The following is a 230,686-nucleotide window of genomic DNA, read 5'->3' on the forward strand; positions in this document are numbered from 1 at the left end:
GGTCACGTGGTTGCCCATGGAATTGCTGCCCTTGAGGCTGACGACGACGCGCTTTGCGGCTTCGTCGCGCTCGCTCACTTCACCGCTGAAGGTCATGCTGTCGCCCGGAAAATTGGGCGCACCGAGTTTGATCTTCAGGTCCGAGAAGCGCGCCTGCGGCCCGCTCCACTGCTCGATGAAGCCTTGCACCAGCGCGCTGGTGGTGAGGATGTTCATGAACACATTCGGGGCGCCCTGAGCACGCGCCGCCTCGACGTCGTGGTGCACCGGTACGTAGTCGCGGGTGGCGATGGCGCCGCCGGCAACCAGGGTTACGGTGATCGGTATCTGTTTTTCCGGCAGTTTTTCGCCGAGGGTGACGTCAGCGAATGCCTTGGTTTTCTTCGAGGTCATATTTCCATCCCAGCGTGTCGTTATTGGCAAGCCACTGTCCGAGTCGGTCGAGGGTGGCGGCAGGTCCGCCCAGGCTCTGGCCCAGGTCACGGCTCCAGTACAGGTAGCGATGGATCGGGTAGGTCAGATCGACGCCGATGCCACCGTGGACGTGCTGCGTCTTGTGGCCGATCTGGTGGCCGGCTTCGCACGCCAGGTAGCGCGTGGAGAGCGCCTCCGAATCGCTGCCCAGGTTCTGCTCCAGGCGATAACAGAGCTGATAGAGCGATGAGCGCAGCGCTTCGAGGACGATGTAGGAGTCGGCCATGCTCATCTGCACCGCCTGGAAAGAGCCGATGGCGCGATCGAACTGGCGCCGCTCGCTGACATAGGCCACGGTGCGACGAATTTGCTCTTCGCTGACGCCCAGCTGCAGGGCCGCCGTGGCGGCGATGGCGCGCTGCTCCAGCCAGCCCAGCGCAGCAGCCGGCAGCACCTGTTCAGGCGTCAGCCGCACGTCGCGGCAATGCAGGTCGGCGACGGCAAGGCCATGGTTGGCCACGCCTTCGACACGCTCGATGCCTTCGCCACACGGGTCCAGCAGCACCAGCCGGGGCCCCTCGATGCATTCGGCCACCACTAACAAACGGTCGGCCTGGGAAGCCAGGGGCACCGCGCCCACCGCCCCGGACAAGGTCAGTTGACCAGCCACCTCTGTTATCTGCAGGCCGATGCCCCGCCCCGCGGCCAGCCCGGCAAGAGACAGCGAAAACAGCACACTGCCCTCCGCGGCTTGGGCCACCAGACCGGCGTGCGCCTGATCGCCCCATTGCGCCAAGGCTGCGGCCGACAGCTGATGCTGCCAAAGCGGTACCTGAGCCAGGCTCGCGCCCTGGGCCTGCAGCACGCAGAGCAAGTCGGTCATGTTGAGCCCGCTGCCGCCGTTCGCTTCCGGTATCCCCAGCGCATGCAACCCGGTTTCGATGCAGGTTTGCCACAGCTCACCCATGTACGGCTCGCCCGACAGCTCCCAGGCGCGCAGGCGATCATCGGTGCAGTAATCACGAAACAGCCCGTCCGCCATTTCGGCGATGGCGCGCTGCTCGTCACTGAACGAGAAATCCATGAGGCCTCCTTAACCGGCTACGGGCCGGAACTGGGGCAGCGTCAGCCGCTCGTCGAAGGTGTTGAATTCGACCTGCAGGCGCTGGCCGACCTTCAGTTCCCCCGGCTCCACGCCGACCAGCCCGGCGACCAGGCGCACGCCTTCGTCGAGCTCGACCAGGCCGATGGGGTTGGGGTGGTCGAACGGGGCGACTTCCGGGTAGTGCATGACCACGAACGAATACAGCTCGCCCTGCCCGCTGGCCTGCACGTGGTCCAGCTCGAAGCTGTGGCAGGTGCTGCACACCGGAGCCGGCGGATGCTGCAGGGTCTGGCAGGCGGTACAGCGCTGGATCAGCAACTTGCCCTCGCGGCAGCCATCCCAGAAGAAGCGGCTGTCGTCGCTGATGCCCGGTAGCGGGCGCATCGCCTTGGGCGCTTCGGTTTCCGCCGCGGCCGGCTCGGCGGCCTTCGGGCGCTCGGCGGGCTTGAACTTGAATACGCGAAACAGCAGCTCGCCGACGCGCTCGTCGTCGCCCTCTTCCTGCTCGACGAAGTAGGTCATGATCGCCGTGACGAAGAAGCCAGTCCCCAGGGCGGTGGTCTTTTCCTCGCTGATGTGGTCGATGCGGCTGTTGTAGTACAGGCGCTCGCCCACGTGCAGGTAACGGTCGAAGCTCAGCTCCGAGTTCACCGCGACCACGCCCGGGTAGCCGTAGGCCTCGATGTCCTTGAGGATCTCGAAGACGTTGGCGGCGGTGGAGCCCGGGGCGAAGTTGTCCAGATCCAGGCCAGCCATCCCCCAGACCTGCAGCATGGCCGGTGGCGCCACCACATCCGGGTAGCCGGCGTCGCGCGCGGCGGCCGGGTCGGTATACAGCGGATTGTCGATGCCCATGACCTCGCACCAGTGGCGGATCATCGGCGCGTTGACCGCATCCCAGGCGTTCACCCGGCCGTACTCGCGCCCGACTGTGGCCTGCAGTTTTTCTATCAGCTCTTGATCAGCCAAGTTAGCCTCCTGATGGATCTGTCTGGACGCCGCCGCCGGCGGCATCACCGGGGTTGCATCAATGCTGGTCGGCGTTGGCGGCATCGAGAAACGCGGGTTTCTCGCCACCGCCGTGCAGCAGCAGGTTGGTTCCACTGAAATAGGTCGCCATGGGCGAGGCCGCGAAAAGGCAGGCATTGGCGATGTCGTCCGGCTCGCCCATGCGGCCGGCCGGGATAGTGCGGCCCACCGCCTGGATGCCGGCCTCGTCGCCGTAGTGCAGGTGCGATTGTTCGGTGCGAATGAGGCCGGGACTGATCGCCGCGACGCGCACCTTCGGTGCCCACTCCACCGCCAGCGAACTGACCAGCGCCAGCACCCCGGCCTTGGCCGCACCGTAAGCCGCAGTACCCGGCGACGGGCGTAGCGCGGCAACGCTACCGATGAACAGGATCACCCCGCCGCCATCGCGCTGCATGAGCCGGTTGGCCTGCTGGGCGACGTTCAACGGCGCGATCAGATTCAGCCGGATGATCCCCTCGTGGAACCGCGGCGAGGCGGTAGCGGCCTCGGCGGCCGGGCTGCCACCGGCGTTATTGATCAGTACGTCGAGGCGCCCGTAGCGCTCGTCGATGGCGGCGAACAGCGCCACCAACGAGTCGAGGTCGCGCACGTCGACGGCGATGAACTCGGCCACCCGGCCGCCACCTTCAGGCAGACGCTCCGGCGCCTGGCGGCCGCAGACCACCACATTCGCCCCGGCCGCCAGAAAGCGGCTGGCGATCACCGCGCCGATGCCTTTGGTGCCGCCGGTCACCAGTACGGTCTTGTCGAAAAAATTCAGGTCTGCTGGGGCATCCATCGCTCAGTCCTCGTGCAAGCAGCAATGGCCCCACTGTATTGACCTGGCCGAGGCGGCTCGTCGTCTGAACGGACGATGAGTCGACCAAGCCCGCACCGAACAATCGCGGCAACTATTCGCCTGAGGAGCTGGGCCGTCATGAGCCAAGCAGAAGAACGCAGCGTCCTGATCGATCGTCCCGCCGAAGGCGTTGCCCGCCTGCGCCTGAACCGCCCGGCGGTGAACAACGCCCTGAGCCTGGAACTGCAGGCGCTGCTGGCCCGGTACTTCAGCGAACTGGCTGACGACGCCTCGGTGCGCTGCATCCTGCTGACCGGCGGCGAGCAGGTGTTCGCCGCCGGTGGCGATATCTCCAGCATGGCTGGCGTCGGTCCGATCGAGATCCTGCAGCGCCATACCGAACGGGTTTGGGCGCCCATCCAGCACTGTCCCAAGCCGGTGATCGCCGCGGTGTGCGGCTATGCCTACGGCGGCGGCTGCGAACTGGCAATGCACGCCGACATCATCATCGCCGGCCAGAGCGCTCGCTTCAGCCAGCCGGAAATCCGCATCGGCATCATGCCCGGCATCGGCGGCACGCAACGCCTGGTGCGTGCGGTGGGCAAGGCCAAGGCGATGCAGATGGCCCTCACCGGACGCCCGATAAGCGCCGAGGAAGCCTGTATCGCCGGGCTGGTCAGCGAGGTGGTCGCCGACGAGCAGGTGCAGGAGCACGCCCTGGAGCAGGCCCGGCTGATCGCCGCCATGCCGCCGCTGGCCGCCGAACAGATCAAGGAGGTCATCCTCGCCGGCATGGACGCCTCGCTCGACGCCGGCCTGGCGCTGGAGCGCAAAGCCAACGCACTGCTGTTCGCCTCTCGCGATCAGAAGGAAGGCATGCAAGCGTTTCTCGACAAGCGCCGCCCGGCCTTCGAAGGCAGATAGTCCGTTTCGGGGATTCCGCCTCCCGGGGCGCGCCGTAGGCTGCCGCCAACGAAGCCCCTTAGGAGCCTGACGATGGATTTCGCGCTGAGCGATGAACAACTGATGATTCAGGAAAGCGCCGCTGGCTTTCTCGCCAAGGCCTCGGACTCGGCCGCCGTGCGTGCGGCCATGGAACGTGACGGCTACAGCGGCGAGCTGTGGCGCCAGATCGCCGGGGAGCTGTGCTGGCCGGCGTTGATCGTACCGGAACAACACGGCGGTCTCGGACTTGGCTTCGTCGAGCAGGCCATCCTGCTGGAGCAGATGGGCCGCCGCCTGCTCGGCTCGCCTTTCTTCGCCAGCGCCTGTCTCGCCATCCCCGCCCTGCTGCTGAGCCACAATGCCGAATTACAGGCGCGCCTATTGCACGAGCTCGCCAGTGGCAGCCTGACCGCTACCCTCGCCTGCTCGGCCGGTTCACGGGCGGGCCATCTGCTCGACCAGAACGTGCAGGCGGTGGCCGAAGGTGACGGCTGGCGTCTGGATGGAGTCTGCGACGCGGTAGTCGACGGCGCCGAGGCCGATCTGCTGATTGTCGCTGCGCGCCTGCCGGCAAGTGAAAACGCGGCCATTGGCCTGTTCGCCGTGCCGGCTAACGGGCGCGGTGTCAGCCGCGAGGCACTGCCGACGCTCGACCAGACCCGGCGCCTGGGCCGGGTCGTGTTCGGAGCCGTCCAGGTGTCGGCCGATGATTGCCTGCATACCGATAGCGATGGCGCTCAGCTGCTCGAGCAAACGCTGCAGCTGGGCGCCATCGCGCTCGCCTGCGAGCAGACCGGCAGCGCCCAGCAGTGCCTGGACCTGACGCTCGTCTACCTGAACGAGCGCCAGCAGTTCGGCCGCCCCATCGCCAGCTTCCAGGCGATCAAACATCGCTGCGCCGACCTCATGCTGGAGATCGAGAGTGCGCGCTCGGCCTGCTATTACGCGGCATGCGTGGCCCGCGAGGCGCTCGACCCGGCCGGTGACCCCGTGATCGCCGGCGAGCTGGGCGAAGCCAGCGCGATCGCCAAGATTCACGCCAGCGAAGCCTTCATGCACTGCGCCGCCGAGTCGATCCAGCTGCATGGCGGCGTCGGCTTCACCTGGGAATATGACCCGCACCTGTACTTCAAACGCGCCCGCGCCGGCGAACAGTTGCTTGGCACGCCGGCCCAGCACCGCGAGCGCCTGGCCCACCTGATTCTGGAGCAATACGCATGAAGATCGGATTCAGTGCCGAAGACGAGGCCTTTCGCCAGGAGGTCGCCGACTGGCTGACCGAACACCTGTGCGGACCTTACGAACCGCTGCGTTTCCGTGGTGGCCCAGGGGATGAGCACATGTTCCCCGAGGAGCGTAAAGCCTGGGAGCGCGAACTCGCCCGTGGCGGCTGGATCGGCCTCGGCTGGCCGAGCGCCTACGGCGGGCGCGGCCTGTCGATAAGCCAGCAGGTGATCTTCTACGAGGAGTACGCACGTGTCGGCGGCCCGGGGCGCATGGGCCACATCGGCGAAGGCCTGATCGGTCCGACCCTGGTGGCCTTTGGCAGCGATGAACAGCGTGCACGCTTCCTGCCTGGCATCCTGGGGGGCCGTGAGTTCTGGTGCCAGGGTTATTCCGAACCCGGCGCCGGCTCGGACCTGGCGGCAGTAAAGACGCGCGCACGCTTCGACGAGACGAGCGGCAAGTGGCTGATCAACGGCCAGAAGGTCTGGACCTCTCTCGCCCACGAGTCGGACTGGTGCTTCGTGCTGGCACGCACCGATCCGGACAGTCGCGGCCACCATGGGCTCTCGTTCCTCCTGGTGCCGATGGACCAGCCCGGCATCAAGGTACAACCGATCCAGCAGATCACCGGTACCAGCGAATTCAACGAGGTGTTCTTCGACGATGCCCAGACCGAGGCGAGCTGCATGATCGGCGCCCCGGGCGACGGCTGGAAGATCGCCATGGCCCTGCTGGGCTTCGAGCGCGGCGTGTCGACCCTCGGTCAGCAGATGCAGTTCCAGAATGAGCTGGACGAAGTGATCCGCCTGGCCAAACGCAACGGTGCCTCCGAGGACCCGCTGATCCGCCAGCGCCTCGCCCAGGCCTGGGCAGGCCTGCGGGTGCTGCGCTACAACTCGCTGCGTATGCTGTCCGGACCGCAGGACGGCAGCCTGCGCCGGGAGGCGACGATCTACAAGCTGGCCTGGTCTACCTGGCACGCCGAACTGGGCAAGCTGGCGATGGACGTACTCGGGCCGCAGGCGGAAATTCTCGACGGCGGGCCGTACGAGCTGTCGCGCCTGCAGTCGCTGTTCCTGTTCACCCGCGCCGACACCATCTACGGCGGCAGTAACGAGATCCAGCGCAACATCATTGCCGAGCGGGCGCTGGGCATGCCGCGCGAGCCGCGGGTGCAGTAGGTATGCTCACGCTGGATATAGAAAGGCCCGGCCATTTGGCCGGGCCTTTCTCATTGAACAACTGCAGGTTAGTCGTAGGGTGGATGGCCGAAGCCATCCACCGACAACCGCACTCCACGTTCGGCGTGCCGTCCAACTATCGGGTTGGCGGATGGCAGGATTCGCCCTGCTTCTCTCGCGCCAGAACAACAGGCTTCACGGATTTCATGAAGCCGCCGCCTGCGCATTGAGCACTGCATCTCCAGGCGCACCAAGAACGCAGCTGGTGCCACCTGGGGTGTACATCATAGCCACGCACCGGTTGCAGGCCGTGCAGATGCCGCGCTTCGAAGCGCCGGAGGCGAACTTGGCCACCAGGTCCGGCTCGGCGATCAGCGCTCGCCCCAGGGCCAGTGCATCGAAGCCCTCGGCCAATACCTGACGGGTTCCCTGCAGGCTGGTCACCCCGCCCAGGTAGGCCAGCGGCAACGTGACGGCCTGACGAATCCGCCGCGAATGATCCAGTAAATACAGCTCGCGAAAGTCCACCACCGGCTCACGCAGCTGCTGGATCGCCATGGCGGCGGCGACCAGCGGGTTGCTCGGGCGCACCCGGTTCTCCTTGGGAAACGAGGAGCCGAACATGGTGGTGATCGATTCGGCGTTCATGCCGGCACTGAGCACCAGCATGTGCGCACCTTCGCGCTCCAGCAGGCGGGCGATGGCGACGCCGTCCTCCGGGCGGTTACCGCCCCTGACGCCGTCGGTGATGCTGTATTTGCACAGCACGGCCAAGTCGTTACCCACCGCATTCAGCACCGCACGCAGGACCTGACGCGGAAAGCGCATCCGGTTTTCCAGACTGCCGCCGTATTCGTCGCGGCGCTTGTTGTACAGCGGCGAAATGAACTGGCTGAGCAGGTAACCGTGGCCCATGTGGATTTCCACCGCATCGAAGCCCGCCTCGCGGGCCAGCCGCGCACCCTGGACGAAGTCGCCGATGACGCGGTTCATGTCGGTTTCGCGCATCGCCTGTTTGCGGAACATCCCGCTGAGCATGCCGATCTTGTTGAAGCCGCCACTGGCCGACAGCGGTCGCGGCGTAGCGCGTTCGCGCAGAAAGGTGAAGCAGCCGCCGTGGGTGATCTGCGCGGACGCCGCACCGCCGTGGCGATGCACTGCGTCGGTCAACACACGCAGGTGCGGCAGGCTGTCGGGCTGCAGCACGATCTGCCCCGGCAGGGTTCGGCCATCGAGGCTAACCGAGCAATAGGCCAGGGTCGTCATGGCCACGCCGCCGGCGGCCATCGACTCGTGGAAGCGCACCAGCTGCTTGCTCGGTACGCCGTCAATCGACATACCCTCGTTGGTGGCGGCCTTGATGAAGCGGTTCCTGAGCGTCAGCGGGCCGATGCGCAGCGGTGTAAAGGGAGACAGGGATTGTCCATTCATGGCGGGACCTGTGAGATCGCTGGACGAGAAAAAGCCGGCGCCCCTTGCGGGTGCGCCGGCAGTTGCACTACAGCCCGGAGCGGCGCGCCGCTTCGGGGCCGAAGTTGCGCTCGGTCAGCTTGCCGCGGTTGAGCACATAGGCCTGCGGCTGCTCGTTGACCAGGTTGAAGCCCAGGTAGGTGCCCGACAGCAGGTCGTGGTAGAAGCCCGCGCCGGCCTGCCAGGTCTGGGCCTCGTAGGCGTAGAAGTAGTTCACCATCGAGGTGCGCCACAGGCCGCCACGGGTGTCGTAGTTGTCACCCATGAGCATCAGCCAGCTGTCCTCGTCGACGTACATCACGCGCTTGCCGTACAGGTGCCGGTAGTTCTCCTTGAGCGTGCCCTCGAGCACCCATACGCGGTGCAGCTCGTAGCGCATGTGCTCGGGGTTGGCATGGCCGGGTGTCAGGAGTTCGGCGTAGCTGATTTCCGGCGAATGCACGCGGTAGGCGTTGTAGGGCACGTAGATCTCTTTCTTGCCGACGATGCGCCAGTCGTAGCGCTGCGGCGAGCCGTTGAAGATGCGCACCTCGTCGACGGTGATCGACCCACCCGTGCCGGGAAACTGCATATCGAAGCCGTACTCGGGCGCCTGGCGGACCCGCCGCGTGCCCGGGTCGTAGCGCCAGCTCTGGCGCGGCTGGGTCTGGTGATTCCAGAACTCCATGCCGGTGTTGATCTCGCCGCGGTCACGCTCAGGCAGCAGCGTCTCGTTGAGGTAGAACGACGACTGCCCCGTCTGCGGAGCGACATGGCCAGGCTTAAGGTGCGGCGCCAGGTTGCGGGACTTCACCCGCCCCCAGTTGATCTTGCCGTCGACCAGCACATAGGCGTTATCAGACGTGAGCTCTTCGGTCCAGGGCCGGTAGGTGTAGAAGCTCGACGTCCAGAGCAGTTCCAGACCGGTCTTCGGGAAGGGAAACGCAATGCCGCCGGTGGTGGCCTCGATACCCTCCCCGTCGCTCACCAACTTGGCGCTGCGCGCGTTCTCCAGGGTCGCCTGGCAGACGCTGTCGGGCATGCGGAAATCACGCCGCGACGGGTAGACCGGCATGCGGAAGCTGTCCGGGTATTTGGCGAACAGCGCCTTCTGCCCGTCGGACAGCCGCGCTTCGTGCTCGGCCATGTTCTGCGCGGTGATCACGAACAGCGGCTTGTCGTCCGGGTAAGGGTCGATCGGATGCTCGCCCGTGGCAGTAAAGGTGACGTGCGGCGGCACGCCCAGCCATTTTCCGGACCATTCCGGAATGCTGCCGTCGGCATTGCCGGCCTTCTCGGCGCCGACACAGGTCAGGTCCTGGCCCAGACGGGCGATTTCCGCTTCGCTGGCGGCGGCCAGAGCGACGCCGGCCAGCCCGAACTGCAAGGCCAGGCCGAGCAGCAGGTTTCGTTTTACAAGGTGCATAAGTAGTCCCTTATCCGATCAGAACGTGTACTTGACGTTGAAGGAGAGGTAGTCGCGGTCGGCCAGCAGCCGGCCGTGCTCGATGCTCGGCGAGGAGAGGTAGTTGACCAGGGTCGCACCGACCTGGAAGTTGCCGAGATACTTGAAGTCGGCACCGAGGGTCAGGCGCTTCTCGTCGCGCCCCAGGCCCTGGGTGCCGCTGCCGTCGAGGGTCTGCATCCAGACCACGCGGGTGTTCAGATCCCAGCCGCTGAACAGCCCCGGGTAATCGAAGTAGGCGCCCAGGCCGAGCAAGGTGCTGGAGCGGGTCTGGCCGTCGTACTCAAAGTCGTCGTAGGCGCCATCGATGCCGGCCCCACCGCCGCTGACCTGCAGCGTGTCGACGCGCTGGATGCGCTCGTTGAGCAGCTCGCCCATCAGCGTGGTCTGGTGGGCGAAGCGGTTCGGCCCGAGCATGTACATGAAGTTCAGGTTGGTCATCAGCAGATCGCCGGTGGTGGGCGCCCCGTTGCTCAGGTACACCGGGGCATCCTGGCGCAGGCTCATGTCGCCGCCGATCTGCACGTCGCGGTACTTGGTGGTGAAGCTCAGGCCGGTCAGCTTGATGTCTTCGAAGTAGCCGAACTTGTAGCTCGGCACGCCGGGACCGTAGCCCAGCCCGTCGAGCCCGGGCGCCGAGGAATAGCGCGTGGTGCCGGTGAAATCGAAGAACATCGCGGCGACGCGGTCGTGGTAGCGGTAGTGATACAGGCCGAACTCGGTGCTGAAGGTCGGCGAATAGCGCAGCCCCACGCCCCACTGCCCCGAATCGCGCGGCTTGTCATCACCGGCGTAGGTCAGCGCGGTGAACGTGGCGTCCGGCAGGCTACTGATCACTCCAGGTGCGAGCCGATAGAACTCAGCGCCCGGGCCGAAGTAGTCCGAGCCAAAGTAGTCGCCCACCGGGTTGAGTAGGGTCGGCTCCCACTCGTACTGGTAGAAGCCGGTCAGGGTCAGCTGTTCGTTCAGCGACCAGGCTGCCGAAACCTGGCCAACAGGTAGGTAGGCGTCCTTGGCTTCGGTGCCCGGCACGTTGAACTTGGTAGCGTCGACCGGCGCCTGACCTTGGCTGATATTCGGCCAGAACAGGCTTTCGCCCCAGGCCAGCAGGTGCCGACCGGCCTTGACCGAGAGGTACTGCTGCTCGCCCAGCGGAAAGTCGCCGAAAACGTAGGCATCCAGCAGCCGCGCCTTGCTGCCGCTGTCCTTGCGCGTACGCGAAGTGAATTCGCGATAGTCGCCGGTCTTGTTCACCGTCAGCGGCGAGTCGTTGTCGTTGCTGTTCTTGTAGACGTCGTCGTAGAAGTGGCTGCCGCGCAGTACGGCGCCATAGTTGTCCTTGCGCGCGATGATTTCGCCGAACAGGCTCAGCCGATTGTTGATCAGGTTGCCCTTGTCGAAGTTGCGCGTGCCGTCGTCGTTGTTGAGGTCCGCCAGGTATTCGCTGGAGGGGCTGGCGGTCCGCACCGACAGCGTGTAGTTGGCGGTGATCTGCGATTGCAGCACCAGCCCGTTGTCGAACTCGACGGTGGGCAACGCCAGCGCCGATGAACTCACCGCCAAGCCGGAAAGGGCCAGCACCAGCCGCCCTTGCCGGCTCGGCACGCCGGCGTACCCGATTACCTTATTCTTGTTGTTCAAGGTCTGCTCCTTAAGCCATCCAACCGATGCCCTTCGAGAGGTGCAGACGCAGTATCAGAACTGCCAGGCCGCGCCACATGGTCCATACGGACGAAGGCGCAGCGGTTTGTCAGGCCAGTTCGGCAGCCAGTTTCAGCTTGTCGATCTTGTTCGAGGCATTGGTCGGCAGCTGCTCGTAGAACACCACGCGGCGCGGCACCTTGTAGTTGGCCATGCGCTCGCGGGACCAGGCGATCAGTTCGGCTTCATCCAGCGTCGCGCCGGCCTTGCGCACCACGCAGGCACAACCCACCTCGCCCATGCGCGCATCGGGAATACCCAACACCGCTACCAGCGCGATATCCGGGTGTTCGCCCAGCGCGGCTTCGATCTCGGCCGGGTAGCAGTTGAAGCCGCCGACGATGAACATGTCCTTCAGGCGCCCGGTGATGCGCAGGTTGCCGCTCGCGTCGAGACTGCCGACGTCGCCGGTGTGCAACCAGCCCTCGGCGTCGATCGCCTCCGTCGTGGCTGCCGGGTCATCGAAATAGCCCTGCATTACATGGAAGCCCCGCAGGCAGATCTCGCCGTTCTCGTCCGCCGGCAGCGGCCGGTTATGTGCATCGACGATGCGCACTTCGGTGCCGGGAATCGGCTGGCCACTGGTGCCGGCGATGATTTCCGCGGGCTCGCGCGGGTCGCAGATGGTCGCCAGGCCACCGCATTCGGTCAGCCCGTAGGCGGTGGTCACCACGCTGCAGCCAAGCTCGTTGCGGATGCGCTCGATCAGCTGCGGCGGAATGGTCGAGGCGCCGGTCACCGCGATGCGCAGGCTGCCCAGATCGGCACTTTGCAGGCGCGGATGGGCGAGCATCGACAGGTACAGCGCCGGCGGCCCGGGCAGTACGGTGATGCGCTCGCGGGCGACACGCTCGAAGATCGCCTCGGCGTCGAACACCGGGTGCGGCAGGATGGTCGCGCCGGCAAGCAAACAGGTCAGCCAGCCGGCCTTATAGCCGAACGAATGAAAGAACGGGTTGACGATCAGGTAGCGATCGCCCGGCCGTAGCCCGATGATCCGCACGTACTCACTGAAGGCGAGCAGGCTCTGCCCGTGCGCATTCATTACGCCCTTGGGTTTGCCGGTGGTGCCGGAGGTGTAGAGCAGATCGCTGAGGTCATCCGGACGTACCGCCAGCGCACGGGCGCGGGCCGCTTCGAGCGGAACGTCCTCGCCGCGTGCGCGGAGTTCGGCAAGGGTCAGATCGGTCGCCGCGGCCGCGGTGCTGTCGAGTGTGACCACCTGTTCCAGGCTGGCGGGGCGATACGGCGCCAGCATCGCCGGGTAATCCGCGCCGAGAAACTGCCCTTCGACGAACAGCAGGCGCGTACCGCTGCGCGCGAGGATATCGGCGGCCTCGGCGCCCTTCATACGGGTATTGAGCGGCACCAGCACGGCACCGGCGCATTGCAGGCCCAGGGCGAGCACCACCCAGTCGATGGAGTTCGGCGCCCAGATGGCCACGCGGTCGCCGGCTTCGACCCCCACGGCCATCAGGCCACGGGTGACGGCGAGAACCTGCTCGGGCAGCTCGCGGTAATCGATGCGCCGCTCGCCATCCTCCAGCGCGACGCGGCCGGCATGCACCTGGGCCGCGGCGAACATCAGCTGTGGCAGGGTCTGTGCGACGTCAGCGGCGCCGTCTCGGGTTTCGTTCGAGGGGGAAATCAGCACGGTCATGTCGGTCTCTGCTCGGTCAGTCGGGAAAGCGCAGGTGAACGTTGGAGGTCAGTGCGATGGCCTGGCAGGCCAGCGTCCAGCCCTCTTTGAGCTCGTCTGCATCCAGCGCCTCGTTGGCCAGGAGTTCCACCTCGCCCTCCACCAGCGTGCACATGCACGACGCGCAGGCGCCGACCAGACAGGAATGCGGCGGCTGCAGGCCCTCGCGGCGCATGGCCGCCAGCAACAGCTCGCCCGGCTGGCAATCGAGGCTATGTCGCTCGCCGTCCAGCTCCACGGTCAGCCGAGCGGCCAGGGCGCCGGCATGCTCGACGACCGACTCAGTTGACTGCTCGCCTTCGCCGGGCAGCGACACGAAGCGTTCGACATGCACCGCCTGGCTTGGCAAGCCGGCGGCCTTGAGCGCGGCCACCGCACCGTCCATGAACGGCCCCGGGCCGCAGATGAACGCCTCGGCCTGGGCGAAGCCTTCGGCAAAGGCCGCCAACTGCTCGGGCAAAGGCCGGCCCTGGACGCTGTCGAGCCAGTGAATGACCTGTAGCCGCGTCGGGTGATGCAGTGCCAGCTGACGCAGCAGATCGCGGAAGATCACCGAGTTTTCGTCGCGATTGGCATAGACCAGACGGATGCGCCCCCTGCCCTCCTTCAGCGCTGCGCGCAGGATCGACAGCACCGGCGTGATGCCGCTGCCGCCAGCGAACAGCAACAGGTCGGTGTCCAGCGTCTTCGGCACGAACACGCCGGCCGGCGGCAACACCTGCACGCTGTCGCCGACGCTGAGCCGGTCACACAGCCAGTTGGAGCCGCGACCGTCGGTCACGCGCTTGACCGTCACGCGCAGCGGCTCGTCATGCAGCGGGCAGCTGGACAGCGAATAGCAGCGCGGCAGCCAGTCGTCACCGTGGGGAATGCGCAGGGTGAGGAACTGACCGGGGCGATAACTGAAGCGCCCCGCCAGCGCCGCGGGTACGTCAAAGACGAACGAGCAGCTGTCGGCGGTTTCGTGAACCACCTCGGCCACGGTGAGAGTGAGGTATTCGGGCGCGTTCATGCTCAGATACTCATGACGAACTGGCCGCTGTCGATGCGCAGTTCTATGCCGTTGATGGCCCGAGCTTCGTCGGACGCGAGAAAAACGATGGCGTTGGCCACATCCTCCGGCCGGCACGCACGGTTCATCGGGTCCGCGTCGATGGTCAGCCGTTCCGGGTCGACGTCCGCCGGATAGACCGCGCGGGTCATGGGCGTCAGCACGCCATCGGGGTGCACCGAGTTGCAGCGGATGCGATGTGCCCGGCCGAAGGCCGCGACACTGCGCGTCAGCGCGGCGATCGCTCCCTTGCTGGCGCTGTAGGCCAGGTAGTCTGGCTTGCCGGCCATGGAGGTGACTGAGGCGAGGTTGACGATCGAGCCACCGCCGCCACGCTTCATCAGCGCGACCGCGGTCTGGCAGCCGAGAAACACGCTGTCGGCATTGACCCGCATCAGACGCTGCCAGTCCTCGAGCGTGGTGTCCTCCACCGAGCCGGCCTTGAGGATGCCGGCATTGTTGACCAGCACGTCGAGCCGGCCATGCTGCGCTTCGATGTACGCACCAAGCGCCTGCCAGCTCTGCGGGTCACTGACATCTTGCTCGATGAAGCTCACCGCCTCGCCCAGTTCCTGCGCCAGGCGCTGGCCGGCTTCGGCGTTGAGATCGGTCAGCAATACCCCGGCGCCTTCGGAGACAAACCGGCGCACCGTGCTCGCCCCCATGCCGCTGGCCCCACCGGTCACCACGGCAATCTTGCCGTGCAGACGTGCATTCATCGGTCGCTCCTCAGCGGCTGTTGGCCAGGTGGTGCGCGGCGATGTAACCAAAGGTCATCGCCGGACCGAGAGTGGCACCTGCACCCGGATAGCGGATGCCCATGACCGACGCCGAGGTGTTGCCGATGGCGTACAGCCCGGGGATCGGCGCACCGTCCGCTTCGCGCAGCACCTGCGCCTGGGCGTTGGTCAGCAGCCCGCCCTTGGTGCCGATGTCGCCAGCGTTCATGCGCATGGCGTAGAACGGGCCCTTGGCCAGCGGCGCCAGGCAGGGATTGGGCTTGACGTTGGAATCGCCGTAGTAGCGGTCGAAGACGTTGCCGCCGCGGTCGAAGTCTTCATCCACGCCGGAGCTGGCGAAGCGGTTGACCCGCGCCACGGTCTCACGCAGCCCCGCGGCGTCGACGCCAATCTGCCCGGCCAGTTCATCGAGGCTGTCGGCCTTCCAGTAGACGCTGCCGAGCCACTCCTTGCGCAGGCGGCTGTCGGGCATGATCTGCGCCGGCATCAAGGGGCCCATCGCGTAGCCGAAGCGGAATTTCGCATCGAAGATCACCCAGGCCGGCACGCTCTGCCCGCCGCTAACTTCGTTGTCGCGGTACATGGCGTCGACGAATTCCAGGTAAGGCGCCGCTTCGTTGACGAAGCGCCGGCCATGGCCGTTGACCACGATGGCGCCTGGGAAGGCGCGCTCGGCGAACACGCCGCGCGACTGGGCTTCGCCCGGCACCTGCAGGGTTGGCGCCCACCAGGCCCAGTCCAGCAGATCGGTCGCCGCGCCGAGCTTCTGCCCGGCCTCCAGTGCCGCGCCGGTGTTATTGCCTTTGGGCGTGGCACTCCACTCGTGGTTGTTCGGCTGCGGCAGGTAGCGCTCGCGCAGGGCCTGATTCTGCTCGAAGCCGCCGGCACCAAGTATCACCCCGCGCAATGCGCGAATACGCAGCAGCTGGCCATCGCGTTCGGCGACCACGCCAACCACCTTGCCGTCTTCCTCGATCAGCTCGCGAAAGTCGGTCTTCAGCCACAGCGGGATATCGCGGTCGAGCATCGACGCGCGCAGGCTCGCCACCAGCGCGTTGCCCAGCGCAGTGCGGCGGTCGCGGCGCGTCTTGCGGCGCCAGGCGAAGTCGAACTTGTAGCGCAGGATCAGCCACATGATCAGCAAGCGCCAACCTGGCGTTTTGGCCATGGCCTTGTGTGCGTGGCGTGCGGTCCAGGCGATACGGCCCATCAACAGGGTGGTCGGCGAGGCCTCACGGAGGTTTTCCAGCTCGTCGCCGAGAACGCTGGTATCGAACAGCTCAGGATCCAGGGTACGGCCACCCGGCAGAGCGCCGGGCAGGTTCGGGTAGTAGTCGGGATACTTGTCCGCCACGGTGTAATGCACACGGGTGTGCTGTTCCAGGTAGCGAATCATTTCCGGCGCCTGGCTCAGGTAGGCATGCAGACGTGACTCATCGACACGATCACCGACCGACGCCTTCAAGTAGGTCATCGCCTGTTCATAGCTGTCCTCGCCGCCGATGGCCTTGAAATAGTGATTGTTCGGTATCCAGATGCCGCCGCCAGAAAGCGCCGAGGTGCCGCCATACTGGGCGGCCTTCTCGATCATCAGCACCGAAAGGCCCTGATCTGCCGCGGTCACGGCGGCCGTCATCGCCCCCGCGCCCGAACCGACCACCAAGACGTCGCAGGTGGCCGCGTATTCATTGTTGTTATGCATGTCCGACTCACTTGCCAGGTTCAAACGAACCGCCACCTGCGACGGTGGCGGGCTGCGCGTCACACGTACGGGTCAGGGTTGGGCAGGCCGAGCTGGACCGCGCCGTAGGTGCGGGCGAACGCCGCGACGTTGTTCGAGATGTGCCCTCGCGCCTGGTGCATGTCACGGAAGATGCGCGCCACCGGGTTGCTCTCGTACAGGCCCGAGGCGGCCATGCAGCGCAGGATGCCGCTGACCTTTTCGGCACAGGTGTTGGTGACGTAGGCCGACTGGTAGCGATACAGCAGCCGGGTCTCGACGTCCGGGTAGGCGTTGCCGGCGGCGATCTGTTGCAGCTGCTCGTAGTTGCGTTCGAGCACCAGGCGCAGCATGTCCAGGGTCAGCGCGGCGTCGGCCACGGTTTCCTGCGCCAGCGGGTCTTCGGCGGTCTTCGCGCCGTGCTTGCCGATATGCCGCGCGGCGTTCTCGCGGAACTCGGTGATCGCGCCCTGCAGCGCGCCCAGGCAGGAGGTGGACACCGCGCGGGTGAAGACCTGCGCGAACGGAATGCCGTACAGCGGGTTGCTGTTCACCTGGCGGCCCGGCGTGGCTTCGAGGCTGGAGTTGTTGGTGCGCTGCACACGATGGGCCGGGACGAAGGCATCCTCGACCACGATGTCGTGGCTGCCGGTGCCGCGCAGGCCCAGCACATCCCAGTTACGCTCGATGCGATAGTCGCTGCGTGGCACCAGGAAGGTCCCGTGCTCGGCGCCCTCGCCGTTTTCATCGGCCGGAATGATTCCGCCGAGCAGACACCAGCGGCAATGTTCGCTGCCGCTGGAAAAGCCCCAGCGCCCGCTGATGCGATAGCCGCCCTCGACCTCGGTCACCTTGGCGACGGGCATGTAGGTGGATGACATCAGCGTCGACTGGTCGTCGCCCCAGACGTCTTCCTGCGCCTGCAGCGGATAGCGCGCCAGCTGCCAGGGGTGCACGCCGATCACGCCATAGATCCAGGCCGTGGACATGCAGCCTTCGGCCAGGGCCATCTGGACTTCGGCAAAGGTGCGCAAGTCTGCCTCGTAGCCACCGAAGCGCTTGGGCTGCAGCACGCGGAACAGCCCGGCTTCCTGCATGTCGGCGATGGTTTCGTCGGGAATCTTCTGCTGACTTTCTGCCTGTGCGGCTCGCGCCTTGAGCGCGGGGATCATCTGCCGCGCGCGCTCGATCAGATCGATTTCTTCTTGTGTTTTCTGGCGAGTGGCTGCCATCTCGGAATCCTCACGTGGGCACCGCAACAGGACGACGCGGTTGGCCTGATTATCGAGAGGACGGAGCGCCGGACTCATCGTCAAAGTGGACTAGGGTTGCGTCCGGCCGGCGCGGCAAGAGACGGGCTGAAAGACAGGCGTCCGGCAGCCCGCACCGCTTCAGGTGAATGCGGCGCGGGCCTACCGGGCGGGTTCGGCAGTGAGGGATCGACGCAGACGCTAGACCGCCAGACCGGGGCGGCGATCGGCCCAGGGGCGGGTCTGCTCCAGTTGGCTGGCCAGGCGCAGCAGCAGCGCCTCGTTGCCCAGACGCGCGGTGAACATCATGCCCACCGGCAGACCGTTGCCACTCATGCCCAACGGTAGCGAGATCGCCGGCTGCCCGCTGACGTTGGCCAGCACCGTGAAGGACGCGCTGCCCATGGCCTTGTGCGCATAGTCGTCCCACGGCTGCGAGAGACGCAGTTCACCAAGTTTCGGCGGCAGGTTGGCGGTCACCGGCGAGAGGATCAGATCGAAGCGCTCGAACACCTGCTCCATGCTCTCGCTGATCTGTTCGAACGCGTGCCGCGCGCGGTACAGCTGCACCGCCGTGGCGCGCTCGCCATTGCCCAGTACGGTACGCGTTACCTCTTCCAGATCATCATCGCGCAGGGCGCGGCCGAGGGCCTGCTCGCGGTCGCGGATGAGCGCCGCAGTGGCCGCCGCGCCGGCCGTACCGTGGGCACTAAACAGCTCGCGCGGGTCAACCGGCAGACTCAACTCTTCAATCTCGTGGCCGAGGCTGAGCAGCAGCTTGATGCTGTCGTCGAGCACCTGCGCAACGGCCGGATCAAGCTCGGCACCAGTCAGCGAGCGCTTGACCAACGCGACGCGCAGACGTCCTGGCTCCCGCTTGAGCTCTTCGACGAAGGGCCGCTCAAGTGGCTGGGTCCAGTACGGGCTGCCCGGCTCATGGCCTTGGCCGACATCGAGAAACAGCGCCGTGTCACGTACGGAACGCGACACCACGTTTGCCACACTGGCACCGAACCAGCCTTCGAACCGCCCCGGACCTGTCGGCGTGCGGTAGCGGCTGGGCTTGAGCCCCACCAGCCCGCAGTAGGAGGCCGGTATACGAATCGAACCGCCACCGTCGGTCGCATGCGCCACTGGAACGATGCCTGCGGCCACCGCCGCAGCGGCGCCGCCGGAGGAGCCACCAGCGCTGTGTTCGAGGTTCCAGGGATTGCGCGTCTGGCCCCAGAGCGCCGATTCGGTGGTCGTGGTCAGGCCGAATTCCGGGGTAGCGGTCTTGCCGAACGGCAGCGCACCCTCGGCCTGGTAACGGGCGATCAGCGTACTGGTGAGGGTCGCTGGCGGATTGTCACGAAACAGCCGGCTGCCGTGGCTGGTCGACGTGCCCTGCATATAGGTGCTGAGGTCCTTGACCAGCAGGGGGACGCCGGCGAGCGCGCCCTTGCTTGCCGAGCGTCCGTCGAGCAATGCGCGGGCGTAATCCTCATGAAGCATGTTCACCGCATTGACCAGCGGATTGACCGCCCGGTAGCGCGCCAGCGCGGCCGCCAGCAATTGCGCGCCGGACAGCTCGCCCGCGCGCACCGCCTCGGCCATTGCCCAGGCATCGAGGGCGTCATACTCGCTGGTGGTCAATGCCGCGCCGTTGTCGGCCGCGAAGGCGAAACGCCCGGCCATGGTCACGCCGAGCGCCAGGGCGCCAGCCTTGAGAACCTGACGGCGCGGCCAGCCGGACGGAAGCTGAGCCGGTAGCGCCATGTTTGAAGGAGTCGTGTCATTCATCGATGTGCTCTCTGCTGGTGAAGGGCGGTCAGCTCGCCTCCCGCCCGGGCTCTTCGGTATGAAAACGTGCCGACAGCTGGTTCAGCTGCACGGCCAGGCGCTCCAGATCGGCGGCCGCCCTGGCACTGCGCTCGGCGTTGGCCGACAGCTCGCCGGTGGCGGAGGAAACGCCCTCGATGCGCTGGGCGATCTCCCGCGTTGCCGCGGCCTGGCCCTGCAGCACGGAACCGATACCGTCGACGGCGCCAATGACCTCTTCCGTACCCGAACGGATCATTCCGACCAGCGAGCCTGCGCGCTCCGCCAGGCCGGCTCCGGCCTGCACCCGCACGATGGTCGCCTCCATGCCCGACACCACTTCGCGGGTGCCTTCCTGGATGCGGTTGACGGTACTACCGATTTCGCTGATGGAGCTGGTCGTGCGACGGGCGAGCATGCGCACCTCGTCGGCCACCACGGCGAAGCCACGGCCCTGCTCTCCGGCCCTGGCGGCTTCGATGGCGGCGTTGAGCGCCAGCAGGTTGGTCTGTTCGGCGACGTTCTGGATGATGCCGAGCACGCCACCAATCTCGCCGGAGCGATGATCCAGCGCGCGGACATGCTCGGCCGTGCGGGTCACCGCTTCGGCGATGTCCTGCATCTCCTGCGCCATGTCGCGGATGAAGCCCTCGCTTTCGCCGGAGCGGCTGGCCGAGGCCTGGGTAACCCGGCGCGAGGCTCCGGCATGTTCCTGCACCTCGTCGATCGACACCGACAGCTCTTCCACCGCGCTGGAGATGCTGGCGACCGCGTCGGCCTGCTGCTGGGTCGCCAGAGATGCCTGCCCAGCCTCCTCGGCCATGCGTCGCGCCTCGACGCTCAGCTCGCGTACCTGGCGGTGCATCGCGTCGATCAGGCTGCGCAACTGATCGCGCATCAGCTCGATGTCGCGCAGCATCCGCGCGACCTCGTCGCGGCCCTGCACCTCGCCGCGCGGTGACAGGTCGCCGCGGGCGATCGCCGCCAGCTGCTCGCCGGCCACGGCGAATGCCCTGCGCAGCCGCAGCAGCGTGCTGACTGCCGTTGCGCCGCCGGCCAGGGCACCGAGCACCGCCAGCATCAGGTAGGCGATCACGCTGGCCTGGTAGCGCTGCTGGGCCTGCGCGTAGGCCTGCCCGGTGCCGGCCTCCTGAATCGCCCGCAGGTCTGCCAGCGCGTGGCTCGCCGCCTCGCCCTCCGGTTCGCCGACGCGCAGGAACGAGAGCATGCCTCCGGTGCGGTAGTCCCCGATGCGCAGCGTCTCGACCATCATTTCCTGCTCGGCCAGCCAGGCCTGGTAACGATCATCGAACCCCTGCGCGGCCTGCTGCTCTTCGGCGTCGAGCGACTTCTGCCGGTAGCCGCCCCAGACCTCGGCGATCCGCCGGCTGTTGGCCTCGACCGTATCGAGCACGGCCCCGACCGGGCGGTCGTGGGCTACCACCAGCGGGCCCTGCGGATCGAACTGGAAAGCCAGCAACATCAACCGCCGGTTTTCATCGAGCAGGCGCTCGATCTCACCGAAGGACAATAGCGCCGCGAGATGCTCGTCGTGCACGGTGCGCAGGCTGTCGCGTGCCTGCTGCAAACCGTACCAGCCGAGCCCGACCGCGGAGAAGAACAGGACGCTGGCCAGCAGCGCCCAGCACCAGAGGCGCTGGGCAATGGTGATCGATCCGAGCATGGGACTCCCTGTCACAGCTGTGAGCCGTACTTGTTTAGCCGCATGAAACACCCGCTCAATCAGCGGTGACCTGAGCCTGCATCGCCATCAGGAACTGCTCGCCATAGGGCGGCAGCATTCCCCACTCGCCCCGCGGGTCATACGCCGGGGCCTTGAACACCGTGCGCGCGTGGCTGAACTGACAGAAGCCTTCGCGGCCGTGGTAATGGCCCATGCCGGAGGCGCCGACGCCACCGAAGGGCGCGTCGTGCATGGCCGGGTGTAGCATGGCGTCGTTGATCGTTACCCCGCCGGACAGCGTGTGGCTGAGCACGTAATCCTGCTCCGCCGGGTTCTGCCCGAAGTAATACAGCGCCAGCGGGCGCGGCCGGGCGTTGATCTCGGCCACCACCGACGGCAGGTCGCTGTAGGTCAGCAGCACCATGATCGGGCCGAACAGTTCTTCCTCCATCACCCGGCTGTGCAGTGGCGGGTTGACCACCAGGCTCAGCGGGCGCTTGCGGCAGCTGGCGACCGGCGCCTCGTCAGGGCAGTGCAGCACCTCGGCGCCCTGTTCGACGGCGTCGGCCAGGTAGCGGTCGATACGCTGCAGGTGCCGCTCGTTGACCACCGCCACCAGGTCGGGGTTGTCGTTGGCACTCGGATACAGCGCGGTCACCGCGGAGCGGAAGGCCTCGATGAACGCCTGCTTGTGCTCGACCGCGACATAGACCAGATCCGGGGAAACGCAGATCTGCCCGCCATTGGTCAGCTTGGCGATTGCCAGACGCCGCGCCGCATCAGCGATGTCCGCACTGCGCCCGACGATCACCGGCGATTTGCCGCCCAGCTCGAGCGTCACCGGCACCAGATTTTCCGCGGCGCGGCGCATCACGTCGCGGCCGATGGCGGTGCCGCCGGTGAATACCAGGTGATCGAACGGCTGGCTGGCAAAGCCCTGCCCGACCTCGAGGCCGCCGGTGACGACTGCCAACTCCAGCGGATCGAAGCGCTCGCCGATCGCCGCGGCCAGCACAGACGCGGTGTTGGCGGTCACCTCCGAGGGTTTGAGGATGGCCCGGTTGCCCGCCGCCAGCACGCCTGCGAGCGGGCTCAGCAGGGTGAACAAAGGTGCATTCCAGGTGCCGATGATGCCGACGCTACCCTTGGGCTGGTACTGCACCCAGGCCTCGGCGCCGAGCTGATCGTAAGGCGCGAACGCCGGCCGAGGGTCGCGCTGCATCCAACCTTCAAAATGCTCGCGGGCATGCTTGAGCGAAGCGAGTGCACCGAGGATGTCGGTCATCAGCCCGTAGCCGGGGTGACGGCCGCCAAAATCGGCGTCCATTGCCTCGACCAGCGGTCGCTGCTCGGCCACCAGCAAGTCGATGACCGCCTGCAGCCGGCGCTTGCGCGTCGCCGCATCGACCGCGCCCTCGCGGTCGAAGGCCTGCCTCTGGGCGGCCAGCAGCTCGCCGACCTCGTCGATGGATCGCAGGTTCGCATTCATACGGCCTCCGGGCATTCCCGTTGTTCTTGTTCGCGCCACCTTAGTGGTCGCCGAACGGCCCGGCCTCGTCCGTCCGGACGACGCGAGCCGCAGCGCTTCCCTTAGTCCGTAAAGACGATGTTGGCGCAGGCCGCGCTGCGAATACTGCGATCACGACTGACCCGATTTGTGAGGCAGACCATGACTGCTCCAGCCAGCTTCAACCCCCAGGCGTTCCGCGCAGCGCTCAGCACCTTCACCACGGGGGTGACGATCATTACCACGCGCGGTGCCGATGGCGAGCCGGTGGGCGTGACGGCCAACAGCTTCAACTCGGTTTCGCTGAACCCGCCACTGGTGCTCTGGAGCCTGGCCAAGTCGGCGCTGAGCCTGCCGGCCTTCTCCAGCAACAAGCACTGGAACGTGCATGTCCTTTCCGCCGACCAGCAGCTGCTCTCGGGCCGTTTCGCCTCGCGCGGCGAAGACAAGTTCGCCGGTGTCACGCTCGACCAGGGCATCAACGACACGCCGCTGTTCAAGGACTGCACGGCGCGCTTCCAGTGCCGCACCGCCTTTACCTACGAAGGCGGCGACCACCTGATCTTTGTCGGCGAGGTGCTCGCCTTCGACAAGACCGACCTGCCGCCGCTGGCCTTCCAGAGCGGGCAGTACGCGCTGGCCACCTGCAAGGCGCGCGAGACGCTGCGCCTGGGTTCCGAGCCACCACCGGAATGCAGCTACACCGAGGACCTGCTCGGCTATCTGGTCGGGCGCGCGCACTACCAGCTGCTCGACGCGCTGCGCCGGCTGCTGCACAGCCAGAAGATCGATGAGCATGCCTTCTTCGTGCTCTCGGTGCTGTGCATCCAGGACAACCTGACGCTCGAAGAGATCAACGAATTCGTCAGCTACACCGGCCGCGAGGTCACGCTGTCGATGATGCTGTTCCTCGAAAAGCAGGGCTATGTGGTGGCCGAGAAGCAGTTCGGCGTGCTGCGCTTTCTGCTTACCGCCGCCGGGCGCGAGATATCGCTGGAGCAGATCGCCCTGGCCAAGGCCGTCGAGCAGGAGGTCACCGAGAAGCTCGGCCCGACCGATTCGCAGGTGTTGAAGGTGCTGCTCAAGCGCCTGATCCACGATACCGACCCCGGCCTGCCCGACCTTTGGGCTCCCGCACAATCTCCGGTCAGTGCCCAGGCCTGAGCCTGACCGCGTACAACGAGACAAGGAACCGCCATGAGTCTGCTCGACCGCTTCACCCTGCATGACAGCGTCGCCATCGTCACCGGCGCCGGCCGCGGCATCGGCCGCGCCATTGCCCTGGCCTACGCCGAGGCCGGCGCGCGCGTGGTGTGCGCTGCACGCACCGTCGCCGACGTCGAGTCGGTGGCCGCCGAAATCCGTGCCGCCGGTGGCGAGGCCATCGCCGTGCGCTGCGACGTCAACGACGACGCCATGCGCCAGGCCACGGTTGCTGCCGCGCTGGAGGCCTTTGGCCGCATTACCCATCTGGTCAACAACGCCGGTGGCGCCGGGCCGAACGACCCGCTGAAGATGAGCACCGAGGAGTTCGAGCAGGTGCTGCGTTTCAACGTCAGCTCCGCCTATGCGCTGACCCAGCTGTGCGTGCCACACATGCGCCAGGCCGGCGGCGGCAACATCCTCAACATCACCTCGGGCGCGGCGCGCTACGCACAGCCGCAGTTCAGTGCCTATGGCGCCGCCAAGGCCGCGCTGTCGCAACTGACCCGGCTGCTGGCGCATGACTTCGCGCCGGCGGTGCGGGTCAACGCCATCGCGCCCGGCCCGATCCTCACCGACGCGCTGAACCGGGTGATGCCCGAGCAGATGCGCACGGCCATGGAGCGGAACACGCCGATGAAGTGCCTCGGCGAAGTCGAAGACATCTCGGCTGCCGCGCTCTATCTCGCCACCCCGGCGTCGCGCTGGGTGACCGGCAAGATCATCGAAGTCGACGGCGGCGCCGAATCCAGCGTCTGGCCCGGTTGAGGAGCGCTCTCCATGCTTGATCCGCAACTGATCGAAGCTCTCGGTGACGAGCTCTTCGCCGCCCTGCGCGAACGGCGCACCCTGGCACCGCTGACCAGCCGCCACCCGGCCATCGACCTGGACGATGCGTACCGCATCTCGCTGCGCTTCCTGGCACGGCGCGAGGCCATCGGCGAGCAGGTGATCGGCAAGAAGATCGGCGTCACCAGCAAGGCCGTGCAGGACATGCTGAACGTGCACCAGCCGGATTTCGGCTTTCTCACCCAGGCGATGCAGGTCGATGACGGCAGTGCCGTGAGCCTGGCCGGGCACCGCCTGATCCAGCCGCGCGCCGAAGGCGAGATCGCCTTCATCCTCGCCGAGGATCTCAACGGGCCGGGCGTCACCGCCTCGGACGTGGCAGCTGCCACCGCCTCGGTGGCCTGCTGCTTCGAGATCGTCGACTCGCGTATCGACGACTGGCAGATCCGTATCCAGGACACCGTGGCGGACAACGCCTCCTGCGGCGTGTTCGCTCTCGGCGAAACGCGAATAGACCCGCAGCAACTGGACCTCGCCGCCTGCGAGCTGCAGATGTTCAAGAACGGCCAGCCGGCCGGGCGCGGCCTGGGCGCCGCAGTCCAGGGGCACCCGTGCGAGGCCGTGGCCTGGCTGGCCAACACCCTGGGTCGGCTCGGCATTCCGTTTCGCAAGGGCGAAGTGATTCTTTCCGGCGCCCTCGCCCCGCTGGTGCCGGTGGGCGCCGGCGACCGCATCCACATGACCATCAGCGGCATCGGCGCGGCGAGCCTGCGCTTCGTCGACTGAAGCCGATTCGTCAAGGAGACGAACCATGAGCAAGAAGATCCGCTGCGCCCTGATCGGGCCCGGCAACATCGGCACCGACCTGTTGTACAAGCTCAAGCGCAGCGAAGTGCTGGAGCCGGTCTGGATGGTGGGCATCGACCCGACTTCCGAGGGCCTCAAGCGCGCCGAGGAAATGGGCCTGAAGGTCACCGCCAAGGGCGTCGACGGCCTGCTGCCGCACGTCGCGGCCGATGACATCCGCATCGCCTTCGACGCCACCAGCGCCTATGTGCACGCCGAAAACAGCCGCAAGCTGACCGAGCTGGGCGTGCTGATGATCGACCTGACCCCCGCCGCCATCGGCCCCTACTGCGTGCCGCCGGTGAACCTGAAGGACAATCTCAAGGCCGGGGCGACGAACGTCAACATGGTCACCTGCGGCGGCCAGGCGACGATTCCGCTGGTTGCCGCGGTGTCGCGCGTGCAGCCGGTCGAATATGCCGAGATCATCGCCACCGCCGCATCCAAGTCGGTCGGACCGGGCACGCGCAAGAACATCGACGAATTCACCCGCACCACTGCCGGCGCGGTGGAACAGGTCGGGGGCGCGAGAAAGGGCAAGGCGATCATCGTCATCAACCCCGCCGAGCCGCCGCTGATCATGCGCGACACCGTGCATTGCCTGGTGGAAGGTACGCCGGACGAGGCGGCGATCACCGAGTCGATCCACGCGATGATCGCTGAGGTACAGAAGTACGTGCCGGGCTACACGCTGGTCAACGGGCCGGTGTTCGACGGCAATCGCGTCTCCGTCTTCATGGAGGTCGAGGGCCTGGGCGACTACCTGCCCAAGTACGCCGGCAACCTCGACATCATGACCGCAGCCTCGGCCCGCACCGCCGAGATGTTCGCCGAAGAACTGCTCAAGCAGACCGAGCTTTAAGGAGCGCGCCATGGACCTTCGCGGCAAGAAAATCACCGTACACGACATGTGCCTGCGCGACGGCATGCACCCCAAGCGTCACCAGATCAGCCTGGAGCAGATGAAGAGCATCGCCCAGGGCCTGGATGCGGCCGGCGTGCCGCTGATCGAAGTCACTCATGGCGACGGCTTGGGTGGTACCTCAGTCAACTATGGCTTCCCTGCACACAGCGACGAGGAGTATCTCTCGGCCGTCATCCCGCTGATGAAGCAGGCCAAGGTCTCGGCGCTGCTGCTGCCGGGCATCGGCACCGTCGACCATCTGAAGATGGCCCATGAGCTGGGCGTCGCTACCATCCGCGTGGCGACCCACTGCACCGAGGCCGACGTTTCCGAGCAACACATCAGCCATGCGCGCGGCCTCGGCATGGATACCGTGGGCTTTCTGATGATGGCGCACATGAACAGCCCCGAGGGCCTCGCCGCCCAGGGCAAGCTGATGGAAAGCTACGGCGCCAACTGCGTGTACATCACTGACTCGGCCGGCTACCTGCTGCCGGACGACGTTCGCGCCCGGGTCGCCGCGCTGCGCGAGGCGCTCGCGCCGGAGACCGAGATCGGCTTCCATGGCCATCACAACCTCTCGATGGGCGTGGCCAATTCCATCGCCGCGATCGGCGCCGGCGCGACGCGCATCGACGCGGCCTGCGCAGGCCTCGGTGCTGGCGCCGGCAACACGCCGATGGAGGTGCTGGTGGCGGTCTGCGACCGCATGGGCATCGAGACGGGCGTCAGCGTGTTCGGCATCCAGGACGTCGCCGAAGACCTGGTGGTACCGATCATGGACTTCCCCATCCGCAGCGACCGCGACGCCCTGACCATGGGCTATGCCGGCGTCTATGGCTCCTTCCTCTTGTTCGCCAAACGCGCCGAGAAGAAGTACGGCGTCTCGGCACGCGAGATTCTCGTCGAGATGGGCCGCCGCGGCATGGTCGGTGGTCAGGAGGACATGATCGAGGACACCGCGCTGACGCTGCTCAAGCAACGCCAGGCGCGCGCCTGATCGATCCGGCTTGGGTCGGAGGCTGGCATGACGACGGTTAATGCAGCGCCGCGCCTCGGCTGGCGCACCCATGGCGTGCTGGCGCTGCTGGTGGTGGCCTATGCCAGCAGCTTCATCGGCCGGCAGATCATGTCGGTGATGATCGAGCCGATCAAACTGGAGTTCGGCGTCAGCGACACCGCCATGGGGCTGGTCTCCGGCCTGTCGTTCGCCGCCGTCTATGCCCTGCTCGGCCTGCCGGCCGGGCGCCTGGCCGATCGCCATTCGCGCATGCGCGTGCTGGCCATTACCGCGGCGCTCTGGGCATTGGCCACCCTGCTCTGCGGCATGGCCACCGGCTTTGTCGTGCTGGCGCTGGCGCGGATGCTGGTGGCGGCCACCGAGGCCACGGTCACCCCCACCTCGCTGTCGCTGATTGCCGACCTCTATCCGGTGCAGAACCGCTCGCTGGCGATCAGCTGCTTCACTGGCGCGCCCACCCTGTCGGCCATCGTCGGCCTCAGCGTCGGCGCGTGGCTGGTCGACGTGCATGGCTGGCGCACCGGCTTCGTGCTGATCGCCATTCCGTTGCTGTTCCTCTCGCTGATTTTCGGCTTCCTGGTGCGCGAACCCCAACGCGGCCGCTGGGACGGCGTCACCGCGCATCCGGCCCCAGGCGAGAGCCTGTTGCAGTCGGCGCTGACCCTGCTGCGCAACCGGCCTTATCTCCTGCTGATGAGCGCCAGCGCACTTACCACCTTCAGCGCCTACGCCTTCGCCATGTGGAACACCAGCTTTCTGGTGCGCAGCCACGCGCTGTCGCTGCAGCATGCGGGCATTCTCGCCGGCGTGGTCAGTGGCGCCGCCATGGCCGTCGGCGGCGTGTTCAGCGGCTGGCTGACCGATCGGCTCAGCGCCAGGAATCGAGCATGGCTGCTGCGCATTCCGCTGCTGGGGCATCTGCTCGGGTTGGCCGGGCTGGCGCTGTATCTGCTCTGGCCGCAGGCGACCTGGCTGACCGTCGCCGGATTGCCGGTGCCTTCGGCCATGCTGTGGGCAGCGTTCAGCGGCTTCTTCAGCATCTGGTGGGTGGCGGCGTCGTTCAACCTGCTGACCCAGCTGGTCAGCCCCTGGCAGCGCGCGACGGCGATCGCCCTGCAGACGGTGTTCTCCACGCTGCTCGGCATCGGCCTCGGCCCGCTCGCGGTCGGCCTGCTGAGCGACGTTCTGGGCAGCACGTTCGGCGACGACTCGCTGCGCTACGCCATTTTGATCGTCAATGTCTTCCTGCTGGTGCCGATGGGGCTGCTGGTCATGCTCTATCGCAGCCGTGCCTATCACGCAGCGGCAGCCCCCGTTCCAGCAGCAGTGGCGCCGCTCGGGTTGACGGAGGTCGGCGCCTGAAGCCAAAACGCCTGGCAAGCCAGGCGTTCTCGTGTCGTTACCGCAGTGCGGCCTCAGAAGACCTTGGTCCGCATCAGGGCGTCCATGCCGCCGTCGACGAACAACACGCTGCCGTGAATGAAGCTCGCCTGCGGCCCGAGCAGAAAGGCGATCGCCTCCGCCACCTCGCGCGGTTCGCTGCCGCGTCCCAGCGGCGCGACGAAGCGGCGCGTCGATTCGCCGTAACGCGGGTCGGCCTTCGAAGCCTGCAGCAATGGCGTCTCCACCGCGCCGGGCGCCACCACGTTCAGGCGCACGCCGCGCCCCGCCCAGTCGACCACGTTGCGCCGCGCCAGGCAGGTCACGGCATATTTCGAGCCGGCGTAGGCCAGGTGCGTCTGCCCGCCCTGCTCGGCCAGCTCGATCGCGCGGGCTTCGTCGCCGGCCAGCATCGCCTCGACCATCGGTAGCTCAGCAGCCCCAGGCTGGGTGGCAGCAACTGAACCGACGACCACCGCTGCCGGCTGCCGGCCGCGAGACAAGGCGTCGGCCAGACCATCCAGCAAAGCGCTGACGCCGAAGTAATTGACCGCCACGACCAGGCCGCTACTGGGCGCGGTGACACCGACGCCGGCGCAGCAGACCAGCCCATCGAGCACGTTCGAACAGCGCTCCAGCACCGCTGCGACCGCGGCGGCACGTCCTTCGTCGGTGGACAGATCGGCCTCCACGTCGGCGTGGCTGCGATCGATGCCGATCACGGTATGGCCAGCGGCGGTCAGGAGTTCCTTGAGCGCGGCGCCGATGCCTGACGCGCTTCCTGTAATTGCGATAACGGACATGAACCTCTCCTTTGTCGACGTGGTTGGCGGCGGACAGGCCCGCCGGTAGCGTCGGGTGCCTCGCTCAGGCTCATTTCCACACAGCACGACGGCCAGCCTCATCGTCTGGAAAGACTAAAGCGCGGCGCGAGGCTAAGCCGTGTGGACGATGTCGGCGGTCTTCGCCTGCCCAAGAATGCAGGCAAAGCGATGCTGCGCAGTTGCAGCAACGCAGCCACTTCCAGGACAGGCGATGCCATGTTAGAGCGCGAGATTTTCGTCGTCGGAGCCGTTCGAACAGCCATAGGCAGCTTTGGCGGCGCACTGAAGGATGTACCGCTTGGTTCGCTGGCCACGAGCGTGGTCCGTGCGGCACTGGAGCGGTCCGGCGTCGAGCCGGACCAGGTCGGCCATCTAGTGATGGGCAACGTGGTCGCGACCGAGCCCAGGGACGCCTACCTGGGCCGTCTCGCCGCCATCGATGCCGGTATCCCCTGCACCACGCCCGCGTTCAACGTCAACCGTCTGTGCGGTTCGGGCCTGCAGGCGATCATTTCCGCGGCCCAGGCGATCCGGCTGGGCGACACCTCGATCGCCATCGGTGCCGGCGCCGAAAGCATGAGCCGCGGGCCATTCATGCTGCCCGGGCTGCGCTGGGGCACGCGGCTGGGCGACGCCAGCGCCATCGACTTCATGAACGGCGTGCTGCACGACCCCTTCCAGCAGGTGCACATGGGTATCACCGCGGAGAACGTCGCCCGGCGCTATGACATCAGCCGCGCCCAGCAGGATGCCCTCGCGCTCGAAAGCCAGCGCCGCGCCGCGCGCGCCATTGCTGAAGGCCGCTTCGCCACGCAGATCGTGCCGATCGAGGTGTCTACGCGCAAAGGCCCCCGCCTGTTCGATACCGACGAGCATGTGCGCGGCGAGGTGACCGCCGAGCAGCTCGCTGCCATGCGTCCGGTATTCGACAAGGCGGCCGGCACGGTCACCGTCGGCAATGCGTCGGGGCTCAACGATGGCGCTGCCGCCGTCGTGCTGGCCGAAGGCGACAGGGCTCGCGAACTGGGCCTGCGGCCGCTCGTCCGGCTGGTCGGTTATGCGCATGCGGGCGTCGAGCCGGCCTACATGGGTATCGGGCCGGTACCGGCGATACGTCAGGTACTGCAGCGCACCGGACTCGCGCTGGAGCAAATGGATGTCATCGAAGCCAACGAGGCATTCGCCGCCCAGGCCTGTGCTGTAGCACAGGAGCTGGGCCTGGATCCGGAACGGGTCAACCCCAACGGTTCCGGCATTTCCCTGGGCCATCCCATTGGAGCGACCGGCGCGATCATCACCACCAAAGCCATTTACGAATTGCAGCGAACGGCTGGCCATTACGCGCTGGTTGCGATGTGCATTGGCGGCGGGCAAGGCGTCGCCGCCATCTTCGAGCGCACCGAACCGTAGCGAAGCAGCAGGCGCACCGCGGACGCTCTACGAGTCGTCCTTCCCAATTATCAGCGAGGCTAATGATGACCAACCCATCTTCAAAGCCGGTATTGGTTGAACACAACAATGCGGTCAGCTGCATTCGCTTCAATAGGCCGCATATGTTGAATTCGATTGATTCAGCAATGGCAAGTGCTTTTCTCGAAGCTTGCGAGGAAATCGTGCAGCGAAAGCAAACACGAGTGCTGATGCTCAAGGGGGAAGGACGATGTTTCATGGCCGGGCTAGATCAGCAACAGTTCATCGACTCGCCCGATTCAGTTGAAGAAAGCGTACTTGAGCCGATGAACAAAGCAATGAGGCTCTTGGGGGAGCTGGAAGTTCCAGTTTTAGCCAGTGTGCATGGACCTGTTGCCGGAGCCGGGCTGAGTATCGCGCTGGCCTGCGACCTAGTCATTGCTGCACATAACAGCCGTTTCAATTTCGCATGCCTGCCTACCGGCAGCACGAGCTGTCAACTGGGTTCCTCTTGGCATCTTCCCCGCTTGGTCGGGCTACATATGGCGATGGAAATTGCGCTATTGAGCGGCTCTTTCAACGCACAGCAAGCGTTGAATATCGGTCTCGTGAATAGAGTCGTTCCCTTTCATCAACTCGATTGTGAAAGCCAATGCGTGGCTAATCGGCTTTGCCAATCCACCACACCCAGCTTAGGTCGATTGAAAAAATTGATACGACAGTCATTTGGACAATCGCTTGAACAACAGTTGACGGACGAACAGCAAGCCCTCGCCAGCTCCATAAGAACACCGGAGCTTCGGGAGCAGGTAATTAAATATAAGGAAAAAAATCCAAATCTTTTAAAGCAATAAAAAGCGCCCAACTTCTTCAGCGAGAATTTAAATATGAAAACCTTGGTAGCTGTAAAAAAAGTGGTCGACTACAACGTCAAGGTTCGCGTCAAGGCGGACAACTCCGGCGTCGACCTCGCCAACGTCAAGATGTCGATGAACCCCTTCTGCGAAATTGCCGTGGAAGAAGCCGTACGCCTGAAAGAAAAGGGCGTGGCGAGCGAGATCGTTGTCGTCTCCATCGGTTCGGCCGCTGCTCAGGAGCAGCTGCGCACCGCACTGGCACTGGGCGCCGACCGCGCCGTGCTGGTTGAATCCGCTGATGAACTGAGCTCCCTGGCGGTTGCCAAGCTGCTCAAGGCGGTGGTCGACAAAGAGCAGCCGCAGCTGGTGATCCTCGGCAAGCAGGCGATCGACAGCGACAACAACCAGACCGGCCAGATGCTGGCCGCGCTGACCGGCTATGCCCAGGGCACCTTCGCCTCCAAGGTGGAAGTGGCTGGCGACAAGGTCAACGTCACCCGCGAAATCGATGGCGGTCTGCAGACCGTCGCGCTGAGCCTGCCGGCGATCGTCACCACCGACCTGCGTCTGAACGAGCCGCGCTACGCGTCGCTGCCGAACATCATGAAGGCCAAGAAGAAGCCGCTGGAAACCCTGACCCCGGACGCGCTGGGCGTCGCCACCGGTTCCACCGTGAAGACCCTGAAGGTCGAAGCGCCGGCTGCCCGCAGCGCCGGTATCAAGGTCAAGTCCGTGGCAGAACTGGTCGAGAAACTGAAGAACGAGGCGAAGGTAATCTAAATGACTATCCTGGTTATCGCTGAACACAACAACGCCGTCCTCGCGGCCGCAACCCTGAACACCGTGGCGGCTGCCGCGAAAATGGGTGGCGACATCCATGTGCTGGTCGCCGGTTCCGGCTGTGGTGCCATTGGCGAGGCAGCTGCCAAGATCGCCGGCGTTTCCAAGGTGCTGGTCGCCGACGATGCCGCCTACGCCCATCAGCTGCCGGAGAACGTCGCGCCGCTGATCGCCGATCTCGCCAAGAGTTACAGCCACGTACTGGCTCCGGCCACCACCAACGGCAAGAACTTCCTGCCGCGCGTCGCTGCGCTACTGGACGTCGACCAGATCTCCGAGATCACGTCGGTCGAAAGCGCTGACACCTTCAAGCGCCCGATCTACGCCGGCAACGCCATCGCCACCGTGCAGTCCACCGCACCGATCAAGGTCATCACCGTGCGTACCACCGGTTTCGATGCGGTCAGCGGCGAAGGTGGCTCGGCTGCCATCGAGCAGATCGCCGGCAGCGGTGACGCAGGCAAGTCCGCCTTCGTCGGCGAAGAGCTGGCCAAGTCCGACCGTCCCGAGCTGACCGCCGCCAAGATCGTCGTCTCCGGCGGTCGTGGCATGCAGAACGGCGATAACTTCAAGCACCTGTATTCGCTGGCCGACAAGCTCGGCGCGGCGGTCGGTGCCTCGCGTGCCGCGGTCGATGCCGGCTTCGTGCCGAACGACATGCAGGTCGGCCAGACCGGCAAGATCGTCGCGCCGCAGCTGTACATTGCCGTCGGTATCTCCGGCGCGATCCAGCACCTGGCCGGCATGAAGGACTCCAAGGTGATCGTCGCGATCAACAAGGACGAGGAAGCACCGATCTTCCAGGTTGCCGACTACGGCCTGGTGGGCGATCTGTTCGAGATCGTGCCGGAGCTGGAAAAGCTGGTCTGAGCCCCTCGCCTACGGGCAACCCGTTTCTTATCCCGAAGTCCAGCCTGTCCTCTCCGCCCGTATGCCGGGCGAAGAGGCTCGGGCTGCTGCGCCACTGTTTTTGTCTCAGGAATGACCATGCACATCGGTGTACCCCTCGAAACCCATGTCGGGGAAACGCGCGTCGCCGCGACCCCGGAAACCGTCAAGAAACTGATCGGCCAAGGGCACCGGGTAACGCTGCAAAGCGGCGCCGGGTTGCTTTCCAGCGTGCCGGACAGCGCCTATGAGGCCGCTGGCGCAACCATCGGCGATGCGGCCGCGGCCTTTGCCGCCGAGCTGGTGCTGAAAGTCAATGCGCCGGACGAGGCGGAACTGGCGCAGATGCAGTCCGGCAGCGTGCTGCTGGGCATGCTCAACCCGTTCGACAATGACTGCATCGCGCGCATGGCCGCGCGCGGCATCACCGCCTTCGCGCTGGAAGCCGCGCCGCGCACCTCGCGCGCACAGAGCCTGGACGTGCTCTCGTCGCAGGCCAACATCGCCGGCTACAAGGCGGTGCTGCTCGGCGCCCATCACTACCCGCGCTTCATGCCGATGCTGATGACCGCTGCCGGTACGGTGAAGGCCGCGCGCGTGCTGATCCTCGGGGCCGGTGTCGCCGGGCTGCAGGCCATCGCCACGGCCAAGCGCCTGGGCGCGGTGGTCGAGGCTTCGGACGTGCGCCCGGCGGTGAAGGAGCAGATCGAATCGCTCGGCGCCAAGTTCGTCGACGTGCCGCTGGAGACCGACGAGGAGCGCGAATGCGCCGAAGGCGTCGGCGGCTATGCGCGGCCGATGCCGGCCTCGTGGATGGCGCGTCAGGCGCAGGCGGTGCACGAGCGTGCGCTGCAGTCGGACATCGTCATCACCACCGCGCTGATCCCGGGCCGCAAGGCGCCGACGCTGCTGCAGGAAGCCACCGTCGAGCAGATGAAGCCCGGCTCGGTGATCGTCGACCTGGCAGCCGGCCACGGCGGTAACTGCCCACTGACCGAGATCGACCAGGTGGTGGTGCGCCACGGCGTGACCATCGTCGGTCACGCCAACCTGGCGACGCTGGTGCCGGCCGACGCCTCGGCGCTGTACGCCCGCAACCTGCTGGATTTTCTCAAGCTGGTCATCGACAAGGACGGCCAGTTCCAGCTCAACCTCGAAGACGACATCGTCGCCGCGTGCCTGATGTGCCGCGACGGCCAGGTCGTGCGGACCAACGGTTAAGGGAGACGCGAACATGGATCTGATTTCGGACGGCATCTACAACCTGATCATCTTCGTGCTGGCGATCTACGTCGGCTACCACGTGGTCTGGAACGTCACCCCGGCCCTGCACACGCCGCTGATGGCGGTCACCAACGCGATCTCGGCAATCGTCATCGTCGGCGCCATGCTGGCCGCCGCGCTCACCGTCACCCCGCTGGGCAAGGCCATGGGCACCCTGGCCGTGGCGCTGGCCGCGGTCAACGTGTTCGGGGGCTTCCTGGTCACCCGTCGCATGCTGGAAATGTTCAAGAAGAAGGACCGCAGCGCGGCCAAGGCGGAGGGCAAGTAAGCCATGAGCATGAACCTGATCACCCTGCTCTATCTGGTCGCCTCGGTGTGCTTCATCCAGGCGCTGAAGGGCCTCTCCCACCCCACCACCTCACGTCGCGGCAACCTGTTCGGCATGATCGGCATGGGCATCGCGGTGCTCACCACCGTCGGCCTGATCTTCAAGCTCGGCAGCGAGCTGGCCACCACCGGCATCGGCTACGTGATCGTCGGCCTGCTGATCGGCGGCAGCGTCGGCACCGTCATGGCCAAGCGCGTCGAGATGACCAAGATGCCCGAGCTGGTCGCCTTCATGCACAGCATGATCGGTCTGGCCGCGGTATTCATCGCCATTGCCGCGGTGGTCGAACCGCAGTCGCTGGGCATCGTCGAGCAGATCGGCTACGCCATCCCCGTCGGTAACCGCCTGGAGCTGTTCCTCGGCGCGGCCATCGGTGCCATCACCTTCTCCGGTTCGGTGATCGCCTTCGGCAAGCTGTCGGGCAAGTACAAGTTCCGCCTGTTCCAGGGCGCTCCGGTGGTGTTCAAGGGCCAACACATGGTCAACCTGGCCGTGGGCCTGGCGATCGTCGGTCTGGGTCTGGTCTACACATTCACCGGCAACCTGACCGCCTTCGCCATCCTGGTGGCGCTGGCCTTCGTCATCGGTGTGCTGATCATCATCCCCATCGGCGGCGCGGACATGCCGGTGGTGGTGTCGATGCTCAACAGCTACTCGGGCTGGGCGGCCGCCGGTATCGGCTTCTCGCTGAACAACTCGATGCTGATCATCGCCGGCTCGCTGGTGGGCTCGAGCGGCGCGATCCTCTCGTACATCATGTGCAAGGCGATGAACCGCTCGTTCTTCAACGTGATCCTCGGCGGCTTTGGCGCCGACGCCGATGCCGGTGGCCCGGCGGGCGCCCAGCAGGAGCGCAACGTGAAGTCCGGTTCGGCCGATGATGCCGCCTTCCTGCTGACCAACGCCGACACCGTGATCATCGTGCCCGGCTACGGCCTGGCGGTGGCCCGCGCGCAGCACGCGCTGATGGAACTGGCCGAGAAGCTGACGCACATGGGCGTGACCGTGAAGTACGCGATCCACCCGGTCGCCGGCCGCATGCCGGGGCACATGAACGTGCTGCTGGCCGAAGCCGAGGTGCCTTACGAGCAGGTCTTCGAGATGGAGGACATCAACTCCGAGTTCGGCCAGGCCGACGTGGTGCTGGTGCTCGGCGCCAACGACGTGGTCAACCCGGCGGCCAAGACCGATCCGAAGTCGCCGATCGCCGGCATGCCGATCCTCGAGGCGTACAAGGCCAAGACCGTCATCGTCAACAAGCGCTCAATGGCCAGCGGCTACGCCGGCCTGGACAACGAGCTGTTCTACATGGACAAGACCATGATGGTCTTCGGCGACGCCAAGAAGGTCGTCGAGGACATGGTCAAGGCCGTGGAATGATCGCCAACCGGAAGCCGGCCAGGCAGGTCGGCAAGCATCAATCCAGTCGCAGCACCACGAACGCTGAGGGGAACGCAACATGAGTCGCGAATACATGGAATTCGACGTTGTCATCGTCGGCGCCGGCCCTGCAGGCCTTTCCGCTGCCTGCCGCCTGAAGCAGAAAGCCGCCGACGCTGGTCAGGAAATCAGTGTATGCGTCGTCGAAAAGGGTTCCGAAGTAGGCGCCCACATCCTCTCCGGCGCAGTCTTCGAGCCGCGTGCGCTGGATGAACTGTTCCCCGATTGGAAAGAACTTGGCGCCCCGCTGAACACTCCGGTCAAACGCGACGACATCTACCTGCTCAAGAACGCCGAAGCCGCCAGCAAGCTGCCCAACGCACTGGTTCCCAAGACCATGCACAACGAGGGCAACTACATCATTTCGCTCGGTAACCTGTGCCGCTGGCTGGCCCAGCAGGCCGAGAACCTGGGTGTCGAGATCTATCCAGGCTTCGCCGCTCAGGAAGCGCTGATCGACGAGAACGGCATCGTGCGCGGTATCGTCACCGGTGATCTGGGCGTCGACCGCGAAGGCAATCCGAAGGACGGCATGTACACGCCCGGGATGGAACTGCGCGCCAAGTACACGCTATTCGCCGAGGGCTGCCGCGGCCATATCGGCAAGCAACTGATCAACCGCTTCCAGCTCAACGCCAACGTCGATCCGCAGCATTACGGCATCGGCATCAAGGAGCTGTGGGACATCGACCCGGCCAAGCACGAGCAGGGTCTGGTCGTACACACCGCCGGCTGGCCACTGGACGATGAGAACTCCGGCGGCTCCTTCCTCTATCACCTGGAAAACAACCAGGTGGTCGTCGGCCTGATCGTCGATCTGTCCTACAGCAACCCGCACCTGTCGCCGTTCGACGAGTTCCAGCGCTACAAGCATCATCCGGTGATCAAGCAGTACCTGGACGGCGGCAAGCGCGTGTCCTACGGCGCCCGCGCCATCGCCAAGGGCGGCCTGAACTGCCTGCCGAAGATGGTATTCAACGGCGGTGCGCTGATCGGCTGCGACGCCGGCACCCTGAACTTCGCCAAGATCAAGGGCAGCCACACGGCGATGAAGTCCGGCATGCTCGCCGCCGAAGCGGCTGCCGACGCGCTGCTGGCCGGCCGCGAGGGCGGCGATGAGCTGACGGCGTATCAGGAAGGCTTCAAGAACAGCTGGCTGTACGACGAGCTGTACAAGAGCCGCAATTTCGGCGCCGCCATCCACAAGTGGGGGGCAATCAAGGGTGGCGCATTCAACTTCATCGATCAGAACATCTTCGGTGGCAAGATCCCCTTCACCCTGCACGACACCAAGCCGGACTATGCCTGCCTCAAGACGGCTGCAGAGTCGAAGAAAATCGACTACCCCAAGCCGGACGGCAAGCTGAGCTTCGACAAACTTTCCTCGGTATTCCTCTCCAACACCAACCACGAGGAAGACCAGCCGATCCACCTGCGGCTGACCGATCCGAACGTTCCGATCGAGAAGAACCTGCCGCTGTACGACGAGCCGGCACAGCGCTACTGCCCGGCCGGCGTGTACGAAGTCGTGAGCAACGACGATGGCAGCAAGCGCTTCCAGATCAACGCGCAGAACTGCGTGCACTGCAAGACCTGCGACATCAAGGACCCAGCGCAGAACATCACCTGGGTAGCGCCAGAAGGCACCGGTGGTCCGACTTATCCGAATATGTAGGAATTAACACGTATCGCAGCCGGCACGCCTTGACATGACTGACCGATGAGGATTCGTCCAATCCGCCAGGCAGGCCTTCTTCTTTCTCCTACGGAGCCGCCCCCGCCGGGACCTACACGCATTGGACGCTATCGCGCAGCACCGGACGCAGTAGAAAGGCGACGGCACCGGTCGCCACCGTCGCCATCGCCACCACTGCGCTAGCCATCTCCCAGCCAAAGGCTGTCGTTACGCTGCCCACTGCAACCGACCCGAGCATCTGTCCGAGATTGCTTCCTTGCATCATCAGGCCGACGGTGATCGGTACAAGCGCGGCTTGGCGCGCGACTAGCGGTGCGGAGGCGAGCAAGGTAGCCGGGATCAGCCCCCCGATCGCCGAAAAAAACAGGCACAGGAGGAAAGTTGCAAAAGCCGTTAGGCCGCCCAGGAAGATACCCATTCCGGATAGCCCCATGATGGTGCTTGCAATGACTACTAGCTGGACGCGTCCAGCGCCACGTGCGATCAAATAACCTGCTGCGAGATTCCCGCTGGCGTTCATGGCACTTGCCAGTGCGCTTAGCACGCCAGCGCTGCGGTATGAGACGTCCATCCGCTCCATCAGCAGAACCGGCAGAAAGCTGAACAGGGCAAAGAACACCAGGCTGTACAGTGCAAACCCCAAGGCGAGCAACATCGCGCCTCTGGAACAAAGCAACTGTCGAATATCAGCCTGCATGGTTTTTAAGGTGAAGGTTTTGGGCGAGGCGCTTGGGGGCACGCGGCAAGTCACTACCCAAATCGAAGCCACGGCCAGCGCCGCGCTTGTCCACCAAAAAGATTGCCAGGTTTGGAACAGCGGCCCTACCAGCATTGCCAGCGCCATCCCACACGGCATGAAACAGCTCCAGAGCCCAAAAGCCACATCCCGCTCAGCGCCGGTCGTGACGCGTTCCAGTATCGCCGGACCAGCGACGATTACCAGCATGAAGCCGAGCCCCTCCAGGAAACGGGTGACCAGCAGGCCCGGATATGACGGCATGGCGGCCCCGCCTGCTCCGGCGAGCGCCATCACCCCGAGCCCCAGCAACAGCGTGTTTCTGCCGCCAAAAGCTGCCGCCACAGCGCCTGCGGGCGCTCCACACAGGAGCCCTAGCCCTGCAAACAGACCGGTAAGCCAGCCGGCTTCATCCAGGCTCAGGTGCAAGTCTGCCTGTAGCATGGGTGTGGCGATTGCCGCCTTGCCCAGATGCAGCGCCGCCACGACCCCGCAAGCCAGGATGATCCACACGACGAGCGTGGTACGCCCGTTGGTGTTCGCCGCGTTCATCTTTGCGCCCCGATGTTCGCGGCTGCGATGGCCGCGGCCACTTGCGCCACGTGCCGCCCCTGGAAGCGTGCGCCTTCGAGCTCATTGTCGCTTGGCTGGCGATCGTTCCCGTTGTCCTCCGCCAGTGTCGAGGCGCCATAGGGCGTGCCCCCGGTAATGGCATCCATCCGCAACTGGCCCTTGAAGCTGTACGGTAGCCCGACCACGACCATGCCCAGGTGCAGCAGCACGGTGTGCGTCGAAAGGAGGGTGCTTTCCTGGCCACCATGCTGACTTCCGGTAGAAGTGAATACGCTGCCCACCTTCCCGACCAGCCTATCCTCGAACCAGAGCCCGCCGCACTGGTCGAGGAAGTTTTTCATTTGCGATGCCATGTTGCCGAAGCGCGTCGGCGTGCCGATCACGATCGCATCGTAGTTCGGCAGCTCGGAGACCTGTGCCACGGCGGCGGACTGGTTCAGCTTGTATCCGGCCTTGCGAGCGACATCTTCGGGCACCAGCTCCGGCACCCGCCTGATGTCGACCGAGGCGCCAGCCTGGCGAGCGCCCTCGGCAACAGCAGATGCAACGGTCTCGATATGGCCATAGGAGGAGTAATAGAGCACCAGTACTTTCGTCATGATCCTGTCCTCTAAAGACGTTGACGAAAGCAAGCCTAACTATTCCGAAGGAGCTACAAGAGTGATAAAAAACTAACCAACTCGATCTACGGAAAAGATCATGTTGGATGGACTGACGCTGGATCAGATCCGCACGTTTGTCACCGTTGCAGACACCGGCAGCTTCCGCGCAAGCGCCGCACGCCTGCTGCGCGTGCAGTCGGCGATCAGCCACTCGATCGCAAACCTGGAAGCGCAGTTGGGCCTTCAGTTGTTTGACCGCTCCGGTTATCGCCCGGTCCTGACGCCAGCGGGAGAAGCCTTGCTGGCCAATGCACGCGACATTCTGCTCAGAGCAGATGCCATGCGCGCGCGCGCCAAGGCGCTGGGCGAAGGTGTTGAACTGGAGCTTTCACTGGTGGCGGACACGCTGTTTCCGATCACCGTGGTGGCGCAGGCGATCACCGCGACATGTACGCAATATCCTTCGACGACCTTTCGCCTTGAATCACTGCCTTTGGGAGGGCCTATCGAGGCTCTGGACAACAAGCGCTGCACGCTCGCGATCCTGGTGGGTGAGGACTTTAGAAATCCTAGGGTTGCGCTCGAAGCCATTGGCTCGGTTCGGCAGATCGCCGTTGTGCAGGCTGATCACCCACTCGCCAAACGGGGCGAAAGCACGTCGCTCGGTTTGCCCGATCTCGCCTGCCATCAGCAGATCGTGCTGATCGATCCGACCCCGTTGTCGGAAGGCCGCTCATTCGGTGTCCTGTCGCCCTATACCTGCCGCGTCAACACCCAAGACGCGAAGCTGGCCCTCATCCGAGCGGGCCTAGGCTGGGGCCGCCTCCCTGCATGGCAGGTACAGGAGGACCTGGATCACGGGCGACTCGTGCGCCTCGGCATTCCGGATCTCGGGCGAAACAGCGAGGTGGTGTCTGAGGTCTATCTGGCGCACCGGTTGGATGAGCCTCTTGGACCAGTGGCGCATGCGTTTCATCGGGCCCTGATCGAGTTCTGGTCCTAGCGTTGGGATCGCATTGGGTGTGCAAGGAAAATACCCGCACAACGCTCGCGCCCATTAGCAACGCAGTCGGGAATGAGCGGCCAGTACAGCCCGTAGATCGCCTTGCGTCAGCTTGTCATTGATCCGCGGGAGCCAAACATCATCGGCAGCGCTGAGCTCCATTTGTGAGCGCACGAATATCCCGGCGAGGTCGCCGGTCGGAAATACGCTCACAGTCTGCCGCGCTCTCGACACGGCAATTTGATATCGAAAGCTGCGTCGTAGCGACCCGATGGTCACGTTGGCCAGCTCGAGGATGCAGTTTCGCCTGCGGGCTAGGTCGTGTACGAACCGCAATAAAAAAGCCGATCTTGCATCTGCAAGGTCGGCTTCTAATTTGGTGCCCGAGGCCGGACTCGAACCGGCATGCCATTGCTGGCGAGGGATTTTCTTCCCACTTCGGCTTTCGCCGCCGTCCAGCAAACTGCCGGGCGTTCGTGGGCTGGAGCACGCCTTCACCATAGCCTTGCGGCCGTAGGTGCCCGCCGTCTGCTCTCTACACCTTCCCAAGCTGGGCTTGGGCTTGGCTCGGCGTTGGCTCGGACACTGAGTGCCCAGGGCTTTCGCCGAGTTTGACGGGCTTCACTTCGGACGTTTCCCTCCGAAGGCTCAAATTGTTTAAGTCCCCTGTGTCTACCGATTTCACCACTCGGGCGTAGTGTGCAACGCGTAAATCCACGTACCGCTAGCCGACACCTGGTCCGTAGAGACTGACTGCGACGCTACCGCTCGCAACCCCTTGTCTCCACCGGCTTTTGAACCAGCTGAACAAGCAAAAAACTTTACACGGGAGATTCGAAGTCCCTTGCGTATACCCATTTCGCCATCCGTGCGGAGCGCTGGCGGTGGTCGCTAGGGTGGATCGCGACGGCGCAGGACTATAACCAGCTACCCGGCTTCACGCAACCGCGCGGAGCTTGGCATCGGCAGGATGCCGGGATTGATATGCGAGGAGCTATTAGTTTTCATGCCTCAAACAAAAAGCCCCGCAAGCGTTAACTTGCGGGGCTTTCGATACTGGAGGCCGATGTCGGAATCGAACCGGCGTACACGGATTTGCAATCCGCTGCATAACCACTCTGCCAACCGGCCTCAAAACAATGACGCCGCATTCTCTGCGGCGTCATCTACAACAAATTGGAGCGGGAAACGAGACTCGAACTCGCGACCCCGACCTTGGCAAGGTCGTGCTCTACCAACTGAGCTATTCCCGCGTTGTCTTGGTGACGGGCGCCATTCTATAGGATCGGAGCGCGGCGTCAAGCCCTTGATTAAAAAAGTTTATTTCTTTTCAGCGCTCAGATGAGGCCAGGCCGCGTTCAGGTAGTTGATCATCGACCACAGCGTCAATCCGGCGGCGACGATGAGCAACGCGTAGCCCAGGCTGACCCAGATCGTCAGAGCTGGCGGATTGGCCAGCAGGATCACCAGCGCCACCATTTGCGCTGCGGTTTTCCATTTACCGAGATTGGAGACGGCTACCTGCGCGCGCGCACCCAGTTCGGCCATCCACTCGCGCAGCGCCGAGACGACGATCTCACGCCCGATGATGATGGCTGCCGGTAGTGTCAGCCACAGGTTGGCATGCTCGCCGACCAGCAGCACCAGGGCGACCGCCACCATCAGCTTGTCCGCCACCGGATCGAGGAAGGCGCCGAATGGGGTGCTCTGCTCCAGGCGACGGGCCAGGTAGCCGTCGAGCCAATCTGTCACTGCGGCAATGGTGAACACTGCGCTGGCGGCCAGATAGCTCCAGTGAAATGGCAGGTAGAACAGCAGAATGAAGATTGGGATCAGCAGCACGCGCAGCACGGTGAGCAGGTTTGGAATATTCATCGGTACCACTGATCAGCGAAATTGGCGGTGATTCTACTCACTGTGCAGAGCGGCATAAATCGACTCGGCAAGCTTTTTACTGATACCCGGCGCCTTGGCGATCTCGTCCAGGCTGGCACGGCACAGTTCCTGAAGACCACCGAAGTGCTTGAGCAGTTCGCGTCGCCGCTTCGGTCCGATGCCTGCCACGTCTTCCAGGCTCGATGTGCGCCGAGCCTTGCCGCGTCGCGCACGGTGGCCGGTAATGGCGAAACGGTGGGCCTCGTCCCGCACCTGCTGGATGAGATGCAGCGCCGGCGAGTCGGCCGGCAGCGTGAATTCGTGCGCCGCGTCGTTGAGATACAAGGTTTCCAGGCCGGGCTTGCGGGTGACGCCCTTGGCCACGCCGAGCAGGATCAACTCGGGCACCGCCAGCTCTTCCAGCACTTCGCGCGCCATGTTGAGCTGGCCCTTGCCACCGTCCACCAAGAGGATGTCGGGCAGCTTGCCCTCGCCTTCGGCCGCCTTGCGAAAACGCCGCGAGAGCGCCTGGTGCATCGCCGCATAATCGTCTCCAGCGGTGACGCCTTCGATGTTGTAGCGGCGGTAGTCCGACTTCAGCGGCCCCTCGGGGCCGAACACCACGCAGGACGCCACCGTTGCCTCGCCGCTGGAATGGCTGATATCGAAACATTCCAGGCGTGACGGCAATTCGTCGAGCTTCAGCGCCTCGGCCAGCGCTTCGAAACGCGCCGACAGGTGCTGGCGATTGGCGAGTCGTGCCGACAGCGCCTGCTCGGCATTGGTCAGCGCCAGCTGTTGCCAGCGGGCGCGCGTGCCGCGTACGCGATGCACGATGCTCAGCTCGCTGCCGCGCAATTCCGCGATCGCGCTGACCAGCGTGGGAAAGTCCTCATGCACGGCATTGACGATAAGCTCGCCCGGCAAGTCGCGCTCACTCGAGCCGAGGTAATACTGCTCGAGAAACGCCTGCAGCACGTCGCTGACGCTCTCCTCGATGGCAACCTGGGGGAAGAAATTCTTGCTGCCGAGCACCCGCCCGCCACGCACACTGATCAGATGCACGCATGCACCGCCCGGGCTTACGGCGGCGACGACGATATCGACGTTGCCATTGCCGCCTTCCATGCTCTGTTGGTCTTGAACGCGGCGCAGGATGCCGATCTGGTCGCGAATCTCGGCGGCGCGCTCGAACTCCAGGTTCATCGCCGCCTGCTCCATGTTGCGTGACAGCTCTTCGGCCAGCGCATTGCTGCGCCCTTCGAGGAACATCACCGAGTGACGCACATCCTCGGCGTACTCGGTCGGATCCACCAGCTTTACGCAGGGCGCCTTGCAGCGCTTGATCTGGTATTGCAGACAGGGCCGGGTGCGGTTGCGGAAATAGCTGTCCTCGCACTGGCGCACCAGGAAGGCCTTCTGCAGCAGCCCCAGGCTTTCGCGAATCGCGCCGGCGCTCGGATAGGGACCGAAATAGCGCCCTGGCTCCTTCTTCGCGCCGCGATGGATGCTCAGGCGCGGAAACTCACCGGCGGAAAGAAACACGTACGGATAGGATTTGTCGTCGCGCAGCAGGATGTTGTACGGCGGCCGCCACTGTTTGATAAGCGTCTGCTCGAGCAGCAGCGCCTCGGTCTCGTTCGCCGTGATGGTGGTTTCCACCTGGGCGATCTTTGCCACCAGCGCGGCGGTTTTCGGCGCTTGGCCGGTCTTGCGGAAATAGCTGGCCAGGCGCTTCTTGAGATTCTTTGCCTTGCCGACGTAGAGCAGTTTTTCGTCGGCATCGAACATCCGGTATACGCCGGGATGCCCGCTGCATGCCGCCAGGAAGGCGGATGAATCGAATCCGCTGGCCATCAGTTGATGGTGTCGACCATGCCGTGGCGTACGGCGAGCAGTGCCAGCTCGACATCACTGGTGATCGAGAGCTTCTCGAAGATCCGATAGCGGTAGGTGTTCACCGTTTTCGGCGACAGGCAGAGCTTGTCCGAGATCGCCTGGACCTTCTGGCAGTTGGCGATCATCAGCGCAATCTGGATTTCCCGCTCGGACAGCAGATCGAACGGCGAGCCGTTCTGCTGCGGCTGGAAGGACTTGAGCGCCAGCTGCTGGGCGATCTGCGGGCTGATGTAGCGCTGGCCGGCGAAAACCATGCGGATCGCACGAATCATCTCTTCCAGCGCAGCGCCCTTGGTCAGATACCCGGCCGCGCCGGCCTGCAACAAGCGTGTCGGAAACGGATCCTCTTCGCAGATCGTAACGGCGATGACCTTGAGATCCGGGTGGCTGCGCAGCAGTTTGCGAGTGGCTTCCAGGCCACCGATGCCGGGCATCTTGACGTCCATCAGAACCACGTCCGGCTTGAGTTCGCGAGTCTGCTTGATCGCCTCCTCGCCGCAGTCAGCCTGACCAACCACGTACAACCCGTCGATATCGGCCAGCATGCGGGTAATGCCCGTGCGAACCAGATCGTGGTCGTCTACCACCAGCACCCTAATCAACAGACACCTCGTCAATGCAATTCAAAGCTGGCTGGCTGCGCGCTTCGTGATAACGGCGAACTGTACCAAAGAAAATGCCAACCTCGCCTCATCCGAGGTGACGAAAAATCGTCGCAGGCACTCCGCCAAAATGGCTACGACCCGCGACGCAAAGCGTTTGGCGCCACCTGTCAGCCAGAACCTACAGCGCAATGCTTGTAAGCCATTGGCTATGGAGTGCAGACCATTCAGGGCCGCAACGCCAGTATTCGCCGTGCGCCCAGCGCGACCAGGATTCCGATCAGACTGCCAATCAGCAGGTCCGGGTAGCGCGATCCGCTCCAGGCGACCAGCGCTCCGGCCACGATCACACCGGCATTGATCAGCACATCGTTGGCGGAAAATATCCAGCTGGCACGCATATGCACGCCGCCTTCGCGATGTCGGTGAATCAGCAGCAGGCAGAGCACGTTGGCCAGCAAGGCGATGCTGGCGACGACCATCATCGACAGCGACTGCGGTTCGCTGCCGAAGACGAAGCGCCGCCCCACTTCGATCAGCAGCCCAATGGCAAGCAGCAACTGGAGCAGACCGGCGAGCCGCGCGGCGTTCATCTGCAGTTGGGCGCCACGGCCAACTGCATACAGCGCCACCCCGTAGACGGCGGCGTCGGCGAACATATCCAGCGAATCGCCGATCAGCCCGGCGGACTGGGCAATCAGTCCGGCGAACATCTCGGCCACGAACATGAAGGCATTGATCGCCAGCAGCAGCTTCAGGGTCCGCGCTTCGCCGGCCTCGTTCGCGCTGGCCGGCTGGGCATCGACCGACGCCGCGCGGGTTTCGAGCAGCGTCGCCCCCAACCCGAGATTACCCAGCCGCTCGGCAATCGGCTCGATGGAACCGTCATGCGCAACCCGCAGCTGCCGGGCGGGAAGATCGAATGTTAGGCCGCCTGCCGACACGTGACCGTCTAGGGCCATGCGGATGATCCGCTCCTCCGCCGGGCAATCCATCTTCGGCACGTTGAACAGGCTGACCCAGCGACCGCCGTCCGCAGGCACGTGCGCTACCTCAGAAGTCGACGCGCAACTGCAGCGGCCACCGCAGTCACTCATCGCGCCTGAATCAGCGCGGCGATTTCATCGGCCGTCAACACTTTGCCCGCCGACACGACTGTCTCATCGATGACCAGCGCCGGCGTGCTCATCACCCCGTAACGGGCAATTTCGCCGAAGTCGGTCACCTTGACCACCTCCGCCTCGCGCCCCAGCGCTGCCAGCGCCTGGCGCGTATTATCGGCCAGGGTCACGCACTTCCTGCAACCGGAACCCAGGATCTTGATCAGCATGGCGAAACTCCTATCTCAGATGAACAGGTAAGCAAATGCATTGAACAGGTAGCCGATCAGCATGATGCCCATCAGCACGATGGCAATGAACAGCGCCAGCAGCGGCGCCTTGACCACTTTTTTCAGCATGATCAGCGACGGCAGCGACAGCGCGGTGACCGACATCATGAACGCCAGTACGGTGCCCAGGCCAACGCCCTTGGCGACCAGCGCCTCGGCGATCGGCAGAGTGCCGAAGATGTCGGCGTACATCGGCGCGGCCACCAGCGTGGCCAGCGGCACCGACCACCAGTTGTCCTGGCCGATGACCTTTTCGATCAGACCCGCCGGAATCCAGTTGTGAATGGCAGCGCCGATGCCCACGCCGATCAGGATATACAGCCAAACCTTGCGGATGATCTCTCCCACCTGCTCGCGAGCGTAGGTCAGGCGGTCGCGCAGGGTGAGCTGTTCCTGTGGCAGGTCCAGGACCTTCTGTTGCGTGACGAAGGCCTCGACGTACTGCTCCATCCCAGCCTTGCCAATCAGCGTCCCGCCGATCACTGCCAGCACGATGCCCACTACCACGTAGGCCAGCGCAATCGACCAGTTGAAGATGCTGGCCAACAGGATCATCGACGCCAGATCGACCAGCGGCGAGGAGATCAGGAACGAGAAGGTCACCGCCAGCGGCAATCCCGAGCTGGTGAAGCCGATGAACAGCGGGATCGACGAGCAGGAGCAGAACGGCGTGACCGTTCCCAGCAATGCGCCAGCGAGGTTGGCCCGAAAGCCGTGCATGCGGCCAAGGATGCGCCGCGTGCGCTCCGGCGGGAAATAGCTCTGAATCCAGGAGAGGCCGAAGATCAGCACCGACAGCAGGATGAAGATCTTGATCACGTCATAGATGAAGAAATGCAGACTGCCGCCGATCCGGCTGGCCATGTCCAGGCCGAGTATGTCCTCCACCAGCAGCCGCACCAGAGACGCCAGCCAGTCCATGCGCAACAACTGGTCGTTCAGCCACTTGAAGATTTCCATGAGTCGTTCCTCAGCTGCGCGGCAAGGCGCGCTCGTACCAGGCGCGGCTGCTGTTGACCATGCGCACCAGCCAGAGCATCACCGGAACTTCGATCAGTACGCCGACCACCGTGGCCAACGCCGCGCCGGAATCGAAACCATAGAGGACGATGGCCACCGCCACCGCCAGCTCGAAGAAGTTGGAAGCGCCAATCATGGTCGCCGGACCAGCCACGTCGTGGCGAACCCTGAGACGGCGGCATAGCCAATAGCCGAGCGCGGCGATGAACAATGTCTGCAGCAGCAGCGGCACGGCAAGGATGCCGATCACCAGCGGCTGCGCGACGATGGTCTTGCCCTGGAAGGAGAACAACAGCACCAGCGTGGCCAACAGAGCGACGATGGAGAACGGTGAAACCTTCGCCAGCACCGCCTGGAAATGCGCCTCTCCGCGCTTCATCAGCCGCGCGCGCAGGAACTGGGCGATGACCAACGGGATGACGATGTACATCACCACCGAGAGCAGCAATGTATCCCACGGCACCGGAATGGATGTCACCCCGAGCAGCAACGCAACGATGGGAGCAAAAGCGAACACCATCACCAGGTCGTTGAGCGCCACCTGGGTGATAGTGAAGTTGGCGTTACCGTTGCACAAATAGCTCCAGACGAACACCATCGCCGTGCAGGGTGCGGCGCCGAGCAGGATCAGTCCGGCCATGTAACTGTCCAGCTCGTCGGCCGGCAGCCACTTGGCGAACAGCACCTTGATGAACAGCCAGCCGATCAGCGCCATGCTGAACGGCTTGACCCCCCAGTTGACGAACAACGTCACGGCCATGCCGGCCTTCTGCTCGCGGACCTCATGCAGCGCGCCGAAGTCGATCTTCATCAGCATCGGGACGATCATCACCCAGATCAGCACACCCACCGGGATGTTGACCTGCGCGATCTCCATGCCTCCCACAGCCTGCGCGGCCTCCGGCACGAGTAGCCCGAGCGCCGTGCCGAAGGCAATGCACAGGAATACCCACACCGTCAGGTAGCGCTCGAAGAAGCCCAGCGGAGCCGCCGCGGACCGCTTCATGGCGACCTCACATGCATTTGTCATTTGCTGTCCACCTTGATACACAAATTGACGATCACGATATTCGCTTTACCGTATATATTCAAAATAATATATTCAGCCATATACCAGTCTGACGAGGATCAACATGAGTCGGAGAAAACGTGTCCTGTTCCTCTGCGTGGCGAACTCCTCGCGCTCGCAAATGGCGGAAGCGTTGCTGCGCCACATCGACTCCGAGCACTTCGAGGCCGTCAGTGCTGGTACCGCTCCCACCCAAGTGGATCCCCGCACCCGCGAAGCACTGGAACACCTGGGCGTGTCAACCGAGGGGCTTGTCAGCAAGTCCATCGAGCAGGTTGCGGGCCAGCCTTTCGACTATGTGATCACCCTGTGTGATAAATCCGCGCTGGAGTGCCTGTCGCTTCCCGGTACCGGCGAGTACATCGCCTGGAACTTCGCCGATCCGGCGGCAAGTACGCAGCCGGATGCCTATCGCAGGACGCTGCAGGATATCCACGAACGGCTGAGGATGTTCGTGCTGATCACCAGCAAACCAACCCGTGCAGTCGCGCAGAGCGATTCGCTATCGCCCGTCGAGCTGTTCAAATGCCTGGCCGACGAAACCCGTACGCGTATCGCGCTGCTCGTCAGTCTGGAGCAGGAACTGTGCGTGTGCGAACTGACCGCGGCACTGGACCAGGTCCAGCCCAAGATTTCCCGCCACCTCGCGCTGCTGCGCAGCTGCGGCCTGCTGGAGGATCGGCGTAACGGCCAATGGGTGTACTACCGCCTGCATCCGCAACTGCCGGCATGGGTCACGGACATGCTCAAAGCGACCCTGGCGAACAACATCGAATGGCTGCGTCAGGACGTGCAACGCCTCTGGCAGATGCGCGACCGGCCTGGCCGCAAGCCCGCCTGCGACTGAAACGCGGCCTGCACCCACCTCTTTACCGGATGAAGCCCATGTCCAACGACCTGCCCAATATCGATGCCGAACTGCTCGACGCCCCCAGCATGGACAAGCTCGGCGTCATCGATGCGCCCACCACCCATTCGCCGCGCATCCTGTTGCTCTACGGCTCCAACCGCGAGCGCTCGTTCAGCCGGCTACTGACCCTGGAAGCCGCGCGCCTGCTCGAAAGCATGGGCGCCGAGACACGCATCTTCCACCCCGCCGGCCTGCCCCTGCCGGACGACGCACCGGATGACCATCCCAAGGTGCGGGAACTGCGCGAACTGATGCAGTGGTCCGAAGGCCAGGTGTGGTGCTCGCCGGAGCGCCATGGCGCGATGAGCGCGGTGTTCAAGGCGCAGATCGACTGGGTGCCGCTGACGCTCGGTGCGGTGCGCCCGACGCAGGGCAAGACCCTGGCACTGATGCAGGTCTGCGGCGGCTCGCAGTCATTCAACGCGGTCAACCAGATGCGCGTACTCGGACGCTGGATGCGCATGTTCACCATCCCCAACCAGTCTTCCGTAGCCAAGGCGTGGCAGGAGTTCGACGAGAATGACCGCATGAAGCCTTCGTCCTACTACGACCGCGTGGTCGACGTGATGGAAGAGCTGCTCAAGTTCACCCTGCTGCTGCGCGGGCAAGCCGAGTATCTGGTCGACCGCTATTCCGAACGCAAGGAATCGGCCGAAGAGCTGTCCCGCCGCGTCAACCAGCGCAGCATCTAACAGGCTATCAATCCGTCAGAGACTCGATCATGACCATCAAAGTAGGCATCAACGGCTTCGGCCGCATCGGACGCTTGGCCCTGCGCGCAGCATGGGGCTGGCCGGAGCTGGAGTTCGTGCAAGTCAACGATCCGGCCGGCGACGCCGCGACCCACGCCCACCTGCTCAACTTCGATTCCGTGCACGGTCGCTGGCAGCATGAGGCGCGCAGCGAAGGCGACTGCATCGTGATCGGCGGCAAGCGCATCCGGGTCAGCGCGAACAAAGCCATCGCCGACACCGACTGGAGCGGCTGCGATCTGGTGATCGAGGCCAGCGGCAAGATGAAGACGGTCGCGGTACTGCAGGGCTACCTCGACCAGGGCGTCAAGCGTGTGGTGGTCAGCGCGCCGGTCAAGGAACCAGGCGCACTGAACATCGTCATGGGCGTCAACGACCAGCTGTTCGACCCGACGCAACACCGCATCGTCACCGCCGCCTCCTGCACCACCAACTGCCTGGCACCGGTGGTCAAGGTCATCCACGAGTCGCTCGGCATCCGTCACGGCTCGATCACCACCATCCACGATCTGACCAACACGCAAAGCATCCTCGACCAGCCGCACAAGGACCTGCGCCGCGCCCGCGCTTCGGGCATGAGCCTGATCCCCACCACCACCGGCTCGGCCACGGCGATCGCGGAAATCTTTCCCGAGCTGCGCGGCAAGCTCAACGGCCACGCGGTGCGGGTGCCGCTGGCCAACGCCTCGTTGACCGACTGCGTGTTCGAGGTCGAGCGCGCCACCAGCGTCGAGGAAGTGAACCAGCTGCTCAAAGCTGCTGCCGATGGTCCGCTCCAGGGCATCCTCGGCTACGAGGAACGCCCGCTGGTTTCCATCGATTACCGCACCGACCCGCGTTCATCGATCATCGATGCGCTGTCGACCATGGTGGTCAACGGCACGCAGGTGAAGATCTACGCCTGGTACGACAACGAGTGGGGCTACGCCAATCGCACCGTGGAACTGGCGCGCAAGGTCGCTCTGGCCGGCTGAGGCCGGCCTTGCCGTTCAGGTGGAAGATCGCTGAGCGCGTTTTTTCCACCCTACGGTATCGATCGCGGATCGTAGGGTGGAAAACGGCCACCGGCCTTTTCCACCTGCTACCCATCACGCCGGCCTGGAACCGTTCATGCGCGCCCTCACCCGCCTCTCTCCCGAAATCCGCCAGTACCTACTGATCACCGGCAATTACTGGGCATTCACCCTCACCGATGGCGCGCTGCGCATGCTGGTGGTGCTGCATTTTCATGCGCTGGGCTATACGCCGCTGCAGATCGCGGCGTTGTTCTTGTTCTACGAAATCTTCGGGGTGGTGACCAATCTGGTGGGTGGCTATCTCGGCGCACGCCTGGGGCTCAATCGCACCATGAACATCGGCCTGGGCATGCAGGTGGCGGCGTTGCTGATGCTCACGGTGCCAGCCGCGCTGCTCACCGTACCCTGGGTGATGGCCGCGCAGGCGCTGTCCGGCATTGCCAAAGACCTCAACAAGATGAGCGCCAAGAGTTCGATCAAGCTGCTGGTGGCCGACGGACAGCAAGGCACGCTGTACAAGTGGGTGGCGATCCTCACCGGCTCGAAGAATGCGCTCAAGGGCGTCGGTTTCTTTCTTGGCGGCGCCCTGCTCGCCGTGCTCGGTTTCCAGGGCGCGCTGCTGGCGATGGCAGCCGTGCTGGCGCTGATCTGGTTCGCCAGCCTGGCGCTCCTGAAGCAGGACCTCGGCAAAGCCAAGGCCAAGCCGAAGTTTCGCGATCTGTTGTCCAAGAGCCGGGCGATCAACGTGCTGTCGGCCGCGCGGCTGTTCCTGTTCGGTGCGCGCGACGTGTGGTTCGTCGTTGCCCTGCCGGTCTATCTCGCCAGCGTGTTCGGTTGGGATGTCTGGCAGGTCGGCGGTTTCCTCGCCGTCTGGGTGATCGGCTACGGCGTGGTGCAGAGCCTTGCGCCTTACCTCACCGGCAAGCGCCGAGGTCAGGCACCGGGTGGCCGCGCCGCCTTTGCCTGGGCGGTGCCGCTCGCTGCGTTACCGGCAGCCATCGCGCTGGGCCTCGCCGGCGGTTGGCCAGCGCAGACCGTGCTGATCGTCGGCCTACTGGCATTCGGTGCCCTGTTCGCGGTGAATTCCGCGCTGCACAGTTACCTGATCGTCAGTTATGCCAAGGTTGACGGCGTGTCGCTGGACGTCGGCTTCTACTACATGTCCAACGCCCTCGGCCGGTTGCTCGGCACGCTGCTTTCCGGCTGGGTCTATCAGGCCTATGGACTCACGGCCTGCCTGTGGATTTCCAGTGCATTCGTCCTGTTCGCCGCGCTGGTTTCCCTCGGCCTGCCACGTCAGCACGCGTAGACGAGGCAGCGGACGAGCATCGCATGCCCGCCGCTGCCCCGCCGGACTAGCGGCGCGGGCGGCGCATCAACCGATAGGCCGCCGGCAACACGAACAGCGACAACAGCGGCGCGCTCAACATGCCACCGACCATCGGTGCGGCGATGCGGCTCATCACCTCGCTGCCGGTACCGGCACCGAGCAGGATCGGCAGCAAACCGGCGACGATCACCGCGACGGTCATCGCCTTGGGCCGCACACGTTGCACGGCGCCTTCGCGGATGGCCTCGCACAGCGCCGCCTCGTCATGCCGGTCGGCCTCCTGACGGTCGCTCCAGGCATGCTTGAGGTACAGCAGCATGATCACCCCGAACTCCGCCGCCACCCCGGCCAGGGCGATGAAGCCGACGCCGGTCGCCACCGACAGGTTGTAGCCCATCAGGTAGAGGAACCAGACGCCACCGGTCAGCGCGAACGGCAACGTGAGCATGATCAGCAGCGCCTCATCGATACGCCCGAAGGTCAGGTAGAGCAGCACGAAGATGATCAGCAGCGTCGCCGGTACCACCAGCTTGAGCCGCTCGTTGGCGCGTTCGAGGTACTCGAACTGGCCGGAGTAGCTCAGGCTCATGCCCGGTTGCAGTTCGACGCCGGCGCTCACCGCCTGCCGCAGGTCCGCCACCACCGAGGCGATGTCGCGCCCGCGCACATCGACGTACACCCAGCCGGACAGCCGCGCGTTCTCGCTGCGCAGCATCGGTGGGCCATCGCTGATACGCACCCGCGCCACGCTGCCGAGGGTGATCTGCGCGCCCTGTGGCGTAAGGATCGGCAACTGCTCCAGAGCCTGCGGCGAGTCGCGCCATTCACGCGGGTAACGCACGCTGATCGGGTAACGCGCCAGGCCTTCCACTGTTTCGCCGACGGTTTCGCCGCCGATGGCGCCGGCGACGATGGCCTGCACGTCAGCGATGTTCAGCCCGTAGCGCGCGGCGTCCTGACGGTCGATGTCGATATCGATGTAGCGCCCGCCGACCAATCGCTCAGCGAGCGCCGAACTGACGCCCGGCACTGTCTTGGCAATGGCTTCGACCTGCTGGCTGACCCGGTCGATTTCCTCCAGATTGGCGCCGGCGATCTTGACCCCGATGGGGCTCTTGATGCCGGTGGCAAGCATGTCGATGCGGTTGCGGATCGGGGGAATCCAGATATTGGTCAGTCCCGGCACCTGCACCGCGCGGTCCAGCTCCTCCACCAGTTTCTCCGGGGTCATGCCGGCGCGCCACTGCTCGCGCGGTTTGAACTGAATGGTGGTCTCGAACATTTCCAGCGGCGCCGGGTCGGTAGCCGACTCGGCGCGCCCGGCCTTGCCGAACACCGTGGCAACTTCCGGCACCGTGCGAATCATCCGGTCGGTCTGCTGCAACAGCTGCGCGGCCTTCTGCGCCGACAGCCCCGGCAGTGCCGACGGCATGTAGAGCAGGTCGCCCTCGTCCATCGGCGGGAGGAACTCGCCGCCCAGCCGAGTCATCGGCCACAGCGTGGTCGCCAGGATCAGCAGCGCGGCGACCAGGGTGGTTTTCGGATACTCCAGCACCGCGTCGAGCGCCGGCCGGTAAACCCGGATCAGTCCGCGGTTGAGCGGATTGCGCGTCTCATCCGGCAGCCGGCCGCGAATCCAGTAGCCCATCAGCACCGGCACCAGCGTCACCGAAAGCCCGGCAGCAGCAGCCATCGCGTAGGTCTTGGTAAACGCCAGCGGGCCGAACAGCCGGCCTTCCTGCGCTTCGAGGGTGAACACCGGTATGAATGACAGCGTGATGATCAGCAGGCAGAAGAACAGCGCCGGGCCGACCTCCTGCGCCGCCTCGGTCATCACCCGCCAGTGCTCCTCGCCTTCCAGTGTCCGGCCGGGATTGGCATGCCGCCAGGCCTCGGCCTTCTTGTGCGCGTTCTCGATCATCACCACCGCTGCATCGACCATCGCGCCGATGGCGATGGCAATGCCGCCCAGCGACATGATGTTGGCGTTGATGCCCTGGTAACGCATCACCGCAAAGGCCAGCAGCACGCCGATCGGCAGCGAGACAATGGCCACCAGCGATGAGCGCAGGTGCCAGAGGAACAGCCCGCAAACCAGTGCGACGACGATGAACTCCTCCAGTAGCTTGAAGCTCAGGTTGTGCACCGCGCGGTCGATCAGCTGGCTGCGGTCGTAGGTAGTGACGATCTCCACGCCCTGCGGCAGGCTCTTCTTCAACTCGTCGAGCTTGGCATGCACGGCCGCCAGGGTTTCCCGCGCGTTCTTGCCGCTGCGCAGGATGATCACGCCACCGACGGTTTCCCCTTCACCGTCCATTTCGGCGATGCCGCGGCGCATCTCCGGGCCGAGCTGAATGTGCGCGACATCGCCGAGCGTCACCGGCACCCCGGCGGCGCTGAGCTGCAACGGAATCTGGCGGAAGTCGTCGAGCGTCTGCAGGTAGCCCGAGGCGCGCACCATGTACTCGGTTTCCGCGAGTTCCAGCACCGCACCGCCGGTTTCCTGGTTGGCGCTGCCGATGGCCTCGGTCACCTGCGCCTGGGTTATGCCGAAGCTGGCCAGCTTCAGCGGGTCGAGCAGCACCTGGTATTGGCGGACCATGCCGCCGATGGTGGCGACCTCGGCGACGTTCGGCAGGGTGATCAGCTCGAACTTGAGGAACCAGTCCTGCAGGCTGCGCAGTTGCGCCAGGTCGTGCGTGCCGCTGCGGTCGACTAGCGCGTACTGGTAGATCCAGCCGACACCGGTCGCGTCCGGGCCCAGCGACGGTTTGGCGCCGTCCGGCAACCGGCTCTGCACCTGGCTCAGGTACTCCAGCACTCGTGAGCGCGCCCAGTACAGGTCGGTGCCATCCTCGAACAGCACGTAGACGAAGCTGTCGCCGAAGAACGAATAGCCGCGCACCGTCTTTGCCCCGGGCACCGAGAGCATGGTGGTGGTCAGCGGATAAGTGATCTGGTTCTCGACGATCTGCGGCGCCTGTCCCGGATACGGCGTGCGGATGATCACCTGCACGTCGGACAGGTCCGGCAGCGCGTCGATTGGCGTGGTGCGCAGCGACCAGATGCCCACCGCGGTCATCAGCAGCGTCGCCAGCAGTACCAGAAAGCGGTTGACCACCGACCAGCGAATCAGCGCGGCGATCATGGCAGCCGCTCCAGCTGCTCGATGACCAACCCGGCGCCAGTCTCGCGCACGGCGAAACGCACCCGGTCATCGACCTGCACCCCGTGCAGCAGATGAGCATCCTTCACCGCAAAGCGCATGGTCATGCCCGGCATGCCGAGGGTCTTGAATGGGCCGTGGGCGACCTTCACGCCCTGCGCGGTGAGCTCGACGATGCGTCCTTCGGCCTCGTGCAACGCTGCGACGATCGGCGTCTGGGCCGCATGCATCGGCATAGCAGGCTCATGCATCGCGTGTGTGGAAGGCTCGACTGGTGCGGAATCGGCATGTTCATGTGCCGCTGCCGGCTGCTCGGCAACGGCAGTGATGCCGCGCAGGCTGGCCTCAGAATCGAGCAGGAACTGCCCGGACGCGACCACCTGCTGGCCCTCCTCCAGCCCCTGCAGGATGGCAGTCTGGCTGCCGCTGTCGACACCGAGCTGCACCTCCACCGGGCGATAGCGGCCACCGGCTTCGGCGAGCATAACCAGCGCGCGCTTGCCGGTGCGGATCACCGCCTCGCTGGGGATCAGCAGTGCACTCTGCGCGCCCTGCTCGGCCAGTTCGACTCGCGCGCTAAGGCCTGGGCGCAACCGACCTCCGGCGTTGGGCAGTTCCACCCGTACACGCAGGGTGCGGCTGGCCGCCGTGGCCTCGGGCAGCACCGCCGTTACCGTGCCGGCGATTGGCTCACCGGGCAGCGCCGGCAAATGCGCCGTCGCCGCCTGCCCCGTGCGAATGCCGCCGGCCTGCGCCTCAGGCACCGCAACCTCGAGCCAGACGCTGTCCAGCCCGTTGATTCGCGCCAGCGGCGCGCCGGCGCCGACGTTCATGCCTTCGCGCACGTCCAGTTCCTGCAGCACACCGCCGATGGGCGCACGCACGGTCTGCAGTGCCTGCACCCGGCCGGAGCGCTCCAGCTGGCGGATCGCTTCGGCCGGCATGCCGACCAGCCGCAGGCGTTGGCGCGCACCGTCCAGCAGCGCGCGTTCGCCGCTGCGGCGCAACGCGAGAAATTCCTCTTGCGCCGCCACCCATTCGGGTATCAGCAGGTCCACCAGCGGCGCGCCGGCCGTGAGCACATCGCCCGGCGCTAGCCGGTAGACGCGCTCGACGAAGCCTGCCGCGCGCGCCTGCACCACCGCCACGTCACGATCATTGAGGCCCAGCACCCCGACGGCCTCGATGTTGCGCGCCGGCTCGCCGCGGCTGACCGTGGCCAGACGCACGCCGAGGTTGTGGGTGATGTCGGCGTCGATACGCACCGCTGGCGCGCCGGCGGCGTCTGCCTCGTCGGCGTAACGTGGCACCAGGTCCATGTCCATGAACGGTGATTTACCCGGCTGGTCGAAGCGTTGCTGCGGCACCATCGGGTCGTACCAATAGAGCACCTTGCGCTCGCTGGCGGCACTGGTGGTTAGATCCTGCGGCGCGGCATGCGGCTGGCGCGAGGCCAACCAGTAGCCACCAGCCAGCCCCAGCGCGGTGGTGACGGCGATCAGTACGCCGGTCTTGAGAACGGTCTGGCTCATTGCGCATCTCCATAGGCGAAGTACAGGCGGCTGGCAGCGATGGCCTGCAGGCCATCGAGGTCGATTTCCTTCAGACGCGTTTCGATCAGTTCACGACGCGCCGTCAGCAGCGCCTCCAGCTCGCCCCGGCCGGCACGGTAGTCGGCCAGGCTGAGCTCGCTACGCTCGCGCGCCAACGGCAGCAGCACCTCGCGGGTGCGCGTCAGAGCGCGTTGCAGGCGGTCGAGCTCGGCCAGTTCATTGTCCAGTTGCTCGGCGAACTGCCGCTCCAGCGCCTCGCGCTCGGCTTCCAGCTGGTTGAGTTCGGCGTGCCGGGCGGCGATGCGCGGGTTCTGCCGCGTGCTGGTGAACAGTGGCAGGTCGAAGCTGACCTGCAGGTTGACCATGTCGCCGAATTCCTGGCCGCGGCGCAGATAGTCCACTTCCCAGCTCCAGTCGGGTTTCTTCTCCGCGGTCGCCTCGCGGATACGCGCTTGCGCCTGCTGCGTCATCGGCGTGTAAGCCTGCAGTTGCGGATGCCGGTGCAGCTCGCGCTGCAGCGCCGGGGCGTCGAGCGGCCAGTGCGGCACGCTGCCCTCCAGCGGTTCGCTGGCGGCTTCGCCGATCCAGCGGGCGAGCGCGGCGCGGGCCTGCCGACGCTGGCGTTGCAGCTCGTCGGCGCGCTCGTCGAGCAAGGCCGCTTCCTGGCGCGGTAGCACGCTGTCGGCGGCCTGTCCGCGTCCGCCGGCAATCCGCGCCCGCACGGTTTCGCTGAGCAGGCGATTCTCGGCGTAGAGCGCGTCGAAGGTCGCCAGCTTGCGCTCGATGGTGTGACTGGCGATCCACGCCTGAGCAGTGGCCTGGCGCACGTTCAGTGCCTCGACCACGCGCTCGGCAGCGGCACGCTGGATAGCGGCATTCGCCACCTCGACCCGGGCACGGCGCTTGTCGCGGTTGGGCACGTCCTGCATCAGACCGACCATGCTCATGGTCATGCCGTCGCGGTCCAGGCTCCAGCGGTCGTTGCCCTCGATCGGCACGCTCTGTACGCCGAGCAACAGTTTCGGGTCGGGCAGTTCGCCGGCAGGTACGGCGTCGCTACGAGCGGCCTGCAGTTTGGCCGCTTCGGCCTGTAGGGACGGCGCCTGTTGCTGGGCCAGCGTTTGGGCCTCGTCGAAGCTCAGCGCGCTGGCGGCAGCCGGCAACGCCAGAACGCACGCGGCCACAGCGGCGCGCACGCGAATGTCTCGCATCAATCGGGATTGCATCTGCGGATTCCTCAAATCCTGCGTGCCGGACGGGCACGCGCGAGGCCAGTCGCCAGGCGACGGACCAGTCAGCTCGGATGGGGAATCACGCGCACGGGGGGCGCCAGACGTCGGCGCCGTTACGCGGAGGAATGAAGTCGGGAAGGTAGACGATCAGCCGGGATGACGGCGCATCGACGTCCGCGCGCGGTACGTCGAACTGCAACAGGCAGCCGGTCTTGCACTGATGGCCGCTCTTGCACTGCGGATTGCCGTCGTGCCCGTGGTCGCCATGCTGGCCGGCGTGCGGGTCCGACACGTGCTGCATAGCGCCATGTTGCGTGTCTGCCAGTTGCATCGTGCAAGGCTGCGCCATGCGCTCAGCCGCGACCAGTCCGTTGACGGGAAGCGCGAGGCTGATCAGCAGTAGCAGGCACAGCGACAGACAGGTTTTCATGGCGGCCAGTGTAGCGGCGGACGGGCTAACAAGAACTTGATCGAGATCGCCTTCAGGCACCGTCCGCGGACGGTCGTTCGCCGAGCAGGTGGCTGAGCACGGAGCGCATCTTGCCGGCCTTGACGGGCTTGTTCAACACCGGCACGCCAAGCCCCTGCAGCTGTTTGCGGCACTCGTCGCTGCGGTCGGCGGTAATCATCACCAGCGGAATCGCCGCGTTGAAGTGCAGGCGCAGCGCCTGCACCACTTCCCAGCCGGTGACCCCGAGGTCCAGGTGATAGTCGGCAAGGATCAGCTCCGGCGCGTGCCCTTGCAGCACTTCCAGGGCGCTGGCTTCGTCGGTTGCGGTGAGCGCTTCGCAGCCCCACTGGCCGAGCAGCGCGGCCATGCTGTGGAGGATGCTGAGCTCGTTGTCGAGCACAAGCAGGCGCCGCCCCGGCAGCGGATTACCCAGCTGCGGCAGGCCGCCCAGCACCTCGCTCGTGCGCGCCGGCAACGCCTCGGCCAGCGGCACCTCGATACTGAAGACCGAGCCGCGACCCGGTTGTGAGCGCACCTGGATGCGGTAGTCGAGCATCTTGGCAATACGATCGACGATCGCCAGGCCCAGGCCGACGCCGCGCCGCTCGGCGGCACGCTCGACGTTGAGTTGGTTGAATTCGAGGAAGACCGACTGTATCTGCTCGGCGGGAATACCGCGCCCGGTGTCCCAGACCTCGATGCGCAGCGCAGCGCCGCGCTTGCGTGCACCGAGCAGCACCCGGCCGTGTTCGGTGTAGCGACAGGCGTTGCTGAGGAAGTTGCGCAGGATGCGCGTCAGCAGACGGAAATCGCTTTGGATTGCGTACGCCGGAATGAAATGCGCCAACTGCAGGCCAGCCGCCGCGGCGACCGGCTGGAATTCGGAAACCAGCGGCAACAACACCTCGTCCAGGCGATAAGTGTCGATATCCGGCTTGATCGCGCTCTGATCGAGCTTGGAAATATCCAAGAGATCGGTGAGCAGGTCTTCGGCACCTTCCAGCGCCTGATGTGCGCGCTCGACGAGGTTGAGTTCCTCGCCGGGCAACTTGCGCTCGCGCAGGGTCGAGATCAGCAGGCGCGCGGCATTCAGCGGTTGCAGCAGGTCATGGCTGGCGGCGGCCAGGTACTTGTCCTTGCTCAAGTTGGCGGCTTCGGCGGCATCGCGCGCAGCGCGCAGCTCGCAGGTACGCTCGGCGACGCGCTGTTCGAGCTGCTCGTTGAGCTGCAGCAAGCGCAGCTGGGCGAGCTTGCGCTCGGTGATGTCGGCGACGAAGCCTTCCACCAGGCCATCTTCGTCGGGCTTGAGCAGCAGGTTCATGAGCACGTAGATGGCGCTGCCATCCCGACGCCGCAATCGCGTTTCATAGCCGAACAGACCGTGCTGCTGGCTCAGCGTGTAGCGAATCTGCCGCAGCTCATCCTCGCCACCGATGAACAGGTGATGCGAAAGATCGGTCAGCGCCCACAGCGCTTCTTCCGGGGTCTCGTACCCCAGCATCCGCGCCAGCGCCGGGTTCGCCGCGCGAATGCCCTCCTGCAGGCTGGCCTGGAAAATGCCATGCACGGCGTGCTCGAACAGCCATTTGTAGCGATTGCGCTCGGCTTCCAGCTCTTCCAGACGCGCCAGCAGCTCCGGGTAATGGCTCTTGCGCGCCGAATGGCTGCCGAAGCCGAGCAGCTGGGTCAGCGCCCGCTGCTGCTCGTCAGAGGGCTTCGGCATAGACGACCTCGACGTCCCTCTGTGTCGACGAGCGCGGATTGGTGAGGATGCATGGGTCCTGCATCGCATGGTGGGAAAGGAACGGAATGTCGGTCAGCCGCACGCCGTGCAGCCCAAGGCTTTCGTTGAAGCCGATCGCCTGCTTGAGGCTGATCAGGTGGCTGACCAGCCGCTCGCGCACCTGCCGGTGGTTCAGCCCGCGAGTGTCGATGCCCAGCGTCTGCGCGACCACCTTAAAGCGGTCCGGCGCGGCGTCGTAGTTGAACGCGACCACATGCTCGACCAGCACTGCGTTACACAGGCCATGGGGCAGATCCAGATAACCGCCGAGGCTGTGCGACATGGCGTGCACTGCGCCGAGAATGGCGTTGGAGAACGCCAGGCCCGCCTGCATGCTGCCGAGCATGATCTGCTCGCGCAGTGCCAGGTCGGCCGGGTTGCTGATCATCTGCACCAGATTGCCGTTGATCAGGCGCATCGCCTCCAGCGCGTGCGGATCGGTCAGCGGGCCGTGCCCGGTGGAGACGAACGCCTCGATGGCATGCACCAGCGCGTCGATACCGGTACAGGCGGAGAGGAACGGGTCCATGCTCAGGGTGGTTTCCGGGTCGATCAGCGAGACGTCCGGCACGGCGGCCTTGCTGACGATGGAAAACTTCATCCGCTCATCCTGATTGGAGATGATCACGAACTGCGAGACGTCCGCCGAAGTGCCAGCAGTGGTGGGAATCAGGATCAGCGGCGGACTGGGAATCCGCAGGGTGTCCACGCCTTCGAACTCGATGATGTGGCGGCCGTGAGCGACGACGATGCCGATGCCCTTGGCGCAATCCATCGGGCTACCGCCACCGACGGCGACGATCACGTTGCAGCCCTGGTTACGGTAGGCCTCGGCGCCGAGCATCACCTCCTCGCAACGGGGGTTCGGCGACACCTCGGTAAACAGGTGGTGCTCGACGCCCTGGCGCTCCAGGCTGGCCTGCACGTCGGCCACCCAGCCCGCGGCGACCACGCCGGGGTCGGACACCAGCAACACTTTGCGCGCGCCGAAGTTGCTCGCGCAGGTACCGACGCTGTGCCGACAGCCGGCGCCGAAGACAATTTCAGGGGATACGAATTTACGCTGAAGGCTGATATTCGGGCTCATGACTGCGGCCTTTTTATTTTTTGTTACAACGGCGCAAGCCTACTGCATTACTCAGCTAAAGCAATCCACCGAAAGGCGACCGGCCGTCGCCGGCCCGCGCCTACAACAGCCGCTGGTAAAAGCGCCATTCACCAGTCAGCGCATCAGCCAAATGGCGCGCTTGGCGAAAGCCGTGCCTCTCCTCGGGATAGAGCCGGTACTCGACCGGAACGCCGCGTGCACGCAGTGCCGCTACCATCGACTCGGTCTGGCCGGGCAGCACCACGGCATCGCGGCCGCCCTGGAAGAAGATCACCGGCGCCTCGATCCGTCCCGCATTGTGCAACGGCGCGCGCTGCTGGAAGCGCTGCGGCACCTGGTACGGGTCGCCGATCAGCCAGTCCAGATAGTCGCCCTCGAACTTGTGGGTGCCGCGCCGCAGCGCCAGCGGGTCGCTGACGCCGTACAGGCTGGCGCCGCCGCGCCAGCGCGAATCGGCGGCCAGGGCGCAGAGTGCGGTATAGCCGCCAGCGCTTGACCCGCGGATGAAGGCCCGCGTGGCGTCGATCCAGCCGCGCCTGGCCAGCGCATCGACCACCTGGCATGCATCCTCGACATCCAGCACGCCCCACTGCTCGCGCAGCCGCATCCGATAGGCGCGACCGAAGCCGCTGCTGCCACGATAGTTGACGTCGACCACGGCAAAACCGCGCTGCGTCCAGAACTGGATACGCGGATCGAAGACCGGGTAGCACGCCGACGTCGGCCCGCCGTGAACGAATACCAGCAGCGGCGGCCGCACGCCGTCCGGCCCGATGCAGTGCGCGTTGCACGGCGGATAGAAGAACGCATGTGCGCGTTCGCTGGCGGCGGCTCCGGTGGCAAAGTACAGGCTCTGCGGACGCGCAAGCTCATCGTCGGGCAGCGGTCGTACGCCGCCGGCGAGTATCCGCACGCTGCCGCTGTCTCGCGCAATCGCCAGCACCGCCGGGGTGTGCGCGGGCGATCCGACGATGCAGTAGAAGTGGTGGTCGTCGGCGGTTAGCTGGCGGCAGCGCGAGAAATCGTTGGCCAGTTGCCGCACCCTGCCCGTGTCGGCGTACTCGAACAACAGGCCCTGACCATCGCTCATGCGGGTCAGCAGCATGCCGCCGTTAGCCAGCGGCAGGTAGCTGCAGGTCGCCAGTTCCCAGGGCGCCGGCGCGCAGTCGACATCCGCCGCCATATCCAGTTCGAGGGGCTGCAGGCGCCCCGCCCGCTCGCGCCAGGGTTGCCAGCCGCCTGCGCGGTCGGACAGACAATACAGCTCGCCGAGGGCGCAGAAGCGCGGTTGCTGCAACGCTTCCTCACCCTCAGTCCCAGCTACGCAATGGGGCGCGCCCCAGACGCCGTCGGCACCGCGCTCCGCGAGCCAAAGGCTGGTGAACGTCCAGGGCTGCTCGGGGCGGCTCCACTGGATCCAGGCCAATCGGTCGCCCTGGCGGTTCGTCACAGGCGAGGAGTAGAAATCCGCGCCCTCGGCCACAACCCTCCGTGCGCCATCGGCCAGATCAATGCTGACGATGCGATGCCGCACGGGCTGTTGTGCGTGGTCCTCCTCTACCGCCAGGATCGCAGCGCTACAGCTATCGAAGTGCAGCGCGCCATAGCGACCGGCGCCGTTGGCGGTCAGCGGCGTTGGCGGGCTGGGGCTACCCTCCGCCGTCAAGGTCTGCAGGTGAATCTGCTGGTCAGCCTCGTTGACGAACGCTATGCCCTGCGCGGTCAGGCAGAAGGCGCCGCCGCCGTATTCGTAGACCCGGCTGCGCAGCGAGTAGCCGGCCGGCGTCAGGCAGCGTGCACCGCCATCGCGCCAGTACCACAGGCTGCAGCGTGCCTCGCCGGGGTCGTAGGCGATCCAGAACAGCCCGTTATGCCCGGCGCGCAGCTCGGTGAAATCGCCGCAGGCCGCGGCGGCGCTTTCGGCGCTCCAGTCGCTGGGCCAGAAGCCATAGGGAACCGTCGCACGCTCACTCATGGGCGCTACATCTTGCAGATCAGTTTCGAGGCCTTTTCGTTGCGGTGCTGCAGCTGGTCGAGCCCCAGAGCCGCATGTTCGGCCTGCTCACGCGCGGCGAGAATCTTGCCGTGCTGTGGCGACTTGCTGCACACCGGGTCGGCGTTGGCGGCATCGCCGGTAAGCATGAAGGCCTGGCAGCGGCAACCGCCGAAGTCCTTTTCCTTCTCGTCACAGCTGCGGCACGGCTCGGGCATCCAGTCGTAGCCGCGAAACTTGTTGAAGCCGAACGAGTGGCGCCAGATGTACTCGACGCTGTGCTCGCGCACGTTGGGAAACTCCACTGGCAGCTGTCGCGCGCTGTGACAAGGCAGCGCGGTGCCATCCGGGGTGATGTCGAGGAACAGGTTGCCCCAGCCGTTCATGCAGGCCTTGGGGCGCTCCTCGTAGTAATCCGGGGTGACGAAGATCAGCTTGCACGGGTGGTTCTCCGCGGCCAGCTTGTCGCGCCACTCATTGGTGATGCGCTCGGCGCGCACCAGCTGCTCCTTGCTCGGCAGCAGGCCGGCGCGGTTCAGCTCGGCCCAGCCGTAAAACTGGCAGGTGGCGAGCTCGACGAAATCGGCTTCCAGTTCGATACACAGGCGGATGATCTGGTCGATGTTGTCGATGTTGTGCCGGTGAGTGACGAAGTTGAGCACCATCGGGTAGCCATGCTTCTTCACCGCTCGGGCCATTTCCAGCTTGTGGGCGAAGGCCTTCTTCGAGCCGGCCAGCAGGTTGTTCACCTCCTCGTCGGCGGCCTGAAAGCTGATCTGAATGTGATCGAGCCCGGCCTCGGCGAAGCTGGCGATCTTCGCTTCGGTCAGGCCGATGCCCGAGGTAATCAGGTTGGTGTAGTAGCCCAGCTTGCGCGCCGCGCCGATCAGTTCGGCCAGATCCTCGCGGACCAGTGGCTCGCCGCCGGAGAAACCCAGCTGTGCGGCGCCCATCTCGCGGGCTTGGCGAAACACCTCGATCCACTCGGCGGTGCTCAGCTCCTCGTGGCTGCGGGCGAAATCCAGCGGGTTGGAGCAATACGGGCACTGCAGCGGGCAGCGATAGGTCAGCTCGGCCAGCAGCCAGAGCGGCGGGCCGGGTTCGAAACCGGGTTTAGCGAAGCTCGATCCAGAACCGTTCAACGGCCACCTCCAGGAACGCCAGGATGTCTTCGGCGATACCTTCCGCCGCCGGAAAACTCACCTGCAGGTCCGCGACGATGCCGCCCACCGTGCGCGCGCCGTCCACGCGCTTGAGAATCTCGCTGGCGCTGTCGTTGAGCTTGATCATGCCCTCGGGATAGAGCAGCACATGGCACTGTTGCGCCGGCTCGAACTGAAAGCGAAAGCCGCGGCGCAGGGCCGGAATCTTGAGCAGGATGTTTTCGCTCATCGTCATTCTCCGTAGGGTGGGAAGCCCGCACAGTGCTTCCCACCACTGTTCACTACGGTGGAAAAGCCCCGTGGCCATTTTCCACCCTACGCAGCCGATCCGCGACTTACAGCGCAATGCCCTTGTGCCAGACTCGCTCGGCGGTCACCGTGTGGTACGGCGGACGATCCAGCTCGTAGGCCATGCTCATGGCGTCCAGCATGCTCCAGAGCACGTCGAGCTTGAACTGCAGGATGTTCAGCATGCGCTCCTGGGCTTCACGGGTGCGGTAGTGTTCCAGGGTGATGCGCAGGCCATGTTCGACGTCGCGGCGCGCCTCCTTCAGGCGCTTGCGGAAATAGTCGTAGCCGGACGCATCGATCCACGGGTAATGCTGCGGCCAAGCATCCAGTCGCGACTGGTGGATGGTCGGCGCGAACAGTTCGGTCAGCGAGCTGCTGGCCGCTTCCTGCCAACTGGCGCGACGGGCGAAGTTGACGTAAGCATCCACCGCGAAGCGCACGCCGGGCAGCACCAGCTCCTGCGACAGCACCTGCTCACGATCCAGCCCCACGGCTTCAGCCAGCCGTAGCCAGGCCTCGATGCCGCCCTCTTCGCCGGGCCGACCGTCGTGGTCGATGATGCGCTGAATCCACTCGCGGCGGGTGTCGCGGTCCGGGCAGTTGGCCATGATCGCCGCATCCTTCACCGGAATGCAGACCTGATAGTAGAAGCGATTGGCGACCCAGCCCTGAATTTGTTCGCGCGTGGCCTGGCCGGCATACATCGCCCGGTGGAACGGATGATGGATGTGGTAGTACTCGCCCTTGGCGCGCAGCGCCTGTTCGAATTCGGCGGGGCTCATGGCTGGCAGGGTCATAGCGGTATTCCTTTTTCTTATCGTTCTGTTCGGTATTCGGAGCGCGATTCGTGCGCGGCTACAGTTCGATGCTCATGCCATCGAACGCCACCTCGATGCCGTGTTCGCCGAGAATTTCCCGCTCGGCGGAGTCTTCGTCGAGAATCGGGTTGGTGTTGTTGATATGGATGAGCACCTTGCGTGCCGCCGGCAACCCGTCGAGCACCTCTATCATGCCGCCCGGGCCGCTCTGTGGCAGGTGGCCCATCTCGGTTCCGAGCTTATCGCCGACCTCGCGCACGCGCATTTCGTCGTCACGCCAGAGCGTGCCATCCACCAGCAGGCAGTCGGCGCGACGCATGATTGCCAGCAGCCCATCGCTGATCTGCCCCAGCCCCGGCGCATAGAACAGTGTGCCGCCGCTGCGCCGATCCTCGATCAACAGGCCGATGTTGTCGCCCGGATGCGGATCGTTGCGATGCGGCGAATACGGTGGCGCTGAGCTGCGCAGCGGAACCGGCGTGATCAGCAGGTTCGGGCACGCCGGAATGACGAAGCTGCCCTGCAGTTCGATACGATTCCACTTCAGTCCGCCATTCCAGTGCTCCAGCATGTTGAACAGCGGAAAGCCGCTGGTCAGGTCCTGGTGGACCATTTCGGTACACCAGACCTCGTGCGGGCAGCCTTCGCGCAGCGTCAGCAGCCCGGTGGTGTGGTCGATCTGGCTGTCGAGCAGGACGATTGCGGCGATGGCGGTATCACGCGGCTTGCGCGCGGGCTGCAGTTTGGGAAAGCCTTCCAGCTGGGCGCGGATGTCCGGCGAGGCGTTGCACAGCACCCATTCGACGCCGTCCTCGCTGATGGCGATAGACGACTGGGTGCGCGACTGGGCCCGCAGCGTGCCGGCACGCAAACCGGCGCAGTTGGCGCAGTTGCAGTTCCACTGCGGAAAACCACCGCCCGCAGCGGATCCGAGAACCTGGATGAACATGGGCTACCCCTGAAAGCGAAGCCCCGGCCGGAGCCGGGGCGGAAACGATCAACGATTGGCGAAATACATCGTCACTTCAAAACCAATACGCAGATCGGTGTATTCGGGTTTGGTCCACATGGCTCGATCCTCTTCTTATACGTGGCGCCGGAAATGCCCGGCACCCTCATTAAGCACCCAGTCCGCCACCGGCAGAATGGTACTTTGGAAGTAGATTTCAACCTGCCTTCGTAGTGCCCCGGAACACGCGGCCTGCCGACGAACGCTGCTTCTGCCGCGCATAAAAAAACGCGGCTGAAAAGCCGCGTTGCGAACGAGTCACCCGGGTGACATGAGGGAGAAACTCCCGGAAAGACCCTGCACCCTAAGGTGCCAGCAAAGAAACCGGCGCGGCGGGAGCGCGCTGCGCCGGAGCCCATCCAATCAGAAGAAGCCCAGCGGATTGATGTCGTAGCTGACCAGCAGGTTCTTGGTCTGCTGGTAGTGGTCGAGCATCATCTTGTGGGTTTCGCGACCGACGCCGGACTTCTTGTAGCCACCGAACGCGGCATGCGCCGGGTAGAGGTGGTAGCAGTTGGTCCACACGCGACCGGCCTTGATGCCACGGCCCATGCGGTAGGCGCGGTTGATGTCGCGGGTCCAGACGCCGGCGCCCAGACCGAACTCGGTGTCGTTGGCGATCGCCAGTGCTTCGGCTTCGTCCTTGAAGGTGGTGACGGCCACCACCGGCCCGAAGATTTCCTCCTGGAACACGCGCATCTTGTTGTGGCCTTTGATCAGGGTCGGCTGCACGTAGTAACCGCTGGCCAGACCGCCTTCGAGCTTCTCCGCGGCGCCGCCGGTGAGGATCTGCGCGCCTTCCTGCTGGGCGATGTCCATGTAGGACAGAATCTTGTCGAACTGTTGCTCGGAGGCCTGAGCGCCGACCATGGTGTCGGTATCCAGCGGATTGCCGCGCTTGATCGCCTTGATCTTCTTCATCACCACTTCCATGAAGGGCTCGAAGATCGACTCCTGAATCACCGCGCGCGACGGGCAGGTGCACACCTCGCCCTGGTTGAAGAACGCCAGTACCAGGCCTTCGGCAGCCTTCTCGATGAACGCCGGCTCGGCATTCATGATGTCTTCGAAGAAGATGTTCGGGCTCTTGCCGCCCAGCTCGACGGTACTCGGAATGATGTTTTCGGCCGCGCAACGCATGATGTGCGCGCCAACCGGGGTCGAGCCGGTGAAGGCGATCTTGGCGATGCGGGTGCTGGTGGCCAGCGCCTGACCGGCTTCGCGACCGAAGCCCTGGACGATGTTCAGCACGCCCGGCGGCAGCAGATCGCCGACCACTTCGATGAACACCATGATCGACAGCGGGGTCTGCTCGGCCGGCTTGAGCACGATGCAGTTACCGGCAGCCAGGGCCGGTGCGAGTTTCCAGGCGGCCATCAGCAGCGGGAAGTTCCACGGAATGATCTGACCGACCACGCCCAGCGGCTCGTGGAAATGGTAGGCGGCGGTGTGCTCGTTGATCTCGGCGGCGCTGCCTTCCTGCGCACGGATGCAGCCGGCGAAGTAGCGGAAGTGGTCGGCCGCCAGCGGCACGTCGGCGTTCAGGGTTTCGCGCACGGCCTTGCCGTTGTCCCAGGTTTCGGCGACGGCGAGCTTTTCCAGGTTGGCTTCGATGCGATCGGCGATCTTCAGCAGGATCAGCGCACGGTCCTGCACCGAGGTCTTGCCCCAGGCATCGGCGGCGGCATGGGCAGCGTCCAGCGCACGCTCCACGTCTTCGGCGCCCGAACGCGGGAACTCGGCGATCACTTCACCGTTCACCGGCGAGGTGTTGACGAAATACTCCCCCTTGACCGGCGGCACGAATTCGCCGCCGATGTAGTTGCCGTAGCGCGGCTTGAAGGAAATGACGGCGCCTGGAGTACCGGGTTGGGCGTAGATCATGTTGGGCCTCTCTCTTCTGCTTGTGGAGCCTGCGCCAGACATGGCTCAGGGCATGGGACCGATCTTAGGCAGTGCCCTCCCGCCCCCGGTATGCACCCATGGCAGCGGAGCCCTCCTCATTTGGTATTAGATGCCAACGATGCTGCAGCACGCGGTTTACGGGGCGTCGCGCTAATTTGGGCGCAGCCACTAGCCGCCTAACCGCACGAAAAAACCGGGCATTTTAGCCCTCCTCCCGACCACGAAATTGACCACGAACAAGGATGCCGCACCACACCGAGAATATTTTCCAAACGCAAGGAAAGCTCGACCAAATGCCCGCAAAACCAACCCGAAAGTCCTATTAGTCACCCCCGCAAAGCACCCTAATTTCGAGCTGCGACATCCTGTCCCCATAACAACCTGAGGAGATTTGCCATGCAGTGGATCAATCCCGATTTCTGCGATCTGCGTCTGGGCTTCGAAGTTACCGCGTACGTCTACGTGCGCTGAGCCTGTGGCCGGGGCGATCGCGATCGCCCCGGTTTGCGAGGAAATGGTCATGACAACAACAAACATACTGCCGACGACCCGCTACGAGATTCGCCCACCGTTCCTGTTCCGCTGGGAGGAGTCACAGCAGGCCCACGTGCTGCTCTACCCCGAGGGCATCGTCAAGCTCAACGCCACCGGCGGCGACATCCTCAAGCGCTGCGACGGCAAGACCAGCGTCGCCGAGCTGATCGAGCAGCTGGGCCGCGATTACCACGCATCCGATATCGACGCGATCGGCAAGGGCGTACTGAATTTCCTGGAGGTGTCCCATGGCAAAGGCTGGATCCGAGCTAAGGCTTGATGGCAGCGGCAATCCGGTCTGGCTGCTGCTGGAGCTGACCTACCAATGCCCGCTGCAGTGCGTGTTCTGCAGCAACCCGCGCAACTTCGCCGACTACCGCCCGCATGAGCTGAGCACCGCCGAATGGATCGACGTGATGGCCCAGGCCCGCGCGATGGGCGCCATGCAGATCGGCTTCTCCGGCGGCGAACCGACCTTGCGCAAGGACCTCGAAACACTGGTCGCCGAAGCCGACCGCATGGGCTACTACACCAACCTGATCACCTCCGGCATCGGTCTGACCGAAGCGCGCCTGCGCGCCCTGAAGGATGCTGGCCTGCGCCATATCCAGCTGGGCTTCCAGTCCACCGACCGTAACGTGGCGCGCGAGCTGGCCGGCGTCGATGCCTGGGAGCGCAAGCTCGGCATGGCGCGGCTGATCAAGTCGCTGGACTTCCCGATGGTGCTGAACGTACCGATCACCCGGCAGAACATCAGCCAGATACCGGACATCATCGATTTTGCCGTCGAGCTGGGCGTCGAGTATCTCGAGCTGGCCAACGTGCAGTACTACAACTGGGCGCTGCTCAACCGCGACGCACTGATGCCAACCCACGCCGAGCTGCAACGCGCCGAGGATCAGGTGCAGCGCGCGCGCGAGCGTTACGGCGATCGGCTGACGATCTTCTTCGTCATCCCCGACTACTACGAAGGCAGGCCCAAGGCCTGCATGAACGGCTGGGGCGCGATCCACGTCACCGTGGCGCCGAACGGCGATGTGCTGCCCTGCTCGCAGGCCACCAACTTCAAGAACCTGACCTTCCCCAACGTGCGCCAGCAGCGCCTGGAAGAGATCTGGCACGACTCGCCGGTATTCAACCTTTACCGCGGCGACGCCTGGATGCCCGAGCCGTGCCGCAGCTGCGACGAGAAGGAAAAGGACTTCGGCGGCTGTCGTTGCCAGGCCTTGCTGCTCACCGGCAACGGTGCCAACACCGATCCGGCATGCAGCAAGTCGCCGCATCATCAACTGATCCAGCAGGCCGTCGCGCTGGCGCAGGACGCCACACGCTCGCAAGGCACGCTGATCGCCCGGCAGGCCAGCCAGGGGGTGGAACTTGAAATTGCCCCATGACTCGTTCGGCGGCACCGTCAGCGCGGGCCTCGCGCTGACGCTCGGCTGCTATCTGCTGCTGCGCGTGCTGATCTAGGAGGCGGCGATGCAACTGTCCGTCTTCGATGTGCTGGCCCGTTATGCACACCTCCTGTTCGCGCTGGTGTGGGTCGGTCACAACTACGCCAACTTCATCCAGAACCCGCGCTTCGTGCCGCTACAGAACGGCATCGACACCGCCACGCTGAACCGCGATCTGGAGGCGCGGATGAAGCGCGAGCACGGCATCTTCCGCTATGCCTCGCTGGTCGTCTGGGCATCGGGGATGTTCATGCTCTGGCAGCGCGGCTGGCTGGTCGACGCGCTGCTACTGCAAGGACCGCTGGCAGCCATCGGCCTCGGTGCGTGGATCGGCACGGCGATGGTGCTGAATCTCTGGCTGGTGCTCTGGCCGCATCAGAAGAAACTGCTCGGCTTCGTCCCGGCGACGCTGGAGGAGCGCGTGCGCTGCTCACGGATTACCTTCCTGTCCTCGCGCAGCAACACCATCCTCTCGTTTCCCCTGCTATTTCTGATGGCAGCCGGCGGTCATGGCCTGCATCTTTTCTGAACAGGCCGAGCGCTACAGCTTCGCCGCCGGTCCGGCGCAACTGCCGCGCGAGGTGCTGAGCCAGATCCACGAGGAGCTGCCGGACTGGCAAGGCAGCGGCTTCTCCCTGCTGGAACAACCGTTCACCAGCACTGCCTACAAGCGATTGATGAGCGACACCGAGCAGGTCCTGCGCGCGTTGCTGGCGATTCCCGCCAACTATCGTGTGTTGTTCATGCAGGGCGGCGCCTCGGCGCAGTTCGGCCTGCTGCCGCTCAATCTGCTGCGACCCGGACAGCGAGCCGACTACCTGGAAAGCGGCCACTGGGCACGCAAGGCCATCACCGAGGCACGCCGGCATGGGCCGGTGAACGTGGTGGCGAGCGGTGCGGCGGACGGCTTCACCGCCCTGCCCGCTGTCGAGACCTGGCAGCTCGACCCCAACGCCGGCTACTGCCACCTCACCAGCAACGAAACCGGCAACGGCCTGCAGCTGCACGACTTCCCGCAACTGTCGGTACCGCTGGTGGCGGACATGACCTCGGATTTCCTTACCCGCCCCGTTCCCATCGAGCGCTTCGGGCTGATCTACGCCAGCGCGCAGAAGAACATCGGTGTCGCCGGGCTGTGCCTGATCATCGTCCGCGACGACCTGCTGCGTCCGCCATCGGCCGGGCTGCCTGCGGCATTCAGCTATGCGGTGCAGGCGGAGCAGCAGAGCCGCTTCAACACACCGCCGACCTTCGCCCTCTACGTCGCCGCGCTGATGCTGCGCTGGATCGCCGCGAACGGCGGTCTCTCCACAATGGCAGCGAACTGCCGGGAAAAGAGCCAGCGACTGTACGCCTGCCTCGACCGCAGTGAGCTGTACCACTGCCGCCCGCGCAAGGAGGATCGCTCGACCGTGAACGTCTGTTTCGAGCTGCGTGAGCCGGCATTGCTGCCGCTGCTGCTCGCCGAGGCCGAGCGGGCCGGGCTGCATCATCTGGCCGGCCACGCGGCCATCGGCAGTCTGCGAGCCAGCCTGTACAACGCCATGCCGCTGGCGGGCGTCGAGCGGTTGGTCACCTTCCTGCAACGTTTCGAGCGTGAACATGGCTGAGCGCGACATGACCCTGCGTCGGCTGGGCCAGCGGTTGGCACTGCAGCTGGCCTGCGCCGCCAGCTATCTCCCGGCGATGCGCAGTGGTGCGCAAGCGGTGGATGCCATGGGCTTGCGCTTCCCGTCACCCGTGGGCATCGCCGCCGGATTCGACCGCTGCGGCCGGCTCGGTCGGCGCGCCGGCCGTCTGGGCTTTGGCTTCACCGAAGTCGGCAGCTGCACCTCGGTCGAGCTGTTCGGGATGCGCCCACCCAACGTTAACGGACGCGCCCTGGTGGGCCTCAATCTGAGTCTTGACCCAACCCGCTCGACGGCAGAGCTGTGCGCCGCTCTGACGCTTGCCTGGGCGCAGACCGATTACCTGATGCTGAACCTCATCAGCCCGCTCAGCGCGCCGCTGCTGGTCGACGAGCGCCGTGCGCAGCTGATCAAGCTGTTACGCGCGCTGCGCACTCGCGCGCATGCATTGAATAGCTGTGGCAGCCGTCGCGTGCCGCTGGCGGTGAAGCTACGCAGCCTGCCCGGCCAGGTACCGATGGCGCTGGCCGAAGTGTTGCTGGAACTCGGATTCGACGGTCTGCTTGCCGCCCACGACCCCGGCCCACCAGCCACGGCCGAGCGTTATCGCAGCTGGCAGGACGATGCCCAGCAATTGCTGGCCTGCCGGGAGATCGAGCAGTTGCACCAACTCTGCGGCGGCGCGCTCGCACTGATGTCCGTCGGCGGGATACAGACCGCCGCGCACCTGCAGGCCCGGCTGGCGGCCGGCGCACGACTGGTGCAGGTGTACAGCGCGTTGTTGCGCGAGGGGCCGTTCATTGCCCAGCGCCTGCTGGGCTGATTCTTCTCAGCCCAGCGGGCGCAGGATGACCACGCCGAGCGGTGGCAGCGTCAGCTGCAGCGAGTACTGTTCGCCGTGCGCCGGCGTGCCTTCGGCAAGAATGCCGCCGCCATTACCGACGTTGGAGCCGCCATAGCATTGGGCATCGCTATTGAAGATTTCCTGCCAGCGCCCCTCTTGCGGCACACCTACGCGATAGCCCTCGCGCACCACCGGGGTGAAGTTGCCGATCACCAGCAGCGGACGGCCCTCGGCATCGCGGCGCAACCAGGCGAGCACGCTGTTACCGCGGTCATCGCCGATTAGCCACTGGAACCCACGCGGGTCGCTGTCGAGCTGATGCAGCGCCGGTTCCGTGCGATACAGCCGGTTCAGATCGCGTACCAGATGCTGCGCGCCCCGGTGGTCTGGCTCCTCGAGCAGAAACCAGTCCAGCTCGCGGTCGTGATTCCATTCGCGCCACTGGCCGAATTCGCTGCCCATGAACAGCAGCTTCTTGCCCGGATGCGTCCACATGAAGCTCAGGTACGCACGCAGGTTGGCAAACTTCTGCCAGCGATCCCCCGGCATCTTGTCGATCAGCGAGCCCTTGCCGTGCACCACCTCGTCATGGGAGATCGGCAGTACGAAGTACTCGGAGTAGGCATAGATCATGCCGAAGGTCATCTTGTCGTGGTGGTACCGGCGATGAACCGGGTCTTCCTGGATGTATTTGAGCGTGTCGTGCATCCAACCCATGTTCCATTTGTAGGAGAAGCCGAGCCCGCCTTCGCTGGTCGGCTTGCTGACGCCCGGGAAGGCGGTGGACTCCTCGGCGATCACCAGTGCACCGGGCGTTTCGCTGGCGACCACGTCGTTCAGGTGACGAAGAAAGTCGATCGCCTCCAGGTTCTCTCGGCCGCCGTGGCGGTTGGGAATCCACTCGCCGTCCTTGCGCGAGTAGTCGCGGTACAGCATCGAGGCGACCGCATCCACGCGCAGTGCATCGACGTGGAATTCGCGCAGCCAGTGCAGCGCCGAGGCCAGCATGAAGCCATGCACCTCGGTGCGGCCGAGGTTGTAGATGTAGGTGTCCCAGTCCTGGTGGAAGCCCTCGAACGGATGGTCGTACTCATACAGCGAGGTGCCGTCGAAGTCGCCCAGACCGTGGGCATCGGTCGGGAAATGCGCCGGCACCCAGTCGAGGATCACACCGATCCCCGCCTGGTGGCAGGCATCGACGAAGGTGGCGAAATCGTGCGCCGTGCCGTAGCGCGCGCTGGGGGCGAATTGCGACAGCGGCTGGTAACCCCAGGAACCGCCGAATGGGTGTTCCATGATCGGCATCAGTTCGATATGGGTGAAGCCCATCTCGACCACGTAGGGAATCAGTCGCTCGGCCAGCTCGTGCCAGTCATACAGGCGGTCGTCGTCCGCGCGCTGCCACGAGCCGGCATGCAGCTCGTAAATGCTCATCGGCGCATCGTAGGCCTGCAGCGCCTTTCGCCGTTGCAGCCAGTCGGCGTCGCGCCATTGGTACTCCAGTGGCCGCGCGACCACCGAAGCGGTACCCGGCGGGTGCTCGGTGGCCAGCGCCACCGGGTCGGCCTTGAGCGGCAGCACGCCCTGCGGACCGAGAATCTCGTACTTGTAGGCATCGCCCGGCTGCAGCCGCGGGATGAACAGCTCCCACACCCCCGAAGGGAATCGCAGCCGCATCGGATGACGGCGCCCGTCCCAGCCGTTGAAATCGCCCACCACCGAGACGCGTCGCGCATTCGGCGCCCATACCGCAAAGCGCACGCCAGCTACGCCATCGACCTCCACCACCTGGGAACCGAACACCCGGCCGATCTCGCGGTGGTTGCCTTCGGAGAACAGATGCATGTCGATCTCGCCCAGCTGCGGACCGAAGCTGTACGGGTCTTCGGTGATCTGCTCGCCGCCAGCCCAGCGGATGCGCAGCAGGTATGGCTGCGGATGCAGCAGGCGGGTGACGAAGAAGCCCGGGACCTGCCCCTGCTCCATGCTGCCCAGCGCGTTGGCACCGGAGCGATCCAGCACCTCGACGCCCAGCGCATTCGGCAGATAGGCACGAATGACCAGACCGTCGCCGTCGGCGTGCGGCCCGAGAATTGCGAACGGATCGCCGTGTTCGGCACGCACCAGCGCATCCACGTCGGCATCGCTGGGCAGCAGGTTTTCTCCGGGCATGACCACGGCCGGACGATTACTCATTGGGAACCTCCACTGGAAAGCTGTTGGGCCAGCGCGGCCAGCCCCTGCAACGGGACGGGCAGCCAGGCCGGGCGATTCTCTGCTTCGTAGGCCACTTCATAGGCCGTCTTGTCCAGGCTGAACAATGCCAGGGCGGCGGCGCCATCAGCCTCGCGCCAGGCGTGCGGCAGGTCGGCGGTTGCCTGTTGATAGGCGTCAAGAAACACTCGGTGCGCGCTCTGCCGGTAGTTTTCGGCAATCGTGCGGCGGGCCAGGTCGGCCTCGGCGGAGCTGTCGCTGACCTGAGCGTTGCGAATGGTCATCGCGGCGGCGTAGTCAAACGAGCGCAGCACGCCGGCGACATCCTTGAATGGGCTGAGCTTGGCGCGTCGCTGCTCCAGCGGCCGCGCCGGTTCGCCCTCGAAGTCGATGAAATAGGCATCGCCATGTGCCACCAGAATCTGTCCCAGATGCAGGTCACCGTGTACGCGGGTGCGCAGGCCACCCAGCGTTCTAGCAGCCAGAGATTGCACTTGTGCGATCAGCTGCTCGCGCTGCGTCAGCAGCTGCTCGACCAGCGCGGCATCCTTGCGCTCCAGGGTAGCGCGATGCTCGCCTAGCAGACTCAGCGCGCGCTCCAGCTGCGCGGTCACGGCCTCGGTCGTTTCCTGCACGTGGCGTTCGACGGTGCTTTCGCGGGCGAAATCGGGGTTGTCGGTGTCACTGGCGAGCACTCGGTGCATTTCGCCCAGGCGCCGGCCAAGCAGGCGGTTGAAGGCCTCCAGCTCGCCGAGCGCGCTGAACTGGTTCTCGTGCTCGGAAACACCGCCGCCCAGCTGATCGCGCACCGCACGGTCGAGGGTGTTGATCGTCCATTCCCAAGCATCGCCCTGGTTGTCCAGATAACGCTGCACGACGATCAGCGCATGCAGCTCGCCACGTGCATCGACGCGGTTGACCTGTCCGAGCATCGCCGAGATGTGGGTGAAACCCTGCGCGGTAAGGAAGCGCCCCATCTCTAGCTCCGGGTGGACGCCCGGGGAAACCCGGCGCAACAGCTTGAGCATCATGGCGTTGCCGATGATCGCCGAGCTGTTGGACTGCTCGCTGGACAGGTAGCGCACCTCGGCATCGGCCGGGACGCTGACGTGCGCCAATTGCGGCATGGCCTCGAAGCGAATTTCCCCGTCGCCGCAGGCCAGCACACGGCCTTCGCGCAGGCTCTGGATGACACCGTGCACGAAGGGTTCGAGGGTAAAGGCGTCGGTCAGCAGGCCGACCTGCGGTCCGCGCCGCGCACGCGCAATCGCCAGTTGCTGCGGTAGCGCGGTACCGAAATCCGCTTCGGCGAGATAGCCCAGCGGCAGCTGGTAGCGCTCGCTGCGGCCGGCGCTCTGCACGGCGATTTCGCTCAGCAGCAGCGGATGCTGCGCGTCGCCGAACGGCACCGCGTAGCAGATCTGGATCGAGTCTATGGCCGCATCCTTGCTGGCGAACCAGCGCCGTTTGGGCAGGTAAGTTCGCAGCGATTCGTTCTCGAGGATGCGTCTGTTACTGCCGCTGAGCGTGTCCAGGCGCTGGAACACCAGGGTCTGGAAGTCGGGCATGACGTCCACCGGCGCCTGGTGCCAACTCGGCATCTGATGCGTGGCCGCCAGCTGGAACCAGTAGAAGCCGTAGGGCGGCAGCGTCAGCAGGTACGGCAACTGGCCGATGGGCGGGAAGGCGCTGCCGCCAAGCATCTCCACCGGCACCATGCCGGCGTACTGCGACATCTCCAGTTCCGCCGCCTGCGCCGAGCGCGACAGATTGGCAACGCAGAATATCTGCTCGGTCTGCCCGTCCGGCCCGGGGAACTCGCGTAGATAGGCGAGGATGCGCCGGTTGCTCGGCGCCAGCATCTTCAGCGTGCCGCGGCCGAAGGCCTTGAACTGCTTGCGGATGGCGAGCATGCGCCGAGTCCAGTTGAGCAGCGAGTGCGGATCGCGCTGCTGCGCCTCGACGTTGATGGTGTAGTAGCCGTAGAGCGGGTCCATGATCGGCGGCAGTACCAGCCTGGGCTGATCGGCGCGGGAGAAGCCGCCGTTGCGGTCCACGGACCACTGCATCGGCGTGCGGACGCCGTCGCGGTCGCCGAGGAAGATGTTGTCGCCCATGCCGATCTCGTCGCCGTAATAGATCACCGGCGTACCCGGCATCGACAGCAACAGGCTGTTGAGCAGCTCGATGCGCCGCCGGTCGCGCTCCAGCAACGGCGCCAGCCGGCGACGGATGCCCAGGTTGATACGTGCGCGAGTGTCCGAGGCGTAGTAGTTCCACAGGTAGTCGCGCTCGCGGTCGGTCACCATCTCCAGCGTCAGCTCGTCGTGGTTGCGCAGGAAGATCGCCCACTGGCAGTTGTCCGGAATATCCGGCGTCTGGCGCAGGATGTCGGTGATCGGGAAGCGATCCTCCTGGGCGATGGCCATGTACATGCGTGGCATCAGTGGGAAGTGAAAGGCCATGTGGCACTCGTCGCCGGGACCACCGTTCTCGCCGCCGAAGTACAACTGGGTGTCTTCCGGCCACTGATTGGCTTCGGCCAGCAGCATGCGGTCGGGGTAGTTGGCGTCGATCTCCGCGCGAATCGCCTTGAGTACCGCATGGGTCTCCGGCAGGTTCTCGTTATTGGTGCCGTCGCGCTCGACCAGATAGGGAATGGCATCCAGCCGCAGACCGTCGATGCCCATGTCCAGCCAGTAGCGCATCACGCCGATGACCGCCTTCATCACCTGCGGGTTGTCGAAGTTCAGGTCCGGCTGGTGCGAATAGAAGCGGTGCCAGTAGTACTGCTGGGCGACCGGGTCCCAGGTCCAGTTGGACTTCTCGGTATCGAGGAAGATGATCCGCGTGCCCTGGTATTTGTCGTCGGTGTCGGACCACACGTAGAAATTGCGCGCCGCCGAGCCCTTCTTCGCCTTGCGCGCCCGCTGGAACCACGGGTGCTGGTCCGAGGTGTGGTTGATGACCAGCTCGGTGATCACCCGCAGCCCGCGCTTGTGGGCCTCGGCGATGAAGCGGCGAGCGTCGGCCATGTCGCCGTAGTCCGGATGCACGCCGCGGTATTCGGCGATGTCATAGCCGTCGTCGCGCCGCGGCGAGGGGTAGAACGGCAGCAGCCAGATGGTGTTGACGCCCAGATCGGCGATGTAGTCGAGCTTCTCGATCAGCCCGGCGAAGTCGCCGACGCCATCGTTGTTGGAGTCGAAGAACGACTTCAGGTGCACCTGATAGACCACCGCGTCCTTGTACCAGAGCGGGTCCTTGATAAAGGCGGCGGGTTTGCGGGCTTTGGCCATGTCTTTCGGTCCTCGTACCGCTGTGCCCCGGGCAATGTTGCCGCGCGGGCGTCAGTCGCTCGAAGCGACATTCGATTTGATCGATATGTGTCTGTTTCTAAAGCACTTGATGAGCTCTCTTGAGTCGTCACTTGAGGTCCGGATCGACGGGCGCGGCGGTCAACCGCCAGATCCCGAACGGCAGATGTGCCGGATCGATACGCATCCACTGGGTCTTGCCGTACCAGGTCCAGCGGTGGCCGTTCATCAGGTCCTCACCCTGGGTATGGGCATCGTCGCGCAGGCCCAGCTCCCATAACGGCAGCTCGAAGTGCGCTTCCTGCGGGTGATGCGGGTCGAGACTGATGGCGACCAGGATGAAATTGCTGCGGTCCTCGGTGCGTTTGCCGAAGTAGAAGATGTTGTCGTTCCACGCCAGGTAGGGCTGGAAGCCCAGGTGCGTCTGCAGCGCCGGGTTCTGCCGGCGGATGCGGTTGAGCTGGGCGATCTCGGCGACGATGTTGCCGGGTGCGTGGTAGTCGCGCGGACGGATCTGGTACTTCTCCGAATCCAGGTATTCCTCCTTGCCGGGGATCGCCGCCGCCTCGCACAGCTCGAAGCCGGAATACATGCCCCACAGTCCGGAGCCCATGGTCGCCAGTGCCGCGCGGATGAGAAAACCGGCGCGGCCGGAGTCCTGCAGGAAGAACGGATTGATGTCCGGCGTGTTGACGAAGAAGTTCGGCCGGTAGCAGTCGCGCAGCGGCGCTTCGTTGAGTTCGCTAAAGTACTCGGAAAGCTCCGCCTTGCTGTTGCGCCAGGTGAAATAGGTGTAACTCTGGCTGAAGCCGACCTTGCCCAGGCGCGCCATCATCGCCGGACGGGTGAACGCCTCGGAGAGGAACATCACGTCCGCGTCGCGCTCGCGGATATCGGCGATCAGCCATTCCCAGAACGGCAGCGGCTTGGTGTGCGGGTTGTCCACGCGAAAAATCTTCACGCCCTGCTCCACCCAGTGCCAGACCACGTCGCGCAGGGCGATCCAGAGACCGGGCATGGCGTCTTCGGCATAGAAATCGACGTTGACGATGTCCTGGTACTTCTTGGGCGGGTTCTCGGCGTACTTGATGGTGCCGTCCGGGCGCCAGGAGAACCAGCCGGGATGCTCCTTGAGCCAGGGGTGGTCCTGGGAACACTGGATGGCGAAGTCCAGCGCGATCTCCAGGCCGTGCTCGGCCGCCGCGGCGACCAGCGCGCGGAAGTCCTCGTGGGTGCCGAGCTGCGGGTGGATGGCATCGTGGCCCCCGTCCTCGCTGCCGATGGCGTAGGGGCTGCCGGGATCGTTCGGGCCGGCCTCCAGGCTGTTGTTCGGTCCTTTGCGGAAGGAGCGGCCGATGGGGTGGATCGGCGGGAAATACAGCACGTCGAACCCCATGTCGCGGATCGCCGGCAGGCGCTTGATCACATCGCGCAGGGTGCCGTGGCGGTTGGGGTCGTCGGTTTCCGAACGCGGGAACAGCTCGTACCAGCTGGCGAACTGCGCGCGCGTACGCTCCACCTCCAGCGCAAAGATCGGGCTGTGGCTGCAATGCTCGCGCGGGTCGGCATCGGCCATGACCGCGGCCGTCTCCTGCGCGAGCAACAGCGAAACCCGCTCGTCCTCCAGATGAGCCATCTGCAGACGATGCAGCAGGTCGTCGAGCATCGCGCGGGTTTCGCCCTGCGCACGCTCGGCCGCACGCTGCAGGTGCAACCGCCCTTCTTCCAGCTCCACGCCGATCGGCACGCCGGCCGCGTGTTTCTTCGACAGTTCGTAGCGATAGCTCTCGAACACATCCCACCAGGCTTCGATGCGAAATTCGTGCGCCGCCACCTGGGTCGCCGTGAACTGACCGGACCAATGATCGTTACCCAGCAGCTTCAGGCGCGCCCGCCGCCAGCTCTCCTCGCCACGTGCCCGCCAGCACACCGAGGCGGCCAGCTGGTCGTGGCCATCGGCGAAGATGCGGCTGGTCACCGTCACCGGCTGGCCGATGATCGCCTTGGCCGCGAACCGGCCGTTCTCCACCACCGGCTCGGTGGATTCGATGGCGATACGCCCCATCTGCAGGGCTTCTTCGAGGCGCGGGTGAAGGGCGTGTGCATCGGTCATCGGCGGGCTCCTGTGCGTTGCGTTGCGGCACGCGACAGCCGACAGGCGCAAGGCAGTCGGCTGCACGGGTGGCCGCAAAGGACCGTCCGCATGACGCGGACTCCCTTCTTCCGAGCCGAGGCCGGGCGGAAAAGTTCAGGCCGCGCGGCCCTGCGCTACCAACGGCAGCGCCCGCCCGTCGCGCATCCCCTGCCTGGCGATGACCGGCTGGAACCACCGGATGCCCGCCACCTCCATCGCTATGGCTATGCTCGTTCAGCAGCCATCCGCCAGGAGGACTTCCATGACCCACGCACGCCCCGATATTCCGCAACCCGATCCGGTAGTCCACGACAAGCCCGGCGATGTCCCGCAGGTGCCCTGCCCCGACGAGCTGGACGAGAACAAGCCGGGCTCGCCCTATGGCGGCCAGACCGTCGCCGACCCGGACGACCAGCAGCCCAGTTAGGTCTCGTGCTTGCGGCCGTCGCGAGCGGGGTGCGGCAGCCGCCTGCTAGACGCCGGGCAGCTGCCCAAGCGCGGCCGCGAGGTTCTGGCGGGTCGAGCGGTAATCCGCCCAGGGATCGTCGGCGAGTGTCGCCAGGCGCTCGGCGAGATTGCGGATGTGCCACTGATTCGCGTCATCGATAAGCGCCAGCTCGGCGCGCTGCAACGGTACCGAAACCGCGAGCCCCGGCCGCGCCCGCGCTGAATAGGCGGCCACGGTGCTGGCGCCCTTCTGGTTACGCAGGTAATCGACGAAGATTCGACCGACGCGGTTCTGTGGTCCCATCTTGTCGACGATCAGCGTCGGCGCCTCGTGCGCCAGACGCTCACTGACCGCGCGGGCGAACTGCCGCACCCGCTCCCAGTCATGCCGGCGGTCGATCGGCACCACCACGTGCATGCCGCGCCCGCCGCTGGTCTTGATGAACGCCCGCAGGCAGAGCGTGTCGAGCAGCTGCAGCGTCAGTTCGGTTGCTTCGACCATGCTCGACCAAGGCAACGCCGGATCGGGGTCGAGATCGAAAATCACCCGATCGGGTCGTTCGATGCGGTCGCTGCGGGCGTTCCAGGTGTGGAATTCGATGCTGCCCATCTGCACCGCTTCGACCACCGCCGTGATGCTGTCGGCCTGCATCAGCCGCGCATGCTCAGGATCGAGCGCGCGGTCGAGCAGGCGCATGTGCGGCATCTTCAGCCGCCCGCAGTGGCGCTGGAAGAAGGTTTCTCCGGCAAGGCCCTCCGGCGCACGCACCAACGACAGCGGCCGCCCCCTGAGCTGCGGCAGCAGCCATTCGGCAACGCCGAGGTAATACTCGGCCAGCTCGCGCTTGCTGACGCCACTGGCGGCATCGATGACCCGCTGCGCACTGCTGATGCCCACGCCGCCGACCTGCGGGCGGCCCGTACTCTTGCGCGGCGCGCGCATGCCGGCCGTCATCCGGCCTTCTTGCGGGGTGTGGTTTTGCGCGGCTCGCTTGCAGCGGATTTGCTCGCGCGGGAGGTGGTGCTCTTCGGCTTGGCCTTGCTCGACGGCTTGGCCTTGGCGGACGGCTTCTCACCTTCGCCAGCACCGTCCTCGGCGTCATCCGCTGCTGCGCGTGCCTTGCCCGGTTTGGCAGCCAGGCTGCGCTTGAGCAGTTCGGTGAGGTCGATGACGTCCGCCCCACGCCGGTCCACGGCCTCCTCCGGCCCGCCGACGGCTTCGAGCTTGCCTTCGCGGGCCTTCTTCTCCACCAGATCCATGATCTGGTTCTGGAAGGTGTCCTTGTACTGTTCGGGCTTCCACTGCTCGCTCATGTCCTCGACCAGCCGTTTGGCCATCTCCAGTTCGCGCTCGGCCAACTCGGGATCGAGCGCTTCGTCCTTCAGTTCCAGATATTCCACGCCACGCACCTCGTCGGCCCAACGCAGCGTATTCATCACCAGCGCCTTGCCCAGCGGCATCACCACCGCCAGGTGCTGCTTGTTGCGCAGCACCACGTTGGCAATGCCGACCTTGCCGGTCTGGATCAGCGTCTCGCGCAGCAGCGCGTAGACCTTCTCGCCGCGCCGGTCGGGCGTCAGGTAATACGGCGTGTCGATGTAGAGAAAGGAAATGTCCTTGGCGTCGACGAAGGCGACGATGTCCACCGTCTGCGTCGCCTTGGGGTGTGCGGCCTTGATCTCGTCGTCGCTGAGCACGATGTAGTGGCCTTTCTCGTACTCGATGCCTTTGACGATGTCATCGCTGTCGATGTCCTCGCCGGTGGTCTTGTTGATGCGCTTGTAGCCGACGCGGTCCATGCTGCGCTTGTCCAGCCAGTCGAAATCGATGCCGGTGCGCGTGGTGGCCGGCACCAGTGCCACCGGGATGTGCACCAGACCGAAACTGACGGCACCTTTCCAGATCGTGCGAGGCATGGCGTTTCTCCCGAGTTTGAACGGTCAGCCGTTGACCACCGTGCCGCCGTTGACGTGCAGCACCTGCCCGCTGACGTAGGACGAGTCGCTGCTGGCCAAGTAAACATAGGCCGGCGCGACTTCCTCCGGCTGGCCGGGGCGCTTCATCGGCACGTTGCTGCCGAATTCGGCAACCTTGTCCGCATCGAACGTCGACGGAATCAACGGCGTCCAGATCGGCCCCGGTGCCACGCCGTTGACACGGATACCGCGCTCGGCCAGGTGCATGGCCAGCGCCCGGGTGAAACCGACGATGGCACCCTTGGTGGAGGAATAGTCGATCAGCATCGGGTTGCCCTTGTAGGCCGTCACCGAGGTGGTATTGATGATCGCGGCACCTTCGCGCAGGAGTGGCAGCGCGGCCTGGGTCATCTGGAACATGCCGAACACGTTGGTGCGGAAGGTCTTTTCCCACTGTTGCTGGCTGACGTCCTCGAAGCGTTCCTGTGGGTGCTGCTCGGCGGCGTTGTTGACCAGAATGTCGAGCCGGCCCAGCTGCGCCAGTGTCTCGTCGACCACCCGGCGACAGACATCCTTCTCGGCGACGTCGCCGGCAAAGGTCAGGCAGCGGCGGCCGTAGCGTTCGATCACGCGGCGGGTTTCTTCGGCGTCCTGATGCTGATCGAGGTAGAGAATCGCCACATCCGCGCCCTCGCGGGCGAACAGCACCGCCACCGAGCGGCCGATGCCACTGTCGCCGCCGGTGATGATCGCCACCTTGCCAGCGAGCTTGCCGGCGGCCTTGTAGTCCTCGCCACGGTATTCCGGGCTCGGATGCATCAGCCCTTCCTTGCCGGGTTCGGGTTGCTGCTGCGGCGGCAAAGTCTGGTTGTCGGCCATGAAAAATCCTCCGTCAAGGTGAGTAACCTGTCTTCGGAGGACTTGGCGTGCAGTGGAAAAGTTTCTACGCCGCGATGAGAGGGCCTGTTACAGCGTCAGCACGACGCGGCCGCGCGGCACGCCGCTCTCCACGTAGCGGTGGGCCTCGACGACCTGCTCGAAGCGAAACTGTCGGTCGAGCTGCGGCGTGATCAGCCCGTCGGCGGTCAGCTGGTTGATGTGCTGCAGCGCGCGCTCGACGGCTTCGCGCTTCTGCTCGATGCCCAGCTCCGGCTGGCCGGTGAAATCGCACAGGCAGTGCAGGAAGAACTTGAAGTTCTTCTTGAACGCCGCGCAGGCAGGGAACGCCGTCTCGTTACCGCCGTTCATGCCGTAGAGAATCAGTTTGCCCAGCGGGGCGATCACATCGCCGAGCAGTTTCATCTGCGAGCCGCCGCAAGCGTCGAGCACCACCTCGACGCCGCGGCCGTCGGTGATCTTCTGCAGACGCCCGACGAGGTCTTCCTCTTCGGTGACGATGACCGTCTCGGCGCCCAGCTCGCGCAGGTAGTCGCGGTCCTCGGCGGTGTCGCAGGTGGCGATCACCCGCGCGCCCAGCGCCTTGCCCAGCTGCACGGCAGCCGGCCCGGTGCAGTGGTTGGCCTGGGTGATCAGTACGTACTGACCGGGCTCCAGCTGCGCCAGATCGATCAGCGCGAAATAGCTGATCAACATCGGTACGTAATGAATCGCCGCCTCGCTGGCGTCGAGCATGTCCGGGTAGTGCACCAGCGACTGCTGCGGCAGCAGCACCTGCTCGGCATACAACGGATACTGGTTGAGATCGTGCGCGGGAAAACCCGCCACCCGGTCGCCGACGGCGAAGCCCTGCACATCGGCGCCGACCGCAATCACCTCGCCGGCCACCTCGCTGCCCAGCCCGGCCGGCAGGCGTGCGTGACGCGGCGCCAGGTCCTGACGCCAGAGCACATCGTTCCAGCTCACGCCGATGGCGCGGACATCGAGCAACACTTCGCCCGGCCCCGGCACGGGCGTGTCGCGTTCTTCCAGACGTAGAACGTCCGCCGTGCCGAACTGGTGGAAACGGATGATGCGGGACATCGCGACCCCTCGCTTACTGCTTGTGCAGGATGGACTCTATCGTCCCTACCGGGACAACTCCAGACGGCGCCCCTGCATTCCGGTCGATAATCGCCATGCGTGTAAATGATGCGGGCGTGCATGTATCGACGCACGCGGCTCGTCGGTACGGCAGTTACAAAGCGCGAAAGCGCTATGCCGATGCACCGCCGATCTGTCTAGAATGCAGCCCGGCCCGCTTCCGCCGGACTTCACCAGAAGAACAAGCATGAACCGCAACGACTTGCGCCGCGTGGATCTGAACCTGCTGATCGTCTTCGAAACGCTGATGCACGAGCGCAGCGTCACGCGCGCGGCGGAAAAGCTCTTCCTCGGCCAGCCGGCCATCAGTGCCGCGCTGGCGCGCCTGCGCACGCTGTTCGACGATCCACTGTTCGTGCGCACCGGGCGCAGCATGGAACCCACCGCCCGCGCCCAGGAGATCGCCCGGCTGCTGTCGCCGGCGCTGGACTCGATCTCCACAGCGGTCAGCCGTGCCTCGTCCTTCGACCCGGCCACCAGCAGCCAAGTGTTTCGCATCGGCCTGACCGATGAAGTGGAGTTCGCCCTGCTGCCGCCGCTGTTGCGCCGCCTGCGCGCCGAGGCGCCCGGCGTGGTGCTGGTGGTGCGCCGCGCCAACTACCTGCTGATGCCCGGGCTGCTGGCCTCCGGCGAGATCTCCGTGGGCGTCTGCTACACCGAGGAGCTGCCGGCCAACGCCAAGCGCAAGGTCTTGCGCCGGCCGCGGCCGATGCTGCTGCGTGCCGACAGCATTCCCGGCCCGCTCAGCTTCGACGACTACTGCGCACGCCCGCATGCGATGGTCTCCTTCGCCGGCGACTTGACCGGTTATATCGACGAGGAGCTGGCCCGGCACGGCTGCAAGCGCCGGGTCGTGCTTGCAGTGCCGCAGTTCAACGGGCTGTCCGCGCTGCTCGCCGGCACCGACATCATCGCCACCGTGCCCGACTACGCTGCCGCCGCGCTGGTGGCCCACGGAGGCCTGCGCGCCGAGGTGCTGCCGTTCGAGACCAGCCAGGATTTCGAACTCTCGATGGCCTGGCGCGGCGCTCAGGACAACGACCCCGCCGAGCGCTGGCTGCGTTCGCGCATCCAGATGTTCATCGGCGACCCCGACAGCCTGTAGGGTGGAAAACGGCGCAGCCTTTTCCACGCGTCTCGCCGCCCCAGCACGCCGTCACGCCTTTCTCGACTTCACTGCCCAGTGCCCTGACCGCCAGCTGACGCTGCCGATCGACGCCGCGCATCGGTGGAAAAGACCTAGCGGTCGTTTTCCACCCTACCGTTATCGACTGCTACTGATCATCGATGCGCAACCATCACCGCCAATGATATTCACCTTCGGCTCGTTCGATTTCTGCCAACAGCGCTGACCGCGCAGACTCCCGCCATCGATAAAACCCGACTTGCGGAGTCAAGCATGGACCGTTCGCTCTACGCCTTGCGTTTTCCCCTTCTGGCTCTGGTGGTGCTGGTCAGCGCCGCCTGCGGCAAGACCCCGGAGGCCACCCAGTCGGGCATGCCGCCGCCTTCGGTCAGCGTGGCCGAAGTCATCGAACAACCGGTGACCGAATGGGACGAAGTCACCGGCCGCCTGGAAGCGCCGGAATCGGTGGACATCCGCCCGCGCGTTTCCGGCTTCATCGACAAGGTGGCCTTCGAGGAAGGCGCGCTGGTGAAGAAAGGCGACCTGCTGTTCCAGATCGACCCGCGCCCGTTCCAGGCTGAGGTCAAGCGCCTGCAGGCGCAGCTACAGCAGGCCCGCGCCACCCAGCAACGCACTGCCACCGAAGCCGAACGCGGCCAGCGTCTGCGGCAGAAGAATGCGATTTCCGCGGAACTCGCCGACGCCCGTGTCAGCGCCGCCAGCGAAGCGAAGTCGGCGGTCGCAGCGATCCAGGCGCAGCTGGACAAGGCCCAGCTGGACCTGTCCTTTACCCGGGTCACCGCCCCCATCGACGGCCGCGTCGGCCGCGCGCTGATCACCTCCGGCAATCTGGTCAACGCCGGCGAGGCGTTGCTGACCACGTTGGTCTCGACCGACAAGGTGTATGCCTACTTCGAGGCGGACGAGCGCACCTATCTGAAGTACCGCGAGCTGGCCCGCGAGGGCGAGCGCGGCGAGGCAACGCCGGTGTATCTCGGCCTGTCCGACGAGGATGGCCATCCGCACCTGGGCCGCATGGACTTCATCGACAACCAGGTCGACCCGCGTACCGGCACCATCCGCGGCCGCGCGGTGTTCGACAACCGCGACGGCCGCTTCACCCCCGGTCTCTATGCCCGCCTCAAGCTGGTCGGCAGCGCCACCTACGACGCCGTACTGATCAAGGACGTGGCAGTCGGGACCGACCTGGGCAAAAAGTTCGTGCTGGTGCTCAAGCAGGACGGCACGGTCGATTACCGCCCCGTCGAGCTGGGACCGAAGCTCGAAGGTCTGCGCATCGTGCGCGCCGGGCTGGCGAAGGACGAAACCATCGTCGTCAACGGCCTGCAGCGGGTACGCCCGGGCAGCGCCGTGAAGCCGGAGACGGTGCCGATGGCGGATGCCGAGACCCTCGCCGCACTGAAGCAACAGAGCCGCGCGATCAGCGAGGCGATGAAGCCGCAAGTGGTCGAACGCAGCCTGGCGCGTCGTCCGAGCAGCTGAAAACCAACCAACCGCTGACCTGAATCCGGCGCGTTGCGCGCCCATCCGATCGATCCGCCTGGGCGCGCCCGCCGCGCCCTACCCCGGAGTGCGTCATGAATTTCTCGCAATTCTTCATCAAGCGGCCAATCTTCGCCGCCGTGCTGTCGCTGGTGATCCTCATCGCCGGCGCCATCTCGCTGTTCCAGCTGCCGATCAGTGAATACCCCGAGGTCGTCCCGCCCACCGTGGTGGTGCGCGCCAACTTCCCCGGCGCCAACCCCAAGGTGATCGGCGAGACCGTTGCCTCGCCGCTGGAACAGGCCATCACCGGCGTCGAGGGCATGCTCTACATGTCGTCTCAGGCGACCGCCGACGGCAAGCTGACGCTGACCATCACCTTCGCCCTCGGCACCGACCTGGACAACGCCCAGGTGCAGGTGCAGAACCGCGTGACGCGCACCATGCCGACCTTGCCCACCGAGGTGCAGCGCCTGGGCGTGACCGTGGACAAGGCCTCCCCCGACCTGACCATGGTGGTGCACCTGACCTCGCCGGATAACCGCTACGACATGCTCTACCTGTCCAACTACGCCGCACTCAACGTCAAGGACGAACTGGCGCGACTGGACGGTGTGGGCGACGTGCAGCTGTTCGGTCTGGGCAACTATTCCCTGCGCGTCTGGCTCGACCCGAACAAGGTCGCCCAGCGCAACCTTACGGCCACCGACGTGGTCAACGCCATCCGCGAGCAGAACCGTCAGGTCGCCGCCGGTGCCCTGGGCGCGCCACCGGCGCCGGGCGCCACCGACTTCCAGCTGTCGATCAACACCCAGGGTCGCCTGGTGGACGAGGAGGAGTTCGAGAACATCATCGTGCGTGCCGGCGCCGACGGCGAGATCACCCGCCTGAAGGACATCGCCCGCATCGAACTGGGTTCCAGCCAGTACGCCCTGCGCTCGTTGCTGAACAACCAGCCGGCGGTGGCCATCCCGATCTTCCAGCGGCCGGGCTCCAACGCCATCGCCATCTCGGACCTGGTACGCGAGCGCATGGCCGAGCTGAAGCAGGAATTCCCCCAGGGCGTTGATTACGAGATCGTCTACGACCCGACCATCTTCGTGCGCGGCTCCATCGAGGCGGTGGTGCATACCCTGCTCGAGGCCATCGTGCTGGTGGTGCTGGTGGTGATCCTGTTCCTGCAGACCTGGCGCGCCTCGATCATTCCGCTGGCCGCCGTGCCGGTATCGCTGATCGGCACCTTCGCGGTCATGCACCTGCTCGGTTTCTCGCTCAATGCGCTGTCACTGTTCGGCCTGGTGCTGGCCATCGGCATCGTGGTGGATGACGCCATCGTCGTGGTGGAGAACGTTGAGCGCAACATCGGTCTGGGCAAGTCGCCAGTGGAAGCGACCCGTCAGGCCATGAAGGAAGTGACCGGGCCGATCATCGCCACCGCCCTGGTGCTCTGCGCGGTGTTCATCCCGACCGCCTTCATTTCCGGCCTCACCGGGCAGTTCTACCAGCAGTTCGCGCTGACCATCGCCATTTCCACGGTGATCTCGGCGATCAACTCGCTGACGCTGTCGCCGGCGCTGGCCGCTACCCTGCTCAAGGCCCATGACGCACCGAAGGATGGCTTTTCGCGGCTGCTCGACCGGCTGCTCGGCGGCTGGCTGTTCCGCCCGTTCAACCGTGTTTTCGACCGCGCCAGCCATGGCTACGTCGGCGTGGTGCGGCGCATTCTGCGCGGCAGCGCGGTCGCGCTGGTGGTCTACGTCGGCCTGGTCGGCCTCGGCTACATGGGCTTCGCCAGCACGCCGACCGGCTTCGTGCCGCCGCAGGATAAGCAGTACCTGGTCGCCTTCGCCCAGTTGCCGGACGCCGCCACCCTGGACCGCACCGAGGACGTGATCAAGCGCATGTCGGAGATTGCCGGCAAGCACCCCGGCGTGGAGAACACCGTGGCCTTCCCGGGGCTGTCGATCAACGGCTTCACCAACAGCACCAACAGCGGCATCGTCTTCACCCCGTTGAAACCCTTCGACCAGCGCACCGATCCGTCGCTCTCCGCCGGTGCCATCGCGGCGGACCTCAACGGCCAGTTCGCGCAGATCCAAGACGCCTTCATTGCCATCTTTCCGCCGCCGCCCGTGCAGGGCCTGGGCACCATCGGCGGGTTCCGCGTGCAGGTGCAGGACCGTGGCAACCTGGGCTACGAGGAGCTGTACACCCAGGTGCAGAACGTCATCGCCAAGAGTGCCGACTACCCGGAATTGGCCGGCCTGTTCACCAGCTATCAGGTCAACGTGCCGCAGGTGGATGCCGATATCGACCGCGAGAAGGCCAAGACCCACGGCGTGGCCATCGACGACATCTTCGACACCATGCAGGTCTACCTGGGCTCGCTGTACGCCAACGACTTCAATCGCTTCGGCCGCACCTATCAGGTCAACGTCCAGGCCGACCAGAAGTTCCGCCTGGCGCCCGAGCAGATCGGCCAGCTGAAAGTGCGCAACAACCGCGGCGAGATGGTCCCGCTGTCGACCTTCGTCAGCGTCACCGACAGCGCCGGCCCGGACCGGGTGATGCACTACAACGGCTTCCTCACCGCCGAGATCAACGGCGCGGCCGCACCGGGCTACAGCTCAGGGCAAGCCGAGGCCGCCATGGAGCGCCTGCTCAAGGCTGAATTGCCGAATGGCATGAGCTACGAATGGACCGAGCTGACCTACCAGCAGATTCTCGCCGGCAACACCGCGGTGTTCGTCTTCCCGCTCTGCGTGCTGCTGGCCTTCCTGGTGCTGGCCGCGCAGTACGAGAGCTGGAGCCTGCCGCTGGCGGTGATCCTGATCGTGCCGATGACGCTGCTCTCGGCCATCACCGGGGTGATCCTGGCTGGCAGCGACAACAACGTCTTCACCCAGATCGGCCTGATCGTGCTGGTGGGCCTGGCGTGCAAGAACGCCATCCTCATCGTCGAGTTCGCCAAGGATAAACAGGAGGAAGGCATGGACCGCCTCGCCGCCACCCTGGAAGCCTGCCGCCTGCGTCTGCGGCCGATCCTGATGACCAGCTTCGCCTTCATCATGGGCGTGGTGCCGCTGGTGCTCTCCAGCGGGGCCGGCGCCGAGATGCGCCATGCCATGGGTGTCGCGGTATTCAGCGGCATGCTCGGGGTGACCTTCTTTGGTCTGCTGCTGACGCCGGTGTTCTATCTGGTGATTCGCGCCTTCGTCGAGAAGCGTGAAGCGCGCAAGGCGGTATTCAAGGAGGCCCGCGCATGAAGTTCTTCGCCCTTTCCCTGCTCACTCTGGCGCTGAGCGCCTGCGCGGTCGGCCCCGATTACCGCGCGCCGCAGCCGGAACCGGCACATATCGAGCGTGCCGCCGCTGGAAGCTACGACCGCTCGCGGTTCGAAGCGGCCTGGTGGCGACAGTTCGACGATCCGACGCTGGATGCGCTGGTCAGCAAATCCCTGGCGGAAAACCGCGAACTGCGCATCGCCTACGCTCGCCTGCAGGCGGCGCGGGCGATCCGCGATGACATCAGCAACGACCGCCTGCCGACCGTCACGGCGGGCGCCCGCGCCGATATCGGCAAGGCGCAGCAACCGGGCGTCACCGAGCGGCGGGTGAACAGCGAGCGTTACGATCTGGGCCTGGACATGATCTGGGAACTGGACCTGTTCGGCCGCATCCAGCGCCGCCTGGAAGCCAGCGAGGCGCAGGCCGACGTCGCCGAGGCCGAGTTGTATCAGTTGCAGGTCAGCCTGATCGCCGAGCTGGTCGATGCTTACGGGCAACTGCGTGGCGCCCAGCTGCGCGAACGCATCGCCCGCGACAACCTGGCCAACCAGCGCAATTCCCACGAGCTGACCGAACAGCTGCGCGACGCCGGCATGGGCAGCGAACTCGATGTGCTGCGCGCCGACGCACGACTGGCGGCCACCGAGGCGAGCCTGCCGCAGCTACAGGCGCAGCAGACGCGCGCCCGCAACCGCATCGCCACGCTGCTCGGCCAACGCGCCGATCGGCTCAGCGTCGACCTCGCACCGCGCGAGCTGCCGGCGATTGCCAAAGCCCTACCGATCGGCGATCCCGGCGAACTGTTGCGCCGCCGCCCGGATATCCGTGCAGCCGAGCGCCAGCTGGCGGCCGCCACGGCTGATGTTGGCGTGGCGACGGCCGATCTGTTTCCGCGGGTGAGTATGTCGGGCTTTCTCGGCTTCATCGCCGGGCGCGGCTCGCAGATCGGTTCCAGCGCGGCGCGGGCCTGGGGCGCGGCGCCGAGCATCAGTTGGGCGGCGTTCGATCTCGGCAGCGTGCGCGCCCGCTTACGCGGTGCCGAAGCGGATGCCGACGGCGCGCTGGCGAACTATGAGCAACAGGTACTGCTGGCGCTGGAAGAATCGGAAAACGCCTTCAGCGATTATGCCCGGGCGCAGGAGCGCCAGCTGTCGTTGCTGCGCCAATCCACCGCCAGCCGCGCCGCGGCGCAGCAGGCGGCGATCCGTTATCGCGAAGGCACGGTGGATTTCCTCGTCCTGCTCGACGCCGAACGCGAACGTCTCGCCGCCGAAGACGCCCAGGCGCAGGCGGAAATCGAGGTCTATCGCGGCATCGTCGCGCTCTACAAGGCGCTCGGTGGCGGCTGGAGGCCGAGCGCCTGATACCGGCTCTCTCGTTGGATCGCCTCCTGGTCGATCACTTTCGCCCCGGGTGCTGCAACGCCGCGGGGCATTTTTTTTTGCCGCTCGGCAGCACCTCTCTTTCGTCCGCCTCGCTCTTGAGCGAAGCACGCCGTGCCTGGACGCCTCAGCAGCTTACGCTGCCGATGAATGCACCGGCTGGCGCCAGTTTCGTCCCGTTTGTATCGTCGGAGGCGGACAACAATCCGGACTGACCCAGATGTCCCTGGAAGCGCTCATGAACCCATCCGTGTACGGCCAGCTCCAGCAGGCACTGGCGCTGCTGCAGCGTCACCTGGGCGGGAACCTGCTGGCCGTGCATCTGTTCGGCTCGGCCGTTGTCGGTGGCCTGAAACCCGGCAGCGATCTCGACCTGCTCGTTACCGTCGCCGCCCCCCTGCCGAAGGACACGCGCCACATGCTGATGCGCGAGCTGCTGGTGATTTCCGCCTGGCCGGCCAACGAGCGACTGCGCCCGCTGGAAGTCACGTGCGTGGTACACAACTCGGTACGGCCATGGCGTTACCCAGCAATGCGCGAACTGCAATTCGGCGAATGGCTGCGCGCCGATATCGAAGCCGGCCGCATCGAGCCGCCCAAACAGGACCACGATCTGGCCATTCTTCTGCACCAGGCGCGCAAGAACGGCGTCTGTCTGATCGGCCCCGACGCGGTCGAGTTGTTCGAACCAGTACCCGAGCGAGACATGCGCCAAGCCTTGCGCGACACGCTGGCGCAATGGCGCGAGCCCGCCGACTGGCAGGGAGACGAGTGCAACGTGGTGTTGGCCGTGGCGCGCATCTGGCTCACCCTGACCACGGATGCCATCGCTCCGAAGGACGTCGCAGCGATCTGGCTGCTCGAGCGTCTGCCGGATAAGCACCGTGCCGTGCTGGAGAAAGCCAGCCAGGCCTATCGGGGCGATGCGATCGAAAAGCCTGCCCTGAGCCCACAGGCGGTGGAGGCGTTCATCCGGCATGCGCAAACGCAGTTGCAGCCGTCGCAACCAACAGGAGCAGAGCGATGATGACCACTGACCAGATCGCCGCCTTCTGCCTGGCTCTGCCCGGCACCCGTGAAGATCTCAAGTGGGGCAGCAATCGGGTGTTTTCCGTGGCGGGCAACAAGATGTTCGCCGTTCTCGATTTCCTTGGCGAGAACCTGGCATTCAAGGTCCACAGCGACCTCTTCCTGGGTTTCGTGGACCGTCCCGGCATCCACCCTGCTCCTTACCTGGCACGGGCGCACTGGATCAGCATGAGCAGTCAGCAGATCCCCATGGGTGACGACGAGCTGCGCGACCTGCTGACCCGCGCGCACCAGCTGGTGGTACGCAAGCTGCCAAAGCGCCTGCGACCCGGGCTGTTACTGGATCTGGATTGAGTCAGCGCTGGATGGATCAGTCGCAACGAACCGACGGACATGCACGCAGGCGATATCGAATCCTCCTGTCACTGCAGCGGCTGCGCCAGCCTCCTCTGCCCTCGGCGCTTCAGACCTGACGGGCCAACCGGTGTACCCGTGGCTCCTAGACCACGGTCGCTGGGCCACCGGCAAAATGTGACGTAGGGCCGCTCCCGTCGGCTTGGCGCGGCAAAGCGCTTTAAGTCGTCACTCATCTTTGGCATAAGGAGCGGCTGAAAGCCGAGAAGCGTCCCCGCGGTCGGTCCGCATGGATGCACTGCCAACCAACCAGAATAAAGAGTCTTTCATGAAGCCGATCATTACCCTTGCCGGGCTTGTGCTGGCCGCCGCCAGCGCATTCGCTCAGGCCGATCCTATCGTCATCAAGTTCGCCCACGTCGTGGCCGAAGACACTCCCAAGGGCAAGGGTGCACTGCTGTTCAAGCGCCTGGCCGAGGAACGCCTGCCCGGGCAGGTGAAGGTCGAGGTCTACCCGAACTCGACGCTGGTCGGCGATGCGACCGAGATCCAGGCCCTGCGCGACAACGAAGTGCAATTGCTCGCCCCCTCGCTGGCCAAGTTCGAGCAGTACACCAAGCAGCTGCAGGTATTCGACCTGCCGTTCCTGTTCGACGACATCGAGGCTGTCAACCGCTTCCAGAAGCGTGCCAAGGGCAAGCAGCTGCTGCGCTCGATGGAAGACAAGAACATCATCGGCCTCGCCTACTGGCACAACGGCATGAAGCAGCTCTCGGCCACCCAGCCGCTGCGCATGCCCGGCGATGCGGCCAATCTCGCGTTCCGCATCCAGCCCTCGGCAGTGCTCGAGGCGCAGTTCGGCGCCGTTGGTGCGACGACTAAGAAACTCGCCTTCGCCGACGTGTTCGGCGCGCTGCAGGCGGGCACGGTACAAGGCGCCGAGAATCCGTGGTCAAACATCTACAGCAAGAAGATGCACACCGTGCAGCCTTACATCAGCGAAACCAACCACGGCGTACTGGACTACATGGTGGTCAGCAACACGCGCTTCTGGATGGGCATGCCGCACAAGGTCCGCTTCGAGCTGGAAGCGATTCTCGATGAAGTGAGCTACGCGGTGAATCGCGAAGCCGAAGAGCTGAACCAGGCCGACCGCGAGCGCATCCGTCAGGCCGGCACCACGGAGATCATCAGCCTCACACCAGAACAGCGGCTGGCCTGGCGCGAGCGCATGCGTCCGGTGTGGCAGCAGTTCGAATCGGACATCGGCGCCGACATCATCAAGGCGGCTCAGACGGTGAACCGCAAGCAGCACAACTGAAATCACCGCGCAAAAAAACCAGGCTTCGGCCTGGTTTTTTTTGCCATCACTCGCTCTTCTTGCGAATCCAGTACAGGTAGATGTCGGCATCCTGTTGCTGATCGACCAGCTCATGGCCGAGAAAGACGCAGAACTTGGGAATATCGCGCTGGGTCGAGGGATCGGTGGCGATTACCTTGAGCACCGCACCGCCAGCCAGATCGCGGACCTTGTTGTGCAGCATCATCACCGGCTCGGGGCAATTCAGACCGCTGGCGTCGAGGACGGCATCGGCAGTCATTTCAACAGATTGGCTCATCACGAACTCCTGAAACAGGCCGGCATTGTGGCGCAAGCGCGCTGCCGGGTCATCCTCGGTCGATCGCCACGCAGCCGAAGCCGTCTTGCATCGGGGGGAACCCCGGCTCGACGCGGCGGGTCCAGTGATTGGCGAAACCCGTTGCGCGGGTCTAGCTTCAACAATCTGCCCTCAACGCCATGCCGGCGGGACTAAGGAGACCTGAATGCCTTCCCTGGATAGCCTGCAATGCCGTCGCAGCCTCGAGGCAGCGGGCAAGACCTATCAATATTTCAGCCTGCCGGCGGCCGCCGCAACGCTAGGCGAGATCGACCGCCTGCCGGTATCGCTCAAGGTGCTGCTGGAAAACCTCCTGCGCTGGGAGGATGGCGTCACGGTTCGTCGCGATGACTTCGTGGCGCTGGCGCAGTGGCTGAATACACGCAGTTCCGAACAGGAAATCCAGTATCGCCCCGCGCGGGTGCTGATGCAGGACTTCACCGGCGTACCCGCGGTGGTCGACCTGGCAGCCATGCGCGACGCCGTGGCCCGGGCTGGCGGCGATCCGCAGCGGATCAACCCGCTGTCACCGGTGGATCTGGTGATCGACCACTCGGTGATGGTCGACCGCTTCGGCAACGATCAGGCCTTCGCGCAGAACGTTGCCATCGAGATGCAACGCAATGGCGAGCGCTATGAGTTCCTGCGCTGGGGTCAGCAGGCCTTCGACAACTTCCGCGTGGTGCCGCCGGGCACCGGCATCTGCCACCAGGTCAATCTGGAATACCTGGGCCAGGTGGTCTGGACCCGCGACGAGGATGGCGACACCTACGCCTATCCCGACACGCTGGTCGGCACCGATTCGCACACCACCATGATCAACGGCCTCGGCGTGCTCGGCTGGGGCGTTGGCGGTATCGAGGCCGAAGCGGCGATGCTCGGCCAGCCGGTGTCGATGCTGATTCCGGAGGTCATCGGATTTCGCCTGACCGGCCGACTCAATGAGGGCGTCACCGCCACCGACCTGGTGCTGACCGTGACGCAGATGCTGCGCAAGCACGGCGTGGTGGGCAAGTTCGTCGAGTTCTTCGGGCCGGGGCTGGACAACCTGCCGCTGGCTGACCGCGCCACCATCGGCAACATGGCCCCCGAATATGGCGCGACCTGCGGCTTCTTCCCGGTCGATCGGATCACCCTCGACTATCTGCGCCTGACGGGCCGCAGCGAAGAACGCATTGCACTGGTCGAGGCCTACGCCAAGGCGCAGGGCATGTGGCGCGAGCACGACTCGCCCGACCCGCTGTTCACCGCCACGCTGGAGCTGGATCTGAGCCAGGTGCGCCCCTCCGTCGCCGGCCCCAAGCGCCCGCAGGATCGCGTCGCACTCGGCGACATCGGCGCCAGCTTCGACCTGTTGCTGGAAACCAGCGGCCGCAAGCAGCAGACCGATGCCCCGTTCGCCGTCGCCGGCGAAAGCTTCTCGCTCAAGCACGGCGCCGTAGTGATTGCGGCCATCACTTCCTGCACCAACACCTCCAACCCGAGCGTGCTGATGGCCGCCGGGCTGCTGGCGAAGAAGGCCATCGAACGCGGCCTCAAGCGCCAGCCCTGGGTGAAATCATCGCTGGCGCCGGGCTCGAAGGTGGTGACCGATTATCTGGAGCGCGCTGGACTGACACCGTATCTGGATCAGCTCGGCTTCAATCTGGTGGGCTACGGCTGCACCACCTGCATTGGCAACTCCGGACCGCTGCCGGACGCGATCGGCCAGGCCATTGCCGACAATGACCTGATCGTCTCGTCGGTGCTTTCGGGCAACCGCAACTTCGAGGGCCGCGTGCACCCGCTGGTCAAGGCCAACTGGCTGGCCTCGCCGCCGCTGGTGGTGGCCTTCGCCCTGGCCGGCACCACGCGTATCGACATGGAACGAGACCCACTGGGCTACGACGCGCAGAATCAGCCGGTATACCTGAGGGACATCTGGCCGAACAGCGCCGAGATCGCCGAAGCCGTCGGCCGTATCGACGGCGAGATGTTCCGCAGCCGTTATGCCGACGTGTTCACCGGCGACGAACACTGGCAAAGGATCACCGTCAGCGCCGGCGATACCTATCAATGGAATGCCGGCTCCAGCTATGTGCAGAATCCACCGTTCTTCGCGGACATCGGCCAGCCGCCCGCGCCGGCTGCGGATATCGAGCACGCGCGGGTACTCGCCGTATTCGGCGACTCGATCACTACCGACCACATCTCTCCGGCCGGCAACATCAAGGCCAGCTCGCCGGCTGGCCTTTACCTGCAGTCGCTCGGCGTGCCGCCGGAGGATTTCAACTCCTACGGATCGCGCCGCGGCAACCATGAGGTGATGATGCGCGGCACCTTCGCCAACATCCGCATCAAGAACGAGATGCTCGGTGGCGAAGAAGGCGGCAACACGCTGCACCAGCCCAGCGGAGAGCGCCTGTCGATTTACGATGCAGCCATGCGTTATCAGGCCGAGAGCGTACCGCTGGTGGTGATTGCCGGTAAGGAGTACGGCACCGGCTCCAGCCGCGACTGGGCCGCCAAGGGCACCAACCTGTTGGGCGTGAAGGCGGTCATCGCCGAGAGCTTCGAGCGCATCCACCGCTCGAACCTGATCGGCATGGGTGTGCTGGCGCTGCAATTCGTTGGCGAACAGACGCGCCAGTCGCTGGGCCTGAACGGCACCGAACGGCTGTCGATCCGCGGTCTGAGCTCCGACATCCGACCGCACCAACTGCTGACTGTGGAGGTTGTGCGCAGCGATGGTTCGCATGGCACGTTCCAGGTTCTGTGCCGCATCGACACGCTCAATGAAGTCGAGTACTTCAAGGCCGGCGGCATTCTGCACTACGTACTGCGCCAGCTGATCGGCAGCTAAGGCTGACAAAAAAACGCCGAGGTGATCCTTCACCTCGGCGCCCCGCCGTCCATGACTATTTCCCTGCTGGCTGCCGTGCCGATACTCGGCCGTTTCCATACGGCCCGATCCACGTCCTTGAATCCGTCGCGTGACGATCCCACCCGCACCGGTGAGCTCCGACGTGAGGTCAAGTTAATCCCCGCGGATTGCAGGAATATGACCCTCACGGAGGATTCGCGTACTTTTTTTGCTCAAGAACTCTCGCCCCCCGCCGATCCCCTGACACAGCCTGAAAACGAAAAAATCCATATAAATCAAAAAGTCAGGCGAGCTTTTTTCCTTGATTTGTGCCGACGTGAGACCCAATGCGTAACAACCAGCCTGTAACCCAGCGTGAGTACGCCTTCCCGGACCAGCAGCGTCTGGTTTCCGCCACCGACCTCAAAGGCCGGATCACCTATTGCAACGACATCTTCGCCGAGGTCAGCGGGTTTGTGCGTGAGGAGCTGATTCGCGCGCCGCATAACCTGATTCGTCATCCCGACGTGCCACCAGCCGTGTTCGCCCATATGTGGGCCACCCTGCAACAGGGCAAGCCGTGGATGGGCATCGTCAAGAATCGCCGCAAGAACGGCGATCATTACTGGGTAGACGCTTATGTAACGCCCGTTCTGGACAGTCAGCGTACGGTTATCGGTTACGAATCGGTGCGCACCAAACCGAGTCGTGAGCAGATTCAGCGCGCCGAATCCCTCTATGCGCGCATCAATGCCGGCAAGAGCGGCGTGCCGCGGCGCGATCTCTGGCTGTCGGTTGCGACCAAATGGCTGCCCTTCATTCTGGTCAGCCAGATCGGTTTCATGATCGGCGCCTGGCTCGATCATTCGCTCGGCTTCGCCCTGGCGGCACTTCTTTCGGTTCCTCTCGGCCTGGCTGGCCTGCATTGGCAGCAGCGCGGCCTGATGCGGCTGTTACGTCTGGCGGCGCAGACCACCAGCGACCCGCTGATCGCCCAAATGTATACCGACAGCCGTGGCGTCGAAGCTCAGCTGGAGATGGCGATACTGAGCCAGCAGGCGCACCTCAGGACGTGCCTGACTCGCCTGCAGGACAGCGCAGTACAGTTGCAGGAACAGGCGAAGAAGGCTGATTCGCTGGCACACAGCTGTTCGAATGGCCTGGCGCAACAGCATCAGGAAACCGAGCAGGTGGCTACCGCGATCAACCAGATGGCGGCGACCACGCAGGAAGTCGCCGCCAACGTCGCCCTCGCTGCCGAAGCCACCCGACACGCCAGTCAGCTGACCGTGCACGGCCGGGACGTCGCCGCCGAGACCCGCGCGGCGATCCAGCAGTTGTCCGCGTCGGTGGCGCGCACCGGCGAGGCGGTTGACCGTCTCGCGCTCGACAGCAACGAGATCGGCACCGTGGTCGATGTGATCAAGAGCATCACCGATCAGACCAACCTGCTCGCGCTCAACGCCGCCATCGAGGCGGCGCGGGCTGGCGAGAGCGGGCGAGGTTTCGCCGTGGTCGCCGATGAAGTCCGGCAACTGGCGCGACGCACGGCCGACGCCACCGGCGAGATCCATCAGCTGATCGAAAAATTGCAGCAGCAGGCCCGCCATGCGGTCGAGACCACCGAGGAAGGTCGCATCCAGGCCACCCGGGGCGTCGAGCAGGTTGCCCAGGCCGATCAGGCGCTCAGCGGCATCAGCGAGGCGATGAACAACATCATCGACATGACCACGCAAATCGCCTCAGCGACCGAGCAGCAGAGTGCCGTCGCCGACGAGATCAGCCAGAACGTCAGCACCATCGCCCGGCTGGCGGACCAGACATCGGGCGATGCGCGCGACACGGCCCTGCTCAGCGAGGAACTGAGTTCAACCGCCGAAGGTCAGTACTCGCTGGTCGAGCGCTTCAACCGCTAGGGTTCCTCCGCTCGCCGAGCCTTCCGAAGGTCGGCCGGACGCTGCGCGACGGCGGCTAGAAAGCTGGCGATCGCCTGCGCTGCGCTATCCAGATGCTGCGCATGGCTCAGCCCGGAGCGTTTCAGGGGTTTGAGATCGTGGTCGGCGCCTGCCAGCCAGCGCAGCTGGATCATCGGCGAAAGCCGATAGCTTTCGACCGTGGCGCGATTGCCCAGTGCATCGCGCTCGCCCTGGAGAATGAGCGCAGGCGCGTGCAGCTCGGCCAGATGTTCGACGCGCGGCTTTTCCGGCCTGCCCGCGGGGTGGAACGGATAGCCCAGGCACACCAGCGCGTCGGCGCCCAGCTCATCGGCCAGCAAACTGGCCATCCGCCCGCCCATCGACTTGCCACCAATGGCCAGCGGCCCTGTGGCCTGCTGTCGCACCAGCGCATACTGTTCCCGCCATTGCTGCAGCAACTGCGGCTGCCGCTCGGGCGGGCGCTTGCGTCCCGCCGTGCGTCGTTCGGCCATGTAGGCGAATTCGAACCGATACACCGCAACCCCGCGCGCAGCAAGGCGTTCAGCCATCTGCTGCATGAACGGACTGTCCATCGGTGCACCGGCGCCGTGCGCCAGAATCAATGTCGCGAACGCTTCGTCGGACGGCCTCGTCCAGAGCCCGGAATGCCCCTGCGCGGCCTGCGTGTATTGACCAGCGTCAATACCGGCAAATTGCCCTTTCCCCATCCTTGCCCCCGCTTTCCTAGGAAAGAAAAAACTGCTCATTACCCGTGGATGGAAGCCCATACATGAACACAGCAACCAGTACCGCCTACCATTACAAGGTGGTCCGCCAATTTGCCATCATGACGGTGGTGTGGGGAATCGTCGGGATGGGGCTCGGCGTTTTCATCGCAGCGCAATTGGCCTGGCCATTCCTGAACCTTGACCTACCGTGGACCAGCTTCGGTCGTCTGCGTCCCTTGCACACCAACGCGGTGATCTTCGCCTTCGGCGGCTGTGCTCTGTTCGCGACTTCCTACTATTCGGTCCAGCGCACCTGCCAGACCACCCTGTTCGCGCCGAAACTGGCCGCGTTCACCTTCTGGGGTTGGCAACTGGTCATCCTGCTTGCCGCGATCTCCCTGCCGCTGGGCTTCACCAGCTCCAAGGAATACGCCGAGCTGGAATGGCCGATCGACCTGCTGATCACCATCGTCTGGGTTGCCTACGCGATCGTGTTCTTCGGCACCCTGGCCACGCGCAAGGTCAAGCACATCTATGTCGGTAACTGGTTCTTCGGTGCCTTCATCCTGACCGTGGCGATTCTGCACATCGTCAACAACCTGGAAATCCCGGTCAGCGCGATGAAGTCCTACTCGCTGTATGCCGGTGCGACCGACGCGATGGTGCAGTGGTGGTACGGACACAACGCCGTGGGCTTCTTCCTCACCGCCGGCTTCCTCGGGATCATGTACTACTTCGTGCCGAAGCAGGCCGAGCGTCCGGTGTATTCCTATCGCCTGTCGATCGTCCACTTCTGGGCACTGATCACGGTCTACATCTGGGCCGGTCCGCACCACCTGCACTACACCGCACTGCCGGACTGGGCGCAGAGTCTGGGCATGGTGATGTCGCTGATCCTGCTGGCACCGAGCTGGGGCGGCATGATCAACGGCATGATGACCCTGTCGGGCGCCTGGCACAAACTGCGTAGCGACCCGATCCTGCGCTTCCTGGTGGTCTCCCTGGCGTTCTACGGCATGTCGACCTTCGAAGGCCCGATGATGGCGATCAAGACCGTCAACGCCCTGTCCCACTACACCGACTGGACCATCGGCCACGTACACGCCGGCGCCCTCGGCTGGGTTGCGATGGTGTCGATCGGTGCGCTGTACCACCTGATTCCGAAGGTCTTCGGTCGCGAGCAGATGCACAGCATCGGCCTGATCAACAGCCACTTCTGGCTGGCCACCATCGGCACCGTGCTCTACATCGCCTCGATGTGGGTCAACGGCATCGCCCAGGGCCTGATGTGGCGCGCGATCAACGAAGACGGCACGCTCACCTACTCCTTCGTCGAAGCACTGGAAGCCAGTCACCCCGGTTTCGTGGTACGGATGATCGGTGGTGCGATCTTCTTCGCCGGCATGCTGGTGATGGCCTACAACACCTGGCGCACCGTGCAGGCTGCCAAGCCGGCCGAGTACGACGCTGCCGCGCAGATCGCCTGAGGAGCTAGGGAATGAAATCGCACGAAAAACTCGAGAAGAACGTCGGTCTGCTGACGCTGTTCATGATCCTGGCCGTGAGCATCGGCGGTCTGACCCAGATCGTTCCGCTGTTCTTCCAGGATGCGGTCAACGAGCCGGTCGAGGGCATGAAGCCCTACACCGCGCTGCAACTGGAAGGACGTGACATCTATATCAAGGAAGGTTGTGTCGGCTGTCATTCGCAGATGATCCGTCCGTTCCGCGCCGAAACCGAGCGCTACGGCCACTATTCCGTCGCGGGTGAAAGCGTCTACGACCATCCGTTCCTGTGGGGCTCCAAGCGCACCGGCCCGGACCTGGCCCGCGTCGGCGGCCGCTACTCCGACGACTGGCACCGTGCCCACCTGTTCAACCCGCGCAACGTGGTACCGGAATCGAAGATGCCGTCCTACCCGTGGCTGGTCGAGAACACCCTGGACGGTAAGGACACTGCCAACAAAATGCAGGCGCTGCGCACTCTCGGCGTGCCTTACACCGACGAAGACATCGCCGGCGCACGGGATGCCGTCAAGGGCAAGACCGAAATGGACGCCATGGTGGCCTATCTGCAGGTCCTCGGCACCGCGCTCACCAACAAGCGTTGAACCGATACGCCTAAGAGAGACGACGGTTGCGTGGCAACCGTCAGGGACTTAAATCGCGGACAGCCAGAGTGCCTCGGGCTGTCCAGGAGTAGCACATGAGCACATTCTGGAGTGGATACATCGCCCTGCTGACGCTGGGCACCATCGTCGCTCTGTTCTGGCTGATCTTCGCCACCCGCAAGGGTGAATCGGCCGGCACGACCGACAAGACCATGGGTCACTCTTTCGACGGCATCGAGGAGTACGACAACCCGCTGCCCAAGTGGTGGTTCATGCTGTTCATCGGCACGCTGCTGTTCGGCATTCTCTACCTGCTGCTCTACCCCGGTCTCGGTAACTGGAAGGGCGTGCTGCCGGGTTACGAGAACGGCTGGACTCAGGAAAAGGAATGGCAGCGCGAAATGGACCAGGCCGAGCAAAAATACGGCCCGATCTTCGCCAAGTATGCATCCATGAGCGTTGAGCAGCTGGCTCAGGACGAGCAGGCACTGAAAATGGGTAGCCGCCTTTTTGCCAACTATTGCGCCATCTGTCACGGCTCCGACGCCAAAGGCTCGATGGGCTTCCCCAACCTGGCCGACCACGAGTGGCGCTGGGGCGGCGAACCCGACGCGATCAAGGCCAGCATCCTCAATGGCCGCATCGGTGCCATGCCAGCCTGGGGTCAGGTCATCGGCGAAGAAGGCGTGGCGAACGTGGCAGCTTATGTGCGCGCCGAGCTCGCTGGTCTGCCGCTGCCTGAAGGGACGCAAGCCGATCTGGCCGCTGGCAAGGCTGTCTTCGCGCAGAATTGCGTTGCCTGCCACGGTGCAGCTGGTGAGGGAATGGCAATGCTCGGCGCGCCCAAGCTGACCAACCCAGCAGGCTGGATCTACGGTTCGAGCCTGGCACAACTGCAGCAGACCATCCGCCATGGCCGTAACGGGCAGATGCCGGCACAGCAGCAGTACCTGGGCAACGACAAGGTACACCTGCTCGCCGCTTACGTTTACAGCCTGTCACAAAAGCCGGAACAACTCGCCCGCCAGTGAGTCTCAAGGGGCGGTACACTCGGACCGCCCGCTTGACCTTGTCCCGGCACAAGTTTTTCTGCCCTGCGACGTTCTGTCGCAGGCGCTTCAGCTGACCGCACTACCCCCCTTCCACGCTCACGTCCTAAGCTTTGCCGATTGGTCCGCCGATCACCGCGCAACTGCGCGCAAATGCCGGAGATCAGCGCACCGGAGCGGCGCAAAAACGACCTTGTAAAACATCTGGAAAACGCTTGGATTCTGGGTTTTGACGCGTTGCGAGCGCCCCGCAGCCGTTTGCATTGCCCCCCTGCTTTATCCATACTCGCCGCCGTTTTTGCCTTTGAAAATGCCATTAGCGTGGAAGCCTTTGCATGAGCACAGCAATAAGTGAGTCTGCTTATAACTATAAGGTGGTCCGCCAATTCGCCGTCATGACGGTGATCTGGGGGATCGTGGGGATGGGTCTGGGCGTGCTGATTGCCGCACAATTGGTGTGGCCTTCGCTGAACTTCGATCTACCGTGGACAAGCTTCGGTCGACTGCGGCCGCTGCATACCAACGCGGTGATTTTCGCCTTCGGCGGTAGCGCGCTGTTTGCCACGTCCTATTACGTGGTGCAGCGCACCTGCCAAGCGCGTCTGTTCTCCGACAGTCTCGCAGCCTTCACCTTCTGGGGTTGGCAGGCGGTGATCGTCCTCGCGGTCATCACGTTGCCGCAGGGCTTCACCAGCTCCAAGGAATACGCCGAGCTGGAATGGCCAATCGACATTCTCCTGGCCATCGTCTGGGTTTCCTACGCGCTGGTGTTTTTCGGCACCATCATGAAGCGCAAGGCCAAGCACATCTATGTGGGTAACTGGTTCTTCGGCGGCTTCATCCTGGTCACGGCGATGCTGCACATCGTCAACAACCTGGAAATCCCGGTCAGCTGGTTCAAGTCCTACTCGATCTATTCGGGCGCTACCGATGCGATGGTGCAGTGGTGGTACGGTCACAACGCCGTGGGCTTCTTCCTGACCACCGGCTTCCTCGGGATGATGTACTACTTCGTGCCGAAGCAGGCCGAGCGTCCGGTGTATTCCTATCGCCTGTCGATCGTGCACTTCTGGGCGCTGATCACCCTTTATATCTGGGCCGGTCCGCACCACCTGCACTACACCGCATTGCCGGACTGGGCACAGAGCCTGGGCATGGTGATGTCGATCATCCTGCTGGCACCGAGCTGGGGCGGCATGATCAACGGCATGATGACCCTGTCGGGCGCCTGGCATAAGCTGCGCACCGACCCGATCCTGCGCTTCCTCGTGGTCTCGCTGGCGTTCTACGGCATGTCGACCTTCGAAGGCCCGATGATGGCGATCAAGACCGTCAACGCTCTCTCCCACTACACCGACTGGACCATCGGCCACGTACACGCCGGCGCCCTCGGCTGGGTGGCGATGATCACCATCGGTTCGATGTATCACCTGATCCCGAAGGTCTTCGGTCGCGAGCAGATGCACAGCATCGGCCTGATCAACGCGCACTTCTGGCTGGCCACGATCGGCACCGTGCTCTACATCGCCTCGATGTGGGTCAACGGCATCACCCAGGGTCTGATGTGGCGCGCGGTCAACGAAGACGGCACGCTCACCTACTCCTTCGTAGAAGCACTGGAAGCCAGTCACCCCGGGTTCATCGTCCGCGCCCTGGGCGGTGCATTCTTCCTCGCCGGCATGCTGCTGATGGCCTACAACGCCTGGCGCACCATTCGCGCCGCCAAGCCAGCCCAGTACGACGCTGCCGCGCAGATCGCTTGAGGAATCGAATCTAAATGAAACAGCACGAGAAACTAGAGAAGAACATTGGTCTGCTGACCCTGTTCATGATCCTGGCAGTGAGCATCGGCGGTCTGACCCAAATCGTTCCGCTGTTCTTCCAAGATGCGGTCAACGAGCCGGTCGAGGGCATGAAGCCCTACACCGCGCTGCAGCTCGAAGGTCGTGACCTGTATATCCGCGAAGGCTGCGTCGGTTGCCACTCGCAGATGGTCCGCCCGTTCCGCGCCGAGACCGAACGCTACGGCCACTATTCCGTCGCGGGTGAAAGCGTCTACGACCATCCGTTCCTGTGGGGCTCCAAGCGCACCGGCCCGGACCTGGCCCGCGTCGGCGGCCGCTACTCCGACGACTGGCACCGTGCCCACCTGTTCAACCCGCGCAACGTGGTACCGGAATCGAAGATGCCTTCCTACCCGTGGCTGGTCGAGAGCACCCTGGATGGCAAGCACACCGCCCGGAAGATGGAAGCGCTGCGCACCCTCGGCGTGCCCTATACCGACGAAGACATCGCCGGCGCACGGGATGCCGTCAAGGGCAAGACCGAAATGGACGCCATGGTGGCCTATCTGCAGGTCCTCGGCACTGCACTCACGAACAAACGGTAACGCATGATGGATATCGGGACTCTTCGCGGCCTGGGCACTGTGTTGGTTTTCGTCGCTTTCGTCGGCGTCGTGCTCTGGGCCTACAGCAGCAAACGCAAGAAAAGCTTCGACGAAGCCGCCAACCTGCCCTTCGCAGACGACGAGACCGACGCCAAGAAGCGTGATGAAGAAGCTTCCAGGAGTAATAAATAAATGACCTCGTTTTGGAGTGGGTACATCACCCTGCTGACCCTCGGCACCATCGCCGCTCTGGTCTGGCTATTGCTGGCCACTCGCAAGGGACAACGCCACGACAGCACCGAAGAAACCGTCGGCCATTCCTATGACGGCATCGAGGAGTACGACAATCCGCTGCCGCGCTGGTGGTTCATGCTGTTCGTCGCCACCGTCATCTTTGCCCTGGGCTACCTAGTTCTCTACCCGGGCCTGGGTAACTGGAAAGGCGTCCTGCCGGGCTACGAGGGTGGCTGGACCCAGGTGAAGGAATGGCAGCGTGAGATGGACAAGGCCGGCGAACAGTACGGCCCGCTATACGCCAAGTACGCTGCCATGCCGGTTGAGGAAGTCGCCCGGGATCCGCAGGCGCTGAAGATGGGCGGCCGTCTGTTTGCATCCAACTGCTCGGTCTGCCACGGCTCCGACGCCAAGGGCGCGTACGGCTTCCCGAACCTGACCGACAACGACTGGCTGTACGGTGGCGAGCCCGACACCATCAAGACCACCATCCTGCATGGCCGCCAGGCCGCCATGCCGGCCTGGAAGGACGTGATCGGCGAAGAAGGCATCCGCAACGTGGCTGGCTACGTGCGCAGCCTGAGCGGTCGCGATACCCCAGAGGGTATCAGCGTGGACGTTGAGCAGGGTCAAAAGATCTTCGCTACCAATTGCGTAGTCTGTCATGGACCTGATGCCAAGGGCATCGCTGCGATGGGCGCACCGAACCTGACCGACAATGTCTGGTTGTACGGTTCCAGCTTCGCTCAGATTCAGCAAACCCTGCGCTACGGTCGTAACGGCCGCATGCCAGCCCAGGAAGCCATCCTTGGCAATGACAAGGTGCACCTGCTGGCCGCATACGTTTACAGCCTGTCTCAGCAGCCGGAGAACTGATTCCGGCGGGGTCGGAAGCGACCACCTGTCGCACCTGACCCCGTATCTCCGGGCGTACCATTCGCAGCTGAACAGAAAAATGATCCCGATCGGCATGCATCGGTCGGGACACCCACCTTCCGCCGTGGTATGCACTTGATGACTGAGCAGATTCCCGTTCGCGATGTAACTCCCCCGGCCAAGGTCGCAGCCTCCAATGACCTTTACGCCGCCCGTGAAAAGATCTACACCCGTGCCTTCAGCGGCCTGTTTCGCAACCTGCGACGCGTAGGTGGCGCAGCGCTGTTCATCCTGTTCTTCGGCACGGTATGGCTCAACTGGGATGGCCGCCAGGCCGTCTGGTGGGATCTGCCTGAGCGCAAGTTCCACATCTTCGGGGCAACCTTCTGGCCCCAGGACTTCATGCTGCTGTCGTGGCTGCTGATCATCTGCGCCTTCGGCCTGTTCTTCATCACCGTTTTCGCAGGACGCGTCTGGTGTGGCTATACCTGCCCGCAGAGCGTGTTCACCTGGGTATTCATGTGGGCCGAGAAGATCACCGAGGGTGATCGCAACCAGCGCATGAAGCTGGACAAGGCACCGATGAGCGCCAACAAGTTCCTGCGCAAGCTCGCCAAGCACGCAATCTGGATTGCCGTCGGCATTCTCGTCGCCATCACCTTCGTCGGCTACTTCACACCGATTCGTCAGCTGGTCCCCGACCTGATCACCTTCCAAGTCAATGGCTGGACGGCCTTCTGGATCGGCTTCTTTACGCTCGCCACCTACGGCAGCGCCGGTTTCCTTCGCGAACAGGTGTGCATCTATATGTGCCCTTACGCGCGCTTCCAGAGCGTGATGTTCGACAAGGACACCCTCATCGTTTCCTACGACCCGCGTCGCGGCGAGAAGCGCGGCCCGCGCAAGAAGGAAGCGGACTACAAGGCCATGGGGCTCGGCGATTGCATCGACTGCACCATGTGCGTGCAGGTCTGCCCGACCGGCATCGACATCCGCGACGGCCTGCAGATCGAATGCATCGGCTGCGCGGCCTGTATCGATGCCTGCGACGCGATCATGGACAAGATGAACTACCCACGCGGGCTCATCAGCTATACCACCGAGCACAATCTCTCCGGCCAGCAGACCCACCTGCTGCGCCCGCGCCTGATCGGCTACGCCGTGGCACTGAGCGTGATGATCGGACTGTTCGCCTACGCGGTGTACGACCGCCCGCTGGTCAAGCTGGACGTTCTCAAGGACCGCGTGCTGTATCGTGAGAACGAGCAAGGCCGGATCGAGAACGTCTACACCCTCAAAGTGATGAACAAGGCCCAGCACGCGCAGAGCTTCGTCATCACGACGTCCGGGTTGGATGGGCTGGCCTACGAGGGCCGCAGCGAAGTCCGTGCGCAAGCCGGCGAGCTGGTTACCATCCCGGTCGAGCTGTCTATGGCACCAGAGAAGCTGCCATCCAGCACCAATGAGATCGTCTTCCACATCAAATCGATGGACGACGAGTCGATCAGCGATGAGGCTGACAGCCGCTTCATCGGCCCAAGCATCCGTTAAACAAGGTTCTGCATGCGCTCCAATAACGAACAGACGCGTTGGTACACCCAGTTCTGGGCTTGGTTCGTCATCGGCATTCTGCTGATCTCGGTGATACTCGGGGTGTCGATGTTGACCATCGCGATCCGCAACGCCGACAGCCTGGTCGCCGACAACTATTACGATGCCGGAAAGGGCATCAACCAGTCGCTGGAGCGTGAGAAGTTCGCCGAAAGCCTGGGGATGCGCGCGCAGCTGGTGCTGAATGAGCAGCGCGGACTGGCCGAGATCCAGCTCAGCGGCGCCAGCAAGCCACAACAGCTGGTGCTGAACTTGCTTTCGCCGACGCAGCCGGAGCGGGATCGCCGCATCGTCCTGCAACCGCAGGGCGAGGGTTTCTACCAGGGTCAGATGCAGGAATCGGTCAGTGGCCGGCGCTTCATCGAACTCCTCGGCCGGGAGGGCGAGCAGGACTGGCGCCTGTACGGAGAGCGGACCATCGAGCCCGGCCAATCGTTGGAACTGATTCCTTGAGCCTCTGATGGCCCAGCCTACCCCCTGCTATCACTGCGGCCTGCCGGTCCCGACCGGCAGCCACTACCAGACGCTCGTGCTCGGCCAAGTCCGACCGATGTGTTGCCCAGGCTGCCAGGCCGTGGCGGAAACCATCGTCAAGAGCGGTCTGGAGAGCTACTACCAGCACCGCAGCGACGCAGCGATCAATCCACAAGCACTGCCCGAGGCGCTCAGCGACGAACTGGCGCTGTATGACCGTCAGGACGTGCAGCAACCGTTCGTCAAGCATGACGGTGAGTTGGCCAGCACCTCCCTGCTGATCGAGGGCATCAGCTGCGCCGCCTGCGGCTGGCTGATCGAACGGCACCTCAAAGGCGTCGATGGCGTGGCCGAAGCCAGCCTCAATCTTTCCAATCACCGCCTGCAGGTCCGCTGGAGCGACGCCCGACTGCCACTCAGCGAGCTGCTGGCAGAGCTACGTCGCATCGGTTACGCCGCGCATCCCTATCACCCCGATCAGGCTGCCGAACACCTGGCCAGGGAGAATCGTCGGGCCATGCGTCAGCTCGGCGTCGCCGGGCTGCTGTGGATGCAGGTGATGATGGCGACGATGGCCACCTGGCCGGAATTCAATCTCGATCTGTCCGCTGGCATGGACAGCATCCTGCGCTGGACCGCGCTGCTACTCACGACGCCCATCGTCTTCTACTGCTGCACCGACTTTTTCAAAGGTGCGCTACGCGATCTGCGCACTCGTCATCTGACCATGGACGTCTCGGTCTCGCTGGCCATCGGCGGTGCGTACATCGCCGGCATATGGTCGACCCTGACCGGCCAAGGCGAACTGTATTTCGATGCGGTCGGGATGTTCGCTCTGTTCCTGCTCGCCGGCCGCTATCTGGAACGCCGCGCCCGCGAGCGGACCGCCGCGGCCACTGCGCAGCTGGTCAATCTGCTACCCGCCTCCTGTCTGAAGCTGGACGAAGCCGGCCACAGCAGCCGAATCCTGCTCAGCGAACTGCAGGTCGGTGATCGGGTGTTGGTCCAGCCTGGCGCGCTGATACCGGCTGATGGCGTGATTGCCAGCGGCCAGTCGAGTGTTGACGAATCGGTGCTGACCGGCGAGTACCTGCCGCTGACGCGTGGCGTCGGTGATAGCGTGACCGCCGGCACGCTGAACGTTGAAGGTCCGCTGACCGTTGCAGTCCAGGCTCTGGGCGACGATACCCGCCTTTCGGCAATCGTTCGCCTGCTCGAGCGCGCCCAGGCAGACAAGCCGAGACTGGCAGAGCTTGCCGACCGTGTAGCGCAATGGTTCCTTCTGATCGTATTGATGGTTGCCACAGTAGTGGGACTGGCCTGGTGGCAGATCGATTCGGCGCGGGCGTTCTGGATCGTGCTCGCGCTGCTCGTCGCCACCTGCCCCTGCGCGCTGTCACTAGCGACGCCAACCGCGCTGACCACCGCGACAGGCACGCTGCACAAGCTCGGGCTACTCCTGACTCGGGGGCATGTGCTGGAAGGACTCAATCAGATCGACACGGTAATTTTCGACAAGACCGGCACCCTCACCGAAGGCCGCCTGACTCTAACAGCGGTGCACTGCCTCGGCGCGCTGGATGGAGATGCGTGTCTGGCACTGGCTGCTGCGCTGGAAAACCGCTCGGAGCATCCGATTGCGCGAGCGTTCGGACGCGCGCCACAGCCGGCAGACACGGTGGACAGCGTGCCCGGGTTGGGCCTGCAAGGCAGCGTGGGCGACCGTAACCTGCGCATTGGCCAGCCGGCCTTCGTCGCGGCGGGTTACGGCGCAGCGGCGCCGGTGATCCCTGGGGACCAGGGCCAATGGCTGCTGCTCGGTGATGAACAAGGACCGCTTGCCTGGCTGGTACTGGACGATCGCCTGCGCGAGGACGCTCCCGCCCTGCTTGCAGCGTGCCGGCGCAAGGGCTGGAAGACCTTGCTGCTCTCCGGCGACAGTTCGCCGATGGTCGGACAGATCGCCGAGCAGCTGGGCATCGATCAGGCTGAAGGAGGTTTGACGCCAGCGGCCAAGTTGGCGCGCCTTCAGGAAATCCAGGGGCAAGGGCATCGCGTGCTGATGCTGGGCGATGGCGTCAACGATGTGCCCATTCTGGCCGCCGCCGATATCAGCGTGGCGATGGGTTCGGCAACCGATCTCGCAAAAACCAGCGCCGACGCGGTTCTGTTGTCCAACCGGTTGCATAGCCTGGTGCAGGCCTTCGACATCGCGCGCCGCAGCCGCAGGATCATCGTCGAGAACCTTGCGTGGGCCAGTCTCTACAACGGCCTTATCTTGCCCTTCGCCGCGATTGGCTGGGTTACGCCGCTGTGGGCCGCGTTGGGCATGTCCGCCAGCTCGCTGCTGGTAGTCCTGAACGCCCTGCGCCTGACGCGTCATTAGGGCTGGACCTTCCGCGCCCTGCTCCGCGACACTGAACCTTCCCTCGTAACCGGAGATTCGCTATGGCTGCTCTGTACATCCTGATTCCGGTTGCCGTAGTTCTGGTTGCTGTGGCGATCTGGATATTCTTCTGGGCGGTAGATAGCGGCCAGTACGACGATCTCGACGGCCCGGCGCACAGCATCCTCTTCGATGATGACGAAGCCCCGCAGGCGTTCTCGGAGCAAAAGCCGCAGCGTCCGCAGGCTGGAGAGGAGAAATCCGATCGTGACTGAGCTGGCGCCACTGCTGCTTTCGGCGTTAGTGCTCGGGCTGCTCGGTGGCGGGCACTGTCTCGGTATGTGCGGCGGGCTGATGGGCGCTCTGACGCTGGCGATTCCGCCCGAGCAGCGCGGCAAGCGTTTGCGCCTGCTGCTGGCCTACAACCTCGGCCGCATCCTCAGCTACGCGCTGGCGGGGCTGCTCATCGGCCTCGCCGGCTGGGCAGTGGCCAATAGTCCCGCAGCGTTGGCGCTGCGCGTCATCGCGGCACTGCTGCTGATCGGTATGGGACTCTACCTGGCTGGCTGGTGGAGCGGCCTGACGCGTGTAGAAGCGCTGGGACGCGGCCTCTGGCGACACATCCAGCCCTATGCCAGCCGCCTGATGCCGGTCACCAGTCTTCCGCGCGCACTGCTGCTCGGCGCGCTGTGGGGTTGGCTGCCTTGCGGGCTGGTCTACAGCACGTTGCTCTGGTCAGCCAGCCAGGGCGATGCATTCGACAGCGCACTGCTGATGCTGGCGTTTGGGCTGGGCACCTGGCCCGTGCTGCTGGCAACCGGGCTGGCGGCCGAGCGGCTGACGACACTGCTGCGCAGGCGTGGGATCCGCGTCATCGGCGGCGTGATGGTCATCCTGTTCGGCCTCTGGACCATGCCCGGCCCGCATCAGCAGTGGCTCATGGGGCACGGCGGCGTCTCGGCGCATTCGGCGCACTGACAGCACCACACAGCAGACGTCCGCCGTCGGCTCATCAAGGCTCTTTTGGCATCTGTCGCTTGTGCGCCGTCTTGTCGAAGGTCTCGACGATGATACGCGCGGCCTCTGCCGATACCGGCTGCCCAAGCAGGAAGGCATCGATGTCACGATAGGCCACTCCGTGCGCCTCCTCGTCCGGCCGACCCGGCATCAGCTCTTCCAGATCCGCAGTCGGCACCTTGTGTACCAGCTGCGCGGGAGCACCAAGGGCTGCGGCTAGCTGGCGCACCTGCCCTTTCACCAAACCGGCAAGCGGCGTGAGATCGCACGCCCCATCACCGAACTTCGTGTAGAACCCCATCACCGCCTCGGCCGCATGGTCGGTGCCGATCACCAAGCCCTGCCGCGCATTGGCGATGGTGTATTGCGCCACCATGCGCATCCGCGCCTTGGTATTGCCGAGTACGAAGTCGCGCTTGCCAGCCGGCAGCGGCGCCAGTGCCTCGGTAGCCTCTGCGAGCCCGAGTACCGCCGCGGCAATATTGACGGTATGGCATTCATCAGGCTGGATGGTCTCGATCGCCAGCTGTGCTTCGTGCTCGTCATGCTGTGTCTGGTACGGTAGGCGCACCGCTATGAAACGGTACTCATCGCCCTCGCCCGCGGCACGCATCCCTTCTACCGCTCGTTGTGCCAGCAGGCCCGCGGTCGTCGAATCGACACCACCACTGATACCAAGCACCAGCGTTTTCATTCCCGACTCACGCAGACAGTTCTGGATGAATCGGACCCTGCGATCGATCTGCGCCTGGATCGCGGCGTCCCCGTCAAAGGGCGGCTGAACTCCGAGCGCGGCGGCAATTTCGGCTTGGCGACTGTGCATGTTTTCTCCTGGCCTGAGGCGCAAATGAACATGGAGGATTGGGTACTCATCCGACCACGATCGGCCGAGATTTCTCTGCTTCGCGCCGCTGATCTGGATGGCGCGGCTAGCGTCAGGGCTAGTTTGATACAGGTCAAGTCGATTGACAGGCGCCCCCCCTAGAATCCGGCCACCGCTGCCAAAACCGGGAAGCCACATGCTCTATTCCATTCGTTGGGATGCCGACCTGATCCGTCGCTACGATCAGGCAGGGCCGCGCTATACCTCCTATCCAACGGCAGCACAGTTCAACGGTGGCATTGGTTCGTTCGAGTTGCTGCATGCGCTGCGCAGCAGCCGCCATGCCTCCCGCCCACTCTCGCTCTACGTCCATCTGCCATTTTGCGCCAACGTTTGCTACTACTGCCGCTGCAACAAGGTCATCACCAAGGACCACGGCCGCGTGCTGCCCTATCTGGAGCGTCTCGAGAAAGAAATCGAGCTGGTGGCACGCCACTTGGGACCGGATCAAGTGGTGGAGCAACTGCACCTGGGTGGCGGAACACCGACATTCCTCAGTCATGACGAACTGCGTCGCCTGATGGCTCACCTGCGCAAGCACTTCAATCTGCAGGATGACGATCATGGTGATTTCAGCATCGAAATCGATCCGCGTGAGGCGGATTGGTCCACGATGGGGCTGCTGCGCGAACTGGGCTTCAATCGGATCAGCGTCGGCGTTCAGGATCTGGACCCGGAGGTCCAGCGCGCCGTCAACCGCATGCAGACGCTGGAGCAGACCAGCACGCTCATCGAAGCAGCACGCACCTTGCAATTTCACTCGGTGAACATCGATCTCATCTACGGCCTGCCACTGCAGACGCCCGAGCGTTTCGCCACAACGATGGAGGCGGTCATTGCACTACAACCGGACCGGTTGTCGTTGTTCAACTATGCCCATCTGCCCGAACGCTTCATTCCGCAGCGACGTATCAACGCCGCTGATCTACCCAGCCCCGCCGACAAGCTCGCCATGCTCCAGCGCAGCATCGAGCAACTGACAGACGCAGGCTATCGCTACATCGGCATGGATCACTTCGCGCTACCCGACGACGACCTGGCAATGGCTCAGGAGGACGGCACATTGCAGCGCAACTTCCAGGGCTATACCACCCACGGGCATTGCGATCTCATCGGTCTGGGTGTCTCAGCGATCAGCCAGGTCGGCGATCTCTACAGCCAGAACAGCAGCGACATCACCGTCTACCAGCAAACGCTCGACCAAGACCAGCTGCCTACCACACGCGGCCTGCGTTGCAGCGAGGACGACCGCATCCGGCGGATGGTGATTCAGAAACTCATCTGTGATTACGAACTGAGCTTTGCCAGCATCGAGCAGACTTTCTCGATCGATTTCAAGTACTACTTCCGTGCCGTCTGGCCACAACTCGAACAGATGGCCGCTGACGGTCTGGTCGAGCTGAGCGAACATCATCTGATCGTCCAGCCCGTAGGGCGGCTGCTGGTCCGGGCAATCTGCATGTTGTTCGATCACTATCTCACCGATACTGCGGACCAGCGTTATTCGCGCATCATCTAGATAAACGAAAAAGTTCCATCTTGTCGCATGCAACCTCGGGCCGATTGGATATTGCCGCCCGCTGGGGTAACCTTGCCCGCTATACACAGGCTCTCTGGAAACCCCCATGCCCGAGTCGATCAAGATCCGCGCGCAGCGCCAAGCCCATTGCAAGGATTGCAGTCTTTCCGGCCTCTGTTTGCCGCTTTCCTTGAACATGCAGGACATGGACGCGCTCGATGACATCGTCAAGCGCGGACGACCGCTGAAAAAAGGTGAAACCCTGTTTCGTCAGGGAGACGCCTTCAGTTCGGTATTCGCGGTGCGTTCCGGAGCTCTGCGCACGTTCAGCGTCACCGATGGTGGCGAAGAGCAGATCACCGGTTTCCACCTGCCGAGCGAAATGGTCGGGCTATCCGGCATGGACACCGAGAGCTACCCGGTCTCCGCACAGGCGCTGGAAACCACGTCGGTGTGCGAGATCCCCTTCGAGCGCCTCGACGAATTGAGCGTGCTGCTGCCGCAGCTGCGCCGCCAGCTCATGCGCATCATGAGCCGCGAAATTCGCGACGATCAGCAAATGATGCTGCTGCTGTCGAAGAAAAACGCCGACGAACGCATCGCGACGTTCCTGATCAACCTGTCGGCGCGCTTCAGTGCCCGCGGCTTTTCGGCCAATCAATTCCGCCTGCCAATGTCGCGTAACGAAATCGGCAACTACCTGGGGCTGGCGGTCGAGACAGTCTCGCGCGTTTTCACCCGGTTCCAGCAGAACGGTCTGCTCGAGGCCGAAGGCAAGGAAGTTCGCATTCTTGACTCCATCGGTCTGTGCGCCCTGGCTGGCGGCAGCATGGACGCTCAGTAGACCGACAGGGTGCGCGCATGATCTTCGATGAATTCAGCATCAAGACTCTGATCCGCCCAGTACCGGACTTCCCCCGCCCCGGCGTGATCTTTCGCGATATCACGCCGCTGCTGCAGTCACCCAAAGCCTTGCGCATGGTCGCCGACAGCCTCATCCAGCGATATGTGGAAGCGGATTTCAGCCACATCGGCGCGCTGGATGCGCGCGGTTTTCTGCTCGGCTCGATTCTCGCTTACGAACTGAACAAACCGTTGGTGCTGTTTCGCAAGCAGGGCAAGCTGCCAGCGGATGTCCTTTCGCAAACCTACTGCACGGAATACGGCGAGGCGCAGCTGGAAATCCATGCCGACAGCCTGTGCGAAGGCGATTCGGTCGTGCTTTTCGATGACTTGATCGCAACCGGCGGTACGCTGATTGCCGCGGCGCAACTCGTTCGCCGAATGCGCGCTACCGTCCACGAAGCGGCCGCGATCATCGATCTGCCGGAACTTGGCGGCTCGCGCAAGCTGCAGGACATGGACATTCCCACCTTCACCCTCACGGCGTTCTCGCTCAACGAGCGTTGATGTTGAGGGTGGCGTTCATGCGCGTATTTCGCCGCTTCCTGTTCGTCTTCCTGGCAATGACCACCGGCGCTCATGCGCTGGACCGCGATGTGCTGCTGGACGAGGCCAATCTGCTGTTGCTGCCGCGCGAACGAGCAATACCAGCGCTGCATCTCGTCGATCAGGATGGCCAAGCATTCGACACCCGTGATCTGCGTGACCGCTGGCACCTGCTGTTCCTCGGCTTCACCGCCTGCCCGGACGTTTGTCCGACTACGCTCAGCGATCTGCGCCGCCTGCTTGGCCGTTTGCAGCCCGAGCTACGTGAACGCGTTCAGGTGGTACTCGTCAGCGTGGATCCGGCACGCGACACGCCGGAACGCCTGAAGCAATATCTCGCCTACTACCGCTCAGGATTCAAGGGATTGACCGGCGAGCTATCCGAGCTGACCAAGCTATCCAAGGCGCTCGGCCTGCCCTTCGTACCCGCGAACGCAGCAGATGGCGATTACAGCGTAAGCCACAGCGGCAACATCGCACTCGTTGCGCCAGACGGTAGCCTGCGTGGGCATATACGCGCGCCACTCAAGCTGAATGGCTTGGCAGAGGCGCTGCCGGAACTGGTCAAGAGCCAGTAATGCCCAGCGTCAGTGGCAATCCAGGGTGTCAGCCAAGACGTAGGCCTGAAACGCGACATCATCGATGGCCTGCTGGACGAGTGCCTGCAGCCGCCCATTGACGTGCCACTGCTGCTGTAGTGCATCCACCTTCTCCTGCAGCTCCGAGGTCTTCGCTGCCACCCATAACTGCATGTTCGCATCCGCCAGGCGCGGTAGGAGACGATTGAAGCGGCGCCACTCAGGCAGTTCGGCAATGTTCTCCAGCAAGCTCGCATCTTCGACAACAACGCGGCACTCGCCCAGCTTCAAACCGATCAGCGCCTCGGCCGAGCTGGGATAAGGGCGCGCAATGGCGCCATAACGCGCCGCTACAGTCACCATCTGCGGATTGTCAGCCGCGATGCAGAACGACTCCCCGTGCAGCTGCGCCCAATCGCGCGGCCCATCGGAGGTGGCGCCGAGCGCGGCAATTTCCGTCCGGTAAAAGAGCGAACCATTCCCAGTCGTGCCGACGCGAAAATCATCGACGGCAGACTGCAAAGAGTCCCCCAGCGCTGCAGCGATTGCATTGTTGAGACTGCTCTGGGCATCGCTCGACAGTGCACGATAGGTTTCGCCCGGAGCCGCCGACTGCGGCTCGCCCAGCGCCAGGCCTGGCAGGCACAGAGCCGCGAGCAAGGCGATGCGCGGGAACGCAGCCACAGGCAGTCTCCTCAGACGTACTGGTAACGCAGCATGCGCTGCTTGAACTTCTCCAGCACCACCTGATCGATCAACGTCGCCAGGATGGCGATTACCAGGATGTTCATCATCACCCCGACCATGTCGGCGATTTCGCCGGAATAGGCCAGCGAGCGGCCGAGGCCCTGGCCAAAGCCGATCAGCATCTCGGCGGAGATCAGCGCACGCCAGGCGTTGCCGAACGCCAGCTGAGCACCGGTGATCAGCTCCGGCATCACCGCCGGCAGGTAGACGCGACGCAACAGCTGCCAGCGCGAGGCTCCCATTACGCGCGCCGCCGCCACATGCACAGGCTGCACGCTCTCGGTGGCATTCATCACCGACAGCGCCATGGGGAAGAATGCCGCCAAGGCCACCACCACGATGATCGGCAGATTGCCGAAACCCATGACGATGAGAAACAACGGCACCCAGGCAATCGACGGGATCGACTGTAGGATAACGATGGCCGAACGCAGAATCTCTCGGAAGAAGAACAGCACTCCGCCCACCAGACCGAAGCCGATGCCGAACAACAGCGCGAAACTGTAGCCGCTGCCAAGGCGACTCATGCTGCCGTAGAGTCCCTCACGGAACTCCGGCTCCTGCACCGCGCTGACCATTCGCTCGAACACGGTGGGTATTCCCGGCATCAGGAATGCCGGCAGACTCCAGGCGGAGGCCTGCCAGATCAGCAAAATGAACAGAATTGCCAACACCACGGCGAGGTATTTCTTCGCTCCAGTCAAACGACGTCCCTGGCTCATGCGTGCTCGACCTCCGTCTTGATACCCAGCAACCGCAGAATCTCCCGGCGCTCGGCAGCGAATTCGGAAAGATCGTGACTCTTCTCGCAATGGGTGAAGTTGAAGGTTTTCAGCACACGGGCCGGGCGCGCACTGAACACCAGCACGTGATCGGCCAGATAAAGCGCCTCATCGACATCGTGGGTCACCAGCAGGACGGTCGGCTGATGCTCCTCGATCAGCTCGCGCAACACATCCTGCAGGGCCATGCGCGTCAGCGCGTCGAGCGCACCGAATGGTTCGTCCAGCAGCAGCACCTCGGGTTTGGCGACGAATGCCCGTGCCAAGGCCGTACGCTGGCGCATTCCTCCCGAAACTTGGTGGGGATAGTAGTGCTCGAAGCCTTCGAGATTGACGCGCGCCAGCCAGGCTGCTGCCTGTTCGAACGCACTGCCTTTGGCGACACCCTGCAGCTCCAGCGCCATTGCCACGTTCGCCTGCAGGCTGAGCCACGGATACAGCGCATGCTCCTGAAAAACCAGGGTGCGTTGCGGGCTCGGCCCGGAAATCGGTTGACCATCAGCCAGCACCCTTCCCGCACTGGCTTTTTCCAGCCCGGCCACCAGATGCAGCAAGGTCGACTTGCCACAGCCGGACGGACCGACCAGAGCCACCAACTCACCCTGAGCGAACTCGCCGCTGAAGCCCTTGATGACTTCTAGCTGACCAAAGCGTTTGTCTACTTCTTCAAACCTGAGCTGCATAAACACTCTTGAACAGAAAGTGGCCCATCGAATCGGGCCAGAACGAACGGGACCTGCCGCGTGGCGGGCAGGCCCCTGCATAGATCATCGCGAATCAGAGCTGGCGGGCAGCCTGCCAAGACAGATCAAGGATCGCGCGGGTATCGAATGCCTTGCCATCGCGGGTCTTCAGCGAGCCTTGTTCCTGCAGGATATCGGCGAGCTCCTGAATGCGTGCCAGATCCTGATCGTCGAGCTTGGCGCTGAACGTCTGGGTCGCTATGGCCTCCTCGATTACAGTCTCGCGAGGCAGTTCGCCACGTTTGAGAGTTTTGAGCGTCGGTTCGGCGATGAAGTAGTCGGCGATCAGCTTGGCTGCCTCAGCCGGTTGCTGCTCGAGCAGACTGATGGCGTCGCGCTGGGCATCGAGGGACTTCCACACTGCATCCTTGCGCTTGGCCAGCGTGTCACCGGAGGTGATCACCACCATGCAGGGGAAAGGCCAGACCTCGCCAATCTCGTAGACCTGCTTGACCGGCGCGACCAGTTGCGCGATGCGGTCATAGGGCTCGAACAGAAAGGCTGCGTCGACCCGCCCGGAAACCAGCGATTGCACCGCGACCGCCGGGCTGACGCCCATGATGTTGACGTCACTCGGCTTGAGACCGGCGGCCTTCAGCGTCACACCGCGCAGCACGGCATCGGCGGTACTACCTTCACGCTGGGACGCCAGGCTATGCCCCTTGAGACCGGCAACATCGGCTATGCCGGTCTGCTCGCGGACCAGAATCGAGTGATAGCCCTGTTGAGCGCCGCCAACCACTTTCAGGTCCGCGCCCTTCGAAGCCCAGGCCACAGCGTTGGTGAAGCCCAGCACGCCGGTATCCAGCTGGCCGCCGACAATTGCCTTGATCAGATCGGTGCCGGAACTGAACTCGATCAGCTCGACATCAAGACCATGCTTGGCATACAGGCCGGCCTCATGCGCCACCATTGCCTGCGCATCGTCCATTACCCGGATATAACCGACCTTGAATTTTTCCTGTGCTTGAGCGAATGCGCTCACGAGCAAAAGTGCCGAGAACAGCCAATGCTTTGCTTTCATTTACGACCTCGATTCGAGCTGCACGCAAAGGAATGCCATATAACCAAAAGTAAGCACGTTATTCTTTTTGGTTATCTAGCGGGTTTGGCTTAGAACTTTACAGGAATCAGAGCTGGGGCGGCACTGGCAAAGCGCTATAAGGTTAAAGCGCTGCGGTATACCGAGCGCGCAGATTTCACAGATTGATTGGTTTACGTCCGGCCAGCGCGTGGGCCAGCGTACCGCCATCGACCAGATCCAGTTCACCGCCCAGCGGCACGCCATGGGCGATGCGACTGATGGTCAAGCCTTTGGGCACCAGCATCTGGGCGATGTAGTGCGCCGTGGCCTCGCCTTCTACCGTCGGATTGGTCGCCAGAATCACTTCAGCGAACGCACCATCGGCCACCCGTGTGAGCAGCTCGGGTATGCCGATGGCCTCGGGGCCGAGACCGTCGAGCGGCGAGAGATGCCCTTTGAGGACGAAATAGCGCCCGCGAAACCCTGTCTGCTCGACCGCGAACACATCCACCGGGCTTTGCACCACGCACAACAGCGCATCGTCGCGTCGCGGATCGGCGCATTGCGGGCAGAGATCATCCTCGCTCAGCGTGCGGCATTGGCGACAGTAACCGACGCCTTCCATCGCCCGGGTCAACGCCTGCGCCAGACGCAAACCACCGCTGCGATCACGCTCGAGCAACTGCAGGGCCATGCGTTGCGCGGTCTTCTGTCCGACGCCGGGCAGAATCCGCAACGCATCGATGAGCTGGCGAATCAGGGGGCTGAAACTCATGGGAATCTCGAGGAAAACGGAACAACGGGTTGTCCGTGACGGCCTTCGCCTGGAAAGCCGGCCACGTGCAGTTGAAGGCAGTGTTAGAACGGCATTTTGAATCCGGGTGGCAGCTGCATGCCGGCAGTCATACCGGCCATCTTTTCCTGACTGTTCTGCTCGATCTTGCGCACGGCGTCATTGACCGCGGCGGCAATCAGATCCTCGAGGATTTCCTTGTCTTCCTGCATCAGGCTGTCGTCCAGGCTGACACGCTTGACGTCATGACGGCCGTTCATCACCACGCTGACCAGGCCCGCACCGGACTGGCCGGTGACTTCGGCATTCGCCAGCTCTTCCTGCATTTTCTGCATCTTTTCCTGCATCTGCTGCGCCTGCTTCATCAGGCCGGCCATGCCACCTTTCATCATGGGAATCACCTCAAATGGGGGTCAGGTTTCGGTGTGTTCTACAGGTTCGATCGTGCCGTCTCGAATCACGGCAGAGAATTGCTGCATCAATTGCTGCACCATCGGATCGGCCTGGATTGATCGCTCCGCCGCGCGCTGACGCTCTTCGCGACGGCGCGCCGCGGCCTGCGCCGGCGTTTCCTGCTGCGGTTTCTCCAGCTTGATCTCCAGCTGCAGCTTGCGCCCGTGGTACTGATCCAGCGCGTCGTTCAGGCGCCGCTGCTGAGTGGCGTTGAACAGTGCGCTCTGCGCCGGATCCAGATGCATCAACCAGCGGTCGCCGTCCACCTCGATCAGCGTGCAGTTGGCGGCAATGCTGCCGGTCAGGCCGGACAGGCCGAGCTTGAGATACAGCTCCAGCCAATCAGCAGCCAGCCCGGTTGCCGGTTCGGCCGCCGGCAACGGTTCGCTGGCAACGGCGGCGTGAGTCTCGACCAGATCGTCCAGATAGGCTTCGACCTGGTTTTCGACTTCGTAATAGTCCTCGTCGCTAAACGGTGGCTCGTCGTCGTCCGTATCCTCCACCGGAGCCAATGGTGCCGGCTGTTCGGCCGCGATGACGAGTGACGGTACTGGCTCAACAGCGGTCGCCTCAGGCGTCGTCTGCGCAGTACTTGGCGATTCGTCCCAGGGCACGTCGATGACCGGCGGCGCAGCGGGCTCGTTCGCGGGCAATGCCGGTGTCTGAACGGTGGATGCCTCCTCGACCGGCGGGACGACCTCGGTCACGGTTGCAACGCTCGGCGGCACGGTGACAGGCGGAACAGCCACCGCAGGCACGGAAGCAGGCGCGGTGGCCGCTGCGGCCACCGGAGCCCTGTCGGAATCAGCCGTGGCCGGGCTGACTCCCAAATGCTTTAACTGTGTTCGCGGCGCATCTTCGCGGTCGGCGGGACGGAACGCCAGCATGCGCAGCAGCACCATCTCGAAGCCACTGCGCGGATCGGGCGCCAACGGCAGGTCGCGCCGGCCGATCAACCCCATCTGGTAATAGAACTGCACATCCTCGGCGGGCAACGCCTGAGCCAGCGCGAGGACGCGATCGCGGTCACCCTGGCCGTTATCGATCGCTTCCGGCAGCGCCTGGGCAATGGCCACGCGGTGCAGCACATTGAGCATTTCTGCCAGCACGCCGGCCCAGTCCGGGCCTTGCTCGGCCAGCTGGCGCACGGCTTCGAGCAGTGCGCGCGCGTCACCTTCGAGCAACGCCTGCAATACACCGTAGACCTGCCCATGATCGAGCGTGCCGAGCATCGCGCGCACATCGGCGGCGAGCACCCGCCCCTCGCCAAAGGCGATCGCCTGGTCGGTCAGGCTCATCGCATCGCGCATCGAGCCATCTGCCGCCCGGCCGAGCAGCCACAGGGCGTCTTCCTCGAACGGTACGTTCTCCGCACCAAGCACGTGAGCCAGATGCTCGACCACCCGCTCCGGCGGCATGTTCTTCAGCGAGAACTGCAGGCAACGCGAAAGGATGGTAACGGGCAGCTTCTGCGGGTCTGTGGTCGCCAGCAGGAACTTGACGTGCGGCGGCGGTTCTTCGAGCGTCTTGAGCAGCGCATTGAACGAATGCGACGAAAGCATGTGCACTTCGTCGATCAGGTAGACCTTGTAGCGGCCACGGCTCGGCGCGTACTGCACGTTGTCCAGCAGTTCGCGGGTGTCCTCGACCTTGGTGCGGCTCGCGGCATCGACTTCGATCAGGTCGACGAAGCGCCCCTCGTCGATCTCGCGGCACACCGAGCACTCGCCACAAGGGGTCGAGCTGACGCCAGTTTCGCAGTTCAGACACTTGGCGATAATCCGCGCGATGGTGGTTTTGCCCACGCCGCGGGTGCCGGTAAACAGATAGGCATGGTGCAGACGCTGATTGTCCAGCGCATTGATCAGGGCCTTGAGCACGTGCGTCTGCCCGACCATTTCGCGGAACGAGCGCGGACGCCATTTGCGGGCTAGAACCTGATAACTCATAACACCATCGTGGGCTAAGCGGGTCGGGTAGGGACAAGCCATTACTGGCCCGTCCCCCCCCTAAGAACCGTACGTGCGGCTTTCACCGCATACGGCTCAAGTTTACGAAAAGCCAGCCAAGAGGCTTGGCCGACATTATATGGCGCGAGATATTAGCATCTCTGGCCACCGTATCGCAGAGTTACCTTTTCACGCTGGCTATGCACCAGCGCATGGCAGTTGGGATGAAGCAGCACGCGGTTCCTCAAAGTATCCGGCCCGCCGTCCACACGCCTGATGACGTGGTGGTCGTGCCAACCGGTTTCCCTGCTGATCGCATGCCCGCACAGGGCGCAAAGCCCCATCTGTCTGCGGAAGATGCTGAGCACCTGTCCCCGATAACGCAGCTTGTGCTGCATCCGTTGAACCCTCAGCGCCTCCCACTTCAGTTCCTGCGTCGCGTCGTAGGGCTGATACTCACCCGGTAGACGCTTGTGACGCACGATTGCGGTTTCCGCCAGCCCGTACAGCCGCCGGTGTTGCCTTTCTCCCTTGCCATTTTTATAGGGATACGCAAACACCCAGTTCTGCCTGCCTATGGATCGGAAGTATTTATTCCTGATCCAATCAGCCGACTTCCGCGGATGCCTGCGCTTCGCCCACCTCCAGATTCGCCAGAAAATAAGATTATCCAGCTTGCTGAAGGCCTCTTTTGCCACGACCGGGGAGTGGTATTGCGCCCACCCCTTCAGTACCGGGTTCAGCTGGCCGATCAACGCGTCCTGCGTCAGTGCTCCGCTGCCTTTGATGATCTCTCGCACTTTCCGATAGAACGCCGAGACGTTCTTCTTCGAGGGCTTGATCAGCAGCTTGGCGTTCCTATACGGCGATTTCGGCACGTACTTCCTGAAATTCCACCCCAGAAAATCGAAGCCTTGGTGGATGTGCGTGATCTGCGTTTTCTCCCGTGACAGCGCAACCCCTCGTGCCGACAGGAATTGCTCTACCCAAGGTTTGACCACGTCCTCTAACAGCTCTTTCGAGGCTGCCGTAACGACAAAGTCATCCGCATAGCGAACACACTGCACCTTGCTCTTCTTAGCGTTCCGGACCCCCAACTTCTTCACCAGATGGCGCTTTAGCTGAATCTCCAGACCATTCAGGGTGGCGTTTGCCAGACAGGGCGAGATGATCCCGCCTTGCGGCGTCCCGGCCTCCGTAGCCATGAGTTGTCGCCGGTCGATAACCCCGGCTTTCAACCATTTGCGCAGCACCGTTCTGTCCATCGGGACATTTCGACACAGCCACTCGTGATTGATGTTGTCGAAGAAACCCTTGATGTCGCCCTCCAGAATCCAGACCGGCGCCGTTTGCGGCGACAGCAGGTGGAATAGCTCGACCATCGCGTCAGCAGTCGAGCGATCCGGGCGAAACCCATAGGATTTCGGATCGCTGGTGCTTTCGATTACAGGTTCCAAGACTTGCAGATACAGCGCCTGCATGGCCCGATCCAGCATCGTCGGGATACCCAGCGGGCGCTTCTCTTGCTTGCCGGGCTTCGGTATCCATACCCGCCGTAGCGGTTTGGGCCGATAGCCTCGCTTTTTCGACAGACGTCCCACGGCCTGGAGCTTGGCCTGAGGCGTTCCCCAGGTTTCTCCGTCGACTCCCGGCGTCTTGCGACCCCGGTTTTCCGTGACTCGCCTTACAGCCAGACAGCGGCCATAAAACGAGTGGGTCAGCAGTCGTTGCAGGCGTTTAACCCTGCGCCAATCGCCTTCCCCAGTTGCCTGCGCAATCTTTAGCTGCGTCTTCCGAACGGTTTGTTGAATCCTGGCCCAATCGAGAGCGTGCCAGTTCTTCATCCCGTCGAAGGACGCAGACGCGACCGGTGTTGCTGGTTGCGTTTTCATACGGCCCTCCTGATATGCACGACATTCAGGACGGACTACCCCCTATGGGCAGTAGTCGCCCATAGGGTCGTTTGGTTATCGCTGGAATCAGCGGCTCTTCTTGCGCTCGTAAACCAGATGCACGTCAGCCAGGGTTGCCCCTGCCGGTGATGTTTCAACCGGTATGCCACCCATTACAGGCGACCATTCGCTTTTTGCATCCTCCCATTCCCCACACCCATCAGCGCCCCTTGCGGTTTGCCTGCCTGACCGATGTTGCTGGCCGGGCGAGTGGTCGGGATTGCCACGTTCCCCGAGTCGCATCGATTCCCCGTTTAGGCTTCGTCTCTCCCCCGGCAGTCTGCGGTACCGCATCACCTCATCCCACAGTGATGACCAACTGCATTGCCGTTTTTGGCTGAGGCCAATAATTGCCGTAGGCCCGTCCATTATGACGAGGGTTCAGGCGACGATTCACATGTGTTAGCCATGCGGGTTGGGTCATTAGCCTCGGTACGTCCGTGCAATTCGGACGCGAAGCGTTCTCCATCACCGGATAACACCCTCTTGCGAGCGAGACATTGTTAATCGGGCTTCACACCCCAGGGTTGGCCCCTGACGCATGCCGATCTAATGAACGGGCAGGTACATGCCCGGCTCGGTACTCCCTGTGCAAGCGGAGCTGAGCAATGCGTTTCGGAGCTTGACGCTCCGTGCTTGGTTCAACGTCCCCAACGTCTCACGACGGTGATAAGGCTCTATGCCAAACAAGAGGACGAAGTTCTGCCCTGAGGGCGGAATTCACCCTCAGGCTTAGACATTATTTGTAACAATCCAGACGGGCCGGAAAGCTACTTTCCTGTGTCTGCACCTCATTCTGAACCCATTTTGGGCGCGAACTGATGCAGATTTATTGCCTAGCTTCGCTAAAACGCAGAGCGTCCGAAGCATAGGTTTACCAGGCAGAGCCGGTACATTGACTGCTGTTTTAAGCATTAACCCCCTGATAGCAAAGGGTTTGGAGCCATGGTGCAGTAAACCAAACCAAGCACGACACGTACACACGTGTCGCACAGGACGGGTAATGCTAGCGGAGCAGGCCGCAAATTGCATCCGACCAATCGGCCTAGCCCAGCAGCGCACCCAGCCCGCGCACGACACGGGTCAATTCGTCGTTATCGCCATGTATGTGCACCCGCACGCCGTCGATTTCGCGCCGTGGCGGGTAGGCCTTGCGCAGCTGGTCGAAGGCAACACGGCGCTGCGCCTCGTCACCGCGCAGGCTGCGACGGAACGCGGCATCGTCGCTACGCGGGTCGTAGACCGCGCGGCACAGCGTAGCCAACAGGGCACGTGGATCGGCAGAGCCATCGAAGCTCAGCGCCTGCAGCGCCGGCGCCGGCATCAACTCGTCCAGCGTCACTGTCGGCGCCAGCCCTTGGGCAGCACAGAATGCCTGATACACCTGCGCGGTACCGCGCAGCTTGCCGTCCAGGCTGTAGCCGGCGATATGCGGCGTGGCCAGCTGGCACAATTCGGCCAGGGCGACGTCGACCTGCGGCTCGCCTTCCCAGACATCCAGTACCACCTGCAGATCCGGTCGACGTAGCAGCAGTTCGCGCAGCGCGGCATTGTCCACCACCGCACCGCGGCTGGCGTTGATCAGCCAGCTGCCAGGACGCAGTTGCGCCAGTCGGGAAGCGTCGAACAGATGGAAGGTCGGGTGTGCACCCTGCAATTCCAGTGGCGTATGCAGGCTGATCACATCGCACTCGGCGATGACTTCCTCCAGCGTGACGAAGTCCCCCGCCTCGCGCGCCTGACGCGGCGGATCGCAGACCCGCACATCCCAGCCCAGGCCGCGTAACACCTCCACCAGCCGCCCGCCCACTTCGCCCGCGCCGACCACGCCGTAGCGACGTGTCGTCAGTTCCTCGCCCTGCCGTTCGGCCAGCGTCAGCAGGCTGCCCAGCACGTAATCCACCACACCGCGCGCATTGCAGCCGGGCGCACTGGCCCAGGTGATGCCAGCTTCGAGGAAATAGTCGAGGTCCAGATGATCGGTGCCGATGGTGCAGGTGCCGACGAAGCGCACCGGCGTGCCGGCGAGCAATTCGCGATCGACGCGGGTCACCGAGCGCACCAGCAGCACGTCGGCCTGCTCCAGCGCCGCCCGGTTGATCGAGCGACCGGCCATGCGGCGGATGCTGCCGAAGCCGGCGAAGAAGGCATCGACCAAAGGAATGTTTTCGTCGGCGAGGATACGCATGGCAGGCTCCGTTTCAGATGCGGCCCATTCTAGACGCCTCGCCGCCATTTTTCCGCCTTTCGGCCAGCTGTCGTGCGGCGTAGACTACCGCGCTCTTTGTATACAACCGGAACGATGCAATGCCTTCTGAGTCGAGAGCCGGCCGGGTGCGGACCGAGCTGCGTACCCTCTTCGCCCTCGCCCTGCCGATGATGATCGCTCAGCTGGCCAATACGGCGATGGGCTTCGTCGATACGGTGATGGCGGGCCGGGTCAGTGCGCACGATCTGGCGGCGGTGGCCTTGGGCAACTCCATCTGGGTTCCGGTTTTTCTGTTCCTGACCGGCGTGATCCTGGCCACGACGCCGAACGTGGCACAGCGTTTCGGCGCCGGCCGCCACGGCGATATCGGTCCGCTGGTGCGCCAAGCGTTGTGGATGGGCGGCGGCCTCGGCAGCCTGTGCGCCGTCCTGATGTGGAACGCCGAGCCGATGCTGCACTGGATGAACGTCGAGGCAGCGCTGATCGACCCCAGCATGGGCTATCTACGCGCTGTCGCCTGCGGCTTTCCGGCGATCGGGCTGTATCAAGTGCTGCGTTGCTACAGCGACGGTCTCGGCCACTCGCGCCCGAGCATGGTGGTCGGCGTTCTCGGCCTGCTGCTGAATATCCCGCTCAACTACATCTTCATCTACGGCAAGCTCGGCGCGCCGGCACTCGGCGGTGTTGGCTGCGGTGTCGCGACGTCGCTGGTCATGCTGTTCATGCTGCTGGCCATGCTGTTCTGGGTGCGCCGCGCCGCGCCGTATCGACCGAGTCAGCTGTTCGCCCACTTCGAATGGCCGCGCTGGCCGGTGCTCAGCCCTCTGCTGGCGGTCGGTCTGCCGATCGGCATCGCGGTGTTTGCCGAAGCCAGCATCTTCTCGGTCATTGCCCTGCTGATCGGCGCATTGGGCGCGACGGTGGTGGCCGGACACCAGATAGCGCTGAACTTCACCTCGCTGATCTTCATGATCCCGCTGTCGCTGGGCATGGCAGTCACCGTGCGGGTGGGACAGGCGCTGGGCCGTAGCGCACCGCGCGATGCGCGTTTCGCCGCCGGCGTCGGGGTGGGCACGGGGCTGGTGTATGCCTGTTTTTCCGCCACCGCGATGCTGCTGTTCGCCGTGCCGATCGCCCGCATCTACACGCCCGACCCCGCGGTGATTGCCGTGGCGTCCGGGCTGTTCTTCTATGCGGCGCTGTTCCAGTTCTCCGATGTCGTGCAGGTCACCGCTGCCGGCGCCCTGCGCGGTTACCAGGACACGCGCATGACTATGATCTTCACCCTCTTCGCCTACTGGGGTATCGGCCTGCCGATCGGCTACGTGCTCGGCCTGACCAACCACTTCGGCCCGGCATCCGGCCCCGGCGGGCTATGGCAGGGGCTGATCGCCGGACTGAGCTGTGCAGCGGTGCTGCTCAGCATACGCCTGGCGCGCAGCGCACGGCGCGCGATTCGTCTTCAGCAGGCTCGCCCGGCTCAGGCCTGAGTCCATCGACGCGAATCCTCGGAAACGCTCTGCATCAGCGGACGGGGCGATGACACTGGTCAGCATGACTTGACCGCTGAGCCGGGCAACTGAATACTGTATTCATATACAGTATTTTCTGGATTGCCTCGCATGACATCCGTGGTTGCCCTCGATCGCCTGCTCGATGCACGCCGTGTCTGGCGTGGGCAGGCCATCGTCGCCCCAGCCGCCAGCCAGCCGACCGGACATGCCGCGCTGGATGCTGCCCTTCCGGGTGGTGGCTGGCCGGAGGCGGCGCTGAGCGAGATTCTCCTCGCCGCGCCCGGCACCGGCGAGCTGCACCTGCTGTGGCCGACCCTTGCCCGGCTGACCATGACTGGCGAGCGGGTGGTGCTGGTCGGCCCGCCACATCTGCCCTACCCCCAGGCCTGGCTGGCCGCCGGCGTCGATCTGCGTCAGTTGAGCATCGTCCACGCGAGCGGGCGCGATGCGCTGTGGGCGACCGAACAATGCCTGCGCTCGGGCAGCTGTGGCGCCGTGGTGTGCTGGCCGAGGCAGGCGGAAGATCGCGCCCTGCGGCGCCTGCAAGTGGCCGCCGAAACCGGACAGACGCTGGCGTTCGCCTATCGTCCGCAGGCTGAAGCGCTGAACCCCTCGCCCGCCGCCCTGCGCTTGGCCATCGACGCTCACCCGGCGCAACTGCGCGTGCTCAAGTGCCGGGGCGGCCTGGCGCCGGCACGGCCGATCGCCGCCAGCGCCTGGCGGTGACACGGACATGCTCTGGGCCTGCATCCTGCTGCCGCAACTGGCGATGGACGGCGTGCTGCGTGAACGCAGCGACCCTGCCGCGCCGTTGGCCTTGCTCACCGGCCCGGCACAGCGGCGCGTGCTGCAGGCGGTCAATCCGTCGGCGCGCGAACTCGGCCTGAAACCCGGCCAGACGCTGGCTGCCGCTCAGGCACTGACCCGCAATTTCACCAGCGCCGACTACGATCTGGCGGCCATCGAGCGCTGGCAGCGCTTCCTGGCCTCCTGGGCCTATGGCTTCAGCGCTCAGGTCAGCCTGCATTACCCGCGCTGCCTGCTGCTGGAAGTGCAGTCCAGCCTCGGCCTGTTCGGCCCCTGGCCACGCTTCGAGGCGCGCCTGCGCCAGGAACTGAACGCTCTGGGCTTTCGCCAGCGCATCACCGTCGCCCCCAACCCGGCAGCGGCACGGATACTCGCCAATGCCCACGATGGTCTGGCGGTGAGCGATGACACAACGCTGCGCGAGGCGCTCGGGCGTTTGCCGGTGGAGCGCCTTGGCCTGTCGCGCGAAGTGGCCACGGCCTTCGCGCGCATGGGGTTGCGCAGCCTTTCGCAACTGCTCGCCCTGCCTCGCGACAGCGTGGCCCGGCGCTTCCCGGCCGAGGTGCTGCTGCAGCTCGACACCCTGCTCGGGCAGCGGCCACTGGCGCTGGAGTTCTACCGCCCGCCGGATGTTTTCGACGCGCGCATCGAATTGAACTTCGAGGTCGAGTCGCACCAGGCGCTGCTGTTCCCGCTGCGCCGGCTCACCGCCGATCTGGCCGCCTACCTCGCCGGGCGCGACAGCGGCGTACAGCGCTTCGTCCTGCAACTGGAACATCGCGACCTGGCCGACAGCCAGGTCGTCGTCGGCCTGCTGGCTGCCGAGCGCGAGGCCGGCATGCTGTTCGAGCTGACCCGCGGCCGCCTGGAACAGCTGCAACTGCCGGCACCGGTGCTGGCAGTGCGATTGCTGGCGCGCGAGCTGCCGGCCTTCACCCCGCAACACCGCCAGCTGTTCGATGAAAGAGCGCAGCAAACGCTGCCCTGGGAACAGCTGCGCGAACGCCTGCGCGCGCGTCTCGGCGACCATGCTGTGCAGGGCCTCGGCGCCTGCGCCGATCATCGCCCCGAACATGCATGGCAGACGCAGGCACAGGCGCCACGTACAGCCCTGCCGGCAAGCGGCCCGCGCCCCGGCTGGTTGCTGACCGCGCCGCAGCCGCTGCGCGAAAGCTCGCTGCGCATCCTCGCCGGCCCGGAACGTATCGAGTCCGGCTGGTGGGACGGCGAGGATATACGGCGCGACTACTACCTCATCGAAACACGCGCCGGCCAGCGCGGCTGGGCCTTCCGCCCGCTCGGCAGCGACGGCCCGCTGCTGCTGCACGGCTGGTTCGCATGAGTGGTTACGCCGAACTGCACTGCCTGTCCAACTTCAGCTTCCAGCGCGGCGCTTCCAGCGCCCAGGAGCTGTTCGAGCGGGCAGCGCGACTGGGCTACCGCGCCCTGGCGATCACCGACGAATGCACGCTGGCAGGTATCGTCCGCGCCTGGCAGGCAGCCAAGGACAGTGGCGTACCACTCATCGTCGGCAGTGAGGTGCGTATCGAAAACGGCCCCCGGCTGATCCTGCTGGTTGAAACCCTGACCGGCTATCAGGCGCTTTGCCGCTTGATCACCCTGGCTCGCCGCCGTTGCGAGAAGGGTCGCTATCGCCTTTTGTTCGACGATTTCGTCGAGTCCCCGGACGGGCTGCTGGCAATCTGGCTGCCGGATGATGACGACGACCACCTGCCCAGGCTGCGCCGCTTGTTCCCGCAGCGACTGTGGCTGGCCGTCGAACTGCATCGCGGCGCGGATGACGCCGCGCAACTGCAGTACCTGCTTGAGCGGGCGACGTCCTGCGGGCTACCGCCGGTGGCCTGCGGCGACGTGCATATGCACGCCCGCGGACGGCGTGCCCTGCAGGACTGCATGACCGCCATCCGCCACCACCTGCCGGTGGCCGAGGCCGGCGCCCACCTGTTCCCCAACGGCGAGCGCCATCTGCGGCGTCACGAGGAACTGGCCGAGCTGTATCCGCCCGCCCTGCTCGCCGAAACCCTGCGCATCGCCGCGCGCTGCACCTTCGATCTCGGCCAGTTGCGCTACCACTATCCGCGCGAACTGGTTCCGCACGGACATGACGCCACCTCCTGGCTGCGCGAGCTGGCCGAGCGCGGCGCCCACTGGCGCTGGCCGAACGGCGTGCCCGAGCGGGCCCGCGGGCTGCTCGAACATGAGCTGAAGCTGATCGCCGAGCTGGCGTACGAGAGCTACTTCCTCACCGTGCATGACATCGTGAACTGGGCACGTGAGCGGCAGATTCTTTGTCAGGGGCGTGGTTCGGCGGCTAACTCCACGGTGTGTTTCGCCCTCGGCATCACCGAACTCGACCCCACCCTGCCGGGGCGTCGTCTGCTATTCGAGCGTTTTCTCTCGCGCGAGCGCAAGGAGCCGCCGGATATCGACGTGGACTTCGAGCACGAGCGCCGCGAGGAAGTCATCCAGTACGTCTTCAGCCGCTATGGCCGCCACCGCGCCGCGCTCACCGCCGTGGTCAGCACCTATCACAGCGCCGGCGCACTGCGCGACGTGGCCAAGGCGCTCGGCCTGCCAGCCGACCAGGTGAATACGCTGGCCGACTGCTGCGGGCGCTGGAGCGACCGTGTGCCCTCGGCCGAGCGCCTGGCCGAGGCTGGCTTCGATGCGAACAACCCGCTGCTGCGCCGGGTGCTGGCACTGACCGGCGAACTGATCGGCTTCCCCCGCCACCTGTCGCAGCATCCTGGCGGCTTCGTGATCAGCGAACACCCGCTGCAGACCCTTGTGCCGGTGGAGAACGCCAGCATGGCCGAGCGCACGGTGATCCAGTGGGACAAGGACGACCTCGATCTGGTCGGACTGCTCAAGGTCGATGTGCTCGCGCTCGGCATGCTCAGTGCGCTGCGTCGCTGCTTCGCCCTGATCGAGCGTTATCGCGGCACACGCTGGACGCTGGCCAGCCTGCCGCAGGAGGATCCGGCGACCTACGCCATGATCAGCCGCGCCGACACCATCGGCGTGTTCCAGATCGAGTCACGGGCGCAGATGGCCATGCTGCCGCGCCTGCGCCCGCGCAAGTTCTACGATCTGGTGATCCAGGTGGCCATCGTCCGCCCAGGGCCGATCCAGGGCGACATGGTTCATCCGTACCTGCGCCGGCGTAACAGCGAGGAGCCGGTGCTCTATCCCTCCGACGAACTCATGCCGGTATTCGAGCGCACCCTTGGCGTGCCGCTGTTCCAGGAGCAGGTGATGGAACTGGCTATCATCGCCGCCGACTACAGCCCCGGTGAGGCCGACGAACTGCGCCGCAGCATGGCTGCCTGGAAGCGCCACGGCGGCCTGGAACATCATCGCGAACGGCTGACCGCGCGGATGCTCGCCAAGCACTACGAGCCGGAATTCATCACGCGTATCTTCGAGCAGATCAAAGGCTTCGGCAGCTACGGCTTCCCCGAATCCCACGCCGCCAGCTTCGCCCTGCTTACCTACGCCAGCAGCTGGCTGAAATGCCACGAGCCGGCGGCGTTCGCCTGCGCGCTGATCAACAGCTGGCCGATGGGTTTCTACAGCCCCGATCAGGTATTGCAGGATGCCCGGCGCCACGGCATCGAAGTGCGACCGGTAGACGTATGCCACAGCGACTGGGATTGCAGCCTGGAGCCCGGCGCCAAGGCACAGCCGGCGATCCGCCTGGGCCTGCGGATGATTCGCGGCCTGCGTGAGGCGGATGCGCGGCGCATCGAGGGCGCTCGCCAGGCACAAGCGTTCAGCGATGTCGATGACCTCAGCCGGCGCGCCGGACTGGACGCCCGCGCGCGCGAAACGCTGGCCGATGCTGGCGCCCTGCACGGCCTTGCCGGTCATCGTCATCACGCACGCTGGGCCGTTGCCGGGGTCGAACCGCAGCTGCCGCTGTTCGCCGAGCTGGCCGCAACGACGGAAGCGCCGGTGAACCTGCCGCTGCCCACGACTGGCGAGGACCTGCTGACCGACTACGCAACCCTCGGCACGACGCTTGGACCGCATCCGCTGACGCTGCTGCGCGACCAGCTGAGGGCACGGCGCTGCCGCAGTTCACGCGAGCTGGCCGATGCCGAGCCCGGTCGGCCGGTCAGCGTGGCCGGCCTGGTGATCGGTCGGCAGCGCCCGCAGACCGCCAGCGGCGTGGTGTTTGTCACCCTGGAAGATGAGTTCGGATTGATCAATGTGGTGGTCTGGCAGCATCTGGCCGAACGCCAGCGCCCGGTGCTGCTGCAGTCGCAACTGCTGCAGGTCGACGGTCATCTGGAGTCCGCTCATGGTGTGCGCCACGTGATAGCCGGCCGACTGCGCGACCTCAGTGCGCTGCTCTCGGGGCTGGATGTGCGCAGCCGAGACTTCCAGTGAACCGGCTCAAACCGGAGCCCTGACGACGCGCCCGGCGGCTAGCGCTGGGTATTCGCGGCCGGCCTCCGTACAATGCGCGCCTCACGATAGACCCCGATGCGGCGCATGCAGCCCGCACTCAGCGCTGCCCGCCGAAGCGATAACGCCGGCGCCGGGCCGCAATGGCACGCGAAAGCTGCCCACAAGCCCCAACGAAACCATTTGAAACCCGCGAGATAGAGCCTCTTGATTTCCACCGCTAACATCACCATGCAGTTCGGCGCCAAGCCGCTGTTCGAAAACGTTTCCGTCAAGTTCGGCGGCGGCAACCGCTACGGCCTGATCGGCGCCAACGGCTGCGGCAAGTCGACCTTCATGAAGATTCTCGGCGGCGAGCTGGAGCCGTCGGCCGGTCAGGTGATGCTCGAACCCAACGTGCGTCTGGGCAAGCTGCGCCAGGACCAGTTCGCCTACGAAGACTTCAGCGTGATCGACACCGTGATCATGGGCCACGAGGAGCTGTGGCAGATCAAGGCCGAGCGCGACCGCATCTATTCCCTGCCGGAAATGAGCGAGGATGACGGCATGGCCGTCGCGGAGCTCGAAGTGCAGTTCGCCGAGTTCGACGGCTACACCGCCGAATCCCGCGCCGGTGAGCTGCTGCTCGGCCTGGGCATTCCACTGGAGCAGCATTTCGGCCCGATGAGCGCCGTCGCGCCGGGCTGGAAGTTGCGCGTGCTGCTGGCCCAGGCGCTGTTCTCCGATCCGGAAGTGCTGCTGCTGGACGAACCGACCAACCACCTGGACATCAACACCATCCGCTGGCTGGAGTCGGTGCTCACGGCGCGCAACAGCACCATGATCATCATTTCCCACGACCGCCACTTCCTGAACTCGGTCTGCACCCACATGGCCGACCTGGATTACGGTGAGTTGCGCCTGTTCCCCGGCAACTACGACGAATACATGACCGCCGCGACCCAGGCCCGCGAGCGTCTGTTGTCGGACAATGCCAAGAAGAAGGCGCAGATCGCCGAGCTGCAGACCTTCGTCAGCCGCTTCTCGGCCAACGCCTCCAAGGCCAAGCAGGCCACCAGCCGCGCCAAGCTGATCGACAAGATTCAGCTTGAGGAGGTCAAGCCGTCCAGCCGGGTCAGCCCGTTCATCCGCTTCGAGCAATACAAGAAGCTGCACCGCCAGGCGGTCACGCTGGAACGCCTCAGCCAGGGTTACGACGGCACTGCGCTGTTCAAGAATCTGAACTTGCAGATCGAAGCCGGTGAGCGGGTCGCCATCATCGGGCCCAACGGCATCGGCAAGACCACCCTGCTGCGCACGCTGGTCGGCGAGATGCCGCCGATGTCCGGCGAAGTGAAATGGACCGAAAGCGCCGATGTCGGCTACTTCGCCCAGGACCACGCCGAGGACTTCGAGGACGACGTCACGCTGTTCGACTGGATGGGCCAGTGGACCCAGGGCGGCGAACAGCTGGTGCGTGGCACCCTTGGGCGCATGCTGTTTTCCAACGACGAGATCAAGAAGTCGGTAAAAGTGATTTCGGGGGGCGAACAGGGCCGCATGCTGTTCGGCAAGCTGATCCTGAAGAAACCCAATGTGCTGGTGATGGACGAACCGACCAACCACCTGGACATGGAGTCGATCGAGGCGCTCAACCTGGCACTGGAGAACTATCCGGGCACGCTGATCTTCGTCAGCCATGACCGCGAGTTTGTCAGCTCGCTGGCCACGCGCATCATCGAGCTGTCGGAGAACGGCGTGACCGACTTCAGCGGCAGCTACGACGACTACCTGCGCAGCCAGGGCGTGCTGGTCTGATCGATCAACAAGCCCCATGAAAAAGCCCCGCGAACGCGGGGCTTTTTCGTTTCCAGGCTCAACGCCCTAGCCCACCGCCGTGCTCCAGTCGATCAGGCCGAACTGCCAGGTCGCCAGGATGACGATGCCAAACACGATGCGATACCAGGCAAACGCCGCATAGCTGTGGTTGCCGATGAACTTCAGCAACGCCCGCACCGCCAGCATCGCAAAGAGGAACGAGGTGACGAAGCCGATGGCGAACACCGGGAAATCGCCGGGCTGGAACAGGTCGCGGTACTTGTAGCCCGAGTACACGGCCGCACCCACCATCGTCGGCATCGCCAGGAAGAAGGAGAACTCCGTCGCGGCCTTGCGCGAGAGGCCGAACAGGAGGCCGCCGATGATCGTCGAACCGGAGCGCGACGTACCCGGCACCAACGCCAGGCACTGGGCGAAACCGACCTTGAGCGCGTGCGTCCAGCGCATGTCGTCGACTGTTTCGGCTTCGATGCGATGGTCGCGGTTCTCCGCCCAGAGCATGACGATGCCGCCGATCACCAGTGCGGTGGCAACCGTGATCGGGTTGAACAGGTAATGATGGATCAGGTCGGCGAACAACACGCCGAGCACCACTGCCGGCATGAAGGCGATCAGCAGATTCAGGGTGAACTTCTGCGCCTCACGCTCCTTCGGCAGGCCCACCACCACGCCGATGATCTTACGGCGGTATTCCCAGACCACCGCCAGGATGGCGCCCAGCTGAATAATGATGTTGAAGGCCAGCGCGCGCTCGCCGCCAAAGCCGATCAGATCCGCGACGATGATCTGGTGCCCGGTACTGGATACCGGCAGAAACTCCGTCAGGCCCTCAACCACTCCCAGAATCAATGCCTGTACGGCAATCCAAAGATCCATCTATTCCCCATCAGCGATGCAGACCATCGCACTTGAAAATACAACAAAGGTATATGCCAGCACGGCGTCTGGCCGCTGTTCTGACTCGTCGCGGCCAAGTAAATTCCGCCGCATCTCAGGAGGGGGCTCATTTTTAGCCACGCGCGGCCGAAAAGCTATCAGGGAGAGGCCGGACAGGCAGAAGGGCGACGATCACTCATCTGTCCGGCACATTGCACCGATGCTGGTGCGCATAACGATAAAAGGCTCATCAGGAGTTCTACGAAAATGAATCTGCTGCGAAAGTTTCCCATCAGCAAGCGTCTGTGGCTGATTCCGGTGGTCGCCATCCTCATGCTGTTCATCCTCGGCATGCTGATGATCCAGCAGGTGCGTAGCGATCTGTACAAGGGCAAGCAGGAGATGACCCGACATGTGGTCGAGACTGCTGCCGGCATCTTCGATCACTACCGCCAGCTCGAAACCAGCGGCACCATGTCCACCGCCGAGGCGCAGCAGGCGGCCATTAAGCAGATCCGCGCGTTGCGCTACGACGGCCAGGATTATTTCTGGATCAACGATCTCGGCCCGGTCATGATCATGCACCCGATGCAGCCCAAGCTCGAAGGCCAGAACCTGTCCCAGGTAAAGGACCCGACCGGCAAGGCACTGTTCAACGAAATGGTCGCCGTGGCCCGCCGTGACGGCGCCGGTGCCGTGGACTACATGTGGGCCAAGCCGGGCGAAGCCGACCCGGTACCGAAGATTTCCTACGTTCAGCTGTTCCAGCCCTGGGGCTGGATCATCGGCTCGGGCATCTACGTCGATGACGTCGAAGCCGAGTTCAAGAACTATTTGGTGCGTTTCTCCATCATCGGCCTGTTCATCGCCGCAATCATGGCTGTACTGGTGGCCATTTTGATCCGCAGCATCACTCGCCCGCTGCGCAACTCGATGTCGGCGATGGCCAACATCGCCAGCGGTGAGGCTGATCTGACGCGCGATCTGGATGTTTCCGGCAACGACGAGCTGACCACCCTGGGTCGCGATTTCAACCGCTTCACCGGCAAGCTGCGCAGCGTGATCAGCCAGCTGCTGGAGACGGCGCAGTCGCTGGGACAATCGTCCCAGACGCTCGGCAGCGTCTCCGGGGATGCCTTCCAGCAAAGCCAGCAGCAACTGCAGCAGATGGAACTGGTGGCCACCGCCATCAACGAAGTCACGTACGCCGTGCAGGAAGTCGCGAAGAACGCCGAGCATGCCGCCAGCGAAGTTGGCGACGCGGAGAACCAGGCCGGCCAGGGCCAGTTGAACATCGAGGCCAGCCTGCAGCAGATCGACCAGCTGTCGGCGACCATCAGCCAGGCCGTGGGCGTCATCCAGTCGCTGGCCGATGAAACCACCAAGATCGGCAGCGTGCTCGAAGTGATCGGTTCCATCGCCGACCAAACCAACCTGCTCGCGCTCAACGCCGCCATCGAAGCCGCCCGCGCCGGCGAACAGGGCCGCGGATTCGCCGTAGTCGCCGACGAGGTACGCCTGCTGGCGCAGCGCACCCAGCAATCGACGGCGGAAATCCAGACCATGATCGAGCGCCTGCAGAAGAACTCCGGCGCGGCGGTAAACGTGATCATGGAGAGCAACCGGGCATCGCAGCTCACCGTCGAGCAGGCCAGCCAGGCCGGCGAGAGCCTCGGGCAGATCGCCCAGGCGCTGCGCAACCTGTCCGGCCTCAATGCCTCCATCGCCAGCGCTACGCTGCAGCAGTCGCATGTGGTCGAAGACATCAACCAGAACGTCACTCAGGCGGCCGGCCTGGCACAACAGAGCACCGACGCCGCCGAGCAGACCCGCGAGGCTGGCAAGCACCTCGGTGAACTGGCCGAGCGTCTGAACGGCCTGCTGCGCCAGTTCCGCGTCTGATCGACTGAGCGCCCCAGTTACATCGGGGCGCCGAGTCACACGGCAGGCACCGGCCTGCCGTTTTTCTTTGGCGGCAAGTTGTCGCAGCCCGATTGACCGTCGGTCGCTTGGGCGATGTCCGCATTCCCCAGCAAAATCCTTTTAAATCATGCCTTTAGGACGCCTGAGTCGTGCGCCAGAAATCAAACTCGGGCGTTATACCTTTGGCTAATTGCAAAAAAACTCACAACTCTCGGAATTCGAGTGTGACTCGCAAGTCCTCTGCGTACATCAACTGCATGTAAGGCCAACGCTGCAAGGCGCAAATGGCCCACCCATCGCACACAGAGAGACATGCCCAATGAACGCACCGCTCCGCATCAACGACGCCCTCCTCATCACCGATCGCGCATTCAAGCCCTTCCAGTGCGTAGCCTGGACCCTGCCGGAAGGTAACGGCGAAGTCAGCATCACCGTTGTCGACAGCGCCCTCGCCCGCCCGCTGGGCCGCTGCAAGATGTCCAGCAGCGTATACACCGATCCGGTCAAGCTGGGCGAAGCGCTGGAGCAGTCCCGCGAGCAGATGACCCGAGACGGCATCCACTTCTCGCCCTGGCACATGCCTGAATAAATTCGGCGCGTGTCTCCAGAAGGCCCGGCAGCTCTGCCCCGGGCCTTTTGCATTTCTGGACGCTGCGTTTGCTTCGCGTCGACCGACCCATTCACCTGTTTCACGGTCAGTACAGTTATCAACGAAACAGGAGACTCCCCATGAAAGGTGCTCACGCCTACGTCAACGATCAATGGCACAGCTGCGGTCTGGCCAGCCTGCCGCAAGGGCCGGGCGCTCACGAGATCACCCTGAAGTTCATCATCCCGCGCGATACCCAGTTCACCGGGTTGCTCGAGCATGTCTGCAAAATTGCCCTGCAGCACCTGCAGGAGGCCTACCCAGGACGCGACGTCACCCACGCGCCGATAGTCGGCTCCGTGGTCGGTGACGGCAGCGGCGACGGAATCCGGCTCGTTTATCACGTGGCGGCCGCCTGAACGCAACTTCGCAGAACGAGAACATCTGATGACGCCCTTCGACTGGCAACGCATCCTGCTCGATGACTTCCCGCTGCTGTTCATCGCCGAGGTGTCGATGCGCGCGCTGTTCGCCTTCGCCGCCGTGTTCGCCTTCCTCAAGATCAGCGGTCGGCGCGGCATCCGCCAGCTATCGGTGTTCGAACTGGTGATCATCCTGACGCTCGGTTCGGCTGCGGGAGATGTGTCCTTCTATGAAGACGTCCCGCTGCTGCCGATCATTGCCGTGTTCGTCACCCTGCTTGGGCTGTATCGCTTCACGGTATTGCTGATGACCCGCAGCCCGCGCTTCGGCAGCTGGCTTGAAGGCAAGCCGGTGACGATCATCCGCGATGGCCTCTACGAACTGCACAGCCTGAATCGCCATGACATCTCCGCCGACGAGTTCTTCATGGAGCTGCGTCAGCAGGGCGTGGAACACCTCGGTCAGGTCCGACTGGGCATTCTCGAAACCGACGGTGATGTCAGCCTGTTCTTCCATACGCCGGATCAGGTGCGTCCGGGTTTGTCGGTACTGCCGCCGGAGCATCGCCCGGAGTTCCGGCAGGCTCCGGCCAGCGACCTGTATGCGTGCAGCCACTGCGGTTTTCCACAGGTACTTGAAAGCCAGCAGGAGATGAACTGTCCGCGCTGCGGGCATCGCTGCTGGTGCAAGGCGCTGACCCACCCACGCCTGCACTGACACACGGTCCGAACCGCGCCGCTGACCGGCGGTCAGTCTGAACAGGGCCGACATCACGCCGGCCTCCACCGAAAGGAGACGCAGACATGCTGGGTGATTACTCCGCTATCAACGACCACCTCGATACCGCACGCAAACACGCCGATCAGGCCGAAACCGAAGGCAAGCCTGCAATCTATCGAGAAGCCATCGACGAACTGGTGGCCGCGATCCGCCTGCTGATGCGCAACACCCCCGAACGCGACAAGTGACCCCACAAATCGATGCGCAACCCTGCCGAGGGTCCGAAGTTGCCGCCGCAGGCAACCGGCATCCGCCCGGTTCCCGTGGACGAATCGGGCGACACGGGCACACCGCTCTGCCCTGCGCTGCCGGCAGAGCTGAACTACGTCGACGACAGCCAGCCGGGCATCCGACGCAGGCGTTTGCGCGGCAAGTTCGCCTATTACACCGCGCAGGGCGAACGCATCACCGATGAGGCTCAAGTTCGCCGCATCAACAGCCTCGCCATTCCACCCGCCTATCGCGACGTCTGGATCTGCGCCGACCCGCAAGGTCACCTGCAGGCCACCGGACGGGATGCGCGCGGACGCAAGCAGTATCGTTACCATCCGCGCTGGCGCGAGATACGCGACAGCAACAAGTACGAGCGCATGCTGGCATTCGGCGAAACGCTGCCAACGTTACGCAAATGTCTGGAACAAGACCTGGCTCGCAGCGGTATGCCACGCGAGAAAGTCATGGCACTGGTGGTGACGCTGCTCGAATCCACGCTGATTCGCATCGGCAATCCGCGCTACGCCCGCGACAACCGCTCCTACGGCCTCACCACGCTGCGCACCCGCCACGTCGACATACGCGGCACGGCGATCCGCTTCCAGTTTCGCGGCAAGAGCGGCGTCGAACACCAGGTGACACTGCGTGATCGACGGCTGGCGCGCCTGCTGCGGCGCTGCCTGGAGTTGCCGGGACAACAGCTGTTCCAGTACCTGGACGATAATGGCCAGCGCCGCACAGTCGGCTCCGGTGACATCAACCAGTACCTGCGCGATCTGACCGGGCGTGATTTCACTGCCAAGGACTACCGCACCTGGGCCGGCAGCGCGCTGGCGCTGGAGCACCTACGCACCCGGCAATGGCAGACCCAAAGCGAGGCGCGCCAGCAACTGGTCGAGACGGTGAAGCAGGTCGCCAGCCAGCTGGGCAACACGCCGACGGTATGCCGCCAGTGCTATATCCACCCGGCGATTCTGCAGGCATTCACCGAAGGCGAGCTGGCGGACCTCAAGCGCGCACGGCAGCGCAAGTGGTTGAGCCGTCAGGAGGTGGCCTTGCTGACGTTTCTGCGCAGTCGTGCCGACGCGCAATAGCCGGACCGCCCGTCACTGGTCGCGTGCGGCGTGCCCATGCAGCGTGACGCAGTTGCGGCCGGCGGACTTGGAGGCGTAGAGCGCGCTGTCCGCCCATTCGATCAGCTGCGCATGTCCCGTGCTGGGCTGGCTGAGATCGGCGATGCCCAGGCTGATGGTGAAACGGATCGGCCGACCGTCGTGCTGCACTTCGTGCGCCTCGACGACCCGACGCAGGCGCTCCGCGAAAGTGAATGCGCCCTGCTTGTCGGTATCGCGCAACAGCACCACGAACTCCTCGCCGCCGTAGCGACCCGCCACGTCGCAGTCGCGCATGGTTTCGCGAATCAGCTCGGCGACCTGCTGGATGACAGCATCGCCGGCCTGATGGCCGTAGGTGTCGTTGATCGACTTGAAGTGATCGATATCGAACATGACCAGCGCGGACTGGCTCTCGTGGCGGCGGTGGCGCGCATAGTCCTGGCGCAGGATTTCCTCCCAGTGACCACGGTTGTACAACCCGGTCAGGCGGTCGGTACTGGACAGCCGCTGCAGCTCACGATTGGCCGCCTGCAGCTGGCGACGATTCACCGCGACGTCGGTCACGTCATAGATGATCAGACAGACCTGCTCAATGGCGCCGCTGGTGCCCCGCAGCGGCAGCAGCGTGGTGTTCTGATACATGAAGTCTTCCAGCCCGGTGATCGGCTGGTAATTCTTGAAGCGCAGCAGGTAGGGTCGCTGCTCCCAGATGGTGAACGACGGCGTGCCGAGGGTCATCACGCTCTCGACCTTGCGCCGGAACCACTCCTCGTCCAGCTCGGGGAACAGTGTGAAGAACGATTGCCGGCGCGCCGCCTCGGGCAGCACGCCGGAGCGGTTCTCCATGAAGGTGTTCCAGACTTCGATGCAGTAGTCTCGATCGAGTACCACGACCCCGACGTCGATGCTCTGGACAACAGCCAGCAGCCAGTGGAATTCGCTGGGTTGGGACATGATCAGTTCATCAGGTAGGCAAGTTTGCGGGACAGCAGGTCGAGCGAATCCTCGGTGAACAGCAGCAGCAGGTCGAAATGGATGTCGTGGCCTTCGAGGCTGTAGCTGATTTCCACCGCCAGGGTGCGCTTCCAGCGCAAGCGATTCAGACGAATCAGCTCCTCGATCGGCGCGTGCTGGCCCAGCACCTGCGGATGCCCCTGGGAGAAGGCGACATCGATCTGGTCGGCGATACCGCTGAGGCAGGCGCTGATCAGCAGGCTCGACAGGTCCAGCAGCATCTCGATTTCGTGATGATCCTGCCGACGCAGCAAACGCGCCATGTCGGCGACTTCCGAATCGTGGAACAGCAGCAGCGCCTCGCCCGCGATGCCGCCGCCGATGTAGCCCTGGCAAACAGCGGTGAGTCTGTCGCCACGCGCGGCATCGGCCAGCGCCATATGCAGCTCGCTCACTTCGAGAAGGTTGACGTTGGGAATCGGCAACTGGATGAACACACCCAGCACCCGCGCCAACAAGGCCGCTGCGCGCCCCATCGCGATATTCACGACCTCGCGCAGGGCATCGCGAAAATCGATGGTTTCACCGTCTGCACGCGTCGCCAGCGCCGTCTGCTCGTTCAGCAGACCGAGGCTTGCCAGCGTTTGATAGAGGTGCAGCGGTTCGGCCGGCTTGCGGATGAATGCCAGCGCCCCCAACTCGAGTACCCGCCGCACGGCTTCATCCTGAACATCCGCCGACACCACGATTGCCTTGCACGTCAGCTGCTCGCGCCGCAGGGCCGCAAGTACCTGATAGCCATCCATGCCAGGCATGGTGAGGTCGAGTATCAGCACATCGATGCCGCCCTGGCGAATACGCTCCAGCGCCGCGCCGCCCGTTTCAACCTGCGTCACGGCAACCGGCCAACCTGCCGGCAGCGCACGCAGAAGCTGCTTGCGCGCCAGGTTGGAGTCGTCGCAGATCAAAAGGGAGGTTGTATGCATGCGCGCGAGCATTCCGTGCCGATGGAATCGGAAGCCGCCAGCTTATATCAACCGTGAGATGCGTTGGTGGCCATTTGGCATCATCCGACAAAATGGCACTTTCGAGCGACAGCCGTGACGCGAATACCGCGCCACAGCGTTGGGAAGGGGCAACTCAGTAGTAGGCGTTGTCGCGATTGCTGTGGTCGGTCACGTCGCGCACACCTTTGAGTTCCGGGATGCGCGCCAGCAGCGTCTTCTCGATGCCTTCCTTGAGGGTGACATCCGCCTGCCCGCAACCCTGGCAACCGCCGCCGAACTGCAACACGGCAATGCCCTCGTCGACTACATCGATCAGGGTGACCTGGCCACCGTGGCTAGCCAGCCCAGGGTTGATTTCGGTCTGCAGGTAATAGTTGATGCGCTCGTTCAGTGGGCTGTCTTCGTTGACCATCGGCACCTTGGCGTTCGGCGCCTTGATGGTCAGTTGCCCGCCCATGCGGTCGGTCGCGTAGTCGACCAGCGCATCCTCCAGGAACGGTTCGCTGGTGCCATCGATCCAGGCAGTGAAGCTCTTCAGCGCCAGGGCGATGTCGTCCGGCTTTTCCTCGCCCGGCTTGCAGTAGGCGATGCAGGTTTCCGCATAAGGGGTACCCGGCTGGGTGATGAAGATACGAATGCCGATGCCGGTGGTGTTCTGCTTTTCGAGCAGATCGGCCAGATAGTCGTGTGCAGCTTCGGTGATGGTGATCGCGCTCATGGCAACTCCTCGCAGATATGCGCCGCAGTGTACGCCAAGGCGGGCCGCGGATAAAGTCCTAGTAATTTAGTCAAGTACATCCACCCACTTTACAGGTTCTGATAACGATTCATGTCGAGCACACCCGCTTCCAGCGGATCGGTTTCTTCCAGATAGCGCGACAGGTCGTTGAAGTAGAACCAGAACTGCGGGTGGCTGCGGCGGATACCCCAGCGTTCGACGATACGCTCGAAATCGGCGCCGTCGCGGACCCGCTCCAACGCCGCGACGAATGTCGTCACCTCGCGGGCATCGAGGTTGAACAGGAAGTTCGGGTAACTGCTGAGTATTCCCGGGTAGACCGTCAGGGTGTCCCGACGCGGCTGGTAGCGCCAGTCTTCGCCGAACATGAAGGCAACATTGCTGTGCGCGCGGTTGCGCAACAGGCTGTACAGCTCGCGCTGGCCGGAGCCGTACTCAATGCGCAGCAATGTCGCCTCCGGTAACTGGCCGACGACTGGCAAGCCGGCAGCCATGCGGTTGCTCAGGCGACTGAGCGCTTGCTCGGCCTGCTGCAGCGGCAGCGGCTGGTCGGCGCGATAGCAATGTGTGCCCAGGCAACGATTGAGCGGATCGGGTGCCGCATTGATCGGTGCCAGGCGTGTCAGTAACTGGCGGGCCAGCGTCTGCTTCGGATCGCCCGGCTCGAGCATGAGCTTCGATGGAGTCTGTGTATCCAGCGAGGTGTAGGCCAGCAGCAGCTTCAGTTGACCGCCTTGTTCGTACCAGCTGTCCAGAATCGACTGGCGCGACTTCGCCGGCAGCAGGCGCAGGAAGTTCAACTCGGCACCGTTGCGAATCAGGTCGAAGTACAAGCGTGTCTGTCCTTGGTGGGACACGTTGCCGAACACGTCGAAGTTCACCACCAGCTGATAATAGGTGCGCTCAAGCAGCGGATAGTCCATCCACCACAGGGTCTGCGGCACCGCACCGATCAGGCCTTTGCGCACCGAGGCGCTGTCATGCTGACGGAAGATCGACAGCAGCGCGTTGTCGTTGCCCGTCCAGATATGCGCCCACTCGGCCGGCTGCTCGGCATAAGCCTGCATGCGCAACTTCTCGTAGCGGTTGCGCTTGGGCTGGTAGCGCTTCCAGAACCCCAGCAGCTCGCCAAGCTCGTCGAACTGCCCGGGCATCGCCAGCAGCGGCGTGGCCTTGTCGCGGTAGTCGGCATCGGTGAGATAGAGGTCGTGCTGCGGGTCCTGGAACAGCACCCAGAAGTTGTCGCGAATCACGTCGGTGGCGATCTGCCCGCGACACACCGGACCGCGAATGAAGGTGCGCACGAAATACTCGGCGTTATCCAGCATGAACTGGTAGCGCGCCTGCGGTGGAATCGCCTCGAAGGTCAGGAAGGGGTTGGCGCGATGTCCCGCGCCGTAGCCCGGTATCGGCCCGGCCTGCCAGTCAGTGCCGAAGAACAGCTGGCGAACCCGCGCCAGCCGCGCCTCGCTCAGCGGATAGGTGATGTGCGTCTTGTGCACGATCACATCGCCGATCGGCCGCAAGCGGTAGTAAAACGCGGTGCCCGGATCACCGTTGGGCCGTCGCGTGGCAATCGGATCGACCGGCGCACCACCGGGAGTGCGCGAGCGCACCAGCTGATAGAAGCGCCCGCCCTCACCCTCACCCTCGAAGTACAGATGGGCGAGGAACAGGTGTTCGTAAAGCCAGCGACTGACCAGTTGCTCCCGCGCTCCGGGGGCGTTCAGCAGCTCTTCCCACTGGCGGATCTGCCGCTGCTCGCCCGCGCTCGGCTGCAGGTTGGCCAGCTCGACCGGCGCACCTTGTTCGAGCCAGCGCTGCAGGGTCGCGTATTCGCCATCCGTAAGACCAGTCACCGCGAATGGCATGCCGCCGTGAGCGCTCTTGGCGGCGTAGGCGGCAAACTCCTCCGGCAGCGCACAGCTGTTCTTGCGGCCGATGCCAATATCCAGATCGGCCGGCAATTTGGCGTTCGGCTCCAGCGGCTGACTGCGCCCCAGCTCCAGCATGCGCGCCATCAACGCGGCCTGGCCGTCCGCCGCACTGAGTACGGAATGGAAGCCCTTGCGCCGCCAACCCGCTTCGTCATGCGCATCGAGAAACAGCCGCGTCGTCTCCTGGGCCCTGACTCGCGTGCCGTCGTAGACCGGCTGTTTGGAGAAACCGCGCTGCGCGCCATCGCCGCTGCCCAGGTTCAGCTGGCACGGAGAGTCGTAACAGGCATGGCAGGCAACGCACTTGGCGGTGAAGATCGGCTGAATGTCACGCTGATAAGACGGCGCTTGCGCCTGTGCCGCGGCACCGTACAAAACGACCAGCAAGCCGGGCAGGAGTCGAGCAAACATGACGAACCAACCTGAAGAAGAGCCGGCATTCTAAACAGCGGCCTGCTGGACGGCTAACCCAAACGGCAAGCTGAATAAATTTCATGAAAAAGGCGACATGATCAAAAAGAATGCAGCTTTGCTATCATTGTCGGCTTCCGTCACCCGCTCGTTCAGGTAGTCCCCATGTCCACTCGCAACACCCGCCTCCAGGCACTCCAGCACGCACTCAAGGAGCGCATCCTGATCCTCGACGGCGGCATGGGCACCATGATCCAGAGTTACAAACTGGATGAAGCCGACTACCGCGGCGAACGCTTCGCCGACTGGCCGCAGGACGTCAAGGGCAACAACGATCTATTGCTGCTCAGCCGGCCGGATGTAATTCAGGCCATCGAGAAGGCCTACCTGGACGCCGGCGCCGACATCCTCGAGACCAATACCTTCAACGCCACTCGCGTGTCCCAGGCTGATTACGGCATGGAGGAACTGGTTTACGAGCTGAACGTTGAAGGCGCGCGCCTGGCCCGTGAAGTCGCCGATGCCAAGACCGTGGAAACCCCAGACAAACCGCGCTTTGTCGCCGGCGTACTCGGCCCTACCAGCCGCACCTGCTCCATTTCGCCGAACGTCAACGACCCGGGCTTTCGCAACGTCACTTTCGACCAGCTGGTGGAAAACTACAGCGAGGCCACCCGCGGCCTGATCGAGGGCGGCGCCGACCTGATCCTCATCGAAACCATCTTCGACACGCTGAACGCCAAGGCGGCGATCTTCGCCGTGCAGGGCGTATTCGAGGAGCTGGGCGTCGAGCTGCCAATCATGATTTCCGGCACCATCACCGATGCCTCCGGCCGCACCCTCTCGGGGCAGACCACCGAGGCCTTCTGGAATTCGGTGCGCCATGCCCAGCCGATCTCGGTCGGCCTGAACTGCGCCCTCGGCGCCAAGGACCTGCGACCTTATCTGGAAGAGCTGGCCACCAAGGCCGACACCTTTGTGTCTGCCCACCCGAACGCAGGCCTGCCCAATGCCTTCGGCGAATACGACGAGTCGCCCGCCGAGATGGCGGCCGTTGTCGAGGAGTTCGCCGCCAGCGGCTTTCTCAACATCATCGGCGGCTGCTGCGGTACCACCCCGGCGCATATCCAGGCGATCGCCGAAGCGGTGGCCAAGTACCCGCCGCGCGTCATTCCGGAGATTCCCAAGGCCTGCCGACTGTCCGGGCTGGAGCCGTTCACCATCGATCGCAGCTCGCTATTCGTCAACGTCGGCGAGCGCACCAACATCACCGGCTCCGCCAAATTCGCTCGGCTGATCCGCGAGGAAAACTACACCGAGGCGCTGGAAGTCGCCCTGCAGCAGGTGGAAGCCGGCGCCCAGGTGATCGACATCAACATGGACGAGGGCATGCTCGACTCCAAGGCCGCGATGGTGCGCTTCCTCAACCTGATCGCTGGTGAGCCGGACATCTCGCGCGTGCCGATTATGATCGACTCCTCCAAGTGGGAAGTGATCGAGGCGGGCCTCAAGTGCATCCAGGGCAAGGGCATCGTCAACTCCATTTCCATGAAGGAAGGCGTCGAGCAGTTCAAGCATCACGCTCGTCTGTGCAAGCGCTACGGTGCCGCCGTGGTCGTGATGGCGTTCGACGAAGCCGGCCAGGCCGACACCGCCGCGCGCAAGCGTGAGATCTGTCAGCGCTCCTACGACATCCTGGTCAACGAGGTGGGCTTCCCGCCGGAAGACATCATCTTCGACCCGAACATCTTCGCCATCGCCACCGGCATCGAGGAGCACAACAACTACGCGGTCGACTTCATCGACGCCTGTGCCTTCATTCGCGACAGCCTGCCCTATGCGCTGACCTCAGGCGGCGTGTCCAACGTGTCGTTCTCCTTCCGCGGTAATAACCCGGTGCGCGAGGCGATCCACTCGGTGTTCCTGTTCCACGCGATCAAGGCGGGCCTGACGATGGGCATCGTCAACGCCGGTCAGCTGGAAATCTACGACGAGATTCCCAAAGAGCTGCGCGACGCGGTGGAAGACGTGGTGCTCAACCGCAGCGCCAACGGCACCGAGGCGCTGCTGGAGCTGGCCGAGCAATACAAGGGAGGCGGCGCCGTAAAGGAAGCCGAAACCGAGGAATGGCGCAGCCTGCCGGTGGACAAGCGGCTGGAGCATGCGCTGGTCAAGGGCATCACCACCTACATCGTCGAAGACACCGAGGAATGCCGTCAGCAGTGCACGCGGCCGATCGAAGTCATCGAAGGTCCGCTGATGGCCGGCATGAACGTGGTCGGTGACCTGTTCGGCGCCGGCAAGATGTTCCTGCCGCAGGTGGTCAAATCCGCCCGCGTGATGAAGCAGGCGGTGGCCCATCTGATCCCTTTCATCGAAGCGGAAAAAGGTGACAAGCCGGAAGCCAAGGGCAAGATCCTCATGGCGACGGTGAAGGGCGACGTGCACGACATCGGCAAGAACATCGTCGGCGTCGTGCTCGGCTGCAACGGCTACGACGTAGTGGACATGGGCGTGATGGTGCCGGCGGAGAAAATCCTGCAGACCGCCATCGCCGAGAAGTGCGACATCATCGGCCTCTCCGGCCTCATTACCCCGTCACTGGACGAGATGGTCCACGTCGCCCGCGAAATGCAGCGCCAGGGTTTCAGCCTGCCGCTGATGATCGGCGGCGCCACCACCTCCAAGGCCCACACCGCGGTGAAGATCGACCCGCACTACAAGAACGACGCGGTGGTCTACGTCACCGATGCCTCGCGCGCGGTCGGTGTCGCCACCACGCTGCTGTCCAAGGAACTCAAGCCGACCTTCGCCGAGAAGACCCGCGAAGAGTACGCCATGATCCGCGAGCGCACCGCCAATCGCAGCGCTCGCACCGAGCGCCTGAGCTATGCGCAGGCGCTGGCGAACAAGCCGCAGTTCGACTGGGCGGCGTATACCCCGGTCAAGCCGACCTTCACTGGCCGTCGGCTGCTGGAAGACATCGACCTGCGCACGCTGGTCGACTACATCGACTGGACGCCCTTCTTCGTCGCCTGGGACCTGGCCGGCAAGTACCCGCGCATCCTCGAGGACGAAGTCGTCGGCGAAGCCGCCACCGCACTGTTCAACGATGCCCAGGCGATGCTGAACAAGCTGATCGACGAGAAGCTGATTCGCGCCCGCGCCGTGTTCGGTTTCTGGCCGGCTAACCAGGTGCAGGACGACGATCTGGAAGTGTACGGCGACGCCGGCGAGAAGCTCGCTACCCTGCATCACCTGCGCCAGCAAATCGTCAAGCCCGATGCCAAGCCGAACCTGTCGCTGGCCGACTTCGTCGCACCGAAGGAAAGCGGCGTGACCGACTACGTCGGCGGCTTCATCTGCACCGCCGGTATCGGCGCCGAGGAGGTGGCCAAGGCCTACCAGGACAAGGGCGACGACTACAACTCGATCATGGTCAAGGCGCTCGCCGATCGTCTCGCCGAGGCCTGCGCCGAATGGCTGCACGAGCGGGTGCGCAAGGAATACTGGGGCTACGCCAGCGATGAAGAGTTGAGCAACGAGGACCTGATCCGCGAGCAGTACAAGGGCATCCGCCCTGCCCCCGGCTATCCAGCCTGCCCGGATCACACCGAGAAGGGCACGCTGTTCCAGCTGCTCGATGCCGACGGCATCAGCCAGGTCACGCTCACCGAGCACTATGCCATGCTCCCCACCGCAGCCGTCAGCGGCTGGTATTTCGCCCACCCCGAGGCGCAGTACTTTGCCGTCGGCAAGGTCGACAAGGATCAGGTGGAAAGCTACTCGGCGCGCAAAGGACAGAGCCTGGAAGCCAGCGAACGCTGGCTGATGCCGAACCTGGGGTACGACGCATGAGCGACGCCATGACCCGCTACCTGCTCGACGAACTCGAGCAGGCCGACATGCTGGAAATCGACGGCCTGCACGCCTTCGATTTCACCCTCGACGAGACGCTGCTCGACCAGGCGGACGCCGCCGCCGAAGCCGGACAGCCGTTCGCCAGCGATGACACTGTGGTCAGCATCGAGGCGCTTGACGGCCGCGACCGCAAGCGCTGGCGCTTCAGCTACAACAGCGTGATGGAAGCCGCATACCAGGCCGAGGACGATAGCTGGCAGCTCGGCCCGCATCGCCTGAAATGCATGGGCGCCGTCCAGGCCAGCAGCGAAGACGAATAATGGCGCGCGCGATCATTCGCGTCGCAGCAGCAAGGCGATGGCCAGCACGACCAGCAGGCTGCCTGGCAACCAGTGCCAGCCGATGCGCGCGGGCTGGTCGTAGAACAGCAGCAGCATCGACACGAATGGCACCAGATAGCTGTACGCCGTCACCGCGCCGGGCGTGAGCACGCTCGTCGCGCGCTGCTGCAGGAAGAAGGTCATGGCGCTGGAGAACACGCCCAGGTAGACCACCAACAGTACGTCCAGCGGATTCATGTGCAACAACGCGGCCGGTTGCTCCCAGATCAGCCCCATCAACGCAATGAGCACGGCGCCGGCCAGCAAACTCCAGAAAGTACGCAGGCCCGCCTGCGTCGGTAACACCCCACGGGCAAGGCCCCATTTGCTGAGCACCGGATACAGCGCCGAGGCGATACAACCGAGAAAGAACGCCAGCTCGCCCAGCCCCAGCTGCAGGCCCGCGAAGTTGCCGCCGTTCTCCGCCCAGGCCAACCCCAGTGCTCCGGTCGCCCCCAACGCCAGAATGGCGAGCAAGCGACCGGCCGGGCGTTCGACGCCGAGCGCGCGCCCCAGGCCATACGCCAGCAACGGGACGCTGACGAACAGCGTGGCCATCGACAGCGCGGTAACCCGGTGCGCGACCCAGAACATGGTGCCGAAGAAGCCGGCCAGGCACAGCCCCATCAGCGCATAGAGCAGCCAGGTGCGGACGCCCGGCCGCCCGTCGCTCTGGCGCCAGGCCAGCGGCGCCAGCACCAGCGCAGCGATGACGAAACGCATGGCCGTCAGCAGCAACGGCGGCAGCCCTTCGCTGAGCAGCCCCACGGCGGGAAACGACAAACCGACGAACAGTGCCCAGAGCAGCATGCCCAGGTGCGCAGTCGTCATTCGACCGACGCCACCCACGTCGGGCGTACGTTCGGTTCGCGATGACAGAAAAGACAAGCGGTGTCGCTGGCTCACGGATCGCTCCTGGATTCGTTGCCTGCGCGATGGCGGTCGCTAGCGCGAGGCGGACCGTCGAATGACCTTGATCGAATAGGTAAGGTTCGGTTTGCGCGTCACGCTGATGGGCTTGCGCGTCACCGTATCGATGGTGATGTTCCAGAATCCCGAACGCGGCACGACGATCTTCGCCGGAAAGCGGTCGAAGGCGCCGCCATGATAAGTATGACGCCCGCCATTGCGGAAGCTGCGAAAGTTCGCATCGTTCATCAGGCGGATGTTGCAGGTCTGCGAGCACTGGATGACGACGATATCGTCCTCCTCGAGTTGCTCGCGCTGGTGTATGAACTTCATCGACGGACTCCGCAGGTTACAGCCGGCAAAGCGAGACGATAGCATGCCGCCTCGCACCGGACGTTACCCGGCGCCCGCTCCGCTCACCGCCTCACGCAAGGACCGTCGCGCATGTCCGCGCTGCTACCCACTGCCGACCTCACCTCGCCGCTCGTGCGGCATGCTACGCGCTGCGGCTTCTTCATGGCCGGTTTCGGCCTGTCCGTCTGGGCGCCGCTGGTGCCGTACGTGCGGGCAAGAATCGAGATGAGCGATGCGCTGTTCGGCCTGTTGCTGCTGAGCATTGGGCTCGGCTCGCTGAGCTGGATGCCGGTCTCGGGTCTGCTGGTGGCGCGCTGGGGCATCCGACCGGTGATTCTCTGCTGCGTCGCCCTGCTGGCCCTGGCGCTGGCCGGCATGGCGCTGGTCGATTCGATCTGGCTGCTGGCGCTGGCTCTGTTCTGCTTCGGTGGCAGCCTTGGCGTGCTGGATATCGTGCTCAACATCCAGTCGCTGCTGATCGAAGGCGCTCTGGGCCGACGCCTGATGTCCAACTTTCACGGCATGTTCAGTCTCGGCTCGATCAGCGGCGCGCTGGCGTTGACCGCCCTGCTCTCGCTTGGTCTGAGCGCCGAAGCCGGTTGCTTGCTGATGATCGCGCTGATCGTGGCGGCAAACCTCGCCGTTCTGCCTGGCTTCGTGCCCGACCGGGCGCCGGCTGGCGGCGGTGTCTTCGTGCGACCCAGCGGGCAAGTGTTGCTGGTCGGGTTGCTGTGCTTCGTGGTCTATCTGGCCGAAGGCGCCGTGCTCGACTGGAGCGCCCTGTTCCTGACCGCCGACAAGAACTTGGAAACCGCCAGGGGCGGCCTGGGCTACGCCAGTTTCGCGCTGATGGTGACCATCGGCCGCTTCGCTGGCGCACCGATCGTCAATAGCCTCGGTACCGCGCGAACCATCGCCTTGGGCGGCGTGCTCGCTGCGATGGGCATCGCACTGAGCATCTTCGCCGAGCACTGGGCGCTGGCGCTGGTGGGCTACGGGTTGTGCGGACTGGGTTGCGCCAATGTCTCACCGGTACTGATTTCCTCACTCAGCCGGCAGGACGCGATGCCGGTGCATATGGCGGTCACCGCCGCGACCACGGTGGGCTTCGCCGGGGTGCTGGCCGGTCCGGCGCTGATAGGCCTGGTCGCCCATTACAGCTCGCTCGCCGTCGCCTTCGGCATGCTCGCGCTGATGTTGCTGAGCATCGCCTTGGGCAGCCGGCGTTTCGCCGACTAAGCGCCTGCCCTTTCTGCGAGCGGCCCGCTAGAATGCGCGCCCCATGCGTATCCATGATATCCATCAGTCGTTCGCCGCCGTCGGCGCCAAGCCCCGCCATATCGGGCGGATGACCCGTGCCTGGCTGCTCGGCCGCGACATTTCCATCGGCCGTCGCCAGCAGCAGGCGGAAGACTTCCTGCCGCTCAGCGTGCGCGAAGCCCTACCACAGCTGGCCATGGAGCTGGACAAGCTGGCGCGCCTGCGCTCCGAACACCCCGCCGCCGATGGCTCGGCGCGGCTGCTGGTGGAGCTGGCCGACGGACAGATGGTGGAAAGCGTGCTGCTACCGCGTGACGGCCTGTGCGTATCCAGCCAGGTCGGTTGCGCGGTGGGCTGCCTGTTCTGCATGACGGGCAAGAGCGGCCTGCTGCGCCAGCTGGGCAGTGCTGAAATCGTCGCCCAGGTTGCTCTCGCCCGCCGCTTTCGCCCGGTGAAGAAGGTCGTGTTCATGGGCATGGGCGAGCCGGCGCACAACCTCGACAACGTGCTCGAAGCCATCGACCTGCTCGGCACCGATGGCGGCATCGGGCACAAGAACCTGGTGTTTTCCACTGTCGGTGATCCGCGCGTGTTCGAGCGCCTGCCGCAGCAGCAGGTCAAGCCCGCGCTCGCCCTGTCGCTGCACTCGACCGATGCCGAGCTGCGTCAGGCGCTGCTGCCGCGCGCGCCACGCATCGACCCCGAGGAGCTGGTCGAACTCGGCGAAGCCTACGCGCGCCGCACCGGTTTTCCCATCCAGTACCAGTGGACGCTGCTCAAGGGCATCAATGACCATCAGGACGAGATGGACGGCATCCTGCGCCTGCTCAAGGGCAAATACGCCGTGATGAACCTGATCCCCTACAACAGCCTGGAAGACGATGCCTACCAGCGCCCCGACGGCGAACGCATCGTACAGATCGTGCGCTACCTGCACAGCCGCGGCGTGCTCACCAAGGTACGCAACTCCGCAGGCCAGGACATCGACGGCGGCTGTGGCCAGCTGCGCGCGCGTGCCGAGCAGACGCTGGCGCGACGTCCGACGCGGACAAGCTGAACGCCCGACAGCCCGCACTGTCCCAGCTAGAGCCGCTCGCCCCGAGCGAAGCACCGCCAGCCCGCAAGGAAGCCACCATGCACACCCTGCAACAACTCGAGCGCGGCGATCTGGCCGGCATCACCCGCCTGGACCTGTCTGCCGACCTGCAGGAGTTCCCGGAGGCCATCTTCGGCCTGGCCGACACGCTGGAAGTCCTCAACCTCTCGGGCAACCAGCTGAGCGCACTGCCGGCCGATCTGTCACGGCTGCATCGTCTGCGCATCCTGTTCTGCTCCGATAATGCCTTCAGCCAGGTACCGGAATGCCTGGGCGACTGCGCGCAGCTGGAGATGGTTGGCTTCAAGGCGAACCGCATCACCCACCTGCCCGCCAACGCACTACCGGCGCTGTTACGCTGGCTGATCCTGACGGACAACCTGCTATCAGAAATTCCTGACGAGCTTGGTGCCTGCAGCCGACTCCAGAAGCTGATGCTGGCCGGCAATCGGTTGCGCTCGCTGCCTGAGCAGCTGCAGGCTTGCACCCGCCTGGAACTCCTGCGCATCGCCGCCAACCGCCTGGAAGCGCTGCCTGATTGGCTGCTGCACTTACCGCGGCTGGCCTGGCTGGCCTTTGCCGGCAACCCGTTCAGCGACGCCGAGGAGCTCCGCGCCCTCGCCGCACATTCCCGCCCGGCGGTGGCACGGGAACAGCTCGCACTGCACGAGGTGCTTGGCCAGGGCGCGTCCGGCATCATCCATCGAGCCAGTTGGCATTCGCCTCATGGGGTCCGGTCGATGGCGGCCAAGCTGTTCAAGGGCAGCCTGACCAGCGACGGCCTGCCGCACAGCGAGATGGCGGCCTGCCTTGCGGCCGGCGCGCACCCGAATCTGGTCCAGGTCGCCGGGCCACTGGCGGAGCAACCCGGCAGCGCGGCCGGCTTGCTGATGGAGCTGATCGCGCCGGCGTTCCAGCCGCTGGCCGGCCCGCCGTCGCTGGCCAGCTGCACACGTGACTGCTATGCCAGCGACAGCCGTTTCAGCATCGAACAAGTGCTGCGCATCGGCCAGGGCGCCGCTTCCGCGGTTGCGCACCTGCACAGCCGCGGCATCCTGCATGGCGACCTCTACGCCCACAATCTGCTGGTCAACCCGCATGGCCAGTGCCTGCTCAGCGATTTCGGCGCGGCATCGTTCTTTGGCGCCGACAGCTGCGTCGGGCAGGCGCTGCAACGTATCGAGGCGCGCGCCTTCGGCTGTCTGCTCGAAGAACTGCTGCAGCGCTGTACGGACACCGGCGATGAGCGCTTGCTTCAGCTCGACCAGCTGCGTCAGCAATGCCTGCTCAACGAAAGCCGCGAGCGCCCAGATTTCGCCTCGCTGACAGCCAGCCTGGCGCGAGTCCAAGCGTCCTGCGAAGCGACCGCCGGCGCCTAACTGTCACGCTTAGCCTTTCATCGAACGGGGAACCTGCCATGCCGTCCCGCGAAACCTCCTCCGACACCGACCATGCGCGCTATCCCGCGCCCTTTACCGACGCCGCGCTGGCTGATGACCCTTTCGTAAAAGGGCTCAAGCAGCGCTTGCCGGAGGCGCTGCGTGAATCGTTCACGGACGCGCAACTCGAGGCACTGCGCCAGGTGTTCGGCGCGCGCTCCTGGGTCAAGCACAAGATCGATCTGCGCGGCACCTTCCGGCTGCTGGGGGCACAGTACTACTTCGCCGTGCTCGCCGGGCGCAACAAGCGCGGCCACCCACGCACCGGGCAGCACCTGTCGCTGGCTGCCAAGGCGGCGCTGGCTACTCTTTTCCTGCTGATCAGTACTCTGCTCGGACTGGCGATTCTCTACTTGGTCAAGTCGGCGCTGGGCATCGACCTGCTGCCCAATTACTCGCTCGGCCTGTGGGACTGGTTCAAGGCGAACTTCTGATATGACTTGACGGGATCAAACGCTGCTCCGGCGAAGAGACCAAACTGATTTGGCCTTACGCAAACACACGCTTAATGGAGGTTACAAATGACAGACACGTCGAACAAACCTGCAGCAAGTGACGCCAAGGAGTCCAGCGCCCAGCCGCCAGTTAGCCAGGAAAGCTGGCGCCCGTTCGAAGGCCTGCGTCGGCAGATCGATCGCCTGTTCGATGATTTCGATCGTTCCTGGCATCGGCCCGGCCGCCACAGCCTGGAAACCACCCCATTCTGGCAGGGCGGGCTCAGTCGTATGCCCGCGGTGGACGTGGTCGAGAAGGACCACGCCTTTGAAATAACCGCCGAACTGCCAGGCATGGATCAGGCCGACATCGAGGTAAAACTGGTCGGCGATACGCTGATTATCAAGGGCGAAAAGCGCCAAGAGCGTAAAGAAGAGAAGCAGGGTTACCACCTCTCCGAACGCTCGTTCGGCAGCTTCCAGCGCAGTTTTGCCCTGCCGGACGGAGTCGACCGTGAGCAGATCGACGCCCGCTTCAGCAAGGGCGTGCTGTCGCTCACACTGCCGAAGAAGCCCGGCGCCCAGCCAGGCGAGAAAGCCATCTCGATCAAAACCGACTGACAACGGAGTAACCGCAGGTCTGATGAATGTCAGACCTGCGGTCTGGGTTTCTCCCTCGACCACCTGAAACATCTGCGCGCTCGACTAGACTCCAGACAACGTCCCCGCACGAGTCTGCAACATGAGCGAAGAACCGCAGCACAAGCCCATGACCCTGCGCCAGATGCTGCAAAGCGTATTCGCCGCGGCGCTGGGCGTTCAGAGCGGCAAGAACCGCGCCCGCGATTTCACTCAGGGCAAGCCTGGCCACTTCATCCTGCTCGGCGTTGGCTTCACGGTGATCTTCGTGCTGGTGCTCATTGCGCTGGTCCGGCTGGTGATCCACCTCGCCGGCGCATGAGCCCGGCGCTACTGATGACTGAGCCAGAAGATCGCCGTGCCGACTGCCAGCAGGATCAGGACGAGAATGGCGGCCGCATCTACCAGACTGTCGCGATGATTCATGGAGCATCTCCATTGGCTACGTGCGAAAGCACTATCACGAGACCAGTAAAGATCATCGCGACGCCCCCTTCCCGGTCATCGGTCCGATAGCGCCAGAATGGCGTATTTCGTTCTAAACATATTCCCAAACATCACTTTTGCGTATAACCACGAGCTGGTATCTTGCCGCCCTTCCTCGTAGGGTGCGCAGCCGTGCGCGCGACAAGCTGTAGCCAGCCTGAAAACAGGACACTTCATGTACGTTTACGATCAGTACGACCAACACATCATCGAGGACCGGGTTCGTCAGTTCCGCGATCAGACCCGTCGATTTCTCGCGGGTGAGCTTGCCGGTGACGAATTTTTGCCTCTGCGCCTGCAGAACGGCCTGTATATCCAGCGTTTCGCCCCGATGCTGCGCATCGCCGTTCCCTATGGTCTGCTGTCTTCCACCCAGCTGCGCAAGCTGGCGTATATCGCCCGCCGCTATGACAAGGGCTATGCGCATGTGAGTACGCGCACCAACGTGCAATTCAACTGGCCGGAACTTGAAGACGTCCCGGATATCCTCGCCGAGCTGGCGACCGTGCAGATGCACGCGATCCAGACCAGCGGCAACTGTATCCGTAACACCACCACCGACCAGTTCGCCGGCGTTGCCCAGGACGAACTGGTCGATCCGCGCCCGTGGTGTGAAATCATCCGCCAATGGTCGACATTCCACCCGGAATTCGCCTATCTGCCGCGCAAGTTTAAGATCGCTGTGAATGGCGCCGTCAGCGACCGTGCCGCCATCGAGGTGCATGACATCGGACTGGAAGCGGTGCGCAACGCCGCTGGCGAGCTGGGCTTCCGCGTCTCGGTTGGCGGAGGCCTGGGCCGCACGCCGATTGTCGGCAGCTTCATCCGTGAGTTCCTGCCGTGGCAGCATCTGCTCAGCTACCTGGAAGCCATCGTGCGGGTCTACAACCGCTACGGCCGTCGTGACAACAAGTTCAAGGCGCGTATCAAGATTCTGGTCAAGGCGCTGACCCCGGAAGTTTTCGCCGAGCGCGTCGAGGCCGAGTGGGCCCACCTGAAGGATGGCCCGAGCACCCTGACCGATGCCGAAGTCGAGCGCATCGGACGCTTCTTCGTCGATCCGGCCTACAAAGAGCTGGAAGATCAGAGTGCTGCCCTCGCGCAGCTGGATGCCGAGCATCCCGGCTTCGCTCGCTGGCGCCAGCGCAACGTGGTCGCGCACAAGAAGCCCGGTTATGCCGCCGTGACGCTGTCGCTGAAGAGCACGGGCAACACGCCAGGTGATGTCACCGACAAACAGCTAGACGCCATCGCCGACCTGGCCGACCGCTACAGTTTCGGCGAGGTGCGCAACTCCCACGAGCAAAACATGATTCTTGCGGACGTCGAGCAAAGCCGCCTGTTCGAGCTGTGGCACGAGCTGCGCGAACTCGGCGTAGCGACACCGAACATTGGGCTGCTGACCGACATCATCTGCTGCCCCGGCGGCGACTTCTGCTCGCTGGCGAACGCCAAGTCGATCCCGGTGGCCGAGGCCATCCAGCGCCGCTTCGACGACCTGGATTACCTGTTTGACATCGGCGATCTGGACCTGAACATCTCCGGCTGTATGAACGCCTGCGGTCATCACCACATCGGTCATATCGGTATTCTTGGCGTCGACAAGAAAGGCGCCGAGTTCTATCAGGTTTCGCTGGGCGGCAGCTCCGGCCGCGATTCCAGTCTGGGACAGATTCTCGGCCCGTCCTTCGCACAGGACGTCGTGCCGGATGTGATCGAAAAGATCATCAGCGTCTATGTGGAGCTGCGTACCGAAGATGAACAGTTTATCGACACCTTCCGCCGCGTCGGCATCGATCCCTTCAAGGAGCGAGTGTATGCAGCGAATCATTAAGAACGAGCAGATCATCGACGAAACCTGGCACCTGCTACCCAAGGAAGAGACGCTGGACGGTCTGTCCAACTGCGATGACGTGATCGTACCGCTGCACCTGTGGATCGATCACGCACACGCACTCAAGGCGCGTGACGGCGGCCTGGGCATCTGGCTGGACTCCAACGAGCAAGTCGAAGAGATCGCCGACGATCTTGAACATTTTCAGGTAATCGCGCTCAACTTCCCCAAGTTTACCGATGGTCGCCACTATTCCAGTGCCCGCCTGCTGCGCGAGCGCTATGGCTACAAGGGCGAGATCCGCGCGATTGGCGATGTGCTGCGCGATCAGCTGTTCTACATGCGCCGCTGTGGGTTCGATGCATTCGCCATTCGCGCCGATCGAGACCCGGAAGACGCGCTGCAGAGCCTGAAGGATTTCTCCGTGCGCTATCAGGCCGCAGTGGACGAGCGCCTGCCGCTGTTCCGCCGACGGCAGGGCTAAACTAAGCCGCACATATGAAAAACCCGCCTTACGGCGGGTTTTTCATTTACGGAACGGGCTGTCAGTCCAGCTGCACCAATACCCGCGCCACTTGCTGCCCAGCCAGGATGCACTCAATCGCATCCGGCAGTTGCTGCAGGCTGATCTCTTCGGCCAGCTGGTCCAGGTGCGGCAGACGCCATTGCAGCGAGAGCTTGTCCCACATCGAGGCCTTCTCGACTAGCGGAATCTCCACCGAGTCGACACCCAGCAGGTTGACCCCACGCAGGATGAACGGCAGCACGCTGGCTGAAAAGTGCGTTCCGGCGGTCAGACCGCAGCAGGCCACACTGGCCCCACGCTGCAACGACTTCACCACGTTGAACAGAATCTCGCCGCCGACGGTATCCACCGCACCGCCCCACTGCTCCTTCAGCAGCGCCTTTTCTGTTCCAGCCTGCAACGCGCTGCGCTCGACGATCTGGCTGGCGCCCAGACGCCGCAGCAGCTCGCCCTGTTCCGCCTTGCCAGTCATGGCCGCAACGGTATAGCCCAGCCGTGCCAGCAAGGCCACGGCAATACTGCCCACCCCCCCGGTCGCGCCCGTGACCAGCACCGGCGCCGCACCAGGCTCCAATCCCGCGCGCTCGAGCTTCTCGACACACAGTGCAGCGGTCAGGCCGGCGGTTCCGAGGATCATCGAATCCCGCAGCGAGAGCCCTTGCGGACGTTTGATCACCCAGGCAGCGGGAACACGGATGTACTGGCCGAAACCACCTGCGGTGTTCATGCCCAAGTCGTAGCCGGTGACAATCACCTCATCGCCAGCCTTCAGCTCGGCGACGCTCGACGCCTCGACCACGCCCGCTGCATCGATACCTGGCGTGTGCGGATACTGGCGGGTCACGCCGCGATTGCCGCTGGCCGAGAGTGCGTCTTTGTAGTTCAACGAGGAATAGCGCACCCGGATGAGCACCTCGCCGGCGGGCAGCTCATCGATCGATCGCTCGACAATACGTGACGCGAAATGCCCCTGCCCGTCCTCGCTGACCTGCAATGCCTTGAAGCTACCCATGCGCCTCTCCTCTATCGCCAGAATTTCTGTTCGTTGATCTGTTTCCAGCCCTTGGCCACGCCGTACTCGATCAAAGCACTGGCCGCCATGCCAAAGCGCTCGGGCAGACTTTTTTTCTCCGCATAGTGCAGATGGAAAAGCTCAGCCTCATGCGCGCGCTCAGCCAGATACTGGTCGCTGGTCTTGATCTCGTCAGCCAGATGCTTGCCCAGCGCAGCGGTACCCAACCAGACCTCGCCGGTGGCTACGTCGTCGATGCTGACCTGCTGCCGATAACGCGCAACGAAGTTCTTGAACAGGTCGTGCGTGGTCTGCAGGTCTTCCTGGAATTTCTCCCGACCCTTTTCGGTGTTCTCACCAAAGACAGTCAGCGTGCGCTTGTACTCACCCGCGGTAAGCACTTCGAAGTCGACGTCATGCTTCTTCAGTAACCGATGCAGATTGGGCAGTTGCGCCACCACACCGATGGAGCCGAGGATGGCGAACGGCGCGGTCAGAATCCGATCACCGATGCAAGCCATCATGTAGCCACCGCTGGCCGCAACCTTGTCGACACAGACCGTCAGCGGCACGCCGGCATCGCGGATACGCACCAACTGCGAAGCCGCCAGGCCATAGCTGTGCACCATGCCGCCACCACTCTCCAGACGCAGCACCACTTCATCCTGCGGTGTGGCCAAGGTCAGCAGCGCGGTAATTTCGTGACGCAGGCTCTCAACGGCGGACGCCTTGAGGTCGCCATCGAAGTCCAGAACGAATACGCGTGACGGCGTTTCGGACTTCTTGGCCTGCTTCGCGGCCTTCGCCTCGCGCTTGCGCTGAGCCTTGAGCTGATCTTTCTCCAGTACCGATTGCTCGAGGCGCTCGCGCATCGCCTTGTAGAAATCGTTGAGCTTGTGCACCTGCAAATTGCCGCCGCTCGACTTGCCGCGACCACGTCGTGACGATGCCACGACGATGAGTACCACCACGATGGCCAGCACCAGTGTCACGGTCTTGGCCAGAAAACTGGCGTAATCGGCAAGAAATTCCACGATCGCTCCTTGGGTTTGGATGACAGCCGCTGGCATACGCTTGTGCGGCGCCGGATGGGCAAGCATACCGGGGCGCCTGTAGCGGAACCAGCGCGCGCCCAATTCAAACAAACGTATGAATTGTCGTTGACACTCCCCGTCGCTCCTCCTACCCTCGCGAAAAACCAGCGAACGGGCACGACAACACATGGGCAGCATCTACCTGATCAGACATGCTCAGGCGTCTTTCGGTGCACAGGACTACGACGTGCTCTCGCCGCTGGGCTACCGCCAGGCTGAAGCGCTGGGCGACTATCTGGCGCAGCTCGGCATCCGCTTCGATCGCTGCATCAGCGGTGAACTTCATCGTCAGCAGGACACCGCACGTACCACGCTTTCCCGTTTAGCTCACTCAGATGGAAGCCAGCCGTCGCTGGAAATCGACGCGGCGTTCAACGAATTCCAAGCCGATGCGGTTATCCGTGCGCATCTTCCCGAACTGCTGGAAGTCGAACCGAACGCCCTGCATATCCTGCGCAATGCCGCCAGTCACCGCGCGGAATTTCAGCGCCTGTTCACCTTCGTCGTGCACCGCTGGATTTCCGGCGAACATGAAAAGGAAGAACTGGAAAGCTGGAGCAGCTTTCTCGAACGCGTCGCCGGCGGCCTGGAGCGCCTGCTCGAGCAGGCCGAAAAGAGCGACAAGATCGCCGTCTTCACGTCCGGCGGCACCATTACCGCGCTGTTGCAGCGAATCATCGGCGTACCGGCGGTGAAGGCGTTCGAGTTGAACTGGCAGATCGTCAATACCTCACTCAGCCAGTTGAAATTTCGCGGCCGCGAGGTCGCGCTCGCTTCGTTCAACAGTCATGCGCATCTGCAATTGTTGAAGAACCCGGAGCTTGTCACTCACCGATAAGCCCAGCCCAAGAGCGGCCCCAGGCTGCATGTTTCATCCACATCAAAATAAAGGAACACGTCATGAGCAACGTTGCCGAAACCTTCAAGGGCATGCAGTCCAAATTCAACCCGAGCGCCGCCGCCGGCCTGGATCTGGTCTTCCAGTTCAACATCACCGACGCCGAAAACTACTACCTGACCGTCAAGGACGGCACCTGCGATCTGCAGCAGGGCGATTCCAGCGATGCCAACGTCACCTTGATCATGGATAGCGAAACCATGCAGGGTATCGTCAGCGGCGAAACCGACGGCATGCAGGCGTTCATGGGCGGCAAGCTGCGCGCTGAAGGCGACATGATGCTGGCCTTGAAACTCAGCGAACTGTTCCCCGCGTAAGGCGAGCCAGTCGCGACACCGGAACCGAAGCCATCTGGCTTCGGTTTTTTTATGAGCCGAGCCCGCTGCGCCAGCGATCAGCCACCCTGATCAAGCACCAACAGCTTCGCCAATAACAGCTGGCCAACCTTGGTTCGCATCACCCGCAGCATTAGATTACTGAATCATCTCGAGCACCAAACATAAGCAGAAGGGATAAAACATGGCGCTTACGGATCAAACCACGCGTATCCGCGAAGGCGAGGAGCTACCGGTCGAGGCTGTGGACCGCTACCTCAAGGCGCACATAGCCGATTTGGAAGGCAGCCCGCGGATTTCGCAGTTTCCCGGCGGTGCATCGAATCTCACCTACCTGCTCGAATACCCGAACCGTGAGCTGGTGCTGCGCCGCCCGCCCTTTGGCCGCAAGGCCAAGTCCGCCCATGACATGGGACGCGAGTTCCGCATCCTCAACCAGCTCAACGCCGGATTTCCGTATTGCCCCAAGGCGTACGCTCATTGCACCGACGAATCGGTAATCGGCGCCGAGTTCTACGTGATGGAACGCGTCAACGGCATCATTCTGCGTGCCGAGCTGCCACCGGAGCTGAACTTCGACGAAAGCCAGACCCGCGCGCTTTGCGAAAGCTTCATCGACAAGCTCGTGGAACTGCACAACGTCGATTACCAAGCGTGCGGACTGGCCGATCTGGGCCGGCCCGAAGGTTATGTGAAACGCCAGATCGAAGGCTGGAGCGAGCGCTACGAGCGCGCCCTGACGCCCGATGCGCCGCAGTGGGCGCCGGTCGTCGCCTGGCTGAAGGTCAAGATGCCGGCCGATCATCCCAAGCCCGGCATCGTCCACAACGACTACCGCTTCGACAATGTCATCCTCAACCCGCAAAACCCGATGCAGATCATCGGTGTGCTGGATTGGGAAATGACCACCATCGGCGATCCGCTCATGGATCTGGGCAATACGCTGGCCTACTGGATCGAAGCGAACGATCCGCCCGCGATGCAGGCCATGCGCCGGCAACCCAGCCATCTGCCCGGTATGCATACGCGCGCGAGCTTCGTCGAGTACTACGCTCTCCGTGCCGGCATCGAAATTCCCTGCATCGACTTCTATTACACCTACGGCCTGTTTCGGCTCGCCGGGATCATCCAGCAGATCTACTACCGCTTCTATCACGGGCAGACGCAGGACCAGCGTTTCGCCCGTTTCATCGCCATGAACCGACTGCTCGAGCAAAAGGCGCTACACGTGATCGAGCACTCTCAGCTCTGAACCCACTTCGGCTCCAGCGATGGGGCCGAACCACGAACAACAAGAGGAACCATCGATGTCCAAAACCCAACTGTTCGACCTGGATGGCAAGATCGCCTTCGTCTCTGGCGCCAGCCGTGGCATCGGCGAAGCCGTTGCCCGCCTGCTGGCCCAGCAGGGTGCCCACGTGATCGTCTCCAGCCGCAAGCTCGAAGGCTGTCAGGCCGTGGCCGATTCGATCATCGCCGACGGCGGCAAGGCCACTGCCGTAGCCTGCCATATCGGCGAAATGGAGCAGATCCAGGCCGTCTTCGCCAGGATTCGCGAAGAGTTCGGCCGTCTCGACATTCTGGTGAACAACGCCGCCACCAACCCCCAGTTCTGCCACATCCTCGACACCGACGTGTCGGCGTTCCAGAAGACCGTCGATGTCAACGTCCGCGGCTACTTCTATATGTCCGTCGAAGCCGGCAAGTTGATGCGCCAGCAGGGTGGCGGCAGCATCATCAACGTCGCCTCGATCAATGGCGTATCGCCGGGTGATTTCCAGGGCATCTATTCGATCACCAAAGGCGCTGTGATCAACATGACCAAGGCCTTCGCCAAAGAGTGCGCACAGTTCGGCATCCGCTGCAACGCCCTGCTGCCAGGCCTGACCGACACCAAGTTCGCTTCGGCACTGGTCAAGAACGACAGCATCCGTGAGGCGGCCTTGCAGCACATTCCCCTGCGCCGCGTTGCCAATCCCAGCGAAATGGCCGGCGCCGTGCTGTACCTCGCCAGCGACGCATCCAGCTACACCACCGGTGTGGCACTCAACGTTGACGGCGGCTACCTGGCCTGATCGGCGATGTAACAAAAAGGGAGCGATCAAGCTCCCTTTTTATCGCGCGTTTTGCGCTACCAGTCTTTCAGCGCCTGGCGCGCTTCGGGGTTCACTGGCGTTGCGAGCAATCCGGTCGCCGACTGTTCGATCTGAAACGCCGCACCATCAACCAGCGGTATGAAGCTCACGCGCTGTGTCTGCGGCTCGATGAACGGGACGCTCCAGTCCAGGCTCCGCAACCAATCCCAGACCGGCACGGCTGTGCTGCTCGTCAGCAGCACCCGCGTATGGCGCGCCTGTTCCTGCTGCTCCACTGAGAGATAGCGACCTGACAGCGCCTGTAGCCGATAACCTGGCTCCAACCCGATCAACGCAGCCAGTCCGCTCCAGCGCAGCATGTGCACCTCCAGTTGCCACAAGTCCCCCTCTACAACCGCCGAGCGGTGCTGGTTGGCCTGCTGAAGCTCGACCTCGAAGCGCTGCTTGCCCTGTGCATGGAAAACGACCGTCGCCAGCGGAGTGCTGTTCGCTGTGGCCTGATAGTCGCGGACTTCGTACGCAATGAGACCGATCATCGCCGTGAGTACGAGCAGCAGCATGCCGAACGTGCCTCGCAGCCAGCCGAGCAGCCAGCTGCCGCCGAACAACACGCGCAGCGCCACCCACAGAACCACCAGAGCGAGTAACGCCACCACCAACGCGAGCCCGAGATATTGCATGAATGCGCCTCTCCCAACGAGTGCGGCATTATCCGCAGCGTCCAGGCAGGCATCCAGCATGGTCGTGGGACATCCATCACGAGTCGGCAACTTGGCTTGCACGCGATCACGACCCATCATCGGTATGAGCTCCATCCGCTGACTTGTTGCAGGCATCGTCTTATGCTGGAGCCCCTTGTTCCGGCCTCACGAGTGCCTATGCCATTCGCGTTCGAACTCGCCCTTGACCCTATTTCCCTGCTGGCACTGATTATCGTGGCGTTCATCGCCGGCTTCATCGATGCAATCGCCGGTGGCGGCGGGCTGCTGACCATTCCCGCGCTGCTAACCGCAGGGCTACCACCGCATCTGGTACTGGGCACCAACAAGCTCTGCGCCACCTTCGGGTCAGCCACGGCAAGCTACACCTTTTACCGGCGACGCCTGTTCGATCCGCGCCTCTGGCGACGGGCGCTGCTCGGCACGGCGATCGGAGCCACGCTTGGCGCCGCCCTTGCCCATCGATTGCCGGCCAGCTGGTTGAATCAGATGCTACCGCTGGTGGTCTGTGGCTGCGGCTTGTACCTGCTGTTCAGTCGTACGCCATCAGGTACAGCCGCGACTACCCCGCTACTCATCGCCCCGCGTCGCCAATGGCCGCAAGGCTTGGGGCTGGGGTTCTATGACGGCGTTGCGGGGCCAGGCACCGGGGCATTCTGGACGGTCAGCAGCCTGCTGCTTTATCCGCTGGATCTGCTGCGCGCCAGTGGTGTGGCGCGCAGTATGAATTTCGTCAGCAATGCTGCTGCCCTTGGCGTTTTCATCGTTGCCGGACAGGTCGCCTGGGTGCTGGGCATCGGCATGGGGCTTGCCCTGATGAGTGGGGCGTACTTCGGCGCACGCACAGCCATCCATGGCGGCGCAAAGTTCATCCGTCCGGTGTTCATTCTGGTGGTGCTGGCGCTGAGCGTGCGTCTAGCCTGGCAGCACTGGGTCATCGCGGCCTAGGCGCCGCGCGAGGTAGAGCTCGATCAGATAACGGGCAATCGACTGGCGCGCCGGCAGTTCCGGCAGGCGGTGGATGGAAAACCAGCGCGCATCCTCGATTTCTTCGGGCTGCGGAACAATCTCGCCCGCCGCGTATTCGGCGTGGAAACCCAGCATCAACGAATGCGGGAACGGCCAGCCTTGGCTGGTGATGTAGCGTGGCGGGTGGATCGACACACCGACCTCTTCGCGCACCTCACGCTCGACGCATTGCTCGACCGATTCACCCGGCTCGACGTAGCCGGCCAGCGTGCTGTACACCCCGGGGGCAAAACGCGGCGAGCGCGCGAGCAACAATTCGTCACCACGCGTGACCAGCACGATCATGCTGGGCGAAAGACGCGGGTAATGATGGATGCCGCAGTCCGGGCAATACATGGCGCGCTCGCGTGCATGCTGCTGCATACGCGCCCCGCAATGACCGCAGAAGCGATGCTGCGTCGCCCAGGTTCCGATTTGCGCGGCGTAGCCAAGCATGCGAAACAGATCGCGGTCGTCGTTGTGCAGCATGAACTGCCGCAGTCCCTGCCAGCTCGCACCCGGTATGGCGACCGGGCGGTCCAGCTCGAAAAGGAACACCGCATCGCCATCGAAGTAGCCCAATCCCTGCTCGCTCAGCAGCGGCAGCTCCAGGCGCTTGAGCCAATCACGCGGAAACAGAACGCCGTTGCTGTCGAAAAGGAACTGCTGCTGGCAATGCACCACGGCCCAGCCTCCCGGCGTAGCGGGATCGAGCAAGGCAGCGTGCCAGCGCAAGCTCATCAGGCGGCGACCGGCATTCCAAGTGCCCGGACGCTTTCGCTGGCCAGATCGAGCACGCTGGCGCGCGAATCGTCACGGCGCAGTATCGCACCGCCGTCCAGATAATATTCCAGACTGGTCAAAGCGTCGGCGAGCGTCTCGAGCATCTGTTCGGCCGGCATCTGAGTGGATTCGAGCATCTGTTTCTGGATGAAATCCGCGCAGGCGCCGATCAGCTCTGCGGCACGCTCCTGCTCGAGAAAGCGTAGGCCTCCACGCACGGCCTGCAGACTGAAGGGCACATTGGCCAGGTGCAGTTTTTCACCGTTGGATTCCAGATAGGCGGTGATCGCACGTTTCGCCAGTGCCAGACCGGCGGACGCCTCATCGATAACCACGATGTACGCCTCGGTCAGCTGGTGATTCGCAAACGCCTCGGCTTCAAGACCTGGCGCAGCCGGCGGCATCCGCCCCTCCCGGCGCTCCCCCTTCTCCAGGCTGGCGACCATGCTTTCCACATAGAGCACGGCATCGGCCAAGCGAAGCAGCTCCTGCGCCTGCACAGGCCGCTCCTGCGTCCAAGTCGAGACCACGGCAAGCTGCGTATGCAGCGTGTTTGCAGCCGAAGACAAACCGACCATGCCGAGCGTCTTGGCCAGTTTGCCAAGCAGCGTGTGCAGGTTGGCAAAAGCCTCGGCTGGTGCCGTACCGCGTTCAATGAGATCCAGCAAGTCCTTCAGGCTGGCCAGCTCTTCCCGGATGGCAGAGGACAGCGACCGCATAACCCCCTGACCGGGGCCAGCCAGACGCTGGGACTCTTCCTCGAGCATGTGATCGGTGAACGGCAATGCTCCGAGCGCAAACACCTCTCGCACCTGCATCGCTAGCGGCCCGGCGCTGTCGGCCAGCGCAACCAGATACAGCAATTCCTTGAGCAGGCTGCGCGAGGTTTCATAGTCAGGATTGACGAGCAACTGCTTGAGCTCACGATCCAGACGGGAAAACAGCTGCTTGCGCGATTTGCGCGGCAGTAACTGGCCGTCGAGCTGACTCTCAAGCGCCGCACCACCGATCCAGCACAAACGACCGGCCGGCAGGTGGGCATAGAGCTGCTCAAGGCGCCCTAGCGCCCGGGCCATCAATCTCAGGCTGGCAGCCAGGTTGTCCTCGCGGAGGAAACCCAGCAGACCGATCTGGTACATGTGCCGCATGCGTCGCGTCTCGGCATTCAAGTCCGCGACAGGCCGCGCGTGCGACAGGCTCACCGGACGCGCATGATCCAGGCGCGCACTGAAAAAGAAGCTCTCTGGCAGCAGCGGTTGCGAAGCCGCCAGACGCAAGGCATTGATCGCCGGAAGCAAGAGCTCGGGCATCTCCTGCCGGCTCGCATCGACACTTTCGAGATAGCGCCGTAGCACATACAGGCCGTTGCTCATCGCCGCCATCTGACTGTCACGCTCTTCGCTGGCTCCCACCGGGATATCCATCGCGAGCTGCAGCACTTCCTGCGCCAGCAGCTCCGCTCCGGCCAACTCGATGAGGTTGAGCGTGCCACGAACCTGCTTGAGATTTTCCACCGCCTGCTGCAGCAAGCCGCCATTGTTGCGATCGATGATGAAGTGTTCGAGGCTCTGCTCCGCCTCTTCCATCGTGGCGAACAGTTCGTCGCGAACCAGACCGAGCGATGTAGCTCCAGTAACCATGCCTAGTGCGCCTCCCGCGCAGCGTTGTTGTGACGCATCAGTCGGCAAAGTCCGGCTTCTGTTTGGTCATGTGTGCGGTAACTGCAACCCGAAGATCGGCCGCCTGCAGCATTGCGGCGTTCCAAGTGGCAATGTACTCCAGGCCGTCATCGACCCGATGGTCGCGCATGTAGCGGATCATCTCCTTGGTGCCGCGAATCGCCAGAGGCGACTTTTCCGCAATCTGTCGCGCCAGGTCCTGCACGCCGTCCTGCAATGCCTGCTGATCGGCGTAGGTACGGTTGACCAGGCCGATCGCACGCGCTTCTTCACCATTGATGGTGCGACCGGTAAAAGCGAGTTCGCGCATCATACCGTCGCCGATGATGCGCGGGAGCCGTTGCAGGGTACCGACATCGGCCGCCATGCCCATGTCGATCTCCTTGATCGAAAACTGCGCATCGCTGGTGCTGTAGCGCATGTCGCACGCGGAGATCAGGTCAATCGCACCGCCCAGGCAGTAGCCCTGGATCGCCGCGATGACTGGCTTGCGACAGTTGTCCACGGCGTTGAACGAAGCCTGGAGCGAGAGAATCTTGCGCCGCAGTTTTTCGGCGTTGCGCCCGACATCCTTGCCCAGCTCGCCACCCACCTGCGCCAGCAACTGCAGATCGATACCCGAGGAAAAATGTGCACCCGCTCCGCTGAGCACCACCACGCGAACGTCGTCGGTTTCGTCGATCCACTTGAATATATCGATGATCTCGGACCAGAAGGCCGCATTCATCGCATTGATCTTTTCGGGTCGATTGATCACGACATTCGCGACTTTATCAGCCAGCTCGACACGAAAGGCTTGGTATTGGTTCACGCAATGATCCTCGGCAGCCGATGCAGCAAGCGCGGCAGGCGGCATGGAAACTTTTTGTCTGACGGCCCGTTTCTAGCGGCGCAACTATAACAAGCAGCCCGCGGGCCGGTGCATGTCGATGCGGACGATGTGAAACAGACCACGCATGCTCAGCGCCCAATGAACGCTAGCCATAACCTACTGAACAGCTTGTAAAAAAGCCGATCAAGCTTCGCGCACGCAATCCACGGTATACAAGGTGCCCGTCGTTGCCTGCTCCTTCTGCAGACCATGCACATCGGCATCGAAGCCCGGAAAGCGCTCGGCGAAAGCGCGAGCGAAGCGAAGATAATCCACAATCGAACGGGTCTGCGGCGTAAAGCGTTCGCCTGGCATGATCAGTGGGATTCCCGGCGGATACGGCACCAGCATGACCGCGCAGACACGCCCTTCCAGTTCGTCTATGGACACCGCTTCGACCTCCCCGCGTACCAGCTTGTCGTAGGCATCGGCAGGCTTGAGCGCGAGCTCCGGCAGAACCGTGTACATCCGCCGCATCGCCCGCGCGGTGGCGTTCTCGCGATAACAGCGATGCAGTTCGTCGCACAGATCGCGCAACCCCATGCCCTCGTAGACGACGCCCCCGGCACGCGCGATGGAAGGTAGCGCCTCGCAGAGCGGACGATTGGTGTCATAGTGGCGCTTGAACTCCAGCAACTCGGTAAGCAAGGTGCTCCACTTGCCCTTGGTGATCCCCATGGAGAACAGCACCAGCATCGAATACAGGCCGGTTTTCTCCACCACCAGGCCACGCTCCCAGAGGAACTTGCTCACCACCGCTGCAGGGATGCCGCGGTCGCTCAGCATGCCGGCGGCATTGAGGCCCGGAGTCGCCAGCGTCACTTTGATGGGATCGAGCAGCACGTAGTCCTCGGCCATCTCGCCGAAACCGTGCCACTCGGCCTCCGGCTCCAGCAGCCAGTCGGCCGTTGCCGGCGCTTCGGCGCCGTCGACCTCGGGCGGCTGCCAGATGGTGAACCACCAGTCGTCCTTGGCAATGTGCTGGCGCAGGTTGGCCAGTGCACGGCGAAAGCTCAGCGCTTCATCGAAGGTTTCCTGGATCAGCGACCGCCCCGCCGGCCCTTCCATCATGGCCGATGCCACGTCCAGCGATGCAAGGATGCCGTACTGCGGCGAAGTGGAGGTGTGCATCATGAACGCCTCGTTGAAACGGTCACGATCAAGCTGCCGTGTGCGGCTGTCGAGCACGTGAATCATCGAGGCCTGGCTGAATGCGGCTAGCAGCTTGTGCGTCGAGTGGGTGGTGAACACCAGCGGGCCTTGCTCGCGCGTGTCCATCCCGTAGCGGCCGTCATAGAACTCGTGAAACGCGGCATAGGCAAACCAGGCCTCGTCGAAATGCAGCACCTCGACGCTGTCGATTAGCGCGCGCTTGATCAGGTTGGCGTTGTAGCACAGGCCGTCGTAGGTCGAGTTCGTGATGACCGCGAGCTTCACCTTTGGCGCCCGGCCACGAGCCAGCGGGTTGGCATCGATCTTGGCCGCGATCGACTCGCGGCTAAATTCCGACAGCGGGATCGGGCCGATGATGCCCAGCTCATTGCGCGCCGGCGAGAGATACAGCGGAATCGCACCGGTCATGATGATCGCGTGCAGGATCGACTTGTGGCAGTTGCGGTCGACCAGCACCAGGTCGTCGCGCGCAACCATCGAATGCCAGACGATCTTGTTCGCCGTCGAGGTACCGTTAATGACGAAGAAGGTATGGTCAGCCCCGAAATTGCGCGCTGCCCGCGCCTCCGCGGCTGCCAGCGGACCGGTGTGATCCAGCAGCGAACCGAGTTCGGGCACCGAGACCGAGAGGTCGGAGCGCAGCGTGTTCTCGCCGAAGAACTGGTGGAACGCCTGCCCCACCGGACTCTTACGATACGCAACACCGCCGCCGTGTCCGGGCGTATGCCAGGAATAGTTGGAGTCATGAGTGTGCTGCACCAGCGCACGAAAGAACGGCGGCAGCAGGTCTTCGAGATAGCTGCGTGCAGCGCGCGCGACCTGACGGGCAAGAAATGGCACGGTGTCTTCGTACAGGTACAGCAGTCCGCGCAGCTCGTTGAGATCGGCCATCGCCTCGGCTGGCGCATTTTCGATCGTGATCTGCTCACCGAGCGCAAAGATCGGCAGCTTCGGCGCACGACGGCGTGCCACCCGAATAAGCTCCACTACGTCGTGCAACAGCCGCTGGTTCTCGCCAGCGCCCTCGGCCGCCACCAGAATGCAGGCTAGACCGTGGTGAGTTGAAGCGACGATGCGGCCTTCGGCCGAACTGGCAGTTGGCAGGATGGCGAAGCCGTCCTGCTCGAGTTCTGCGGCGATGCCGCGAATGCGTTCGCCGGCAACGGTATCGGCCTTGATGTCGCGATGAACGATGAGAACCGGAAACTTCAGGTCTTTGTACATGAGCGCTTCCCTAGGAGGATCAACCTCAGGGTAGAAGCGCCGCCGCCAAAACGATAGGGAAAACCGGTCAGCCGTCCAGTTGCACCCACAACGGCGCCGCACCGCTGGCCTTCTCGATCGCTGCCAAACGCGCGGCATGCGCGGCCATCTCCTCGTCGCTGGCGCGCAGCACGATGGTGCGCTGGCGATCGGCCGGCAGCCGGCGAATCGGGCTCGGCTGCGCTCGGCCACCGTTGCCGCTGTCGGCACCGTCGCCCGCCAGCGAAAGGTTGGTCTGCCCGCCGGTCATGGTCAGCCAGACGTCGGCGAGAATCTCCGCGTCGAGCAGTGCGCCGTGCAGATCGCGGCCCGAGTTGTCCACGCCATAACGCTTGCACAACGCATCCAGGCTGTTGCGCTGGCCCGGATGGCGCTCGCGGGCCATCAGCAGGGTATCCAGCACCGAGCAGTGGTCGGTGATCTCGGCGCGCTCTTGCTGACCGAGCAGGGCGAATTCGTTGTTGATGAACCCGATATCGAACGCCGCGTTATGGATAACCAGCTGCGCGTCCCGGATGAACTCGAAGAACTCATCGGCAACATCACGGAAACGCGGCTTGTCGGCGAGAAACTCGTTGGTGATTCCGTGGACGGCGATCGCGCCCTCGTCCACCTCACGGTCCGGCTGCAGGTAGACATGGTAATGCCGTCCGGTCAGGCGCCGGCCGATCACTTCGACGCAGCCGATCTCGATGATCCGGTGACCATCGGTCACCGGCATACCCGTGGTTTCGGTATCCAGCACTACGCTACGCATGTCTTCGCTCGCTTACACAATCGGTTGACGTTTGGCCTGCACCACGCCGCGGTTGGCCAGCAGATCGGCCTGTTCGTTGCCCGGATGGCCGGTATGCCCGCGCACCCACTTCCAGCTGACCTGATGACGATTGACCTGCTTGTCGAGCTGTTGCCAAAGATCCGCGTTCTTTACCGGCTGCTTGCTGGCCGTCTTCCAGCCGCGTTTCTTCCAGTTCGGCAGCCAATCGTTGATGCCCTGCATCACGTACTGGGAATCTGTCACCAGACGCACCTGGCAGGGACGCTTGAGCTCGGCAAGCGCACGAATCGCCGCCATCAGCTCCATGCGGTTGTTGGTGGTCTGCGCTTCGCCGCCCCAGAGTTCGCGCTTGACACCTTTATATATCAGTAGCGCACCCCAACCACCGGGGCCCGGATTACCTTTGCAGGCGCCATCCGTATAGATTTCGACCAGCTCGTCGCTCATGAGAAAGTGCTTACCCTGTCAATCGGAATGGCGTGGCACAAGGACGCCGACGCTCGATTACTCGGCATCCCGGCGGCTGACCTTGGCCACCGGCAGTGGCAACAGCTTGCCCATGCGCTCGCGTCGCTGTTCACGCAACGGGCGCAGGCCGATCATCAGCTTACGTGCCACCAGAACGTAAAATCCGCCATTTGGCGCCTGCAGACGCTGCCCAAGCGACTCCAGGCGCAGCAGACGCGATTGCCACTCGCTCGAAGAAAGCGGCGGACAATAGCACCCGAAACGCCGATTCTCCAGCGCAAATCCGAGCAGGTTGAGCCAGTCCGCGACCCGTGTCGGACGGATGCAGCGCGCCTGCCGCAACGGTTCGCGCGACACCAGACGACGGGCACCCCACAGGCTCCAGGGATTGATACCGACGATCAGCAGATGCCCGCCCGGTCGTACGCTTCGCGCCGCCTCCCGTAGCAAGGCGTGGGGTGACAAGCTGAAATCCAGACCATGTTGCAGCAGTACCACGTCGGCCGCGTGCTCGCCGATCGGCCAGGCCTGCTCATCGCAGGCAATTTCCACACCGGCAAGCGCCGCCCCGAGCCTGACGCTGCGTTTGATCTTCGGCGGCACGACCGAGGCGCCGGAAAACGGGCCGTAATGCACGAGATAGCTGCCGAAGCAGCGATTCAATTCATCGCCGAGTACGCGCTGCTCCTGTTCGAGCAGCTGACGCCCCAGCGGGCCGGCAAACCAGTCGTTGGCCTCTGCGATCATGCGCAGCCACCGATCGTTTGTCTGGGCACAAGGTTGCGGCTTCATCGTTGGGCTCCTTTGCTCGGTCCTGCCTTCGATGTCACTTTCGCTAGGTTTACGCTCGCCGATGTCCTGTTAGGATGCGCTTTTGTCACTGTCTTGGCGACCCGACCATGCTGAAGATCGAGGCACTGCCCGCGTTCACCGACAACTATATCTGGCTGCTGCAGGATGACACGCAACGCCGCTGCGCCGCGGTCGATCCCGGCGACGCTGCGCCGGTACTGGCATGGCTGGCGGCCAATCCGGACTGGCAACTGACCGACATCCTCGTCACCCATCACCATCATGACCACGTCGGCGGTATTGCCTCGCTGAAGGCGGGCACCAGCGCTCGCGTTCATGGCCCCGCCAACGAACGCATTCCCGGCTGCGATCACGCACTGCAAGATGGCCAGCGAGTCCGAATTCTCGGCCATGTGCTGCTTGTATTGGCGGTTCCGGGCCATACCCTGGGCCATATCGCCTACTACCATCACGATGACGAACAGCCGTGGCTACTGAGTGGTGACACGCTGTTCGCCGCTGGCTGCGGGCGCCTGTTCGAGGGCACGCCACAGCAGATGCACGATTCGTTGCAGCGCCTGGCGGCCTTGCCGGAGCGCACGCTCGTCTACTGCACCCACGAGTACACGCTAAGCAACCTGCGTTTCGCCCTGGCGGTGGAACCGAACAACTGCGAGATCAGCAAACGCTTGCAGGATGTTACCGAGTGCCGCGCGGCAAACCACAGCAGCCTGCCCACGCGAATCGACCTCGAGCTGGCCACCAACCCCTTCCTACGCTGCGGGATAGACGCTGTACGCATGGCCGCGCAGGCACATAGCGAGACCGAACTGAATGCGTCAGCAGAGGTTTTCGCGGCGCTACGCGCCTGGAAAGATCGTTTCTGAACAACCTCGACAGGTTCCCGAAACGCGGCAGCGCGCTTGACCCACCGGAACCCGGTTTCTAGAATCCGGCGAATTTTATTTCCCGGAAAACCTCCAGCCAATGCCGCCAGCGCCCAAAAGACGCTGCGTTCCAGACGCCTTGGCAGCCTCTGGACGCGCCCTCGCCGCCGCCCTCTGCGTGACCCTTGCGGGCTGCCAGAGCAACGCGCCGCAGGATTACTCATCCACTCGTTCGGTGGCGCCGCTCACCATCGAGCAGGATCCCCTGTGGCTGTCGGACAAGTCCGTGGCGCCGGAGCACGAGGACATCTGGGAACGCATTCGCGATGGTTTCATGCTGCAGGAACACCTGGACAGCAATCCGCGCATCGAACAGCAGCGCCTTCTGTTTGCCAGTCGTCCCGGTTCCGTTCAAACGGCCACCGCCCGCGGTGGGCCGTACATTCACTACATCGTCGAACGGCTGGAAGAGCGTGACATGCCGCTGGAGCTGGCGCTGCTACCAGTGATCGAAAGCGCTTACGACCCCTTCGCCTACTCCCCGGCCCACGCGGTAGGCCTGTGGCAGTTCATCCCCTCTACCGGCCGCCATTTCAACCTGCGCCAGACCAATTGGTACGACGGCCGACGCGACATCACTGCCTCGACCAACGCAGCCCTGCGCTACCTGAGCTATCTGCACGGGCTGTTCAACGGTGACTGGCTCCTGGCCCTCGCGGCCTACAACGCAGGCGAAGGAACCGTCAGCCGTGCCATCGAACGCAACCAGAAGCTCGGGCTGCCGACCGACTACTGGAACCTGCCGCTGCCGCGCGAAACGCGTGACTACGTCCCCAAGCTGCTTGCGCTCTCGCAACTGGTCAACGCGCCGGAAGCCTATGGCATCACGCTCAGCCCAATCGCGAACGAGCCCTACTTCGAAGTAGTACCGTTGAAACAGCGTATGGACTTAGCGCAAATCGCGCAGATGGCGGATCTCGATGAAGACGAGCTTTATCAGCTGAATCCGGCATTCACTCGGCGCATCACTCTCGATGGCCCGCAGCAGCTGCTGGTACCGCTGGACAAGGCCGAAATGCTGACTGCCAGCCTGGCGCTGATGAAGCCGCAAGACATGGCCAGCTGGCAGCAGTACAGCGTACGCCCGGGCGACACCCTCAACAGCATTGCCGAGCGTCATCAAATCAGTGTCACCACGCTTCGCGACCTCAATCGTCTGCGCAGCAACCGGCTACGCATCGGTCAAGTCCTCAGCATTCCCTCGCGCCTAGGCAGCGAACCGACAGGCGAGTTGCTCCAGGCAGTCGCGCGCCGCACGCCTAGCACACCGCGTAGCTATCGCGTCAAAGCCGGCGACAACCTATGGGATATAGCCAAGGCCCAGCGGGTGTCGGTACGCGATCTGCAGCGCTGGAACAAGCTCTCCGGCAGCAGCCTGAAGGTAGGCCAGGCGCTCTTTCTGCAGGGCCCGGCGCCCGCCAGCGCCACCAAGGCAGCGGCACCGACTTACTACAAGGTGCGCAAGGGCGATTCGCTTTACCAGATCGCCAAACGTTTCAACATCCACGTCAGCAAGCTGAAAACCTGGAATCCCAAGGGGACACAAGTGCTGCGCCCTGGACAGCTGCTCACGCTCTACCTGCCGAACTGATTGCCGGTCAGCTACGCCGCGATAGCGCCGCGAGACAACGTCCGACCAACTGAGTGAAGCGCTGGAACGCCACGAACTGCTCATGCTTGAGCGCGCGCCCCGATATCCGGCAATCGGCGTACAGCACACCGATCTCATGGGTTCCCGCCATGAGCGGCGCAATGAAGAACATGCCTTTTCCCAGCCACTGCCGGATCGGTTGCGTCACCAGGTCCTCAAGGTTGTAACTGGCCGGCACACCCATCCAGAGGGATTGCCGCTGACGCAGAGCGTAACTGAAGATGTGCGGCTGCTCGGGCTGTTCGGCAGGAAGCACAAACTCTTCCGCCCACTTCTGAGTACCCACACCGATCGCACCACGCACACGGAAACACGTCTGCCGATCGGCCAGCACAGCGACCATCACCCGCTCCAGCCCGGCACCATGATGAAGTCCGTCGAGCAGCGTTTGCAGAATCAGGCCAACATCGCCACCACGCGTCGCCATCAGCCCCAGATCCTGCAAGGCCTGCTGCATCTTCAGCAGATTCGGTTGCAGCAGACTGGCCTGATGCTGCGACTGCTGCAGCTGAATCTGCTCCGGATCGGTGCTGGGAATCAGTCGACACAGCCTGTCGGCGCCGAACGTCGAGGCGACCTCCACAGCCTCGTCGGCGCTGGCCAGGATCAGTCGTAGCGCGTCCTCTTCGGTCACGCCGGTAAAGGCAGCGTACTCACTGATAAGCCCGCTCATACGTGGCGATCCCCAGCCCTCCAGCGCCGCCTCGCTGATCCTCACGCCGAGCAACACCGAACGTACCCCGGCATCGCTGCTGCTGGCTGCGCTGTGCGCGAGCGAGATCAGCTCGCCGAGGTTCCAGCTCTTGGTCAGCCCCAGCGTCAGTTGACGGAAACTTGTACCCAGCACCTGCTGTACGGCCTCCTCGGCCTTCACCCCGGGCTGCGCAAGCATTGCCGCCAGTTCGTCAGCCTGCTCGCCGCCGCAGCCCCAGAAAGCCAGCTCGCCGACGTTGAACAGCAGCGCCGCGATGAACACTTCTTCCTCGTGGCGCGGAATCACATAGCCAGAAACATTGCGCGCCTGTACCGCTGCATGAAACGAGCGAGCCAGCAACTCCTGCAGCTGGTGCCGCGGCGCCCGGTCGAGCAAGCCGTCAATCAGGCTCACCGACAGGCTGATCAGGCGGACGTTGTCGAAGCCGATCATGACGATCGCCCGAGTGATCGTCTTGATGACCTCCTGCGAAGGGTTGTAATAGCTGCTGTTGCCCACCCGCAGCACCTTCGAGGTGAGCGCCGCGTCGCGCAACAGGACATCGGCCAATTGCTGCACCGAAGCATGCTGCTCTTGGGTCAGCCGCTGCAGGTCCTGGACCACACCGGCCAGCGCCGGCAATTCGGATTGATTCAGACGTTCGATCCACGCCTGTAACCCCTGACTACGTGCACCCAACGCAGGCCGCCTTGCCGCTTCAGCGGCATATTGAAATAGCTGGCAGTTTGCCCGACTCCATCTGCCTTTTTCCAGCGCAGACAAGCTGTTACTGTACCCGGCCGAGAAGCCCGAAAGCGCCATGGATCGGATTCCCAGCCTGATGCGATGCCTGTTCCCGTTACTCACCTGCCTGGTCTTGAGCTTTCCCGCCCTCGCAACCATCAGCGAAAGCCACGGTTATGCGCAGTTCGGCGTCCTCAAGTACCCTGCAACATTCACCCATTTCGACTGGGTGAATCCCGAAGCGCCCAAGGGCGGTCTCCTCAAGCTGATGGCCTTCGGTACGTTCGACACGCTCAACCCCTATACCTTCAAGGGCACCAGCCCGAGTGCCACTCCGGATTTCCTCGAATATGGCATCAGCGAGCTGAATGAGCCGCTGATGGTTGGCACCGGGTTCTATGACCCGTCCGGAGACGAGCCGGCCTCGAGCTACGGCCTGATCGCCGAATCGATCGAGTACAGCGAAAACCCAAGCTGGGTCGTGTTCAACCTGCGCAAGCAGGCGCGCTTTCACGATGGCCAGCCGATCACCGCCTATGACGTCGCCTTCTCCTATCGGCTGCTGATCCGCGACGGCCATCCGCGCTATCGGACCAACTTGGAGGGCGTCAAGCGAATCGACATCCTGTCGCGCCACCGCATCCGCTTCGTCTTCGAGCAGCCAAATACGCTGCTCATCCAGCGCATCGGCGAGCTGCCGGTACTGCCGCAGCACTACTGGAAGGGTCGCGATTTCAAGGCAACGACCTTCGATCCGCCGCTCGGCAGCGGACCTTATCGGCTGGTCGAAGTGCTACCTGGGCGCAAGCTGGTCTTCGAGCGGGTAAAGGACTGGTGGGGCAAGGACCTGCCGGTCAATCGCGGCAAGTACAACTTCAACCGCGTCGATGTGGAGTTCTACCGCGACAACACGGTGGCGTTCGAAGCGTTCAAGGTCGGCGAGTTCGATTTCTTCATCGAACATCAGGCCAAGAACTGGGCCAACGGGTACCAGTTCCCGGCACTGGCGCGCGGCGAGATCATCCGGGCCGAAATACCTCACCGGATTCCCAGCAACACCCAGGCGCTGTTTATGAATAACCGGCGCCCGGCGTTCGCCGACCAGCGCGTGCGTGAAGCATTGGGCATGCTGTTCGATTTTGAATGGACCAACCGGGCATTGTTCTACTCCGCCTACCAGCGCAGCGAAAGCTACTACCCCAACAGCGAATTCGCCGCGGTCGGCATACCGGAAGGCAGCGAGTGGCTGCAGCTCTCACCATTTCGCGAACAGTTGCCAGCCAGGCTCTTCAGCGAACCATTCCAGCTGCCACGCACGGACGGGCATGGCATCCCGCGCGACACGCTGCGTCAAGCGTTGGCGTTGCTCGCCGAGGCCGGCTGGAAACTCTCCGGCGACTATTTGCTCGATCGTAGCGGGCGACCGCTGAGTTTCGAGATTCTGCTGGTCAACCCGCGCCTGGAGCGGATTCTGCAGTCCTATGTGGCGAATCTCGCGCGCATCGGCATCCAGGCACGTCTGCGCACCGTCGACAGCGCCCAGTACAAGCAGCGTCTGGACCAATACGATTACGACATGATCCTCACGACCCTGGCGCAGAGTCTCAGCCCCGGCATCGAGCAATGGTTGTACTTTCATTCCAGCCAGGTCGACGTGAAAGGCGGGCGCAACTATGCCGGTATCGCCAATCCGGTGGTCGACGCCCTGCTGGAGAAACTCCTTGCTGCCAGCACACGTGACGAGCAGGTGGCGATCAGTCGTGCCATCGATCGCGTCCTGCTGTGGCATCACTACACCATTCCCAACTGGTTCATCAGCAATCATCGCCTGGCCTACCGCAATCGGTTCGCCCACGCCACCACGCCGCCCTACACACTGGGGCTGCGCACCTGGTGGCTGAAGGACCTGGAGACAGCCAAATGATCACTCGTATCCGCCCCCTGCTTCGCAGCGGACTGTTCGGCCTGCTTTGCGTCGCCGCCCTTTGCGACGCCGCGCCACGTCATGCGCTGACGCTCTATGACGAAAAGCCGAAATATCCGGCCGACTTCAGCCACTTCGAGTACGCCAATCCCGATGCGCCCAAGGGCGGCACGCTGCGTCAGGCCGGATTCGGCAGCTTCGACTCGCTCAATCCCTTCATCAACAAGGGTGTCGCTGCCGACGACATCGGTCTGATCTACGACACGCTCACCACCAATAGCCTGGACGAGCCGTTCACCGTCTATGGTCTGCTTGCCGAGAAGATCGAAAAGGGCCCGAACAACAGCTGGGTGCGCTTCCATCTGCGCCCGCAGGCGCGTTTCCACGATGGCCAGCCGGTGACCGCCGAGGACGTGGTATTCACCTTCGAAACCCTGATGAGCCAGGGCGCGCCGCATTATCGCGGCTATTACGCCGATGTGGCGAAGGTAACAGCCGAAAGCCAGCGTCGCGTGCGTTTCGATTTCAAGCATGCCGGCAACCGCGAGCTGCCGATGATCCTTGGCCAGCTGCCGGTGCTGCCCAAGCATTGGTGGGAAAGTCGCGACTTCTCCTCCGGCAGTCTGGAACCGCCGCTGGGTAGCGGACCGTATCGCGTCGAGGAAGTCCAGGCAGGTCGTACCATCCGCTACGCCCGAGTGAAGGACTACTGGGGCAAGGATCTAGCGGTCAATCGCGGCTTCTACAACTTCGACCGCCTGGTCTTCGACTACTACCGCGACAACACCGTGGCCCTGCAGGCATTCAAAGCCGGGCACTTCGACTATTGGCTAGAGACCAGTGCAAAGAACTGGGCCACCGCCTACGACATTGCCGCAGTGCATGACGGCCGGATCATCAAGGAGGAAATTGCCAATCACAACCCGACCGGCATGCAGGGCTTCATCTTCAATATCCGTCGCCCGCTGCTGCAGGACCGCCGGGTTCGTGAGGCGCTGGCATTGCTGTTTGATTTCGAGTGGACCAATCGTCAACTGTTCAATGGCGCCTATACGCGCACCCGTAGCTATTTCGACAATTCCGAACTGGCCTCCAGCGGCCTGCCGGACAAGCAGGAACTGCAACTGCTCGAGCCCCTGCGCGGCAAGATCCCGGACGAAGTGTTCGACCAACCCTTCGACCTGCCGAAGACCGACGCCAACGGCATCATTCGCGAACAGCAACGCCGCGCCTACCGCCTGCTCACCGAGGCTGGCTGGCAGGTGCGGGATGATCGGATGGTCGATGCCGACGGCAAGCCGATGAAGCTGGAATTCCTGCTGGTGCAAGCTGAATTCGAGCGTGTCCTGCTACCGTACAAGCGCAACCTGGCCGATCTGGGGATAGAGCTCGAGATCCGCCGCGTGGATGTTTCGCAGTACATCAATCGGCTGCGCTCGCGCGATTACGACATGATCGTCAGCGGCTTCGGCCAGTCCAACTCGCCCGGCAACGAGCAGCGTGAATACTGGCATTCGGCGAGCGCCGACAACCCCGGCAGCCGCAACTTCATCGGCTTAAAGGACCCGGCCATCGACAGCCTGGTGGAGCAGCTGATCGCCGCCGACTCGCGCCAGGAACTGGTGACCCGCACGCGCGCTCTGGATCGTGTCCTCCTCTGGGGGCACTACGTGGTTCCCAACTGGCATATCAAGACCTGGCGTGTCGCCTACTGGAATCATCTCGCGCATCCTGAGACCACGCCGCGGCAGGATATCGGTCTGATGACCTGGTGGAAGAAACCGGAAGCCTCCGCTCCGGTTGCCAAGCCCGTTGACGAACGCAGCGGAAAATCGGCCGGCGAGACGGAGCACTGAAATGCTGGCCTATATCGTTCGTCGTCTTTTGCTGATCATCCCGACGTTGTTCGGCATCCTGCTGATCAACTTCATCATCATCCAGGCTGCCCCCGGCGGGCCGGTCGAACAGGCAATCGCCAAGCTGGAGGGCTTTGAAGGCGCCACCAGCCGGATCGCCGGTGGCGGCTCGGAGGTTTCCGTAGCGGGCACCAGCTACCGCGGCGCGCAAGGCCTGGATCCCGAACTGGTGGCCGAGATCGAGCGTCTCTACGGCTTCGACAAACCGCCTGCCGAGCGCTTCTGGATCATGCTCAGCAATTATCTGCGGCTCGACTTCGGCGAGAGCTTCTTTCGCGATGCGTCGGTCACTGAGCTGATCGTCGAGAAGATGCCTGTATCGATCTCGCTCGGGCTGTGGAGCACGCTGATCATGTATCTGGCGTCGATTCCTCTTGGTATCGCCAAGGCCACGCGCCACGGCAGCACCTTCGACGTCTGGACCAGCTCGGCGATCATCGTCGGCTACGCGATTCCGGCATTCCTCTTTGCGATCCTGCTGATCGTGCTGTTCGCCGGCGGCAGCTACTGGAACTGGTTTCCGCTCCGGGGACTGACGTCCGGCAACTTCGACGAGCTCAGTCTGGGCGGCAAGATTATCGACTACTTCTGGCATCTGGCTCTGCCGGTGACGGCGCTGGTAATCGGCAACTTTGCCACGCTGACGCTGCTGACCAAGAACAGTTTCCTCGACGAAATCAACAAGCAGTACGTGATCACCGCCCGCGCCAAAGGCCTGAGCAAGAACCGCGTGCTTTACGGCCATGTGTTCCGCAATGCCATGCTGATCATCATCGCCGGCTTCCCGTCGGCGTTCATCGGCATGTTCTTTACCGGCTCACTGCTGATCGAGGTGATCTTCTCTCTGGACGGCCTCGGCCTACTGAGCTTCGAGGCGGCGATCAATCGCGACTACCCGGTGGTGTTCGGCACCCTCTTCCTCTTCACTCTGCTCGGCCTGGTGGTGAAACTGATCGGCGACCTGACCTACACCCTGGTCGATCCGCGCATTGACTTCGAAAGCAGGGAGGCCTGATATGCAGTTGTCTCCTCTCAATCAGCGCCGGCTGGCGCTGTTCAAGGCGCACAAGCGTGGCTGGTGGTCGCTGTGGATCTTCCTCGCGCTGTTCGTGCTCAGCCTGGGTGCGGAGCTGATCGCCAACGACAAGCCGATTGTCGTGCGTTATGACGGCGAATGGTTCTTCCCGGTGTTCAAGCGTTACCCGGAAACGACCTTTGGCGGCGAATTCCCCTTGCAGGCCAACTACAAGAGCCCGTACATCCGCGAGCTCATCGAGGCCGGCGATGGCTGGATGATCTGGCCGCCGATTCCATTCGATTATTCGAGCATCAACTACGATCTGCAGGTTCCAGCACCTGCGCCGCCCTCGCTGCACAACTGGCTGGGCACCGACGATCAGGGCCGAGACGTACTGGCGCGGGTGATCTACGGCTTCCGCATCTCGGTGCTGTTCGCCTTGACGCTGACACTGATCAGCTCGGTCATCGGCGTGATCGCCGGTGCGCTACAGGGTTTCTATGGCGGCTGGGTGGACTTGGTCGGCCAGCGTGTGCTGGAAATCTGGTCGGGCCTGCCGGTTCTTTATTTGCTGATCATCCTCGCGAGTTTCGTGCAGCCGAATTTCTGGTGGTTGCTGGGCATCATGCTGTTGTTCTCCTGGATGAGTCTGGTGGACGTGGTGCGCGCCGAGTTTCTGCGTGGACGCAATCTGGAGTACGTCCGCGCGGCGCGCGCGCTGGGCATGCAGAACGGTGCGATCATGTTCCGCCACATCCTGCCCAACGCCATGGTTTCGACCATGACCTTCATGCCGTTCATCCTCACCGGCGCCATCGGCACTCTGACGGCTCTGGATTTTCTCGGTTTCGGCCTGCCGCCCGGCGCGCCGTCGCTCGGCGAACTGGTCGCCCAGGGTAAATCCAACCTGCAGGCGCCATGGCTAGGTATCAGCGCCTTCGTGGTGCTGGCGCTGATGCTGACGCTGCTGGTGTTCATCGGCGAAGCCGCCCGCGATGCCTTCGATCCGAGGAAATAGGATGACCGAGAATCTGATTGAAGTACGCGAGCTCGCCGTCGAGTTCACCCACGGCAGCCAGGCCCAGCGTGTGGTCGAGGGCGTCAGCTTCGATATCCGCCGGGGCGAGACACTCGCGCTGGTCGGTGAAAGCGGCTCGGGCAAATCGGTCACCGCGCATTCGATTCTGCGCCTGCTGCCCTACCCGCTGGCGCGCCACCCCGCTGGGCAGATTCTCTATGGCGGCGAAGACCTGCTGCAGGCCGACGAGAAGCGTATGCGCGGCATTCGCGGCAATCGCATCGCAATGGTGTTTCAGGAGCCGATGACCTCGCTCAACCCCCTGCACACGGTCGGCACGCAGATCAACGAGGTACTGGAAATCCATAAGGGTCTGCGCGGCAAGGCCGCTACCGCTCGAACCTTGGAGCTGCTCGAGCTGGTAGGCATTCCTGATCCGCGCAAGCGCATCCGTGCCTATCCGCACGAACTTTCCGGCGGGCAGCGGCAGCGCGTGATGATTGCGATGGCGCTGGCCAACGAGCCGGAGCTGCTGATCGCTGACGAGCCGACCACCGCGCTGGACGTCACTGTTCAGCTGAAGATCCTGGAACTGCTGCGCGACCTGCAGAACCGCCTGGGCATGGCCATGCTGCTGATCAGCCACGATCTGAACCTCGTGCGGCGCGTGGCGCATCGCGTATGTGTCATGCAGCGCGGTTGTGTCGTCGAACAGGCATCGTGTGAAGAGCTGTTTCGCTCACCGCAGCACCCCTATACCCGCGAGCTGCTGGCGGCGGAGCCCAGCGGCGGCCCGCTGGCGGTCGAGGCGGCAGAGCCACTGCTGGAAGTCGACGACCTGCGTGTCTGGTTTCCGATAAAAAAGGGCTTACTGCGACGCACCGTGGATCATGTGAAAGCCGTGGATGGCGTCAGTTTCAGCCTGCCGAAAGGACAGACACTGGGCATCGTCGGAGAAAGCGGTTCCGGTAAGTCGACGCTGGGTCTGGCGATCCTCCGTCTGATAGGCAGTCGCGGAGCCGTTCGTTTCCAGCAACGCGATCTGCAGTTGCTTTCGCAGCGTGAAATTCGCCCGCTGCGAAGGCAGATGCAGGTGGTGTTCCAGGATCCGTTCGGCAGTCTGAGTCCACGGATGTCCGTAGGCCAGATCGTCGGCGAAGGATTGCGCATCCACCACATGGGCAGTGCGGCCGAGCAGGAACAGGTGATCATCGATGCGCTGCGGGAAGTAGGCCTGGATCCGGAAACCCGGCATCGCTACCCGCACGAGTTTTCCGGCGGGCAACGGCAACGTATTGCCATTGCCCGGGCTCTGGTATTGAAACCGGCGCTGATATTGCTCGACGAGCCCACCTCGGCGCTCGATCGAACGGTACAGCGCCAGGTAGTTGAGCTCCTGCGCTCGTTGCAGGCCAAGCACAACCTGACCTACCTGTTCATCAGCCATGATCTGGCGGTGGTCAGGGCACTGAGCCACCAGATGATGGTGGTCAAGCAGGGCCAGGTGGTGGAACAAGGTGCGGCCGCCGATATTTTTGCCGCGCCGCAACATCCATATACACAGCAGTTGCTGGAATCCGCCTTCATGGCGCCCGGCGCTGCCGAACAACCAGAAGAGGGACAAGCACATGGGTTTTCTCACCGGTAAGCGCGTACTGATCGTCGGCGTTGCCAGCAAACTGTCGATTGCCTCTGGCATCGCCGCCGCCATGCACCGTGAAGGCGCTGAACTGGCGTTCACTTATCAGAACGACAAGCTCAAGGGTCGCGTCGAGGAGTTCGCCGCCGGCTGGGGCTCCAGCGCCGAGATGTGCTTCCCTTGCGACGTCGCCAACGACGCGGATATTGCCAAGGTGTTCGAGGAGCTGGGCAAGAAGTGGGATGGCCTGGACTGCATCGTCCACTCGGTCGGCTTCGCCCCAGGCGATCAGCTCAATGGCGATTTTACCGAAGTAACCACCCGTGAAGGCTTCAAGATTGCCCACGACATCAGCGCCTACAGTTTCGTGGCACTGGCCAAGGCCGGTCGCGAAATGATGAAGGGCCGTAACGGCAGCCTGCTGACCCTCTCCTACCTGGGTGCCGAGCGCACCATGCCCAACTACAACGTGATGGGCATGGCCAAGGCCTCGCTGGAAGCCGGCGTGCGCTACCTGGCCGGCAGCCTCGGCCCGGAAGGCACCCGCGTGAACTGCATCTCCGCAGGCCCGATCCGCACCCTGGCCGCTTCCGGCATCGCCAGCTTCCGCAAGATGCTCGCTGCCAACGAGAAGCAGACCCCGCTGCGTCGCAATGTGACCATCGAGGAAGTCGGCAACGCCGGCGCCTTCCTCTGCTCGGATCTGGCCTCGGGTATCAGCGGCGAGATTCTCTATGTCGACGGCGGTTTCAACACCACCGCAATGGGCGCTCTGGAAGACTGATCGCTTCGCGAGATAAAAAACCCGCGTTTAACGCGGGTTTTTTTGTATCTGCGGATCGGGGATCAGTAGCGTTCGATCTCCGCTTGTTCCTGCAGCTTCTGGCGATAGGCGGCAAAGTCCTGCTGGCCAACCCGCGACGCCAGGAAGCGCCGATAGTTATCGCGCTCCACCTCGGAAAGCGCCTGCTCCGGCTCATTCACACCATTGAGTCGCAGCACCACAAAGTCACCATTGGCCAATGACATTCCGGCATAGGTCGGCTGATCTTTGGCGGTAGGTTTGGGCATACGAAACACGGCCTGCAACACGGCCGGCTGCACGCCTTCCTGATTACGGGTGGCTGCCTCGACGACCTGCCACTGCCGCTCAACAACCTGACCGTCGCGCAGCTTCGTCAGTAACTCATCGCCCTCACGACGGGCTTTCTCGGCAGCTTTGCTACGTTGCAGCTGCTGCACGATCGTGTCGCGCACCTGATCCAGCTCAAGTGCTTTTGCTTCGAGGTGCTGCTTGACCCGCACGACGACCGTGGTGTTCGGGTCCAGCTCGATCACCGAGCTATTCGCACCATCGACCAGTACTTCGTCGCTGAATGCAGCCTGAATCACCTGCCTGTTGGCAGCAATACCTTCTCCACCTTCACGCGGAAACGCCGGCGTGGTTTGTACAGTGAGGCCTAGTTCCTGCGCTGGCTGCGCCAAGTCAGAAGCTTCGAATGCCGAATCTTCCAGCTGTTTGCTCGCCTCGACGAATCGCTGCTCGACCTGCTGCGCCTTGAGCTCGCGCACCAGCTCCGGCTTCATGCTGTCGAAACTCGGAATTTCCGGCGATTGAACGCCGAGCAGCTTGATCAGGTGCCAACCGAACTCGGTTTGCACGGGCTCGGACATCTGGCCCTCCTGCAGCGCATACAGAGCCTCTTCGAAAGCCGGGTCATACACGTCGCGACCGGCAAAACCGAGATCGCCGCCCTCGCTGGCCGATCCCGGATCTTGTGAAAACTCCTTGGCCAGCGCAGCGAAGTCCTCTCCGGCCTGCAGGCGCTTGGAAATGTCCTCAAGCGTGCTCTTGGCCTTGGGATCGTTACCTTCGATCAAGATGTGCGCGGCCCGGCGTTGCTCTGACAGGTTAGCAATCTGCTTCTGGTAGAGCTCCTGCAGCGCCTCGTCAGATACCTCTACCTGATCGAAAAACGCTTCTTTATTCAGCTCGACATACTCGAGAACAACCTGCTCGGGCGAACGAAAACGCTCAGCGTTCACCTTGTAGAATTTGCGAACTTCATCGTCGGTGGGCGTGACTGCGCTTGAGTCCGCAGATACGACTAGGCTGGAGAAATCGCGCGTTTGCATTTCCAAGCGGGCGAAATTGTCGACCTGCTGCTCGGTCACGAACCCCGTACCGGAAATGCCGGCACGTAGTTGACCGATCAGCATCTCCTGTTTGAGCAGATCGCGGAACTGCAGGCGCGAATAGCCCATCTGCTGGATCACCTGATCGAAGCGTGCAGCATTGAAGACGCCGTCAACCTGAAACTCTGGCGTCTGCAGAATCAGCTGATCCAGCGCCTGGGTCGAAAAGTCGAAGCCGTTTTGCTGCGCGCCCTGAAGCAGCAACGTGCGCTCGATCAACGAGCTCAGGGCTGCATCACGAAGCAGCTTATCGTCCAGCAGCGAGGCATCAAAATCGCCGCCAAGCTGCTGAGCCAGCTGACGACGCTGCATGTTCACTGCCTGATCCAGATCGTAGCGAGAAATCTTCTCGCCATTGACCTCGGCCGCACTGTTGTCATTGCCTACGGTATTGAATATCGCGTCGAAGCCAGTCAGTGCCAAAAGCACGACGATGACTCCGATGATGGTTTTGGCAATCCAGCCTTGTGAATTGTCCCTGATGTTCTGAAGCATGCGTCCCCCAAGGAGTCTGCGGCGCGATGGGTTGCGCAGCACGCGGGTCGAACTGGATAAAAGAAAGGCGCATCCAGGGATGCGCCTTCTCGGAGTTTTGCGGCAGCTGGGAATCGATCCCCAGCGCTTGACCCACAGATTGTAACTGTCGGCAACCGCCTCGCCAGCGTGACATTTGTCAGCCGCCAGCCGGATAGAAAAGACGCTTAGTTGACGGCGTCCTTCAGAGCCTTGCCGGCCTTGAAGCCCGGGATCTTTGCGGCAGCGATGTTGATCGGCTTACCAGTCTGCGGGTTACGGCCAGTGCGTGCAGCGCGCTCCTTGACAGCAAAGGTTCCGAAACCAACCAGTACGACGGAATCACCAGCCTTCAGGGCACCGGTGACAGATTCGATCACTGCATCCAGCGCGCGGCCAGCAACAGCTTTAGGAATATCAGCAGATGCAGCGATAGCATCGATCAGTTCCGACTTGTTCACTCTAAGTCCCCTTATTTCTGTTGAGTCGTATCTTTAATTTTCGGGTGTAAGCAAAGCGGTGCTGGAACGGCACTGACATAAAGGGCCGTTTTATAACAAGGGCCCTGAAAATATGTCAAGAAAGCCTCCCCGGCTAATGCGTGCTGATTCGCTCCTTGGAATCAGACTCGCGCGTATCGTCCTTTGCAACAATCTCGGGAGCCGCATCAGGCAAGGGCTCCGGCGCGTATTGCAGCGCAATTTGCAGGACCTCGTCAATCCACTTGACCGGTTTAATCTGTAGGTCCTGCTTAATATTTTCAGGAATCTCTTTCAGATCACGCTGATTTTCTTCCGGGATGATTACCGTCTTGATCCCGCCGCGATGAGCAGCAAGTAGCTTTTCCTTTAAGCCACCGATGGCGAGCACTTGTCCACGGAGGGTGATTTCACCGGTCATTGCGACATCCGCACGCACCGGGATCTGCGTCAGCGCCGAAACCAAAGCCGTGCACATACCAATACCTGCGCTGGGACCGTCCTTCGGAGTTGCGCCTTCGGGAACGTGAATGTGAATGTCCTGCTTCTCGTGGAAATCCGGAGCAATACCCATCGCCCGCGCACGGCTGCGTACCACGGTCAAAGCCGCCGTGATCGATTCACCCATCACCTCGCCGAGCGAGCCGGTCTTGGTGAGCCGGCCCTTGCCCGGCACAACCGCCGCTTCGATAGTCAGCAGCTCGCCACCGACCTGGGTCCAGGCCAACCCCGTGACCTGGCCGACCTGATCCTGCAGCTCTGCCAGTCCGTAGCGAAACTTACGAACCCCTAGAAAATGCTCAAGCGAATCAGCCGTCACGTCGACATGGAAACTCTTTTGCGTTGCATGCTCCTTGACCACCTTACGGCACACCTTGGCCAGCTGTCGCTCTAGGCTACGCACGCCCGCTTCCCGGGTGTAGTAGCGGATGATGTCGCGAATCGCTGATTCATCAATGCTGAGCTCACCCTTCTTCAACCCGTTCGCCTGGATCTGCTTAGGCGCCAGGTAGCGGGTAGCGATGTTGATCTTCTCGTCTTCGGTGTAACCCGGCAGACGGATCACCTCCATACGGTCGAGCAGCGGCGCAGGGATGTTCATTGAGTTGGCCGTACAGATGAACATCACATCCGAAAGATCGTAATCCACCTCAAGATAATGATCGTTGAAATTGTGGTTCTGCTCGGGATCGAGAACCTCCAGCAATGCCGAGGCCGGATCGCCACGCATATCGCTGGCCATCTTGTCGATTTCATCGAGCAGGAACAGCGGGTTACGTACACCAACCTTGGTCATTTTCTGGATCAGGCGCCCCGGCATCGAGCCAATATAGGTGCGTCGATGCCCACGAATCTCCGCCTCGTCACGAACGCCGCCGAGGGCCATGCGAACGAACTTGCGGTTGGTTGAGCGTGCAATGGACTCCGCCAGCGAGGTCTTGCCGACGCCCGGCGGCCCAACGAGACACAGGACCGGCCCCTTGAGCTTCTTGACCCGTTTTTGCACGGCGAGATACTCAAGAATACGATCCTTGACCTCATCCAAACCGTAATGGTCGGCATCCAGAACCTCTTCAGCCTTAGCCAGATCCAAGCGCACCTTGCTGGCCGCCTTCCAAGGCACATTTACCAGCCAGTCGATATAGGTGCGCACAACCGTGGCTTCGGCCGACATCGGTGACATCTGCTTGAGCTTGTTCAATTCCGCCTGGGCCTTGGCGTAGGCATCTTTGCTCAGACCAGCGTTCTCGATGCGCTTTTTCAGATCATCGATCTCGTTATGCCCTTCATCGATGTCGCCGAGCTCTTTCTGAATAGCTTTCATCTGCTCGTTCAGATAGTACTCGCGCTGGCTGCGCTCCATCTGCTTCTTCACGCGACCACGAATACGTTTTTCCACCTGCAAAAGGTCGATTTCGGCATCCAGCAGCGCAAGCACGTGCTCGACGCGAGCCGCAAGGTCCGTGATCTCCAGAATTGCCTGTTTCTGCTCGATCTTCAGCGCCATATGAGCCGCCATGGTATCCACCAGGCGCGCCGGATCATCGATGCCGGCCAGAGATGTCAGCACCTCTGCCGGCACCTTCTTGCCCATCTGCACGTACTGCTCGAACTGACTAAGCAGACTGCGGATAAAAACCTCCGCCTCACGAGCATCCGCCTCGCTCTCGTCGATCAGCCGAACCTCGACGCGGCAATGCTCATCCACGTCAAAGAAACGTTCGATGACGCCACGCTGCTCACCTTCCACCAGAACCTTCACCGTTCCATCGGGTAGCTTCAGGAGCTGCAGCACGGTCGCGATCGTACCGACCCGGTACAGCGCTTCTTCGGCTGGATCATCGTCGGCAGGGTTTTTCTGTGCGACGAGCAGAATCTGCTTATCACCAGCCATAGCCGATTCGAGCGCTTCAATAGATTTTTCACGGCCAACGAAGAGCGGGATCACCATGTGCGGGTAAACCACGACGTCGCGCAGCGGCAAAAGGGGCAATTCGGTGGTTGTCTTCATAAATTCTGCTCTACGACGGCCATACGGCGAAAACGGGCGGGTTGCCTAGCAACAAGATGGGGGCATACCGGAGGAAAAACAAGCTGCCCAAAATGCGAAGGGGCCCGCAGGCCCCTTGTTCATCATGCGTCAGGTGCAGCCTTTGCTGGCGGCTCATTGTTCTCGTAGATCAACAACGGTTTGGACGCACCTTCGATCACGCTCTCATCGATGACGACCTTGCTAACGTCCTTCTGCGAAGGAATTTCATACATGGTGTCCAGCAATACACCTTCCAGAATCGAGCGCAAACCGCGTGCACCGGTCTTCCGCTCAAGCGCACGACTGGCGATCGCCTTGAGCGCGTCCGGACGGAACTCCAGATCAACGCCCTCCAGCTCGAATAGCTTGGCGTACTGCTTGGTCAGCGCATTCTTGGGCTCGGTGAGAATCTGAATCAGCGCTGGCTCATCGAGTTCATCGAGCGTAGCGATCACAGGCAAGCGCCCTACAAACTCGGGAATCAGACCGAACTTGACCAAATCGTCCGGCTCGACCGAACGCAGAGCCTCGCCAATCTTCTTGCCCGGATCCTTGCTGCGCACCTCGGCACTAAAGCCGATGCCGCCTCGCGTCGATCGCGCTTGAATGACTTTCTCCAGACCGGCAAACGCTCCACCACAGATGAACAGGATGTTGCGCGTATCGACTTGCAGGAACTCCTGCTGCGGATGCTTGCGTCCACCCTGAGGCGGAACGGAGGCAACGGTGCCTTCGATCAGCTTGAGCAGCGCCTGCTGCACGCCTTCGCCCGAAACGTCACGCGTGATGGAGGGGTTGTCGGATTTGCGAGAAATCTTGTCGATCTCGTCGATATAGACGATGCCCATTTGCGCCTTTTCGACGTCGTAATCACACTTCTGCAGCAATTTTTGAATAATGTTCTCGACATCTTCGCCCACGTACCCCGCTTCAGTCAGGGTTGTGGCATCGGCAATGGTGAACGGGACGTTCAGCAACCGAGCCAGGGTCTCGGCCAGCAGCGTCTTGCCCGAGCCCGTCGGCCCGATCAGCAGAATGTTGCTCTTGCCCAGTTCGACTTCTTCTTTTTTGTCGCGCTGATTGAGGCGTTTGTAGTGATTGTAAACCGCTACCGCCAGGATCTTCTTCGCGCGCTCCTGGCCAATAACGTACTGGTCAAGAATGCCGCTGATTTCCTTGGGCGCAGGCAGCTTGTGCGCGCTGCTTTCCGCCTGGGCTTCCTGCACCTCCTCGCGGATGATGTCATTGCACAGGTCGACGCACTCGTCGCAGATGAAAACGGAGGGACCAGCGATCAACTTGCGCACTTCGTGCTGGCTTTTGCCACAGAAGGAGCAATAGAGCAGTTTGCCGGAATCCTCGCCGTTGCGGGTGTCAGTCATTCGAACAATCCAATCGGGAAGGCTTGAAACACAAGATGAAGGCAATCGTGGGCTTTTTCAAGCCCACGGAGCAGCCGCATAACGCGAGCTGTGGAGATCAGACAGCCAGCTGGCGCTGCGTCAGAACCTGGTCGATCAGCCCGTACTTAACGGCCTCATCACCACTCATGAAGTTGTCGCGGTCGGTATCTCGGGCAATGACATCCATCGGCTGACCGGTGTGGTGCGCAAGCACCTTGTTCAGCCGCTCGCGGATGGTGAGGATCTCGCGGGCGTGAATCTCGATGTCAGATGCCTGCCCCTGAAAACCGCCCAACGGCTGGTGGATCATCATCCGTGAATGCGGCAGACAGTAACGCTTGCCGGCAGCACCGCCAGTCAACAGCAGAGCGCCCATGGAGCAGGCCTGCCCGATGCAAATCGTTGAAACATCCGGTTTGATGAACTGCATGGTGTCGTAGATCGACATGCCTGCGGTGACCGAACCGCCCGGCGAGTTGATATACAGGTGGATATCCTTTTCGGGATTTTCTGCCTCGAGGAACAACAACTGGGCCACGATCAGGTTGGCCATGTAGTCCTCGACTTGGCCAACCATGAAGATCACCCGCTCCTTCAGGAGGCGAGAGTAGATGTCATAAGCCCGCTCGCCGCGTGCGGACTGTTCGATCACCATCGGGACCAGACCGCCAGCGGCCTGAATGTCCTGAACTTGCATAAAAGGATTGCGGGACATGTTCCAACGATACTCCCTTGTCATGCCTCAAAAGACACAAGCCAGCACGAGGGCTGGCTTGTGTCTGTGCACTCGAACGTTTTGAAGATCAGGCTGCTTGCGGAGCTTCCGCAGGCTTGATGGCTTCTTCGTAAGAGACCGATTTGTCGGTCACTTTCGCCTGCTGCAGAACAGTATCTACAACTTGTTCTTCGAGCACAACCGAACGGACTTCGTTCAGTTGCTCGTTGTTCTTGTAGTACCACGCAACGACCTGCTCAGGCTCTTGGTAGGCCGACGCCATTTCCTCGATGAGCTCGCGAACGCGCGCCTCGTCGGGCTTCAGCTCTTTCTGCTTGACGACTTCAGCGACGATCAGACCCAGAACAACGCGGCGCTTGGCCTGCTCCTGGAACAGCTCTGCCGGCAGCTGGTCAGGCTTGATGTTGCCACCGAACTGCTGGACCGCCTGCACACGCAGACGATTGACTTCGTTGTCGATCAGCGCCTTCGGAACCTCGATCGGATTGCCGGCAACCAAACCTTCCATTACCTGGTTCTTCACCTTGGTCTTGATGGCCTGGCGCAGTTCGCGCTCCATGTTTTTCTTCACTTCCGCGCGGAAGCCTTCTACTCCACCTTCCTGCACACCGAACTGGGCGAAGAATTCATCGTTCAGCTCCGGCAGCTGCGGTGCCGCAACGCTGTTCACGGTAACGGTGAACTCCGCGGTCTTGCCGGCCAGATCAAGGTTCTGGTAATCCTCGGGGAAGGTCGGATTGATCACGCGCTCTTCACCTGCTTTGGCGCCGATCAGAGCGTCCTCGAATCCGGGGATCATACGACCTGAACCCAGGACCAGTTGGGTGCCCTTGGCTGAACCACCAGCAAAGGCCTCGCCATCGATCTTGCCTACGAAATCAATGTTCAGCTGGTCGCCGTTCTCAGCCGCACGATCGACATTTTCGAAACGAGTGTTCTGCTTGCGCAGGATTTCCAGCATGTTGTCGACGTCGCTGTCGGCCACTTCGGCTTGCAGACGCTCGACTTCGATAGCGTCGAAGCCGCCGACTTCAAATTCCGGGAACACTTCGAACGTAGCGACGTACTCGAGATCCTTGCCCTTTTCGAACACCTTCGGCTCGACGGACGGAGCGCCCGCCGGGTTCAGCTTCTCGGCGACAATGGCTTCATAGAAGGTCGACTGGATCAGATCACCCAATGCTTCCTGGCGAGCGGCTTCCTCGTAGCGCTGACGAATAACGCTCATCGGCACCTTGCCGGGACGGAAACCGGGGATCTTGGCACGACTGGCGGTCTGTTGCAGACGCTTGTTGACTTCGGTCTCGATGCGCTCGACCGGCACGCCAATGGTCATGCGGCGCTCAAGAGCGGAGGTGCTTTCAACAGAAACTTGCATGGATTTTCCTCGTTGCACAGACATAAGCCGGGCGTTCCGGCCCCAGAATGGGCAAGCATTCTAGTGGCTCGATAAAGAGAAGTCACCCCGTCGTGGGGCAGAGGCCGCGGCGCTCTACCGCACGATTGGATACGGCAAAGCGCCGGACTGGAGGCGACGCGGGCTATTAAGAAGTGAAGAGTGACGGCTCGCTCAGCGCTTGAGGGTCATCTGCCGACGTTCAAATTCGACGATACGCTGGCGGTAATGCTCGATGGTCTGAGCGGTAAGAACGCTGCGCTGATCGTCTTTCAGTTCGCCATTCAGCTCAGCGGAAAGTTTGCGGGCAGCCGCAACCATCACATCGAACGCCTGCTTCGGATGGCGCGGGCCGGGCAAACCAAGGAAGAAGCTCACCGCTGGCGTGGTGAAATGATCGATATCATCCAGATCGAAAGTGCCGGGCTTGACCGCATTAGCCATGGAGAACAGCACTTCACCGTTGCCGGCCATGCTCTCGTGGCGGTGGAAGATATCCATCTCACCGAAGCGCAGACCGCTTTCGAGAATGTTCTGCAGCAACGCCGGCCCCCGAAACCCCTGAGGGTCACGGCATATCACGTTTATGACCAACACCTCCTCCACCGCTGCCGGGTCACGCGGCTCGTCGCTCGTCTCGTCTGCCTCATCAAGTACAGGATCGAGCAATGTCGGAACCGGTTCATCCGCCGCAAAATGCAGATCGCCCTGGCGCGGCTCGACTGATGCGCGCCGCTTAGCGGGCTCACGGGCACTCATCGATGGCATGTCAGTCTCATCGAGCGACGGCTCGCTGGTGCGACTGACCACTCTGGGTGGTCCGAGCAGCTCTTTCGAATCTTCATCGAGCTCCGGCAGATTCGCAGTCAAATTGCGGTCCAGCTTGAATTTCAGCTTTCCCTTGCCGCCTCGCATACGGCGCCAGCCATCGAACAGAATGCCCGCGATGACAATGATGCCGATGACGATCAGCCACTCGCGCAGACCGATATCCATTAATCCGTTTACCTCTGAACTCGATGATAACGGCGGGAATTCAACCACTTAGGTCAACTTTTCCCGCATCATAAAAAATTGTGCATTAAGCTAGCACGACGAACGGTAGGTTTGCACTGTGCGACAGTTCTCTTTGTATCGCCGAATGAGAATGCCGAAGCGGCGCTACCGTGCCGTGGCGCACCCTGCTCATGCTTCCACCAGCGCTACTGCCTGTTCCACATCCACAGTCACCAGCCGCGAGCAGCCGGGCTCGTGCATGGTCACGCCCATAAGCTGGTCCGCCATTTCCATAGCGATCTTATTGTGGGTGATATAGATGAACTGCACCTTCTCCGACATCTCCTTGACCAGTCGCGCATAACGGCCGACGTTCGCGTCATCCAACGGCGCATCGACCTCGTCGAGCATGCAGAATGGCGCTGGATTCAATTGGAAGATCGCGAACACCAGCGCCAGGGCAGTCAGCGCCTTTTCGCCACCGGAGAGCAGGTGGATGGTGCTGTTCTTCTTGCCGGGCGGGCGCGCCATGATCGCCACCCCGGTATCGAGTAAATCTTCTCCGGTAAGTTCCAGATAGGCGTTGCCGCCGCCGAAGACTTTCGGGAACAGTGCCTGCAGCCCGCCATTGATCTGATCGAAGGTTTCCTTGAAGCGATTGCGCGTCTCCCGGTCGATCTTGCGGATGACGTTCTCCAGCGTATCCAGCGCCTCGACGAGATCGTCATTCTGCGCATCGAGATAATGCTTGCGTTCGGACTGCTGCTGGTACTCGTCGATCGCCGCGAGGTTGATTGGGCCGAGACGCTGAACGCGCTGAGCAAGGCGCTCCAGCTCCCCTTCCCAGCCCTGCTCGCTGGCTTCGACTGGCAAGGTCGCCAGAACACCGTGCAGATCGTAGCCATCTTGGTGCAACTGATCCTGCAGCGCCTTGCGCCTCACGCTCAGTTCCTGCCAGCTCAACCGCTGCTGTTCCAGCTGGCCACGCAACACCTGCGCCTGCTGCTCCGCCTGAGTACGGCGCCGTTCGGCCTCGCGCAGTTCGCGATCGGCATCCTCCAGCGCCAGGCGCGCGTGCTTGAGCTCATCCTCGACACCCATACGCCGCTCGAGCAACTCTTCGAGTTTCATCCGCAGCTCTTCCAGCGGCGCCTCGCCCTCTTCGAGATTCAGGCTCAGCTGTTCGCGCCGCTCGACAGTGCGTTCGAACTGCTGCTGCAGGCGCTCCAACGCTTGGCGGGTCGAGTCGTGTTGCGCCCTGAGCGATCCGACCCGCAGTGCCAGGTGGTGTGCGTGGTCCTTGTGCTGGCGGGCATCCTGACGGATGCGATCGAGCTGTTCACGCAGACCGTCACGACCGGCCAGAAGCGCTTCGCGCTGCTCGGTGTCCTGCGACATGGCGTCCAGCGCCTCCTGCAGGTGCAACCGCGCCTCGCCCAGCTGCTCGATCTCCAGCGCGCGCTGCTCCTGATGCTCGGCCAGCTCCTCATCCAGTCGTCGAAGGCGCAGCACCAGCTGCTCGACCTTGGCCTGTCGTGCCGACAGCTGGGCCTTGAGTTCGCCCTGCCGACGCGCCTCGTCCTGTTGCTGACGACGTCGCGTCTCGCGCTCCCCCTCGAGCTGCTGCTGCCCCGCCTGCGCCTGCTGCAGGCGCAGCTGCAGGTCGTCGAGACTCGCCTCTCGCTCGCCGCGCTCGGCCTGCAGGTGCTCCAGTTCCTGGCCGCGCGCGATCAGGCCGGACTCCGCCTCGCCGCCACGGCGCACACGCAGAAAATGCCGACCGACCCAATAGCCTTCACGACTGATCAGGCTTTCGCCCTCGCCCAGCGCAGCACGACCGGCCAGCGCCTGCTCCAGCGACTCCACCGGCCGCACCCCAGCCAGCCACGACGCCAGGTCGTGCGGGCTCTCGACCTTATCGAGCAGGCTACCCGAGCGCGCGACAGCGCGATCAGCGGAGCAGACCAAACGCAGTTCGCCCTGCTCCAGATCGTCGAAACTCAGCCCGGCGAAATCCTCCAGCACCACCGCCTGCAGGTCGGCACCGAGCACGGTCTCCACCGCCCGCTCCCAGCCGGGCTCGACGCGCAGGCCTTCGGCCAGCCGTGGCAGCTCTTGAAGTTGCTGTGCCTCCAGCCAATCGCCGACGCCCTTGCCCGGGTCCAGCGCGGCCTGTTGCAGGGTTTCCAGTGAGGCGATACGGCCATTGAGCCGCTGCAGATCGCCATGCGCCTGCTGCTGGGCCTGCATCAGTTGCCGCACCTGCTCGCGCTGCTGCTCCGCCTGCTCATCGAGCAGTTCGCCCGCCGCCAGCAGTTCCTCCAGATTGAGCTCGCCGATCGCCAGCTGCTCGCCGAGTTCGAGAATCGCCGCATCCTCGGGATCGGCGGCAAGCAGGGCGCGCTCATCATCCAGTCGGCGCTGGCGCTCGGCCAGTCGCTCCAGGCTCTGCTCGAGCTGGGCGATACGGGCCTGCTGTACTTCAGCCGCCCGACGCGGCTCGGCACTGCGCTGATTGAAGCGCTCCCATTGTTCCTGCCAGGCCTGCATCAAGGTTTCCGCTTCTTCCAGCTGAGCCGCGGACTCCTCCGCCGCCGCGCCGGCCAGCTCCTGTTCCGGTTCGAGCATGGCCAGCTCTTCGTCGAGCGTCGCCAGCAAGGTGCGGTCGTGGCTCAGATGCGATTCGGTTTCCAGCCGCGCCTGTTCGGCCTCGCGCAGATCGTCCTGCAGCTGGCGCAGGCGCTGCTGGCCGTGCTGGATGCTCTGTTCGACGCGGGCGATGTCGCCCCCGACCGAATAGAACCGCCCCTGCACCTGATTGAAACGTTCGGACAGCTCATGATGACCGTCACGCAGGCGCTCGATGCTGGCGTCGGCATTGCGTTGCTCGGCCACCAGCGCCTCGAAGGCGACCTCCTGATCGCCGATGACCTGCTCGCGCTGCCCCACCTGCTCGTTCAACGCCTGCCAGCGCAAGGCCGACAGCTGCGCCTTGAGCTGGCGCTCCTCGGCCTTGTACTCCTGGTACTTTTCCGCCGATTGCGCCTGGCGGTGCAAACGTTCGAGCTGGCGCTCCAGTTCCTCGCGCAGGTCGCTCAGGCGCGCCAGGTTCTCGTGAGTTCGACGGATGCGGTTCTCGGTCTCGCGACGGCGCTCCTTGTACTTGGAGATGCCGGCCGCTTCCTCGATGAAGTTGCGCAGATCCTCCGGCTTGGCCTCGATCAGCTTGGAGATCATTCCTTGCTCGATGATCGAATAGCTGCGCGGGCCGAGACCGGTGCCGAGAAAGATGTCGGTGATGTCGCGCCGCCGACATTTGGTGCCGTTGAGAAAGTAGGTGTTCTGCCCATCGCGGGTAACGCGACGGCGGATGGAGATTTCGGCGAAGGCCGCGTACTCGCCGGTCAGGCTGCCGTCGGAGTTGTCGAAGATCAGCTCGATGCTGGCCTGCGTCACCGGCTTGCGGGTGTTGGAGCCGTTGAAGATGACGTCGGTCATCGACTCGCCACGCAGGTTCTTCGCCGAGCTTTCACCCATCACCCAGCGCACGGCGTCAATGATATTGGACTTGCCGCAACCGTTAGGCCCGACCACCGCCGACATGTTGCTGGGAAAGCTCACCGTGGTGGGGTCGACGAAGGATTTGAAGCCGGCGAGTTTGATGCTTTTCAGTCGCATGCGGCCTGTCCGTGGCGGTCAGCGTGAGAAAAAACGAGCAGGGTCGCCGCGAGCATCGGATGTCCTGGCATCGAATGGTGGGTGCAAGGCGGCGGAGTTTATCACGCGGCCTCGCGGCCACGGCACGGGTGATGCGCAGCCGTTCGCAACGCTGATGCCGCGTACGGGCGAGAGTCGCGCGCGACATCCGGGGCAGATTCAGCCGCCGGTCATGCTCATGAAGCGCACCACCTGGACCTGATCGTCGGTATTGAAGTGATGCTTCTCCGGCTTGAGCTGTAGGGCATCGACCAGCGCATTGCGCAGACGCTCGGCGTCGCCCGGATGGGCGCGCATGAGGCTTTTGAGGTCCAGCGCCCCCTCGTGCCCCAGACAGAGCACCAGCTTACCCTCGGCAGTGACCCGCACACGGTTGCAGCTGCCGCAGAAGTTGTTGCTGTGCGGGGAGATGAAACCAACCTGGGTCTGCGTACCGGCCACCTGCCAGTAACGCGACGGCCCGCCGGTGGCATGGCTACTGCGTACCAGGGGGTAGCGCGTTTCGATGCGTTGGCGCACTTCGTCGCTGGAGCAGAAGGTGACGTGCCGCTCGTGGCTGGACACGCTGCCCAGCGGCATCTCCTCGATGAAGCTGATATCCAGCCCGCGGTCGATGGCGAACGTCACCAGATCGATGATCTCGTCGTCGTTGCGCCCCTTCAGAATCACGCTATTGAGCTTGATGCGCTTGAAGCCCGCCGCGCGTGCCGCCTCGATCCCGGCCAGTACGCGCTCCAGCCGGTCTCGCCGGGTCAATTCGGCGAAACGCTCGCGCTTGAGCGAATCCAGGCTGATGTTCAAGCGTTTGACGCCCGCCTCGCGCAGCGTCGAGGCCAGCGCGTGCAGCTGCGAGCCATTGGTGGTGATGGCCAGGTCTTCCAACTCCTCGCGTGCACCGAGCCGAGCCAGCAGCGTCGGCAGCCCTTTACGCACCAGCGGCTCGCCGCCGGTCACGCGGATGCGCTTCACCCCCAGGCCGATGAAGGCATCGGCCACGGCGTACAGCTCTTCCAGACTGAGAATTTCCTCACGCGGCGCGAAGACCATGTCCTCGCTCATGCAATAGGTGCAACGAAAATCGCAGCGATCGGTCACCGACAAGCGGAGGTAGGTGATGCGCCGGCCGAACGGGTCGACCAACTGTGAATCGGACATGAGCGTCTCCAACTGCCTTGCTGTCCCCTTGTGCCCAGCCTATGCGCTCGGAGCGATTCAGGCAAAGTCTTAAGCCCTCCGTTCGGCGCCGAGAGCGCGGGAAATCATCCCGAACGGCATCGGCAGCGGGCTGTCACAGCTTCAAATTCGCTATCAGCGGGAAGATGCGCATGCCTTTGCTGAAACTGCTGCACTTCGCAGCGCTGCTCTGCTGGTGCGGGTCGCTGCTGTACCTGCCGGCCCTGATCAGCGCCGGGACGCGGTCGGGCAACCGACTGTTCTACCGCGACCACGCGCACCTGACCCGCCTGGTTTTCACCCTGGTCAGCACCCCCGCGGCCCTGCTGGCGATCGGCTCCGGTACAGCGCTGTTCTTGCGCGACGGCACGCTTGCCGGCTGGCTGATCATGAAGCTCACGGTGGTCACCGCAATGGCGCTCTGCCACGCGCTATGCGGCGTGCTGGTGCTGCGCGTGGAACGCGCGCCCGAGCGCAGCGTGACACGCCAGTGCCTGGCACTCGGCGTGCTGGTTCCGCTGTTGATCGTCCTCACGCTGTGGCTGGTGCTGGCCAAACCGTTCTGACCGAGGAATGACCGTCCGCATGACCGCTCAACCGGCGTCGCCCAATACGATCCTAGCTATCGAGCTCGACGCCCACGGCATGCTCGTACACCAGCCTTCCGCCGAGAAACGCAGCCAGCGAAATGAGCACAGCCGTCAACAGCGAGAGGAACAGCCCCCACAGAGCATCGCTGTCGCCGCCATCGATGCCCTTGTAGCGCAGCAGCCAGTTCAACGACGCCAGCGAGAGCATCATCACGGCAAGAATCGCATGGCACCAGGCAGTGACCTTGCGGCGAATCTGCGCCACGCTGAGCAGATCGACCACGCCGGCGATGCTCGCCAGCCAACCACCGATGGCGCCGATGCCGGCGAGCCAGAGGCCGGCTCGCGACCAGAACGGATCGAGTGTCCACAGGTAGGCAAGATCGGCCGGCACCAGACCGAGCAAGGCGGCTACCGGAAAGTGGATCATCATCGGATGCAACGGATGGCCGGCAATCGCGGCGTTGCTGCTGATGGACTCGCGGTCGATGGCCATCTGGCACTCCCAGGCGCTGAGGTTGGTGCCGCCCGCGAGATCGCGAAGCGTGGCGGCAGGCTCTTGCAATGGACCACGCTGGCGCTGGCAGTTCCTTGGCTCGCCGGCTGCGGCGGTGCGCAATCGGCGCTGGCGCCAGCCGGGCCGATGGCGCGCGACGTGGCGAACGTCTGGTGGGCGATGTTCGGTTTCTCCGTGCTGGTGCTCGGGGTCGTCAGCGCGCTGTGGATACACGCCATGCTGCGCCAGCCGCGCGAAGTCGACGCCGAGCAGGCCGAGCGCATCAACCGGCGCTGGCTGGTCGGGGGCGGTCTGATCCTGCCGACGGTCAGTATTCTTGCCTTGCTCGCCTTTGGCATCCCAGCCGGTCGCGGCATGCTGCCGTTACCGGTGCCCGGCGAGCAGCCGCTGCGTGTCGAGATCACCGGCCACCAGTGGTGGTGGGAGGTGCGCTACCCGGACAGCGGCGTGGTGACAGCCAACCAGTTCATTCTGCCGGTCGACCGACCGCTGGACGTCGTGGTGACGAGTGCTGACGTGGTCCATTCGTTCTGGGTGCCGCGCCTGGGCGGCAAGCTGGACATGATTCCGGGCCGGAGCAACACCCTGCGCCTCGCCGCCAGCGAAACCGGCGTGACGCGCGGGCAATGCGCCGAATTCTGCGGCAGCCAGCACGCGCACATGATCCTGCATGTCGAGGTATTGGAAGCGGACGCATTCGACCGCTGGCTGGCCGCACGCGGTTCGCTTGCACACAGCCCGGCGCCTGGCGCTGCCGGTCAGGTCTTCGACGAGCGCTGCGGCCAGTGCCACCGCGTCGCCGGTGTCAGTGAAGGTACGCGCGCGCCGGATCTGAGCGACCTCGCCAGCCGACCGACGCTGGGCGCCGGCGTCATCGCAAACGACGCGGAAGGCCTGCGCCGCTGGCTGCGCGAGCACCAGAGTCTCAAGCACGGCAACGCGATGCCGAGCCATGACGATATTCCCGCCGAGACGCTCGACCAGCTCGCCGACTGGCTGGAGACCCTTGCACCATGAACACGCGATCCAACAGCGCCGCGCCCGCAACCGATCCCGACCAGCTGCATGACCAGTTCAATGAAGTCTGGGGCAACCCGCGCGGCTGGCGCGCGCTGACCATCGTCAACCACACCACCATCGGCCTGCGCTTCATGGTCACCGGCGGGTTTTTCTTCCTCGTTGGCGGGCTGCTGGCGATGCTGATCCGCACCCAGCTCGCGCTGCCCGGCTATCAGCTGATGGAGCCGGACGTCTACAACCAGGTATTCACCATGCACGGCACGGTGATGATGTTCCTCTTCGCGGTGCCGATGATGGAGGGGCTGGCGGTCTATCTGATCCCGAAGATGCTCGGCGCGCGCGATCTGGTGTTTCCCCGGCTCTCCGCGCTGGGCTACTTCTGTTACCTGTTCGGCGGGCTGATCCTGCTGTCGAGCATCTTTCTCGACGTCGCGCCCAAGGCGGGCTGGTTCATGTACACGCCGCTGTCCAGTTCCGCCCACACGCCGGGCGTGAATTCGGACTTCTGGCTACTGGGCATCACCTTCGTCGAGATTTCCGCGGTGAGCGCGGGCGTCGAGCTGGTGGTGTCGATCCTACGGACCCGCGCCAACGGCATGGCGCTGCACAAGATGCCGCTTTATGCCTGGTACATCCTGGTGATGGCCATGATGATCGTGGTCGGCTTCCCGCCGCTGATCCTCGGTTCGATCCTGCTGGAGCTGGAACGCGCCGCCGGCATGCCGTTCTTCGACGTCGCCCGCGGCGGCGACCCGGTGCTCTGGCAACACCTGTTCTGGCTGTTCGGCCACCCGGAGGTGTACATCATCTTCCTGCCCGGTGCCGGTATCGTCTCGACGCTGATTCCGGTGTTCTGTCAGCGCCCGCTGGTGGGCTACCGCTGGGTGGTACTGGGCGTGCTGACCACCGGCTTCATCAGCTTCGGCCTGTGGGTTCACCACATGTTCACGGTCGGCATCCCGCAGCTGGCACAGGCGTTTTTTTCGGCGGCGAGCATGCTGGTGGCAATCCCGACCGGCGTGCAGATCTTCGCCTGGATCGCCACGCTCTGGCTGGGCCGCCCGGTCTATCGGGTGCCCATGCTCTGGCTGGTAGGCTTTCTGCTCGTCTTCGTCGCCGGTGGGCTGACTGGGGTCATGCTGGCGCTGGTGCCGTTCAACTGGCAGGTGCATGACACCCACTTCGTCGTCGCGCACATGCATTACGTACTGGTCGGCGGCATGTTCTTCCCGTTGATGGCCGGACTGTACTACTGGCTGCCGCACTTCTCCGGACGCATGCCATCGGAACGGCTAGGTCGCTGGGGCTTCTGGCTGTTTTTCATCGGCTTCAACGCGACCTTCCTGATCATGCACTGGACCGGCCTGATCGGCATGCCGCGGCGCGTCTACACCTACGACACAGGCCTGGGCTGGGACCTGCCCAATCTGGTGTCCTCGATCGGCAGCTTCATCATGGCCGCCGGGGTCGCTACCATCCTGCTGGACATCCTGTTGCACTTTCGCTTCGGCCTTCCGGCGCCGAAAAACCCCTGGCACGCCGATACCCTGGAGTGGGCGACCAGCCTGCCGCCCAGCGCCTACAACTTCGTCAGTCTGCCGGATGTGACGGATCGCCACCCTCTGTGGCGAGAGCCGGACCTGCCGGACAGCATTGCCCGCGGCGAGCATGCGCTGACCGTAATCGACCACGGTCGGCGCGAAACCTGGGGCGTCGACCCGCTGACCGGCAGAATCCGCGAAATCATCCATCTGCCGGGCAATAGCTGGCTGCCCTTCATCGCCGCGGTGTTCCTTGCGGTGCTCTGCCTGAGCCTGCTGAACAAGGCCTACATCCTCTCCATCGTCGCCGCCGTGGCCACGCTGATCGTGCTGCTGCGCTGGTCGTGGGAAAACGGCGCGCATCCTGCCGCCGCACCGGATGCCCGCACCCAGCCTGGCGAGCCGCCGCTGCACTCGCGCACCTTCGACGGGCCGGGCCTGTGGGGCATGGGCGTCACGCTGCTGGCCGATGGCGCGCTGTACCTGTCGTTGCTGTTCGGTTGGTTCTACCTGTGGACCGTATCGCCGCAATGGCGCGTGCCGGACGATCAGCTGAACGGCGGGCCGATGCTGGTGAGCGCACTGCTGCTCAGCGCTGGCACCTTCTGGCTGCATCGCCTGATCAGGCGCCTGCGCGCCGGCGATCATCGTGGCCTGCTAGGACAACTGGCGCTGCTCGCGCTGCTGGCGCTGGTGCAGTCGGCGCTGCTGCTTTGGCTGTTGCTCGACGCGGAACTGGCGCCAACCGAAACGGCCCACGATGCGGTGATCTTCGTGTTGCTCGCCTACAGCCTGTTCCATTGCGCGCTGGCGGCAGTCGCCACCGGCCTGCAGGCCTGGCGGGTGAGCTACGGCTATGTCGGCGAAGCCGCGCCGTACGAGCCGGTGGTGGTCGAACAGCTCTGGTACTACAACCTTGGCGTGCTCTGGGTCAGCTATGCGGCGATCGTGCTGTTCCCGTCGACCTGGGGAGGCGTTTGATGAAACCTGCGCTCGGCTCGCCGTTCCACCCGCTGCAGATCATCGTCGGGCTGGTCGTCTGGAGCCTGTGGTTCGTGGCGATATACGGCGGTCAGGCGATTGCCTGCCGAGTCAGCCCACCCGACCCCGCAGAGGGGGTGTGGAACTGGCTGAACGGCAGCCTCGGCCTGCTGACGTTGCTGACCCTTGTGCTGCTGCTTGGCCTGATGCGCTATTTCTGGCGGCTGTCTCGCCAGCGTCCGTCATTGAACGAGCGCGAGCTGTTCGTGACGAAACTGGCCGCTGGCGTGCACCTGATTGCCGCGCTGGCGACTGCGTTCGTCGGCGCACCGCTGCTGCAGCTGCCGCCGTGTCTGTGAGCGCGTGGGCGCTGGTACCGCTGCTGGGCCTGTCGACGCCGGCCCTGGCCCACGGCTTGTTCGACGCGCAGCTGAGCGAACGTGCCCCGCTGCTGTTGAGCGCGCTGCTCATTGGCAGTGCCTGGCTGCTCTACGCGCTCGGTGCGCGCCACGTGCCGCCCAGGCGCAGCGAAGCGTTCTGCCTTCACAGCGCCATGCTGGTGGCCGCGTTTGCCGTCTTCGGCCCCATCGACGACTGGGCGCAACGCAGCACCAGCTGGCACATGACCCAGCACATGCTGTTCATCGTAGTGATCGCGCCGTTGTGGGCGCTGGCGCGCCCGCTGCCGCAGTGGCGCGGCGTCACCGGCCGCTTCGCGCAACCGCTGTGGACGTCCATCCTGCGCGCCGGCCGCTACCCGACCCTGCTGGCGCTGCTGCATGGCGCGGTGATCTGGATCTGGCACACGCCGAAGCTCTATGTGCTGGCGCTGGACAACCTGTGGTGGCACGCCGTCGAGCACGCCTGTTTCCTGTTCAGCGGCTGGCTGTTCTGGTGGTCGGTGCTGCGCGCCAATCCGAAGCAGGTGCCGCAGGCGCTGATGGCCGTGGTGCTGACGCTGATGCACACCGGCCTGCTCGGCGCCCTGCTTACCTTCGGCACAGTCTCGTTCTACGGCACGGGTCGTACGGTGGAGGATCAGCAGCTGGCGGGGCTGCTCATGTGGGTGCCGGGCGGGTTGGTCTACCTGCTCGGTGGCGGCTGGATCGCCTGGCGCTGGCTCACCCGCATCTGGCGACGCAAGCCAGCGCATCGGCTCGATCAGTCGCCCTGACCACGCTCGTTCGACAGCACCGGCTCCTGCTGCAACTGCTCGATCTGCCAGCCACCACCGAGCGCGGCGATCAATTGCACGCTGGTCAGCAGACGGTCGCCCAGCAGCGTCAGATTGGTGCGCTCGTTGTTCAGCGCGGTGGTCTGCACGGTAACCACGCTGAGGTAATCGACGGTACCGGCGCGATACTGGTTCTCGATCAGCCGCAGCGATTCCTGCGCCGCCTCCAGCGCCTCGCGCTGCACCACGCTCTCGTCGCCGAGCACGCGCAGTTGCACCAGGTAGTCCTCGACCTCGCGGAAGCTGTCGAGCACAGTTTGCCGGTAGGTCGCCACGGTCTGATCGTAGGCCGCCTCGGCCCGCTCCAGTTCGGCACGCCGGCCGCCGAAATCCAGCAGCGTCAGCGCCAGCTGCGGGCCAAGCGACCAGAAGCGATTCGGCACCTCGAACAGCTGGTTGAAGCTGCTGTTGCGATAGCCACCGCTGGCCGACAGGGTCAGGTCCGGATACCAGGCCGCCTCGGCGATGCCGATCTCGGCATTGGCGGCCATTACCTCGCGCTCGGCCGCGGCGACATCCGGGCGCCGCTCCAGCAGTTGCGACGGTAACGCCAGCGGCACCTCGGGCAGCGATGGGATGTCATCGCGCACGGCGATGCTCAGCTCGGCCGGCGGCACACCGATCAACACCGCGATGGCATGTTCCAGCTGTGCCCGCTGCCACTTCAGATCGATGGCCTGCGCCTGCGTGCTCTTGAGCTGAGTCTGCGCCTGGGCGACGTCGGATTTGGGCACGATGCCGGCGCGGTACTGATTCTCCGTGAGGCGCAGCGAGCGCGCGTAGGCAGCAACCGTCTGATCGAGCAGACGCTGCTGCTCGTCCATCACCCGCAATTGCAGGTAGGTCTGCACAAGCTCGGCCTGCAAACTCAGACGGACCGCCGCGAGATCGGCCGCGCTGGCCTGCATGGTTGCGCGATTGGCTTCCAAACCGCGGCGCAGCCGGCCCCAGAGATCCAGCTCCCAGGAGGCGCTGAGCCCCGCCTCGTAGCTCTCGCTTACACCGGCACTGACATTGGACGAACTGCTGCCAGTGGTCTGCCGCGAGCGCGTCACTCCGGCATTACCGGACAGCGTGGGGAACAGCTGCGAGCGCGCGCTGCGCACAAGCGCGCGCGCCTGGCGATACTGCGCTTCGGCCACGGCGAGGTTCTGGTTGGACACGTTCAGTCGGCTCACCAGCGCATCCAGCTCGGCGTCGCCGTACAGCTTCCACCAGTCGCCGCGCTGCAGGGCGTCGGCCGGTGCCGCGCTCTTCCAGCCTTCGGCCTGCTTGAACGCGTGGGCATCCGGCAGCGGCGGGCGCTGGTAATCCGGGCCGAGGGTGCAGGCGCCAAGCGCAAGGGACATGACGATCATGGCCAATGGACGGAGGGTGCAGCTCGGACTCATAGCGGATTTTCCATGGCGGCATCGGTACGCACACCGCGCCAGTTATTGAAGCGATGACGCAGGCGGTCCAGGTACAGGTAGACCACCGGCGTGGTGTAGAGGGTCAGGATCTGACTGAGCACCAAGCCGCCGATGATGGTCAGACCTAGCGGCTGGCGCATCTCCGCGCCTTCCGAGCCCCCCAGCAGCAGCGGCAATGCGCCGAGAATCGCCGCCAGCGTGGTCATCAGGATCGGCCGGAAGCGCAGCAAGCAGGCCTTGTGAATCGACTCGGCCGGCGGCAGGCGGTCGTTGCGCTCGAACTGCAGCGCGAGGTCGATCATCAGGATGGCGTTCTTCTTCACCACGCCGATCAGCAGGAACAATCCGAGCAGCGAGATCAGGCTGAATTCGTCGCCGGTGACGATGATCGCCAGCAGCGCGCCGACCCCGGCCGACGGCAGCGTCGAGAGAATCGTCAGCGGATGGATATAGCTCTCGTAAAGCACGCCGAGCACGATGTACACCAGCAACAGCGCGCCGAGGATCATGAACGGCTGGCTTTCCTGAGCGGCCTTGAACACGTCGCCGGTGCCGCCCAGGCGACCCTGCACCGAACTCGGCAGACCGATCGCAGCGACCGCGCGCTCAATGGCCAGCGTGGCCTGATCCAGACTGACGCCCGGGGCGAGGTCGAAGTCGATGTTCTCCGCGGCGAACTGCCCCTCGTGCGTGACGCGATCTTCCTCCAGGCTGCGCTCGTAGCGGGCGAAGGCGGACAGCGGCACGCGGCGACCATCTTCGGTGACCACGTGGATCTGCTCCAGCACCTCCGGGTGCTGCGCGTAGCTCGGATCGATTTCCATCACCACGCGGTACTGGTTGAGCGTCTCGTAGATGGTGGAAATCTGCCGCTGACTGAAGGCGTTGTTGAGCAGCGTGGTCACCGTGCTCATGTCGACGCCCAGCCGCTTGGCGGCGTCGCGATCGACCTGCAGGCTGATCTGCTGCGCGCCCTCGCCTTCGTTGGCATCGATGCTGGTCAGCTCGGGCAGCGCCATGAGCGCCTGGGTGACCTTCGGCAGCCAGGTGCGCAGGTCGGCCAGATCGCCCGCCAGCAACGAATAGGCATACGCCGAACTGCTCTGCCGGCCGCCGCCGAACTGCAGGTCCTGGTCGGCCATGAGGAACAGCCGTCCACCCGGCACCTGCGGCTGATTCTTGCGGATGCGCTCGATCACTTGCTGCGCCGACAGCCCGCGCTCCTCCAGCGGCTTGAGCCGCACGATCATGAACGCGTTGTTGATGCCGCCCTGCCCGCCGATGAAGCCGGCCACGCTCTCCACCGCCGGATCGGCGAGGATCGCCTTGCGGAATATCTCCATCTTCGGCTGCATGACCTGGAACGACAGACCGTCGTCGCCACGGATGAAGCCGGTCAGCTGGCCGGTGTCCTGCTGTGGCAGGAAGGTCTTGGGCACCTGCACGTAGAGCACCACGTTGAGCGCGATGGTCGCCAGCAGGCTCAACAGCGTGATGCGCCGATGCCGCAGCGCCCAGCTCAGCGAGCGGTCGTAGTAACCGAGCAGCCACTGGTGCGCATCGTGACTCCAGCGATGCAGGCGGCTGTCGCGCTCGGCTTGGTAGGGTTTGAGCCAACGCGCACAGAGCATCGGCGTCAGCGTCAGCGACACCAGCAGCGAAACCAGAATCGCCGCCGCCAGCGTCAGCGAGAATTCGCGGAACAGCCGCTCGACAATGCCGCCCATGAACAGGATGGAGACGAACACCACCACCAGTGACAGGTTCATCGACAGCAACGTGAAACCGACCTCGCGGGTGCCGATGTAGGCCGCGCGCAGCGGCGGCACGCCATCGTCGATATGCCGGGCGATGTTCTCCAGCACCACGATGGCATCGTCCACCACCAGCCCCGCGGCGAGGATCAGCGCCATCAGCGACAGGGTGTTGAGCGAGAAGCCGAACAGGTACATCACGGCGAACGTGCCGACCAGCGAGACCGGCACCGCCAGCGCCGGAATCAGCGCGCTGCGCACATGGCCGAGAAACACGAACACCAGCACGATCACCAGCACCACGGCGATCAGCAGGGTGCGCTCGGCCTCATGCAGGGTGGCGCGGATCACCGGCGAGCGGTCCATCGCCACGTTCAGCTCGACACTGCCCGGCAGGATCGCCTGCAATGCCGGCAACTCGGCGCGGATGCCGGCGATGGTCTCGATGATGTTGGCGCCGGCCTGACGGTTGACGATCAGCAGCACCGCCTGTTCGTTGTTGAAGAACCCGCTGTTGTAGCGATCCTCCACCGCATCCTCGACCTTGGCCACATCGCTCAGGCGCAGGGTCGCGCCATCCTGATAGCGCAGGATCAGCGGCATGTAGTCGGCGGCGGCGTGCAACTGGTCGTTGGCGCGCACCTGCCAGTGCCGCTCGGCGTCCTCGACCATGCCCTTGGGCCGGCGCACGTTGGCGTTGGCGATGGTGTTGCGCACCTCGTCCAGCGAGACGCCGTACTGCTCCAGCTGCTGCGGCTGCAGCTCGACGCGCACGGCCGGCAGCGAGCTGCCGCCGACCTGTACCTCGCCGACGCCGGGCACCTGCGAGAGCTTCTGCGCGAGGATGGTCGAGCCGATGTCGTACAGCTGGCCCTTGTCGAGCACCTCGGAAGTCAGCGACAGCACCATGATCGGCGCCTGCGAGGGATTGATCTTGCGGTAGGTCGGCATGCTACGCATGCCGCTGGGCAGCAGGTTGCGTGCAGCATTGATCGCCGCCTGCACATCGCGGGCGGCGCCGTTGATGTCGCGCTCCAGATCGAACTGAATAATGATCCGCGTCGAGCCCTGGCTGCTGCGGCTGCTCATCTGGCTGACCCCGGCGATGCTGCCCAGCGAGCGCTCCAGCGGTGTCGCCACGCTGGAGGCCATGATCTCCGGACTTGCGCCGGGCAGGCTGGCCTGCACGGTGATCACCGGGAAATCCATGTTCGGCAACGGCGAAACCGGCAGCAGGCCGAAACTCACCCCGCCCAGCAGCAGGATCGCCAGGCTGAGCAGCATGGTCGCCACCGGCCGCGCGATGAACGGCGCCGATAGATTCATCGCACGCTCCGTTGCGCCACGTTCGGCTGCAAACGGCCCCGGCTCACGCCTGCGCCTCGCTTGGCACCGCGCCGCGACGGCCGAAGCGCTGGCTCAGGCGGTCGAAGAACAGGTAGATCACCGGCGTGGTGAACAGCGTCAGCAGCTGACTGAGCAGCAGGCCGCCGACCAGTACCAGACCCAGCGGCTGGCGCAGCTCGGCGCCCGAGCCGGTGGCGAGCATCAATGGGATCGCGCCGAACAGCGCGGCCAGCGTGGTCATCAGGATCGGCCGGAAGCGCAGCAGCGCGGCGCGATAGATCGCCTGCTCCGGCGTCATGCCCTGGTGGCGTTCGGCCTCCAGCGCGAAGTCGATCATCATGATCGCGTTCTTCTTGACGATGCCGATCAGCAGGATGATGCCGATGATCGCGATCAGCCCCAGGTCATTGCCGGTCAGCAGCAACGCCAGCAGCGCGCCCACCGCCGCCGACGGCAGCGTGGAAAGAATGGTGATCGGGTGGATGTAGCTCTCGTAAAGCACGCCGAGCACGATGTACATGGTCACCACTGCCGCCAGGATCAGCAGCAGCGTGCTCGACAGCGACGCGCGAAACGCCTCGGCCGCGCCCTGGAAGTGGCTCTGGATGCCGGCTGGCAGGCCGATGTCCTGCTTCACCGCTTCGATCACCTCCACCGCCTCGCCCAGAGAAACGCCCGGCGCGAGGTTGAACGACAACGTCACTGCCGGGAACTGGCCGATGTGATTGATCAGCAGTGGCGCCGAATGCTGCTCCAATCGCGCCAGGCTCGACAGCCGCACCGGCGTGCCGCCCTCGCTCTGCACGAACAGCTGCTCCAGCGCCTGCGGACCCAGGCGATTGCCGGCCTCGGCCTCGAGCACCACGCGGTACTGACTGGCCTGGGTGAAGATGGTGGAAATCTGCCGTTGGCCGAAGGCGTCGTACAGCGCATTGGTGATCGCCGAAACCTCGATGCCCAGGCGCGCGGCGGCGTCGCGGTCGATATCCAGGTAAATCTGCAGGCCGTCGCTCTGCAGGTCGCTGGCCACATCGGTGAGTTCCGCCCGTTCGCGCAACGCCTCGACCAGCCTGGGCGTCCACTCCTGCAGCAGCGCGCCATCTGGCGACTCCAGGCTGAACTGGAACTGCGTGCGGCTGACCCGATCCTCGATGGATAGGTCCTGCACCGGCTGCAGGTACAGCGCGATGCCCGGCAGCTTGGCCAGCTCCGGGCGCAGACGTTCGATCACCTCGCTGGCAGTGACGTCGCGTTCGGCGTGCGGCTTGAGGTTGATCAGCAGACGGCCGCTGTTGAGCGTGACGTTGTCGCCGTCCACCCCGATATAGGACGACAGGCTGGCAACCGCCGGATCAGCCAGGATCACCCGGCTCAGCGACTGCTGGCGCTCGCTCATGGCGCGGAAGGAGATCGACTGCGGCGCCTCGCTGATGCCCTGGATCACGCCGGTGTCCTGCACCGGGAAGAAGCCCTTGGGCACGGCGAGATAGAGCACCACCGTCAGGCCGAGGGTGGCCACCGCCACCAGCAGTGTCAGCGTCTGATGACCGAGCACCCAGGTCAGCCAGCGCGAATAGCCGCCGATCAGCCGCTCGACCCAGTCCGGGCGCGCCGGATCATGGCTCACCGGCTTAAGCAGGCGCGCGCACATCATCGGCGTCAGCGTCAGCGACACCACCAGCGAGATCAGGATCGCCACCGCCAGGGTGATGGCGAACTCGCGGAACAGCCGGCCGACCACGTCCTGCATGAACAGCAGCGGAATCAGCACGGCGATCAGCGAGAAAGTCAGCGAAATCAAGGTGAAGCCGATCTGCTTGGCGCCCTTGAGCGCAGCATTCAGCGGCGTCTCGCCCTCCTCCAGATGCCGGGCGATGTTCTCCAGCATGACGATGGCGTCGTCGACCACGAAGCCGGTGGCGATGGTCAATGCCATCAGCGTCAGGTTATTCAGCGAGAAGCCGCACAGGTACATCACCGCGAAGGTACCAATCAGCGACAGCGGCACGGCGATCGAAGGGATGACGGTGGCCGAGAGCTTCTTGAGGAAGATGAAGGTCACCATCACCACCAGGATGGTGGCGAGGATCAACTCGTGCTGCACGTCGGTGACCGCAGCGCGGATGGTCTGGGTACGGTCGGTGAGAATGGTCACGTCGAGCCCAGCCGGCATACTGGCGGTGACTTCCGGCAGCAGCGCCTGGATACGCTCGACCACGTCGATGACGTTGGCGCCGGGCTGACGCTGGATGTTCAGCAGCACCGCCCGGTTTTCGTTGGCCCAGGCCGCCAGCCGCTCGTTCTCGGCGCCGGCAATGATGTCGGCGACATCCTTGAGCCGCAGCGCGGCGCCGTTTTCATAGGTAAGGATCAGCTCGGCGTATTCCTCGGGCGTCTTCAGCTGATCGTTGGCGTCGAGCATGGAGACCCGCGTCGGACCGTCGAAGTTACCCTTGGGCTGGTTGACGTTGGCGTTGCCGATCAGCTCGCGCACATCGGCCAACGACAGGCCATAGGCGGCCAGCGCCTCGGGATTGGTGCGGATGCGCACCGCCGGCCGCTGCCCGCCGGCGATGCTGACCATGCCGACGCCGCTGATCTGCGCCAGCTTCTGCGCCATGCGCGTATCGACCAGATCATGCAGTTGCGGCAGCGGCAGCGTCGCCGAGGTCACCGCTAGGGTGATCACCGGCGTATCGGCCGGATTGACCTTGTTGTACACCGGCGGCGCCGGCAGGTCGCTCGGCAGCAGGTTATCTGCCGCGTTGATCGCCGCCTGCACCTCCTGCTCGGCGACATCCAGCTCCACGTCAAGCGAGAAGCGCAGGGTGATCACCGAGGCGCCGCCTGAGCTGCTCGAGGACATCTGCGTCAGCCCCGGCATCTGCCCGAACTGGCGCTCAAGCGGTGCAGTCACAGCGCTGGTCATCACTTCCGGACTGGCACCGGGATACAGCGTCAGCACGCGGATGGTCGGATAGTCGACCTGCGGCAGCGCCGCGACCGGCAACAGCTTGTAGGCGATCAGACCGGCCAGCAGGATGGCGACCATCGTCAGGGTGGTCGCTACCGGCCGCAGGATGAACAGCCGCGAGATGTTCATTGCGCCGGACGCTCCCCGGCGCTCTCACCGCCCACCTTGGGTTGCTGCGCCGCCTCTTCGGCCATCGTCGCGCGATCGACGACTTCCACTTCGCTGTCGTCGCGCAGGCGGTCGGTGCCTTCCATGACAATGCGCTCACCGGCCGTCAGGCCCTTGGCGATCACCGTGGTCTCACCGTTGCTCGGGCCGACCTCGACGCTACGCAGCTGCACCTTGCTGTCCTCGCCAACGACGTAGGCGAAGTTGCCCCGCGAGCCGAACTGCAGCGCCGCCGAGGGAATCAGCGTGGCGTCCTCGAGGGTTTCCACCCGCAGGCGCACGTTGACGAACTGATTGGGGATGAGCATTTCGGTTTCGTTGTCGAACCGCGCCTTGAGCTTCAGCGTACCGGTGGTCACATCGATCTGGTTGTCGACGCTCTCCAGCACGCCCTCGCCCAACAGCAGTCGCTCACCACGATCCCACGCCTGCACCTTCAGCTCGGCGCCCTGACGAAAACGCGTCAGCACCGGCAGCAGATCGCCCTCCGGCAAGGTGAAGGTGACCGCCATCGGCTGGCTCTGGGTGATCACCACCAGCGGTGTGGTGTCGCTGGCCGAGACCAGGTTGCCGATGTCCAGCTGGCGCAGGCCGAGGCGGCCGTCGATCGGTGCGCGGATCTGGGTGAATTCCAGGTTGAGCTTGGCTTCGTTGACCGCCGCCTGATTGGCCGCCAGCGTGCCTTGGTACTGGTTCACCAGCGCCTGCTGGGTATCGAGCGTCTGCTTGGCAATGCTGTCGTCGGCGTATAGCCCGCGGTAGCGCTCCAGATCGACCTGGGCGTTCTGCAGCAGCGCGCGATTCTGCTGCAGCGTGCCCTCGGCCTGCTGTAATGCGACCTTGTATGGCCGTGGATCGATCACCGCCAGCAGCTCACCGGCCTTGACCCGCTGGCCCTCCTCGAAGCGCACCTCGACCAGTTCGCCGGCGACGCGGCTGCGCACGTTCACCGTATTCAGCGGCGTCACCGTGCCGAGCGACTTGTAGAACACCTCGAACTCGCCCTGTTTCACCGCCGTCACGCGTACCGGCACCGGCCCGCTGAACGCGCCGAAGCCCGGTCGACCGCCTGGTTGCGGCGACTTCGCCGAAGGGCTCGGCCATAACCACCAGGCAAGCAAGGCGATGGCCAGCACGGCAAGACCGATGATCAGCCAGCGACGACGGGTAGCAGCAGGAGACGAATGCGCGACGGACATGAACTGGGTTCGCTCGGGAAGGAGCGTGAACCTTAAGCAGTCGCGCCCGCCTCGCAAAGGGGATTTACGGCATTTTTACGTATCGACGCTTGTCCACCCGCGCGCGAACGGCCGGAACCATGCCGCGCCGGCTCAGTCTATGTAGCGTTCGACCAGGGGCCAGCATGTCGCCAGCCCTGGCAGACGGAACTGTCCCAGGCACACCGCCCAACCGAACGGCGGCGCGCCGTATTACCGGAGTACCGCAGGCTGGCCTGCTACAGGATCAAGGAATGAATGCATCACTGGTCATCCTGGCATTGACCGTCGCCAGTTTTCTGCTCGGTTTCCTGCGCGATCTGTTCATCGCCCGCGCCTTCGGCCTGAGCTGGGAAGCCGACCTGATCTTCGTCGCGCTGATCCTGCCGCTTTTCTTCGAGAACTTCCTCGGTCTCGCCCTGCGCGACACCATGATTCCCTACCTGCAAAAGCTGCGCAGTCAGTCGGAGACGCTGTTCGAGTCGGTCAGTCGTTGGCTGTACTGGCGCGTAATGCTGATGGGCGTGGCGGCCAGCGCCCTGGTGATCGTCGCCAGCTACTGGATTCTCACCCTGCTGGCACCGGGCTGGAGCGCTGAGCAGGTGGCGACCGGGCAGGTCGTGTTCTGCGTCGGCGCGCTGCTAATCGCCGTGCAGGCGACGCTGTACTGCCAGGGCGCACTGCTCAACATGGATAGCGTATTCATCCTGCCGATGACGCGCACCGTGCTGCTCAACGCGGGAGCGATCATCGGCATTCTGCTGTTCGAGCCGACCGGCATGGTGATTTTCATCGGCATGCTGCTGCCGCAGTTCGGCCTGATCGTCGCCCAGCACCGGCGCCTGGCCTATCTGCGCGGCGTACGGCACCCTGTGGCCGAAGGACACGGCAGCGCCTTCGGCCTGGCCTTCGCGCCGGTATTGCTGGCCGCCGGCGCGCAGCAGGCGTGCATCCTCGCCGAGCGGATGTTCGCCTCGTTCCTCGATGAGGGCAGCATCACCATGCTCTCGTTCGCCTTCCGCATTGTCACCATTCCGCTGACGCTGTACGCGATGTCAGTGCTCTCGGTGCTGTTCCCGCAATTCTCGGCGAGCTGGAACGATAACGACCACGGCGCCCACGCCGCGGTGATTCGCAAGGGGCTGCTAGCCACGCTGCTGTTCCTGGTGCCGGCGGCTGTGGTGCTCTGCTCGTTTCCGGACACCGTGGTCGCCGTGCTGCTCGAGCGCGGCCAGTTCGGCGCGGCGCAGACCAGCGCCACCGCCTCTCTGGTGATCATCTATGCGTTCGGCCTGCCGGCGATGGGGCTCGCCCTGCTCTGGGGGCGCGCCCTGCTCGCCCAGCACCAGACCCGGCTGTTCCTGGTGCTCACGCTGATCAGCTCGGCGCTGACCATCGGTCTCGACGCGGCGCTGTATCGCCCCTACGGCGCCGAAGGACTGGCCATCGCCTTCTCCAGCGGCGCGGCATTGCAGGCGCTGTTCATGGGCTTGTATGTCTACCGCGCATCGCCCAAGGGTCTGGGTATTGCCGTGCTGCTGCGCTGGGCGGCCACCGCAGCGGCGCTGGCGGTGGCGTTGCACTGGCTGCCAGAGCCACAGGGCTTTCTCGAGCTTTGCCTGTACATCGCGCTGGTGCTGGCCGGCTTCGCTCTCGGCGTGGTGCTGCTGGGCGAGCGCGACCTGTTCCGCCGCAGCTACTGGTCGATGCGCCGCGCCTGACCTGCGCTTCGGCTATTGCTGATCGACGCGCTGCAGCTGCTGCGCCTCGTATTTCGGATAGAGATGGGTGACGCTGCGGATCAGTTCGAAGCGCGTCAGGCTGATGCCGGCGAAGCGCTCGGGGATCGGGCTGTCGATCACCTCGTTCATGTCTGCGCCGCTGGCCGCGGCGTCGCGCAGCAGACCGTCGAGCCAGCCGAGGTAATCGCGCATCTGCACGAACGGCGCGTCGTCGCTGGCGACCGGCCCGTGACCGGGCACCAGCAGCTTCCACGGCTGGGCCTGCAACTCATCGAGATCGGCCAGCCAGATGTCCAGTCCCGGGCTGTTGGGCGTGGTCAGCGCGCGCTGGTAGAACAGGATGTCGCTGGCGAACAGCACGCCGCTGTTCTCATCGAGCACCGCCAGATCGGCGCCGGTATGCCCGCGCAGGGCGAGCAGGCGCAGCCTGTGGCCGCCGATTTCCAGTGTGCCGGGCTGTAGCGTTTCGTTCGGCAACACCACTTCGGTGCCGCGCATCCAGTCGCCAACCAGCCGGTACATGTTTTCCGCCATCGCATCGCCCTGCTCGCGCAGCAGCTCGGTGGTGCCGGCCAGCGCGGCGATGGGTACGTCGGCGAATGCCTGGTTGCCGAGCACATGGTCAGGATGGTGATGGGTGAGCAACACCTTGATCACCGGACGGTCGGTGACGCCCGCAATGGCCTCGCGCATGGCCTCGCCGTAGCGTTTGGACGGCCCGCTGTCGATCACCACCACTCCTGTCTCGGTGACGATGAAGCCGGTGTTGACGATGTTGCCGCCGTTGCGCTGCTCGAAGTTGTCGGTCGAACCTTCGAGCAGCCAGACATTCTCGGCGATCTGCTTGGGCCGCAGGTCGTAGCGCAGCTCGGCCTGCGCCGGCAGCGCCAGCCAGCAGGCAAGGATCAGGGTGAAAAGGCGCATGACGTCTCCTTGGCTGGGTGAACGGACGCAGGCGCGGTAGCGCTACAGCGCCGCCTCGAACTCATTGCCGTTGTTGTCGCGCAGCCACAAGCGGGTTTCCTCCTGGCCCTGGACCTCCAGGCTCAGGCTGGGGTTCTCGCCGACTGCAGGAAACAGTTCCAACGTCGCCAATACCTCGCCATCGACGGTGCGCAGTTCGACCTGGTTGACGAAGAATTCCGGAATGCCACCCACCAGGCCATTGTCCATCGGGTGCGAGACCTGCATGCGCAGTCGGCTGAATTCCCCGCGGGCAAAGCGTGCGCCGTGGACTTGGCCGAGACGGTCTTCCCACCCTGGCTGGGCCCGCACCACGCTGGGTGCCGTGCAGCCGCCACCGGCTGCATCGACCTTGGCGCCGCCGACATGCCAGACGCCGTCGCGTGTCAGCACTGCCGCGCGGATCGGCGTAGCCTGTTCGACGCGAATGCGGATGGCCACCAGCGACTCGACGCGCTCGCCGGGCGTGAAGGTAAAGATGCGCGGAATCGGATTGAGATCGGCCCAGGCCTCGATACGCACCACCTCGTCGCCGAGGGCGCGTGCATCGATATGCACCGGCACCTGCCGGGCATCTTCGGCGAACGGCGGGACCTGTACCTGCACACGCTCGTCGAACACGTAGGGCTCGCCGTTGAGCAGGTTGCGGTGGTGGTGTTCCCACATCACCGATTGCAGCGGATCGGGTTCGCCAGCCAGCAGGTTGCCGACCTGGGCGAACGTCAGAAGCAACAGCAGAACGCGCATGCTCATCTCGAACTCCTCGGGCGTTGCCCGGCGGCCCGCTGAAGGATGGCGTCAGTTGCCGGCCGCCATCTCGTTCTCTAAATCCTGATAAAGCCCGGGCAGCTCGTAGCGCAGCCCATAGCCAGCATAGATCTTCGCCAACCGCCCCTCGGTGATCATCGGCTCCAGCACGCCTTCCAGCGCGTAGGCCAGCTGGCGATTGGACTCGTGCACCGCCATGCCCAGATCCCAGACCTGCTTGCCCATATCAGGGTAGGCATTCTCCGCGAGCTTCAGATGGCTGTCGTTGGCCTGCTTGAGCAGCCAGTCGATCTCCCCACGCATGGCCATCGTCGCGTCCACCTCACCGGCCTGCATGGCGGCGAACGCGGCCTGCGGGCTGGGATAGTGGTGCAGCATCTTGCTCATGCGCCCGCCGAACACCGACGACAGGTAGAACGACGGCACGCTCTCGACCTCTACGCCCACCGGGTGGTACTGGAAGACCGCCACGGTCGGCACCTCCTTCAGACGGCGATCGTCGAAGGCGGACTGCCAGCGTTCGCGCTGATAAGGCCCGAACATCACCACCAGCTCATTGATCAGCTCGCCCAGCTCGTTGCGCTTGTAGGAGAACTCGCGGTCGTAGGGCACGCGCAGCATCACGTCGGCCAGCACGTTGGGGCGCAGGTAGTGCCCCTTCCAGATGAAGTTGCGCAGGTCATCGTCCAGCGTTTCGTCCGGCGCGACCCACAGCACCTCCAGCTTGAGGCCGAGGCCATCCGCCAGCTCGCGCGCCATCTCCACGTCGACGCCGCGTGGCTGACCGTCGACGACGAAGCTGTATGGCGGGAAGTCCTGGTACATCGCCACCTTGAGCACACCCGAGGCGATGATGTCGTCGTAAGCGCGCACCCGCACCACCTCGGCCTGCGCCAGTACGCAGCAGGCCGACAGGCACAGCGCGACGAGCCAGCGGCCGAGGCGCATCACCGCTTGGCCGCTTCGCTTTCGATATAGGTACGGATCGCCCACAGTGCTTCCTGGCTGAGGGTGTCGGCCATGCGCGGCATGTACACCGCACCGTCACGCACCGCGCCGTTGATCACACGCTCCTTGAACCACTCGTCGCCGTCGTAGCTGGCTTCCAGATCGCGCAGGTCGGGCGCGATACCGCCGGAGATTGCCTCCAGGCCGTGGCAACGGGCGCAGTTCTGGTTGTAGGCGGACGAACCGATCTGCACCGCCAGATCATGGTGTTCGCTCGGGGCGCGATAGGGGTTTTCTTCTGCCCACTCCTCGCCAAGGGATGGCAGGCCCTTGGTGTCCACCGCCTGCGGCGTCACATCACCATGCGCCAGGACCAGGCCGGACATACCCAGGACACCCGCCGCCAGCAGCGAGCGCAGAAAGTTCTTGTTGTTCATGACTACCACCTCTGTTCGGAACCTGTACAAGGCAGCCCCATCGGAGCGCATGGTGGCCATGTTGGCGGCGCGACCCGGTCGACAGAATCCTGCTTTGGATGCCTGCATCTCCTCCCTTGGTACTAGGTTTTATCCCCGTCTTTTGCAGCGGGTCGTGGTGGCACCGCGGTAGCAAGGCGAAAACAGCGCACCGATGGGAAGTTTTCCCGGCATCGGCGGGCGTTTTTCCGTGTCGGCGCCCGCGAGCGCGCTCCCACTATTCGTATCGCCAGGCTACCGGCAGACGGCGGCCTCGTCCGAATCGACCAAGGGAATCGCAACCATGACAACAAGATCGCACCCCGGCACAACCCGCCCGCTCGCCCTCGCCGTGCTGTTCGGCAGCCTCGCGCTGGCCGGCGTTGCCCAGGCCAAGCCGGTCAGCTGGGAAGACATCGCCAACGACCATCTGTCCACCGAGAACGTGCTGCAGTACGGCCTGGGCACCCACGCACAGCGCTGGAGTCCGCTGGCCCAGGTCAACGACAAGAACGTGTTCAAGCTGACGCCGGCGTGGTCGTTCTCCTTCGGTGACGAGAAACAGCGCGGCCAGGAATCCCAGGCCATCGTCCACGACGGTGTGATTTACGTGACCGGCTCCTACTCGCGCGTGTTCGCCCTGGATGCCAAGACCGGCAAACGCCTGTGGAGCTACGCCCACCGCCTGCCCGACGATATCCGCCCGTGCTGCGATGTGGTCAACCGAGGCGCCGCGATCTACGGCGACAAGATCTACTTCGGCACACTGGACGCCCGCGTCGTGGCGCTGAACAAGGACACCGGCAAGGTTGTCTGGAACAAAAAATTCGGCGATCACGACGCCGGCTATACCATGACCGGCGCGCCGACGCTGGTGAAGGACGGCAAGACCGGCAAGGTGCTGCTGGTTCACGGCAGCTCGGGTGACGAGTTCGGCGTGGTTGGCAAGCTCTTCGCGCGCGACCCGGACACCGGTGAAGAAGTCTGGATGCGTCCCTTCGTCGAGGGCCACATGGGCCGCCTGAACGGCAAGGACAGCACGCCGACCGGCGACATCAAGGCACCCTCCTGGCCGGACGATGCCAACTCGCCGACCGGCAAGGTCGAAGCCTGGAGTCAGGGCGGCGGCGCACCGTGGCAGAGCGCGAGCTTCGATGCCGAGACCAACACCATCATCGTCGGCGCCGGCAACCCCGCGCCGTGGAACGGCTGGGCGCGCACCTCCAAGGACGGCAAGCCGCAGGACTACGACAGCCTCTACACCTCCGGCCAGGTCGGCGTCGATCCTTCCACCGGCGAAGTGAAGTGGTTCTACCAGCACACCCCGAACGACGCCTGGGACTTCTCCGGCAACAACGAACTGGTGCTGTTCGACTACAAGGACAAGAATGGCAAGACCGTGAAAGCCACCGCCCACGCCGACCGCAACGGCTTCTTCTACGTGGTCGATCGCAAGGACGGCAAGCTGCAGAACGCCTTCCCCTTCGTCGACAACATCACCTGGGCCAGCCACATCGACCTGAAAACCGGCCGCCCGGTGGAGAACGAAGGCCAGCGTCCGCCCAAACCCGAACCCGGCGAGCAGCACGGCAAGTCCGTCGAGGTTTCTCCGCCCTTCCTCGGCGGTAAGAACTGGAACCCGATGGCCTACAGCCAGGACACCGGCCTGTTCTACGTGCCGGCCAACCACTGGAAAGAGGACTACTGGACCGAAGAGGTCAGCTACAAGAAGGGCTCGGCTTATCTCGGCCAGGGGTTCCGCATCAAGCGCATGTACGACGACCACGTCGGCATCCTGCGCGCCATGAACCCCACCACCGGCAAGGTCGCCTGGGAACACAAGGAAAAACTGCCGCTGTGGGCCGGCGTGCTGGCCACCAAGGGCAACCTGGTGTTCACCGGCACCAGTGACGGCTACTTCAAGGCATTCGACGCGAAAACTGGCGACGAGCTGTGGAAGTTCCAGACCGGCAGCGGAATCATCTCGCCGCCGATCACCTGGGAGCAGGATGGCGAGCAGTACCTCGGCGTGACCGTCGGCTACGGCGGCGCCGTGCCGCTGTGGGGTGGCGACATGGCCGTGTTGACCAAGCCGGTCGCCCAGGGTGGTTCGTTCTGGGTGTTCAAACTGCCGGACTGGGAAAAGAAGACCGCGCAGCGCTGAGTACCACGCCGTGCCCGCTACGGCCGGCACGGCGCTTCCCTGTAAGACGGTTCGCGGAGCGTTCCCATGGCATGTCTGGCCCCGAGTTGGCGCTCTCGCCGGCGCGCCACGCGAGCCCCCGCGCAACCGCCCCTCCCTACCGCTTCGCAGGAAAACCGTCATGAAGACCTCCCCGCTACTGCTTTTGCCTCTGGCCCTGCTCGCCGGTAACGCCGCGTTCGCCGCCAGCGACCAGCCCGCGGTCATCAATGGCTGCGTCATCCAGCCGGAAAGCCAGTGTCCGAACGCCGATCTGCGCGGCGCAAACCTGAGCAATCAGGATCTGCGCAAGATCAATCTCGCCGGCGCCAAGTTGGCCGGCGCCAACCTGCGCCACGCCAACCTGGACCTGGCCAATCTGGAGAAGGCCGATCTCAGCGGCGCCACGCTCAACCGCGCCAGCCTGCAGCAGGCCAATCTGCGCCTGGCCAACTTCACCGACGCCAAGCTGGTCGCCATTCAGGGCTGGGGCTTGTTCGCTCAGGCGGCACGATTCAATGGTGCGGACCTCACCGGTGCCTATCTCGAATTCGCCCGCCTGAGCGGCGCGAAGATGCAGCGCAGCACCCTGCGTGCCGCCGATCTGGAAATGACCTGGCTGAGCAAGGTCGACCTCGCCGGCGCTGACCTGACCGATGCCAACCTGCAGGAAGCCAAGCTCAACGATGCCAACCTGGCCGACGCCGTGCTCAGCGGCGCGCGACGGCATTACGCCACGTTTCAGGGAACCAATATGGAAGGCTGCAAGGATTGTCCGCACGACTGGGAAAAGTAGCCGGCGCGGGTGGATTCGGCATCGACTTGCCCGCCGCGCTCGGCTAGCGTTGCCTGATCGCTGCCGCTGGCGAGCCCCGGAGCACCGACGATGCAGCCCATCCGCATTCCCCTTCCTGCCGACAACGCCACCCTGCCGACCTTCGCCGGGCTGACGGCCGCACACATCATCATGCCCGCCGACGCCACGGCGCTGGCCAGGGCCATCGGCGAGCTGCGCGCCTGCCCCTGCGTCGGCTTCGATACCGAATCCCGGCCAACCTTTCGCGTCGGCGAAGTCTCCACCGGTCCGCACCTGATCCAGCTCGCCACGCCGACGCAGGCGTACCTGTTTCAGGTCATCGTGCCCGGCTGCGTCGAGGCGGCGCGCACGATTCTGCAGGCGCCAGATGTACTGAAGATCGGCTTCGGTCTGAAAGCGGACCGCAGCCGACTGCGCGGCAGGCTCGGCATCGAGCTGGCGAACTGCCTCGACCTCGGCACCATGCTGCGCTATCAGGACCGCAAAGGTCAGGTCGGCCTGCGCGGCGCAGTGGCCGGCGTGCTGGGCGCGCGTATCCACAAGTCGCGCCGCGTGGCGACCTCGAACTGGGCCAGCACCGAGCTAAGCGAGGCTCAGCAGGTCTATGCAGCGAATGACGCCTATGCCGCGCTACAGGTATTCCTCGGCCTGTCCGTCGAGCGGCAACATCTGCTGCTGCAGCTGGCCAGCACGCCGCCCCAACCGCGTCGCGCCAAGCCCAGGCAGCCGCTGCATGTAGACGGTTCGCGATGATCCTCCTGACGGTTCGCTGGCAGCGCTGATCGACGAACGCGGCCAGAGCTGCGGCCGTTGCCGCTCAACCGAGACCACGCGCGGTCCGCTGCAGCAGTGACAGCGCACCGTACGCCAGCACGCCCAGCGCGGCCGACAGCCACAGTGCGCCGCTGCCGTAATCATCGATCAACAGCGCGAAGACGAACGGCGCGAAGGCCTGGGCGAAACGCGCCGGCACCATCAGCAGCCCCTGGCGCAGGCCATAACCGTGTGGGCCGAAGATCACCAGCGGCAAGGTGCCCTTGGCGATGGTCAGGATGCCGTTGCCACCGCCGTGCAACAGGGCAAACCCGGTGGTCGCCGGTGCGCCGAACAGCATCACGCCGAGCGCACCGATGGGATGCGCGATGGCCGCCAGGCGTGCCGAGAGCAGCGGATGGAATCGCTGCAGCAAAACGAATTCCAGACAGCGCGCACCGACCTGCGCCGGCCCGACCAGCGCCGCGACGGCGATGGCCGCAGCCGCCGACAGCCCGGACTCCTGCAGCAGTCGCGGCAGGTGCGCCGCCATCGCCGTACTGACGAACCAGGTGGCCGCGAAAACGAACGCCAGCAGCCCCATGGTCAGGCCGGCGCCGGCAGGTTCCTGCACAGGCTTGTCGCCCGGCGGCGATGCGGGCTGGATACCCAGCGGAATCATCAGCCGGTTCAGCGGCAGACCGAGGACGATATGCGCCCCGGCCCAGACCAGGCAGGTGCCACGCCAGCCGAGCGCAGCCTCCAGCCAGCCGCTGATCGGCCAGCACACGGTACTGGCGAATCCGGCAAGCAAGGTAATCCCGGTGATCGCACCGCGCGCATCGCGGCCGTAGATGCCGGTGAGTGTGGAGAACGCCGACTCGTAAAGCCCCAGCGCCATGCCGATGCCGATCACCAGCCAGCCGAGCCAGAGCATCAGCGGCCCGTTCGCAAGGCCGAGGGTCGCCAGCCCTGCCGCGAAGACCAGACTGGAAAGCGCCAGCACATCACGCCCGCCGTGATGGTCGATGCGCTTGCCGCACAGCGGCCCGAGAACGGCCGTCACCACCAGCGCCAGGGAAAATGCGGCGAACACGGTGCCGGTGGCCAGGCCCAGCTCGCGCGCCATCGGCTCGGCGAGAATCGCTGGCAGGTAGTAGGTCGAGCCCCAGGCCAGCGTCTGCGCGCTGCCGAGTGCGAACACGACGCGCAGGCGCGACGAGCTGATCAACGCGTCTGGCCTGCCGCAGTCAGGTGTGACGACCTGGAACGGCGGATGACTGCACAAGCGTGGTTCATTGGGGCTCCGCTGGTCGCGCCGCACAGGATGGCGGCCAAGCACACCAGCATACGCAGTCTGCCGTGACTTTTTTGCGTCACGCCTGACACATCGCCCCGCAAAGCCGGCAAGCCGGACGCAAAAGACCCGTACGGTCTGCACGGGCCTTTATCCGTTCAGCTACAGCGCGTCCCATTGGTAGCGCACGCCCAGCCAGCCCGCGCGGGGTGCACCGGGGGCGATGAACTGCTCGTGGCGCCAGCCGTCCGGGTCGTCGGCGAAGGCGTTGCCGGCGCCGACGAAGGGGTTCTCCGCCAGCGCGCCGCTGGTGGCGTAACGCTTGTCGAACAGGTTGTCGACGCGTCCGAACAGCGTCCAGTCGCGGGCGAAACGGTAGTCGGCGGTGAGGTTGAGCACCGCGTAGCCCGGCAGCTTGCCACTGCCCTCGAACTCGCCGCTTGCCTGGTGGCGGTTGTTCTCGTTGCCGCGCACGTATTGCCCGGAGTAGGCCAGCAACGTGGTGCCCAGGCGCAGGCGCTCGTTCAGGTTCCAGTCCAGCCCGAGCTTGAGATTGTGCTTGGGCAAGCCCGGCAGGTGGTCGCCGCTGGCGATACGGATTTCGTCATCCGGGCAGCCACCCTCGCCTTCGGTGCTGTTGTTCTCGGCGAGGATGCATGCCGAGGAGCGGAACGTCGCCTGCAGGTAGGTGTAATCCGCGCGCCAGTCGAATGCACCGTAGCTGCCGTTCAGCCCCAGCTCGATACCCTGGCGCCGGGTGCGGCCGAAGTTGGTGAAATAGCCCTGGCTGCCACCGGTGCCGACGAACAGCAGATCGTCGTGGTTCATGCTGCGAAACGCGGTGACGTTCCACTCCGCCCCGCCGGCCAGCTGTCCGCGCACGCCGAGTTCGAGAGTACGGGTGACCACCTGCTCGAGGAACGGGTCGGCGGCCATCGCGTTGGGCAGGCTGCAGGGGTTCTGCGGATCGGCGCAGCCCAGCTCGATCGGCGTGGGCGCGCGATTGCCCTGCGAGAAGCCGCCATAGACGGTCAGCGCCGGTTGCAGCTGCCAGGCGAAACCCAGTGCCGGGTTGAGCTTGCGATAGGTGAAGTCGCCGTCGAGGTCATCGCCCATGCGATCGCTGTTGACCACGCGTGTGCGGTTGTAGCGCAGCGAGCCAGTCAGCTGCAGCGCCTCGGTCAGCGCCCAGGTGTCGGTTGCGTAAAGGCTGGAGGTGCGTGTACGACCGAGCAGGCTGTTGGCCTGTTCCTCGTCCTCGGTGGGCAGGATGCCGCGCTCGTCGGTCAGCTCGCCGCCCTGCTCGCTCTGGTGAAAGCTGGCGCGGGTGTTGTCATGCGACAGGCCGAAGGCGAACTGGTGATCGCCGGCATAACGCGTCCACTGCAAAGCCAGGCCGTAGGCGCGCTGCGCGGTGCGGGTACGGTTGAGCACGCCGCTTTGCGGGCCTTCGCCGATAAAGCCGGCGTCTTCCCACTCCTCGTACTCGTCCTCGTACTCGTCGTTGCCGTCACCGTTCAGCGTCGCGGTGCGGGTACGGCGCAGATAAACGGTGCCGGACAGCCGATCGGCATCGCTCAGCCAGTGACTGGCCGACAGCGCCATCAGATGGCTGCGGTTCTCGGTCTGGTCGGGATAGGTGAAGATCGCGTCGTGATCGCGGTCATGCATGCTCTCGGGCAGCAGGCCGTTGCCGATCAGGTCGTTGTCGGCGTGCGCGAGGGTCAGCGCGATGTCGGTGGTCGCGGTGGTCCAGGCGAACTTGCCGAACAGCTGGCCGACATCCGATGGCGAGTGATCGCGCCAGCCATCCTCCTCCATGCCCTCGGCCGCCAGATACCAGGAAAATTCTTCATGCTGGCCGCCGTGCTGCACCGCGCCACCCTTGCGCCCGAACGAGCCGGCGTAAACCTCGGCGGAACCGCCGGGATGGCTGTCGCCGCGCTTGGTCTGCAGCGCCAGTGCGCCGCCCAGGGTGTTCAGGCCGTACAGCGGATTGGAGCCAGGCACCAGCGCCATGTCGGCGATGGCGCTGCGGGGAATCAGGTCCCAGTGCACCACATCGCCGAAGGCCTCGTTGACCCGCACGCCGTCGAGGAATACCGACAGACCCTGGGCGGTGCCCAACAGCGGCGATGCGGTGAAGCCGCGGTAGTTGAGGTCGGCCTGGTACGGATTGCCCTGGGTCTCGTTCAGATTGACGCTCGGCAGCCCGCGCTGCAGCGCCTCGGCGAGCGACTGGCCGCCGAGCTTGCGCAGTTGCGCCTCGTCCAGCGTCTGGACGTTGGCCGGCAAGCGATC

192 protein-coding genes, 2 tRNA genes and 2 pseudogenes (2 of these 196 running past the window's edge) are annotated in these 230,686 nt (G+C 64.0%); 99 read left to right on the forward strand and 97 right to left on the reverse strand.

The genetic code is table 11. The annotated features are described in order from the left end of the window. The 4 genes in view from HU825_RS14685 to HU825_RS14700 are tightly spaced (at most 58 nt apart) and all read right to left on the reverse strand, a layout consistent with a single transcriptional unit that may run on beyond the window. Positions 1–393 carry the 5' portion of a MaoC family dehydratase gene (locus HU825_RS14685; protein WP_054094699.1) on the reverse strand. 27 nt of this gene lie to the left of the window's left edge, so only the first 393 of its 420 coding nucleotides appear in the window; the start codon lies at positions 391–393; the stop codon falls past the left edge of the window. After that, the gene (locus HU825_RS14690; RefSeq protein ID WP_234302338.1) at positions 362–1,498 is read right to left on the reverse strand and encodes an acyl-CoA dehydrogenase family protein; all 1,137 of its coding nucleotides are present in this window, start codon (positions 1,496–1,498) and stop codon (positions 362–364) included. The genes HU825_RS14685 and HU825_RS14690 overlap by 32 nt, the downstream gene beginning before the upstream one ends. Before the next feature lie 9 nt (positions 1,499–1,507). After that, on the reverse strand, positions 1,508–2,488 hold the full coding sequence (locus tag HU825_RS14695; protein WP_234302339.1) for a bifunctional MaoC family dehydratase N-terminal/OB-fold nucleic acid binding domain-containing protein: 981 nt from the start codon (positions 2,486–2,488) through the stop codon (positions 1,508–1,510). A 58-nt stretch (positions 2,489–2,546) separates the two neighbouring features. Beyond that, positions 2,547–3,329, reverse strand: a complete 783-nt coding sequence (locus tag HU825_RS14700; RefSeq protein ID WP_234302340.1) for an SDR family oxidoreductase — start codon at positions 3,327–3,329, stop codon at positions 2,547–2,549. A gap of 138 nt (positions 3,330–3,467) precedes the next feature. Between HU825_RS14700 and HU825_RS14705 the strand changes: the two genes are divergently transcribed. From HU825_RS14705 to HU825_RS14715, 3 genes are all read left to right on the forward strand, one after another. After that, the gene (locus tag HU825_RS14705; protein WP_234302341.1) at positions 3,468–4,253 is read left to right on the forward strand and encodes an enoyl-CoA hydratase; all 786 of its coding nucleotides are present in this window, start codon (positions 3,468–3,470) and stop codon (positions 4,251–4,253) included. A 72-nt stretch (positions 4,254–4,325) separates the two neighbouring features. Then, positions 4,326–5,495: an acyl-CoA dehydrogenase family protein gene (locus HU825_RS14710; protein WP_234302342.1), complete on the forward strand. Its 1,170-nt coding sequence runs from the start codon at positions 4,326–4,328 to the stop codon at positions 5,493–5,495. Next, on the forward strand, positions 5,492–6,682 hold the full coding sequence (locus HU825_RS14715; protein ID WP_234302343.1) for an acyl-CoA dehydrogenase family protein: 1,191 nt from the start codon (positions 5,492–5,494) through the stop codon (positions 6,680–6,682). The genes HU825_RS14710 and HU825_RS14715 overlap by 4 nt, the downstream gene beginning before the upstream one ends. Before the next feature lie 204 nt (positions 6,683–6,886). Here the strand turns inward: HU825_RS14715 and HU825_RS14720 are convergent, their stop codons facing one another. From HU825_RS14720 to HU825_RS14770, 11 genes are all read right to left on the reverse strand, one after another. Next, positions 6,887–8,113, reverse strand: a complete 1,227-nt coding sequence (locus HU825_RS14720) for an NADH:flavin oxidoreductase (RefSeq protein ID WP_234302344.1) — start codon at positions 8,111–8,113, stop codon at positions 6,887–6,889. A gap of 67 nt (positions 8,114–8,180) precedes the next feature. Then, positions 8,181–9,557, reverse strand: a complete 1,377-nt coding sequence (locus HU825_RS14725; RefSeq protein WP_234302345.1) for a DUF1329 domain-containing protein — start codon at positions 9,555–9,557, stop codon at positions 8,181–8,183. An 18-nt stretch (positions 9,558–9,575) separates the two neighbouring features. After that, positions 9,576–11,237 carry a DUF1302 domain-containing protein gene (locus HU825_RS14730; protein ID WP_234302346.1) on the reverse strand — a complete coding sequence of 554 codons (1,662 nt, stop codon included), beginning with the start codon at positions 11,235–11,237 and terminating at the stop codon, positions 9,576–9,578. Between the two features lie 109 nt (positions 11,238–11,346). Further along, entirely contained in the window at positions 11,347–12,957 is a 1,611-nt protein-coding gene (locus tag HU825_RS14735) for a FadD3 family acyl-CoA ligase (RefSeq protein ID WP_156714537.1), read from the reverse strand. 16 nt (positions 12,958–12,973) lie between these two features. Next, on the reverse strand, positions 12,974–14,008 hold the full coding sequence (locus HU825_RS14740; RefSeq protein WP_156714538.1) for a ferredoxin--NADP reductase: 1,035 nt from the start codon (positions 14,006–14,008) through the stop codon (positions 12,974–12,976). A gap of 2 nt (positions 14,009–14,010) precedes the next feature. After that, positions 14,011–14,766: a glucose 1-dehydrogenase gene (locus HU825_RS14745; protein WP_234302347.1), complete on the reverse strand. Its 756-nt coding sequence runs from the start codon at positions 14,764–14,766 to the stop codon at positions 14,011–14,013. 10 nt (positions 14,767–14,776) lie between these two features. Further along, positions 14,777–16,489, reverse strand: a complete 1,713-nt coding sequence (locus tag HU825_RS14750; RefSeq protein WP_234302348.1) for an FAD-binding protein — start codon at positions 16,487–16,489, stop codon at positions 14,777–14,779. A gap of 59 nt (positions 16,490–16,548) precedes the next feature. Continuing rightward, positions 16,549–17,739, reverse strand: coding sequence for an acyl-CoA dehydrogenase family protein (locus HU825_RS14755; RefSeq protein WP_156714542.1), 1,191 nt, complete (start codon positions 17,737–17,739; stop codon positions 16,549–16,551). A 219-nt stretch (positions 17,740–17,958) separates the two neighbouring features. Continuing rightward, a complete protein-coding gene (locus HU825_RS14760) occupies positions 17,959–19,515 on the reverse strand; it encodes an amidase (RefSeq protein WP_431978475.1) in 1,557 nt (518 codons plus the stop codon). Between the two features lie 52 nt (positions 19,516–19,567). After that, complete coding sequence (locus HU825_RS14765) at positions 19,568–21,241, reverse strand: methyl-accepting chemotaxis protein (RefSeq protein WP_234302350.1); 1,674 nt, start codon at positions 21,239–21,241, stop codon at positions 19,568–19,570. A 55-nt stretch (positions 21,242–21,296) separates the two neighbouring features. Next, positions 21,297–22,730 (reverse strand): coniferyl aldehyde dehydrogenase, encoded by a 1,434-nt coding sequence (locus HU825_RS14770; protein WP_234302351.1) that lies wholly within the window; start codon positions 22,728–22,730, stop codon positions 21,297–21,299. Positions 22,731–22,910: 180 nt separating this feature from the next. Between HU825_RS14770 and HU825_RS14775 the strand changes: the two genes are divergently transcribed. From HU825_RS14775 to HU825_RS14800, 6 genes are read left to right on the forward strand one after another with little or no spacing between them, the layout of a single operon-like run. After that, on the forward strand, positions 22,911–23,912 hold the full coding sequence (locus HU825_RS14775) for a flavin reductase (protein ID WP_061338408.1): 1,002 nt from the start codon (positions 22,911–22,913) through the stop codon (positions 23,910–23,912). 33 nt (positions 23,913–23,945) lie between these two features. Continuing rightward, complete coding sequence (locus HU825_RS14780; protein WP_234302352.1) at positions 23,946–24,719, forward strand: glucose 1-dehydrogenase; 774 nt, start codon at positions 23,946–23,948, stop codon at positions 24,717–24,719. 12 nt (positions 24,720–24,731) lie between these two features. Beyond that, on the forward strand, positions 24,732–25,526 hold the full coding sequence (locus HU825_RS14785) for a fumarylacetoacetate hydrolase family protein (RefSeq protein WP_234302353.1): 795 nt from the start codon (positions 24,732–24,734) through the stop codon (positions 25,524–25,526). A gap of 25 nt (positions 25,527–25,551) precedes the next feature. Next, positions 25,552–26,448, forward strand: coding sequence for an acetaldehyde dehydrogenase (acetylating) (locus HU825_RS14790; protein WP_054094679.1), 897 nt, complete (start codon positions 25,552–25,554; stop codon positions 26,446–26,448). A 10-nt stretch (positions 26,449–26,458) separates the two neighbouring features. After that, entirely contained in the window at positions 26,459–27,490 is a 1,032-nt protein-coding gene (gene dmpG, locus HU825_RS14795) for a 4-hydroxy-2-oxovalerate aldolase (protein ID WP_054094678.1), read from the forward strand. A 27-nt stretch (positions 27,491–27,517) separates the two neighbouring features. Then, entirely contained in the window at positions 27,518–28,873 is a 1,356-nt protein-coding gene (locus HU825_RS14800) for an MFS transporter (protein WP_234302354.1), read from the forward strand. 53 nt (positions 28,874–28,926) lie between these two features. On the opposite strand, the gene HU825_RS14805 is transcribed toward HU825_RS14800, so the two are convergent. Continuing rightward, entirely contained in the window at positions 28,927–29,694 is a 768-nt protein-coding gene (locus HU825_RS14805) for a 3-alpha-hydroxysteroid 3-dehydrogenase (RefSeq protein WP_234302355.1), read from the reverse strand. A gap of 237 nt (positions 29,695–29,931) precedes the next feature. Between HU825_RS14805 and HU825_RS14810 the strand changes: the two genes are divergently transcribed. From HU825_RS14810 to HU825_RS14845, 8 genes are all read left to right on the forward strand, one after another. Continuing rightward, positions 29,932–31,125, forward strand: a complete 1,194-nt coding sequence (locus HU825_RS14810) for an acetyl-CoA C-acyltransferase family protein (RefSeq protein WP_054094819.1) — start codon at positions 29,932–29,934, stop codon at positions 31,123–31,125. 65 nt (positions 31,126–31,190) lie between these two features. Further along, positions 31,191–31,979, forward strand: coding sequence for an enoyl-CoA hydratase/isomerase family protein (locus HU825_RS14815; protein ID WP_008568625.1), 789 nt, complete (start codon positions 31,191–31,193; stop codon positions 31,977–31,979). A gap of 33 nt (positions 31,980–32,012) precedes the next feature. Then, complete coding sequence (locus tag HU825_RS14820; RefSeq protein ID WP_156714552.1) at positions 32,013–32,762, forward strand: electron transfer flavoprotein subunit beta/FixA family protein; 750 nt, start codon at positions 32,013–32,015, stop codon at positions 32,760–32,762. Then, the gene (locus HU825_RS14825; protein WP_234302356.1) at positions 32,763–33,692 is read left to right on the forward strand and encodes an electron transfer flavoprotein subunit alpha/FixB family protein; all 930 of its coding nucleotides are present in this window, start codon (positions 32,763–32,765) and stop codon (positions 33,690–33,692) included. It begins immediately after the preceding gene. A gap of 117 nt (positions 33,693–33,809) precedes the next feature. Continuing rightward, complete coding sequence (locus HU825_RS14830) at positions 33,810–34,931, forward strand: Re/Si-specific NAD(P)(+) transhydrogenase subunit alpha (protein ID WP_234302357.1); 1,122 nt, start codon at positions 33,810–33,812, stop codon at positions 34,929–34,931. Between the two features lie 13 nt (positions 34,932–34,944). After that, positions 34,945–35,262, forward strand: a complete 318-nt coding sequence (locus HU825_RS14835; protein ID WP_003284152.1) for an NAD(P) transhydrogenase subunit alpha part 2 — start codon at positions 34,945–34,947, stop codon at positions 35,260–35,262. A 3-nt stretch (positions 35,263–35,265) separates the two neighbouring features. Next, complete coding sequence (locus HU825_RS14840) at positions 35,266–36,702, forward strand: NAD(P)(+) transhydrogenase (Re/Si-specific) subunit beta (protein WP_234302358.1); 1,437 nt, start codon at positions 35,266–35,268, stop codon at positions 36,700–36,702. A gap of 79 nt (positions 36,703–36,781) precedes the next feature. Next, the gene (locus tag HU825_RS14845) at positions 36,782–38,437 is read left to right on the forward strand and encodes an electron transfer flavoprotein-ubiquinone oxidoreductase (RefSeq protein ID WP_234302359.1); all 1,656 of its coding nucleotides are present in this window, start codon (positions 36,782–36,784) and stop codon (positions 38,435–38,437) included. Between the two features lie 112 nt (positions 38,438–38,549). Here the strand turns inward: HU825_RS14845 and HU825_RS14850 are convergent, their stop codons facing one another. Continuing rightward, entirely contained in the window at positions 38,550–39,746 is a 1,197-nt protein-coding gene (locus HU825_RS14850) for an MFS transporter (RefSeq protein WP_234302360.1), read from the reverse strand. Beyond that, on the reverse strand, positions 39,743–40,366 hold the full coding sequence (gene wrbA / locus HU825_RS14855; RefSeq protein ID WP_234302361.1) for an NAD(P)H:quinone oxidoreductase: 624 nt from the start codon (positions 40,364–40,366) through the stop codon (positions 39,743–39,745). The genes HU825_RS14850 and wrbA overlap by 4 nt, the downstream gene beginning before the upstream one ends. Before the next feature lie 100 nt (positions 40,367–40,466). On the opposite strand from wrbA, the gene HU825_RS14860 reads away from it, so the two are divergent. Further along, a complete protein-coding gene (locus tag HU825_RS14860; RefSeq protein WP_054094667.1) occupies positions 40,467–41,372 on the forward strand; it encodes a LysR family transcriptional regulator in 906 nt (301 codons plus the stop codon). Between the two features lie 1,057 nt (positions 41,373–42,429). Here the strand turns inward: HU825_RS14860 and HU825_RS14865 are convergent. From HU825_RS14865 to arsB, 9 genes are all read right to left on the reverse strand, one after another. Further along, positions 42,430–42,503 (reverse strand) — tRNA-Cys (locus tag HU825_RS14865). A 46-nt stretch (positions 42,504–42,549) separates the two neighbouring features. Further along, a tRNA-Gly gene (locus HU825_RS14870) sits at positions 42,550–42,625 on the reverse strand. Between the two features lie 67 nt (positions 42,626–42,692). Further along, positions 42,693–43,247 carry a CDP-diacylglycerol--glycerol-3-phosphate 3-phosphatidyltransferase gene (gene pgsA, locus HU825_RS14875; protein ID WP_156714565.1) on the reverse strand — a complete coding sequence of 185 codons (555 nt, stop codon included), beginning with the start codon at positions 43,245–43,247 and terminating at the stop codon, positions 42,693–42,695. Between the two features lie 33 nt (positions 43,248–43,280). Further along, a complete protein-coding gene (gene uvrC / locus HU825_RS14880) occupies positions 43,281–45,104 on the reverse strand; it encodes an excinuclease ABC subunit UvrC (protein ID WP_234302362.1) in 1,824 nt (607 codons plus the stop codon). Further along, on the reverse strand, positions 45,104–45,748 hold the full coding sequence (gene gacA / locus HU825_RS14885; protein ID WP_008567755.1) for a response regulator transcription factor GacA: 645 nt from the start codon (positions 45,746–45,748) through the stop codon (positions 45,104–45,106). Before gacA ends, uvrC begins: the two co-directional genes overlap by 1 nt. Before the next feature lie 227 nt (positions 45,749–45,975). Continuing rightward, positions 45,976–46,845, reverse strand: coding sequence for a cation efflux transmembrane domain-containing protein (locus HU825_RS14890; protein ID WP_207619041.1), 870 nt, complete (start codon positions 46,843–46,845; stop codon positions 45,976–45,978). Next, entirely contained in the window at positions 46,842–47,078 is a 237-nt protein-coding gene (locus tag HU825_RS14895) for a thioredoxin family protein (protein WP_213663369.1), read from the reverse strand. The genes HU825_RS14890 and HU825_RS14895 overlap by 4 nt, the downstream gene beginning before the upstream one ends. A 15-nt stretch (positions 47,079–47,093) precedes the next feature. Further along, positions 47,094–48,098 (reverse strand): permease, encoded by a 1,005-nt coding sequence (locus tag HU825_RS14900; RefSeq protein ID WP_234302363.1) that lies wholly within the window; start codon positions 48,096–48,098, stop codon positions 47,094–47,096. A gap of 10 nt (positions 48,099–48,108) precedes the next feature. After that, positions 48,109–49,188 (reverse strand): ACR3 family arsenite efflux transporter, encoded by a 1,080-nt coding sequence (arsB, locus tag HU825_RS14905; protein ID WP_177325135.1) that lies wholly within the window; start codon positions 49,186–49,188, stop codon positions 48,109–48,111. Positions 49,189–49,291: 103 nt separating this feature from the next. On the opposite strand from arsB, the gene HU825_RS18790 reads away from it, so the two are divergent. The 4 genes from HU825_RS18790 (at position 49,292) to arsJ (ending at position 53,214) form a co-directional block, all read left to right on the forward strand. Further along, entirely contained in the window at positions 49,292–50,074 is a 783-nt protein-coding gene (locus HU825_RS18790) for a metalloregulator ArsR/SmtB family transcription factor (protein ID WP_284692196.1), read from the forward strand. Between the two features lie 38 nt (positions 50,075–50,112). Further along, positions 50,113–50,829 (forward strand): arsenical resistance protein ArsH, encoded by a 717-nt coding sequence (gene arsH / locus HU825_RS14920; RefSeq protein ID WP_234302364.1) that lies wholly within the window; start codon positions 50,113–50,115, stop codon positions 50,827–50,829. A gap of 29 nt (positions 50,830–50,858) precedes the next feature. Continuing rightward, a complete protein-coding gene (locus tag HU825_RS14925; RefSeq protein ID WP_234302365.1) occupies positions 50,859–51,863 on the forward strand; it encodes an ArsJ-associated glyceraldehyde-3-phosphate dehydrogenase in 1,005 nt (334 codons plus the stop codon). Between the two features lie 136 nt (positions 51,864–51,999). Then, positions 52,000–53,214 (forward strand): organoarsenical effux MFS transporter ArsJ, encoded by a 1,215-nt coding sequence (arsJ, locus tag HU825_RS14930; RefSeq protein ID WP_234302366.1) that lies wholly within the window; start codon positions 52,000–52,002, stop codon positions 53,212–53,214. Positions 53,215–53,260: 46 nt separating this feature from the next. Here arsJ and HU825_RS14935 read toward each other — a convergent pair whose 3' ends face one another. The 13 genes from HU825_RS14935 to exaC form a co-directional block, all read right to left on the reverse strand. Then, positions 53,261–56,383 (reverse strand): efflux RND transporter permease subunit, encoded by a 3,123-nt coding sequence (locus tag HU825_RS14935; RefSeq protein WP_234302367.1) that lies wholly within the window; start codon positions 56,381–56,383, stop codon positions 53,261–53,263. Beyond that, positions 56,380–57,933 (reverse strand): efflux RND transporter periplasmic adaptor subunit, encoded by a 1,554-nt coding sequence (locus tag HU825_RS14940; RefSeq protein ID WP_234302368.1) that lies wholly within the window; start codon positions 57,931–57,933, stop codon positions 56,380–56,382. The genes HU825_RS14935 and HU825_RS14940 overlap by 4 nt, the downstream gene beginning before the upstream one ends. Then, positions 57,930–59,180, reverse strand: a complete 1,251-nt coding sequence (locus HU825_RS14945) for a TolC family protein (protein WP_431978435.1) — start codon at positions 59,178–59,180, stop codon at positions 57,930–57,932. The genes HU825_RS14940 and HU825_RS14945 overlap by 4 nt, the downstream gene beginning before the upstream one ends. An 85-nt stretch (positions 59,181–59,265) precedes the next feature. After that, the gene (locus HU825_RS14950; RefSeq protein WP_223250056.1) at positions 59,266–59,676 is read right to left on the reverse strand and encodes a hypothetical protein; all 411 of its coding nucleotides are present in this window, start codon (positions 59,674–59,676) and stop codon (positions 59,266–59,268) included. Next, positions 59,669–61,360 carry a hybrid sensor histidine kinase/response regulator gene (locus tag HU825_RS14955; protein ID WP_234302369.1) on the reverse strand — a complete coding sequence of 564 codons (1,692 nt, stop codon included), beginning with the start codon at positions 61,358–61,360 and terminating at the stop codon, positions 59,669–59,671. The genes HU825_RS14950 and HU825_RS14955 overlap by 8 nt, the downstream gene beginning before the upstream one ends. Then, positions 61,344–62,507 (reverse strand): alcohol dehydrogenase-like regulatory protein ErcA, encoded by a 1,164-nt coding sequence (gene ercA, locus HU825_RS14960; RefSeq protein ID WP_043295524.1) that lies wholly within the window; start codon positions 62,505–62,507, stop codon positions 61,344–61,346. Before ercA ends, HU825_RS14955 begins: the two co-directional genes overlap by 17 nt. A gap of 100 nt (positions 62,508–62,607) precedes the next feature. Further along, on the reverse strand, positions 62,608–64,503 hold the full coding sequence (locus tag HU825_RS14965) for an alpha/beta hydrolase family protein (protein WP_234302370.1): 1,896 nt from the start codon (positions 64,501–64,503) through the stop codon (positions 62,608–62,610). 5 nt (positions 64,504–64,508) lie between these two features. After that, complete coding sequence (gene pqqE / locus HU825_RS14970) at positions 64,509–65,663, reverse strand: pyrroloquinoline quinone biosynthesis protein PqqE (protein ID WP_043295527.1); 1,155 nt, start codon at positions 65,661–65,663, stop codon at positions 64,509–64,511. After that, on the reverse strand, positions 65,635–65,913 hold the full coding sequence (gene pqqD / locus HU825_RS14975) for a pyrroloquinoline quinone biosynthesis peptide chaperone PqqD (RefSeq protein ID WP_003291117.1): 279 nt from the start codon (positions 65,911–65,913) through the stop codon (positions 65,635–65,637). The genes pqqE (HU825_RS14970) and pqqD (HU825_RS14975) overlap by 29 nt, the downstream gene beginning before the upstream one ends. Before the next feature lie 106 nt (positions 65,914–66,019). Then, a complete protein-coding gene (pqqC, locus tag HU825_RS14980; RefSeq protein ID WP_003291119.1) occupies positions 66,020–66,772 on the reverse strand; it encodes a pyrroloquinoline-quinone synthase PqqC in 753 nt (250 codons plus the stop codon). A gap of 58 nt (positions 66,773–66,830) precedes the next feature. After that, positions 66,831–67,742 (reverse strand): pyrroloquinoline quinone biosynthesis protein PqqB, encoded by a 912-nt coding sequence (pqqB, locus tag HU825_RS14985; RefSeq protein WP_043295529.1) that lies wholly within the window; start codon positions 67,740–67,742, stop codon positions 66,831–66,833. 48 nt (positions 67,743–67,790) lie between these two features. Next, positions 67,791–67,862 carry a pyrroloquinoline quinone precursor peptide PqqA gene (gene pqqA / locus HU825_RS14990; RefSeq protein WP_003291121.1) on the reverse strand — a complete coding sequence of 24 codons (72 nt, stop codon included), beginning with the start codon at positions 67,860–67,862 and terminating at the stop codon, positions 67,791–67,793. 303 nt (positions 67,863–68,165) lie between these two features. Next, positions 68,166–69,686 (reverse strand): acetaldehyde dehydrogenase ExaC, encoded by a 1,521-nt coding sequence (exaC, locus tag HU825_RS14995; RefSeq protein WP_043296601.1) that lies wholly within the window; start codon positions 69,684–69,686, stop codon positions 68,166–68,168. 417 nt (positions 69,687–70,103) lie between these two features. Between exaC and pqqA (HU825_RS18915) the strand changes: the two genes are divergently transcribed. From pqqA (HU825_RS18915) to HU825_RS15020, 6 genes are all read left to right on the forward strand, one after another. Beyond that, positions 70,104–70,178: a pyrroloquinoline quinone precursor peptide PqqA gene (gene pqqA / locus HU825_RS18915; protein WP_003296405.1), complete on the forward strand. Its 75-nt coding sequence runs from the start codon at positions 70,104–70,106 to the stop codon at positions 70,176–70,178. Between the two features lie 49 nt (positions 70,179–70,227). Beyond that, positions 70,228–70,521, forward strand: a complete 294-nt coding sequence (gene pqqD / locus HU825_RS15000; protein ID WP_008567781.1) for a pyrroloquinoline quinone biosynthesis peptide chaperone PqqD — start codon at positions 70,228–70,230, stop codon at positions 70,519–70,521. Next, positions 70,490–71,635: a pyrroloquinoline quinone biosynthesis protein PqqE gene (gene pqqE / locus HU825_RS15005; RefSeq protein ID WP_043295531.1), complete on the forward strand. Its 1,146-nt coding sequence runs from the start codon at positions 70,490–70,492 to the stop codon at positions 71,633–71,635. Before pqqD (HU825_RS15000) ends, pqqE (HU825_RS15005) begins: the two co-directional genes overlap by 32 nt. Positions 71,636–71,720: 85 nt before the next feature. Further along, complete coding sequence (locus HU825_RS15010) at positions 71,721–72,224, forward strand: urate hydroxylase PuuD (protein WP_054093018.1); 504 nt, start codon at positions 71,721–71,723, stop codon at positions 72,222–72,224. Further along, entirely contained in the window at positions 72,205–73,305 is a 1,101-nt protein-coding gene (gene serC, locus HU825_RS15015) for a 3-phosphoserine/phosphohydroxythreonine transaminase (RefSeq protein ID WP_234302371.1), read from the forward strand. Before HU825_RS15010 ends, serC begins: the two co-directional genes overlap by 20 nt. Then, a complete protein-coding gene (locus HU825_RS15020) occupies positions 73,298–74,146 on the forward strand; it encodes a dihydroorotate dehydrogenase (RefSeq protein WP_234302372.1) in 849 nt (282 codons plus the stop codon). Before serC ends, HU825_RS15020 begins: the two co-directional genes overlap by 8 nt. Positions 74,147–74,152: 6 nt before the next feature. Here the strand turns inward: HU825_RS15020 and glgB are convergent, their stop codons facing one another. From glgB to HU825_RS15035, 3 genes are all read right to left on the reverse strand, one after another. Beyond that, positions 74,153–76,363 carry a 1,4-alpha-glucan branching protein GlgB gene (gene glgB / locus HU825_RS15025; protein ID WP_138299928.1) on the reverse strand — a complete coding sequence of 737 codons (2,211 nt, stop codon included), beginning with the start codon at positions 76,361–76,363 and terminating at the stop codon, positions 74,153–74,155. Continuing rightward, positions 76,360–79,680: a maltose alpha-D-glucosyltransferase gene (gene treS / locus HU825_RS15030; protein WP_234302373.1), complete on the reverse strand. Its 3,321-nt coding sequence runs from the start codon at positions 79,678–79,680 to the stop codon at positions 76,360–76,362. Before treS ends, glgB begins: the two co-directional genes overlap by 4 nt. Before the next feature lie 127 nt (positions 79,681–79,807). Continuing rightward, entirely contained in the window at positions 79,808–81,811 is a 2,004-nt protein-coding gene (locus tag HU825_RS15035; RefSeq protein WP_234302374.1) for an alpha-1,4-glucan--maltose-1-phosphate maltosyltransferase, read from the reverse strand. A 283-nt stretch (positions 81,812–82,094) separates the two neighbouring features. Between HU825_RS15035 and HU825_RS15040 the strand changes: the two genes are divergently transcribed. After that, on the forward strand, positions 82,095–82,259 hold the full coding sequence (locus HU825_RS15040) for a hypothetical protein (RefSeq protein WP_003291248.1): 165 nt from the start codon (positions 82,095–82,097) through the stop codon (positions 82,257–82,259). A 45-nt stretch (positions 82,260–82,304) separates the two neighbouring features. Here the strand turns inward: HU825_RS15040 and ligD are convergent, their stop codons facing one another. The 4 genes from ligD to HU825_RS15060 all read right to left on the reverse strand — a co-directional run bounded on the left by ligD (position 82,305) and on the right by HU825_RS15060 (position 86,176). After that, positions 82,305–83,234: a non-homologous end-joining DNA ligase gene (ligD, locus tag HU825_RS15045; RefSeq protein WP_234302375.1), complete on the reverse strand. Its 930-nt coding sequence runs from the start codon at positions 83,232–83,234 to the stop codon at positions 82,305–82,307. Then, positions 83,231–84,196, reverse strand: coding sequence for a non-homologous end joining protein Ku (locus HU825_RS15050; RefSeq protein WP_234302376.1), 966 nt, complete (start codon positions 84,194–84,196; stop codon positions 83,231–83,233). Before HU825_RS15050 ends, ligD begins: the two co-directional genes overlap by 4 nt. A 24-nt stretch (positions 84,197–84,220) precedes the next feature. Continuing rightward, on the reverse strand, positions 84,221–85,075 hold the full coding sequence (locus tag HU825_RS15055) for an SDR family oxidoreductase (protein ID WP_234302377.1): 855 nt from the start codon (positions 85,073–85,075) through the stop codon (positions 84,221–84,223). 87 nt (positions 85,076–85,162) lie between these two features. Beyond that, positions 85,163–86,176, reverse strand: coding sequence for a zinc-dependent alcohol dehydrogenase family protein (locus tag HU825_RS15060; protein ID WP_234302378.1), 1,014 nt, complete (start codon positions 86,174–86,176; stop codon positions 85,163–85,165). A gap of 247 nt (positions 86,177–86,423) precedes the next feature. On the opposite strand from HU825_RS15060, the gene HU825_RS15065 reads away from it, so the two are divergent. From HU825_RS15065 to HU825_RS15095, 7 genes are all read left to right on the forward strand, one after another. Beyond that, the gene (locus tag HU825_RS15065) at positions 86,424–87,341 is read left to right on the forward strand and encodes a LysR substrate-binding domain-containing protein (RefSeq protein ID WP_054093025.1); all 918 of its coding nucleotides are present in this window, start codon (positions 86,424–86,426) and stop codon (positions 87,339–87,341) included. A gap of 294 nt (positions 87,342–87,635) precedes the next feature. Continuing rightward, positions 87,636–88,865, forward strand: coding sequence for a multidrug efflux RND transporter periplasmic adaptor subunit MexE (gene mexE / locus HU825_RS15070; RefSeq protein ID WP_077683372.1), 1,230 nt, complete (start codon positions 87,636–87,638; stop codon positions 88,863–88,865). 95 nt (positions 88,866–88,960) lie between these two features. After that, positions 88,961–92,131, forward strand: a complete 3,171-nt coding sequence (locus tag HU825_RS15075) for an efflux RND transporter permease subunit (protein WP_138299935.1) — start codon at positions 88,961–88,963, stop codon at positions 92,129–92,131. Continuing rightward, positions 92,128–93,516 (forward strand): efflux transporter outer membrane subunit, encoded by a 1,389-nt coding sequence (locus HU825_RS15080; RefSeq protein ID WP_234302379.1) that lies wholly within the window; start codon positions 92,128–92,130, stop codon positions 93,514–93,516. The genes HU825_RS15075 and HU825_RS15080 overlap by 4 nt, the downstream gene beginning before the upstream one ends. A 256-nt stretch (positions 93,517–93,772) precedes the next feature. Further along, on the forward strand, positions 93,773–94,561 hold the full coding sequence (locus HU825_RS15085) for an aminoglycoside adenylyltransferase family protein (protein WP_234302380.1): 789 nt from the start codon (positions 93,773–93,775) through the stop codon (positions 94,559–94,561). After that, the gene (locus tag HU825_RS15090; protein WP_054093031.1) at positions 94,561–94,917 is read left to right on the forward strand and encodes an MmcQ/YjbR family DNA-binding protein; all 357 of its coding nucleotides are present in this window, start codon (positions 94,561–94,563) and stop codon (positions 94,915–94,917) included. Before HU825_RS15085 ends, HU825_RS15090 begins: the two co-directional genes overlap by 1 nt. 328 nt (positions 94,918–95,245) lie before the next feature. Then, the gene (locus tag HU825_RS15095) at positions 95,246–96,238 is read left to right on the forward strand and encodes a TRAP transporter substrate-binding protein (protein WP_043295551.1); all 993 of its coding nucleotides are present in this window, start codon (positions 95,246–95,248) and stop codon (positions 96,236–96,238) included. A 46-nt stretch (positions 96,239–96,284) separates the two neighbouring features. On the opposite strand, the gene tusA is transcribed toward HU825_RS15095, so the two are convergent. Next, a complete protein-coding gene (gene tusA / locus HU825_RS15100) occupies positions 96,285–96,536 on the reverse strand; it encodes a sulfurtransferase TusA (protein ID WP_003289923.1) in 252 nt (83 codons plus the stop codon). 205 nt (positions 96,537–96,741) lie between these two features. On the opposite strand from tusA, the gene acnA reads away from it, so the two are divergent. Together acnA and HU825_RS15110 are read left to right on the forward strand one after the other, a co-directional pair. After that, the gene (gene acnA / locus HU825_RS15105) at positions 96,742–99,417 is read left to right on the forward strand and encodes an aconitate hydratase AcnA (protein WP_234302381.1); all 2,676 of its coding nucleotides are present in this window, start codon (positions 96,742–96,744) and stop codon (positions 99,415–99,417) included. 347 nt (positions 99,418–99,764) lie between these two features. Next, positions 99,765–101,333 carry a methyl-accepting chemotaxis protein gene (locus HU825_RS15110; RefSeq protein ID WP_054093032.1) on the forward strand — a complete coding sequence of 523 codons (1,569 nt, stop codon included), beginning with the start codon at positions 99,765–99,767 and terminating at the stop codon, positions 101,331–101,333. On the opposite strand, the gene HU825_RS15115 is transcribed toward HU825_RS15110, so the two are convergent. Then, positions 101,330–102,061 carry an alpha/beta family hydrolase gene (locus HU825_RS15115; protein ID WP_234303410.1) on the reverse strand — a complete coding sequence of 244 codons (732 nt, stop codon included), beginning with the start codon at positions 102,059–102,061 and terminating at the stop codon, positions 101,330–101,332. The genes HU825_RS15110 and HU825_RS15115 overlap by 4 nt on opposite strands. A 62-nt stretch (positions 102,062–102,123) precedes the next feature. Between HU825_RS15115 and ccoN (HU825_RS15120) the strand changes: the two genes are divergently transcribed. The 13 genes from ccoN (HU825_RS15120) to HU825_RS15180 all read left to right on the forward strand — a co-directional run bounded on the left by ccoN (HU825_RS15120) (position 102,124) and on the right by HU825_RS15180 (position 114,168). Beyond that, positions 102,124–103,548 carry a cytochrome-c oxidase, cbb3-type subunit I gene (gene ccoN / locus HU825_RS15120; RefSeq protein ID WP_043295558.1) on the forward strand — a complete coding sequence of 475 codons (1,425 nt, stop codon included), beginning with the start codon at positions 102,124–102,126 and terminating at the stop codon, positions 103,546–103,548. Positions 103,549–103,559: 11 nt separating this feature from the next. Further along, positions 103,560–104,171 carry a cytochrome-c oxidase, cbb3-type subunit II gene (ccoO, locus tag HU825_RS15125; protein WP_234302382.1) on the forward strand — a complete coding sequence of 204 codons (612 nt, stop codon included), beginning with the start codon at positions 103,560–103,562 and terminating at the stop codon, positions 104,169–104,171. Positions 104,172–104,266: 95 nt separating this feature from the next. After that, positions 104,267–105,202, forward strand: coding sequence for a cytochrome-c oxidase, cbb3-type subunit III (gene ccoP, locus HU825_RS15130; protein ID WP_234302383.1), 936 nt, complete (start codon positions 104,267–104,269; stop codon positions 105,200–105,202). Positions 105,203–105,373: 171 nt separating this feature from the next. Further along, a complete protein-coding gene (locus tag HU825_RS15135; protein ID WP_138299940.1) occupies positions 105,374–105,559 on the forward strand; it encodes a hypothetical protein in 186 nt (61 codons plus the stop codon). Then, complete coding sequence (ccoN, locus tag HU825_RS15140; protein ID WP_043295562.1) at positions 105,556–106,983, forward strand: cytochrome-c oxidase, cbb3-type subunit I; 1,428 nt, start codon at positions 105,556–105,558, stop codon at positions 106,981–106,983. The genes HU825_RS15135 and ccoN (HU825_RS15140) overlap by 4 nt, the downstream gene beginning before the upstream one ends. 14 nt (positions 106,984–106,997) lie before the next feature. Beyond that, on the forward strand, positions 106,998–107,609 hold the full coding sequence (gene ccoO, locus HU825_RS15145; protein WP_054093035.1) for a cytochrome-c oxidase, cbb3-type subunit II: 612 nt from the start codon (positions 106,998–107,000) through the stop codon (positions 107,607–107,609). A 6-nt stretch (positions 107,610–107,615) separates the two neighbouring features. Beyond that, positions 107,616–107,801 carry a CcoQ/FixQ family Cbb3-type cytochrome c oxidase assembly chaperone gene (locus HU825_RS15150; protein WP_043295733.1) on the forward strand — a complete coding sequence of 62 codons (186 nt, stop codon included), beginning with the start codon at positions 107,616–107,618 and terminating at the stop codon, positions 107,799–107,801. Further along, on the forward strand, positions 107,802–108,719 hold the full coding sequence (gene ccoP, locus HU825_RS15155; protein WP_008567806.1) for a cytochrome-c oxidase, cbb3-type subunit III: 918 nt from the start codon (positions 107,802–107,804) through the stop codon (positions 108,717–108,719). Positions 108,720–108,857: 138 nt separating this feature from the next. Continuing rightward, positions 108,858–110,270: a cytochrome c oxidase accessory protein CcoG gene (gene ccoG, locus HU825_RS15160; RefSeq protein WP_043295567.1), complete on the forward strand. Its 1,413-nt coding sequence runs from the start codon at positions 108,858–108,860 to the stop codon at positions 110,268–110,270. A gap of 12 nt (positions 110,271–110,282) precedes the next feature. Then, positions 110,283–110,783, forward strand: coding sequence for a FixH family protein (locus HU825_RS15165; protein ID WP_043295569.1), 501 nt, complete (start codon positions 110,283–110,285; stop codon positions 110,781–110,783). 7 nt (positions 110,784–110,790) lie between these two features. After that, positions 110,791–113,190: a heavy metal translocating P-type ATPase gene (locus HU825_RS15170; RefSeq protein WP_234302384.1), complete on the forward strand. Its 2,400-nt coding sequence runs from the start codon at positions 110,791–110,793 to the stop codon at positions 113,188–113,190. 62 nt (positions 113,191–113,252) lie between these two features. Beyond that, the gene (ccoS, locus tag HU825_RS15175) at positions 113,253–113,465 is read left to right on the forward strand and encodes a cbb3-type cytochrome oxidase assembly protein CcoS (RefSeq protein ID WP_043295573.1); all 213 of its coding nucleotides are present in this window, start codon (positions 113,253–113,255) and stop codon (positions 113,463–113,465) included. After that, positions 113,458–114,168, forward strand: a complete 711-nt coding sequence (locus HU825_RS15180) for a sulfite exporter TauE/SafE family protein (RefSeq protein ID WP_234302385.1) — start codon at positions 113,458–113,460, stop codon at positions 114,166–114,168. Before ccoS ends, HU825_RS15180 begins: the two co-directional genes overlap by 8 nt. A gap of 34 nt (positions 114,169–114,202) precedes the next feature. On the opposite strand, the gene nadE is transcribed toward HU825_RS15180, so the two are convergent. Continuing rightward, entirely contained in the window at positions 114,203–115,030 is an 828-nt protein-coding gene (nadE, locus tag HU825_RS15185; RefSeq protein WP_043295576.1) for an NAD(+) synthase, read from the reverse strand. A gap of 196 nt (positions 115,031–115,226) precedes the next feature. Here nadE and hemN point away from each other — a divergent pair, with 196 nt between their 5' ends. From hemN to HU825_RS15205, 4 genes are all read left to right on the forward strand, one after another. Next, positions 115,227–116,609 carry an oxygen-independent coproporphyrinogen III oxidase gene (gene hemN, locus HU825_RS15190; protein WP_234302386.1) on the forward strand — a complete coding sequence of 461 codons (1,383 nt, stop codon included), beginning with the start codon at positions 115,227–115,229 and terminating at the stop codon, positions 116,607–116,609. 106 nt (positions 116,610–116,715) lie between these two features. Further along, positions 116,716–117,453, forward strand: a complete 738-nt coding sequence (gene fnr / locus HU825_RS15195) for a fumarate/nitrate reduction transcriptional regulator Fnr (protein WP_234302387.1) — start codon at positions 116,716–116,718, stop codon at positions 117,451–117,453. Positions 117,454–117,470: 17 nt separating this feature from the next. Continuing rightward, complete coding sequence (locus tag HU825_RS15200) at positions 117,471–118,019, forward strand: adenine phosphoribosyltransferase (RefSeq protein ID WP_054093040.1); 549 nt, start codon at positions 117,471–117,473, stop codon at positions 118,017–118,019. Between the two features lie 17 nt (positions 118,020–118,036). Continuing rightward, complete coding sequence (locus tag HU825_RS15205) at positions 118,037–118,636, forward strand: SCO family protein (protein ID WP_234302388.1); 600 nt, start codon at positions 118,037–118,039, stop codon at positions 118,634–118,636. Positions 118,637–118,645: 9 nt separating this feature from the next. On the opposite strand, the gene HU825_RS15210 is transcribed toward HU825_RS15205, so the two are convergent. The 9 genes from HU825_RS15210 to pdxB all read right to left on the reverse strand — a co-directional run bounded on the left by HU825_RS15210 (position 118,646) and on the right by pdxB (position 129,267). Beyond that, on the reverse strand, positions 118,646–119,320 hold the full coding sequence (locus HU825_RS15210; protein WP_234302389.1) for a type 2 periplasmic-binding domain-containing protein: 675 nt from the start codon (positions 119,318–119,320) through the stop codon (positions 118,646–118,648). A gap of 11 nt (positions 119,321–119,331) precedes the next feature. Further along, entirely contained in the window at positions 119,332–120,105 is a 774-nt protein-coding gene (locus HU825_RS15215; protein WP_234302390.1) for an ABC transporter permease, read from the reverse strand. Further along, the gene (locus HU825_RS15220; RefSeq protein WP_234302391.1) at positions 120,102–120,848 is read right to left on the reverse strand and encodes an ABC transporter ATP-binding protein; all 747 of its coding nucleotides are present in this window, start codon (positions 120,846–120,848) and stop codon (positions 120,102–120,104) included. The genes HU825_RS15215 and HU825_RS15220 overlap by 4 nt, the downstream gene beginning before the upstream one ends. 94 nt (positions 120,849–120,942) lie before the next feature. Continuing rightward, a complete protein-coding gene (locus HU825_RS15225; RefSeq protein ID WP_043295586.1) occupies positions 120,943–121,932 on the reverse strand; it encodes an ABC transporter substrate-binding protein in 990 nt (329 codons plus the stop codon). 175 nt (positions 121,933–122,107) lie between these two features. Continuing rightward, positions 122,108–122,707 (reverse strand): recombination mediator RecR, encoded by a 600-nt coding sequence (gene recR / locus HU825_RS15230; protein WP_043295588.1) that lies wholly within the window; start codon positions 122,705–122,707, stop codon positions 122,108–122,110. Positions 122,708–122,790: 83 nt separating this feature from the next. After that, on the reverse strand, positions 122,791–123,117 hold the full coding sequence (locus HU825_RS15235; RefSeq protein ID WP_008567825.1) for a YbaB/EbfC family nucleoid-associated protein: 327 nt from the start codon (positions 123,115–123,117) through the stop codon (positions 122,791–122,793). 21 nt (positions 123,118–123,138) lie between these two features. Beyond that, the gene (dnaX, locus tag HU825_RS15240; protein ID WP_234302392.1) at positions 123,139–125,127 is read right to left on the reverse strand and encodes a DNA polymerase III subunit gamma/tau; all 1,989 of its coding nucleotides are present in this window, start codon (positions 125,125–125,127) and stop codon (positions 123,139–123,141) included. A 152-nt stretch (positions 125,128–125,279) separates the two neighbouring features. Beyond that, positions 125,280–127,019, reverse strand: coding sequence for a group II intron reverse transcriptase/maturase (gene ltrA / locus HU825_RS15245; RefSeq protein WP_054093044.1), 1,740 nt, complete (start codon positions 127,017–127,019; stop codon positions 125,280–125,282). A gap of 1,105 nt (positions 127,020–128,124) precedes the next feature. Next, a complete protein-coding gene (gene pdxB / locus HU825_RS15250; RefSeq protein WP_234302393.1) occupies positions 128,125–129,267 on the reverse strand; it encodes a 4-phosphoerythronate dehydrogenase PdxB in 1,143 nt (380 codons plus the stop codon). Positions 129,268–129,386: 119 nt separating this feature from the next. Here pdxB and HU825_RS15255 point away from each other — a divergent pair, with 119 nt between their 5' ends. The 5 genes from HU825_RS15255 (at position 129,387) to HU825_RS15275 (ending at position 137,837) form a co-directional block, all read left to right on the forward strand. Beyond that, a complete protein-coding gene (locus tag HU825_RS15255; RefSeq protein WP_234302394.1) occupies positions 129,387–130,778 on the forward strand; it encodes an MATE family efflux transporter in 1,392 nt (463 codons plus the stop codon). Between the two features lie 132 nt (positions 130,779–130,910). Further along, complete coding sequence (gene imuA / locus HU825_RS15260; protein ID WP_054093047.1) at positions 130,911–131,528, forward strand: translesion DNA synthesis-associated protein ImuA; 618 nt, start codon at positions 130,911–130,913, stop codon at positions 131,526–131,528. 7 nt (positions 131,529–131,535) lie between these two features. Continuing rightward, positions 131,536–132,951, forward strand: a complete 1,416-nt coding sequence (locus HU825_RS15265; RefSeq protein ID WP_138299951.1) for a Y-family DNA polymerase — start codon at positions 131,536–131,538, stop codon at positions 132,949–132,951. After that, positions 132,948–136,022 carry an error-prone DNA polymerase gene (locus tag HU825_RS15270; protein ID WP_234302395.1) on the forward strand — a complete coding sequence of 1,025 codons (3,075 nt, stop codon included), beginning with the start codon at positions 132,948–132,950 and terminating at the stop codon, positions 136,020–136,022. Before HU825_RS15265 ends, HU825_RS15270 begins: the two co-directional genes overlap by 4 nt. A 225-nt stretch (positions 136,023–136,247) precedes the next feature. Further along, positions 136,248–137,837: an ABC-F family ATPase gene (locus tag HU825_RS15275; protein WP_043295600.1), complete on the forward strand. Its 1,590-nt coding sequence runs from the start codon at positions 136,248–136,250 to the stop codon at positions 137,835–137,837. A 66-nt stretch (positions 137,838–137,903) separates the two neighbouring features. Here HU825_RS15275 and HU825_RS15280 read toward each other — a convergent pair whose 3' ends face one another. Next, positions 137,904–138,734, reverse strand: a complete 831-nt coding sequence (locus HU825_RS15280; protein WP_043295601.1) for an undecaprenyl-diphosphate phosphatase — start codon at positions 138,732–138,734, stop codon at positions 137,904–137,906. Positions 138,735–139,136: 402 nt separating this feature from the next. Between HU825_RS15280 and HU825_RS18920 the strand changes: the two are divergent. From HU825_RS18920 to HU825_RS15310, 7 genes and pseudogenes are all read left to right on the forward strand, one after another. Beyond that, positions 139,137–139,730: pseudogene (locus HU825_RS18920) on the forward strand (cache domain-containing protein); the annotation flags it as partial. Positions 139,731–140,084: 354 nt separating this feature from the next. Then, positions 140,085–140,636 (forward strand): annotated as a pseudogene (locus HU825_RS18925) (methyl-accepting chemotaxis protein); the annotation flags it as partial. Between the two features lie 340 nt (positions 140,637–140,976). Then, entirely contained in the window at positions 140,977–141,246 is a 270-nt protein-coding gene (locus tag HU825_RS15290; RefSeq protein ID WP_008567839.1) for a hypothetical protein, read from the forward strand. Between the two features lie 140 nt (positions 141,247–141,386). Beyond that, positions 141,387–141,665: a hypothetical protein gene (locus HU825_RS15295; protein ID WP_043295605.1), complete on the forward strand. Its 279-nt coding sequence runs from the start codon at positions 141,387–141,389 to the stop codon at positions 141,663–141,665. 28 nt (positions 141,666–141,693) lie between these two features. After that, the gene (locus tag HU825_RS15300; RefSeq protein WP_043295607.1) at positions 141,694–142,386 is read left to right on the forward strand and encodes a DUF421 domain-containing protein; all 693 of its coding nucleotides are present in this window, start codon (positions 141,694–141,696) and stop codon (positions 142,384–142,386) included. Between the two features lie 86 nt (positions 142,387–142,472). Next, positions 142,473–142,637 (forward strand): hypothetical protein, encoded by a 165-nt coding sequence (locus tag HU825_RS15305; protein ID WP_175415034.1) that lies wholly within the window; start codon positions 142,473–142,475, stop codon positions 142,635–142,637. Between the two features lie 12 nt (positions 142,638–142,649). Beyond that, positions 142,650–143,756 carry a DNA topoisomerase IB gene (locus HU825_RS15310; RefSeq protein WP_054093053.1) on the forward strand — a complete coding sequence of 369 codons (1,107 nt, stop codon included), beginning with the start codon at positions 142,650–142,652 and terminating at the stop codon, positions 143,754–143,756. A 12-nt stretch (positions 143,757–143,768) separates the two neighbouring features. Here the strand turns inward: HU825_RS15310 and HU825_RS15315 are convergent, their stop codons facing one another. The 4 genes from HU825_RS15315 to HU825_RS15330 all read right to left on the reverse strand — a co-directional run bounded on the left by HU825_RS15315 (position 143,769) and on the right by HU825_RS15330 (position 148,825). Continuing rightward, the gene (locus tag HU825_RS15315; protein WP_043295610.1) at positions 143,769–144,731 is read right to left on the reverse strand and encodes a sensor domain-containing diguanylate cyclase; all 963 of its coding nucleotides are present in this window, start codon (positions 144,729–144,731) and stop codon (positions 143,769–143,771) included. Between the two features lie 2 nt (positions 144,732–144,733). Further along, on the reverse strand, positions 144,734–145,717 hold the full coding sequence (locus tag HU825_RS15320) for a response regulator (RefSeq protein ID WP_054093054.1): 984 nt from the start codon (positions 145,715–145,717) through the stop codon (positions 144,734–144,736). A 154-nt stretch (positions 145,718–145,871) separates the two neighbouring features. Beyond that, positions 145,872–146,456 carry a Fe-S biogenesis protein NfuA gene (gene nfuA, locus HU825_RS15325; protein WP_003287873.1) on the reverse strand — a complete coding sequence of 195 codons (585 nt, stop codon included), beginning with the start codon at positions 146,454–146,456 and terminating at the stop codon, positions 145,872–145,874. A gap of 89 nt (positions 146,457–146,545) precedes the next feature. Beyond that, positions 146,546–148,825 carry a fatty acid cis/trans isomerase gene (locus HU825_RS15330; protein ID WP_054093055.1) on the reverse strand — a complete coding sequence of 760 codons (2,280 nt, stop codon included), beginning with the start codon at positions 148,823–148,825 and terminating at the stop codon, positions 146,546–146,548. A gap of 165 nt (positions 148,826–148,990) precedes the next feature. On the opposite strand from HU825_RS15330, the gene metH reads away from it, so the two are divergent. Both metH and HU825_RS15340 read left to right on the forward strand, forming a co-directional pair. Further along, positions 148,991–152,683 carry a methionine synthase gene (metH, locus tag HU825_RS15335; protein WP_156714633.1) on the forward strand — a complete coding sequence of 1,231 codons (3,693 nt, stop codon included), beginning with the start codon at positions 148,991–148,993 and terminating at the stop codon, positions 152,681–152,683. Continuing rightward, positions 152,680–153,006 (forward strand): DUF5629 family protein, encoded by a 327-nt coding sequence (locus tag HU825_RS15340; protein ID WP_152947509.1) that lies wholly within the window; start codon positions 152,680–152,682, stop codon positions 153,004–153,006. The genes metH and HU825_RS15340 overlap by 4 nt, the downstream gene beginning before the upstream one ends. Before the next feature lie 12 nt (positions 153,007–153,018). Here the strand turns inward: HU825_RS15340 and HU825_RS15345 are convergent, their stop codons facing one another. Both HU825_RS15345 and HU825_RS15350 read right to left on the reverse strand, forming a co-directional pair. Beyond that, positions 153,019–153,897: a DMT family transporter gene (locus HU825_RS15345; protein ID WP_234302396.1), complete on the reverse strand. Its 879-nt coding sequence runs from the start codon at positions 153,895–153,897 to the stop codon at positions 153,019–153,021. A gap of 114 nt (positions 153,898–154,011) precedes the next feature. After that, positions 154,012–154,353, reverse strand: a complete 342-nt coding sequence (locus HU825_RS15350; RefSeq protein WP_175415089.1) for a DUF1883 domain-containing protein — start codon at positions 154,351–154,353, stop codon at positions 154,012–154,014. A gap of 66 nt (positions 154,354–154,419) precedes the next feature. Here HU825_RS15350 and HU825_RS15355 point away from each other — a divergent pair, with 66 nt between their 5' ends. The 8 genes from HU825_RS15355 to HU825_RS15390 all read left to right on the forward strand — a co-directional run bounded on the left by HU825_RS15355 (position 154,420) and on the right by HU825_RS15390 (position 162,001). Continuing rightward, the gene (locus HU825_RS15355) at positions 154,420–155,568 is read left to right on the forward strand and encodes an MFS transporter (RefSeq protein WP_138299959.1); all 1,149 of its coding nucleotides are present in this window, start codon (positions 154,420–154,422) and stop codon (positions 155,566–155,568) included. Positions 155,569–155,611: 43 nt separating this feature from the next. Continuing rightward, a complete protein-coding gene (locus HU825_RS15360) occupies positions 155,612–156,646 on the forward strand; it encodes an RNA methyltransferase (RefSeq protein ID WP_043295624.1) in 1,035 nt (344 codons plus the stop codon). Positions 156,647–156,723: 77 nt separating this feature from the next. Further along, positions 156,724–158,064, forward strand: coding sequence for a leucine-rich repeat-containing protein kinase family protein (locus HU825_RS15365; RefSeq protein ID WP_234302397.1), 1,341 nt, complete (start codon positions 156,724–156,726; stop codon positions 158,062–158,064). 38 nt (positions 158,065–158,102) lie between these two features. After that, a complete protein-coding gene (locus HU825_RS15370) occupies positions 158,103–158,558 on the forward strand; it encodes a 3-phosphoshikimate 1-carboxyvinyltransferase (protein WP_234302398.1) in 456 nt (151 codons plus the stop codon). A gap of 87 nt (positions 158,559–158,645) precedes the next feature. Further along, positions 158,646–159,179, forward strand: a complete 534-nt coding sequence (locus HU825_RS15375) for an Hsp20/alpha crystallin family protein (RefSeq protein WP_008567857.1) — start codon at positions 158,646–158,648, stop codon at positions 159,177–159,179. 121 nt (positions 159,180–159,300) lie between these two features. Beyond that, on the forward strand, positions 159,301–159,519 hold the full coding sequence (locus HU825_RS15380; protein WP_008567858.1) for a DUF2970 domain-containing protein: 219 nt from the start codon (positions 159,301–159,303) through the stop codon (positions 159,517–159,519). 339 nt (positions 159,520–159,858) lie between these two features. Beyond that, positions 159,859–161,517, forward strand: a complete 1,659-nt coding sequence (locus tag HU825_RS15385) for a nitrite/sulfite reductase (RefSeq protein ID WP_008567860.1) — start codon at positions 159,859–159,861, stop codon at positions 161,515–161,517. Continuing rightward, positions 161,501–162,001 carry a DUF934 domain-containing protein gene (locus tag HU825_RS15390; RefSeq protein ID WP_008567863.1) on the forward strand — a complete coding sequence of 167 codons (501 nt, stop codon included), beginning with the start codon at positions 161,501–161,503 and terminating at the stop codon, positions 161,999–162,001. Before HU825_RS15385 ends, HU825_RS15390 begins: the two co-directional genes overlap by 17 nt. A gap of 61 nt (positions 162,002–162,062) precedes the next feature. Here the strand turns inward: HU825_RS15390 and HU825_RS15395 are convergent, their stop codons facing one another. Together HU825_RS15395 and sohB are read right to left on the reverse strand one after the other, a co-directional pair. Next, on the reverse strand, positions 162,063–163,055 hold the full coding sequence (locus tag HU825_RS15395) for a YhdH/YhfP family quinone oxidoreductase (protein WP_234302399.1): 993 nt from the start codon (positions 163,053–163,055) through the stop codon (positions 162,063–162,065). Between the two features lie 11 nt (positions 163,056–163,066). Continuing rightward, the gene (sohB, locus tag HU825_RS15400) at positions 163,067–164,089 is read right to left on the reverse strand and encodes a protease SohB (protein ID WP_234302400.1); all 1,023 of its coding nucleotides are present in this window, start codon (positions 164,087–164,089) and stop codon (positions 163,067–163,069) included. Between the two features lie 187 nt (positions 164,090–164,276). Here sohB and HU825_RS15405 point away from each other — a divergent pair, with 187 nt between their 5' ends. From HU825_RS15405 to HU825_RS15420, 4 genes are all read left to right on the forward strand, one after another. Continuing rightward, a complete protein-coding gene (locus HU825_RS15405) occupies positions 164,277–164,987 on the forward strand; it encodes a histidine phosphatase family protein (RefSeq protein ID WP_008567866.1) in 711 nt (236 codons plus the stop codon). 62 nt (positions 164,988–165,049) lie between these two features. Next, entirely contained in the window at positions 165,050–165,364 is a 315-nt protein-coding gene (locus HU825_RS15410; protein ID WP_008567867.1) for an SCP2 sterol-binding domain-containing protein, read from the forward strand. A gap of 202 nt (positions 165,365–165,566) precedes the next feature. Then, positions 165,567–166,634: a phosphotransferase family protein gene (locus HU825_RS15415; protein ID WP_156714640.1), complete on the forward strand. Its 1,068-nt coding sequence runs from the start codon at positions 165,567–165,569 to the stop codon at positions 166,632–166,634. Between the two features lie 55 nt (positions 166,635–166,689). Next, on the forward strand, positions 166,690–167,457 hold the full coding sequence (locus HU825_RS15420) for an SDR family oxidoreductase (RefSeq protein ID WP_008567869.1): 768 nt from the start codon (positions 166,690–166,692) through the stop codon (positions 167,455–167,457). A gap of 56 nt (positions 167,458–167,513) precedes the next feature. Here HU825_RS15420 and HU825_RS15425 read toward each other — a convergent pair whose 3' ends face one another. After that, positions 167,514–168,158 carry a hypothetical protein gene (locus HU825_RS15425; RefSeq protein WP_043295631.1) on the reverse strand — a complete coding sequence of 215 codons (645 nt, stop codon included), beginning with the start codon at positions 168,156–168,158 and terminating at the stop codon, positions 167,514–167,516. A 198-nt stretch (positions 168,159–168,356) separates the two neighbouring features. Between HU825_RS15425 and HU825_RS15430 the strand changes: the two genes are divergently transcribed. After that, positions 168,357–169,145: a TSUP family transporter gene (locus HU825_RS15430; protein WP_156714642.1), complete on the forward strand. Its 789-nt coding sequence runs from the start codon at positions 168,357–168,359 to the stop codon at positions 169,143–169,145. On the opposite strand, the gene nudC is transcribed toward HU825_RS15430, so the two are convergent. From nudC to HU825_RS15465, 7 genes are all read right to left on the reverse strand, one after another. Further along, positions 169,113–169,946, reverse strand: a complete 834-nt coding sequence (nudC, locus tag HU825_RS15435; RefSeq protein ID WP_156714643.1) for an NAD(+) diphosphatase — start codon at positions 169,944–169,946, stop codon at positions 169,113–169,115. The genes HU825_RS15430 and nudC overlap by 33 nt on opposite strands. Continuing rightward, a complete protein-coding gene (locus HU825_RS15440; RefSeq protein WP_234303411.1) occupies positions 169,946–171,628 on the reverse strand; it encodes a FimL-related protein in 1,683 nt (560 codons plus the stop codon). The genes nudC and HU825_RS15440 overlap by 1 nt, the downstream gene beginning before the upstream one ends. Positions 171,629–171,665: 37 nt before the next feature. Continuing rightward, positions 171,666–172,478, reverse strand: coding sequence for a crotonase/enoyl-CoA hydratase family protein (locus HU825_RS15445; protein ID WP_054093066.1), 813 nt, complete (start codon positions 172,476–172,478; stop codon positions 171,666–171,668). A 204-nt stretch (positions 172,479–172,682) separates the two neighbouring features. Beyond that, positions 172,683–174,935 (reverse strand): Orn/Lys/Arg family decarboxylase, encoded by a 2,253-nt coding sequence (locus tag HU825_RS15450; RefSeq protein WP_234302401.1) that lies wholly within the window; start codon positions 174,933–174,935, stop codon positions 172,683–172,685. A 67-nt stretch (positions 174,936–175,002) separates the two neighbouring features. Continuing rightward, positions 175,003–175,731 (reverse strand): DNA polymerase III subunit epsilon, encoded by a 729-nt coding sequence (gene dnaQ, locus HU825_RS15455; protein WP_077683401.1) that lies wholly within the window; start codon positions 175,729–175,731, stop codon positions 175,003–175,005. A gap of 12 nt (positions 175,732–175,743) precedes the next feature. Then, positions 175,744–176,199, reverse strand: coding sequence for a ribonuclease HI (gene rnhA, locus HU825_RS15460; RefSeq protein ID WP_234302402.1), 456 nt, complete (start codon positions 176,197–176,199; stop codon positions 175,744–175,746). 57 nt (positions 176,200–176,256) lie between these two features. Continuing rightward, positions 176,257–177,012, reverse strand: coding sequence for a class I SAM-dependent methyltransferase (locus HU825_RS15465; protein ID WP_234302403.1), 756 nt, complete (start codon positions 177,010–177,012; stop codon positions 176,257–176,259). 107 nt (positions 177,013–177,119) lie between these two features. Between HU825_RS15465 and gloB the strand changes: the two genes are divergently transcribed. After that, complete coding sequence (gene gloB / locus HU825_RS15470) at positions 177,120–177,899, forward strand: hydroxyacylglutathione hydrolase (RefSeq protein ID WP_234302404.1); 780 nt, start codon at positions 177,120–177,122, stop codon at positions 177,897–177,899. Between the two features lie 100 nt (positions 177,900–177,999). After that, a complete protein-coding gene (locus tag HU825_RS15475; protein ID WP_197424523.1) occupies positions 178,000–179,550 on the forward strand; it encodes a lytic transglycosylase in 1,551 nt (516 codons plus the stop codon). Positions 179,551–179,557: 7 nt separating this feature from the next. Here the strand turns inward: HU825_RS15475 and HU825_RS15480 are convergent, their stop codons facing one another. Continuing rightward, the gene (locus tag HU825_RS15480) at positions 179,558–181,003 is read right to left on the reverse strand and encodes an HDOD domain-containing protein (RefSeq protein ID WP_156716651.1); all 1,446 of its coding nucleotides are present in this window, start codon (positions 181,001–181,003) and stop codon (positions 179,558–179,560) included. A gap of 142 nt (positions 181,004–181,145) precedes the next feature. On the opposite strand from HU825_RS15480, the gene HU825_RS15485 reads away from it, so the two are divergent. The 6 genes from HU825_RS15485 to fabI are packed head-to-tail and all read left to right on the forward strand — an operon-like array spanning position 181,146 to position 189,347. Next, positions 181,146–182,972 carry an extracellular solute-binding protein gene (locus tag HU825_RS15485; RefSeq protein WP_234303412.1) on the forward strand — a complete coding sequence of 609 codons (1,827 nt, stop codon included), beginning with the start codon at positions 181,146–181,148 and terminating at the stop codon, positions 182,970–182,972. Continuing rightward, complete coding sequence (locus HU825_RS15490; RefSeq protein ID WP_156714653.1) at positions 182,969–184,828, forward strand: extracellular solute-binding protein; 1,860 nt, start codon at positions 182,969–182,971, stop codon at positions 184,826–184,828. The genes HU825_RS15485 and HU825_RS15490 overlap by 4 nt, the downstream gene beginning before the upstream one ends. A gap of 1 nt (position 184,829) precedes the next feature. Then, positions 184,830–185,903 carry a microcin C ABC transporter permease YejB gene (locus HU825_RS15495; RefSeq protein WP_043295649.1) on the forward strand — a complete coding sequence of 358 codons (1,074 nt, stop codon included), beginning with the start codon at positions 184,830–184,832 and terminating at the stop codon, positions 185,901–185,903. A 1-nt stretch (position 185,904) separates the two neighbouring features. Further along, positions 185,905–186,924, forward strand: coding sequence for an ABC transporter permease (locus HU825_RS15500; RefSeq protein WP_043295650.1), 1,020 nt, complete (start codon positions 185,905–185,907; stop codon positions 186,922–186,924). A 1-nt stretch (position 186,925) separates the two neighbouring features. Further along, positions 186,926–188,572 (forward strand): ABC transporter ATP-binding protein, encoded by a 1,647-nt coding sequence (locus tag HU825_RS15505; protein ID WP_156716652.1) that lies wholly within the window; start codon positions 186,926–186,928, stop codon positions 188,570–188,572. Further along, positions 188,553–189,347, forward strand: a complete 795-nt coding sequence (gene fabI, locus HU825_RS15510) for an enoyl-ACP reductase FabI (RefSeq protein WP_043295652.1) — start codon at positions 188,553–188,555, stop codon at positions 189,345–189,347. Before HU825_RS15505 ends, fabI begins: the two co-directional genes overlap by 20 nt. A 62-nt stretch (positions 189,348–189,409) precedes the next feature. Here fabI and HU825_RS15515 read toward each other — a convergent pair whose 3' ends face one another. From HU825_RS15515 to moaA, 9 genes are all read right to left on the reverse strand, one after another. After that, positions 189,410–191,254 carry a SurA N-terminal domain-containing protein gene (locus tag HU825_RS15515; protein WP_234302405.1) on the reverse strand — a complete coding sequence of 615 codons (1,845 nt, stop codon included), beginning with the start codon at positions 191,252–191,254 and terminating at the stop codon, positions 189,410–189,412. A gap of 206 nt (positions 191,255–191,460) precedes the next feature. After that, the gene (gene hupB / locus HU825_RS15520) at positions 191,461–191,733 is read right to left on the reverse strand and encodes a nucleoid-associated protein HU-beta (protein ID WP_003282502.1); all 273 of its coding nucleotides are present in this window, start codon (positions 191,731–191,733) and stop codon (positions 191,461–191,463) included. Positions 191,734–191,866: 133 nt separating this feature from the next. After that, the gene (lon, locus tag HU825_RS15525; protein ID WP_043295655.1) at positions 191,867–194,263 is read right to left on the reverse strand and encodes an endopeptidase La; all 2,397 of its coding nucleotides are present in this window, start codon (positions 194,261–194,263) and stop codon (positions 191,867–191,869) included. A gap of 122 nt (positions 194,264–194,385) precedes the next feature. Further along, the gene (clpX, locus tag HU825_RS15530) at positions 194,386–195,666 is read right to left on the reverse strand and encodes an ATP-dependent Clp protease ATP-binding subunit ClpX (RefSeq protein WP_008567895.1); all 1,281 of its coding nucleotides are present in this window, start codon (positions 195,664–195,666) and stop codon (positions 194,386–194,388) included. A 97-nt stretch (positions 195,667–195,763) separates the two neighbouring features. Further along, positions 195,764–196,402, reverse strand: coding sequence for an ATP-dependent Clp endopeptidase proteolytic subunit ClpP (clpP, locus tag HU825_RS15535; RefSeq protein WP_054093076.1), 639 nt, complete (start codon positions 196,400–196,402; stop codon positions 195,764–195,766). 88 nt (positions 196,403–196,490) lie between these two features. Further along, the gene (gene tig, locus HU825_RS15540; protein WP_054093077.1) at positions 196,491–197,801 is read right to left on the reverse strand and encodes a trigger factor; all 1,311 of its coding nucleotides are present in this window, start codon (positions 197,799–197,801) and stop codon (positions 196,491–196,493) included. A 192-nt stretch (positions 197,802–197,993) separates the two neighbouring features. Further along, positions 197,994–198,815, reverse strand: coding sequence for a cell division protein ZipA (gene zipA / locus HU825_RS15545; protein WP_054093078.1), 822 nt, complete (start codon positions 198,813–198,815; stop codon positions 197,994–197,996). Positions 198,816–199,004: 189 nt separating this feature from the next. Further along, positions 199,005–202,493, reverse strand: a complete 3,489-nt coding sequence (gene smc / locus HU825_RS15550) for a chromosome segregation protein SMC (protein ID WP_234302406.1) — start codon at positions 202,491–202,493, stop codon at positions 199,005–199,007. 198 nt (positions 202,494–202,691) lie between these two features. Continuing rightward, positions 202,692–203,687 carry a GTP 3',8-cyclase MoaA gene (gene moaA / locus HU825_RS15555; protein WP_043295663.1) on the reverse strand — a complete coding sequence of 332 codons (996 nt, stop codon included), beginning with the start codon at positions 203,685–203,687 and terminating at the stop codon, positions 202,692–202,694. Between the two features lie 170 nt (positions 203,688–203,857). Here moaA and HU825_RS15560 point away from each other — a divergent pair, with 170 nt between their 5' ends. Next, a complete protein-coding gene (locus HU825_RS15560) occupies positions 203,858–204,271 on the forward strand; it encodes a CopD family protein (RefSeq protein ID WP_043295665.1) in 414 nt (137 codons plus the stop codon). Between the two features lie 52 nt (positions 204,272–204,323). Here HU825_RS15560 and HU825_RS15565 read toward each other — a convergent pair whose 3' ends face one another. Continuing rightward, a complete protein-coding gene (locus HU825_RS15565) occupies positions 204,324–204,791 on the reverse strand; it encodes a DUF2231 domain-containing protein (RefSeq protein WP_234302407.1) in 468 nt (155 codons plus the stop codon). A 147-nt stretch (positions 204,792–204,938) separates the two neighbouring features. Here HU825_RS15565 and coxB point away from each other — a divergent pair, with 147 nt between their 5' ends. From coxB to HU825_RS15585, 4 genes are read left to right on the forward strand one after another with little or no spacing between them, the layout of a single operon-like run. Further along, positions 204,939–205,829 (forward strand): cytochrome c oxidase subunit II, encoded by an 891-nt coding sequence (gene coxB / locus HU825_RS15570; protein WP_234303413.1) that lies wholly within the window; start codon positions 204,939–204,941, stop codon positions 205,827–205,829. Continuing rightward, the gene (gene ctaD / locus HU825_RS15575; RefSeq protein ID WP_234302408.1) at positions 205,826–208,354 is read left to right on the forward strand and encodes a cytochrome c oxidase subunit I; all 2,529 of its coding nucleotides are present in this window, start codon (positions 205,826–205,828) and stop codon (positions 208,352–208,354) included. The genes coxB and ctaD overlap by 4 nt, the downstream gene beginning before the upstream one ends. Next, positions 208,354–208,713 carry a hypothetical protein gene (locus tag HU825_RS15580; protein WP_043295669.1) on the forward strand — a complete coding sequence of 120 codons (360 nt, stop codon included), beginning with the start codon at positions 208,354–208,356 and terminating at the stop codon, positions 208,711–208,713. Before ctaD ends, HU825_RS15580 begins: the two co-directional genes overlap by 1 nt. Then, positions 208,704–209,528, forward strand: a complete 825-nt coding sequence (locus tag HU825_RS15585) for a cytochrome c oxidase assembly protein (protein ID WP_431978436.1) — start codon at positions 208,704–208,706, stop codon at positions 209,526–209,528. Before HU825_RS15580 ends, HU825_RS15585 begins: the two co-directional genes overlap by 10 nt. On the opposite strand, the gene HU825_RS15590 is transcribed toward HU825_RS15585, so the two are convergent. From HU825_RS15590 to HU825_RS15605, 4 genes are read right to left on the reverse strand one after another with little or no spacing between them, the layout of a single operon-like run. Next, positions 209,516–210,979, reverse strand: a complete 1,464-nt coding sequence (locus HU825_RS15590) for an efflux transporter outer membrane subunit (protein WP_234302409.1) — start codon at positions 210,977–210,979, stop codon at positions 209,516–209,518. The two genes, HU825_RS15585 and HU825_RS15590, sit on opposite strands and share 13 nt — an antisense overlap. After that, on the reverse strand, positions 210,976–214,080 hold the full coding sequence (locus tag HU825_RS15595) for an efflux RND transporter permease subunit (RefSeq protein WP_234302410.1): 3,105 nt from the start codon (positions 214,078–214,080) through the stop codon (positions 210,976–210,978). The genes HU825_RS15590 and HU825_RS15595 overlap by 4 nt, the downstream gene beginning before the upstream one ends. Positions 214,081–214,123: 43 nt before the next feature. Continuing rightward, complete coding sequence (locus tag HU825_RS15600; protein WP_234302411.1) at positions 214,124–217,204, reverse strand: MdtB/MuxB family multidrug efflux RND transporter permease subunit; 3,081 nt, start codon at positions 217,202–217,204, stop codon at positions 214,124–214,126. Beyond that, positions 217,201–218,442 (reverse strand): MdtA/MuxA family multidrug efflux RND transporter periplasmic adaptor subunit, encoded by a 1,242-nt coding sequence (locus HU825_RS15605; RefSeq protein WP_234302412.1) that lies wholly within the window; start codon positions 218,440–218,442, stop codon positions 217,201–217,203. The genes HU825_RS15600 and HU825_RS15605 overlap by 4 nt, the downstream gene beginning before the upstream one ends. Before the next feature lie 272 nt (positions 218,443–218,714). Between HU825_RS15605 and HU825_RS15610 the strand changes: the two genes are divergently transcribed. After that, complete coding sequence (locus HU825_RS15610; RefSeq protein WP_054093089.1) at positions 218,715–220,181, forward strand: lipid II flippase MurJ; 1,467 nt, start codon at positions 218,715–218,717, stop codon at positions 220,179–220,181. 12 nt (positions 220,182–220,193) lie between these two features. Here HU825_RS15610 and HU825_RS15615 read toward each other — a convergent pair whose 3' ends face one another. From HU825_RS15615 to pedF, 4 genes are read right to left on the reverse strand one after another with little or no spacing between them, the layout of a single operon-like run. Further along, positions 220,194–221,126 carry a quinoprotein relay system zinc metallohydrolase 1 gene (locus HU825_RS15615; RefSeq protein ID WP_043295682.1) on the reverse strand — a complete coding sequence of 311 codons (933 nt, stop codon included), beginning with the start codon at positions 221,124–221,126 and terminating at the stop codon, positions 220,194–220,196. A 42-nt stretch (positions 221,127–221,168) separates the two neighbouring features. Then, a complete protein-coding gene (locus tag HU825_RS15620; RefSeq protein ID WP_234302413.1) occupies positions 221,169–221,918 on the reverse strand; it encodes a quinoprotein dehydrogenase-associated SoxYZ-like carrier in 750 nt (249 codons plus the stop codon). A gap of 45 nt (positions 221,919–221,963) precedes the next feature. Beyond that, positions 221,964–222,881, reverse strand: a complete 918-nt coding sequence (locus tag HU825_RS15625; RefSeq protein ID WP_043295685.1) for a substrate-binding periplasmic protein — start codon at positions 222,879–222,881, stop codon at positions 221,964–221,966. Further along, the gene (pedF, locus tag HU825_RS15630; protein ID WP_077683417.1) at positions 222,881–223,318 is read right to left on the reverse strand and encodes a cytochrome c-550 PedF; all 438 of its coding nucleotides are present in this window, start codon (positions 223,316–223,318) and stop codon (positions 222,881–222,883) included. The genes HU825_RS15625 and pedF overlap by 1 nt, the downstream gene beginning before the upstream one ends. Positions 223,319–223,640: 322 nt before the next feature. On the opposite strand from pedF, the gene exaA reads away from it, so the two are divergent. From exaA to HU825_RS15645, 3 genes are all read left to right on the forward strand, one after another. Further along, positions 223,641–225,500, forward strand: a complete 1,860-nt coding sequence (gene exaA, locus HU825_RS15635) for a quinoprotein ethanol dehydrogenase (RefSeq protein WP_077683418.1) — start codon at positions 223,641–223,643, stop codon at positions 225,498–225,500. A 160-nt stretch (positions 225,501–225,660) separates the two neighbouring features. Continuing rightward, entirely contained in the window at positions 225,661–226,314 is a 654-nt protein-coding gene (locus tag HU825_RS15640) for a pentapeptide repeat-containing protein (RefSeq protein WP_043295689.1), read from the forward strand. A gap of 90 nt (positions 226,315–226,404) precedes the next feature. Further along, a complete protein-coding gene (locus HU825_RS15645; RefSeq protein ID WP_234302414.1) occupies positions 226,405–227,088 on the forward strand; it encodes a 3'-5' exonuclease in 684 nt (227 codons plus the stop codon). Between the two features lie 64 nt (positions 227,089–227,152). Here HU825_RS15645 and HU825_RS15650 read toward each other — a convergent pair whose 3' ends face one another. Both HU825_RS15650 and HU825_RS15655 read right to left on the reverse strand, forming a co-directional pair. Next, positions 227,153–228,319, reverse strand: coding sequence for an MFS transporter (locus tag HU825_RS15650; RefSeq protein ID WP_234302415.1), 1,167 nt, complete (start codon positions 228,317–228,319; stop codon positions 227,153–227,155). Between the two features lie 228 nt (positions 228,320–228,547). After that, positions 228,548–230,686, reverse strand: the 3' portion of a protein-coding gene (locus HU825_RS15655; protein ID WP_234302416.1) for a TonB-dependent receptor. 162 nt of this gene lie beyond the right edge of the window; the window shows 2,139 of its 2,301 coding nt (coding positions 163–2,301); its start codon lies off the right edge, out of view; it ends in the stop codon at positions 228,548–228,550.

The sequence above is a fragment of the Pseudomonas phenolilytica genome, assembly GCF_021432765.1.
Classification (GTDB): Bacteria; Pseudomonadota; Gammaproteobacteria; order Pseudomonadales; family Pseudomonadaceae; genus Stutzerimonas; species Stutzerimonas phenolilytica.

Coding starts and splice junctions, on each gene's coding strand:
- HU825_RS14715 (WP_234302343.1), top strand. CDS start 5,492: ATGAAGATCGGATTCAGTGCCGAAGACGAGGCCTTTCGCCAGGAGGTC.
- HU825_RS14745 (WP_234302347.1), bottom strand. CDS start 14,766: ATGAATGCACGTCTGCACGGCAAGATTGCCGTGGTGACCGGTGGGGCC.
- HU825_RS15595 (WP_234302410.1), bottom strand. CDS start 214,080: ATGAATCTATCGGCGCCGTTCATCGCGCGGCCGGTGGCGACCATGCTG.
- ligD (WP_234302375.1), bottom strand. CDS start 83,234: ATGACGGCCGGCATGCGCGCGCCGCGCAAGAGTACGGGCCGCCCGCAG.
- arsB (WP_177325135.1), bottom strand. CDS start 49,188: ATGACAAATGCATGTGAGGTCGCCATGAAGCGGTCCGCGGCGGCTCCG.
- ccoN (WP_043295558.1), top strand. CDS start 102,124: ATGAACACAGCAACCAGTACCGCCTACCATTACAAGGTGGTCCGCCAA.
- ccoO (WP_234302382.1), top strand. CDS start 103,560: ATGAAATCGCACGAAAAACTCGAGAAGAACGTCGGTCTGCTGACGCTG.
- HU825_RS15440 (WP_234303411.1), bottom strand. CDS start 171,628: ATGGTTACTGGAGCTACATCGCTCGGTCTGGTTCGCGACGAACTGTTC.
- nfuA (WP_003287873.1), bottom strand. CDS start 146,456: ATGAGCGCGATCACCATCACCGAAGCTGCACACGACTATCTGGCCGAT.
- HU825_RS14770 (WP_234302351.1), bottom strand. CDS start 22,730: ATGAATGCGAACCTGCGATCCATCGACGAGGTCGGCGAGCTGCTGGCC.
- HU825_RS14895 (WP_213663369.1), bottom strand. CDS start 47,078: ATGCTGATCAAGATCCTGGGTTCCGGTTGCAGGAAGTGCGTGACCCTG.
- HU825_RS15065 (WP_054093025.1), top strand. CDS start 86,424: ATGAACCGCAACGACTTGCGCCGCGTGGATCTGAACCTGCTGATCGTC.
- HU825_RS15385 (WP_008567860.1), top strand. CDS start 159,859: ATGTACGTTTACGATCAGTACGACCAACACATCATCGAGGACCGGGTT.
- HU825_RS15225 (WP_043295586.1), bottom strand. CDS start 121,932: ATGAAAGCAAAGCATTGGCTGTTCTCGGCACTTTTGCTCGTGAGCGCA.
- HU825_RS15170 (WP_234302384.1), top strand. CDS start 110,791: ATGGCCCAGCCTACCCCCTGCTATCACTGCGGCCTGCCGGTCCCGACC.
- ccoS (WP_043295573.1), top strand. CDS start 113,253: ATGGCTGCTCTGTACATCCTGATTCCGGTTGCCGTAGTTCTGGTTGCT.
- HU825_RS14805 (WP_234302355.1), bottom strand. CDS start 29,694: ATGTCCGTTATCGCAATTACAGGAAGCGCGTCAGGCATCGGCGCCGCG.
- HU825_RS15050 (WP_234302376.1), bottom strand. CDS start 84,196: ATGCCTCGCACGATCTGGAAAGGTGCCGTCAGTTTCGGTCTGGTGCAC.
- HU825_RS15200 (WP_054093040.1), top strand. CDS start 117,471: ATGATCTTCGATGAATTCAGCATCAAGACTCTGATCCGCCCAGTACCG.
- wrbA (WP_234302361.1), bottom strand. CDS start 40,366: ATGACGAAAGTACTGGTGCTCTATTACTCCTCCTATGGCCATATCGAG.
- HU825_RS15305 (WP_175415034.1), top strand. CDS start 142,473: ATGCTGGGTGATTACTCCGCTATCAACGACCACCTCGATACCGCACGC.
- HU825_RS14710 (WP_234302342.1), top strand. CDS start 4,326: ATGGATTTCGCGCTGAGCGATGAACAACTGATGATTCAGGAAAGCGCC.
- exaA (WP_077683418.1), top strand. CDS start 223,641: ATGACAACAAGATCGCACCCCGGCACAACCCGCCCGCTCGCCCTCGCC.
- HU825_RS15010 (WP_054093018.1), top strand. CDS start 71,721: ATGCAACTGTCCGTCTTCGATGTGCTGGCCCGTTATGCACACCTCCTG.
- HU825_RS14820 (WP_156714552.1), top strand. CDS start 32,013: ATGAAAACCTTGGTAGCTGTAAAAAAAGTGGTCGACTACAACGTCAAG.
- rnhA (WP_234302402.1), bottom strand. CDS start 176,199: ATGAGCGACGAGCTGGTCGAAATCTATACGGATGGCGCCTGCAAAGGT.
- HU825_RS15355 (WP_138299959.1), top strand. CDS start 154,420: ATGTCCGCGCTGCTACCCACTGCCGACCTCACCTCGCCGCTCGTGCGG.
- HU825_RS15415 (WP_156714640.1), top strand. CDS start 165,567: ATGGCGCTTACGGATCAAACCACGCGTATCCGCGAAGGCGAGGAGCTA.
- HU825_RS14760 (WP_431978475.1), bottom strand. CDS start 19,515: ATGGCGCTACCGGCTCAGCTTCCGTCCGGCTGGCCGCGCCGTCAGGTT.
- HU825_RS15255 (WP_234302394.1), top strand. CDS start 129,387: ATGCCTTCTGAGTCGAGAGCCGGCCGGGTGCGGACCGAGCTGCGTACC.
- HU825_RS15090 (WP_054093031.1), top strand. CDS start 94,561: ATGACCACTGACCAGATCGCCGCCTTCTGCCTGGCTCTGCCCGGCACC.
- HU825_RS15395 (WP_234302399.1), bottom strand. CDS start 163,055: ATGGGTAGCTTCAAGGCATTGCAGGTCAGCGAGGACGGGCAGGGGCAT.
- HU825_RS15235 (WP_008567825.1), bottom strand. CDS start 123,117: ATGATGAAAGGTGGCATGGCCGGCCTGATGAAGCAGGCGCAGCAGATG.
- metH (WP_156714633.1), top strand. CDS start 148,991: ATGTCCACTCGCAACACCCGCCTCCAGGCACTCCAGCACGCACTCAAG.
- HU825_RS15380 (WP_008567858.1), top strand. CDS start 159,301: ATGAGCGAAGAACCGCAGCACAAGCCCATGACCCTGCGCCAGATGCTG.
- HU825_RS15220 (WP_234302391.1), bottom strand. CDS start 120,848: ATGCAGCTCAGGTTTGAAGAAGTAGACAAACGCTTTGGTCAGCTAGAA.
- HU825_RS14810 (WP_054094819.1), top strand. CDS start 29,932: ATGTTAGAGCGCGAGATTTTCGTCGTCGGAGCCGTTCGAACAGCCATA.
- ccoG (WP_043295567.1), top strand. CDS start 108,858: ATGACTGAGCAGATTCCCGTTCGCGATGTAACTCCCCCGGCCAAGGTC.
- HU825_RS15490 (WP_156714653.1), top strand. CDS start 182,969: ATGATCACTCGTATCCGCCCCCTGCTTCGCAGCGGACTGTTCGGCCTG.
- arsH (WP_234302364.1), top strand. CDS start 50,113: ATGTCCAACGACCTGCCCAATATCGATGCCGAACTGCTCGACGCCCCC.
- acnA (WP_234302381.1), top strand. CDS start 96,742: ATGCCTTCCCTGGATAGCCTGCAATGCCGTCGCAGCCTCGAGGCAGCG.
- HU825_RS15115 (WP_234303410.1), bottom strand. CDS start 102,061: ATGGGGAAAGGGCAATTTGCCGGTATTGACGCTGGTCAATACACGCAG.
- HU825_RS14940 (WP_234302368.1), bottom strand. CDS start 57,933: ATGAGCCAGACCGTTCTCAAGACCGGCGTACTGATCGCCGTCACCACC.
- serC (WP_234302371.1), top strand. CDS start 72,205: ATGGCCTGCATCTTTTCTGAACAGGCCGAGCGCTACAGCTTCGCCGCC.
- tusA (WP_003289923.1), bottom strand. CDS start 96,536: ATGAGCCAATCTGTTGAAATGACTGCCGATGCCGTCCTCGACGCCAGC.
- gloB (WP_234302404.1), top strand. CDS start 177,120: ATGCTGAAGATCGAGGCACTGCCCGCGTTCACCGACAACTATATCTGG.
- ctaD (WP_234302408.1), top strand. CDS start 205,826: ATGAACACGCGATCCAACAGCGCCGCGCCCGCAACCGATCCCGACCAG.
- HU825_RS14705 (WP_234302341.1), top strand. CDS start 3,468: ATGAGCCAAGCAGAAGAACGCAGCGTCCTGATCGATCGTCCCGCCGAA.
- tig (WP_054093077.1), bottom strand. CDS start 197,801: ATGCAAGTTTCTGTTGAAAGCACCTCCGCTCTTGAGCGCCGCATGACC.
- HU825_RS15075 (WP_138299935.1), top strand. CDS start 88,961: ATGAATTTCTCGCAATTCTTCATCAAGCGGCCAATCTTCGCCGCCGTG.
- HU825_RS14740 (WP_156714538.1), bottom strand. CDS start 14,008: ATGAACGCGCCCGAATACCTCACTCTCACCGTGGCCGAGGTGGTTCAC.
- HU825_RS15450 (WP_234302401.1), bottom strand. CDS start 174,935: ATGTACAAAGACCTGAAGTTTCCGGTTCTCATCGTTCATCGCGACATC.
- HU825_RS14850 (WP_234302360.1), bottom strand. CDS start 39,746: ATGAACGCGGCGAACACCAACGGGCGTACCACGCTCGTCGTGTGGATC.
- treS (WP_234302373.1), bottom strand. CDS start 79,680: ATGGCCAAAGCCCGCAAACCCGCCGCCTTTATCAAGGACCCGCTCTGG.
- dnaX (WP_234302392.1), bottom strand. CDS start 125,127: ATGAGTTATCAGGTTCTAGCCCGCAAATGGCGTCCGCGCTCGTTCCGC.
- HU825_RS15270 (WP_234302395.1), top strand. CDS start 132,948: ATGAGTGGTTACGCCGAACTGCACTGCCTGTCCAACTTCAGCTTCCAG.
- HU825_RS14860 (WP_054094667.1), top strand. CDS start 40,467: ATGTTGGATGGACTGACGCTGGATCAGATCCGCACGTTTGTCACCGTT.
- HU825_RS15320 (WP_054093054.1), bottom strand. CDS start 145,717: ATGCATACAACCTCCCTTTTGATCTGCGACGACTCCAACCTGGCGCGC.
- HU825_RS14890 (WP_207619041.1), bottom strand. CDS start 46,845: ATGAGTGACTGCGGTGGCCGCTGCAGTTGCGCGTCGACTTCTGAGGTA.
- HU825_RS15290 (WP_008567839.1), top strand. CDS start 140,977: ATGAACGCACCGCTCCGCATCAACGACGCCCTCCTCATCACCGATCGC.
- HU825_RS15625 (WP_043295685.1), bottom strand. CDS start 222,881: ATGCGCCTCGGCCGCTGGCTCGTCGCGCTGTGCCTGTCGGCCTGCTGC.
- HU825_RS15085 (WP_234302380.1), top strand. CDS start 93,773: ATGAACCCATCCGTGTACGGCCAGCTCCAGCAGGCACTGGCGCTGCTG.
- arsJ (WP_234302366.1), top strand. CDS start 52,000: ATGCGCGCCCTCACCCGCCTCTCTCCCGAAATCCGCCAGTACCTACTG.
- recR (WP_043295588.1), bottom strand. CDS start 122,707: ATGAGTTTCAGCCCCCTGATTCGCCAGCTCATCGATGCGTTGCGGATT.
- pedF (WP_077683417.1), bottom strand. CDS start 223,318: ATGAACAACAAGAACTTTCTGCGCTCGCTGCTGGCGGCGGGTGTCCTG.
- HU825_RS15605 (WP_234302412.1), bottom strand. CDS start 218,442: ATGTCCGTCGCGCATTCGTCTCCTGCTGCTACCCGTCGTCGCTGGCTG.
- HU825_RS15080 (WP_234302379.1), top strand. CDS start 92,128: ATGAAGTTCTTCGCCCTTTCCCTGCTCACTCTGGCGCTGAGCGCCTGC.
- smc (WP_234302406.1), bottom strand. CDS start 202,493: ATGCGACTGAAAAGCATCAAACTCGCCGGCTTCAAATCCTTCGTCGAC.
- HU825_RS14835 (WP_003284152.1), top strand. CDS start 34,945: ATGGATCTGATTTCGGACGGCATCTACAACCTGATCATCTTCGTGCTG.
- coxB (WP_234303413.1), top strand. CDS start 204,939: ATGGCGCGCGACGTGGCGAACGTCTGGTGGGCGATGTTCGGTTTCTCC.
- HU825_RS15615 (WP_043295682.1), bottom strand. CDS start 221,126: ATGCGCCTTTTCACCCTGATCCTTGCCTGCTGGCTGGCGCTGCCGGCG.
- HU825_RS14840 (WP_234302358.1), top strand. CDS start 35,266: ATGAGCATGAACCTGATCACCCTGCTCTATCTGGTCGCCTCGGTGTGC.
- HU825_RS14720 (WP_234302344.1), bottom strand. CDS start 8,113: ATGAATGGACAATCCCTGTCTCCCTTTACACCGCTGCGCATCGGCCCG.
- HU825_RS15645 (WP_234302414.1), top strand. CDS start 226,405: ATGCAGCCCATCCGCATTCCCCTTCCTGCCGACAACGCCACCCTGCCG.
- HU825_RS15425 (WP_043295631.1), bottom strand. CDS start 168,158: ATGCAATATCTCGGGCTCGCGTTGGTGGTGGCGTTACTCGCTCTGGTG.
- HU825_RS14965 (WP_234302370.1), bottom strand. CDS start 64,503: ATGAGTGAGCGTGCGACGGTTCCCTATGGCTTCTGGCCCAGCGACTGG.
- HU825_RS15330 (WP_054093055.1), bottom strand. CDS start 148,825: ATGTTTGCTCGACTCCTGCCCGGCTTGCTGGTCGTTTTGTACGGTGCC.
- HU825_RS15560 (WP_043295665.1), top strand. CDS start 203,858: ATGCCTTTGCTGAAACTGCTGCACTTCGCAGCGCTGCTCTGCTGGTGC.
- HU825_RS15370 (WP_234302398.1), top strand. CDS start 158,103: ATGCCGTCCCGCGAAACCTCCTCCGACACCGACCATGCGCGCTATCCC.
- HU825_RS14830 (WP_234302357.1), top strand. CDS start 33,810: ATGCACATCGGTGTACCCCTCGAAACCCATGTCGGGGAAACGCGCGTC.
- HU825_RS15055 (WP_234302377.1), bottom strand. CDS start 85,075: ATGGCCGACAACCAGACTTTGCCGCCGCAGCAGCAACCCGAACCCGGC.
- HU825_RS14775 (WP_061338408.1), top strand. CDS start 22,911: ATGACTGCTCCAGCCAGCTTCAACCCCCAGGCGTTCCGCGCAGCGCTC.
- HU825_RS14700 (WP_234302340.1), bottom strand. CDS start 3,329: ATGGATGCCCCAGCAGACCTGAATTTTTTCGACAAGACCGTACTGGTG.
- HU825_RS15110 (WP_054093032.1), top strand. CDS start 99,765: ATGCGTAACAACCAGCCTGTAACCCAGCGTGAGTACGCCTTCCCGGAC.
- HU825_RS15500 (WP_043295650.1), top strand. CDS start 185,905: ATGCAGTTGTCTCCTCTCAATCAGCGCCGGCTGGCGCTGTTCAAGGCG.
- clpX (WP_008567895.1), bottom strand. CDS start 195,666: ATGACTGACACCCGCAACGGCGAGGATTCCGGCAAACTGCTCTATTGC.
- HU825_RS15340 (WP_152947509.1), top strand. CDS start 152,680: ATGAGCGACGCCATGACCCGCTACCTGCTCGACGAACTCGAGCAGGCC.
- HU825_RS15565 (WP_234302407.1), bottom strand. CDS start 204,791: ATGGCCATCGACCGCGAGTCCATCAGCAGCAACGCCGCGATTGCCGGC.
- HU825_RS15310 (WP_054093053.1), top strand. CDS start 142,650: ATGCGCAACCCTGCCGAGGGTCCGAAGTTGCCGCCGCAGGCAACCGGC.
- HU825_RS15205 (WP_234302388.1), top strand. CDS start 118,037: ATGCGCGTATTTCGCCGCTTCCTGTTCGTCTTCCTGGCAATGACCACC.
- lon (WP_043295655.1), bottom strand. CDS start 194,263: ATGAAGACAACCACCGAATTGCCCCTTTTGCCGCTGCGCGACGTCGTG.
- ccoO (WP_054093035.1), top strand. CDS start 106,998: ATGAAACAGCACGAGAAACTAGAGAAGAACATTGGTCTGCTGACCCTG.
- HU825_RS15150 (WP_043295733.1), top strand. CDS start 107,616: ATGGATATCGGGACTCTTCGCGGCCTGGGCACTGTGTTGGTTTTCGTC.
- ccoP (WP_008567806.1), top strand. CDS start 107,802: ATGACCTCGTTTTGGAGTGGGTACATCACCCTGCTGACCCTCGGCACC.
- moaA (WP_043295663.1), bottom strand. CDS start 203,687: ATGTCCGATTCACAGTTGGTCGACCCGTTCGGCCGGCGCATCACCTAC.
- hemN (WP_234302386.1), top strand. CDS start 115,227: ATGCTCTATTCCATTCGTTGGGATGCCGACCTGATCCGTCGCTACGAT.
- ltrA (WP_054093044.1), bottom strand. CDS start 127,019: ATGAAAACGCAACCAGCAACACCGGTCGCGTCTGCGTCCTTCGACGGG.
- fnr (WP_234302387.1), top strand. CDS start 116,716: ATGCCCGAGTCGATCAAGATCCGCGCGCAGCGCCAAGCCCATTGCAAG.
- pqqB (WP_043295529.1), bottom strand. CDS start 67,742: ATGTTCATCCAGGTTCTCGGATCCGCTGCGGGCGGTGGTTTTCCGCAG.
- HU825_RS15640 (WP_043295689.1), top strand. CDS start 225,661: ATGAAGACCTCCCCGCTACTGCTTTTGCCTCTGGCCCTGCTCGCCGGT.
- HU825_RS14755 (WP_156714542.1), bottom strand. CDS start 17,739: ATGGCAGCCACTCGCCAGAAAACACAAGAAGAAATCGATCTGATCGAG.
- HU825_RS15600 (WP_234302411.1), bottom strand. CDS start 217,204: ATGAACATCTCGCGGCTGTTCATCCTGCGGCCGGTAGCGACCACCCTG.
- HU825_RS14735 (WP_156714537.1), bottom strand. CDS start 12,957: ATGACCGTGCTGATTTCCCCCTCGAACGAAACCCGAGACGGCGCCGCT.
- nudC (WP_156714643.1), bottom strand. CDS start 169,946: ATGAGCTTGCGCTGGCACGCTGCCTTGCTCGATCCCGCTACGCCGGGA.
- HU825_RS14790 (WP_054094679.1), top strand. CDS start 25,552: ATGAGCAAGAAGATCCGCTGCGCCCTGATCGGGCCCGGCAACATCGGC.
- exaC (WP_043296601.1), bottom strand. CDS start 69,686: ATGATCTACGCCCAACCCGGTACTCCAGGCGCCGTCATTTCCTTCAAG.
- HU825_RS14815 (WP_008568625.1), top strand. CDS start 31,191: ATGACCAACCCATCTTCAAAGCCGGTATTGGTTGAACACAACAATGCG.
- HU825_RS15365 (WP_234302397.1), top strand. CDS start 156,724: ATGCACACCCTGCAACAACTCGAGCGCGGCGATCTGGCCGGCATCACC.
- HU825_RS14725 (WP_234302345.1), bottom strand. CDS start 9,557: ATGCACCTTGTAAAACGAAACCTGCTGCTCGGCCTGGCCTTGCAGTTC.
- uvrC (WP_234302362.1), bottom strand. CDS start 45,104: ATGGCCAGCGGATTCGATTCATCCGCCTTCCTGGCGGCATGCAGCGGG.
- pgsA (WP_156714565.1), bottom strand. CDS start 43,247: ATGAATATTCCAAACCTGCTCACCGTGCTGCGCGTGCTGCTGATCCCA.
- pdxB (WP_234302393.1), bottom strand. CDS start 129,267: ATGCGTATCCTCGCCGACGAAAACATTCCTTTGGTCGATGCCTTCTTC.
- HU825_RS15360 (WP_043295624.1), top strand. CDS start 155,612: ATGCGTATCCATGATATCCATCAGTCGTTCGCCGCCGTCGGCGCCAAG.
- HU825_RS14690 (WP_234302338.1), bottom strand. CDS start 1,498: ATGGATTTCTCGTTCAGTGACGAGCAGCGCGCCATCGCCGAAATGGCG.
- HU825_RS15495 (WP_043295649.1), top strand. CDS start 184,830: ATGCTGGCCTATATCGTTCGTCGTCTTTTGCTGATCATCCCGACGTTG.
- HU825_RS15165 (WP_043295569.1), top strand. CDS start 110,283: ATGCGCTCCAATAACGAACAGACGCGTTGGTACACCCAGTTCTGGGCT.
- HU825_RS15265 (WP_138299951.1), top strand. CDS start 131,536: ATGCTCTGGGCCTGCATCCTGCTGCCGCAACTGGCGATGGACGGCGTG.
- HU825_RS15475 (WP_197424523.1), top strand. CDS start 178,000: ATGCCGCCAGCGCCCAAAAGACGCTGCGTTCCAGACGCCTTGGCAGCC.
- HU825_RS15345 (WP_234302396.1), bottom strand. CDS start 153,897: ATGACGACTGCGCACCTGGGCATGCTGCTCTGGGCACTGTTCGTCGGT.
- HU825_RS15420 (WP_008567869.1), top strand. CDS start 166,690: ATGTCCAAAACCCAACTGTTCGACCTGGATGGCAAGATCGCCTTCGTC.
- HU825_RS14780 (WP_234302352.1), top strand. CDS start 23,946: ATGAGTCTGCTCGACCGCTTCACCCTGCATGACAGCGTCGCCATCGTC.
- HU825_RS15465 (WP_234302403.1), bottom strand. CDS start 177,012: ATGAAGCCGCAACCTTGTGCCCAGACAAACGATCGGTGGCTGCGCATG.
- HU825_RS14955 (WP_234302369.1), bottom strand. CDS start 61,360: ATGCCGAAGCCCTCTGACGAGCAGCAGCGGGCGCTGACCCAGCTGCTC.
- glgB (WP_138299928.1), bottom strand. CDS start 76,363: ATGAGTAATCGTCCGGCCGTGGTCATGCCCGGAGAAAACCTGCTGCCC.
- ercA (WP_043295524.1), bottom strand. CDS start 62,507: ATGAGCCCGAATATCAGCCTTCAGCGTAAATTCGTATCCCCTGAAATT.
- HU825_RS18790 (WP_284692196.1), top strand. CDS start 49,292: ATGAGTCGGAGAAAACGTGTCCTGTTCCTCTGCGTGGCGAACTCCTCG.
- HU825_RS15295 (WP_043295605.1), top strand. CDS start 141,387: ATGAAAGGTGCTCACGCCTACGTCAACGATCAATGGCACAGCTGCGGT.
- HU825_RS15300 (WP_043295607.1), top strand. CDS start 141,694: ATGACGCCCTTCGACTGGCAACGCATCCTGCTCGATGACTTCCCGCTG.
- HU825_RS14945 (WP_431978435.1), bottom strand. CDS start 59,180: ATGCAATCCCGATTGATGCGAGACATTCGCGTGCGCGCCGCTGTGGCC.
- HU825_RS14935 (WP_234302367.1), bottom strand. CDS start 56,383: ATGATCGCCGCGCTGATTCGCTGGTCGGTGGTCAACCGCTTTCTGGTA.
- ccoN (WP_043295562.1), top strand. CDS start 105,556: ATGAGCACAGCAATAAGTGAGTCTGCTTATAACTATAAGGTGGTCCGC.
- HU825_RS15375 (WP_008567857.1), top strand. CDS start 158,646: ATGACAGACACGTCGAACAAACCTGCAGCAAGTGACGCCAAGGAGTCC.
- HU825_RS14800 (WP_234302354.1), top strand. CDS start 27,518: ATGACGACGGTTAATGCAGCGCCGCGCCTCGGCTGGCGCACCCATGGC.
- HU825_RS15620 (WP_234302413.1), bottom strand. CDS start 221,918: ATGAGCATGCGCGTTCTGCTGTTGCTTCTGACGTTCGCCCAGGTCGGC.
- HU825_RS15350 (WP_175415089.1), bottom strand. CDS start 154,353: ATGCTATCGTCTCGCTTTGCCGGCTGTAACCTGCGGAGTCCGTCGATG.
- HU825_RS15020 (WP_234302372.1), top strand. CDS start 73,298: ATGGCTGAGCGCGACATGACCCTGCGTCGGCTGGGCCAGCGGTTGGCA.
- HU825_RS15430 (WP_156714642.1), top strand. CDS start 168,357: ATGCCATTCGCGTTCGAACTCGCCCTTGACCCTATTTCCCTGCTGGCA.
- pqqD (WP_003291117.1), bottom strand. CDS start 65,913: ATGAGCGAAAACATCCTGCTCAAGATTCCGGCCCTGCGCCGCGGCTTT.
- mexE (WP_077683372.1), top strand. CDS start 87,636: ATGGACCGTTCGCTCTACGCCTTGCGTTTTCCCCTTCTGGCTCTGGTG.
- ccoP (WP_234302383.1), top strand. CDS start 104,267: ATGAGCACATTCTGGAGTGGATACATCGCCCTGCTGACGCTGGGCACC.
- nadE (WP_043295576.1), bottom strand. CDS start 115,030: ATGCACAGTCGCCAAGCCGAAATTGCCGCCGCGCTCGGAGTTCAGCCG.
- HU825_RS15280 (WP_043295601.1), bottom strand. CDS start 138,734: ATGGATCTTTGGATTGCCGTACAGGCATTGATTCTGGGAGTGGTTGAG.
- HU825_RS15315 (WP_043295610.1), bottom strand. CDS start 144,731: ATGTCCCAACCCAGCGAATTCCACTGGCTGCTGGCTGTTGTCCAGAGC.
- dmpG (WP_054094678.1), top strand. CDS start 26,459: ATGGACCTTCGCGGCAAGAAAATCACCGTACACGACATGTGCCTGCGC.
- HU825_RS14825 (WP_234302356.1), top strand. CDS start 32,763: ATGACTATCCTGGTTATCGCTGAACACAACAACGCCGTCCTCGCGGCC.
- pqqD (WP_008567781.1), top strand. CDS start 70,228: ATGACAACAACAAACATACTGCCGACGACCCGCTACGAGATTCGCCCA.
- fabI (WP_043295652.1), top strand. CDS start 188,553: ATGGGTTTTCTCACCGGTAAGCGCGTACTGATCGTCGGCGTTGCCAGC.
- clpP (WP_054093076.1), bottom strand. CDS start 196,402: ATGTCCCGCAATCCTTTTATGCAAGTTCAGGACATTCAGGCCGCTGGC.
- HU825_RS14900 (WP_234302363.1), bottom strand. CDS start 48,098: ATGGAAATCTTCAAGTGGCTGAACGACCAGTTGTTGCGCATGGACTGG.
- HU825_RS15135 (WP_138299940.1), top strand. CDS start 105,374: ATGCCGGAGATCAGCGCACCGGAGCGGCGCAAAAACGACCTTGTAAAA.
- HU825_RS14765 (WP_234302350.1), bottom strand. CDS start 21,241: ATGCTCGGATCGATCACCATTGCCCAGCGCCTCTGGTGCTGGGCGCTG.
- HU825_RS15410 (WP_008567867.1), top strand. CDS start 165,050: ATGAGCAACGTTGCCGAAACCTTCAAGGGCATGCAGTCCAAATTCAAC.
- HU825_RS15610 (WP_054093089.1), top strand. CDS start 218,715: ATGAATGCATCACTGGTCATCCTGGCATTGACCGTCGCCAGTTTTCTG.
- zipA (WP_054093078.1), bottom strand. CDS start 198,815: ATGGATATCGGTCTGCGCGAGTGGCTGATCGTCATCGGCATCATTGTC.
- HU825_RS15580 (WP_043295669.1), top strand. CDS start 208,354: ATGAAACCTGCGCTCGGCTCGCCGTTCCACCCGCTGCAGATCATCGTC.
- pqqC (WP_003291119.1), bottom strand. CDS start 66,772: ATGACCCTGCCAGCCATGAGCCCCGCCGAATTCGAACAGGCGCTGCGC.
- HU825_RS15035 (WP_234302374.1), bottom strand. CDS start 81,811: ATGACCGATGCACACGCCCTTCACCCGCGCCTCGAAGAAGCCCTGCAG.
- HU825_RS14750 (WP_234302348.1), bottom strand. CDS start 16,489: ATGCATAACAACAATGAATACGCGGCCACCTGCGACGTCTTGGTGGTC.
- HU825_RS15405 (WP_008567866.1), top strand. CDS start 164,277: ATGGGCAGCATCTACCTGATCAGACATGCTCAGGCGTCTTTCGGTGCA.
- HU825_RS14925 (WP_234302365.1), top strand. CDS start 50,859: ATGACCATCAAAGTAGGCATCAACGGCTTCGGCCGCATCGGACGCTTG.
- HU825_RS14785 (WP_234302353.1), top strand. CDS start 24,732: ATGCTTGATCCGCAACTGATCGAAGCTCTCGGTGACGAGCTCTTCGCC.
- HU825_RS15060 (WP_234302378.1), bottom strand. CDS start 86,176: ATGTCCCGCATCATCCGTTTCCACCAGTTCGGCACGGCGGACGTTCTA.
- imuA (WP_054093047.1), top strand. CDS start 130,911: ATGACATCCGTGGTTGCCCTCGATCGCCTGCTCGATGCACGCCGTGTC.
- HU825_RS15390 (WP_008567863.1), top strand. CDS start 161,501: ATGCAGCGAATCATTAAGAACGAGCAGATCATCGACGAAACCTGGCAC.
- pqqE (WP_043295531.1), top strand. CDS start 70,490: ATGGCAAAGGCTGGATCCGAGCTAAGGCTTGATGGCAGCGGCAATCCG.
- dnaQ (WP_077683401.1), bottom strand. CDS start 175,731: ATGCGTAGCGTAGTGCTGGATACCGAAACCACGGGTATGCCGGTGACC.
- HU825_RS15505 (WP_156716652.1), top strand. CDS start 186,926: ATGACCGAGAATCTGATTGAAGTACGCGAGCTCGCCGTCGAGTTCACC.
- HU825_RS15215 (WP_234302390.1), bottom strand. CDS start 120,105: ATGAGCCAGGGACGTCGTTTGACTGGAGCGAAGAAATACCTCGCCGTG.
- HU825_RS15590 (WP_234302409.1), bottom strand. CDS start 210,979: ATGAGTCCGAGCTGCACCCTCCGTCCATTGGCCATGATCGTCATGTCC.
- HU825_RS14845 (WP_234302359.1), top strand. CDS start 36,782: ATGAGTCGCGAATACATGGAATTCGACGTTGTCATCGTCGGCGCCGGC.
- HU825_RS15485 (WP_234303412.1), top strand. CDS start 181,146: ATGCGATGCCTGTTCCCGTTACTCACCTGCCTGGTCTTGAGCTTTCCC.
- HU825_RS15515 (WP_234302405.1), bottom strand. CDS start 191,254: ATGCTTCAGAACATCAGGGACAATTCACAAGGCTGGATTGCCAAAACC.
- HU825_RS15095 (WP_043295551.1), top strand. CDS start 95,246: ATGAAGCCGATCATTACCCTTGCCGGGCTTGTGCTGGCCGCCGCCAGC.
- HU825_RS15040 (WP_003291248.1), top strand. CDS start 82,095: ATGACCCACGCACGCCCCGATATTCCGCAACCCGATCCGGTAGTCCAC.